This window comes from Sphingobacterium sp. B16(2022) (assembly GCF_012030425.1).
In the GTDB taxonomy this organism is placed as follows: domain Bacteria; phylum Bacteroidota; class Bacteroidia; order Sphingobacteriales; family Sphingobacteriaceae; genus Sphingobacterium; species Sphingobacterium anhuiense.
In genome coordinates this window covers 461374-692059 of the sequence record NZ_JAAUVN010000003.1, presented here as the reverse complement: position 1 = coordinate 692059, position 230686 = coordinate 461374, and the positions used below count along the sequence as shown (strand labels likewise).

General features: G+C 37.9%; 148 protein-coding genes, 1 tRNA gene and 1 pseudogene (1 of these 150 cut by a window edge). 92 read left to right on the top strand and 58 right to left on the bottom strand.

Annotation, left to right across the window (positions count from 1 at the left end):
- Positions 1–36: 36 nt before the first annotated feature.
- From HCX49_RS17265 to HCX49_RS17235, 7 genes are all read left to right on the top strand, one after another.
- On the top strand, positions 37–339 hold the full coding sequence (locus HCX49_RS17265) for a hypothetical protein (protein ID WP_132769714.1): 303 nt from the start codon (positions 37–39) through the stop codon (positions 337–339).
- Positions 296–493: a hypothetical protein gene (locus HCX49_RS17260; protein ID WP_168127745.1), complete on the top strand. Its 198-nt coding sequence runs from the start codon at positions 296–298 to the stop codon at positions 491–493. The genes HCX49_RS17265 and HCX49_RS17260 overlap by 44 nt, the downstream gene beginning before the upstream one ends.
- A gap of 484 nt (positions 494–977) precedes the next feature.
- A complete protein-coding gene (locus HCX49_RS17255) occupies positions 978–4145 on the top strand; it encodes a SusC/RagA family TonB-linked outer membrane protein (protein ID WP_168127744.1) in 3168 nt (1055 codons plus the stop codon).
- 11 nt (positions 4146–4156) lie between these two features.
- Complete coding sequence (locus tag HCX49_RS17250; protein WP_168127743.1) at positions 4157–5629, top strand: RagB/SusD family nutrient uptake outer membrane protein; 1473 nt, start codon at positions 4157–4159, stop codon at positions 5627–5629.
- A gap of 22 nt (positions 5630–5651) precedes the next feature.
- Positions 5652–6794, top strand: a complete 1143-nt coding sequence (locus tag HCX49_RS17245; protein ID WP_168127742.1) for a DUF4859 domain-containing protein — start codon at positions 5652–5654, stop codon at positions 6792–6794.
- Positions 6795–6835: 41 nt separating this feature from the next.
- Positions 6836–7804: a hypothetical protein gene (locus HCX49_RS17240; protein WP_168127741.1), complete on the top strand. Its 969-nt coding sequence runs from the start codon at positions 6836–6838 to the stop codon at positions 7802–7804.
- A gap of 89 nt (positions 7805–7893) precedes the next feature.
- A complete protein-coding gene (locus tag HCX49_RS17235) occupies positions 7894–9657 on the top strand; it encodes a DUF4859 domain-containing protein (RefSeq protein ID WP_237682836.1) in 1764 nt (587 codons plus the stop codon).
- A gap of 196 nt (positions 9658–9853) precedes the next feature.
- Here HCX49_RS17235 and gldM read toward each other — a convergent pair whose 3' ends face one another.
- Together gldM and gldL are read right to left on the bottom strand one after the other, a co-directional pair.
- The gene (gene gldM / locus HCX49_RS17230; RefSeq protein WP_132769710.1) at positions 9854–11386 is read right to left on the bottom strand and encodes a gliding motility protein GldM; all 1533 of its coding nucleotides are present in this window, start codon (positions 11384–11386) and stop codon (positions 9854–9856) included.
- Between the two features lie 30 nt (positions 11387–11416).
- Positions 11417–12229 (bottom strand): gliding motility protein GldL, encoded by an 813-nt coding sequence (gene gldL / locus HCX49_RS17225; RefSeq protein WP_132769708.1) that lies wholly within the window; start codon positions 12227–12229, stop codon positions 11417–11419.
- Between the two features lie 464 nt (positions 12230–12693).
- Between gldL and HCX49_RS17220 the strand changes: the two genes are divergently transcribed.
- Positions 12694–13791: a PAS domain-containing sensor histidine kinase gene (locus HCX49_RS17220; RefSeq protein WP_168127739.1), complete on the top strand. Its 1098-nt coding sequence runs from the start codon at positions 12694–12696 to the stop codon at positions 13789–13791.
- A gap of 90 nt (positions 13792–13881) precedes the next feature.
- Here the strand turns inward: HCX49_RS17220 and HCX49_RS17215 are convergent, their stop codons facing one another.
- From HCX49_RS17215 to HCX49_RS17205, 3 genes are all read right to left on the bottom strand, one after another.
- The gene (locus HCX49_RS17215; protein WP_168127738.1) at positions 13882–15063 is read right to left on the bottom strand and encodes a hypothetical protein; all 1182 of its coding nucleotides are present in this window, start codon (positions 15061–15063) and stop codon (positions 13882–13884) included.
- Positions 15064–15152: 89 nt separating this feature from the next.
- Positions 15153–15590, bottom strand: coding sequence for a hypothetical protein (locus tag HCX49_RS17210; RefSeq protein WP_168127737.1), 438 nt, complete (start codon positions 15588–15590; stop codon positions 15153–15155).
- A gap of 53 nt (positions 15591–15643) precedes the next feature.
- Positions 15644–16027, bottom strand: a complete 384-nt coding sequence (locus HCX49_RS17205) for a response regulator (protein WP_132769701.1) — start codon at positions 16025–16027, stop codon at positions 15644–15646.
- Between the two features lie 579 nt (positions 16028–16606).
- On the opposite strand from HCX49_RS17205, the gene HCX49_RS17200 reads away from it, so the two are divergent.
- Positions 16607–17845, top strand: a complete 1239-nt coding sequence (locus HCX49_RS17200; RefSeq protein ID WP_168127736.1) for a phage integrase SAM-like domain-containing protein — start codon at positions 16607–16609, stop codon at positions 17843–17845.
- Between the two features lie 305 nt (positions 17846–18150).
- A complete protein-coding gene (locus HCX49_RS17195) occupies positions 18151–18399 on the top strand; it encodes a hypothetical protein (RefSeq protein ID WP_021190102.1) in 249 nt (82 codons plus the stop codon).
- Between the two features lie 362 nt (positions 18400–18761).
- Here HCX49_RS17195 and HCX49_RS17190 read toward each other — a convergent pair whose 3' ends face one another.
- The 12 genes from HCX49_RS17190 to HCX49_RS17135 form a co-directional block, all read right to left on the bottom strand.
- Entirely contained in the window at positions 18762–19979 is a 1218-nt protein-coding gene (locus HCX49_RS17190) for an enolase C-terminal domain-like protein (RefSeq protein WP_206368571.1), read from the bottom strand.
- Between the two features lie 554 nt (positions 19980–20533).
- Positions 20534–21145, bottom strand: a complete 612-nt coding sequence (locus HCX49_RS17185) for a response regulator transcription factor (RefSeq protein WP_168127735.1) — start codon at positions 21143–21145, stop codon at positions 20534–20536.
- 1 nt (position 21146) lies between these two features.
- Positions 21147–23135, bottom strand: coding sequence for a sensor histidine kinase (locus tag HCX49_RS17180; protein WP_168127734.1), 1989 nt, complete (start codon positions 23133–23135; stop codon positions 21147–21149).
- Positions 23136–23178: 43 nt separating this feature from the next.
- The gene (locus HCX49_RS17175) at positions 23179–23790 is read right to left on the bottom strand and encodes a hypothetical protein (RefSeq protein ID WP_132769691.1); all 612 of its coding nucleotides are present in this window, start codon (positions 23788–23790) and stop codon (positions 23179–23181) included.
- Between the two features lie 22 nt (positions 23791–23812).
- Positions 23813–24781 carry a hypothetical protein gene (locus tag HCX49_RS17170; protein WP_132769689.1) on the bottom strand — a complete coding sequence of 323 codons (969 nt, stop codon included), beginning with the start codon at positions 24779–24781 and terminating at the stop codon, positions 23813–23815.
- Positions 24782–24983: 202 nt separating this feature from the next.
- Positions 24984–25640 (bottom strand): hypothetical protein, encoded by a 657-nt coding sequence (locus HCX49_RS17165; RefSeq protein WP_168127733.1) that lies wholly within the window; start codon positions 25638–25640, stop codon positions 24984–24986.
- A gap of 1115 nt (positions 25641–26755) precedes the next feature.
- Positions 26756–27874 carry a cytochrome-c peroxidase gene (locus tag HCX49_RS17160; RefSeq protein WP_168127732.1) on the bottom strand — a complete coding sequence of 373 codons (1119 nt, stop codon included), beginning with the start codon at positions 27872–27874 and terminating at the stop codon, positions 26756–26758.
- An 11-nt stretch (positions 27875–27885) separates the two neighbouring features.
- Complete coding sequence (locus HCX49_RS17155) at positions 27886–29415, bottom strand: DUF6850 family outer membrane beta-barrel protein (protein WP_206368569.1); 1530 nt, start codon at positions 29413–29415, stop codon at positions 27886–27888.
- A gap of 47 nt (positions 29416–29462) precedes the next feature.
- Positions 29463–30815 carry a DUF4876 domain-containing protein gene (locus tag HCX49_RS17150; RefSeq protein ID WP_168127730.1) on the bottom strand — a complete coding sequence of 451 codons (1353 nt, stop codon included), beginning with the start codon at positions 30813–30815 and terminating at the stop codon, positions 29463–29465.
- Positions 30816–30826: 11 nt separating this feature from the next.
- The gene (locus HCX49_RS17145) at positions 30827–33565 is read right to left on the bottom strand and encodes a carboxypeptidase-like regulatory domain-containing protein (RefSeq protein WP_168127729.1); all 2739 of its coding nucleotides are present in this window, start codon (positions 33563–33565) and stop codon (positions 30827–30829) included.
- A 764-nt stretch (positions 33566–34329) separates the two neighbouring features.
- Positions 34330–36045, bottom strand: coding sequence for a hypothetical protein (locus HCX49_RS17140; protein ID WP_168127728.1), 1716 nt, complete (start codon positions 36043–36045; stop codon positions 34330–34332).
- A gap of 24 nt (positions 36046–36069) precedes the next feature.
- Positions 36070–36222 (bottom strand): hypothetical protein, encoded by a 153-nt coding sequence (locus HCX49_RS17135; RefSeq protein WP_243655404.1) that lies wholly within the window; start codon positions 36220–36222, stop codon positions 36070–36072.
- Between the two features lie 487 nt (positions 36223–36709).
- Between HCX49_RS17135 and HCX49_RS17130 the strand changes: the two genes are divergently transcribed.
- Positions 36710–36958 carry a hypothetical protein gene (locus HCX49_RS17130; RefSeq protein WP_168127727.1) on the top strand — a complete coding sequence of 83 codons (249 nt, stop codon included), beginning with the start codon at positions 36710–36712 and terminating at the stop codon, positions 36956–36958.
- An 18-nt stretch (positions 36959–36976) separates the two neighbouring features.
- On the top strand, positions 36977–37171 hold the full coding sequence (locus HCX49_RS17125) for a hypothetical protein (RefSeq protein WP_132769672.1): 195 nt from the start codon (positions 36977–36979) through the stop codon (positions 37169–37171).
- A gap of 982 nt (positions 37172–38153) precedes the next feature.
- Here the strand turns inward: HCX49_RS17125 and HCX49_RS17120 are convergent.
- The 5 genes from HCX49_RS17120 to HCX49_RS17100 form a co-directional block, all read right to left on the bottom strand.
- A complete protein-coding gene (locus HCX49_RS17120; RefSeq protein WP_132769671.1) occupies positions 38154–39386 on the bottom strand; it encodes a hypothetical protein in 1233 nt (410 codons plus the stop codon).
- Between the two features lie 11 nt (positions 39387–39397).
- Positions 39398–40639: a DUF4998 domain-containing protein gene (locus tag HCX49_RS17115; RefSeq protein WP_168127726.1), complete on the bottom strand. Its 1242-nt coding sequence runs from the start codon at positions 40637–40639 to the stop codon at positions 39398–39400.
- A 33-nt stretch (positions 40640–40672) separates the two neighbouring features.
- Positions 40673–41869 (bottom strand): DUF5000 domain-containing lipoprotein, encoded by a 1197-nt coding sequence (locus tag HCX49_RS17110; protein ID WP_165905873.1) that lies wholly within the window; start codon positions 41867–41869, stop codon positions 40673–40675.
- Positions 41870–41908: 39 nt separating this feature from the next.
- Entirely contained in the window at positions 41909–43837 is a 1929-nt protein-coding gene (locus HCX49_RS17105; RefSeq protein ID WP_132769665.1) for a RagB/SusD family nutrient uptake outer membrane protein, read from the bottom strand.
- Between the two features lie 118 nt (positions 43838–43955).
- Positions 43956–47159 (bottom strand): SusC/RagA family TonB-linked outer membrane protein, encoded by a 3204-nt coding sequence (locus HCX49_RS17100; RefSeq protein WP_206368566.1) that lies wholly within the window; start codon positions 47157–47159, stop codon positions 43956–43958.
- A gap of 334 nt (positions 47160–47493) precedes the next feature.
- Here HCX49_RS17100 and HCX49_RS17095 point away from each other — a divergent pair, with 334 nt between their 5' ends.
- Complete coding sequence (locus HCX49_RS17095; RefSeq protein ID WP_132769663.1) at positions 47494–51573, top strand: hybrid sensor histidine kinase/response regulator transcription factor; 4080 nt, start codon at positions 47494–47496, stop codon at positions 51571–51573.
- A gap of 170 nt (positions 51574–51743) precedes the next feature.
- Entirely contained in the window at positions 51744–52463 is a 720-nt protein-coding gene (locus tag HCX49_RS17090) for a YoaK family protein (RefSeq protein WP_168127725.1), read from the top strand.
- Between the two features lie 289 nt (positions 52464–52752).
- Here the strand turns inward: HCX49_RS17090 and HCX49_RS17085 are convergent, their stop codons facing one another.
- The 6 genes from HCX49_RS17085 to HCX49_RS17060 all read right to left on the bottom strand — a co-directional run bounded on the left by HCX49_RS17085 (position 52753) and on the right by HCX49_RS17060 (position 65240).
- Positions 52753–54747, bottom strand: a complete 1995-nt coding sequence (locus tag HCX49_RS17085) for a RagB/SusD family nutrient uptake outer membrane protein (RefSeq protein WP_168127724.1) — start codon at positions 54745–54747, stop codon at positions 52753–52755.
- Positions 54748–54758: 11 nt separating this feature from the next.
- Entirely contained in the window at positions 54759–58181 is a 3423-nt protein-coding gene (locus HCX49_RS17080) for a TonB-dependent receptor (protein ID WP_168127723.1), read from the bottom strand.
- Positions 58182–58431: 250 nt separating this feature from the next.
- Positions 58432–59577, bottom strand: a complete 1146-nt coding sequence (locus HCX49_RS17075; protein WP_168127722.1) for a FecR family protein — start codon at positions 59575–59577, stop codon at positions 58432–58434.
- Positions 59578–59643: 66 nt separating this feature from the next.
- On the bottom strand, positions 59644–60222 hold the full coding sequence (locus HCX49_RS17070; RefSeq protein WP_132769655.1) for an RNA polymerase sigma-70 factor: 579 nt from the start codon (positions 60220–60222) through the stop codon (positions 59644–59646).
- 298 nt (positions 60223–60520) lie between these two features.
- Positions 60521–62098, bottom strand: a complete 1578-nt coding sequence (locus HCX49_RS17065; RefSeq protein WP_168127721.1) for a RagB/SusD family nutrient uptake outer membrane protein — start codon at positions 62096–62098, stop codon at positions 60521–60523.
- Positions 62099–62108: 10 nt separating this feature from the next.
- Positions 62109–65240, bottom strand: coding sequence for a SusC/RagA family TonB-linked outer membrane protein (locus tag HCX49_RS17060; RefSeq protein ID WP_237682835.1), 3132 nt, complete (start codon positions 65238–65240; stop codon positions 62109–62111).
- A gap of 441 nt (positions 65241–65681) precedes the next feature.
- Here HCX49_RS17060 and HCX49_RS17055 point away from each other — a divergent pair, with 441 nt between their 5' ends.
- The 3 genes from HCX49_RS17055 (at position 65682) to HCX49_RS17045 (ending at position 71878) form a co-directional block, all read left to right on the top strand.
- Positions 65682–68948, top strand: a complete 3267-nt coding sequence (locus tag HCX49_RS17055) for a SusC/RagA family TonB-linked outer membrane protein (protein ID WP_237682834.1) — start codon at positions 65682–65684, stop codon at positions 68946–68948.
- A 14-nt stretch (positions 68949–68962) separates the two neighbouring features.
- Positions 68963–70411 carry a SusD/RagB family nutrient-binding outer membrane lipoprotein gene (locus HCX49_RS17050; RefSeq protein ID WP_132769652.1) on the top strand — a complete coding sequence of 483 codons (1449 nt, stop codon included), beginning with the start codon at positions 68963–68965 and terminating at the stop codon, positions 70409–70411.
- A 288-nt stretch (positions 70412–70699) separates the two neighbouring features.
- Positions 70700–71878 (top strand): acyloxyacyl hydrolase, encoded by a 1179-nt coding sequence (locus HCX49_RS17045; protein ID WP_168127720.1) that lies wholly within the window; start codon positions 70700–70702, stop codon positions 71876–71878.
- 57 nt (positions 71879–71935) lie between these two features.
- Here the strand turns inward: HCX49_RS17045 and HCX49_RS17040 are convergent.
- A tRNA-Val gene (locus tag HCX49_RS17040) sits at positions 71936–72010 on the bottom strand.
- 288 nt (positions 72011–72298) lie between these two features.
- Here HCX49_RS17040 and HCX49_RS17035 point away from each other — a divergent pair.
- The 6 genes from HCX49_RS17035 (at position 72299) to HCX49_RS17010 (ending at position 82541) form a co-directional block, all read left to right on the top strand.
- On the top strand, positions 72299–72955 hold the full coding sequence (locus tag HCX49_RS17035; protein ID WP_132769649.1) for a Pr6Pr family membrane protein: 657 nt from the start codon (positions 72299–72301) through the stop codon (positions 72953–72955).
- 160 nt (positions 72956–73115) lie between these two features.
- Complete coding sequence (locus HCX49_RS17030; protein ID WP_021192013.1) at positions 73116–73796, top strand: response regulator transcription factor; 681 nt, start codon at positions 73116–73118, stop codon at positions 73794–73796.
- Positions 73786–75159 carry a sensor histidine kinase gene (locus HCX49_RS17025; protein WP_021192012.1) on the top strand — a complete coding sequence of 458 codons (1374 nt, stop codon included), beginning with the start codon at positions 73786–73788 and terminating at the stop codon, positions 75157–75159. Before HCX49_RS17030 ends, HCX49_RS17025 begins: the two co-directional genes overlap by 11 nt.
- Positions 75160–75416: 257 nt before the next feature.
- Positions 75417–78623 (top strand): SusC/RagA family TonB-linked outer membrane protein, encoded by a 3207-nt coding sequence (locus HCX49_RS17020; RefSeq protein ID WP_168127719.1) that lies wholly within the window; start codon positions 75417–75419, stop codon positions 78621–78623.
- A gap of 12 nt (positions 78624–78635) precedes the next feature.
- Positions 78636–80633 (top strand): RagB/SusD family nutrient uptake outer membrane protein, encoded by a 1998-nt coding sequence (locus HCX49_RS17015; RefSeq protein WP_132769645.1) that lies wholly within the window; start codon positions 78636–78638, stop codon positions 80631–80633.
- A 153-nt stretch (positions 80634–80786) separates the two neighbouring features.
- Complete coding sequence (locus HCX49_RS17010) at positions 80787–82541, top strand: family 16 glycosylhydrolase (RefSeq protein WP_168127718.1); 1755 nt, start codon at positions 80787–80789, stop codon at positions 82539–82541.
- Between the two features lie 152 nt (positions 82542–82693).
- Here HCX49_RS17010 and HCX49_RS17005 read toward each other — a convergent pair whose 3' ends face one another.
- Both HCX49_RS17005 and HCX49_RS17000 read right to left on the bottom strand, forming a co-directional pair.
- Positions 82694–86740, bottom strand: a complete 4047-nt coding sequence (locus HCX49_RS17005) for a hybrid sensor histidine kinase/response regulator transcription factor (protein WP_168127717.1) — start codon at positions 86738–86740, stop codon at positions 82694–82696.
- A 488-nt stretch (positions 86741–87228) separates the two neighbouring features.
- Positions 87229–89958, bottom strand: a complete 2730-nt coding sequence (locus HCX49_RS17000; RefSeq protein WP_132769639.1) for a DUF5695 domain-containing protein — start codon at positions 89956–89958, stop codon at positions 87229–87231.
- Positions 89959–90161: 203 nt separating this feature from the next.
- Here HCX49_RS17000 and HCX49_RS16995 point away from each other — a divergent pair, with 203 nt between their 5' ends.
- The 10 genes from HCX49_RS16995 to HCX49_RS16950 all read left to right on the top strand — a co-directional run bounded on the left by HCX49_RS16995 (position 90162) and on the right by HCX49_RS16950 (position 108291).
- On the top strand, positions 90162–91043 hold the full coding sequence (locus HCX49_RS16995; RefSeq protein WP_237682833.1) for an AraC family transcriptional regulator: 882 nt from the start codon (positions 90162–90164) through the stop codon (positions 91041–91043).
- A 113-nt stretch (positions 91044–91156) separates the two neighbouring features.
- On the top strand, positions 91157–92059 hold the full coding sequence (locus tag HCX49_RS16990) for a dihydrodipicolinate synthase family protein (RefSeq protein ID WP_168127716.1): 903 nt from the start codon (positions 91157–91159) through the stop codon (positions 92057–92059).
- A gap of 95 nt (positions 92060–92154) precedes the next feature.
- Entirely contained in the window at positions 92155–93642 is a 1488-nt protein-coding gene (locus HCX49_RS16985) for an aldehyde dehydrogenase (NADP(+)) (RefSeq protein WP_168127715.1), read from the top strand.
- Between the two features lie 21 nt (positions 93643–93663).
- Entirely contained in the window at positions 93664–94662 is a 999-nt protein-coding gene (locus HCX49_RS16980; protein ID WP_132769633.1) for a 4-hydroxyproline epimerase, read from the top strand.
- Positions 94663–94685: 23 nt separating this feature from the next.
- Entirely contained in the window at positions 94686–95945 is a 1260-nt protein-coding gene (locus HCX49_RS16975) for an NAD(P)/FAD-dependent oxidoreductase (RefSeq protein WP_132769631.1), read from the top strand.
- 16 nt (positions 95946–95961) lie between these two features.
- Positions 95962–97737 carry a DUF885 family protein gene (locus HCX49_RS16970; RefSeq protein ID WP_206368564.1) on the top strand — a complete coding sequence of 592 codons (1776 nt, stop codon included), beginning with the start codon at positions 95962–95964 and terminating at the stop codon, positions 97735–97737.
- 21 nt (positions 97738–97758) lie between these two features.
- On the top strand, positions 97759–99180 hold the full coding sequence (locus tag HCX49_RS16965) for an APC family permease (RefSeq protein ID WP_132769629.1): 1422 nt from the start codon (positions 97759–97761) through the stop codon (positions 99178–99180).
- A gap of 68 nt (positions 99181–99248) precedes the next feature.
- Entirely contained in the window at positions 99249–101492 is a 2244-nt protein-coding gene (locus HCX49_RS16960) for a S9 family peptidase (protein WP_168127714.1), read from the top strand.
- Between the two features lie 272 nt (positions 101493–101764).
- Positions 101765–104824, top strand: coding sequence for a beta-L-arabinofuranosidase domain-containing protein (locus HCX49_RS16955; RefSeq protein WP_168127713.1), 3060 nt, complete (start codon positions 101765–101767; stop codon positions 104822–104824).
- 71 nt (positions 104825–104895) lie between these two features.
- A complete protein-coding gene (locus HCX49_RS16950) occupies positions 104896–108291 on the top strand; it encodes a family 43 glycosylhydrolase (RefSeq protein WP_168127712.1) in 3396 nt (1131 codons plus the stop codon).
- A gap of 79 nt (positions 108292–108370) precedes the next feature.
- On the opposite strand, the gene HCX49_RS16945 is transcribed toward HCX49_RS16950, so the two are convergent.
- Both HCX49_RS16945 and HCX49_RS16940 read right to left on the bottom strand, forming a co-directional pair.
- Positions 108371–110014 carry a RagB/SusD family nutrient uptake outer membrane protein gene (locus HCX49_RS16945; RefSeq protein ID WP_132769621.1) on the bottom strand — a complete coding sequence of 548 codons (1644 nt, stop codon included), beginning with the start codon at positions 110012–110014 and terminating at the stop codon, positions 108371–108373.
- Between the two features lie 57 nt (positions 110015–110071).
- Complete coding sequence (locus HCX49_RS16940) at positions 110072–113128, bottom strand: SusC/RagA family TonB-linked outer membrane protein (RefSeq protein WP_168127711.1); 3057 nt, start codon at positions 113126–113128, stop codon at positions 110072–110074.
- A gap of 883 nt (positions 113129–114011) precedes the next feature.
- Here HCX49_RS16940 and HCX49_RS16935 point away from each other — a divergent pair.
- From HCX49_RS16935 to HCX49_RS16865, 15 genes and pseudogenes are all read left to right on the top strand, one after another.
- Positions 114012–115379, top strand: a complete 1368-nt coding sequence (locus HCX49_RS16935) for a DUF6055 domain-containing protein (RefSeq protein WP_168127710.1) — start codon at positions 114012–114014, stop codon at positions 115377–115379.
- Between the two features lie 62 nt (positions 115380–115441).
- Entirely contained in the window at positions 115442–116560 is a 1119-nt protein-coding gene (locus HCX49_RS16930; RefSeq protein WP_206368562.1) for an ornithine cyclodeaminase family protein, read from the top strand.
- A 197-nt stretch (positions 116561–116757) separates the two neighbouring features.
- Positions 116758–117720: a glycoside hydrolase family 43 protein gene (locus tag HCX49_RS16925; protein ID WP_168127709.1), complete on the top strand. Its 963-nt coding sequence runs from the start codon at positions 116758–116760 to the stop codon at positions 117718–117720.
- Positions 117721–118057: 337 nt separating this feature from the next.
- A complete protein-coding gene (locus HCX49_RS16920; protein ID WP_168127708.1) occupies positions 118058–119260 on the top strand; it encodes a porin in 1203 nt (400 codons plus the stop codon).
- 115 nt (positions 119261–119375) lie between these two features.
- Entirely contained in the window at positions 119376–119678 is a 303-nt protein-coding gene (ureA, locus tag HCX49_RS25600) for an urease subunit gamma (RefSeq protein ID WP_132769601.1), read from the top strand.
- An 18-nt stretch (positions 119679–119696) separates the two neighbouring features.
- A pseudogene (ureB, locus tag HCX49_RS25595) lies at positions 119697–119993 on the top strand (urease subunit beta); the annotation flags it as partial.
- A 77-nt stretch (positions 119994–120070) separates the two neighbouring features.
- Positions 120071–121921, top strand: a complete 1851-nt coding sequence (ureC, locus tag HCX49_RS16905) for an urease subunit alpha (protein WP_132769597.1) — start codon at positions 120071–120073, stop codon at positions 121919–121921.
- 14 nt (positions 121922–121935) lie between these two features.
- Positions 121936–122421, top strand: coding sequence for an urease accessory protein UreE (locus tag HCX49_RS16900; RefSeq protein WP_132840729.1), 486 nt, complete (start codon positions 121936–121938; stop codon positions 122419–122421).
- Between the two features lie 7 nt (positions 122422–122428).
- Positions 122429–123115 (top strand): urease accessory protein UreF, encoded by a 687-nt coding sequence (locus tag HCX49_RS16895; RefSeq protein WP_168127706.1) that lies wholly within the window; start codon positions 122429–122431, stop codon positions 123113–123115.
- Positions 123116–123119: 4 nt separating this feature from the next.
- Entirely contained in the window at positions 123120–123734 is a 615-nt protein-coding gene (gene ureG / locus HCX49_RS16890; RefSeq protein WP_132840731.1) for an urease accessory protein UreG, read from the top strand.
- A gap of 7 nt (positions 123735–123741) precedes the next feature.
- Positions 123742–124695 (top strand): urease accessory protein UreD, encoded by a 954-nt coding sequence (locus HCX49_RS16885; RefSeq protein ID WP_168127705.1) that lies wholly within the window; start codon positions 123742–123744, stop codon positions 124693–124695.
- Entirely contained in the window at positions 124688–125041 is a 354-nt protein-coding gene (locus tag HCX49_RS16880) for a hydrogenase maturation nickel metallochaperone HypA (protein WP_168127704.1), read from the top strand. The genes HCX49_RS16885 and HCX49_RS16880 overlap by 8 nt, the downstream gene beginning before the upstream one ends.
- Positions 125042–125122: 81 nt before the next feature.
- Positions 125123–125581: an urease accessory protein UreE gene (locus HCX49_RS16875; protein WP_168127703.1), complete on the top strand. Its 459-nt coding sequence runs from the start codon at positions 125123–125125 to the stop codon at positions 125579–125581.
- Positions 125582–125971: 390 nt separating this feature from the next.
- Entirely contained in the window at positions 125972–126589 is a 618-nt protein-coding gene (locus HCX49_RS16870; RefSeq protein ID WP_168127702.1) for a LuxR C-terminal-related transcriptional regulator, read from the top strand.
- Positions 126590–126678: 89 nt separating this feature from the next.
- Complete coding sequence (locus tag HCX49_RS16865) at positions 126679–129501, top strand: collagen binding domain-containing protein (protein WP_168127701.1); 2823 nt, start codon at positions 126679–126681, stop codon at positions 129499–129501.
- Here the strand turns inward: HCX49_RS16865 and HCX49_RS16860 are convergent.
- From HCX49_RS16860 to HCX49_RS16830, 6 genes are all read right to left on the bottom strand, one after another.
- Positions 129498–130907 (bottom strand): hypothetical protein, encoded by a 1410-nt coding sequence (locus HCX49_RS16860; RefSeq protein ID WP_168127700.1) that lies wholly within the window; start codon positions 130905–130907, stop codon positions 129498–129500. The two genes, HCX49_RS16865 and HCX49_RS16860, sit on opposite strands and share 4 nt — an antisense overlap.
- Complete coding sequence (locus tag HCX49_RS16855; protein ID WP_168127699.1) at positions 130882–131679, bottom strand: hypothetical protein; 798 nt, start codon at positions 131677–131679, stop codon at positions 130882–130884. The genes HCX49_RS16860 and HCX49_RS16855 overlap by 26 nt, the downstream gene beginning before the upstream one ends.
- Positions 131680–131709: 30 nt before the next feature.
- A complete protein-coding gene (locus HCX49_RS16850; protein ID WP_132769576.1) occupies positions 131710–132252 on the bottom strand; it encodes a hypothetical protein in 543 nt (180 codons plus the stop codon).
- 176 nt (positions 132253–132428) lie between these two features.
- Positions 132429–133064, bottom strand: coding sequence for a TetR/AcrR family transcriptional regulator (locus HCX49_RS16840; RefSeq protein ID WP_168127698.1), 636 nt, complete (start codon positions 133062–133064; stop codon positions 132429–132431).
- A 1283-nt stretch (positions 133065–134347) separates the two neighbouring features.
- Positions 134348–134800, bottom strand: a complete 453-nt coding sequence (locus HCX49_RS16835; protein WP_132769572.1) for a carboxymuconolactone decarboxylase family protein — start codon at positions 134798–134800, stop codon at positions 134348–134350.
- 75 nt (positions 134801–134875) lie between these two features.
- Positions 134876–135451, bottom strand: a complete 576-nt coding sequence (locus HCX49_RS16830; protein ID WP_168127697.1) for a Crp/Fnr family transcriptional regulator — start codon at positions 135449–135451, stop codon at positions 134876–134878.
- 430 nt (positions 135452–135881) lie between these two features.
- On the opposite strand from HCX49_RS16830, the gene HCX49_RS16825 reads away from it, so the two are divergent.
- Together HCX49_RS16825 and HCX49_RS16820 are read left to right on the top strand one after the other, a co-directional pair.
- On the top strand, positions 135882–138137 hold the full coding sequence (locus HCX49_RS16825) for a GH92 family glycosyl hydrolase (RefSeq protein WP_168127696.1): 2256 nt from the start codon (positions 135882–135884) through the stop codon (positions 138135–138137).
- Between the two features lie 433 nt (positions 138138–138570).
- Positions 138571–138744, top strand: coding sequence for a hypothetical protein (locus tag HCX49_RS16820; protein ID WP_168127695.1), 174 nt, complete (start codon positions 138571–138573; stop codon positions 138742–138744).
- 12 nt (positions 138745–138756) lie between these two features.
- On the opposite strand, the gene HCX49_RS16815 is transcribed toward HCX49_RS16820, so the two are convergent.
- Together HCX49_RS16815 and HCX49_RS16810 are read right to left on the bottom strand one after the other, a co-directional pair.
- On the bottom strand, positions 138757–139470 hold the full coding sequence (locus tag HCX49_RS16815) for a LytR/AlgR family response regulator transcription factor (RefSeq protein ID WP_168127694.1): 714 nt from the start codon (positions 139468–139470) through the stop codon (positions 138757–138759).
- Positions 139467–140417 carry a sensor histidine kinase gene (locus HCX49_RS16810; RefSeq protein ID WP_206368560.1) on the bottom strand — a complete coding sequence of 317 codons (951 nt, stop codon included), beginning with the start codon at positions 140415–140417 and terminating at the stop codon, positions 139467–139469. Before HCX49_RS16810 ends, HCX49_RS16815 begins: the two co-directional genes overlap by 4 nt.
- Positions 140418–140778: 361 nt before the next feature.
- On the opposite strand from HCX49_RS16810, the gene HCX49_RS16805 reads away from it, so the two are divergent.
- Positions 140779–141762, top strand: a complete 984-nt coding sequence (locus HCX49_RS16805) for a DUF6268 family outer membrane beta-barrel protein (protein ID WP_168127692.1) — start codon at positions 140779–140781, stop codon at positions 141760–141762.
- A 70-nt stretch (positions 141763–141832) separates the two neighbouring features.
- On the opposite strand, the gene HCX49_RS16800 is transcribed toward HCX49_RS16805, so the two are convergent.
- From HCX49_RS16800 to HCX49_RS16790, 3 genes are all read right to left on the bottom strand, one after another.
- Positions 141833–142576, bottom strand: a complete 744-nt coding sequence (locus tag HCX49_RS16800) for a DUF2490 domain-containing protein (protein ID WP_168127691.1) — start codon at positions 142574–142576, stop codon at positions 141833–141835.
- A 163-nt stretch (positions 142577–142739) separates the two neighbouring features.
- Positions 142740–143291: an outer membrane beta-barrel protein gene (locus HCX49_RS16795; RefSeq protein ID WP_168127690.1), complete on the bottom strand. Its 552-nt coding sequence runs from the start codon at positions 143289–143291 to the stop codon at positions 142740–142742.
- Positions 143292–143630: 339 nt separating this feature from the next.
- Positions 143631–144683 carry a hypothetical protein gene (locus tag HCX49_RS16790; protein ID WP_168127689.1) on the bottom strand — a complete coding sequence of 351 codons (1053 nt, stop codon included), beginning with the start codon at positions 144681–144683 and terminating at the stop codon, positions 143631–143633.
- Between the two features lie 211 nt (positions 144684–144894).
- Here HCX49_RS16790 and HCX49_RS16785 point away from each other — a divergent pair, with 211 nt between their 5' ends.
- The 7 genes from HCX49_RS16785 (at position 144895) to HCX49_RS16755 (ending at position 156757) form a co-directional block, all read left to right on the top strand.
- Positions 144895–145275 (top strand): DoxX family protein, encoded by a 381-nt coding sequence (locus HCX49_RS16785; RefSeq protein ID WP_168127688.1) that lies wholly within the window; start codon positions 144895–144897, stop codon positions 145273–145275.
- A 248-nt stretch (positions 145276–145523) separates the two neighbouring features.
- Positions 145524–146618: a mechanosensitive ion channel family protein gene (locus HCX49_RS16780; RefSeq protein WP_168127687.1), complete on the top strand. Its 1095-nt coding sequence runs from the start codon at positions 145524–145526 to the stop codon at positions 146616–146618.
- A gap of 314 nt (positions 146619–146932) precedes the next feature.
- A complete protein-coding gene (locus HCX49_RS16775; RefSeq protein ID WP_168127686.1) occupies positions 146933–149365 on the top strand; it encodes a TonB-dependent receptor in 2433 nt (810 codons plus the stop codon).
- Positions 149366–149704: 339 nt separating this feature from the next.
- Complete coding sequence (locus tag HCX49_RS16770; protein WP_168127685.1) at positions 149705–151327, top strand: tetratricopeptide repeat protein; 1623 nt, start codon at positions 149705–149707, stop codon at positions 151325–151327.
- A 206-nt stretch (positions 151328–151533) separates the two neighbouring features.
- Entirely contained in the window at positions 151534–154320 is a 2787-nt protein-coding gene (locus tag HCX49_RS16765; protein WP_168127684.1) for a TonB-dependent receptor, read from the top strand.
- An 88-nt stretch (positions 154321–154408) separates the two neighbouring features.
- The gene (locus HCX49_RS16760; protein WP_168127683.1) at positions 154409–155671 is read left to right on the top strand and encodes a right-handed parallel beta-helix repeat-containing protein; all 1263 of its coding nucleotides are present in this window, start codon (positions 154409–154411) and stop codon (positions 155669–155671) included.
- A 9-nt stretch (positions 155672–155680) separates the two neighbouring features.
- Positions 155681–156757, top strand: a complete 1077-nt coding sequence (locus tag HCX49_RS16755; protein ID WP_168127682.1) for a phytase — start codon at positions 155681–155683, stop codon at positions 156755–156757.
- A gap of 529 nt (positions 156758–157286) precedes the next feature.
- On the opposite strand, the gene HCX49_RS16750 is transcribed toward HCX49_RS16755, so the two are convergent.
- The 5 genes from HCX49_RS16750 to HCX49_RS16735 form a co-directional block, all read right to left on the bottom strand.
- On the bottom strand, positions 157287–159071 hold the full coding sequence (locus HCX49_RS16750) for a fimbrillin family protein (protein ID WP_168127681.1): 1785 nt from the start codon (positions 159069–159071) through the stop codon (positions 157287–157289).
- Positions 159072–159099: 28 nt separating this feature from the next.
- Entirely contained in the window at positions 159100–159246 is a 147-nt protein-coding gene (locus tag HCX49_RS25430) for a hypothetical protein (RefSeq protein WP_165902358.1), read from the bottom strand.
- 936 nt (positions 159247–160182) lie between these two features.
- Positions 160183–161667 (bottom strand): fimbrillin family protein, encoded by a 1485-nt coding sequence (locus HCX49_RS16745; RefSeq protein ID WP_168127680.1) that lies wholly within the window; start codon positions 161665–161667, stop codon positions 160183–160185.
- A 465-nt stretch (positions 161668–162132) separates the two neighbouring features.
- Positions 162133–163965 carry a fimbrillin family protein gene (locus HCX49_RS16740; RefSeq protein ID WP_168127679.1) on the bottom strand — a complete coding sequence of 611 codons (1833 nt, stop codon included), beginning with the start codon at positions 163963–163965 and terminating at the stop codon, positions 162133–162135.
- Between the two features lie 30 nt (positions 163966–163995).
- Positions 163996–164163: a hypothetical protein gene (locus HCX49_RS16735; RefSeq protein WP_168127678.1), complete on the bottom strand. Its 168-nt coding sequence runs from the start codon at positions 164161–164163 to the stop codon at positions 163996–163998.
- Positions 164164–165376: 1213 nt separating this feature from the next.
- Here HCX49_RS16735 and HCX49_RS16730 point away from each other — a divergent pair.
- From HCX49_RS16730 to HCX49_RS16710, 5 genes are all read left to right on the top strand, one after another.
- Complete coding sequence (locus tag HCX49_RS16730) at positions 165377–166969, top strand: fimbrillin family protein (protein ID WP_168127677.1); 1593 nt, start codon at positions 165377–165379, stop codon at positions 166967–166969.
- 30 nt (positions 166970–166999) lie between these two features.
- Positions 167000–167173, top strand: a complete 174-nt coding sequence (locus tag HCX49_RS16725) for a hypothetical protein (protein WP_168127676.1) — start codon at positions 167000–167002, stop codon at positions 167171–167173.
- 316 nt (positions 167174–167489) lie between these two features.
- The gene (locus HCX49_RS16720; protein WP_168127675.1) at positions 167490–167675 is read left to right on the top strand and encodes a hypothetical protein; all 186 of its coding nucleotides are present in this window, start codon (positions 167490–167492) and stop codon (positions 167673–167675) included.
- Positions 167676–167714: 39 nt separating this feature from the next.
- On the top strand, positions 167715–169304 hold the full coding sequence (locus tag HCX49_RS16715; protein ID WP_168127674.1) for a FimB/Mfa2 family fimbrial subunit: 1590 nt from the start codon (positions 167715–167717) through the stop codon (positions 169302–169304).
- 112 nt (positions 169305–169416) lie between these two features.
- Complete coding sequence (locus tag HCX49_RS16710) at positions 169417–171282, top strand: acyltransferase family protein (RefSeq protein WP_168127673.1); 1866 nt, start codon at positions 169417–169419, stop codon at positions 171280–171282.
- Positions 171283–171360: 78 nt separating this feature from the next.
- Here HCX49_RS16710 and HCX49_RS16705 read toward each other — a convergent pair whose 3' ends face one another.
- Entirely contained in the window at positions 171361–172236 is an 876-nt protein-coding gene (locus HCX49_RS16705) for a tyrosine-protein phosphatase (RefSeq protein ID WP_237682831.1), read from the bottom strand.
- Between the two features lie 518 nt (positions 172237–172754).
- Here HCX49_RS16705 and HCX49_RS16700 point away from each other — a divergent pair.
- Together HCX49_RS16700 and HCX49_RS16695 are read left to right on the top strand one after the other, a co-directional pair.
- A complete protein-coding gene (locus tag HCX49_RS16700; protein WP_237682830.1) occupies positions 172755–174671 on the top strand; it encodes a nucleoside-diphosphate sugar epimerase/dehydratase in 1917 nt (638 codons plus the stop codon).
- Between the two features lie 271 nt (positions 174672–174942).
- Positions 174943–177081, top strand: a complete 2139-nt coding sequence (locus tag HCX49_RS16695; RefSeq protein ID WP_168127671.1) for a hybrid sensor histidine kinase/response regulator — start codon at positions 174943–174945, stop codon at positions 177079–177081.
- Between the two features lie 57 nt (positions 177082–177138).
- Here the strand turns inward: HCX49_RS16695 and HCX49_RS16690 are convergent, their stop codons facing one another.
- Positions 177139–177945 carry an anti-sigma factor domain-containing protein gene (locus HCX49_RS16690; RefSeq protein ID WP_168127670.1) on the bottom strand — a complete coding sequence of 269 codons (807 nt, stop codon included), beginning with the start codon at positions 177943–177945 and terminating at the stop codon, positions 177139–177141.
- A complete protein-coding gene (locus HCX49_RS16685; RefSeq protein ID WP_132769506.1) occupies positions 177945–178505 on the bottom strand; it encodes an RNA polymerase sigma factor in 561 nt (186 codons plus the stop codon). The genes HCX49_RS16690 and HCX49_RS16685 overlap by 1 nt, the downstream gene beginning before the upstream one ends.
- Positions 178506–178865: 360 nt before the next feature.
- Between HCX49_RS16685 and HCX49_RS16680 the strand changes: the two genes are divergently transcribed.
- The 7 genes from HCX49_RS16680 (at position 178866) to HCX49_RS16650 (ending at position 191064) form a co-directional block, all read left to right on the top strand.
- Positions 178866–179390: a fasciclin domain-containing protein gene (locus HCX49_RS16680; protein WP_237682846.1), complete on the top strand. Its 525-nt coding sequence runs from the start codon at positions 178866–178868 to the stop codon at positions 179388–179390.
- Positions 179391–179803: 413 nt separating this feature from the next.
- On the top strand, positions 179804–180472 hold the full coding sequence (locus HCX49_RS16675; RefSeq protein WP_168127668.1) for a MarR family winged helix-turn-helix transcriptional regulator: 669 nt from the start codon (positions 179804–179806) through the stop codon (positions 180470–180472).
- A gap of 672 nt (positions 180473–181144) precedes the next feature.
- The gene (locus HCX49_RS16670) at positions 181145–182434 is read left to right on the top strand and encodes a cryptochrome/photolyase family protein (RefSeq protein ID WP_168127667.1); all 1290 of its coding nucleotides are present in this window, start codon (positions 181145–181147) and stop codon (positions 182432–182434) included.
- An 18-nt stretch (positions 182435–182452) separates the two neighbouring features.
- Positions 182453–182965, top strand: coding sequence for an isopentenyl-diphosphate Delta-isomerase (idi, locus tag HCX49_RS16665; RefSeq protein ID WP_168127666.1), 513 nt, complete (start codon positions 182453–182455; stop codon positions 182963–182965).
- 403 nt (positions 182966–183368) lie between these two features.
- Entirely contained in the window at positions 183369–186605 is a 3237-nt protein-coding gene (locus HCX49_RS16660; protein ID WP_206368557.1) for a SusC/RagA family TonB-linked outer membrane protein, read from the top strand.
- Between the two features lie 12 nt (positions 186606–186617).
- Entirely contained in the window at positions 186618–188354 is a 1737-nt protein-coding gene (locus tag HCX49_RS16655) for a RagB/SusD family nutrient uptake outer membrane protein (RefSeq protein WP_168127665.1), read from the top strand.
- 379 nt (positions 188355–188733) lie between these two features.
- The gene (locus HCX49_RS16650) at positions 188734–191064 is read left to right on the top strand and encodes a hypothetical protein (protein ID WP_168127664.1); all 2331 of its coding nucleotides are present in this window, start codon (positions 188734–188736) and stop codon (positions 191062–191064) included.
- 123 nt (positions 191065–191187) lie between these two features.
- Here HCX49_RS16650 and gmd read toward each other — a convergent pair whose 3' ends face one another.
- From gmd to HCX49_RS16635, 3 genes are all read right to left on the bottom strand, one after another.
- On the bottom strand, positions 191188–192285 hold the full coding sequence (gene gmd / locus HCX49_RS16645) for a GDP-mannose 4,6-dehydratase (protein ID WP_168127663.1): 1098 nt from the start codon (positions 192283–192285) through the stop codon (positions 191188–191190).
- A 36-nt stretch (positions 192286–192321) separates the two neighbouring features.
- Positions 192322–193269 carry a GDP-L-fucose synthase family protein gene (locus HCX49_RS16640; RefSeq protein WP_168127662.1) on the bottom strand — a complete coding sequence of 316 codons (948 nt, stop codon included), beginning with the start codon at positions 193267–193269 and terminating at the stop codon, positions 192322–192324.
- A gap of 404 nt (positions 193270–193673) precedes the next feature.
- Complete coding sequence (locus HCX49_RS16635) at positions 193674–195620, bottom strand: polysaccharide biosynthesis protein (protein WP_168127661.1); 1947 nt, start codon at positions 195618–195620, stop codon at positions 193674–193676.
- 632 nt (positions 195621–196252) lie between these two features.
- On the opposite strand from HCX49_RS16635, the gene HCX49_RS16630 reads away from it, so the two are divergent.
- The 3 genes from HCX49_RS16630 (at position 196253) to HCX49_RS16620 (ending at position 200440) form a co-directional block, all read left to right on the top strand.
- A complete protein-coding gene (locus HCX49_RS16630; RefSeq protein WP_168127660.1) occupies positions 196253–197518 on the top strand; it encodes a chloride channel protein in 1266 nt (421 codons plus the stop codon).
- A 222-nt stretch (positions 197519–197740) separates the two neighbouring features.
- Positions 197741–198946, top strand: a complete 1206-nt coding sequence (gene hmpA, locus HCX49_RS16625; protein WP_168127659.1) for an NO-inducible flavohemoprotein — start codon at positions 197741–197743, stop codon at positions 198944–198946.
- A 246-nt stretch (positions 198947–199192) separates the two neighbouring features.
- Complete coding sequence (locus tag HCX49_RS16620) at positions 199193–200440, top strand: glycoside hydrolase family 88 protein (RefSeq protein WP_206368555.1); 1248 nt, start codon at positions 199193–199195, stop codon at positions 200438–200440.
- A 233-nt stretch (positions 200441–200673) separates the two neighbouring features.
- On the opposite strand, the gene HCX49_RS16615 is transcribed toward HCX49_RS16620, so the two are convergent.
- Positions 200674–200865, bottom strand: a complete 192-nt coding sequence (locus HCX49_RS16615; protein ID WP_021190047.1) for a cold-shock protein — start codon at positions 200863–200865, stop codon at positions 200674–200676.
- A gap of 256 nt (positions 200866–201121) precedes the next feature.
- On the opposite strand from HCX49_RS16615, the gene HCX49_RS16610 reads away from it, so the two are divergent.
- From HCX49_RS16610 to HCX49_RS16540, 15 genes are all read left to right on the top strand, one after another.
- A complete protein-coding gene (locus HCX49_RS16610; RefSeq protein ID WP_168127658.1) occupies positions 201122–203452 on the top strand; it encodes a GH92 family glycosyl hydrolase in 2331 nt (776 codons plus the stop codon).
- 6 nt (positions 203453–203458) lie between these two features.
- Positions 203459–204172, top strand: coding sequence for a basic secretory protein-like protein (locus HCX49_RS16605; protein WP_168127657.1), 714 nt, complete (start codon positions 203459–203461; stop codon positions 204170–204172).
- 12 nt (positions 204173–204184) lie between these two features.
- Positions 204185–206476, top strand: a complete 2292-nt coding sequence (locus HCX49_RS16600; RefSeq protein WP_168127656.1) for a GH92 family glycosyl hydrolase — start codon at positions 204185–204187, stop codon at positions 206474–206476.
- Positions 206477–206578: 102 nt separating this feature from the next.
- Positions 206579–207979 carry a sensor histidine kinase gene (locus HCX49_RS16595; RefSeq protein ID WP_168127655.1) on the top strand — a complete coding sequence of 467 codons (1401 nt, stop codon included), beginning with the start codon at positions 206579–206581 and terminating at the stop codon, positions 207977–207979.
- Positions 207980–207982: 3 nt separating this feature from the next.
- Positions 207983–208666, top strand: coding sequence for a response regulator transcription factor (locus tag HCX49_RS16590; RefSeq protein WP_168127654.1), 684 nt, complete (start codon positions 207983–207985; stop codon positions 208664–208666).
- 100 nt (positions 208667–208766) lie between these two features.
- Positions 208767–209342: a discoidin domain-containing protein gene (locus tag HCX49_RS16585; protein ID WP_168127653.1), complete on the top strand. Its 576-nt coding sequence runs from the start codon at positions 208767–208769 to the stop codon at positions 209340–209342.
- Positions 209343–209354: 12 nt separating this feature from the next.
- On the top strand, positions 209355–212447 hold the full coding sequence (locus HCX49_RS16580; protein WP_168127652.1) for a SusC/RagA family TonB-linked outer membrane protein: 3093 nt from the start codon (positions 209355–209357) through the stop codon (positions 212445–212447).
- 17 nt (positions 212448–212464) lie between these two features.
- Positions 212465–214276: a RagB/SusD family nutrient uptake outer membrane protein gene (locus HCX49_RS16575; RefSeq protein ID WP_206368552.1), complete on the top strand. Its 1812-nt coding sequence runs from the start codon at positions 212465–212467 to the stop codon at positions 214274–214276.
- 190 nt (positions 214277–214466) lie between these two features.
- Positions 214467–216752: a GH92 family glycosyl hydrolase gene (locus HCX49_RS16570; protein ID WP_168127651.1), complete on the top strand. Its 2286-nt coding sequence runs from the start codon at positions 214467–214469 to the stop codon at positions 216750–216752.
- Positions 216753–217033: 281 nt separating this feature from the next.
- Positions 217034–218554 (top strand): DUF6377 domain-containing protein, encoded by a 1521-nt coding sequence (locus tag HCX49_RS16565; protein ID WP_237682829.1) that lies wholly within the window; start codon positions 217034–217036, stop codon positions 218552–218554.
- A gap of 242 nt (positions 218555–218796) precedes the next feature.
- Positions 218797–221736 (top strand): SusC/RagA family TonB-linked outer membrane protein, encoded by a 2940-nt coding sequence (locus tag HCX49_RS16560; protein WP_237682828.1) that lies wholly within the window; start codon positions 218797–218799, stop codon positions 221734–221736.
- 11 nt (positions 221737–221747) lie between these two features.
- A complete protein-coding gene (locus HCX49_RS16555; RefSeq protein WP_168127648.1) occupies positions 221748–223268 on the top strand; it encodes a RagB/SusD family nutrient uptake outer membrane protein in 1521 nt (506 codons plus the stop codon).
- A gap of 39 nt (positions 223269–223307) precedes the next feature.
- Positions 223308–224780, top strand: a complete 1473-nt coding sequence (locus HCX49_RS16550; RefSeq protein WP_168127647.1) for a glycoside hydrolase family 30 protein — start codon at positions 223308–223310, stop codon at positions 224778–224780.
- Positions 224781–224792: 12 nt separating this feature from the next.
- A complete protein-coding gene (locus HCX49_RS16545; protein WP_168127646.1) occupies positions 224793–226130 on the top strand; it encodes a DUF5125 domain-containing protein in 1338 nt (445 codons plus the stop codon).
- Between the two features lie 434 nt (positions 226131–226564).
- A complete protein-coding gene (locus HCX49_RS16540) occupies positions 226565–226933 on the top strand; it encodes a hypothetical protein (RefSeq protein WP_021190059.1) in 369 nt (122 codons plus the stop codon).
- A gap of 209 nt (positions 226934–227142) precedes the next feature.
- Here the strand turns inward: HCX49_RS16540 and HCX49_RS16535 are convergent, their stop codons facing one another.
- Positions 227143–227667 carry a hypothetical protein gene (locus tag HCX49_RS16535; protein ID WP_168127645.1) on the bottom strand — a complete coding sequence of 175 codons (525 nt, stop codon included), beginning with the start codon at positions 227665–227667 and terminating at the stop codon, positions 227143–227145.
- 220 nt (positions 227668–227887) lie between these two features.
- Between HCX49_RS16535 and truA the strand changes: the two genes are divergently transcribed.
- Positions 227888–228649: a tRNA pseudouridine(38-40) synthase TruA gene (truA, locus tag HCX49_RS16530; RefSeq protein ID WP_206368547.1), complete on the top strand. Its 762-nt coding sequence runs from the start codon at positions 227888–227890 to the stop codon at positions 228647–228649.
- 5 nt (positions 228650–228654) lie between these two features.
- Positions 228655–230418 (top strand): ABC transporter ATP-binding protein, encoded by a 1764-nt coding sequence (locus tag HCX49_RS16525; RefSeq protein WP_168127643.1) that lies wholly within the window; start codon positions 228655–228657, stop codon positions 230416–230418.
- Positions 230419–230518: 100 nt separating this feature from the next.
- Here the strand turns inward: HCX49_RS16525 and HCX49_RS16520 are convergent, their stop codons facing one another.
- A protein-coding gene (locus HCX49_RS16520; protein ID WP_168127642.1) for an acetyltransferase crosses the window boundary here: on the bottom strand, positions 230519–230686 show its final stretch. 360 nt of this gene lie beyond the right edge of the window; 168 of the gene's 528 nt are visible here — the last part of the coding sequence; its start codon lies beyond the right edge, outside the window; its stop codon occupies positions 230519–230521.

Below are 230686 nucleotides of genomic sequence, written 5' to 3'. Positions count from 1 at the left end.
ACTAACCTCTAGCTTTCTAACCTTTTAAAAAAAACAATGAAAAAAATCATAAAAAAAATAAGCGGTGCTATACAGATCATCTTGCTGGCGCCAGTGAAGTTACCTGCTAAAGTGTTGAATGTCCTTAAATACATCGGACTTGGAATGGGTATTATTGAGTCTGTAATGGTAGAAGATGAAGAAGTCGCATCTGCGGCGAAAAATAATTCACAGGCACGCTCTTCAAATGGCCTTTTGGGTGGTACAGAAGATGATGTTGCCGGCGCTATAAAACCTCCAGATCGCATCGTAAAATATGACCTGGAAACTGGAAAGGAGATCTTGGATGAAACTGAATGATATCCGGATTTCGGCACTAGGGGGAACTATCTGCTCGATATGGGCAAGTTTTTCTTTTGGCGATCTTTTTCAGACAGCACTCCTCGCTGCGGTTGGGACAGTGGTGAGTTTTGTGACGAGTAGACTGTTGGGGACGTTAAAGAAACGCAAGTAATAGATAATGTAATGTTGCAATCAGCGACAAAAAAGTTATGTGTAACTTTTGTAAAGTTAATAAAAATTAATTTCAGTTTAATAATATAGCATAAATAAAAGGCATTCTCAATAGGGAGAATGTCTTTTGTGTTTAAAGTTTATATTTTGTAATTAAAGTATTATTATTTAAATAATCAATAATAAGAGGCGTGTATAATTAAAACGCAATGGCTAAGTTATAGAGCGAAGTATTATGTTTTCTGAGTATTGATCATGCAGTCAAAATCGGGTTACGAGTTGGTAAAATCCGATTAGATTTTAGTTTTTTATACGGTAAATTTGTGTCACAGGGTTTGTAACTAATCAATTACATGCCGATACTAGCCGTTCCTCTGTCTACTATATTAGTGTACGATTATAAATTGACCAATTGAATTAACCTTCTGATATACAGGTTTTCTATTTTTTTAATTTGAACTCAATTATACCTTTATTAATAAATTATGAATATGCATGAACACCCTCAAAAAAAAATCCTGTACGGTATTTTAATTTTTCTGTTTTTGCTCAGTAGTCAGCTTTATGCGCAGCAGCAAAAAACTGTTTCTGGAGTCGTCAAAGATGCAAAGGGTGAGGCATTGGCTGATCTCAGTGTCTCAGAAAAGGGCATGGGAAACGCGACTAAAACTGATGCCGATGGAAAATTTTCGATCAAGCTCAAATCAACTAAGACCACGCTGGTGTTTAGTTATGTTGGTTTTCTCAAGCAGGAGAAGGAGCTAATTTCTGGAGACAATAACCTCAGTGTAATCATGAAGGAAGATGGTACTGGACTGGATGAAGTTGTCATCATGGGCTATCAGGATATACAACGTCGAAAAACAACCGGTGCAATTGCTACGGTAAAGGGGAAAGATTTTGAAAATACACCCTATGCAACTTTTGATGGCATGTTACAAGGTCGTGTTGCTGGATTGACAGTCCTCAGTACATCGGGCGAACCAGGAACGAATAATATTGTAAATATTCGCGGATCAAGTAATTTAGGTCTTGCAGACAATGCCATGCAAGCTCCTTTGTATGTCATAGACAATATTATTTATGATGTCAGTGATATCCAAGCTGCTTATGGGAATTCAAGTCCGCTCCAGGCAATCAATCCTAATGATATTGAATCTGTGGATGTATTAAAAGATGCTTCTGCCTCTTCTATATATGGGGCGCGGGCTGCGAATGGTGTCATTATCATCAAAACAAAACGACCAGCTACTGGAAAACCCGAAATACGAATTTCGGCTTATAATGGTGTTTCTGGTCGTCCGTCGATGAAACCGATCACAGTAGGAGCTGCCGAGCGCAGATTGAAATCTGCATTACTGTATCAAAGTGGAAACTATAATTGGTTCAATAATGGGACTATCAGCCAGATGTTGACCGATAGTTTAAATCCTTCTTTCAATAACAATACCGATTGGCAAGGCCTATTCTTACAATCTGCTAATATCAACAATGTAAATGTGAGTATTGGTGCTTCAATGGAAAAATTTTTGTACCGATTTTCTGCGCAACGTTACTACGAGGAAGGGGTCATGATGGGTTTTGAAAACGAAAATTTGACACCTAGGCTTTTGCTGCAAGTGAATCCTACGGATAATTTTCAATTTGAAACTAATCTTTTTGCTGGTTTTACAAAAGCAAAACACGGATCGGGCGATGATAGTAAGTACCCGTTCAATACTTGGGGTTTTCCGTCTTCATTCTATGAAATAACGGATGTGGAGAAATCGATATATACGGGAAGGTATGATGGATTGATGGATCGGGACAACTCGTTTAATTTGAATGGTAATTTTGCTGGTACGATGAAAAAATTCGTGTTTCAAGGATTGACCTTAAGGACACAGTTTTCTTTTAATATCAATAATAATACGCGCGATTTATTTAGACCTGCTCTGATCACCGGCAATCGTAATCTAGCCCAAAATTGGGTCAATCAAAATAAGCGTTGGGAATGGGAGACTTACTTTAATTATATAAAAAGTATCAACAATGTCCATAATATAAGTGCAGTGATCGGTACAGGTCTTGAACGGAATACTTCCAATCAATCATACTTAAGTGGAAGTAGTGACAACAGTGATTATATTAAAACGGTAAACAATATACCTTCAGGATCTGATTTATTTGGTTCCGCAAGTATAGAAGAAAGATCCCGAGTTTCATTTTTTGGACGGTTTAATTATGATTTTAAAGATAAATATCTGTTGTCTGCAAGTTATCGAATGGATGCATCATCTCGGTATAGTAAAGATAATAGATGGGGTATTTTTCCATCCATTTCGGGTGGCTGGGTGCTGTCTGAGGAACCTTTTTTTCAAGGATTGAAAGGTGCAATATCATTTTTGAAATTTAGGGGAAGTTATGGATTGACAGGTCGGGATCCAGGCTCGGTTTATGCCCGATACACCAACCTAACATTTGATAGTAACTATTTTGGTTCTGTCCTTGATAATGGACTCTCTGGTTCACAATTTACGTACAATGGGGTGAATGTTGCTTACCCCAACTATTCAAACTCCGCGATTTCAGCAACTATCAAGTGGGAGCGATCGCCACAGTTTAATATTGGATTAGACATGAATCTTTTGCGTGATCGTGTCACGGTTCAAGCTGATTTCTATGTGCGTGATTCAAAAGATTTGGTTTATGATTTGACCATGCCGGTTACCTCTGGTTATTCAACCATTTCAAATAATTTTATAAGTGTTAGAAATAGTGGTGTTGAATTAACGCTCATATCAAGAAATATGGCTCCAGGATCTCCATTTCAATGGACGACAAATTTCAATTTGGCTTATAACAAAAATGTTGTGACCAATTTGCCAGATGGTGGCAAGGAAATTAATGTGGGGCAGATTTTTATGCAGCGTGCTTTAAATGTTGGTCAACCGATTTACCCATTTAAAGTTTGGCAAGTGGATGGGGTATTTGCAACAGATAATGATGTACCCATCGATCCTTTGACCGGAAATAAATTGTTTGATGCTGGTAGGGGACAGTACTATCGGGCTGGCGATCCGAGACGAAAAGATGTGAATGGTGACTTTATTATTGATCATAATGATAAGGTCGACATGGGAAATCCAAATCCAGATTTTACAGGTGGTTTTATTAATCAATTTTCTTATAAAAATTTTAGCCTCTCTACTCTGATCAGTTTTGTATTTGGCAGAACACTTTGGAATGGTTATCTCTCAGATCGACTGCAAGATGCGGGTTCCGAATCTCTATATAACACTTGGGGAACAAATTCAGCCATAGCTGGCGATTTCAATATTGATGATTTTTGGAGGCCAAATGCTGGACAAAGTAAGTATCCAACATTATTTCGCAACTCAGTGGATAACTGGCATATCTCAAATGATACTTTTGTGGAAAATGCAAGTTTTGTGCGCTTGAAAAATATTCAATTGAGTTATACTTTGCCACAGAACTTGATCAAGAGACTTAAATTGCGCATGCTGCGGGTATATACTGTCGTGGACAATATAGCCGTAAAATCGTGGTCGTCAGTGCCCGATCCTGAAGCTGTTCAGCCTAATGGCTATTCTACAGGTAATGGTTATCCTATTCCAAAGAAGTGGACAATTGGTCTGGATCTAACCTTTTAATCACAAAAGTTATGAAAAGAAAAATATTAATTTTGATGCTAGCCGCAGTGCTATGCACAACCTATAGCTGTTCCAAATTTTTGGATATTGAACCTGTTAGTTCAGCGACAGATGAAAACTTCTGGAAAACCCAATCCGATGCCAATGCTGGTACGGCTGCTATGTATGCTTTATTGCGAAAGGCTTTTAACGATGCAAGTGGTATTAGTTTTTATGCTTATGGTGATTTACCTTCCGATGAATTCAGGTCAGCGACAAACGTAAATTTTGATGCTGTTATAAAAATGAATTTGAATTTATCTGTTCCATCTTCTGATACTGGAAATCCAATGTATCGTTTACGCAGATATGAAATATTTTATCAGGTTATTGATCAGGCGAATCGAGTGATTCAAAACTTGCCAAAAATGGATGCTAGTGCTTTTGACAATGAAGCCGTTCGGAACTATTATCTTGGGGAAGCCTATTTCATGCGCTCTTTTACTTACTTCTACATGTCTCGAATCTGGGGGGGTGTTCCGATTGTGCGCGAATCTGTTCAGCCTGTCAGTGCAGTAAACTATCCTGCCGCTACTGAAAAAGAGGTGTTAGAACAAAGTGAAACTGATCTGAATAAGGCACTTACTTTATTGAAATGGGAGAATATTGCGGCAACAGATTTTGCTGTACGGGCCAATAAAGGGGTGGCTTATGCTCTTAAAGCACATTTAAGTGCTTGGAAAGGTGATTATGCAACTTGTGTTCTGGCAGCAGATTCTGTCTTGCAAAGTGGGAAATATTCTTTTGTTGGTCGGGATAGTCTGAATTATAGAACCATATATAAAGGTAAATCAGCAGAAGGTATTTTTGAAGTAGCACAGAATGGCTCAAATGAAAGTAGCAATACAGGTATTGGATTTTATACTTTGGCAGCTCCTTATAATCGAATGTTGATCAATCCAATCTTTAATATTGACCCAACTCATATCAAAACACTTTTTAACGATGTTAAGGATAAACGCCTAAATAGTGTGTTTGATCTTGAGTTGAATACGGAATATGCAATCTGCAGTAAATATGCCAACCTGTCTTATTCGGATGAAACAGCAAATGCACGAACTATTTTTAAAAATAATATTATTGTTTTCCGCTATTCTGATATTAAGTTGCTGCTCGCAGAAGCATTGGCCGCAACAAATAATGTAAGCAGGGCTCAAACTATATTGAATGAAATAAGGACGCAAGCAGGTCTATTAGCATGGAATGGGGATGGAAACTTAATCGAAGAAATATTTGCCGAACGTGCTCGCGAACTTTTTTTGGAGGGACACCGATTTTACGATATGATCCGTCTAAAGAAGAATTTTAATATTTATAAATTTTCTGATCAGATGATCTTATCGCATTTTAATGCTAAAAAATATTATTGGCCATTTGATCCTAGTTTGTTGAATGCGAATTCACTGCTTAATCAAACTCCATTTTGGAGAAGCGTAAATATGTAAATTAAACTTAACACTTTGAAAAATGAAAATCTTATATTTATTCTTCGGTATAATACTGCTCTGCACTACTTTTAACGCATGTAAAAAAGCTTCCTATTTGGAGGATGATGGCGTACATGTCGCAGAAGTTAATCTTTCTACTTATGATTATCTGGCTGCACATCCAAACGGAATGTTTGATACGTTGCTCATGGTTATTGATCATTTTAAATTAAAAGGTGAAATCGATAATGCTAAAACTTTTTGGGCACCGTCAAATTATTCTGTAAATCGATACTATAAGATAAAAATGGACTCTGTACTGTATACCGATGAAAATGCAGTATACACATTTGATCAATTTTTGAATGATATTCCAATCGATTCAGTTCGATCTTATATCTATTCAGGAACGCCTTATACGTTACAAAATGCTGCCTTTGATTATACTTCTATTACGAATGTTGCGCATATAGATGGTTTTAACTACCATAAGCAAAAACAACCGCAAGCGGCATGGTCTTATCAACCAGTGTACTATTTATATTATGTCAAAGTACGCGGTGAAGCTGATCAGATCGGTGCAGATGGTGTCGTAACGGTCAAAGAAGATGATATGGCAGATCTACGGGTTCTTTGTCAAACAACGGGTATAAAAACATCTTCGGGCACGATACTGCATGTTCTGGCCAATACACATACGTTTATAGGTGATTTTGTACCACGTAAAAATACAGGGCCTGAAGTCGTCACGTCCGATACTGAAATTACGTTTACTTACGATCTTAGTTTTAAATATAGTGCAACAGATTATAGTGGAACAACAGTTGTTGCGGATCTTCCCAAGTTAGCTCGTTTTTATGGTCTGCAATCGGGCAGTATATCGGCTTTGATCGGTAACGATATTACGTACTCGGCTGTTGAACCTGATGGTACTTTAAATCCTAATAGTACGGCTAATGCTCCAGGGCACTGGTTTGGAGCGCAAGGTCAAGTTTCTGCATGGGGTACTGATGCTCGTCTTGTTTCTGAATTGGCAACTCCGACCATGACCTTTAACTTATTGCAATTTCCAGGGCAAACGACAGTAGGAACTACGTATACGATCAAACAGGCGCTTATCTACAAAGATAAATCTAAGGGTGATTTGAAAGCTGTTTTTGTGTTTAAGATTACCATTAAATAAAGTTGTAAACAAAATACTTTATCATTTTAAATGATTACAGGATGAAAAAGAATAAATTATGGATATTAATTCCCGCGGTACTATTTTTATCGTTGTCCGGATGTAAGGTTGAAGAACAGGGGTTTTTAAGTGAAAACCTGCGATATAATGTCGCAAATTTACAAGTAAATCAAGGATCTGTTACTTATACCGATCCATTGATTGCTAATGGTAGTACAACACCGTTAATGGTCAAGTTGTTGGCGGTCCGTAATAAAAAAACAGGTGAACTAGCTCCTGAGTTTTTGCAGGAGGGTGAGATTTCGACATATTTGTCCGAAATCACTTGGCAGGATACTACACTGCAGCAATTGAATGCTAAAATTGGTAAAGCAAAGTATCCGCCATTGATGCTCAACGAGATCGGTGGCAGAGTGGGATTTACACAGGCTACCAATTTTGTTGACACGGGACAGTATAGCATCGATGTCGAGGTAAGTAATATTGCTGGAAAGAAAAATTTTAATAATATTTTGGATTTCAGCGTTATTGGAGCGAAAAAGGATTCCGTATTTTATCAAGCTTGTACAAGTTCTGAATTTGGTGCTGAAACTGATTTCCAACCAGTTTCAAATTATAGAATTGATATCCAGCATATTTCAGGAGAAGAGAATAAAATCATTTATATGTGGTTGGATAAAAATGGTGTGCCTTTTAATCCCAAAAAAGGTGAAATTATAAAACGTGGTGACCGTCCAACTTTTAAAAATTGGTCACCTTACTATCCGGAGCTGGTAACCGATACGGCATTAGTGTATCAATATCCAGATGTATCGGGATTAACCTATCCGATTATAAGTGGCACGTATACAGGGACACAATTTTGGGAAGGAGATCCTATTTGCTATTATCGTATCGTAGGAACGGCTAATAGTTTAGGCAGAAACTTGAATCCTGTTTCTACAATTAAATTTTACTTACCAGGTACGTATATCGTTCGTTTTAAATTTTCAACAATTACGCATATTTAATAGATTTATAAATTGAAAAAATTATGAAAAGTCTTTTTATGTCATTGTGTTTTTTATGCATGTTACAAATGTTATCCTGCAGTAAAAATATGATCGCTCCGATGCAGCAGGGGCTTTTAGAAAAAAATGGTCCTGATTCATTATCTATCTATAAGCCTATCGAATTTAATGATATGGATTTTGATAATAATGCTAGTACTTGGTCATATGCGAGAAGTCGTGAATCTGAGCACTTTATTGTTTTTTGGGGTGCTGGTTATGGTGCTAATGATCCAAATGCAAGTACGGTACCTGAAGTATATCGTGTTGATATTGATGACCTGCTGGTTAAGGCAGAAAGTTATTATGATATCAATATCAATACCTTGAAGTTTGCTGAACGTAATCAAGGTAAATCTAATTTGGATCAGTACAAAATGATGATTTTCTTACATTATACAACCGAATGGATGGCTTATGGCAGTGGGTATGATAATGTAATCGGAGCATTATGGATAAATCCAGCTACGTGCAAACCCGTAGGATCTACGATAGCACATGAAATTGGACATAGTTTTCAATATCAAGTATTCTCGGATCTGAAGGGCGGTGCAGGATTTCGCTATGGTTTTGGCGGTAATGGTGGTAATGCATTTTGGGAACAAACAGCGCAGTGGCAAGCTCATCAAAGTTATCCAGAAGAAGCGTTTTCATCACATGATTTTACTGTTTACACTGAAAATTATCACCGTCATATTCATCATGAATGGCAGCGCTATGCGAGTTATTTTATACATAATTATTGGACAGAGAAACATGGGATAGATATTTTGGGACGTATATGGAGACAGGCAATAGAACCTGAAGATCCGTTACAAGCTTATATGCGTATTACAGGAATAAATGTCAACCAATTTAATGATGAAATTTATGAAGCTGCCTCGCGTTTTGTTACTTGGGATTTAAATAATATCAGAAATCTTGGGGCAAATTATATTGGTAAGCATAAGTATAAATTTAACATGCAGCCAAATGGCAGTTTGCGTGTAGCATATGAACAATGTCCAGGTACCACAGGGTACAATGTAATACCACTGGTTGTACCTGCTGGGGGGACGCAGGTATCTGTCGCTTTTAATGGTGTTGCCAATGCTCAAGGGTTTAATACTGTTAATGCGAGCCGAGCAGGTTGGCGATATGGTTATGTCGCTTTATTGAGCAATGGTGCACGCGTGTATGGTAATATGGCACAGGGGATACAAAATAATGTCAATTTTACTGTACCAGTCAATTGTGAGAAGCTGTGGTTCGTCGTGACAGGTGCTCCAAGTGTTTATCAACCGCACGCTTGGGACGAGGTTGAAACTAATGATGAGCAATGGCCATATGAGGTTAAATTTACAAATACCAATGTTCTGGGATTTATAAATACGACAGCTGATCCAGAGGATATCACATTTAATCAGCATGTTAATCTAACAGTTAGTGCTACAGAATATGGCACAGAACAGGTTGTTGTCAACGCAAATCAGTTAGGACAAGCTTTTGCTGTCCAGCCAGGAGATATTGCAAATTTAATGGCTAATGGAAAAATCAAATTTTACGCTATTGAACCTAACGGTAACTTGAATCCAACTGCAACTGCTAATGGATATGGTCATTGGTTTAGTGCGACGGGAAACGTGACTAATTGGGGAGTTAGTTCTGTCCTTTTTTCTGAGTTTAATGAGAATACTCTCACGTTTACGATTGGTCAATTTCCTGCTGCTTTGGCTACAGGTAATATTTATACTATTCGTCAAGCGCTGGTCTATACTTATGATACAAATAAGACAGTACAAGCGACTTTTGTATTTAAGGTCAATGCACAGTAAATAGCTTTTCTAGCATGTTTTACTATTTCTTATTATTGCAAACCCTATTATATTTGCTCATTAAGGATAAGTACAACAGAGGGGTGTCGGAAATTGGTGTGATGCGGTAATTCTTAATTGGATGGGGCTAAACAATAATAAAAGAAAGAAAGCATTCTCGAATTTGAGAATGCTTTCTTCGTTATGCTAATAAAATTTAGTTTGCAGTCAATGCTACTGCGTTTAATTGTCTCGAAGTTCCATCCGGACCTACAGCGACAATGTTATCAAAGATAACACGGGTGCCCGGCGTGATACCGTTTAAGGCAGATGCCATACTTGAACTCAATTGATTGCCAGAAGTTGATAATACAATGGCATCAGCACGTGGCTTGGCAATGATCATTGTAAATTTAGTCACCTTAAAGTTCGCATCAAAGTCAAAGTTGTCCAGTTTCGCAAAGATTGCATTCTGTGCTTTCAACGCCACGGTAGCCATACTGCCACCTGTTTTTCCTGCAAATTTTGCAATTGGATCTGGAATACGTTTAACACGGAATTCCGTGGTACTCAAGGTCTGCATTTTACCCGGTGCTACTTCAGCACTAATAGAAATGCGTGCAGTACCTGGTGAGGAAACACGGGCATTGTACTTACCGCCTGATCCTGAAAGGCTACCGCCTGTCATGCTAACTTTTACCTTATCTGTTGGTGTTCCTGCAGCAGAAACGGATAATGGGTTATCAACACCAATGTAAAGCACATTCATCTTGTCCGGTGATACAACTGCCGAAGGGCGTGCCACCTGATAGGTCTGTGTCGCTGTACGATATTCTTTCATCGAACCATCCGTTTGTTTCACCTGCACAACTCCGGTCCAAGAGAAGATACCTTCCTTGCTTGTCGATACATTATACACTCCTTTTCCATCAACAATCTGTAATGGTGAACCATTGACACTGATGGCGGGTTGTGATTTAGAATCTGAAGCGGTTAAAAATACTTCTGCTTTATAGGGTTGTCCCTGTACTAAGTACGATGTTGGTGCAACAGCCACTGCGGCAAATTTGTCCAGATTAACAACTGCCTGATCCATTTTACCTAAGATTAATTTCACCATATCCGATTCCGCATTTTGAGCATCGGTCTGGATTTTGGTCAAAATAGTCATCGCTGCTGTTAGGGGAGTGCCACTTCCGAAATTGATTTCTTCCCAGCTTTTCTTGCCGTTGACAGATTTTTCAGGATCCTTTGCTTCCAATGAAAAGGAAACACTTTTTTGTTCTTCAGGTGTCAATAAAGCAAGGAGCTTAGCTCTTGTTTCATTGATCTTATCCTTTAATACGGTTCCTTTTTTCTCATTGATCATCAGATTCGGCGAAATATCTTCGTTTTCTCTTTTAACAAGATCTCCTTTTTCAGGATCAATACCGCCACCTTGCTTGGTGAAATCTTCTTTTAGTGAGCTGATATAGGTGTTCAGTTCTCCGATGATCGCCTGTGCTTTTTTAGCTTTATCGTAGATCGGTTTCGCACGCGCAGGCTCTTCCTTTAATTTGGTGCTTTCAAATGCCGAGAACAATTGCTGTACGGCAGTGTTGACATTTGAGCGAGATGATTCGAGGCTATTGTTGATGTTTTTAAATGCATCCAAGATCGTATCGGGCACATTCAATGCAAGTAATGCAAGTAGTACCAGATAAAGAATGCTGATCATTCTCTGTCTTGGTGTCTCTCTTCCTAATGCCATTTTTATTGATTTAGATTATACATGGATGAATTAAACACGCGGTTGGTTCATTGCACTCAACATATTGCCATAGATCGCATTTAAAGCGTTTAGGTTTTTTGCCAACTTGCCAACTTCTTCTTTGAATGCCTTAGAATCATCTAATGACTCATTGAAGTTTTGCATCGTATAACTTAAATTTTCATAAAATTGGTTCATCGATTTTAAGTGCGTAGCCGAATCCTGTAGTTCACGCTCGTACATACCATTCAATTGTTGCAGGTTTGTTGTCAGCTTATTCACCTGTTCGTGGTAGCTGGCAGTATCTGCGGATGAATTGGACATCTGTACCAAATTAGCAGAAGCCTGCTCAAAAGCAACACTCATGCTGTCGAATTTGGATGTTGCCAATTTCAGCTTTTGCGTGAAATCTTCTGTTGCCAAAGAAACATCTGAGATTTTATTGATCGCCGACATTTTCTCGCTGAAATCACGTAATCCTCTTCCTAAATTGCCGATACTTGTTTCGTCAATATTAGCATCTGCAAACATTTTGTCCAAAGCTACAGTAGCAGAAGGTCCCGTAGGTGTGTTCACGACAGTTGCACTTCTGGTAGGTAGTTCACCGGTATAGTTTTCATCCAATTCTGGATATACGCGGCTCCAATCTGGTTCTGGTGCAGGAGGGTTGAGACCCATTAGAAAAAATAAGAAGGCTTCAACTCCTAATCCGATTCCGATCATGTAATTGGCATAGGAACCGCCGATGTGGAGAATCTTGAACAGTACACCGATGATGACAATACTCGCTCCCCAAGAGATGGCGACATTTAACCATTTCGAATTGTCTTTTTTCTTACTCATAGTTTTTGTTGTTATAAATGTATTTAAATTGATTACTATTTTGGTTCTTGATATCTTTTTATGTAAAACGTATTTTTCACTTTTTTTGATATAAAATGATATAACAAAAGAAATTATTTGCTTTTCGAGCCACACAGCATATTATTTGCGATCTTATTCAGATAGCGCTACATGTGCATGCATGGGTAGGAAAAGATTGCGTCTGTTAAATACAAAAATCAAACCACATCTCTTGCTGTGATGAAATTTAGGTAGAAAAGCGGCTTATTTATTGTTTTTTTAATATTATATTTATATAATTTTGTCCCATCGTTCTATATTGGTGAATGTGATTCGGTTTTATGCTGCTTCGGCTACTAAAAAATAACCTGGGCTGAGCGATGTCACAAAATCTAGCTGTTGCGATAAAAGTTTCTTTTGAATACCATATATGCATTTTTTGTTCACTTTTTTCACCTCAATCAATGATCGCTTTTGATTCCTATATTTTGTCGGTGCTACACCATTCGCCCCAAGCAACCGCTATTTATAATAACGGTGATCTGAATATCGCTTATGCTAATCAGGGTATGCTGGATATCTGGTGTGCTGATGAGTCCATCATTGGAAGAACCTTATGCGCCTGTTTTCCAAATTTTGTACAGGAAGGGTTTTGTTCTATTCTTAAAAATGTCTGGAAGACCGGCATTACTTATAATGCCACGGAAGTCGCCGCCAATATTGTGGTGGGAGACAGAAAAATCAAACGTTATTTCGACTTTGAGTATAAAGCGATACTTGATGAGAAGGGACAGACTTACGCTATATTGCACACGGCAAGTGATGTGACCGAAAGAAAATTGGCTAATAATAAAATGGAAAGACAGCGCGAGGAGCTTTCTTTAAGTTATAAATTGGACCGTTTGGCCAGTACCTTATCGCACGATCTGAAAAATCCATTATCTGTTTTAAAGATGGGAAATGATTTTCTGCTTAAAAATGAAGATCTTTCTGTTCAGGTGGCTAAACGATGGTATAAAAACTTCTCTGAATCCATACAGAATATTGAATCCATCATCAACCAGACTTTGCAGCTCAATAAAGTACGTGGTTCAAAAAATATGGCTGATTGTGTCGAGATCGATAAAAGGATCGGAGAATGGATTAATGAAGTGAAGCTGAATTTTCCAGAACGACAGATCGAATTTCAGTTGGGACATCTCTATTCTTTAAATGCAGACAGTGGTGCGGTATATCAGATTTTTGTTAACCTGATTGGTAATGCTGTGAAATTTGCCAATAGTAAAGGGGCATATCTGCATATTGATAGTGAAGAGACAGATCAAGGTATTGTCTACATTTTTGAGGATAATGGAATTGGTATTCCTGAAGATGAATTAACCAAAGTATTACTCATGGAAGTTCGGGGTACCAATTCTTCACATATAGTAGGGTCAGGAATTGGATTATCATTGGTAAAAGATCTAATGGAATTTATGGGAGGCACTATCAACCTTTCAAGTGCTATAGGAAAAGGAACGGTTGTTCGATTATTTTTTCCGCAAAGTGTAGAGGATTGTTAGGAGAGGGTGAGAAGGTTAGAAAGTTAAAAGGTTAGAAAGTTAAAAGGTTAGAAAGCTATAGGGTGGCATGTTTATAATGTTTATTTGGTTTCAGTCATTCCTGCTAACGGGCCAGTAGGAAACGGGTTTAGTTTTGTCGCGATACTCCAATCTACCTGCTTCTATCAGTTTTTGGAGCTGGAATTCAAGGGTACGTACTTTGATATTCGATATTGTTAAATAAAAAGACAGTGGTTGACCAGGGTTATTCGCAATAAGGTCATACAATTTATCTATTGCTTCCATTTCTGCCTTTTCTTTTTCTTTATCGTTTTTTAATCTGGTGTTCTTATAATTAGTAAACTTAACTACTCGTGACCGATCTTCAGGTTTAATATAACGAACGACTTCGTTTATTGCCTCATGTTTTTTAGAGGTTTTGGTATAGATGAATTTTTCTTTTTTTGAGATCTCTCCGTCTGTTTTAATCGTATTTATTTTGATCCTGGTCAAATCTTTTCCCACGAATTTATTCATCAAATTATTGATATGTAATGGGGGTTTAAAATGCTGATAGTTATTCTCAATTTCCTTTGTAATTTCTACGGCAGTACGATCTGTGAGAAAAAAATCTGTATAGTTGATCATATAGTCAAGGATACTGTAGAGCTGTCCTTTTTGTTCTCTGGATATGTTTTTTTTACGGATAAACTTCTGGACAGGTAAGTCTACTGGAATTATTTCGTGATCAGGTAGTGAATTGACCTTCTCTTTACTATTTATTCCATGATCAATAATTTCAAATCTCAATATGAGCTTCTTCTTTTTCTTGCCATATAGATAATCAAAAAGAATAGGTGTTTCTATTCCAACGGCAATAGCTAAAGCATATACTTCATAGGCCAGAAGATGGTCATAATTTTTATTAAATATTTCGCTTAATGGTGATTCTTCTATATGTGTTGATGCCGTAATATTTATATTGGTCTTCAAAAATAAATCAGATAGCTTTTTAATTTCATATTCCGGATATTTCAATCGGATAATAGGCATATCTTTAAAATAATGTTGACATATGAGCGCTAGATCTAATCCGAGTGTATGTATTATCGTGAAAAAGGCTTTTCCGGTTAATTGTATGTTTTCATTTTTAAGAATAATATCAACCTCCTGCATCTTCCGGTTGATGATGGATTGATCATAAAATAGCGCATTTAAAAGCTTATTTATAAAGTTATAGAAATTGGCTACATTGGGTAATTTTTCTTGATCTTTTTCCATTTGAATCTTCATAATTACATCTTTGGTGTTTTAAAATTTGCATTAAATGTTGAATTGAATGGGGACTTGCTTAGGGTTGTGTCAGTTTTATTCAAAAAAAATCACAGCGAAGTAACCGAAATAATTAAAGGTTTTTCTGCCGCTCTATGTTCAACAATACCTATGTTAAACGTTCCTCCGATTTTGGATATCGTGTTAGTTGAGTAAGCATTTTGATCTATTGCGGATGAACATCGTCGAACTGTAATCATTGTGAGTGAATTATCTGATATTTCTGGAATAGATATACTGCTCAGCTCCTGATCGTTACTGCTTCTAATCTCCAATTGATAAGGACCTATAGAAGTTATTTCTAATGGAGTATAGTTTTGCTGTTGTACACTAAGGTTTCCCTCCTTCTTTTCGGATAGAGCTATGGATAAAAAAGACTTGAGATCGATTTTTATAGTCGCAGAGACAGATTGAGCCCTAGTTTCTGGTATGCCTAGTGTAATCAGGTAGAAAAATATCCCTAAAGATATCCGTAAGGTTTTATTCATTATTTATTCAGATTAGAAAATTATCTCTTTAAAGGTTCTATTTCTATCACTTACTAACTGTTTGTCGTGAAGAAACGATGTATTTCCTGTAACACAATATTAAAATTGGTCTTATTGAATATCAATTGTACTCCGCTTTTATGGAATATCTCTATTTCAGAATCCTTAATTGAGCTCGTGTAGCCAAATAGCTTAATGGAAGGAAATTTTTCTCTAATCCTGTTAGCTGTTTCTATCCCATCCATCAAAGGCATATGTAGATCAATAATGCATACTTGAGGTAATTCGGTACAAGCTTCCAGTTGATCAACTAGCTCTTGGCCATTGCTGCAATTATATAACAGATCAAAAATATTGTTCTGGTCGACGATGGCTCTTATAATAGTGCGCTGCAGGATACTGTCGTCCGCAAATGCAATCTTAATTTTTTTAACCATAATTTTTATCAATATGGAAACTTGGATTTAGTTTGTCGTGTTTTATGGTTTTGAATTTCAATATTTTATTTAATTTTTGTGTTTTTGGTCAATCTTTCTTGTTTTATTCGTTACTAACGAACTCTTTATTTCGGCTTTATCCTCGTAGGATAATTTTTCTAGACAAAAGCTGAAGCAACTTTCCATTTCAATTAATATCCATTCTATTTTTGGAGCTACATATAGTTCTTTTTGTAATCTTTTCTCGTTCATCGTTGGTGCGCTTTAGGTTATTAACAATATCTAAAATGGAGCAAATTAATAGTCCAATTCAGACTGTTATTTAGGTATAATCACTTGGTTTTCAGGTAGAAATATTTTTTATCATATTTTGGAGCTATGTATTAGAGGAAGTTTAATTTCTAAAATTTGAGTATTTAGCGGGGATTGTATAATTTTCCATTACCTAAGAAAAAAATACAGTATTTATTATTTTACTAGGAAAAAATTAGTACCTTTGAATAAGGTGAATGTAGTCTGAATTGGACTTCTGGGAATATGGTATTATCTTTATTCACAGATAAATAACGATATAGTTCAATGATTAATTTTGATTTTACCCTGCAGACGCCCAACCCAACAGCCACGATTTTTATTAGAATTTTTGATGAGTTTCAGAAAGAACATCTACTGAAGACTCCACTAAAAATATGTCCGTCCATGTGGGATGAGGAGAAGCAAAGACCTAAAAACATCTATTTAAAGAAATTTAAAAAATTGAATAATAAGCTGGACAATCTGAAAATTGCTATAGCTGAATATTTAGAAAATATTAAAAATACGATGCAACTTTCTCCAAATAGGTTGCAGCAGATTATAAAGAAATATAGCTCAAGCTCAAAAATTGGCTATCCAAAAGATAGTTTGTTAGAGCATATAGAGTCCTACATAAATAGCCGATTGCATTTAATTTCTTCCTCTACATCAAAACGTTATATGGTTTTTCTACATTTGCTTGAACGTTTTGAAGGTAATCGAAAGAGGCATCTTCTTTTGCCCGAGGTTAATGCTTCTTTTGTAAAAGAATTTCTAGAATTTGGAGATTTTGAAGCATATAATAAAAGTACCATTCATCGCACCATCTATTTTGTTAGGACTATTCTTAATTTTCTGGAAAAGAGAGGTGTTCGTACGTATGTTTATGAACTTGAACTTCCGAGGGAGAAGAAATCAAACTTATTTGTCACGCTGAATGAGGATGAATTAATTAGGATCAATAGAACTGAGGTCCCGGAAGATCTGAAGGCAGCAAAAGATTGGCTTATTATCAGTTGTTATACCGGTCAGCGTGTTTCTGATTTTATGAATTTCAATATGGAGAATATGGAAATTATACATGGAAAACCGTGTATGTCCTTTGTGCAACAAAAGACGCAAAAGGAGATTTTATTGCCTTTACACCCCGCCGCATTGAATATTTTGGCTCAAAATGCTAATATTTTTCCTGAAAAACTTTCCGCCCATAAATACAACTGCCAGATTAAAGAGGTGGTTAAACTGGTGGGGATAAACAATCTTGTTAAGGTCCGGAAAAGATTGGGATTTAGATCAATTGAAATGCTCGTGCAAAAATGGGAAGCTATTGCCAGCCATATCGGACGTAGAAGCTTCGCTTCAAATTTTTACGGTAAGATCCCGACTTCTTTGTTGATGGAAGCTACCGGACATACGACTGAACAGATGTTTCATAGGTATATTTCTACAATTGACACCGAAAGAACTCGGTCTTTAGGGCAATATTTTGAAAAATCATATAAAGATAAATTTTTAGTCGCATAAGTGTTTAGGTTAGAAAGTTAGATGGTGAGCTGGTTAAACTTTGTGTGACTCCGTTACTGGTCACTTGTTACTTCATAGTATTTGGATTGTAGTATATAGATAGCAGTATTTAGTAATTGCAAGGTTAGAAAGCTAGAAGGTGAGTTGGTTAGTAGGTTGGACCTTTTGTTACATTGGGAATTTTATTTTTTTTAGCCTAAAAAGATGCTTTTTTGGATGTAAACCGATGATTTTGGTGATTTTTAAGTGTTTTTTGTCCACTTTTGGTAAAATGCTTAAAATTATTTTTTGTACATTAGTTTAATATGGAATTAGCAAATATTACAAAAGAGAGACTTGTAGAAGCTCAAAAAAATGGATATACTGCAATTATTACGAAGTACAATTCAAATCCTTTGGATCCGATCTGGATCTTTGAAAAAGTAAAAAAAGATCAGTTTTTTCAATTTTCGGAAAACCTTCAGGATACCTATCAGCTGTGCTACCAGATTTCGGAAGCAATTGATACCGTAGAGGAATACCCTTTTATAGGAAAGGTTACTTTGCCAGATTAGGATTGAGAAGCAAAAAAACGAAAAATATACTTATTTAATATGAGAGCCGATTAGGAGAAATCCTATCGGCTTTTTTATTTGTATATTCTAAGGGAATTAAAGCTAGTTCACATCTTATGTTATTGTTATATTCTTTTAAATTGTCAACGAATCGTGATGTTTTCAATTTGTTCCTATATCATCCTATTCTGTTTTAGAAGTATAGGCATATATACAGCTCTGTCCATATTGATCTCATGTGCAAATCGGCTGTACTATTATCTTACATTAGAGATAAAACTATTATCCCCCACATTACGGTGATGAGGGGGATCGTTACAGGGAAAGATCACTTATGTATTTAAAAGTCATCACCATTTTTCTTAAATCTTTTTCAGGAGAGGCATGCCAAAACCCGCAGTAGAGGGAGGAACCAATTGACCATTTTTTATCTTATATCCCGAAAGATCAACATCATCTGACGTGCTCGTTACTCCTTCAATAGTGACCGTGTTACCTAGTCCGCCTGTGAGATGTGCCGTATAGTATGTCTTAAGTAAAGATCCCCATGCGTGAGGCGATGCCTGCACACCCAATTTCTTCAATTCGGGCATCAGCTTTCTCCAGTTTGTAAAACCGAGACCTTCGATATCGGTAAGATGTACATCTAAAAGTTTCTTTTCAAAAAGCTCTTGTAAAAGCTTTGGATCCGGATCGGCTTCACCATCTGCCAATAAGGTAATTCTGCCTGTTTTTTTTATATAACTTCTCAACTTTTGATAATCAGCAACGGTTTCATGGAAGGGTTCTTCGATCCAGAATAGCTTTACTGAAGGAATTCCTTCGAGATACTGGATGAATTGGTCAACGGAGAAACCGTTGTTGCCATCCACTAAAATACCGCAATCTGGAAAAGCTTTTGCGACGGCATTGGTAACATCGATATCACGCTGTAGGCCTTCTTTATAGGGCATCCATTTATAACCTCTACCGATTTTGAGTTTAAACTGTCGATATCCTACTTCGTAATCATACCGACATTCTTCGAGTATACGGTCGATACCTGCAGGCTTTTCCGAGGGCTCGAGATCATCAAAGTAGATCATACCACTATAGTAATCGGTTAGATACGGTGTTTTTCGACCAAGTAGGTGATAAACCGGTTTCTGCAGTATAATACCCGCGAGATCATGGAGAGCCATGTCAAAAGGGATATGTCTAGCTTCTAAAGTTCCGATATCAGATGCAAAAATCTCGGATACTTTTTTACCCAGTAGTTCTTTTGCGATCTGCTCTGCATCTCTTCTTGATCCGCGGAGTGAGGCCCATCCCATCGCGCCTTTGTCTGTTGTAATACAGCAGATCTCGACATTGGGGCCATATCCATGGAGGTCAAGGCGTGCATTTTTTCCGACAAGTCGGGGATATTTCATCTGAACAGTGGAATATTTGATTTCCTGGATCCGATGATAGGACAATTCTTTATCCTGCGATTTATTGTCTAGGAGAGAGGTCAGCGTCATGGCATGTCCTGTTCCATTATACAGTGTTGCAGAAGCCATGCCTACGTTTAAAGCCTGTAAAAATGTTCTTCTTTTCATATTTGGTTTATTTTTGATTTTAATTAACTAACCAATAATTCTTATACGATTATTTTTACCCTCACTCAACCGCTTCCTGATTGCTTCATCGAGACATCGCAAAACGAAATGGGCTAGCAATAAAAGCAGTACCATACCTCAAGCAATGACCAGAACCATTTAAGTTTATCAGTTCTTTTTAATACGATAAACGATTGAATTAAAGTATCATCGTATTTTTTGAAAGTTACATCAAAATATAAAAATCATTATAGCACATTTGTTTCAATCGATTTCCAAATCGTATCATTATTATTTAAAAGACATATATGATTTTTCATTAATGTATTCTGGGAGGAGTATTGATAAAGTCAGAAATAATTCAAATTTGTTAATGGTCTTAATATATTAAACCTAAAGAAGCTAGCTTTTTTACTGCTGTGTAAGTGTCCATATCATTTCCCTTACAGGTTTGGTGGGATCTTCCATGACCCCTTCGGTCATGAGAAATTACTCTATATCTTTTTACAGGAAAACATCATCTGTACATCCCAATCATCTAAAACTGCTGTTATCTAGATGAACTTCATCTCTGTGGCTTTATGAATTAAGGAGGCTGTATTGACTACCCCAAATTTCTGTAGCAAATTTCGGCGATGGCTCTCGACTGTTAATGGACTGATGAACATCTGTTCGCCGATTTTTGCTGTAGTATGCCCCTGGGCCATCAGCTTGAGCACCTCGCGCTCGCGTTGGCTAACGGATGGTATGTGGTCTTTCTTATTGCTTAAGATAAAGCTCATCTCCTTGCTTAGCACCTGCTCGCCCCTTACCACAGCCTTTATTCCTTCGATCAATTCGTCGGTAGATACATTTTTTAGCAGATATCCCATTGCTCCGGCTTTTAACATACGTAATGCGATGCTTTCTTCGTTGTGGTTGCTGATCGCAATGATCTGGGTCTCTGGATATTTTTTTTTGATGATTTCTGTTGCATCGATACCATTCATCTCGGGCATATTGATGTCCATAAGAACCACATCTACGGCTTCGGCTGCTAAAAATTCGAAAGCGTCTTCCGCGCTGTTAAATGAACCGCGTAGTTTGATTGTCGAAGTGTTTTTCAAGATAAACTCGAAGCCATTGAGTACGAGTGGATGATCATCGATGATAATTACTGAAATCATATTATTTGATTAGTTCAAATTGAATGTGAAAAGATGCGCCTTTACCTATGGCAGCATCAATTTCTAAGCGGCCATTTAAAATATCTACTCGGTTACGGATATTAGATAATCCTATTCCTCCCTGTTTGGAGTCCTGCATAGACGGATCAAATCCCTTGCCGTTATCTTCAACGGTGATATAAAAATAATGATCAGCCTCCGAACATTGCACCCAGATCTGGGTTGCACCGCTGTGTTTTAACGCATTGGTGAGCAGTTCCTGCACGATACGATATACAGCAATCAGAAAAGACTGGGGGTAATCTGACTGCAAGTTAGTGGCTTGAAAATCTATCTTTAGCTGCGGTTGATTCATCGCATTGCATAGATCGCGTAGGGATAACTCCAGTCCCATGTACAATAAAGACTCGGGCATCATATTTCGGGCTATTCGTCGAAGTTCATTCACCGAATCGTCCATTTGATTGATAATTGTATATAAATCCATTGCTGAATCTGTTTGTGGCTGTACTTTCGCCTCTCTATTTGCAACAGCTGACAATTTGAGCTTTACGCTGGCTAGCATACCACCTAGACCGTCATGTAGATCGCGTGCTATACGGTTGCGTTCTCGCTCTTGTCCTTGAACCATGGCATTGAAGAGGTTAAGTTTTTCCCGTTGTGACGCTAGTTTTTTTCTGTTTCTGGACGATATGTACCAAATGAGACTGAGCATGCCTAGTATAATTGATGTGAGCAGGAAAATGCCGGCAAACAGGCGTGTGCGCTGCATTTTAAGCTGTTGCTGTTGATGGGCTGCTTTTACGCGGAGGAGTTCATTTTCTTTCTCACTGGTCTGATATTTCTTTTCCAGTTCCAGCGTGAGCGCCGTGCCTTTATCTGCAAGAAGGGTATCGAGTACAATTTTATGTTTTTCAAACCATTTTACAGCCTCCTGATAGGCTCCTAGCTGTACCGCAGTAGTTGCTAGATTATAATAAACCATTTCTTTATTCTTCAACGAAGGATTTTTTTCGATGTAGGGTAGCACTTCACGCAGTTTCTTCATCGCTGATGCTGGCTTGTTTGCTGTTTGAAATGCCGCGGATTGGCTGAATAGTATAGAGGCAACCATATCGCTGTTATGCTGCTCTTTTGCGCCCACCAGTGCTTTTTCGAAATAAATATGGGCAAGGTCGAAATCTCGTTGTTTTTCCCAATAGCTTCCTTCTACGCTGTAATAGGTTGGGAGGTAGGAAGAAGCTGATACTGATTTTGAGGTATGGGAAGCACTGTCTAAAAAGATTCTTGAATGTGTATATTTATTATTGAGCAACGCGTTGCGTGCTGCATTAACAAAGAGAGTAAAGCGTTGCTCGGCCGCAGCATTCCTGTCGTGCAGTAAGGTCAAGGCATTGTTGTAATATTGCTCGGCTTTACTGTATTCCTGTAGATTCATCAAAGCCATAGCGACATTCTGAAGATTATTGCCCCAAAGGGTAGAGTCTTTAATGCTCTTGGCCATGGGAATAACTTTGTCGATCAGCACCTGCACATACTCGTGAGCTTTTCCTTCACGTTGTAAAAGTGCGCCATAGCTTCCCCACAAACGGGCTCGGTAACGTGTCGCAGAAATTTTGCTTTTCGTGGGTATATCACCCTTGAGGAAGTTTTCGGCCTGCATGTAGAGTTTCTTTGCTTGCGCAAGATCGACGTCAAACTGGATAGCTCCGAGATAGAAACTCAGCAGTCCTTGGTAATAGTCCGTATTGGCTTTATCACCCAGCAATTTTCTGCTAGCGGAAACGTAGTGTAATGCTTTTTCTGTATTGTAATCGGACCAAAAGAAGCTCAGATCCAACAATGCCAATGCTTTTTCTTCGGTGTCTTCGATCTGCTGCAACTGCCTGTACAAACTATCGCTATATTGCGTCAATTGCTCTGGTGACTGTGCAGATGTATTACCAATGGAAAGTAAGAAATACGCAAAAAGTAACAGGATTTTGTACATTATTTAATTGATCGTTTTTTGAAATTACAGATTAATCATCATATTAACAATCTGGAACCATACCCATTGTTACTCCTGATGGGCTCCATATCGGTACCAGGCGCATCTCGCACCCGTCACCGTTGTCGTCATCAGCGATCGTCCGGCGCGTATCAAAAGTGAGTTTGAGCGACGATCCGCTAGGGAAGGGACCATTTTCTGCTTTAAAATTCACGCGCATGGTCATGCTAGCCGTTTCCTTTTTTAGGGATCCTTCGAATGACATCTCTTGCTGCGTATTCTTGATCGCACCCGTGATGTTTTCGTCGATAATGCGAAAGAAAATGCTTGGATCTGTTGTGTCCATTCGGTATGTAGAGCGATCGTATTTGCCACGCACTTTAAAATTCATTTCTCCCAGATCACCAAAATCGGCCATAAATACCATCGATACGGAGTCTGCCGTGGCTTCAATCAATGCAATCCGACCTTCACCTTTCCAGGTATAATCATTAGCCCCATTTTGGGAACGTATGCCTGTGGCCGTGCCTTTAAACGGGGTGCCTCCAAAGATCTCGTTGAAATTTTGGTTTGCCTCCTGTTCATTATTCTCTTTTGCACAGCCTGTTAGCAATAACATAAATGCCAGAAGCAATGTTGAATGTATCGTTTTCATCGTTTTCTCATTACGTTATACATTAGCGCCAGATCATCTGTCCACCTGCCGTTTCAATCCTGTCTTTGCCTTTTAGGACCACGGGTATGACACCGGTTGTGTTTGGCGCAATTGGATCCACATTATACTCTTTGCCATCATTGGGGATAATCTTTAGCGACCACATCCAGCCAAAGGGTCCGGTCTGCCTGTATTCAGTGCCTACGAGTAGGTGTTTTCCATCGGGCGAAAACTCGGGTACGGATTCTTTAAAATTGCTGGTGGTCACCTTTTTCAGGTTTGTCCCATCCATATCCATGGTATACACATGGTTTGCAATGCGCACAGCGAGTTGGTTGCCTGCGGGATTGACTGCCACGTCGCCCCAGTCGTCATATTTCATCTCTTTCAGCAAAGTTCCGGATGTATAGGGTGGGGCCAAGCGTATGATATAGTTGTTATGCGTTATCAAAAGCGCGTTGCCTGGCAGCCATAAACGCTGGTCATTAAAACCCAGCTCCTCCCCGTTGATGTTGTAGATACGGACCACGAAGTCGCCATTTCGTTTTAGAATCGTGATACCGTCTGCCTTATCGTTCGAAAGCACAACAATATGACTATTGTCGGGCGAAAGATATCCCTTACAGTACGCATTCAGTCCCGGGCTCTGGTATACAAATTCCTCAACTATGCTGCCGTTCGTTATGTCACTTAGGGTAAAGCGTATGGGGTATTTGCCCAACGTTTGCTCACTCACGACCGTAAGTTTGTATCTGCCATCTCTTGAAATGTCGAAGTTGTTGAGTTTGGAGTTATCGGGAATAAAGGTGGATCCCACCGCATCGGGTAAACTCACTTTGAGGATTCCCTCGGTTGCCCAGTCGTAATATATTGTTCCTTTTAACGCGGACGGGTAGCCATTGTCACCACCATCTGGCCCGTTATTATCCTTTGAACAGGCAGTTAGCAGCACCAGATATACCACTATCAGTAATAAATTTGTCTTTTTCATCCTTTTATTTTTTTTATTCATTAGTCGATTTTCTCTTCAAGGCATTCATGCTGCCTTCAGTGGCTTCAGTTGTGATATAGCTACCAAGATTTACTCATTTCCATATGTGATTATTCATGCACAATTCTTTTTTTAGTGATATTCATGAACTCGTTTTACTTGATTTGAATAAATCATGATGGTTTCAGCTTTACTTATTTATTTAGGAGTGGCATATAGGCACCCGGATTAAATCAACTCCTCCATTATATAAGTTGAATACCGGTCGTGTCTCCCATAACACATTATTGCAGTTAGTCATATTATCCTGTGTGTCGCTTTGAGCCCTGTTTAAAGTCATTTTTGTCGTCAGAATCGAAGAAGCTGGTATATTGCCGTCTGCAATCAGATATTTCATGCGAATGGTTAGAATAGCACTGTCGTTAGAAAGATACCCATCCCAGGTAAATTCCTTGTTACCATCGGAAACTTTACCTTCCATTTTACCGTTTTCTTTGATGGAAAATTTGCCACCTTTAAAGGTGGCATTCCAATTCTTTCCTTGCTGTTTTCCGGGTATGCCGAGTGTAAAGCCATCGCCCTTAGGTAAATTAACGATCACTGCTACCGTAACACTATCTCCATATATTTTATCAACATTTAGGGAAGAAGTACCGGAGAGCGAGGGTAAAGCATCGCTTCCCCCAACCTGCAGGGTGGATTTGGCATCGCCCAAGTAAGCTTCGTCTTGCATGGCGCTGATGAAATCATTTTGACCCGCATCCCTGTCATTACCTGTGTCTTTGCCACAGCTTAGATGTAAACATAGTCCTAACATCAATAGGCATCCTCGATATAAAATAACCACCAGTTTCTTCATACGTGCGTTTTTATCTTTTACTCTAACAAATTTAATGTCTGTGTGATTACTGGTCAATCCACGAAAACAAGGATTTTCAATATGGGATATCGTTTGCTAGAATTATTTCCATAAAGCTTGGAGGTCTTTAAAAAACTTTAAAATATTTTAATTAGTATGTCTTGACTAAAGATCCCCATGCGTGAGTCGATGTCTGCACACCCAATTTCTTCAATTCGGGCATCAGTTTTCTCCAGTTTGTAAAACCAAGACCTTCGATATTGGTAAGATGTACATCTAAAAGTCTCTTTTCATATTTGGTTTATTTTTAATTAACTAACCAATAATTCTTATGCGATTATTTTTACCCTGACTCAACCGCTTCCTGATCGGTTTATCCACACATCGCAAAACGAAATGAGCTAGCAATACAAGCAGAAGCATACCCACTCCAATGATCAAAGCACATCTGAGTCTATATGAGGGTTTTCTTAACTACGATGGGATATGCCTTTTACAGGCTTATCGTATTTTTTGAAAGATATATCAAACTATAAAAATCATTATAACGTATTTGTTTCAGTACATTTTCAATTTGTATCATTAATTATTAAAATTCTTCATGATCAGTATCACTTTACATGATGCGGAGAATAGCTCGTATATCTACTGTAAGAATAAAACAAAACAAGGGCAAAAAACATCTATCAATATAAAAGCTGGACAAATTTTATTTGAGATAATAAAGCATTAATGTTGTTTTTGGTGAAGTTCGACATATACAAGATACAAGGAAAAATTGCTGGACAAATGAGCTTCCGGTTTCTCCATTAGGAAGAAACTAATTTGAGTATGCTTATTTTAGATGCTGATGTGTTTGACTTGAATAGGTTCTTATGAATAGAAAAATAAGCGATGAAATTCTAAAGGATATCAAGTAAGATTTGTGTGATGAGGTGAGATAAAATTAACCTGCCAAGGTTTTTTTTAGTAAAAAGGACTTCAAATTTTTGAAGTCCTTTTTAGCTATTTTACGATGCTATCAGTTGCAATTCTATTCTTTAAATGTATACCATGTTGTTAAGCTGAGCTTATTATTAATGATCAAAAAAACGACTGTAATATGATGCTATCACTTATCTCGGTAGGCTTTCTGGACGACGCATACGATAACTGGTGGCTGTAATAGCATGTAAAAAAGCTTCAATATCTTTGATTTCTGATTTACTCAGCTGGAGTGGTTGCATCAGTAGATCAGTAACCGGGTAAAGCGGATCTTTCGCTTTTTGCTCAGCAGTGGCTGAATTCATCTGCATACCGCTGTTGTACAAATTCAACAACCCTGTCATGTTCCAAAATAATCCATTATGCATCCACGGATCTGTATTCATAATATCACGAAGCGAAGGGGTTTGAAAACGGCCGATATCGTTGGGGTCTTTGGTGACTTCATAACGACCCAGATCCTCAAATTTCCGTTTGTAATAAGTAAGACCGATATTGTGGTATAGGTTGTCCGTAAAAAACTGTCCACTGTGACAGTTCATGCAGCGAGCTTTTGTTCGAAAGAGGTGTAACCCACGAATCTCCTGATCGGTCAATACCTTATAGTTCCCATCTAAAAATTCGTCAAAACGGCTTCTTCTGCTGGTTAGTGTACGTTGAAATGCAGCCAGAGCCTTCAAAACTTCAGGCATCGAATAATCCTCTTCGTCAAATGCGGCTTTAAAAAGTTTGTTGTAGGCCGGAATAGCTTTCAGTTTGGGGATAAGTTGGGTGAGATCCATATTCATCTCATGAATAGCCTCAATAGGACCTAAAGCCTGCTCTTCCAGAGAGCCGGCCCTGCCATCCCAAAATAGCGCCTTACGGGCATAGACATTTAATAATGAAATTGTGTTCCGCTTTCCTTCAAGATGATCATTGCCGATCGAGACTGTCAATTTATCTGCCCAAGAAGTTTGCGGATTATGACAACTGCTGCATGATATTTGGTTGCTCCCTGATAGGATGGGATCAAAAAATAATAACTTGCCCAGTTTGACATCAGGGCGCTCCATTAATGAAAAATAATTCGAATCAATTTTTGGGAGTGACTTGAGTTCAGCCCACTTTACGCCTGGATCAATTGTCGGACTAGGCCATTCATGCACTGGACGTGCGTAAGACTGACGTAGCTCCTCCTGGTGTGAATATACAAAGGAGGATAATACAACGCCCAATGTCAATAGACTTATTATAATACTTTTTTTCATTTCTCTCTCTTTTACAAATAGAAGTTGACACCCATGCGCCAATTTGTATTTTGACCTCTGAAAGCCTGACTCTCCTCAAGGACTGTTTTTAATTTGGAGGAAGATTCAAATCGAAGATCGATAAAAAACGCCGTTTTTGTTGTGTTGAATATCTTGCTTGTCAGATAGGATAGTTTTGTCTGTAACGCAAAGATATCGGCATCATAATAATAAAATTCAGGATAAGCAATACCTCGTGTGAACGAATTGATCTGGCTCTCTGGAACTTGGAGGCTATTTGTTAAGACAAATCGGTAGGAGGGCGTTAACTGCAGTCGAAAGCGGTCTGCAGACTTTCCTATTTTGGACCACGATAGGGGTACTGCCAGATCAATCCAGCTGTGTTCAGCGAGATGTTCGGTTAGCGCATCGTCACGTTTGTCGTACGCACTTTGTACCGAGATTCCAGCCTCTTTGGGCGATGTTGACGCTGAAGCAAATGCTTTACTGTACAATAACCCCATGTTCCATCGGTTTAAGAAGTAATTTTTGCCTTTATGATAAACACCATCATGACCGCTTGTGCTTTTTAGGTTGAAGCGTACCAGGTTGCCGTTGATCCGCTTGTCCGTGAAGAGCAAGTCTAGGTCAATTTGGTCCAGGTCGAATGTTTGTTTAACATGGTAATTCTGCATGTGACGGACATCATTGGTGTTTTCATTGTTACGCTTTATATAGCCTGCTGACCAATACAATGTCCAGCTCGGTTGGATCCATGTACCAGCTAATTCTAATCCGCGATATTGATCGTATTGCCGAAGTGAGGTAGAATCAAGTTGTTTGGTATAGCCGTAGCCAAAACTTGTAAAATGATGATACTCCGGCAGGAAAGCTCCATTATTCAGCCTACTGTTTTTATAAGCGATATCGGTCTGCGCCTTGCCGTATCCCCAAATACCGGAAACAGAAAAATGCTGCTGACTTCGGGTGACATACGAAATACTGGGTTTTAGCAAAAATTTCATGCTATAGTGTTCCATTCTTGGATCAACCGAGCGCGTGGACCAATGATGGGTATAATTGACCTGTAGATCAGCCTGCCATTGTTGATCTATTTTGTATCCCAGATGTGCCTGTGCATCGTAAGTCTGACGTTCATATTTTCCGGCTTTAGGTGTATAAAAATAACCCGGAATGCTGCTGTCATCCAGACCGCCTAAAAAATAAGCAAGGCTATCTTCCCAGGTTTTTGCATAACGAAATGCGCCAGAAACTACAATCTTATCCGATAGATAGCTGATTCCTCGGGCCTCAAACGCCGCTACAGTGGTTTTTTGGGCCATCTGACTGGTGCGGTAGTTCTGATTTCTACTGTCATAATAGACTGTCACATCTCCAAAATTTTGCCGCGCGGTATCCTGTAATAAAACGCTGTGACCAAAAAGATACTGCATCTTTTGTTCACCGGATTTGCTCCAAAGCAATGAATCTGAATGATAATTCTGTTGGGCATGTGCCAAAGAACAAAAACAGAGCAAGATGAAAAGGCTAAAATATCGCATAGTAAAAATTATTGAGACAGACGGAGCTGTCTCAATGCGTTAAAATATTAATCAATAAATGAACTCCCCGATTTGGATGCGTCGGCTTTGTTCAGGTAACCAAAGTCTTCACTGGAGTTATTGGTATCTTTTAAGATACGGCGGCCATTGACAGTTTTTAAGGTTTTACGTACGAGTGACTGGCTGGAATATTGTCCGGCTGGTACAAAAGTACGCACCGCATCCAGCGCGGCAGGTAGACGTTTAGGTATACGCTGACTTTCTGTTGGGTGCATGACCTCTACGGCATCATCAATATAGCTGACCGGAATCTGAAGTAGTTTCTTTGTTGCGGCGGTAATCTCGCGTTGATCAGGTGTGGCTACGGTAGGTAGCGATTTTACCGCTGGTAAATTTTGATTGGCTTTAAATAGGATGAAAGCATCACGTCCGTTGGCCTTTAACACCATGTCATTACCCGAAATAAAGTAAGTGACATCCATGTTTGGAACATTGGGGTTATCAATATCATATTTGTATGGAGTGCCGCCCAGATAAGCGACCAGATTGGTCTCAAAATCTGCTTTGGATAGATTGACGGTCAGGTTTGGATCGGTAATATTTACATTTGTATTGTTGTTGTCAGCATAAGATGCGGTATGATCTACTGCTGTCGCCGCAATAATGATGCTTTGCCCGGGCTGAACGGGATATTTCTTGCCTGTACCATCACTTGGTACCATAAATACGGTATTTGCATACACATAGTCTTTATTGGCATCCAGTCCGGTACCAACAGTGATGCCAAGGGATTGGCTCCAGTCGTACTGGTTGCTGCCCGAGAGAAAATATGGTCCGCTATTGTTGTTGTTCTTTCCTTCTACCTGACCGATGTAAAGACTGTCAGCATACATCACGGTATTGGAATTGTTGTAAATTTCCAAAAATTGATCCCTGAAAGTCGTACCTCTGGTGACATCCGATCCTGCATAATAGATTTGCTTAAAGACCCAGTTTCCGACCTTGCCAATGACCAGGTTAAGTTGTTGCTCGGTATCTGCACTGACGTCCAGTCGGTCTAAAGCGCCGTTGAATGTCACCTCTTCTTCCGTATAGATTCCTGTTTTTTGCGTGTATTCCTGTGCGCTGACCACAAGCACAGCAGATACATCGTAAGAGCCAGGAGTTATGCTGGCAAAGACCACTTTTCCTGTAGAAGATTCCGTTGCAGAGTAGGCTGCATCTGTGGTACGGTTAGTGATTTTGACGACTGTTTTTGAGACATCAAAGGAAATATCACCTTCAATAGCTTGTATCGAAAGGCTGAGTGATACTGGACGTACGCGGTCGTCATCAGACTTTTTACATCCGAATGTGGTGCTCACGATGAGCATAATGATTAGGATTAGATTTCTGTTCATTTTATTAGTTGTTAAAATTTTATTGTTGTTCCTATGGTTAAGCTGGGTTTGGTATTGGGATTGAATATCCGCTCGACACCATTATCAAGTGTGATAAGCTTATATGGCCGCAGGTCCAAAAGATTGTAGACGCGCATATTGATCCTGAAGTTTTTTCGGATCTCCTTCTCAAAACCCATATTCATCGTCGTATAAACAAACGGTGTATTTTCTGTTTTACTGTCTTTGGTCTGTTTGACAAGTGTATTGAATGGAGCTCCCTTTGCCTCATCTGCGGTGAGGGTATAGTATCTGATGTTGTCATCAAGATAGGCTATCGGATCCTGGCTGCTCAGGGTCTGGTTTTCACCCATAATATTGATATCCAAAGAAAGGTTGATGACAAATCCAATGCGCGAAAAATGTGTTACGGTGTTCAATTTTGACATCAACGATTTTGTCGATAGCAGCAATGGTTCATAGTAGAGCGTTTTGATATAGCGGTTATCATTCAGATAAGTTTTTGTTTCGGGAGTAAAAGCATCGTTAAGCGCACTTTTCGCTTTTGTATAATTGTATGAAGTATTGAGGGAAAATGAGGTTGCTATAACGGGAATTTTAGGGGTAGATAGATACCATTCAAAACCGTAGCTTTCCGAGGCTAACCCATTGGTCAATTGATGGTCAATGAAACCTCCGGTAACAAGCGTTTCTCCTGTTGAAGCATATTCGAATTTATTTGTTGTTTGATTTAACCAGACCGTATATTGGGGCAGCTCATATCGGCGCAAGTTGTTCATCGCATAGAAACCGTCACTGTTTTTCTTGTAATACGCATACATGGATGAATTGACCCAGAGACTTTTGCGCTCTACACCAAATTCCACCTGAAATGATTTGGATGGTTTGATTCTGCTATTGTCGATCTGTATTTTATCCGTGTATAAAAGATACAACGAAGGATCAATACCACCGGCACTTGCGGTGATCAGGTCATAATCAATAAAAGTAGGTCCGGGATATAACTGGGCGAGAGAAGGTGCTTTGGTCGCAATGCCCAGCGCTCCTGTAAATGTCCATCGCTGGTTCCATTGCAGTCGCGAATTGAAACGGGGCTGAACGGTACCGTAGCCATTTTGTACATCATAACGTACACCAAGATTGTTGGAAACGATGCGGCGACCCAATGTCAGGTCAAACTGATCTTCGAGGTAGAGACTCCAGTTTTTGGCCGATGGAATATGCTCAAAGGAATAGGGGCGCAAATTCTGTTGATTGTAACCGACCAATCTAGGGCGCTCGGGGTCAGAAACTACACCTTGTCCACCATTATTCGAATAATTAAAACGCGTACCATAGCTCAAGTTGTGACTAACAGACCCTAACTGTACATAGCCATTTGCAGAAAGGTTGACTGATGCATTAACGGGCTTTCCGATGATCAATTCTTCCGTCATTGTTGATAGGTACACATACTTACCTTCATAAATACCTGTGGTATCTAAATAGGCAATGGGTGTAAGACCTCGGTTAACCGCGTAGCTGGCATAAGATTTTTGTTTACCCAAAGAAATACTGCTGTTGACCTGCAAATTTTTCATCCATTGTTTACCGATTTGGATCCCCATACGGTTGTTCAGTGAAAATGTATTGTTGGTAAATTTGGAGGTTCTGAGTGTTGCATCATCGGGGTCCTGGCGGCTGTTGTCGTTACGGCCCGAATAATCCAGTGAAAGCGTATTTTTAATCTTTCCAAAAACATTGGTCCACATTAAACTTTGTGTGTAGCGATGAAAAGACTTGACTTTATCTTTCGGATCGGCGTTACTGTAGGTCCAGTTGGTGCTTGAATTTAGGGCTCCCCATTTGGGGGATAATAAAAAACCCTTACTGAGCGAACTGTTGGTAGAACCACCATTGATATTAAAACTGGCAACATAAGGACTCTTTCCGGCCTGTCGATCTATAATGACAGCACCATTGGTCACTTCGCCATACCGAGCAGGGGCAATACCTTGAATGACCTCTATTTTTTCAATATTGTTAACGGGTATATCACGCAAGTCTATACCCTGAAAAGGAGTATCGTAGCTCTTTGCGTTCTGGTTGCCAAAATAGCTGTCGCGATACCCATTTGAGGTAAGGGTACTCCCATTAAGGCCGCCACGCGCAAGTCCTCTGGTCTGTAGATTGGCATCATTGGAAATCCGCATATCATCAATGACAATGGCGATCCCCTGTGAATTATTTAAGTCAAACACAGGATTGGAAAGTCCTCCGCCACGTAAGGTGAGTGTCGATAGACTATTGAGGTCTAGAGGTAATGTTTTTTTTCCGGGTAAGGCATTCATGACGTCTACCAGACTGAAAGCCTGCAGCTGATCGATCGCCTGCTTGTCAATATGAATGGACGAATTGGAATGACCATTATTATTTACATCGGGTAAAATATTGACTTCGTCCAAGGTCAGAGATAGTTCGCGGAGAACAATAGTCTGACGCTCTTTTGATTGTTTTGTAGTATAGGAGCGATTGAGGGTCTGTTTTCCAAGATAGGCTACTTTAATACGTATGGAATCATGGGTTTGAACGTCAAAATCAAAATTTCCCGAACGATCGGTCATGTAGCTGATATTAGTAGTTAGGGAAGTGACCGATGCAAAGGGTAAAGGTAATCCTTGCTCATCTTTTACCGTTCCATAAAACCGCTCTTGAGCATTGACCATAACAGCCATGCTGCAAAAAACAGATACCATTAATTCTTTTTTCATAAGCATGCATAAAAATGCATAATTCAGCTTGTGCTATAATAGCTGAATTAAGATGGTGCCAAAATTAGCTTAAAAAAACGTGTTTTTAAAATTATTTTTAATCAATCTAAATATAGAATAAGGTAATTTTAAATTTTGCATGCAAAAAAACGTATTTTTAAATTTAGCTTCTTTTGAATTTTAGCTATAAAGATTCAAGGGGACGATTTGGACCGGAGTTCTGTTTGCTACAGTTTTAAGAAGTTATCCAGTTGGAATATAGCGACAGCCCTTATTCGCTCAGGATGCTTGTAGCGAAGCGGGATCTTTTGTTCTTATAGGGCGTTGGATATTATGATACAGCAACTATTCTTGGTGCCCCTTTAGCAGAAGGAAGCCGCTATTGTCGAATCTCGACGAAAGAATTAAATATGATTTAAACAGATTAATTATGTTGTTGTGGGAGATGAACATGGAACTGTGAATGACAATTTGGGATATAGATGGAAAAATGTCCCAGAGGAGGATTCATGGTTATTTTTTATTATTCTCGCCGTCAGAAGAACAGCTCCGTTTTGGTCGAAGCTAAATGGATTATGGAATAAGGGTTAAATCAATGAAAAATCCGAGTTTCCTTTGCAAACAGATCTAGAAATTAACGTAAGCACAAGACAGGAAGATTTTGCAATCTAATTTTACCCTGAGAAATAATAAACTCAGGGCAAAATTAAAATATTGACTTCTGCCAATCCACAAAAGCTTATAGATTCAAAGCTTTTATGGATTTAATTATTAACAATTTGTCTTACACAGCGGATGTTCCTGCCCTCGGCATTATTGTTATTAGGGTAGGTTACATTTCCCCAAGAAAATAACCATGCAACTCTTGTGAAGGCAGACTTCACAGCATACGATGTATTGGAGTCTCTATTGTCTGAAGTCCAATAATGACATTCACCAGAAGCAAAAGCACCTAAAGCGATACCACCTGGACTTCCCACTACTGATGTTCCTCCACCAGTTACGTTTGGTTTAGTACGGTAGCCTCCAAATGATAACGTAAGATCATTGTCATCATAAGCAGGATTAGCGGGGTAGTCACTATCTCTATTCCACTTATAAGCATATTGCGCACCCCAGAATAGTCCCAACACCTCTTGTTTATTATCAGGTTGTCCTGCGGCCTCCCACTCTTTCTTTGTCGACATACGCCAAGTGCCTGCTGGATAGACGGATGTACAAGGGTCAACACTGTTAGCTGTCCCAGTAGGTGTAGCGGACTTCCAATTCCAAAATTCAGTATCTTTTGTCGCTGGAGTTGACCCCCCTGGATTAGATTTTAATCTATAACGGTCCATCTCATTTGCGTTATACACCAGATTGGATCGTGCCCATAAAACACCGTTAACTTTAACAGGAGATTCAATAAGGCGGATATTCAATCCGTAGGTGCTGCCTATTGTAGGGCTATAAGCTCCTGGATAAGTATATGTTACTGGAGTAAATGTTCTTACACGTGTATCGTCTAATGTTACTTTTAAAGTGTTTAATTTCATCTTGAAGCTATTGGCAGGAATTGTTGCCGTATTTAATGTAAAGAAGCTTGCGACTTTAACTGTATTGGCAGGATTTCCATTTTCCCCCACCATTGACGATGCTAACACTGCTTTATCTACATTCACCACATTATTAAACTGCCCTGTTAGCATATTCAAATCACCCATTTGCAAAACAGTCGTATTTGAGCTGCTTTTAACTAATGAAATGCTTGTACTATTTTCTATTCTGGCAAAAAGCCCTCTAACATTCAATTTGACTTGAATTCTAGCAGTCATGCGCTTAAATGTAATATCCAAATAATTTTCACCGTTTACAGTATTGACATTGCCTGAAGCATACAAGACATCTTTGTTTTCTAGTCCACTACGGGAGATTACTCCGGCGCCATTAATATCTGGAACACTTGCATTCTTTTCATTTACAGAAAATGCGTACCAAGTATATTTCTTATTGGCGTCTACCTTGATTTGTGGATCGACTCCTGAAGTAGCAACTTGATTCACCACTAAAGTATGAGTCGCATCATAGATCAGAAGTCGGAATCTAGTGTTATTTTCCATTGAAGAAGATGCTGCCTTCGTTGTACTTGAGGCAGCTTTCTTGCTTAAAGTATCGGATGAGCTAGTCTTTGCTTCCAATGGAGCTTCCTGACCGACCGTACCTTCTCCAAAATCCACAAATGCGTCTACACCCCCCAAAGATACCAACGATTGCTTATTAATGCCGCTATTTCCTTTATTGGACATTTTTAAGTTACTAGGTATTCCGCCGACTATTGCTTCTTCTATTCCTTTCACACCAACTTTTAATACTGCGCCGTCTCCAGCTGGAGCCATCTGTTCATCTTTCGAAGAGCAGGATGTGAAACTGGTGAGTAATAAGCAAAATACAGCCAATCCGGATATGTTTTTTCTTATGTTATTTGATATTATACTTTTCATCTTGTCTTTTAATTTGCTGGAATATTAAATATCAAAGTCCGAGTTCTGACCACCACCATCAAACCAATCTTCAGTTTTAGGATTGGAAGGATTGGACGAGTCTCCAGGGTTGACCGACGCAGATCCTGCGGCAATGCCCTGTTCTAATACAACAACCGTAGCATCGACCCGTGGCACGACATATGGTTTGCGTTTTTCTTGTTTTTTCATACTTAAAAATTTTAATTTTGATGTTCTTAATTTATTTGGTACAGTAGCTATTGTGACAGCAATACTACAACCATAAATAGTAAAACGAACTGTATTATAATTGTTTATGTTTTATTTGTAGAGGCGGGTTGACATCATGTAGTGAAATAGCTACGTGTTAACTTGTTTGTGTATATTTTAGTATTTAAATATGTTTTATATTAAATGGTTAATAAAATTACATGTTTACACATGTGTGTTTCCCCTTGTATTTAATGAGGCAGATTTTTTATGAATAATTAAGCTTTATTTATCAATATGTTGTAGAAAGAAAACTACATGTTGTAATGAGGCCTCTACAGGACGACAATGAGATGTTAAGAAAGCGCATTTTTTTTGTAAAAGGAATCATCTTTGTTATGGATATTTCATGATTTAGGAGTTTACAATAAATTGTAAACCAAAATAAACTACAATGGAAAGGAATAATAATGATTCAAAGAGAGTGTCGAATAAAGCTCGGCTACAATCTGCAATTTCAGATATAATAAATGGTTACTTATTGTTAAATGAGGCTGTAGAGAAATATGAAGTTGCAGCCTCCACTATTATTAAATGTCTAAAAAATATCCGAGATGAAAAGGAGGGGATGTTACAATTGAACAATTCTAAGACACAAACTAGGGCTACAAACGACTCAGGAAATATAGAGGAGAATCAATAAAAATAAATAACTGAACAAATGAAAAATAGCAAAGACATAATTGAAATTTTAGATAATAAATATAGCACATATTTGGAAGATGACGGAAAATGGCTCCATGAAGGATTTAGCAATATTTTTAGAGAGAGAGTTCCTAAAAGAGAGAATTTAAAAAACTCGGTATATCTGATGTTACCCCTGGAGATCAGGATAGATCTAGATCAGCTTTTATAGGGCCTAAGTCGCTTACATTGTATGTGTGCGGTCATCAGAAAGTCTTTTATAGTAAGGATTTCAATCCTCATTGAGAATTTTTGTTCTTTGAACATATTGAAAATAATAGAGATTTCCACCTCTATTATCTTATTTTGAGGTCACAATTTGTGATCTCAAATGTTCAAATTCCTTTTCTAATAATTCAAACATAAATTCATCAGAGAACTGGTCTACATTTCTTCTTTTTCAATGCCAAATGTATGGTTCCGAGGGGTTAAAGGATGCTATAGAGATTTTAGGACTTACGGGTGTATAGATCTATGAGGATAAGGAACCGCGGATTGTTATCGCGTAAGAGTTTCATGTTTTTTGTCGGACTTACGGCAAATAGGTGTGGATAAGGGGGGCACTCTCAATAGGAGTTATGTATCAAAATGGTAATACCACTTCCAATTTTTTGTATTTAACAATGTCAGGCTTGGCAGTGACAGGAGTTGGTTCTGGTATTGTAGCAGGATTTTTATATTAAATACGATATCTTTAGCTAAGACAGACAGTGATATAGGTCAGCATATTGATAGTTAATTTGAATAGAAAATGCTGTTTTTAGATTGTATGTATGTTGGTAGTGTTGCTACAATAGTTTGCGCATCTGTTGTTTTGACAAGTATTTCTATTTATGGTATAGATGTTTATTATTTTAATTTTAGTAGGAAAATAGATTCAAAAATAGGAAGGGAATTAAATATATGGTAAGAAAGATGTTATTTTTAGATTTTTTGATGACAAAATGGTTTGTAGGTAAGAAAAAAATGACAGAGTTATTCCAGGGACGATTATTTTTTAGCTAAGGCAGCATATATGGGAGATGAACAGGAACTTATTTTTGAGAAAAGACTTTTAGACTCGAACTTAAATTATAATTAAAGCCCCAATCCGAAGATTGAGGCTTTAAGATCTTTAATTAATTTTATTGTTGATTTAAAACTTTAAACAATAATTATGGTGTATAACTTCCGCTATGGCTCGTCATCCCATCTTTACGCATCGCTTCAATAAGCAGACAGTTGTACACATAGTCCCAACTTGAACTGACTTCTGAATTTTGATTCAGACCATATGGCCACCAATGCTGGCTATCGCCACTTATCACCGCATTTTGATCTGAATTGATCAATTTTAACATGTTGTTTCCATTGGTAAATTGATATTTTCCAGCACTTATTGCTTGCTGTGACCACCAGCTTGTTGTGCCTGTTCCAAATGTATGGTTCATTTCATGTAGCATCGTCCGGATATTTTGGTAAGAAGTATTTGTTCCAAATCGCATCCATCCTTCATTATTCGCATCAGCGGTAGCAACTCCAGGTACATAATTAAGGTATACATGCTTAGTCGCTGATGTATATTGATTCGCATACCATACGGCACTGTCAATTGCTACTTGCAGGCGTGAGTAAGCGGCAAGCTCTTCCGCTGTAGGGCTACTTGCTTTGTTGAATGTATACGTGACGTTACCTTTCTTAATTGTTCGAAAGGCAATATTGGTTCCGTAGCTCACCCCGGTTTCATTGATAGCATATGCGCGAAGATGGTAGTTCATCAGTGGAGTTAAATTTGTTAATCCGATTCGAAATTTGCCAATACCGTTTGCTCCATGTGCAACCTTGTTTTGCGTGATTGTTGGATTTTCTTCTGTGCCCCAACAAACGCCGCGCTCTGTGACTGCTCCACCACCGCTATTCAAGATTTCTACATCGTAATACGCTCGTGATGAACCGATAATAAACATCGGTGTTTGGGCAAAATTGACGGATTGTATATCTGCCGTTTTTAAAGTAACCTGATCTCCGTATGCTACCCCACCTTTGTTTTTGGCATAAGGTCTGATGTAATAGGTTGTAGATTGCACGAGGGAATTGAGCTGAACGCTAAATTCTCCTGATCCTTTACTTACCGTAGCTTCGTGCGGATTGTTTTCAATCGTGGGATTGGGACTTGTGCTCCAACAAATACCTCGATTGGTGACTAGTGCACCGCCTTTATTGGTCACCATTCCTTTAACCATTGCTCCCGAAGTGGTGATATTGGAAAATGCTAATTGTCCTAAACCAGGAAGCGCAATTCCTTCTGGATTTTCGATTGGCTTTACGGGTACCAGATCTGATGTTGATTTGGCGCATGCCTGCACAGTTAAGCCGAGCATAAGCAGATAGAAATATCTTTTTTTCATGTTTTCTTTTTTTATGGTAAAACTTCAAAAGTCATATTACCTGTGATCTTGATGTATGATCCATCACTCGCTGTTCCAGGCATGTTACCCAACAGTCCGATGGTGACGGCACTTGCTTCAGATAAATTAAATTCCAGTACGGCCTCGGTTCCTGAAATAACTTTATAAGCTAAACTTGCAGCTGCTAAATTAGCCTGGTCAGGTAATTGGGTTCCCTTAGCAGCAACTAAATGGACTGTTCCGGCAGCTCCTTTGTCCAGTTTAGTAATGGTAAACCGATATTTTCCAGGTTGAAGGTTGGTTGTTTGATACATTTTTCCATTGACAATCGGAGCTAAGTTTGGCGATGGTGTAGCCCACTGCCACCATCCTGCTTCGAACGATAAACAGGCCTGGTTGGAGCGGATCTCTATTCCACCATAGAAGTTATTGTCGGTATGTTTAAAGTTTTTTGCGGCATCATTCAATTGCCAATCTGCTGGAGTTCCCCATCTGCTGCCTGCCATGGCAGAAGTCTGGAACGGGAAATTCATATTTTTGAAGTAAATCTCTTTGGGCAATATCTCTGTGACATAGTTCGTGTAAAATGTATCGACACTTAAGGTATCGGGGATAAACAGGGTACGATAACGGTATGGTTTTCCAGGAAGATAGTTTTTTAATATGCTTTCACTGATATGGATCGAATCACGTTGTATGACCAGCTTTCCTGCAGTATTGGTGTACTCGACTTCTGTAAATGTTGCTCCACTGGTCAAATCGATACCGCCCCAAGTAATGGTGGTGTTTTGATCGCCAGCAAAATATCCTGTCGTGTAGTAAGGGCGATTGAGTAAGCCAGATCCATACCTTTCGCCATAGGAAATTCCTGTTTTAAAAACGCTGAGTGATTTGTTTCCTTGTCCATCAAAAGTGATAAATTCAAAATTATGTACCCCTTCTCGGATGGGTAGAGATAACTTTAACGTATCCACTCCTGGCGTTCTATTGATATTAAGCTCGGCGGAGTCCTGTCGATTGTCCCAATAGACTTTTAATCGTTCGATTTTCGGATCAGCCATAAATAGACCGGTGATATATACTCTTTCTTTTCCAGAATAAACTTTTATCGAATCTATTTTTCCAGTATAGCTTTTTTCTCCATCTTGTAGATATTTTTTATAATCATCACTTTTTGAGCAGCTGAAAAGATGAAGTAGCGCGACGCCAAGCAACATGCTCTTACCTATTATTTTAATGAGTTGTGTTTTCATAATTTTTGTCTTAAAAATAAATGGTGGTCCCCGTTAGCGTGGGTCTCCATATACCTGAACTTCTGCGATTGCCATAAATGAAGAACCTTGCCAGTTTTTTGAAGTTTTTATGCGGAGATAGCGCACCTTTGGAGCACTGACATCAAAATCGAAACTAAGTCCCGAATTGGCGAGTTGGTAGTCTTCATCGGTCTGCTGGCCCATCGGTAATCCAGAAGGCTTTTTGCTTTCAAAGTTTCCGAGTAGTTTCCAATTATTCCAACTGCCATCTGAAGGAGGATTGTCTGAACCCCAGATTTCGAAAGTTTTTACATTTCCACCATAGTAATACATCCGGCCATTATTGGTGTATTCCGGATAATTCCAGATGACGATCCGACTCATTTTGGCTAAAGTTCCTGTATCAAAAGTGATCCATTGCGGACCATTGATCGTGACGTCAGTGAGTGAGATATTGGGCCAATTGATGATGTCGTTATCCCACATTTTTGATAATCCTGTCGACGCATATTGTTGTTTAGCATCAGTAGGTAAACTAATGGCATTATAACGGGATTTTGGCAATGCAGTTTCGAATAGGGGTGTAATGGTGGTCACCATGGTATCCGTAAAATTCATGTACTTATCGCGTATGGTGATCGCAAATTGTTTCGGATTAGGGGCAAATCCGCGAATGGTTCTATTGATCTGTTTTGTCGATGTATAAATATTGTCTACAGATGGAACCCACTCGCCTAAGGAATCCACCATGACCATAATGGTCAGATTTTTTTCCTCTTCATTATCTGCAGTGATCCGTATTCCGCCGAAGGCTCCAATTGCTTCTAAACTTCGAAAAGTATCCCAGATCGGATTTTCCAATGGAGTGACCGGGATGGTTACCGGTGTTGAGCTAATTTCGCTGCGGTTTACGGTAGAGAGTTTAATATCATGAGGTTTCATATCCGCAAATCCTTCTACAAGCAACGAGTTGTTGTAATAGGATGATTTTACCTCCATTTCTTGACCAGATGCCAAAGTGTATGTCGCGCGTACATAAAGCAGATCCTGATCTTTGGGAAGTGTGTAATGGAGACGGGCTGCTCCCGGTAAATTTTCGACCTGGACATTGCTTACAGGTTGTGGAGCAGTAGCATTAGTTACCTGAGCAGTCTTAAACTCCTCCTTGCAACTACTCAATGCTGCTATCAGCATGAGTAATGTGAATATATACAGTTTTGTTTGATTCATGTTCATAATTATCTTGTATCATCTATAATGAAATAAGGGCTACCAACCCAAATTTTGCATCAGTGAAGGGTTTACGGTTAATTCTCCTTGTGCGATCGGCCAAAAGTAATCACGTGGTGCAACGAATGTTTGTGCATACAGCGTGCGTAAGCGGTAGTAATCACTGGTCACTTCTTGGTTAACACTCCATCCCGTGATATTTTGGTTGAAATAATTAACCGCCAATTTCCAACGGCGGAGATCCCAATAGCGCTTTCCTTCAAATACCAATTCGATCATGCGTTCACGCTGAATGATTTCGCGTAGACCATCTTTCGTATTTGGTTTGCTGGGATTGGTTGAAAATGAACTCCAGGATTCGACGATACCGGCCAATCCTGCACGTTCACGGATGCGGTCCAGATATGTGTAGACTTCTGTAGATGGTCCATTGGCTTCATTTAAGGCCTCGGCATACATCAGGTAGATATCACTCAAACGGATCGTTGGCCAAGGGTATGATTTGTAACTCACGCCACTGCTGGCAAAAGCCTGTTCCCAATTGACCAGTTTTTTTAAGAAATACCCTGTTTCATTGATCCATCCATGATTATTTGCTCCTGCAGGTTGATTGAGTTTTGCCTGTACATAATAGGTGTCTTCATCGGATAAGCTCTTGGTGTCAAATTTAAACCAGATACCGCCATCAAAACCTAATGATGCATAAAATCGTGATTCACGGTCATAATTTAACCGAGCTGTCGTATAACCTTCTTTAATATGAAAGCGTTCTTCATTCTTAGCTGTTCTTAAGGTAAACCTGTTGGTAAAGTCTAAGGTCTTATCTTCATTGATGGGTACGCCATTTTTGGTGTAAAACATTTCGGCAATTTTGATCGGGGCACTTAAATGCTGTCTTGCAGTACCTACTACAGCATCAATGGTGAGTAATGGCATGGCATCACGCTGGATATTCCAAGCTTGATAATTAGGATTTGCCCAGATGTGCTCAGAGGACCAGCGCTCATTGAAACCTAAGTTTATACCTAATATTTGTGCGGTTTCATCACTCATCTTAAATTGTCCATATTCCGTTTTGCGAAATGGGAAAAATGTGGTGCCGGCTGATTCTGCTGCTGTAATTGCGGCTTTGGCCGCTTCAGCGGCACGTGTCCATTTGGAGGCATCATATACGGGATTAAAAAGAGGTTCTCCATCCTTGTTGCGGACCGCCTGAAAATCTGAATTACCATTGAATAAGGGACTGGCAGCGGTTAACAAAACTTCTGCTTTTACCGCTTGAATAATGGGCTTAGTGACCCGGCCTAATTCAGATGCCTGATCTGGAATGATCAAGGGAACAGCACTGTTTGAAGCCGAATCTAATAACGATACGATGTAGTTCACGACTTCGTCGACAGGTCGTTGTGTTACCCGAACTTCTTGCTGGTTTGCATCCAAAGGAGTATTGGTACGTGCCAAGGGTATTGGGCCATATTGGCGCATCAAGATATAGTGGTAGTAGGCTTTTAAAAACATGACTTCTCCAATCCATCTCGAACGATCTTCACTGGATAAATCGGGTACTTTCGATGTGTTAGAAACATTTTCTAAAAAGATATTGCAATCACGGATAGCGGTCCACATGCCGCTGCGCCAGGTATCTACTAATGGGGCATTTACATTTTGTCCTCCGCGTGCAATCCGCCAATTATTGGCTGGATAGATCTCGCGTTGCGCGACAGGAATCCATACTTCATCGCCTGCTAAAAAACCGGTATTGCTCTGCGCATCGGCATTGTTGGGTAGCCATGCATAGCAGGTAAATAAGAATTTTTCAGCTTCGTTACGCAATGAAAATGCATTGTCTATAGTCGCGACATTGTCGGGAACGACATCAATATAATCTGCACATGCGGAAAAACCGATGGTACTAACGGATAGATAAATGAGGTAGCGTTTTATCTTTTTTATCTTTAAATTTTTCATTTGGATAATTTTTTATAAATAATCATGAGTTGCTTGTCTGCAATCGATATGATTGCGCAGGGTTCAAATGATGGAATCCTGTGCTGCAGTTCATGAGCGTTTTATCATTTTGTAATGTTTAAAAACCAAGCTGTAAGCCAATATTATAGGTGGCTTGAATCGGATAGCCGATACCTCGTCCACCCATTTCTACGTCCCACATTTTAAAGGAACTGATCGAAAATAGATTCATTCCATTGGCATAAATCCGCAGATTTTTTGCTTTAAGTCTATTCATTAAACTTTCTTTGAAAGTATAGCCGATTTCAACAGTTTTTAATCTTAAGAATGATCCATTACGCATCCACCATGTGGATCTTTGGTTGTTGTTGGCAACAATATTTTCACTTAATCTTGGCCAGAAAGCATATAGATCTCGGTTTTCTTCACTCCAGTAGCTATCAGCGATTACGCTTAGAAGTCCATTTTGAGAACCTCCGTTGAGATAGAAGGGAGAGATGTTTTCAGGATTGATAAAGAATGAAGATCTTGCTGAACCTTGAAAATAGAAACTGAAATCGAGTCCTTTACCGCCCACTGTACCTCCAAACCCATAAATCAGTTCGGGTGTGGTTGGGTAGCCAATGGCTACACGATCTAAATCGGTAATTTGGCCATCGCCATTGATGTCTCTGTATTTGATATCACCCCCTAAATAATCAATACCAGGTTTGCCAAATTGAACGGGAGAATTTAATACTTCCTGATCGTCAACAAAGAGTCTTTCAGCTATATATCCGAATTCTTGTGAGGCGGAGGTTCCGACGGTATAGCGTCCAGGCTCTTGATAAGCCGGTTCATCAACGATCAAGCGTTTACTGACGGCATAGGTTAATGTGCTTCTTCCCTGAAGATACCAACCGTTCATAAAGTTTTTATTATAGCTCAATGTCAGATCCATACCTTTGCTTTCTGCTTTATTAGTATTTGCCACGATAGGGGCTCTTAGGCCCATTGTGCTAGGGATATAAGACCGATTTGTGAGTATATTGCTGCGGATTTGTTTATAAATGTCAATATTTAATTCAATTGCATTAAATAGACTCAGATCCATCCCGAAGTTGGTCTGGCGAGATCTTTCCCATGTGATGGCTTCATTGGCATATCGGTTGATCGCAATAGTAGGTCTGTTATAGCCCCCCAGTTCTCCGAAAGAAATTTCACCGGCATTCATGTTAACTTCTGAAAGATAGAAGAAACGATCCTGTGCTCTACCGATCTGATCATTTCCGGAGTATCCATGCGTAGCACGTAGTTTGAATTTATTGACCACGTCACGGAGTGGCTCAAAGAACGACTCGTTTGAAATATTATAAGATAGACCAAAGGAAGGGAAGAAACCCATGCGTCTTGCTTTTGCAAATCGCTCGGATCCATTATAACCGAAATTAAATTCGGCAATATAACGATCATCAAAATTGTAGGTAAATCTACCAGAAAGACCGATATTACGCGCTGGTAAAGACAGTTGTAGCGATCCGGCATTGCCACTTAATGAATTTTGAAGCAATCCAATTAGGGTGGCTCCGACATTATGCTTGCCAAATCCGCGGTTGTAATTGGCAATAGCATGCGCATAAAACATGGAATTGACCTCTTTGTCAGATTCCGAGTAATCGAGATATTCTGTTCCAACAGGGCCTATTGAACCTTGAGAGCCGTCGTTCATGACACGCAGTGTCAGGTCGCCATCAGCATTTGATGATGCCGAGTAATAAAATGGATTGTACCTTCTGCTCACTTCAAAATAAGCGTATCGTTTTAAGTAGGTCATAGCCGTTAAGTTCAGACCCGGTACGATAGCACTTAAGTCTTGACGTAATTCAATCTGTGGCATAATGGTCGAGGTGTTGAATTCCTGATAGCCACGTACCATTTCGGCATAAGGATTCACAAACAGACCTCCGTTTCGATTTAGTGCATTGCCAAATAGGGGATGGTTCATGTAAGGCATATACGAAGATGGATATAGCGCTGGAAACATCACGGGGTTTGACCATATTGCACGTCTAAAGGTGACGGCACCACCATTGATACGGTTGTTATTCTCGTCCAAACCACCTATAGGGCCATTATAATCATCAAATTGGGCGTAGACCCGTACAATTCCTGTAGTACTCGGAGTAAAGTTGATGTCGACATTGGAACGGACTGAATAATTTTTCAATTTAATGTTGTTATTGAAATTGTTGATGCCATCAACCTTCAGAATTCCGTTGTCGATATTGTAAGTTCCTGCTAAGTAATACCTTGCTTTGGCACCGCCTCCTGAAATATTTAAATTGTTTCGCTGATTGAGGGTATAATCTTTGATCAGCTGATCAATCCAATTATTATTAGGATAAAATAGCGGGTTATCTCCAGCGCGGGTATGATCGATTTTACTTTGCCAATAGGGCAATCCCTGGCCGCTCGAAGCATCTGCAGGTCGTGTCAGATAAGCTTCATTGGCCATTTCCATATACCGAATGTTATCGGCAAACTGAAAATTTCTGGTGTTGGTGGAAATGTTGTTTTCTGAACGAAATTCAAATTTTGTTTTTCCTTCGGAGCCTAGTTTTGTGGTGATCAGTACGACACCATTCGCACCGCGCGCGCCATACATCGCGGCGGCATTGGCATCACGTAGGACTGAAAAGCTGGCAATGTCGTCCGGTTGTAAACGTGCCATATCGGTTGGGGATGATTCGACATTATCTATCAAGATCAGCGGATCTTGTTTACCGGTACCAAATGTACCCAGCCCTCTGATAAAAAAATTGGCATTATCAGATCCGGGTTCTCCACTGCGCTGAAATGCAATCATACCAGCTACACGTCCTGCTAGCATGGTCGTCAGATTACTCGTTGGCCCTTTTAATTCTTTTGGGTTAATCGTCGTTACTGAACCCACAACGGATGTTCTTTTTTCGCGTTGCCCAAAACCGGTGACAACTACATCTTCTATCACATTCTCATTCATCTGAAGTATGACATCCAGTAAGATGGTATTATTGGATTCAACTTTTTTTTCTGCTAATGCTATTTCTTGACGTGTATAGCCTACACTTGTAAAAACCAAGGTTGCGGTTTTACTGGCACTTATAGCATACATCCCCTGTGCATCTGTCAGTATTTTTGATTCGCTACCTAGAACTCCTACAGTAACCCCTTGTATTGGGGTGCCACTACCCGAGACCTTTCCCGTCACACGGACTTGTTGAGCTGTGGCAACATAGCAGCTTAACGTCATTAGAAATATCCAAATTCCAAGACGCTTTTTAAGCACTTTACCTCTTTTCATTAATAATTAGTTTGGTTATAAATTGGTGAGTATTTTTACTCGATGTACAATTATCGCAACTATCTTTTGATTAAATTGGGGGGGATTTGGTCAAAAATAAGGGGGAAAATCAGCATAATTGGAGTGTTGAGATTTTAATGTGAAGATTTTCTCTACCTCAATATTTCGTGCTAAATGGTTTTTTTTAGCTGTTTAGAAGACAAGGGAGACCTATTTCTTTAAAACACAGGCAAAATTGGTTTTACAATTATTAAATGTTAATTTAACACTTGTAAAAAGTCTGCTTTTTACATAGATTTATAGCTATACAAACCAATCATTTACGCCAATAATTATGAGGTACAATCTATTATGCCTTCTTATTTTTTTATTGCTATGTTTTGATATACGAGCGCAGTCATCCATCGAATATCTGGGGATCGATCATGGCTTGTCCAATGATTTTGTGACCGATATTTATCAAGATAAAGATGGATTTATGTGGTTTGGAACTTTCAATGGCCTCAATCGTTTTGATGGCTATGAATTTAAAATCTTTAAAAATAATCCATTAGAGAATAAATCGCTTCCCGACAATCGCATCACCGATATTCTTGAAGATCAAACTGGTAATCTCTATATTGCAACCAAAGGCGGATTGGGGGTTTTTGACATGGATCGCAATCATTTTACTCGGGCAGATCTGGTTAAAGGCGATTTGGAAATGCAACCTATTGATTTTTCCATCCATCAGCTCGAGAAAGATAACGATGGTCAACTCTTTGCTACCTCCGGAAAAGCGGGTTTATTGACGATCAAGAACACCGCAAAAGGTCTTAAAGCACATACTGTCCCTTTATATATTTCAGGAAAAGTAATTGATCAAGCGTACAGTGTAAGTTCGATCTGTAAAACTTTCGATGGAAGATTAATGTTGATGATACATGGGGTGGGATTAGCGATATATGACCGTAAAAACAACTGCATTCAAGTTCTTGTACAGGGAGATTTTAACGCAACATTGATGACTGCTTCTAGTGATGGGGGGGTCTGGTTTTCAAATGGTTGGTCGGTCACTTACTATGATTGGCAGACTAATGCCTTTCAGTACTACAGTTTTGTAAATGGCTTAAGTAATAAGCGGATTGTTAATCTATATTTTGGTCAGGATCGTAAAATTTGGGTATGTACCGATGGTGATGGCATTCAGAAGATTAATGTGGATACCAAAAAAATCGAAAAGAATACGGGTTTTGATGAAAAACAACTAACCGGTAATGCTGTTGTTGCTATTTATGAAGATAATGAGCGTCGGAAATGGCTAGGTACGATACGCGGTGGAGTGAATGTGATCGATCCGCAGAAGGGTAAATTTCAATTGGTAAAACATCATTCACCGGATAAGAAGGTAAGTTCCCGAGATTTTATTTCTGTGCTAGAGCAAGCGGATAATGATCATATTTGGGTCGGTACGGATGGTTCTGGCTTATTGAAGTGGAATTTAAAACAGAAAGTCTTTGTACCATATCCCAATACTTCCCGACTATTATCAGAGCGCGCATTTGTCACGGGACTTATTCAGGATGATCATCATCAATTATGGATCGGGACTTATGATTCTGGTATTTTTAAATTAGATATGACTAGCGGTCAGATCAAATCCTATACCTGCTATTATCCCCAAACCGAATATGTAAATGCAGCAGCTTGGCGCTTGTTTAAAGATAGCCGAAAACGAATCTGGGCATCGACTTTGGGCGGAGGAGTGGTCTATCTTTTTGATGTAGCGGAAGATCAGTTTAAACCTTTAAACTTACCGATATATGATGTGCTGACGTTTTTTGAAGAAAAGGAAGATATCCTCTGGATGGGATCTTGGTCTGAATTGATCCGCTTGGATCTGAAAACAAGGCGCTTTAAAACATATGCAGTGGGCACACCTGTCCGGTTTATCAAGAAGGCTGATCGTCATCATTTATGGATAGGTACGGAAGGGGGAGGACTACGTTACTTTAATATAGCGACGGGTCAATCTAAAACGTATACAGAGAAAGAGGGATTGCCAAGTAATACTTTATTAAACGCACTTAATGATGATTTTGGCAATTTGTGGATATCGACTTATCATGGGCTATCAAAATTTGATACCAAAGTGCGCTCATTCCAAAATTTCTATACATCTGATGGATTGCAAAGCAATCAATTTAATTACAATGCCGCGCTGAAATTGTCTGATGGACATTTGGTGTTTGGAGGCATTCGGGGATTCAATTTGTTTCAGTCGCGTGACCTTTTAGTCCATACTGTTTTTCCTGCACTTAAATTGACACAACTCCAGATTAATAATAATCCGTATGGTACTGATAAACGTTATGGCACAGGTCCTCTCAATGCCATTAGCAAATTGACCATCCCTTACAATCAGGCGGTATTGTCCTTTTCATTTGCCGCATTAGATTATAGTTTTTCAGATCGGATTAAATATGCATACTTTCTTGAAGGATGGGATAAGGATTGGAATTATGTGGATAAACAGCGATCAGCATATTATTCGCACCTTAAAGAAGGAATTTATACGCTAAGAATTAAATCGACGAATGCAAATGGTGAGTGGAATCCTAGTGAGCGTACTATTGTGATTCAAATCTTGCCTCCATGGTGGCGTACAGGCTGGGCTTATACAGGTTATGGAATGTGTGTTGTCGCTGCACTGTATCTTTATTTTCTGTATGTACGACATCGAGCTTTATTATTAACGAAATTGAAGGCCGCTGAGTTTGAACGTGATAAAGAAAATGAACTTACAGAGAAGAAGGTCACATTTTTTACGCATATCGTGCACGAAATACGTACGCCGCTTACTCTTATTATAAATCCAATTAAAGAATTGCTGAAGGATAGTGAAGATCGTGTAACAGATTACGAAGAACTTCAGGACGTATATCGTCATTCCAAGAGATTGCTGAATCTGGTCGATAAATTATTGCTCTTCAGAAAATCCGAAGGAAACTTTGATGAACTATCTCTTGTTCCTCTGGATATCGTGCATTTGGTTCAGGAAGTTTTTCTGTGTTTTCGGCAAATCGCACATTCGCAAAATATAAGCTATACGTTGAAAACTGATATCGAGGCTTATCCATGTTATGGAGATTTTGAAAAATTGGAAATCTGTTTTTTTAATCTATTGCAGAATGCCCTAAAATATACACAAGGTGGGGGTATGGTGACCGTGCATATGAATAGTACGGTCACAGGTATTCGCATTGAAATATCGGATTCGGGTAACGGTACTCCGACTCTGCTGAAGGAAGATATCTTTAAACCGTTTCAGCGTGACTTCTCTTCTTCCAATACGGTAAAGGAAGGTTTTGGAATAGGCTTATTTTTAGTCAAAAAATTTGTGGAAATACATCAGGGTGAAATCAGCTATTACCCCAATGCTGATCGAGGCATGACTTTTTGTGTTGACCTGCCACAGCATGCTATTCTTAATGATGAGGATCATATTTTAGAAGTTTCCAATAGTGCTTTTTCTTCTCGGGAAACGATGGGGCTAAACGATCCGGTTATGGCAGAAAAGGCCGACCGTAAAAATAGTCATTATCTCGAGGGATCAGATACATCAATTTCGATAGAACGAGAAATCATACTATTGGTGGATGATCATGCTGATATTCGAAATTATATCTATAAACTGTTTCAAGATAGGTTTTATGTCGTGCAGGCTGAAAATGGGGAGCAGGCTGTTGCAATTTTACAAAAAATAGAACCGCATATCATCATCAGTGATATTATGATGGAGGGAGGTTCGGGGATTGATCTCTGTCATAAAATTAAGAAAAGTAATCAGTGGAGTCATATCCCTTTAATTCTTTTGACGGCAAGTTCCTCATCCGAAATAAAGTTGAAGGGGATTGAAGGGGGGGCTGATGATTATATTACTAAACCGTTTGATAAAGACATGCTGATGGCACGTGTGGATAATCTGATTCAAAATAGGAATCGTCTGCATGAATACTTCCATAGCCATATAACGTTGCAATCGAATGACCACAAAATTCCGGTTGAATATAAAGAGTTTTTGGAGAAAGTGATCCAAGCGGTTGAAGCACACTTGTTGGAAGAAGATTTTACGGTAAAAGTGCTCGCCGAAACCATGGGGATGAGCCATTCGAATCTCTATAGACAAATTAAAGCGATATCAGGAAAATCTGCTAACGAATTTATTCGGTACATCCGACTTCGTAGAGCTGCACAAATTTTAATTACGACTAAAGCGAATGTAAATGAATCTGCTTATCAAGTTGGTTTTCGAGATGTTAAGCATTTTAGGCAACAGTTTACGAAGCTTTTTGGTTGTACCCCATCAGAATATCGAAAACGCTATCCTCATTTAAAGAAATCCTATGCGCTAGATGGACTACTGACTCATTAAGATCTGTGCCGATGAGAAAGATTGACTGTGGAAATATAAGGGCCATCAAAAGTTTATGTATTCAGCTAAGTAGGTTATGAAGTAAGTCTGTTAAGTAACTATTTAAAGATAAATCACATTTCTTTTGCTGAGATTGATTTTTTGTATCTTTACAATGTGGATTGATCATCATGTTTAGACATCGAGATAAGGGACGGAATTTTGTACACAATGTGCAGCTGGCAGCATTATTGTCCGTAGTTTCTGGTGTAGTGAATATTGTAGGAGTTCTTTCTTTTAGGACATTGACGACAAATGTAACAGGGCACTTTGCCTTTTTTTCTGAAGAGCTTTTTCGGAATAACTATGGGTTAGCTTTCTTGAGCATACTCTATGTGATTTCATTTTTCCTTGGTGCTTTCCTGGCAAATACAACCTTAGAAATGACTTCTAAAGATACTGTTCATTTTTCTTACACATTACCTCTTGCTATTGAAATTTCTCTTCTTGCAGTTGTTACTTTCTGTTTACATGATTACTCAGTTTGGCTATCTTGTTTATTATTGGTCGCGATGGGTTTGCAGAATGCGCTTGTCACAAAGATATCAGGTTCTGTGGTACGTACGACTCATCTGACGGGACTGTTTACTGATCTAGGTATAGAATTATCGCAAATGATTTTTTACAAAAAAAGTAATGAGCGGAAACTTCTGAGGGGGGCTATTGGACTCAAGGCAATCATTATTGGTGGATTTTTCCTTGGTGGAATTATAGGAGCATTTTTATATGTATGGTTTGACCGAAAAACGTTGCTTTTACCTATACTCATATTATTGATTGCACTTTATTTTGACCGCATCCTTTTGGGATATTACCGGTTCAGAAGAAAAAAGCTGGGAAGCCATGATTAAATAAACAAATGCAGCCTAAATGATTTTTTTTCAAAAGTTGAGTAAACCTCTACATGCAGTATGTTCGAGATCAAAACTTATTGGAGACCTCTTCCCATCCGCTCCAATAAGAGACAATTCGAGTGCCGACAGGTGTTTGCCTAAGTTGTTTTCTAAAATATTCTGTATATACATAATAGAGTTCTTGGTCCGGCAAGATGGAGTGATCTATTGTTCTTTTTTCTTTCAGAATGTTTCTGTATAAAAAAAGTACCATACTGCTGGTATGCAGTACGGTACTTCAGTATGCTTAATTTGTTGCTCCTTGATTAGCCATTAATGGCCAGCCTGGATTTTGGTATATGCTTGAAGATTCGGGTGAACCGTCTGGTGAAGTTATGGTAAAGTGGCTCATGGCAATTGGATTTAAATAATGTGCACTGATCCATTTATACCCGTCGAGGACTAAATTGGTTGCCGCTAAGTTGATGCGGTAAGGTCTAAGATAATTGCTTTCAGACTGCAGGGAAACATTGGCTGTTCTTCCTGCAGTATTTGGCTGTATCAACGATGAAACTCCTTTTTCATCTTTATACCATTCTTGCATAGGTCCCCATATTTTCATGCCTTCAACAATATAAGGTTTTGCCGCAAGTTGGTCTAATGCTCTCCAGCGTTTTAGATCTGCAAAGCGCATGCCCTCAGCAACTAATTCCAGGCGTCTTTCTCTCCGGATATTATATAAAACTTTATCCGATAATAATTGTCCGGCAGAATAGGCCCCGAAATCACCTTTTGCTTCCATATTCATATCGGTATTATTGACCGTATTCATATAGTCGGTGTTGACTCCAGCACGCTCCCTGATTTGCGTCCAGTATGCCTGCGCCTTAGCATTGACCGAACCATTTTTAAGGTAACTGGCTTCGATATAATTTAAGTAAGCTTCAACGGCTCTGAATACAATAGAACCGGTGGTGCTTGTTGCACCTTCGGATTGTGCAATCAGGTAATTGAATCCTTTCTTAAGGGCATAACCTGTTACATATCGAGTTTCAGCAATACCCAAAATATCCGGTTTTCCCTCTGCGATATCTTGCCCATTGGTATTCTTTCGATCGGTATAGCTTAGCTCTCCCGGAGCTTTCATAAAGATCTGTAAACGGTTATCGCGGTCAATTTTTACATCGCTGATTAAATTATCGCCTTTATATCCTGAATTTGCGGCATAAATCGGTAATCCGTTTGCCATGGTAAAGTTTTCGACTAATCCTTTTGCATAACCCGAATTCCCTGCATTTCTGTTCATGTAATGATTGACAGCATGTGTAACATTCAAAGGTAGGCTATACTGTCTCCAAAGAAGCACTTCACTATAGGCATTTAGGTCAAAATCTCCAAACATTTTGAAATAAGGATTATTGGATGAATTAAAGCCATTATCTTTTGTATTGTTTACCAAAGCTACTCCATCTGCTACCAACTGTGCAGACTCCATGGCCTGTGTCAGGAAGTAGTCGATTTCCTGATCGATGTTCATGGCAAAATTAGGATTTGATTTTGCTCCTGGCCATCCTGGTCCGCCGGGTACTAAAGCAGTTCCTTTATGGTATTTCAACCAGGTAGCTTCATGCAGTGCCACACGGGATTTTAACAATAGTGCTGCATTTTTGGTGATCCGAGTTTTTCCGGAAGCAGTTGTTGTACTGAGTAAAGTAGCCGCTGAATCCAGATCTGCGATGATAAAACGGGCAACTTCATTTCGCGGTTTACGAGTGGAAATGACGGTTAATTCCTCCAGATTATCTTTTACGGTATTTTTTAAGATAGGGAAATCTCCCAATGCCTGTACTTTGTTGAAGTATTCGTAAGCCCGTAAGAAATAGGCTTCACCGATATAATGCTCAATATTGAGCTTATTGCCGGTTATGCTGTTACTTTTCCATTTGGGAACTACCGATTCGAGGAAATAATTGACCTGACGGATATTCGTAAAATCCCAGTCCCCACCTGTAGCGCCTACCCGCCATTCGCCAGGTACCCAACGTGTCGCATAACCCGAAGTTACTTGATTGTCTGTCCCGTTATCATTAGCAAATGTACCCAATCCCCAACCTCCATGTGTTGGGAAATTGTAACGGGTAATGGTATATGCAGCGAGATCAGCTTCTGTATTTAAGTACTCTGAGGGTGTTACCTCGGATAAAGGTGCTCTATCCAAATATTTATTACAGGATAATAATGTACTAAAGGCAAGTACCGCTGCGCAGAGTTGTTGTATCTTATTTATATAGCTCTTTTTCATTATTCAAATCATTAAAAATTCACACTTAATCCAAAAGAATAGATGGTTGAGAACGGGTATGATTTACCATCGTTCCATCCTCCTAAACCTACCGTCTCTGGGTCGAATACTTTTGCCATTTTTGTAAATGTCAATAGATTCTCTCCGGAAGCATATACACGGATTTTTGACAGTCCGATCTTTGATAATAAAGTTGGGTTGAAGGTATAGCCGAGCTGCGCATTTTTTAACCGTAGATAAGCGGCATTCTGTATATATCGTGTCTGGGTCTGCTGGTTCTTTTGGGTGTTGAAATAAGGTCTTGGTAGGTAGGCATCGGTGTTGATCCCCAGCACATCGTTCTGTACCATCACTGAATTCTCGTCCCTAAAGAAATCCATGTTTTCCTGGAAACCTGCGGATTGCCACATACCGCCATTGGCACCCCAGAAATAAGGTCCGTTGGGCACGTGATCCCGTTTTCCAATTCCCTGAAGAAATACCCTAACGTCAAATCCTTTATAATTGGCAGTAAGATCTAAACTGTATCTAAAGCGGGGTAGGCTATTGCCGATAATGCTCATATCACCAGGATTGGCCAAGGTATTTGCTCCATTATTTACTTGTCCATCTCCATTTTTATCCAAATACATAACATCTCCTGCTTGCCATTTGGTAGCGAAGGATTGTTTGGTATTCGCAATATGTGCATCCATCTGCTCCTGAGTCTGTGCGATACCTAGCGTTGTATAACCCCAGATCTCTCCGTTCTTTTTACCGTTATACCATTGGGTAAAATTTCCGGTTGAATTAGGGTATTTTGTGATGGTCTGTTGATCGTCTGATAATACAGCACGTACGCCATAGTTGAAATCTCCGATATCGTCTTTCCATGAAAGTTCAACTTCAAACCCTTTAGAGTACATTTCTGAATTATTGATGCGAGGTACCGCTGTTCCTAAAATCGCAGGTAGATCGGGTGCTGGACCAATCATGTCATAGGTATTTCTTTTATAGAGATCAAATGCGAGTCCTAAACGATTGTTGAGAGCCGCGACATCCAATCCTAGATTCCAGCTGGAAACACGTTCCCAGGTTAAAGAAGAGGAGATTAAATTTGGAGCACTTGCCGAATTTGGTTTCACACCATTGAGTAACCAGCTACCTTGTCCAGCTGTAACAGGCATGATGGAATAGAAAGGATACCAGTTGTCTGTTCCCTGATTACCGAGTTCTCCATAAGATCCTCTAATTTTGAATAGTGATATTTCAGATTTTAGAGGCCAGAAGGCTTCGTTGGAAATATTCCAGCCTGCAGAAAATGAGGGGAAGAGATTCCATCGTAAGTCTGTCGGAAATCGAGATGAACCATCGTAACGGGCATTTAATTCCAATAGGTAACGGTCTTTATAGCTATAATTGACCCGGCTAAAAAATCCTGCAATAGCCCAGTGCTGATAACCACCATTGGTTTTCGGGTCTAATGTTGCGGTATTTAACGTAGGGATATCGTCTGTGATCAAACCGCTCATAGTCCCTCCTAGCGTTCTGTACTTATTCAATTCTGAATTGAATCCTGCCAGAACTGTAAACTGGTGGTCTTCGGCAATATTGAAACTATAGTCTGAAAATAAATTGGTACTGAAGTATTCATCTTTTCGAGCAGTTTCCCCGACACTGGTTCCGCCAGCACTGTTGTATCCGACCGGAACAAGGAAAGGTTCTTTGTTTACTGCATAAGCATAAGCTTTTAAAATTTCCCCGTGATCATTCCTATTGGTGATTCTGTAATTGACATTACCGGTGATATTCCAACCTTTGACCGGTTGATATTTTAATTGGATCTGCTGATATAAAAAGTCTTTTTGGTAGTTGGTACGTCCTCCGTCCAGTAATTGATTTATTTCTGAAGGTTCTGAAAAGAATCCATTATCATCGCGTACAGGAACGGTTGGCCAGCGTCGGGCAATATTATGATAATAAAGGTCATTCATATGCGTTGCTTTATCAAAATCTTCTCTTACAAACCGGGTATTTGTTAATAGATCTAGCTTATCGGAAATTTTGACATCTAATTTTGTAGCAAATGAAAAACGTTTGAAATTATCGTTTGCATATTTATTTAAACCATCCTGATCCATATAATTCAGTGAAGAATAATATTTAACACGGTCTGATCCACCGTTCACACTCATGGTATGTTCATGTGAAGTGGAGAAGTTTTTATAAAATTCTTCAAACCAGTTGGTATTGGCGTTCGATCCGGTATAGTACTGCCATTTTCCATCTGCACCCGCTGTGGAGACGGTACTGATTTCTCCATTTTGATAGGCAATGATTTTATCAAGGACAGTTTGTGAAAATTTGGCCGCTTCGCCATCATTCGCTGCGACCTCATTGTAATAGTAAGCAAATGTTTTAGAATCCAGCATGGTTGGTAAACCTCGTGGTGCACTTAACCTGATATTGTTGTTGTAATTGACCACCGGTTTTCCGATTTTCCCTGCCTTTGTTGTAATTAAAATAACACCGAAAGGAGCTCTAGAGCCATATATAGCGGCTGAAGCAGCATCTTTTAAAACGGATATATTTTCGATATCCTGAGGATTTAGCGCATTCATATCGCCCTCCATTCCATCGATCAATACCAATACAGATGAAGAGGAACCAACACCGATTGTACCTGCTCCGCGTATATTGACACTCATGGTTTGGTTAAGTTCGCCACCTAGACCAGCAGTTTGCAGATTTAGTCCCGGTACCATTCCTTGTAGGGCCTGTCCTAAGTTTTGCACAGGTCTGGACTCAAGTTGCTTTGCGCTGACCGTAGAGACGGAACCCGTCAAATTTATTTTTTTCTGTGTGCCATAGCCAACGACGACAACTTCGTCCATGGCAGAAGCGTCCTCCTCCAAGGTGATACTCATCTGCGCTGAAGCGATATTTTCGATTGTTTTAAAGCCTACATAACTAAAAACTAAGGTTGATCTGGCATCTTTTACTGTTAGTGTGAATGTGCCATTTTCATTTGTAGTCGTACCATTATTTGTCCCTTTTTCTCTGATGCTTACTCCTGATAGAGGACTATTGCCGGATTTATACACTTTACCGGAAACAACCAACTGTGTTTGTACAGGTTCTGTTATCACAGTTTTAGCGGTTTCCAATTTGGGCTTAATCAAAATTGTGTTGCCATTCCATTCGTAATCAAAGGGTTGTTCTGCTAATACCAGTTCCAGGGTACGTTGTAGCGGCAGTCTTTTTATATCTACAGAAACAGGTTTTGCTTTGCCGATTAATTCAGTATTATAAACCATCCTGATTCCTGTCTGTTTGCGAATACTGACGAGTACTTCTTTTAAGCGGGCTTCTTTTACGCTTAAGCTTATTTCTTGCGACAGTACATTGGCGGAAACCTGTAAGCTCACAATAATAAGGAAAGTTGTTATTTTCATTTTTAGGAAAAAACCATTACATAAGATTGCAGGGATTTCCTTCAAAAAAATGAAAAATAATTCCCTACAATGCATCATTTTATTTATACATTTGTTCATTAGGTGATTGATTAGTAATACTTTAAGTTTATTTGGTTACCTTTTAATTGGTTCAGTTGCATGGCGGTGCAACTGGATTTTTTTGTTTTTAGGTGTTTGTTTAGTTGTTTTTTATCATAGGCATATTTTTTAGTAGGTTTTGAATGGATAATTATTTTTCAACTTTTATCGTATTTTGCTTGAATTGGAATTTGACCGGTCCTGTCTTTTCCAGCATTTTCAATACATCTGAAAGTCGTACTTGCTTGGATAATTGTAGTGTATATCGTGTTCTTGGAAGTGAATTATAATCCACTTTTACATCATACCATCTTGCAATGACACGTAATATGGACGCCAATTCTTGATCTTCAAATAGAAAATCACCATTTTTCCAAGCCATAACAGATTCTATATCAGCTATGCTATGTTTTGATAGGCCAGAATGATGATCGGTCGTTACTTTAAAATTGGGCCTCATGAGAATGGTTTTTTCATCTTTTCCATGTAATGATCGAAGTGCAATTTGCCCCTCTAGCAGGGTTGTTTCTGAATAGCTTTCATCTTCATAAGCATTTACATTAAAATGGGTCCCTAAAACCTGGATTTCCTGCATGCCGTGCTGCACAGTAAATGGAACTTTTTTCTTTGCCACTTCAAAGTATGCCTCTCCCTGCAGCTGTACTTTTCTTTGGTGGCTAAAATCTAAATTGTACGAGAGAGAAGATGCTGAATTTAACCAGACATGTGTTCCGTCTGGAAGTAAAACTTCATATTTGCCCCCACGAGGTGTTTCTATGCTATTGGTACCTTTCAATCCTTTTGCTTTTGTATCCGCAATGATATACAGGAGCTGGCCATCATGATTGCTTTTCACCGTCAAACCTTTTTCTTTTAACAATGTCAGATTACTGCTATTGCTATCATCAAGTGAAATAGTGGTTCCATCCGCAAGTCTTAAGATGGCTTTATTCGTTCCTGGCATGATCTGTTCAGCTTGTTGAGACAGGTCTACTTTGGAAGTATTTTCAAGCTTTTGATTGAAATAAAGCATTCCAGTAATGCTCAGCATGATTATTACTGCCGCAGCTACCGGAAACCATCGTTTCCAATTTATAAATCTGCTCTTTTGAAAATGGATTTGATTTTCAATCTTGGATAAAATCGCCAATCGGCGCTCATCTGTAAAGAATGCTTCGTCCAATTCTTTTCCCTTACCATAGGTCTCATGAAATCTGGACAATAGCTGTTCTTCTTCGAAAGATGTTTCACCTGCGAGATACGTATCCAGTAATGCTAGAATTTCTTTTTGTGTCAAAATTTATGGTTATATGTATATATGAGTAAAAGGGATGATCTATCCCTAGGCAAAAATTGATTTTTTTTAAGGATGGAGTAGAAGAACCATAAATAACTCCACGCTGAGGGTTTTTCCCAGATTACTCCTTAAGAATAGTAGCGCATTTGATATATGATATTCAACTGTTTTCGTGCTAATGGCCAATTTTTCAGCAATTTCTTTATGTGAAAGATGCTCCAGACGGCTTAACTTAAAAACTTCTTGGCAACGGGAGGGAAGTGCATCGATAATCTGATTGATCTGTTGATCGAGTTCCTTATATTCCAATAGTTCTTGATTGCTATCGGTGCTCAGCGTATCCATAAAATTTACAATATCTTCTGTAATAGTCTTACGTCTCAATTGTCTCAGTACCTCATAACGTACAGATGCGTATAAATATGATTTTAAAGATATTTTAATGAACAGTTTTGAACGGATTTCCCAGAGGTTCACAAATACTTCCTGAATGGCATCTTCACATTTGTCATGGTCCTGTAGTATACGGTAACTGGATTGGTATAAGTTTTTCCAGTACTTATTGTATATAGCGGTAAGTGCTGAATGGTCATTATCCCTCAACTTTATCAATAGCTCGTCATCCCCAAATTGAGTGTTTTTCATAAAGCGGTTTTCTAGATACCCAATATATGTAGTATTTTTATAAATCACAAATTATGTAGTACATAATATATGGTTTTCAATCTTGTTATTGCTTTGAAAATTAGTTTTTTATAGGTATGCATGTGGCGAGTGTTAACGCTGTTTTGCGGATCGGATTTATTGAGTTTAAATTTATTTGTAGTAATAGTCTTTTACAATAATGATACGATTAGATATAAATCTTTCGGTTCGAAAATGCAAAAAAAAGACTGCCCCCACATAAGTAGAGGCAGTCTTTTTGTATTTGATAAATGCTTATTTAATAATTTTTATTTTGAACTAAACTTCCTTTTCCTGCATCAATGGCACTTTGTGGTATCGGCCAAAGTTCATTTTTACCAGCAGTAAACGTTCTTTTTTCCACTAGGAATCTATCGGTTAAATTTGTAAAAGTAACTTCACCTGTAGTCGAATTAACTGATCCTTTAGATAAACTTCCATAAACAGTTGTATTCATTACATCTTGGGCAATACCCCAACGTATAATGTCAAATCTACGTCTGCCTTCACCTGCTAATTCAACTCTAAATTCACGCCTAACCAGCTCTCTTAGCTTAGCTTGAGAGGCATATTCGGATTCATTTACTTTTGGTAAACCTGCTCTTATTCTTACCTTGTTCAGTTGATCATAAACTGTAGCATTTATTTGATTTAGTTCAATTTTAGCTTCAGCATTTAGCAGTAAAATCTCCGCATATCTTTGTACAATAATATTCACGCCTACATTCCACACATTACTATAAGATGAAGGGTTTTGAAGATATTTACGGTAATTATATCCTGAATTAGATGCGTTATCTGCACTTGCTGGGTGATCTTTGGTATCGCCTAATGGGTCGAAGTATTTTCCAGCATACAATGCTCCAGGGTATACAATAGTAGCAGCTAGTCTTGGATCTCTATTATCATATGGTTTGGCAGGGTTGTAAGTCGTAGAGGAAGCAATGGTTTTTCCGTCTTTCGTTTCATATGCGTCCACAAGATTTTGGACAGGAATAATTGAACTCCAACCCCCGATGGTATTCGGCATCATAATACCTAGCTCAGTATAACCAAATGTATTTTCTATATATTGGATATCTGAAATGACTTCTAAGTTATTTTCGTTAGCGGCCTCAAACAGATTAGCATAGTCATTAAATAATTGATAATGGTTGAAATCTATGATTTGTTGAGTTGCCTTCAAAACATCAGCATGTTTATTCTGAAAAGCATATGTTCTAGCTAAAAAACCTAAGGCTGCCCCTTTTGTCATTCTTCCTTTTTCTGCTTGAACGACAGGTAGATCTGCTGCTGCAGCTATTAATTCATCTTCGATAAATTTAAATACTTCTGCCCTCGGGTTAGCTGGAACGGCAGAATCTTCTATGGCTAAGGTTTTGGTTATTAAGGGCACATCTCCGAAAAGAATGGCTAAATCTAAGTATCGATAAGCGCGCAGTGTTTTTACTTCTGCTGTTAATCTTTTCTTCAAATCAGCAGCAATTGGAGCTTTATCAATATTCTCTAAAATCCAGTTTGCTCTCCTAATATGTGTGTAGGTGAATCTTGAACTCGCATTACCTGGGTTTGTCGGGTTGAATGATCCATTACCGATTTGTTGAAAGCCTTCGTGTGAAAAATCATTATGTGAATTGTCTGAGGCACAATCCATGTAAAAGATCTGGCTGCCGGACTCCCATCCATTATATAATCCCGTTACTGCAAAAAGTGTTTCTTTTTCTGACGTCCAAAACGTTTTTTCACTTAATCGGTCTAATGGCTGTTGGTCTAATGACTCGCAAGAAGCTAACCCTAAGGCACATGCCAATATGATGTATTTATATTTACGTAACATTTTTTTTCTTTTAAAAGTTAACATTCAAACCAAAAATATTGGTCTTTACCTGTGGGTAATAATTTCCTCTTGAATCTGCTGGTGCTTCTGGATCAAATCCGTTGGCAAATCCTGTAATTGTCAATAAGTTTTGACCACTGTAGTATACTTTCGCTCCTTTGATACCAATTTTGTTCAATACACTTTGTGGTATATTGTATCCTAATGTGATATTTTTTAAGCGGACATAGCTTGCATTTTGAACCCAAAAATCGGAAGGATTAGTAGATGCTGAATTTTGACTCCAAGAGGTTAACGCTCGAGGCATAGAACCATTTGGATTATTGACAATATGGAAACGGTCGGCATAAATTTCTGTTGGTTTATCCGAACCGGTAATGCTACCTAAGGCTTCACCCCAGAGGTATCCTTTTACATCAGCAGCGCCTTGCCAAAACATATTAAGATCAAAATTTTTGTATGAGAAATTAGTTGTAAGGCCGAAAATGAATTTTGGATCAGGGGAGCCTAGATAAACACGGTCATTACCATCGATTTTACCATCACCGTTTTGATCTTTATAGATTAAATCTCCAGCGCCAACATCTCCTGTGACACCTGTAACTTTGGAATTAATATACTCTTCATCGGAACGGTAAATGCCCAATGTCTCATAACCATAAAATGAACGAAGTGGTAAACCACGATCGCGGACATAAAATGTAGAATGTGGCTCTGCGGCATCTGATTTCCACTCTAGGATCTCATTCTTAATGTAAGATGCATTTGCACCAATGTCAAATTTAAACTCTCCAGCTCTATTAGCATAATTTGCTTGAACTTCTAAACCTCTATTTCTAACTTTTCCTGCATTTTGAGTCGGAGAAGGAAGTCCAAATTGAATTGGTATAGGTAAAGTTGTATACAAACGATCGGTCGTGCGATTGAAATAATCGATTACAAAACTCCAGTTGTTTTTAAAGTTTAAATCTAAACCGATGTTAGAACTTACTGATCTTTCCCAAAGCAAAGCTGGATTTGCGGCAACAGAAACGGCACCTCCAGACGATAAGGCATTGCCAAATGCATAGTTAAAGCCAGAGTTTATGGTGTAAATACCTGGATACCACTCGTCATTGGTAGGATAAGCGTTTTCACCTACGCCAGTTAAAGTTTGATTACCTAAGATACCCCATCCACCTCTAAGTTTTAATTCAGATATGGAATTTGCTAAACCTGAATTCTGAAAGAAATTTTCCTGTGCTATTCGCCATCCTGCAGAGAATGATGGGAATGTGTTCCACTGATTGCTACTGACAAATCTGGATGAGCCATCTCGTCTCACATTGGCTTCAAATAAATACTTATCAGCAAATACATAATTTACACGACCAAAATAGGATCTTAAAATCAATTTTTTAGCTCCACCATTTGCCACTTGTCCAGAAGGGTCTCCTAGAACTAATTCTTGTAATTCAGTTCCTAAAAAATTCTGACGATATGCACTCGAAAAATCGGCACGTCTTGTTTCGTCCATAAAACCACCTAAGACATTAAGTTGATGCTTACCAAAAGTCTTGTCATAGGTTAGTAAGGATTGAAGCGTTAATAATTCTTCTTGATTGTTATAAACCGTTAAGTTATTTACACCTTGTTTTTGACTTGGTAAACCTGTGGTGTTATCATAGAATTGAATTTCCTTTACAAATTTTGAGGACATATTATCTCTAGGCTGGAAACTCACGACCTGCTTAAATTTCAGTCCTTCTACGATTTGATACTCAGCGGATACATTGATGTTGGCATGTTTATAGATCATGGCATCAGTTGATTTCATATCTAACCAGGCAATGGGATTTCCATCACCGTAATAGCCATAATATCCATTGGAGTATTTATAGGGAATGAAAGAAGGTATCCGATTGGCCTGCCTAAAAATTTGAGCCATATCTCCTGTATATGGATTTACAGGTTCATTGATCCGTTGATAGTTGTAGGATAAACCTAAATTCATCGAAAGCTTTGATGTAATTTTAGCTCCTAGATTTGTTCTAAAGTTATAACGGTCTGATTTAGCGACATCAATAACACCTTTCTGATCCATGAAACCCAAAGAAGCCATGTAATTTACCTTTTCGGTAGCACCAGAATACTGCAGATTGTGTGACTGCTGTAGACCGCTTCCAGAATATAATAAATCTAACCAATCGGTATCGGGGTATTTATCGGGATTAGATTTATTTTTGAATCCTTCTAAGTCTGCTTCTGAAAATCGTAGTGCTAACTTTTGATTCGCCAAGGCTTCATTCAAGATAACAGCATGATCGTATGATCGCATGTATTTAGGTAAGCGTGTCGGATCTTGCCAGCCAGCATAACCGGTATAGGTTAATTGCGGATCGCCCATTTTCCCTTTTTTTGTCGTGATCAAAACAACCCCATTGGCGGCTTTAGATCCATAAATGGCAGCACTAGGGCCATCTTTAAGGACAGAGATGTTTTCAATATCATTGGGATTGATGTTGTTCATGGAGCTCTCCACACCATCTACCAAAACTAAAGGGTTGGCATTGTTGGTGGTACCCAGTCCACGGATACGAATCGTTCCACCGTCTTTCCCGGGTTGACCTGAATTTTGAATGATGGTTACTCCTGCAAATTTACCTTGTAAGGCCGTTGATACATTGGTTACCGGACGATCTTGTAGATCTTTACTGCTGATTGCTTGTACTGCTCCAGTTAGGTTGACTTTTTTCTGTGTTCCAAAACCAACCACTACAACTTCATTCAACGTTTCATTGGATTCGGTAAGCTGTATAGACATGTTTCCAGATGTGATAACACGTTCTAATTTTTCAAATCCAACTAAAGAAAAAATTAAGGTTTGTCCTGAATTGGCTTTTATTGAAAATTGTCCTTTTTTATCAGTTGAAGTTGCGATTGTGGGATTTTCCTTGACAGTAATTGTGACACCATTAAGGGGGCCGGAACTGGAGGATACTGAGCCAGAGACAGCTTGTTGCTGGTTGAGTTGAAGTTGTACAATAATTTTATCTGTATTACTTGCATGTACATGATTTGGCATAGTCAAAGCCAACATGAGGGCAGATGTAATGGGATAAAAGTTAGTTACAAAAAAAGGTTTAGTAATCTTTTTTATCATAATGTTTTAATTAGTGAGTGTGGTTTATATTATGATTTGTCATCATAGGTGTCCAAAATACACCAAAAAAAATTAAAACAAAAGAGTTGAAAAGAGACAATCGATTGCGTAAAATGCTTCGTTAAGTATTTACAATTACAGATTATAAAAGACATCTAACGTAAATAAATTTATTCTATTTGCTCTTTGTGATCTTGTATTAACAAAAAGAAATTGCGACTAAATTCAGCTACTTAACTACTTAAGAAGTTTTTTGTGCTATTGTATAACGAGGTGATATCTCCTAATATATCCGTCATTAGCGTGCTTCATTTTTATGGAAGCTTAAACATAATGTTATGTTAACACAGCCTTAACCCATAATTGATCTTACATGCGTAGTATTGCAACAGTTTTAAACAACCCTGCAATTGCTTGCTGTGTTTTGAAGACTTATGAAGAATGAAAAATAGAAGAATTAAATTTTATCGGTATCCTGTATCTAAAGCTACCTCTTTGCTATTGATCGCAGGATTAGGAATGACGACTGCTGAAGCGAACAACAATTTTTTTTCTAAGCAGGAAACCTTAGCTATCAAACAACAAGGTATAATCGTTTCAGGACGTGTTGTCGATACAAAAACAAATGTTCCTATTGTGGGAGTTACGGTTTTGGTGGAAGGTAAAGCTCTAGGAACAACAGATGCACAAGGTAAATTTGAAATTAAGGCCCTACCGAATCAACAGGTAACTTTTAAAAGTGTGGGATACCAGCCGGTAAAGCGCACTTTTACGTCCAATGCACAGCAAGTTGTCATTGCTTTAGAATCTTCAGACGTTGCAATTTCTGAAGTTGTCGTGACGGCTCTGGGAATTAAAAGAGAAGCAAAATCACTAGGTTATGCAGTTAGTACCATCAGCAGTAAGCAGATGACCGATGCGGCATCCAGCAATTGGGTGGATGCGATGAAAGGCAAAGTTGCGGGTCTTAATATTACACAAGCGAGTTCAGGTCCTTTGAATACAGCTAGAATTACACTTCGCGGTGATCAATCCTTAGATCCGACGAAAAATGAGGCCTTGATTGTTGTTGATGGTGTGCCTATGGTAAATGGTCGCTTTAGTTCTGGCGTAACGGATGCTTACGGAGCTGGATCGAGTGGTGCAGATAAGGATGTACCGGTCGATTTTGGGAATGGGCTTGGTGATATCAACCCGGATGATATTGAGTCGATCTCCGTGCTAAAGGGTGCAGCTGCGACTGCATTATATGGAAGCAGAGCAGGTAATGGTGCATTGATCATTACGACAAAATCGGGTAAGCGGAATGCTAAGGGAATGGGCGTTACGGTTAATTCAAATACAAGTTTTCAGGATATATTGAAAATGCCCGACTTGCAGTATGAATATGGTCAGGGAAACCTAAACCGTAATGCTGCTGGAGAGCTTTACTATTCGTACGGGCTCAGTGAAGATGGCGCGAGTACGGGAGGCACTTCCAGTGCCTGGGGACCTAAATTTGATGGACAGCTGTTTTACCAATATGATCCGGCTGTTGAAGGTCAGGGTGCTACACGTACTCCTTGGGTACCTTATAAAGATGGTGTAAAAGGTTTTTTTAAAACCGGTGCGACTTATATGAACAGTGTGGCATTGGATGGCGGAAATGATAAATATTCGGCCCGCGGTTCCATCACACATACCAAAAATAATTGGATCATGCCGAACACAGGCTTTGAACGTCTGGTAGCATCGTTCAATACAAGTGCTCAAATTAGTGATAAATTGAAATTAAATTTAAAAGCTAATTACACGAATAAGACGAGTGATAATCTGCCTGCAACGGGGTATAATAATCAGTCGATTTCCTACTTTATGATCTTTCAAAATCCAAGTATTGATTTGGATTGGTACCGCCCGATGTGGCAAAAAGGTCAGGAGAATATTAAACAGATCCATCCTTTCAGTTCCTATATTGAAAATCCATTTGTTATCGCCAATGAAATGACCAATAGCCTAAATAGCAATGGTTTTGATGGAATGGTACAAGGTGTATATACGTTCAATCCGAAATGGGAATTGATGGTACGTTCTGGTATGAATATGAACTCTAACCTGCGCGAGCAACGCCGTCCTTGGGATACAGCAAATTTCCCTAAGGGCTACTATAAACAGCAGGATATCTTCTATTTAGAGTCGAATACTGACGCCTTATTGACGTATAACGATCAACTTACACCAGACTTTAAGATCCGTGCTACAATGGGTGGTAACTTGATGAAGCGGAATATCAAAGAAGCTGCAGGGATAGCTCGGGGTCTAAATATACCAGGAATATATAAATTGAGTAATGCCCTGACCAATGGTTTGGCCGATGGAAACAATTTAACACGCAGAGAGATTCAAAGTATGTTTGGTTTGGTGAATTTATCATGGCAGGATAAAATTTATGTGGATGTTACCGCTCGCAATGACTGGTCTTCAACATTACCTGCGGAAAACCGCTCTTACTTCTATCCTTCGGTTAGCAGTAGTTTTGTCTTAAGTGATCTGATGACTTTACCAAAGGCGATTTCTTTTGCCAAATTGCGTCTATCTTGGGCACAGGTTGGTAATGATGCAGATCCTTATCAAACGAGTAAATATTACTCAAGTTCTATTTTCCCAGGGTCAGCAGAAGCTCCTTCAAAATTACATAATGCGGAACTGAAGCCCGAAATTTCGACTTCTACGGAGGCTGGATTGAATGTTGCATTCCTGAACAATAGATTGACGGCTGATATCAATTTTTATTACAACCGCTCTAAGAACCAGATCTTAACGGTGCCTTTAGATCTGACAACGGGATACAGTTCTGCCATCATTAATGGTGGTTTAATCCGAAATCAAGGTCTTGAAATCAGTTTAACGGGTACACCGGTTAAAAATCAAAACTTCCAATGGAATACGACCTTGACCTGGTCTAAGAATGATAACAAAATCTTAGAATTAAGTGAGGGAGTAGATACACCGCAGCAGATTATTGCTTCTAGTGGGTCTGGCGCTGCACAGATTATTGCAACGGTTGGTGGATCTACGGGTGATCTGTGGGGATATGGCCTGGTAAGAAATGATGCTGGACAGGTTCTGATTGATGGAAAATCAGGACTTCCTGTTCGACCATCGGATAAGGTGAAGATAGGAAATGCCTATGCCGATTGGAGGGGTGGATTCAGCAATGAATTCCGATATAAAAACATCAGCCTAAGTGCTTTGATTGATGGACAATATGGGGGTATAGTATATTCCCAAACGCACCATAAAATGTCTGAACAGGGTAAACTGACCAACACGTTGAAGGGACGAGAGACAGGAATGATCGCTGGTGAAGGTGTGATTGCCAATGCTGACGGAACTTTCAGCCCAAATACAAAAGAAGTGCCTATCAATACCTGGTATGGTGATTATTACCGTCGTGCGAATGTCGAGACGAATAGTTTTAATGCTTCTTATTTAAAACTTCGTGAAGTACGTTTTGAAGTCGCTTTACCTAAAAATTTAATATCCCGCTGGAAAGTGAATAGTGCTTCTATCGCCTTTTTCGGGAGAGATTTATTTATGATCAGCAATTTCCCGATGTTCGATCCGGAGACTGCCGCATTAAACGGTGCTACGATTATGCCGGGAGTGGAAATGGGACAAATGCCGAGCACAAAAACATATGGTGTTAATTTGAGAGTGAGCTTTTAAGGAGGAATTTAGAGATGAATAAAAAATATATCGGTATCGCATTTTTAGCTGGACTTACTAGTCTTGTAAGCTGTACCAAAAATTTTGATGAATTAAATACAGATCCCAATAAAATTGAACAGGTGACACCCGGTTCTTTAATTACACCCACAGTATATGGGATGAGTACCTATTTTACAGTACGAAGTAATGACTTTACCTGGGAAATTATGCAAACAGGTTTGGCCAATCCCAGCGCTGCGAATGGCATCCACCGCTACTATTTTACAGAACAGTCGGGCGATGGCACTTGGAATACAAGCTATGCTTATCTGCGTAATATCCGCGAAATGGAAGCGGCTGCGTTGAAAAGTAATAATGAAGCTTATCAGGCTGTTGCTAAGACTTTGAAAGCCTATATCGTAGGTATTTTAACCGATAGCTTTGGAGACGTTCCTTTGTCTGAAGGTCTGCAGGCTGAAAGTGGCGTAACGAAACCTAAGTTTGATACGCAGGAACAGATTTATGCGGATATGGTAAAGGGATTGGAAGAGGCGAACAAGCTTTATCAGGGTGAATCTGTCATGAATGGGGAAGATATCCTGTATAAGAATGATAAAAAGCTATGGCGTAAATTTAATAATTCGTTACTACTACGTTATTATTTACGTCAGTCGAAACGTATGGATGCTTATTCAAAAATAAAGACAATTTTAGATAACCCGACGGATTATCCGATTTTTCAATCGAATGCAGAAGCAGCGGTGGTACAGGTGACGGGCTTAGCACCTTATGATTATGCTTGGGGAAGAAGACAGGATTACGTGAATTTTACGGCAATGGCTGAATTTTTTGTAGACAATCTGAATGCTTTGAATGATCCTCGCCGTCCCTTTATCATGAAAGAAGCGACACGTTTAGTAGATGGTAAAGTGGAGAGCATAGGCTATCGTGGAATCCCGGCAGGGCATTCCGGCGATCTTTCTGCCTATAACTTCAATCCGAGCACACCGAATGGAGATTTAGTATATCCAGAAGCGGTGGGTACTCCTGTTAAAGAACTGATCATGCCTTATGCTGAGGTTGAATTTATCAAAGCAGAAACTTACTTAGCATTAGGATTGACAAATGAAGCTAAAACGGCGTACGAGAAAGGTGTAAAAGCTTCGATAGAACAATATGGTGGTGTTATGCCGGCAACTTATTTTGAGAATGAATCCGCAAAATTTGATGGTACTCAGGAACGCATTATGATGCAGAAATACCTGAGTTTATTTATGGTGGATTATCAGCAATGGTTTGAATATCGTCGCACGGGTTTTCCAAAACTGCCTAAAACACCTTATATGTTTCATGATGGGGTAATGCCATCGCGTTTTATGTATAAAAATGAGGTCAGAAGGTTTAACCCAGATCATTATGCAAAGGCTGTTGCGCAAATGGGGGGAGATACTTACCACACGAAAGTATGGTGGGAAAAATAGTTTTTTAGAGCAATATCATATCGTTTTATTTTATGAGCCGATTACATCACGTAATCGGCTCATTTTTTGTGATGGATGGAAGGTTAGATTGTGAGAAGATTAGAAATTCAGCTTTAGACTTTTAGATTACTCATTCACTATATGACTATTCGGAAGGTGAGAAAGTGATTGATACACCTGTTCCCATGCAAGCGATAAGCTGAAATTTTGTGTATAGTGTTTGCAATTGGTTTAGGAGTTGCTACTTTTGCAAACAAATTAATCTTTATTTAAATTAACATCCCTTTAATGATCGTACGAATTCTGATTTTTATCACGCTCACATTTAGTTCCTTTGCCTTAACGGCGCAGGTCAGTCCCCGCATTTCCAGCTCCTTGGATTCCAGTAAATCAGTTGGCTCTGGAAAACCTCGATTGATCTTTCAGCTTGAACATGAAAGTGGCGGTGAATTGAAGATGAATGAACGTACAAAGGAAACGCTTGCAGATTCGTATTACAGTGGTATTAATTTCCGCGTTGGCTTTCAGAGTCAGTACCGTGACTCTGTCACGAGTGTGTACAATGAACTATACAATTACCCGATCTATGGTATTGGAGTGTATAGCAGTACTTTTGGACAGGAGCATCTTGGTAAACCTTTTGCAGTCTATGGCTTTGTTGCCATTCCTATTTCACCAAAAGTAGATAGCAAATGGAATTTTAATTACCGAATTGGTCTGGGACTTTCTGGGCGGTTCAATCCTTATAACGAAGAGGATAATCCTTTAAATCTGATTATTGGCAGTAAGAATAATGTTTACATCGATCTTGGGGTACAGGCAAATTACCGGTTGAGTCAAAAATTCCAACTTGGAGCAGGAATTGCTTTTCATCATTTCAGCAATGGTGCCCTGGCATTGCCCAATACAGGAATAAACTTATTACCGCTCAGTCTTTCTGTGGCATATAACCCTTCAAGCAAACCTTTTGACTTTAGAAAATCGACAGTTCCGCCAATGGAAAATAAGCAGGAACTCCACTTTAATTATGCTTTTGGATTTAAGCAGATCGATCGTGAAAATGATAAGCAATACTTTAAATCAACACTTGGCGCTTATTATAGTAAACATTTGGGTTATAAATGGCGTATCGGTGCCGGAATGGATGCTTTCTATTCAGCTAGCGGTAACGATAAACAAGTTGCAGGCAATAAAGCGGGGTCATTTTCTGCGTTATTTTCTTACGGACCGGCATTTTACATTGATCACGTTCTGAATTCAAGATTATATCTTAATGGTAATGTTGGAGCTTATTTACACCGTAATAAATTTAATGGTGAGAGTAGCCCGATCTATCTGAGAGCCGGGGTTCGGTACAAAGTTTATCGCGATATTTTTACAGGTGTTTCTATTAAAGCCCATGCCGGAAAAGCGGACTTTATCGAATGGACTATGGGGTACGGATTGCAGTTAAAAAAGAAAAAGTAGCATTATTATAAAAATACATCATAAAAAAGAGCATCTGAATTCAGATGCTCTTTTTTGTGGAGACTACTGGGTTCGAACCAGTGACCCCTACCTTGTCGAGGTAGTGCTCTAAACCAGCTGAGCTAAGCCTCCATTGTTGTTCCGGTAGGTCATAGAAACGGGTTTGCTTCCCTGTGCCTGAATGAACTGGTGCAAATAAAGCAATTTTATTTGTAAAATAAAAGTTAGTTACTTAAAAGCAGTTAGATTTTAGTATTTAGATGCTAGTAATTAGTAGTTAGATGGTAGAAGGTTAGAAAGTTAGTCGATTAGAACTTTTGTTGCCGGGTTATTTAATAGTATTTAGACGATATAAGATTACTCGGTCACTATATTAAAAGTTTTTTAATTATTTTTGAGAGAATTGACATTTGAGAAACTATGAAACAAACGGCTTTACCTCAGAATGTGAAAGGACTTAATGCGGTAGTATTAATCATAATGGCTATCTTTACCTTGGATTCTATTGAACCTTGGACCGCCTGGAATGTGGATCCGACATCTCCTGGTTATGGCTGGAACAGATTCAGTTATTTTACAATCCAGAGTAATTTTATTGCGATGGTTACTTACCTGATTGCCGCGGTGGCAATTTTTAGAAATAGGCAACTTGGTGAATGGTTCAGGTATCTTCGCGCGGGAGCAGTTCTTTATATGATGGTAACCGGGATTGTATTTGCCGTTCTGCTTCGTAACACGCAACTTGACCCAGACCATTTTAGCTGGAGCAATTTTATTCTGCATGAATTTGGTCCATTTTTTATTACTGTCTGGTGGTTGTTATGGCCTTCACGAAAACCGATTACATCCGGCAAAGCTTTTTATTTATTGATATTCCCGTTTTTGTGGGTCATCTACACGTTTATCCGAGCTTCGATAAAGGGTTGGTACCCTTATCCGTTTTTAGATCCTGCAACTGCCGGAGGTACAGCGGGGGTTATGACCTACGTATGCGGTTTAACAATATTCTTTGTCGTTCTTTGTCAACTGCTCGCATGGATTAGCCGTGCAAGGGAAAATAATAATACACTTTATTAAGTATTGAGATAATAGTGTTTAGACGATAGTAGGTAGTAACTAGATTAGAGCCGATTGCTTCGAAGAAATTGCCTATTTTTGTAAGTTGTGAGATGGTTAAAAAGTTAATGGGTTAGAAAGTATGTCACTTGTGACTGTTTTACATTAAAATAAAAAAGAATTGGAAATACTACTTGTTGAAGATGAGCCATCTGTAATTTCGTTGATTGAAAGGGGATTGAAAGGAGAAAACCATTCGATCAGTGTCGCTATGGACGGATTTACGGGATTAAAAATGGCGGGTCTTAACCAATATGACTTGATTATTTTGGATGTGATGCTTCCGGGGATGAACGGGTTGGAGATCTGTAGAAATATCCGGAAGACGAATAAAGATGTGCCGATCTTGATATTAAGTGCACTAAATCAGACGGAAGATATTGTTGAAGCATTTAATCGTGATGCTGATGATTATCTGACCAAACCTTTTAAACTGGACGAACTTCGTGCGCGAATCAATCGGCAGTCTCGAAAGGCCAGACAGCAGACCACGACCAGTAACACCATTACTATTGATAATCTCGTCATGGATAGAGACAGTAAGAATGTGCAACGTGGAGGTAAATCCGTAATTCTGACGGCTACTGAATACCGATTACTGGAATATCTAATGGTCAATAAAAATAAGATTTTATCCCGGGTTGATATTTTGGAAGAAGTATGGGGTATGGATTTTAATATGAGTACCAATGTGGTGGATGTTTATGTCAACTACCTGCGAAAAAAAATAGATTATCCTACAGAAAAGAAACTTATCCATACTGTTATCGGTATGGGCTATATACTGAGAAATGAAAATTAGAACTAAGGTCATTGTCCTTTTTTCAGCGATCTCGATCGCCTATATTGTATCCTTCGCCCTATATGTTTCTTATTTTACGAAGGACAGTCTGCAGACCAAATTCTATCACCGGCTGGAAGAAAATGCCACTATTGTTGGTAATCATATCATACAGAATGATGCGTATAATAATAAGGTGTATTACGAAGTAACCCGAAAATATCTACGTCAGCTTTCTGAAGGTAAAGATTATCTGTTGCGGATTGTTAAAGGGCATACCGATCTCCGCTATAAACCCGATCTCCCTTTACCCGATGCCTTCTATGAAGAAGCTATTGTGAACGGAAAAGCGCAGTTTCTGCATAATAAAACCTCCTATGTAGCCCTATTTTTTGTCGATTCTTTACACAAGGAAAACCTATTGGTTATTTCTGCTGGAGTTGATGAGTATGGACATGATGAACAACAAATACTGGATCATACTTTGATTTCAGGTGGGGCATTAGCCATTATCTTGGTTGTTCTGCTGTCTTTTTATTTCGCGAATAGACTGCTTGCACCTATCAAAGCTATCAATAAGGAATTGACTCAGGTGGATATATCCAATCTGAACAAACGGGTTAAAAATAACTATTCGAATGATGATGATGAAATCGGAATATTGATTTCCAATTTCAACGCGATGATGAAACGACTGGATATTTCGGTCAAATCACAGCAGAGCTTTATCGGCAATGCATCCCACTCGTTACGTACGCCTTTAACGATTATTGGTGGGGAAGCAGAACTGGCCTTGCATCATCTGGATAAAAATCATGAAGCGTATTACTCGGTCGAGGCAATTGTTAAACATGCTTCAAAGATGAATCTCATCATCAATAATCTTTTGCTCTTGTCACGCACCGGATTTGAGGGTAAGATCGAAAGCAAACAGTGGATCCGGATCGATGAACTCTTATATGATGTGCAGAAGAGTGAAAAAAGCATGAACCCGGACTGTGAGATCTTTCTGGATTTCTCGCATATTCCTGAGGATAGCAGTGAGATGAATATCTTTGTAAATCCGGATCTCTTTTATATTGCTTTCAGTAATATTGTTTCTAATGCCTGTAAGTACGGGGATAAAAAAATGGTCACGATTTCACTGGTCTGTCATGAAAATCTTGTGGTAGTCAAAATTGCGGATCATGGTATCGGTATCCCATTACACGATCAGCCGCATATTTTTGATTCTTTTTATAGGGCCTCCAATGTGGGTGCAATCTATGGAAACGGATTAGGATTAGTACTGGCCAAGCATATTTTTGAATTGCATCATGCCATACTTTCGGTTTCCTCGATTGAAAATAAGGGGACATCTGTTAGCGTCTATATCCCTAAGTAATTTTTCTATTTTTGTGCCCTTAAGAGGAATTTATTTTAAAAATTTTGTTTTCATGTTGGTTTCATCAGCATGAAAATAGATAGGGAAAAGTAATTTTCCTTCATTATCTGTTGTTTTTTAATTTATTGGTTTTAAGGAGCTTAAGATATGTATTTTTGTTTAAACTAATTACACCCTCAAAAATTACGAATTAGCCCCTCTCTTTAATTAGCTCTGTTTCCTAATATTGGATTGTTTAAAACGAACCAATTATAATTATGAAAGGAAATGTACTTTTTTGGAAAGGAAAAGGGTTTTTTATCTTTTTTTTTCTTTTGTTAGGCTTTAATTATGCCTCCGGACAAATCACCAAGATCCAGGGTATAGTTACTAATGCAGCGGGTATTTTACCCGGAGTGACGGTTTCTGCCGAAGGATCTTCATTAAAAACACAAACGGATGCTAATGGTCAATACAGTTTAAATACAACGGGTGCCAATGCTGTTATATTTACCTTTATTGGTTATGAAAAACAACGTGTTGTTCTTCAGGATATCACCGATTCAAAGAATGGTATTTATACTTTAAATGTGACATTAAAGGAGTCTGAGGGAGACCTTTTGGATGAAGTTGTTGTTGTTGGATTTGGAACACAGAAAAAAACAAATCTAACAGGGTCGGTTGCTGTTGTTGATGCGAAGCAATTGGAAAATAGACCAGTGAGAAATGCGATTCAAGCTTTGCAAGGTCTTGCTCCTGGATTAAATATTTCGCAAAATGGTGGAAGTCTGGAATCTAATCCAGCGATAAATATTCGTGGTGTAGGGACGATAGGAACTTCTTCTTCTTCACCTTTAGTTTTGATCGATGGATCAGAAGGCTCATTAGCAGCTCTCAACCCTCAGGATATCGAAAGTGTATCTGTACTTAAAGATGCTGGAGCTGCTTCTATCTATGGTTCTAGAGCCGCATTTGGTGTTATCCTAGTTACAACAAAATCGGGAAAAGTTGGAAAGACTTCTGTTAATTATAACAATAGTCTGAGAATTAATAAACCGACATTAATGCCTAAGATGATGGATTCTTATACGTTTGCCCAATATTTCAATCAGGCGGAAGTAAATGGAAATGGTACGCCTCATTTTTCTGAGGAATACCTGAAGCGCATTTTAGATTATCAAAACGGATCAAATAAAAATTCAATTATTGTATCTCCGGACAATTCGCAATATTGGGCAGATGGGTATGCATACGGTAATGATAATGTAGATTGGTTTAAAGCGATGTATCGGGATCAAGCCTTTTCACATGAGCATAACTTAAGCCTGAACGGAGGATCGGATAAAACTACGTATTATCTGTCAGGAAATTTTATGAAACAGCAGGGTTTGATGGCCTTCAATACAGATCATTATGATCGGTATGCGATTTCGGCAAAAATAAACTCAAAAGTATCCGACATTTTTCAAATTGGCTATAATGCGCGATTGGTAAGAGAGGATTATGAACGACCTGCCGCACTGACCAATAGTTTTTATGATGATTTAGGTCGTCAAGGATGGCCCACGCTCCCGTTATACGACCCGAATGGATTTCTCTATAGTTCGCCTTCCCCTGCTTTGGTTATGAAAGAGGGCGGGGTGGATAATTCAACCAAAGATTACATTTATCAGCAATTGCAATTAACATTGGAGCCTTTAAAAGGTTGGAAAACGATTGCTAATCTCAATTATCGTACGACAACACAATTTCGTCATTGGGATTCTCAAAAACTGTATAATCATGATGTAAATGGTAATCCTTATTTATATAAAAATACGTCGAATGTCTACGAATTTGGATTGAAGGAGAATTACTACAATATTAATATTTACTCAGAGTATGATAAGCGCATGGGCGATCATCATTTTAAAGGGATGGTCGGATTTCAAGCGGAACAAACTGCTTTCCGTAATTTAGGCGTGCAAAGGGATGGAATTATCCTACCGGATCAACCGGTTATTAATATTGCTTCAGGAACAGATATCAGTGGCAATCCTGTAGTACCATCGGTTTCTGGGGAATACCAAAAATGGGCTTCGGCAGGTTTTTTTGGTCGATTAAATTATGATTTTAGGGATAAATATCTTTTCGAAGCAAATTTGCGCTATGATGGATCTTCTCGATTCAGAAGTGATAGTAGATGGGGATGGTTTCCTTCTGTTTCTGCTGGTTGGAATGTGGCAAAAGAGACCTTTTTTGAAGAGGCGTTACCCTATATCAATATGTTTAAGTTCAGAGCTTCGTATGGAGAATTGGGTAATCAGAATACAGAAATATGGTATCCAACTTATGTGGTGCAACCTACGGGAACAAACAATGGCGGTTGGTTAATCAATAATGCACGTCCTAACACAGCTTCGGCTCCGGGATTAGTCAGTGCGCTATTGACATGGGAGTCTATTAACACCACCAATATTGGTGTTGACTTTGCCGCACTAAATAACAAACTTTCAGGTTCATTTGAAGTATTTGATCGTAGAACCTACGATATGGTAGGCCCAGCTCCGCAGTTACCTGTTACATTGGGTACTCAAGTACCAGAGACCAATAATACGGACTTGAAAACACAGGGTTTTGAAGCAACTATTGGTTGGAATGATCGGACAAAAGGCGGATTAAGTTATGGTGCTAAGTTTTTGATTTCGGATAACGTAACAACAATAACACGATATCCAAATGAGATTGGTGTATTAAATAAATACCGTACAAACCAAAGATGGGGTGATATCTGGGGTTTGCAGACGCTGGGGATAGCAAAATCACAAGAGGAAATGGATCGTCATTTGGCATCGCTTCCCAATGGAGGTCAGAGCGCTATCGGTACACAATGGGCCGCAGGTGATGTGATGTACAAAGATATAAATGGTGATGGTAAAATTGATAAAGGAGCTAGTACGGAAGGAAATTCAGGGGATTTGAGCGTCATCGGAAATAACACACCAAGGTATACTTTTGGTTTAAATCTAAATGCGGAGTATAAGAATTTTGATTTCAGTATTTTCTTTCAAGGTGTCATGAAACGTGATGTATGGCAAGGAGGCTATTATTTCTGGGGAGCGACAAATAGTAAATGGTGGTCTACAGGTTTGGTGGATCATTTAGATTATTTCCGTACAGCAGATAATGTACTTGGTGAAAACTTGGATGGATACTATGCTCGTCCGACTTTTGGTACCTCTAAAAATCAAGAAATACAAAGTCGCTACCTACAAAATGCTTCCTATATCCGAATAAAAAATGTGCAATTGGGATATACGATTCCTAAAGCGACGACCAATCGTATTGGTGTCGAACGTTTACGTGTGTATATCGCAGGAGAAAACGTCTGGACGGGATCGAAGGTGGCGGGGATGTTCGATCCTGAAACCATTGACGGAGGCAGTAACGGTACTGTGTATCCTTTAACAAAAGTATGGTCAGCGGGCTTAAGTGTAACCTTTTAAAAATAATTCATCATGAAATTCAAGCATAAAATTTTTAATATATTTCAATTGGGATTGATAACTGCGGTCGGTCTTTCTTCTTGTAATAAATATTTGGATATTAATCCACCTTCCCAAATCATCCCAGAAGTTTACCTGACGGAAGAATCGCAATTAGCGGCTTATACCATTGCACGTTATACGGAGGTGTTTCCTTCGCACGGGACGTGGTCATTTGGAACATTTGGAATTGATGGTAATACGGACAACATGGCCATGCCAAATTTAGATAACCGCTTTATTCCAGGTCAATGGCGTGTTGGAGCTGAAGGCGGTGACTGGAACTTTTCAAATATTTACCAGATGAATTATTTTATCAACACCGTGGTGCCAAAATGGAAGGAAAAGAAATTACTGGGTAATGCATCTAATGTGGAGCATTATATAGGAGAGGCCTATTTTTTGAGAGCTTATGTTTATTTTACAAAACTGCAGGCATTGGGTGATTTTCCGATCATTAAAAATGTCATGTCCGATAAGGATAAAAATATATTAATAGAAGCGAGTAAACGAGCGCCTCGAAATGAAGTAGCACGTTTTATTCTGTCTGATCTGGATTCGGCAATAACTTTATTGAAGACAAATTCTCCCGATGGAAAGAAACAGAGGATATCACAACATGTTGCACAGCTTTTAAAATCGCGCGTTGGTTTATATGAAGGTACCTGGTTGAAATATTTTAAAGGAACTGCTTTTGTACCTAAGGGTGCGGGTTGGCCAGGGGAATCGAAAGATTATTTGAAAAGTTATACGTTTCCTTCTGGAAGTATTGATGGGGAAATTGACTTTTTCTTGTCAGCATCCATGACTGCTGCCGCCGCGGTTGCAGATGCGGTTGCTCTGGTCAATAATACGGGGATCATCGAATCGGCCAATAATGAAAATCCTTATTTCAGCATGTTTGGAGCGGTTGATATGTCCAACTATAGTGAAGTGTTGTTATGGCGCCAGTATAATCAAAGTCTGGTTACCCATAATGTTCCTGTGTATCAACAGCGAAGTAATTATGCGGTTGGCTTAACGCGTAGTATGGTCGAGAGTTTCTTAATGAAAAATGGACTTCCGGTATATGCTTCCGGCAGCGGATATCATGGGGATGATTACATTGCAAATGTGCGCAAAGACCGTGATGGTCGATTGCAGTTGTTTTTGAAAGAACCGGGACAGAAAAACGTGCTGATCAATGTTGGCGCAGGTACACACTATACTTTGGTGGAACCGTATCCCAGTATATGGGAAACAGATTGGGAACGTCGTTATACAACAGGATACACCATCCGTAAAGGTATCTCCTATGATGGTCTACAGACAAATAATAATGGCGGATATACCGGAAGTATTACGTTTAGAGCTTCGGAAGCTTATTTAAATTATATTGAGGCTTCTTATGAAAAAAATGGTAATCTGGATGGAAAAGCGGAGGCTTATTGGCGAGCAATCAGAACGCGGGCAAAGGTGGATCCTGATTTTAATGCAACTATTGCGGCAACAAATATGAGTTTGGAAAAGAAAGACTGGGGCGTTTATTCTGCTGGAAATTTTGTTTCACCGACCTTATATAATATCCGCAGGGAGCGAAGAAACGAACTGATGGCCGAGGGTTTGCGATTGATGGATCTAAAACGCTGGAGAGCAATGGATCAGTTAATTACGACTCCCGATCATTATGAAGGGTTTAAACTCTGGGGGCCAATGAAGGAATGGTATACGGCGGCGCAGTTGAAATATGGTGCTTCGAGTGATCAATCTGTTGTCTCCGATCCGGCTTTAAGTATTTATCTGCGTCCTTTGGAAGTCCGCAGTAATGCGTTGTCATATGCTGGAATTAAATTTGCAATGGCGCATTACCTATCTCCTGTAGCCATAGAGCATTTTCAACTTACTTCGGTAGACGGAAGTATTGAAAATGCTGTTATTTACCAGAATCCAGGATGGCCTTTGGTTGCCGGAAATGGGGCAACAGGCTATTGATAGGTTAACCTACTTGTCGACATCAATTAAAGAATTGTTTTTTTTGCCTAGTATCCCCCTCCATGATAATATGAGATGGGGGATCTTTTATGCAAAGCGCGATCTAAGGAGAAAGAGACTTAAAAGGATTTTAATAAATAACGTATTTTATTCATGAAAAAACTATACTACTTGATTTTTCTATTGCATCTTGCTATACAGGTAAGTGCACAACATGTTTCTAAGGAAGGATATACATTGGTCTGGTCTGATGATTTTGATCAAAAGGGTTCTGTAAATGATCAAAATTGGAGATTTGAGGAGGGGTTCATGCGTAACCAGGAAGACCAATGGTATCAGAAAGAAAATGTATCCTGTAAAGACGGTATATTGACTATTGAAGCTAGACGAGAGATTAAACCTAATCCTACTTATAAACCGGACACTCCACATTGGGCGCTTTCGCGATCAGATATCCGCTATACGTCTGCATCGATTAATACATCTGACAAGCATAGCTGGAAGTACGGCATCTTTGAAATGCGGGCCCGTATTCCGGTGGGTAACGGATTGTGGCCTGCATTTTGGACGCTAGGAATCGAAAAAGAATGGCCCTCGAACGGGGAAATAGATATTATGGAATACTATAAGGGTAATATCTTAGCAAATATTGCTTCTGGGACGGATAAAAGATGGCAGGCGAACTGGCATAGTCAGAAAAAAGCGCTTTCAAATTTAGGGGGAATAGAATGGGCCAAACAATTTCATGTTTGGAGCATGTACTGGGATGAACATGAGATTGCTTTGTATGTGGATGATATACTGATGAATAAAGTGAAGCTGGATAAATTGACAAACCGTGATGGTACAGGATTTAATCCTTTTAAACAGCCACATTATATCTTACTTAATTTAGCTTTAGGCGGTATCAACGGAGGAGAAGTTGATGAAAATCTGTTGCCGGCCAAATATGAGATTGATTATGTCAGGGTATATCAAAAGAGTGATAAACAGCAAAAAAAAGTAAAATTTGTACCTGGCGAGCTTTGGCAGGATAATAAAGGCAATCACATAAATGCACATGGTGGTGGAATTGTTCATCATAGTGGCACTTATTATTGGTATGGTGAGAAAAGAGGGGGAACTGAATCACAGGGTGTCAATGTTTATTCTTCTAAGGATCTCTATAACTGGACTTTTGAGAAATTGGCCTTTTCTCCGTCAGATGATAAGGAGAGTGATATTGCTTGGGGTTGTATCATAGAGCGACCAAAGGTCATATACAATAAAAGGACTAAGAAATTTGTGATGTGGTTTCATCTCGAGTTGAAAGGTCAAGGTTATGCCGCGGCGCGGGCTGCGGTTGCAATTAGTGATTCTCCCACAGGTCCTTTTAAGCTGGTAGACAGCTTTAGACCTAATGGTCATATGTCGAGGGATATGGGACTTTTTGTGGATGATGATGATGTTGCATATCACATCTATTCTTCAGATGAGAATTACGAATTGAGATTATCAAAGTTGACTCTTGATTATTTGGCTCCTACAGCATCGGATAAATTATTGTTTAGAAATCATCGCGAAGCTCCTGCATTGTTTAAATACAATAAAAAATATTATTTGTTTACAAGCGGTTGTACAGGTTGGGCACCCAATAAGGCGGAATTGCATGTTGCAGATGATCTTTTTGGACCCTGGACTTCTTTAGGAGATCCGATGCGTGGCCCCGACGCGCAAATTACCTTTGACGCGCAATCTACTTTTGTTTTACCTGTTGGGGGAAAGAAGGACGCCTTTATTTTTATGGCGGACCGTTGGAAGCCTAAAAATTTGTTGGATAGTCGCTACATCTGGCTCCCGATTGACCTTAAGAATGGTACGGTAACCGTCTCATGGAAAGATCAATGGAAGCTTGATGTATTTAAATGAAATTTGGACATTCGTTAATCTCATTGCTTTAAGGTTTTTAACATTGGTATAAATCAATCTACCTTTAAGGTGCATCAAAAATCTGTTTTAAATGTGCTATAAACAATTTGAAACAGATTTTTCTACCTTAATGGGTACTGTAATTTAATCGTCTAATCGGGCATTCGATATCTGTTTTGAAATGCTTTTCGATATTTTTTTACATAATCTGAAGGATTTGATCCAAATAGCTTTTTGAACTGTTCACGAAAATATTTGATGTCGTAAAATCCAGCCATATCAGCAGCTTCATTAATTTTTGCGTCCGTATTGATTAATATTTCTGCAGCTTTTTTGAGCCTGACCGATCGGATAAATTCATTTATTGTTTGTCCGGATATGGCTTTTATCTTTTTATATAAATTGGAATGGCTCATACCAATTTTTGCAGATAGGGAGGTGACGTTCAAATCTTCTAATAAATTCTCCTCGATGATGCGAATACACTTTTCAATGAAATCTTTGTCTTTGTCGGTTATTTTTAATGTGTTGGACTGAAGGGTAATTGCATTGAAGAAAAACTCTTGTAGATGCTGACGATTTTTGACTAGCGTATTGACTCTGGCACGCAATACAGCCGCATCAAATGGTTTGCTCATATAATCATCTGCACCAAACCGGATCCCCTCTAGCTTAGTGCTTGAAGAAGCACTATTGGTGAGTAAGATAACTTGAATATGACTGGATAATGGATTGGATTTTATGGCTTGACAGAGCTCTATACCGTTCATACCATCCATCATTACATCGCTGATAACAACCTCGGGTTGCTTACTTTTAATGGTAGATAATGCATCGATGCCGTTTGCTTCATGATAGACCATATAATCATTTTCAAAAAGCTTAACCAAATAATCTCGTAGTTGATCATCATCATCAACGACTAATAAACCTACTTTTGGACTAACAGAATGAAGCTTATTAGACGAGTTTGTTGTTTCTGTTGGTGAAGAGATCCATGTTTCCATTAACGTTGAGGTATAATTACTATTTGGATTGGATGAATGGTCCCGTTGATAGTTTTCGTTTAGTAAGGGAAGCTTGAGCTCGAAAACAGTTCCTTGGTCCTGCGAGCTTTGATAGGAAATATGTCCTTTGTGCATCGCTATAAAAGTTCGGGTCAAATACATGCCAATTCCAAATCCGGTCTGTTTTTTTGTTCCATTGCGGTTGTCCGAATAAAATTTTTCAAAAATCTTATCGCCGATATGATCCGGAATTCCAATGCCGGAGTCTTTGATCAATATTTGTATATATTTTGGATGGCAGTTTATAGTAAAAGTAATTTGACCGTGTTCTGGAGTAAACTTAAAGGCATTGGAGATTAAATTACAAAGTACAATCTCTATTTTTTCTTTATCTGCTTGGATGATAATGTCATCATGATCTGCAGAAAATTGATAATCAATATGCTGTAATTTTGCTTGTGCAGAGAAATAGAAATAGATCTCTTCTGCAAAGTGGTGTAAGTTAAATTGGCTAATGTGAAGTTTCTCACCCTGTTCCTCCGCTTTTCTAAAAATCAATAATTGATCGACAAGACTTAAAAGGCGTTTGGCATTACGGTGTACCACTTGTAATGTGGTTGAATTCCGGTTATTTTCATCGCTTTGCAACAGGTCTGTTATAGGATTAATAATTAAAGTAAGTGGAGTCCTGAATTCATGTGATATGTTCGTGAAAAAGGCTTGCCTTTTTTCATAAATTTCACGTTCCTTGATGACATGCAATTGCGAAACTTCAACCTGGTATTGGAGTGCCGTTTGTTTGTTTCGATAGCGATTGTAGTAATAAAAGGCACATGCTATCCCTGATAAATAAATCAGGTAAGACCACCAGGTACGGTACCAGGGTGGTAATATACGGATCGTTAGCGGTACAATATTTTTTGTCCACTTGCCTTCAGTATCTGTTGAATTGATCAGTAATGTATACTTTCCTTCGTATAGATTATTATAATTAATGGAACGGGAGACTCCTGCATCATTCCAATTTTTATCCCAACCTTCGAGCATATACCTGTACTTGATCTTGTTGGGGGAGGCGAACTCTAGGGCAACATAGTCAATGGATATTGATGATCCATAGGGTAAGGTTATTTGGGAAATTTGATGTTTATCATTGAGTTGAACCTGATGAGTGGAGTCATTCAGTTTAATATTATTAATTTTGATGGTAGTCAATGCCAGTGATGGTATATGTTTTCTGGCTTGGATCTTGTCTGGATCGAATAAGTCAAATCCATTGATACCGCCAAAGATGAGTTGTCCGTCACTTAGTTTATGAGCGGCACTATACGAAAATTCATTATTCAGCAGACCATCTGTTTTATCGTAATTTGTGAATGATTTTGTAGTTGTATTAAATCTAGACAGACCATTAAAAGTACTCAACCATAAATTTCCTTTCCGATCTTCTAAGATATTTAAAACAGAATTGTTCGAGAGTCCATTGCTCTGGAAATAATTAACTTTTATTTTTTTGCTGTTTGGATCAAATTCAATTAGTCCACGACCCTCGGTTCCGATCCACATACGACCTTTGCTGTCGATATAGATTGAACGGACGGGTTTTCCAATGTGATAAGTTTCAAAAGCTTGCGATTGTTTATTAATCTTTATTAATGTGTTATAATTTCCAGCCCAAAGACTTCCTGATTTATCTTCGGTTAAGCAGTTCAGATCGATTAAGGAATCATTGAATTGCTCGAATCGATCTGTGATCGGGTTATATTTGTAGAGGTATCCATTTGAAAAAGTAGTTGCCCAAATATTTCCTGCAGCATCTTCTAATAGAATCTGTACGCTACTATTGATCAGTCCATTATCGGCAATACACGTGTAGGTTTTAGACTTACCATGTTGCTCATATAGGACAATCCCATTGTCGGTTGCAGACCAGATGTTACCGTTACGATCTGCTAAAATATTATTAATAACATTGTCCGTTAAGTTCTGATCCCCTTTTTTTATAGATCGAAATAGGTTTGTGGAACGGTTCCATATATACAATCCATTTCCTTCTGTGCCTATCCAAAGTGTGGATGGATCAACTTGAGCAAAGGAGCGTACAAATTTTGGATAGTTAGTATTGTTTTGTAATGATTTATCCTGCTGTGATTGGAAATTCAGTTGCTGATCATCAATCAAATGGATACCTCCCTTAGCAGTTCCAATCCATTTTTTGTTGTCTTTTCCTACATAGGTTGTATAGATCGCATTGCTCGTTAAAGCATTGGGAGCTAAGGAAGACTGATTCAGGTAGCGCACATTATCGTTTTTTAAATCGATGATGGATATGCCATTGTCTTGCGTAGAAACCCATAGCTGATCGTCATTGACTAGGGTTAGTTGATTGACCTGATCCGAACTTAAATTTTTTTGAAATACTTTTGATATTTTTCGAGATGCGTTATGAAAAATGTATACACCGTGATAGTTTGCAATAAAAATATCACCAGTTTGATTACTGGTCATACTTGTTGCTTCTAGAATATCATGATTGATAAGTTGTAATTCTTGATTTTGAATATCGAATCGATATAAACCTCTGTCACTAATAAATACCCAGATTTGATTTTTTTTATCAATATGAATAACAGGAACTGAGTAATCCACTACTGATCTTTCTTTGTCAAATTTTAATGGAATACGGATGGCATTATCCCGGTTATTTTCTTTGAGTAATAGTCCTAATCCGTTTGTCCCAATATAAACATTGTTTTTTTTGTCGACTTGAATCGTCTTTGTGTCGACATTCATGATATATTTTTTTTCAGGATTGTCAAAGTCTAAGAAAGACAGAAGGGAAAAGGTATCAAAATTTCGGTCATAAATAGCAACGCCTTGTCCTGTTCCGATCCATAATTTTTTTAATTGATCTTCTACAATGCAATAAATATAATTGTGGGGAAGACTATTGGTCTGATTCAGCTGATTGCGATATGCTTTGATTTCGTAACCATCGTAACGGTTTAATCCATCAAATGTGCCAAACCACATGTAGCCTTGGCTATCTTGAAAGATTGATTTAACCGAACTGTTCGATATTTGTTGATTGATGTTCGAATTCGTAATTTGGCTTACTGCACTCCACGGTCGTGTATAATACAATAGAATCAGTATTGAAATTATTAGTTGATGAAATTTATGACTGTTCATTGTTGTGATTTTTCCATTCAACAGCATTTACCTTGTTTAAAAATGGCTTTTTATTTACCAAAAAAATGCTGCTATTTCCCTTGTTGTCAGATTTTTAAATATCAAATATTTTTAAATATCATAAATTTATAGATAGACATTATACGCTAAACGGTACCTCGTTTGGACACATATTTTATCTTTAAAACCGGTGATTTTTTAAAGATATAGAATGTTTAATAAATAATAACTGTTTGCTTTACATTTATCAAGCTAACAGATCATTTAAAATGAAGATACAGGTGGGTAGTTTTGATCGATAAAGCAATGATATTCGGACGGAAATAGGTAGGTTTTTGTGAAACTCTTCTTCATAGGGAGAATGCTTTATTCGATGTGAAAATAATAAAGATGAGTCTGTAGAAAGACTCAGGGAAAAATTTGAAACACTAAAAAGCCCTGTTTAATATTAAACAGGGCTTTTCTGCAAGAATATAAATGACCTGATGTTACTTTGTTTTCACAAGTTTCACGGTATTCGTATTTGCGGGTATTTCGTAACGGTTGTATTTATCCTTGTTAAACCCTTCAATTTCATAGCCACTTTCCGGATTGATATTAAGCAAAATATTTGGTACTATCGCGGATTGACTTGTATTAAAGTTTAACAATACAGTTTTATCTTTTTGATTGTAGGTGAAGGTTTCAATTTCTCCGGCATCGGATGTTAACCATAAATTTTCTTTGGCTAGAAAAACACGACCTTTGGAAGCTGTTTTTATTGCTACTTCGATGTTATTTTTATCGGCTTTCAGATTACCACTAAATGCCAGCCAGCCAAATTCTGGATGTTCTATGATGTAGGTGCCTGAATTTACGGCATAGCCATAAAACCCAGTACCGTAATCGCCCGATATACCATCGTTAGCTAAGGTAGAGGGGTAAGAATGGAATGCTGCAGGACCAAAACCATCTGCAGTTACATTGGCTAATGCCCCCATCATACCTGCATGGCCTACACGAAGCAGGTAGAAATCATCAGGGTGATCTCGGTATTCTGTTAATACAGGGATAGCATTTAAAGCGGAACCATAATGATGAAGTTGACGCTCGATCCGGGATAGTTTTCCCCCATATACAAAATCCCAATAACGACGGGCACTACCATTGTATCCCCAATGTGGTACTGTAGGCATATACGCGAGAATGGCATTTAAGGTAACTTGAGTTTTATCGTCAAAACCAAAGTATCGAGACCATAAATATACTTCTTCTTGTCCTGTAGAGTCCCAAGGCATCTCACTTCCAAATGGATAATCAAGGGTTTTCCAATGTTCGGCTCTTTTACGCATCACAGCTTCCAATTTATTGGCCGCATCTGTTAATCCCTCGCGACGTAAATCATGGAGGATAAGCAGAAATATACTGCCTTCCATCTGGCCGAACTGCGCATAATAAGGTGCTTTTTCAATCATCGCCATGCTGGTTTGAAAAGCTCGATCTAGATAGATATCCCAGCTCTCTTCCTGTACGAGATTACGATAATCTCGGGCTAATCTGTACATGACCCAATGTGCAGCAGCAACATGGGGGTAATTGTAAGAACGCCCAATATTATCAGCTTCTTTTTTAGGCCATGCCGACCAAGTCTTCCAATTAATATCTGTTTGGTAAGTGCCTGCTGGCATTGAATCAGGTTCGTAATAAAATAAACTTTTGACGACACCATATTTTTGATCACCGTCCTTATGTTGGATTCGACCATACATGGTTTCATTGACAAAGCGTTTTAACTTTGCGATCTCTGTGGTATTAGGCTGTAAGACCTGTTTCATGATTGCGGCTAGCCAACTAGCTGCTCCGGCTTCATCACTTAAGCCGGCATACCAAGCGCGCTGTTCTTGGGTGACTAATTTCTTATCTTCATAATCGTAGCTGATAACAGATGGAGATCTTCCAAAAAGGTCTTTATCATTTTCATACCACTGTGTGGTCGTTAAGAAATTTCCAAGATCATTCACCACATCTTTTTCTGACTTAATCACTTTATATTGGATGGTTTGTTCGATACCATCCTGGTAGGTAATAGTCAATCGTGCACGACCCCATTGTTGACCTTTGACCTCATATTGATGCCATTTTTGTGGTGTATCTTTTTGCTTAATAATACTTAAAGAACCCTCTGGATAGACAGAAATGTTTTTAATGGCCTTGTTATGTTTGATAAACAACTTGACAGGATTATCTAATGGAACGACATATCCAGGAGCTCCAATTGCCACGGGTCTATTATTTTTTAGGAGCGTATTTTCAATTTCTTTAATACTTGGTGCCAGGACAAACTTGAGTGCAAATGTTTTAGACTCATTTGGTTTTAATAGGGTCGAAGTTGGTGTATTCCATTGTTCTACTCCTTTCCATTCTGTTTCAGCTAGTGCTTTGCTATGGATCATCCATTCATGGAAACCTTCGAAAGTAATACTTTTTGGTGTAGGATCAGTGTTTAAGGGGTTGTATGCCTCAAATCCTGCATTGGCATATGGTAGAACCAATAGGCTAGGGCCATTTCCATGTAAATGGTTCACTTGCATATAACCTGCATCTTTTCCAATGTAGGGGTCGAAAAACACATTTTGTGCATGCGCCTGATTCAGATTTTTCCAATCCATATTGTTATTGAAGGGTAGCGGTATGCCCAAAGCTCCGATTTCAATAGCTTGATCGGTAGGATTAGTGATTTGAAACTTTAAGATCAGATCGCCGTTTACATTTTCCCAGCTTCGCACAATTTTTAATGGAATGTCTCCTAATGTTGAGGTAATGTCAGCAGCAGCTAGAATTGTTTTTGAAGGCGTTATTTCGATTACTTTCTTGCGGTCTTTGGCCGAAGAATAACTTGACCACTGTGTCTCTCCTTGTCGTTTAAGACTGATGTTGATATCGCCGATATGGAAAAAGTTATTACGGTCACGTTTATGGAGCATTTCAATAGGCGTATAATCAAAAGCAAGATCGCCATTGGTCTGTTGAAAAGCCGATAAAGTTTGTGACGTATTAAGCACTTTAATTTTCAACTGATTTAGATTAAAACTTTTGGCTCCTTGGTCTATGCCTAAAGTAGCAGGTTGACTTTTTGTTGCCTTCCATACGGGATGTTCATCCTGTTGACTTAATGCTGGAAGGCTATATTGGATGTAAAATATTGTAAATAGGAGATAACAACTTTTCTTTAAATTCATTTTGCAAAGTTTAGAGATTAATTAATCTTTAATAGGATATAAGGTGAACTGTTACAAATTTGACTTATTAAGTTCTTTTTTTATTACCAGATTTTAACAATGTGTAACATGTTATTGATATAAAGCAACAAAATATTTGTTTTGTAAACAACTAAGTTATAAATTTAATGTATAAATGACATTTATTATAAACCAATCTATTTATGAAACCAATTCAATTTATGAAACCCGTTCAATATCGGGTTCCCGTTCCAAAAGATAGAACCGTTTTTATTCAAGAAGATTTTTTGGATAAGTTTTATCCTCATATGCATTGTCATGAGGAATATCAGTTAATCTGGATCAAAGAGGGAGCTGGACAATTATTAGTAGATGATAATGTACATTATTTTGAAAAGAATGATATTTTTCTTTTAGGATCTAACCAAGCTCACGTTTTTAAAAATGATTTAATGTACGGTTGTGTTCAGTCCATTTCTATTTTCTTTAGTTTAAAAGGTGCTTTGTCAAAGATTTTGAATGTTCCAGAATTAAGTATGCTACTTGATTTTATTGACAAAAACGGTCGTGGTTTTAAAGTTCCTGAATTATACTTACCACAAGTGAGCCGGAGAATAGAAGCACTTAAGAATTCGGATAGTTTGGGACAGCTTGTAAGTTTTTTTTATTTGTTGAAGTCTTTGAATAAACTGTCATTTAAGCTTAAACCCCTTTCTGGAATGATATCTCATGGCTTTGGGGAAGTTGGATCTTTTAGGATTACCACCTTATGTAATTTTCTTGAAAATAATTATAAGGAGAATATTGGTTTAAATGAGATGGCGGAAAAGGCTAATCTTACACCACAGGCCTTTTGTCGCTATTTTAAGAAAAGCACTGGTAAAACTTTTGTTTCGTATTTGAATGAATTACGAGTGAGAGAAGCTTGTCGGTTATTGGGAGGAAAGGACTATGACTGCATTTCGATTGTTGCTTATGATTCGGGATTTAATAGTATTACAAATTTTAATCGCGTTTTTAGAAGTATTCTAGGAATCTCACCCAAGATGTATGTTGCTAATTATAAAAATTTACTTTACGAATAGATTGTAAATGTCAATATCCAATAAGTAATTATTAAAAGGCGGTTAGTTTACTTCTATTATAGTTGGTTTCTTTGATAAAAGAAAATATTAAACTAATAAAGTAAAAACCAACTATGGCTGAATTAAATTGGAAGGGTGTATACCCAGCAGTATTGACCCCCTTTAAAGAGAATGGTGAAATTGACTTTGATATGTTTGCTAAGAATACCGAAGCACAGATTAAAGCAGGGGTGCATGGTATTATCATTGCAGGATCATTGGGTGATGCAGCAGTTCTGGATACGGATGAAAAATTTGAATTATTGACTTACGCAATTCAGGTTATCGCCGGCCGGGTACCGATTATATTAAACATTGCAGAAAATACAACTAAACATGCTGTTAATTTTGCTGTTAAAGCAAAAGAATTAGGCGCAGACGGTTTAATGTTATTGCCTCCGATGCGCTATAGGGCTGATGACCGTGAAGTGGTCGCATATTTTAAAGCAGTAGCGAATGCAACAGATTTGCCAATATTAATTTATAATAACCCGGTTGATTATTCGGTGTTTGTATCAACTGCTATGTTTGATGAATTGAAAGATTGTCCAACGATCGTTGCGGTAAAAGAATCCACCCGAGATTTGACAAATATAACCCGGATGAAAAATAAATTTGGTGAACGCTTTAAGGTATTAGGTGGTGTAGATACAATCTCTTTGGAATCAATAGTAGTGGGTGCTGATGGATGGGTTTTTGGTTTAGTTGATGCTTTTCCGAATGAAACTGTTGCGATGTATAATTATGCTGTAAATGGTGAATACGATAAGGCATTAGAAATCTATCGTTGGTTTATGCCTCTATTGGAGCTGGATATCCACCCTAAGCTTATTCAATATATTAAGCTTGCCGCAACAGCCGAAGGAATAAGTACGCCACATCTTCGTGCACCTAGACTTCCGTTGGTGGGTGAAGAAGCGGAAAGAATTAATAAAGTTATTGCTGATGGTATTGCTAATCGCCCTCAGTTAAATTAGGATCTGCAGGTTAAATAGCATTAAGGTACTGTGGGCGATTGGTGAATACTATTCGCCTACGGTGCGTTTTTTATATATAAAAATTGAAATAAATAATGAATCAATCACAAGTTTATTTGGATGAGCGTATTCGCATAGCGGCAGAAGCATTTCAATTTTTGAAATCTACGACGATTGCGCAGCGTGCCGCATTTATGCATGCTGTTGCAACTGAAATTGAAGGGTTAGGCCCGGAACTTTTGGAGACTGCTCATGCAGAAACAGCATTGCCTTTGCCTCGTCTTACAGGCGAAAAGGCACGAACAGTAGGGCAATGGCGCAGTTATGCCAATGCGGTGGCAATGGGTATTTATACAGAAGCCCGCATCGATTTAGCAAATACTGAAACAGGTAAAAGTGATATCCGGAAATTCAATTTGGGCATAGGACCAGTTGTTGTATTCGGGGCCAGTAATTTTCCATTTGCTTTTTCTACGGCAGGAGGTGATACGGCGAGTGCTATTGGCGCAGGCTGTCCAGTGATTGTGAAAGGCCATTCGGGACATTCTCAAACATCGACCATTATGGCCGATGCGATAGCGACTGTTATTAAAGAATTTGGGTGGCCGGAAGGAGTGTTTAGCCATATTCTTGGTGCCCATATTGAAGGTACAGATACCAAGATAGGTGCCTATCTGACGGCTCATCCTCTTGTGAAAGCGGTTGGCTTTACGGGGTCGTATTGGGGTGGGAAAGCCCTATTTGATATCGCTAACCAAAGGGAAGAACCGATACCGGTATTTGCCGAGATGGGAAGTATCAATCCGGTATTTGCCTTTACCCATCTCCTAACGGATAGAGCGGAAGATCTCGCGAAAGAATATGCCGCTTCGCTGACTTTGGGTGTGGGCCAGTTCTGTACCAATCCTGGGGTATTTATAGCTGTAAAAGGTGATGCTCTAGAACGGTTTAAAAAAGCGTTGGCATCGGCAATAGCTACTATTGCTCCGGGCACAATGCTCAATGAGGGTATTTATGAACATTTTGAAAAAAATAAAATAACATTAAGCAGCCAACATGCGGTAGCTGTAATCGCCGAATCGAGTGTTGAATCCACTCGAGGTCAAGGTCGTCCCAGGATCATTAGAACTTCAGCAAGCAATTTCTTAAAAAATCAGGTATTAAGTGAAGAAGTATTTGGTCCTTTTGCTGTATTGGTAGAAGCCGAAAATGATGATGAAGTACTGGCTATAGCGCAGCAGCTCAAGGGACAATTGACGATTACAATTGCAGGGACTAAGGAGGATGTGCAAGAACATCTAGATGTTTTTAATGTGGTGAAAGATAAAGCAGGGCGTATCTTATTTAACGGAATGCCAACTGGAGTAGAAGTGGTCTATGCGATGCAGCATGGAGGTCCTTTTCCTTCCTGTACCGACCCAAGATTTACCTCTGTAGGACCGGATGCGGTGAAGCGTTTTGTACGCCCTTTATCTTTTCAGAACTGGCCAGATGAATTCTTGCCAGAAGAGTTGAAAAATGAAAATCCATTAGGTATTGCGCGGATCGTAGATGGTGCTGTGGTTACAACAACAAGTATTTAGGACATTTTTGTATAGCAATTGATGAAGAAAACGTTTTTTTGTATTGACTCCCACACCTGTGGTTGTCCAGTTAGGTTGGTAGCAGGAGGAGGGCCGGTGTTGCATGGAAATTCGATGATGGAACGTCGGCTACATTTTATGGAAGAATATGACTGGATTCGTAAAGGATTGATGTTTGAACCCCGTGGTCATGATATGATGAGCGGAAGTATTCTGTATCCGCCAACAGATCCAAATAATGATACCGGTGTACTTTATATTGAAACAAGCGGCTGTCTTCCGATGTGTGGACATGGTACTATTGGTACTGTGACTATTGCGATTGAAGAGGGATTGGTCATCCCTAAAGTACCGGGTAAGCTGCGTCTAGAGACACCAGCAGGTTTAATCCTGATCGATTATGTACAAGAAGGACCAAAGGTAAAAACGGTTAAGCTGACCAATGTTAAGTCTTTTCTCTATAAAGAAGGACTTAACGTGATATGCCCAGATTTGGGTGAAATTATTGTTGATGTAGCCTATGGTGGGAATTTTTACGCCATTGTTGATCCGCAGAAAAATTTTAGAGATATAAGCGATTTTTCAGCGAGTCAGCTCATTCATTATGGGAAAATTATTCGCCATTTACTTAATGAGCAGACAGATTTTGTTCATCCTGAAAATGAAAATATTTATGGTCTGAGCCATATCCAATGGACTGGGAAACCAACCAAAGAAAATTCTACAGGAAGAAATGCTGTGTTGGTAGGTGAGAATGCATTGGATAGATCTCCCTGTGGTACGGGAACTTCTGCTCGCATGGCACAATGGTATGCTAAAGGGAAGTTGAAAAAAGGAGAAGAGTTTGTTCATGAGAGTTATATCGGTTCGCAATTTGTCGGTCGTATCGAAGAAGAAACAACTATATCGGGGCAGACTGCCATCATTCCCTCTGTAGAAGGCTGGGCAAGAATTACGGGGTATAGTCAAATCATTATTGATGATGAAGACCCCTATAAAGAAGGATTTCAGGTTATGTAATTACTATTAAAATATCAAAAAAAGTGTCAACACATAATAAAGGAAAAGTTGCTATCATAGGGGCGGGTATAGCAGGATTGTCTACTGCCTATTACCTCTTACAGGATGGTTGGGAAGTTCAAATTTTAGAGAAAGGGAATGGGCAAGACAATTGTTCCTATGGCAATGCAGGAATGATCGTGCCTAGTCATTTTACACCATTGGCAGCACCAGGCATCGTGGCACAAGGTGTAAAATGGATGCTGAATAGTAAAAGTCCATTTTACGTCAGACCTTCATTGAATTTTTCATTGATCGATTGGGGTTTGAAATTTTTGAAGCATGCCAATGAAAAACATGTAAACCGAAATGCAGCAGCTATACGTGATTTGAACCTTGCGAGTAGCCGATCATATGATGAATTGGCTCAACAGGAGGGTTTTGATTTTGAGCTAAGACAGAACGGTATTATGATGCTCTACAAATCTAGCCATGTTGCGCATGAAGAAATTGAATTGGCAGAAAAAGCCCAAAACTTGGGATTGGATGTGGAAGTTTTTGATCAAGCGGGTATACAGGCTTTAGAGCCTAATCTCCGAATGGATACGATCGGAGGTATTTTATACAAATGTGATGGTATCTTGTATCCTCCCAAATTGATGAAAACATTGACAGATTACTTGTTCGCTCATGGTGTCCAGGTTCACTATCAAACAGATGTAACAGGATTCAAGTTTTCAGGTAAAAAGGTGTCTGAAATCCTTACTTCAAAAGGAGCATTTCATGCCGATGAAATTGTCGTGACTGGGGGAGCGTCGCTACCTGCATTAGCTTCGAAGTTACATTTGAAGTTACCTTTAATGCCTGGAAAGGGGTATTCTTTTATGCATAATACAACCGACAATAACCAGATGGTACATGCGGCTTTGCTGTTAGAAGCTCGTGTAGCGGTGACGCCTATGAATAATCAGATTCGTTTTAGTGGAACCATGGAATTAGGTCCGGCAAATGATAAGATATACAGTAATCGCGTAAAAGGTATCGTCGAATCTATCCCTAAATATTTCCCTGATCTAAAGGTCGATTATCCGCAGGATATCTGGTTTGGCTACAGACCATGTTCGCCAGATGGGCTTCCATATTTGGGCAGGACTTCTAAATACAGCAATGTCAGCATTGCGGGTGCGGGTGGTATGATGGGTTTGAGTTTGGGACCTGCTTACGGAAAAGCGATCACAGCCCTACTATCCGATAAACCTACAGAAACGGATATCAAGGGCTTTAGTCCAGATCGGTTTCAATAGACAAAAATAAACCTAAATGATGAAGAAAAACAACAATAACCCTAACGTAAAGAAATTTATAGTCATTGGAGTGCTTTGTATGGCTTCTTCGCTAACAGATGCCCAAGATATGGATTTGTATCAACACACAACACCTATTGAGCCTTATATCATACAATACCGCCATGATCTGCAGGCTGTCAATTATTTTTATGGCCCAATGCCTAAAAATTGGGGATTTCAGCAGTCGGCAGCCTCACCCGAGCAGATCAATAGACTGGTCAAGATCGATGATGACTATTTAGCTAAATTAAAAGGATTTGATTATAAGAAATTGAATACAAATGGTCAAGTCGATTATATTTTGCTGAACCAAAAAGTGCAACGACACAAGGAAGAACTCAAAGAAACATTAGCTTCTTACAATCGACTGAAGGCCTACTTACCCTTTGCCGAAAATATTCTTCAGTTTGAACAGAAACGTCGTCGCGGTGCCGCTGTGGTCGGCAAGGATGTTGCCATAGTGTTAGAAAAAACTACTGATCAGGTTTCTGAATCGATTCAAAAGCTAGAAAATGCGGCCGCGATTGAATCTGCTGATGTCAATTTTTTGGTCAATATGGTGGAGTCATTGCGAGTCCGTTTGGAGAGTGCGTTCGATTTCTATAATGGATATGACCCGATGTTTACTTGGTGGGTCCCTAAATCTTATGAAAGTTTAAATGAAAAACTGATTCAATATAAAACAGCTTTGCAGGGAAAGAGCAATTGGAAAGTCTTTAATGATGGCAGTAATATTGGTGGGCAACCGATCGGAAAATCTGCACTCAACAAAAAGTTACGTGAAGAAATGATTGCATATAATGCGGATGAGTTGTTGCGTATCGCTGATCAGGAATGGGAATGGTGCGTGGCAGAGTTATTAAAAGCTTCTCGTGAGATGGGATTTGGAGACGACTGGAAGGCCGCGCAGGAAAAGGTTAAAAACACCTATGTGCCAGAAGGGCAACAACCTGGTCTGATCAATGAATTGTATGATCGGGCCCAAGCATTTATCAAGGAGCACGAGCTAATTGCAATTCCTGAATTGGCGGATGAGACCTGGGGAATGATTATGATGACTCCTGAACGGCAGTTGGTGAATCCTTTTTTTACGGGAGGGCGTGAGATCAGTATTTCCTATCCGACCAATACCATGACTTATGATCAGAAAATGATGAGCATGCGTGGTAACAATCCACATTTTTCTTTGGGTACGGTGCAGCACGAACTCAATCCGGGGCATCATCTACAGTATTTTATGAATAAAAGGTATAAACCGTATCGTGAGCAGAATTTCAATACACCATTCTGGACAGAAGGCTGGACGTTATATTGGGAATTACTGCTCTATAGAATGGGTTTTGCAAAAACACCGGAAGAACGTATCGGGATGTTATTTTGGCGGATGCACCGTTGCGCACGGATTACCTTCAGTATTAAATTTCACTTAGGTGAGTGGACGCCACAGCAATGTGTTGATTATTTAGTTAATCAGGTCGGTCATGAACCTGCAAATGCGCATGGTGAAGTGAAGCGATCATTTGAAGGTTCCTACGATCCTTTATATCAATTGGCTTATTTGATCGGTGGTTTGCAGTTACTGAGTATCAGTGATGAATTGGTCGGATCGGGGAAAATGTCCTATACCGAATTTCATGACCGGGTCATTAAGGAGAATTACTTACCTATGGAGATGGTCAGGGCGATATTGACAAATCAAAAGCTTGAACCTAACCATCAAGCAAAATGGAAATTTTATAATTTTAAATAAGCGCAATTCAATCCTCAATCTATGAGCAGTCAAGAAAATAGTCAAGATTTCAAAAAGTCCTTAGGTTTATTGGATGCAACGATGCTCGTTGCCGGAAGTATGATTGGTTCGGGTATCTTTATTGTATCGTCAGATATCGCCCGAAATACGGGGTCTGCTGGCTGGCTGATGGTGGTGTGGCTGATCTGCGGATTTATGACTTTAGCCGCAGCTTTGAGTTATGGCGAGCTCAGTGCCATGTTTCCGAAAGCTGGTGGTCAGTATGTTTATCTCAAAGAAGCTTATGGGCCGGTGGTTAGTTTTACGTTCGGTTGGACTTTTTTTGCCGTTATTCAGACGGCTACGATTGCAGCTGTGGGGGTTGCTTTCTCCAAGTTTACAGCTTATTTGTTTCCGGTACTAGATGAAGATGTTTATTTGCTGGTGATGGGGAACTATCATATTTCATCTGCTCAAGTGCTGGCTATCGCTGTTATTTTGCTGCTGACCTTTATTAATACAGGGGGTGTAAAGAATGGCAAAATGGTACAGACCATACTTACCTTGATCAAAATATTAAGCTTGGTTTTATTGGTTATTTTTGGTTTTGCGGCTTTCGATCTGGAGGTGTGGAATCAAAACTGGTCTTCGGAGAATATGTGGAATCTACAGCGATTAAATGTGGATGGATCGACGGCAGATTATGCCACTTTTGGTGCATTTGGTGCCATATCTGCTGCTTTGGTAGGGGCGTTGTTCAGCAGCGATTCCTGGCATTCATCTTCTGCTGTAGCAGGCGAGATCAAGAATCCGCAACGCAACATTGGGCTGAGTTTAGCACTGGGGACTCTCATTGTGACCGTGATCTATATTTTGACAAATTTGATGTATACGGGTGTATTGACGATCGAGGAGATGGCCAGTGCGCCTAAAGATCGTGTGGCCATGCTTGTGGCGCAAGAAATTTTTGGTCCTGTTGGTATAGCCATCTTGGCGATTATGATTATGGTCAGCACTTTTGGATGTAACAATGGACTGATCTTGGCTGGTGCAAGGATCTATTATTCCATGGCTAAGGATGGTTTGTTTTTTAAGAAAACAGGAACCCTAAATAAGAATGCAGTACCGGCTTACGCTTTGTGGTTGCAGGCGGTGATTGCTTCTATATGGTGTTTAACAGGTAAGTATGGCGATTTGTTGGATATGATTACCTGTGTGGTTGTTATGTTTTATGTTTTGTGCATCATCGGCATCTTTTGGCTAAGATATAAGCGCCCCGATGTACCGAGACCTTATAAAGCCTTTGGATATCCTTTTATACCGGCCATCTATATTTTGATGGGGATCTCGTTTATTATTTTGTTGGTGATCTATAAACCGCAATTTACTTGGCCAGGTATTATCATCACGCTTTTGGGTATCCCATTATACTATGTTGTGAAACAAAAGGAAGCGAAGACGTAATCTATTTATTTCATCATGCCTGTTTATGGATAAAGGCATCATCTATAAGATATAAAAAAATAACACATATGAAGTTAACATTAACCGCTGTTTTAGTGGTGCTATTGCAACTTACGACAATGGCACAGGGCACATTGGACGATTATAAACGTGCCAAAGAGATCAGGAGTTCATTTGGCAAGGTGTATCAGGTTCCACAGCAGATTATTTGGTCTGAAAAAGGAGATAGTTTTTCTTATCGGGTGACCCAGAAAGACGGAAAGAGGAGCTTATATCTGGTCGATGCGCTGAACAAGAAAAAAATAGATACCGATGTTGCTGCGATTGAAAAGCAGCTATCCGATCAGTTGGATAAAGAAGTGAAATTAGGTGTATTGTGGGGACGAGATCTGAAAGTGCTGACGGCCAACGAAGTGGAGTTTACAGAAGAAAAAGTGGTCTGGAAGTGGAATGCCCAGGAAAATAAACTGAGCAAGTTGCGAGATGTCCCTGCAACAGGTGCTGACCGTAGATCGGACGGATATTGGGGAGCACGATGGGATGATAGTAAGGGGGAATCTGTAGACTCACCCGATAAGGCCTATACTGCTTATATTAAAAATAGTAATGTATACATCAGCAAAAAAGGGGATTCAAAAAGTGAGCGACAGTTGACCTTTGATGGAAGCCCCGGTGAGTATTATAGTGCCCGTATCCAATGGTCCAATGATTCAAAGAAATTGGCTGCTTCAAAAGTACGAAAGGCTGAAATTAGACAGTTGACTTTATTGGAGTCTTCTCCAGTGGATCAATTACAACCTAAATTACAAACCAGAGATTATAATAAACCTGGAGATGCTTTGTCACAATATTATCCAACTATTATTGATGTGATGGATGGTCGGGTGATAACTGTAGATCCTGCCCAGATCGCCAATCAATTTTCATTGTCTGCACTGGTATGGAAGGCGGATAATACTGGAATCACATTTGAATATAACCAACGTGGTCATCAACGGTATGACGTGCTGGAATTGAATGCTGTGGACGGAAAAACAAAAGTCATTATTTCGGAGCGCAGCGCAACATTTATTGATTATAGTGGAAAGAAATATCGGAATGATCTTAAAAAAACAGATGACATCATTTGGGCTTCTGAACGCGATGGGTGGAATCATCTGTATCTGTTCGATGCTAAAACGGGCGCATTGAAACATCAGATTACAAAAGGAAATTGGGTCGTGCGTAAAGTTGTTAATGTCGATGAGGATAACAAAAAAATTATTTTTGAGGCGAGTGGCATGAATAAAGATTTGGATCCTTACTTAATCCGTTATTACGCAATTGGTTTTGATGGTAAGGGTTTGAAGGAACTTACTCCTGAAGCAGCCAATCATCAGGCAACCTTCAATAACGATCAAACCTTATTTGTGGATCTCTACTCTCGGGTTGACCAAGCTCCGCAGGCCGTACTAAGACGTGTGGCAGATGGACAGACTGTGATGGATTTGGAACATGCAGATATTTCGGATCTGGAGGCTACGGGATGGCGCAAACCTGAAGTGTTTAAGTCTCTGGCTAGAGATGGTAAAACAGAGATCTGGGGGATTATAGTCCGTCCACGAAATTTTGATCCGAACAAAAAATATCCTGTCATCGAGTATATCTACGCTGGTCCACATAGCGCTTTTGTCCCTAAATCATTTTCTGCTAATCCGGCAGGACTAGCTGAACTTGCTGAACTGGGCTTTATAGTCGTGCAGATTGACGGAATGGGAACATCCAATCGTTCGAAGGCATTTCAAGATGTGGCATGGAAAAATTTAAAAGATGCTGGTTTTCCTGATCGTATTGCCTGGATGAAGGCTGCCGCGCTTAAATATCCCTATATGAATATTGAAAAAGTCGGTATTTATGGTACTTCTGCTGGAGGTCAGTCTTCTGCTGGAGCACTCTTGTTTCATCCTGAATTTTATAAGGTAGGGGTTTCATCTTGTGGATGCCATGATAATCGTATGGATAAAATATGGTGGAATGAACAATGGATGGGCTGGCCGATCGGACCTGAATATGCAGCTTGCTCTAATATCGAAAATGCATATAAATTAGAAGGAAAGTTGCTATTGATCGTGGGTGAGTTAGACGATAATGTGGATCCTGCATCGACTTATCAGTTCGTTAATCAGTTGATTAAACATGGTAAAGACCACGACTTCATTATGGTTCCGGGAATGGGGCATGCTTCTGGTGGTGATTTTGGAGAAAAGAAACGTCGCGATTATTTCGTGAAACACTTGCTTGGAGTAGAACCTCCAGCATGGACGGCTTATTAGCGAAAGTGCGCTGACTGATAATTGTTTTAAACCAAAACAGGAGTATCTTATCATTATGCCGATCGTAAAACGATTGGCATAGACAGGCATGCACATAGATAAGATCGAAAAATTAATTTTTGTGATTATAGATAGATTTAACGGTTGCTTGCATGTTGTTGAACATAGACAGAATGAAAATTGAGCTTGTGAGCTCAGGAAATAATTTGAAGGCTTCATCGCCTTTATAACTTTAAACCGAGCTTGCGAGCTCATAAAGGAATGATTTAGACATGAAAAGTTACACTTTTTTTTTACGTGTTATCCTCGTTGCTACGATCCTAACGAAAGGGTTCAGCCCAGTGCAGGCTCAAAATGGGGATCAGATATTGGATGGAATCGGCGAAACTGGAATGATCGCACGATATGTATTTAATGGAGATTTGAAAGATTGGTCTCGAAATAATCTGCATGCCACAGCTGGACGGAATGCTGCATTTATCAACGATAAGCGGTTTGGAAAAGTATTGTCGTTGACGGGAGAAAGTAATGATTTTATACAGATCCCTGCTGATGCATTGACCGATATGGAGTCGTTAAGTATCTCAGGTTGGGTTTATTTGCGTTCGGATAAAAAAAATCAAGTCTTTTTTGACTTTGGAAAGGATGTGCATAAACATTTCTTTGCAGCTCCTTTTGGCACGACCATTCAAGATGGTTTCCAAAGTTTAATAACAGCAGGGAAAAATAATCAAAAAGGAGCGGTTTCTCCAGCATTAGTATTGAACAAGTGGGTTTACCTGACGATCGTGGTGGATATTCCGGCTAAAACGATGAAGACTTATGTGGATGCTGTGCTTGTTGGGGAATCTAAGCAGATACCGCGTGAGTTGACCGAAGTTTTTGGATCTTCTGGAGATAAGAACAAATTGTATATCGGAAAATCATTTTTGACAGGATCTCCGTCATTGGATGGCATGTTGCATGATTTTCGGATCTATCGTGTTCCGCTGAGTAAAAATCAGCTTACTGGAATTTATACCAATTCACAACGTGGAGTAAGTAATCGCGACGTAAATGTGACGAAAGTGGAGGATAACCTACCGGAGTTTCCATTGACCCAAGCACAACTCTATAATGCTTACTTAGTTGCTGTGCCAGATATACAGGTGGAAACCGCATTAGGAGATTTACCACGTTTACCAAGTTATATACAGGGAACATATAAAGAGGAGATGGTTGGTCCTAAAGTACGGGTATTGTGGCCTTCGCCAAATGATAACAGTACCGTCTTGGAAGCTGGACGTTATACCATTACAGGACGAGTTCCGGGAACAGATTTACAACCTAAAGCAATCGTGACTGTAAAGTCAAGCAAGACCAATGCTGCACCAAGCTTAAAGCTGGAAGTTTTTGATCTTAATCAGGTTTCCTTGCAAGCTGATGCGCAAAATCAAGAAACGAAATTCATTGAAAATCGGGATAAATTTATCAACACATTAGCGACGACTGATCCCAACTCTTTTCTCTATATGTTTCGTGATGCATTTGGGAAACGACAGCCTGAAGGTGCTAAACCTTTAGGGGTCTGGGATAGTCAGGATACCAAACTCAGAGGCCATGCTACGGGTCATTATTTGACTGCGATTGCACAGGCCTATGCGAGTACTGGATATGATAAAACTTTGCACGCTAACTTTGCAGAGAAAATGACGTATATGGTCAATAACCTATACGAACTGGCACAATTGTCGGGCAAACCACAACAAGCAGATGCCGTGGCTATAGCTGATCCGACTGCTGTACCTTACGGTCCAGGCAAATCAACCTATGACTCTGATCTGAGTCAAGAAGGTATCCGTACGGATTATTGGAATTGGGGTGTAGGTTATATTAGCGCCTATCCACCCGATCAATTTATTATGTTGGAAAAGGGTGCGAAATATGGGGGACAGAAAACGCAAGTTTGGGCTCCCTATTATACCTTACATAAAATTTTGGCCGGCTTAATTGATATTTATGAGGTAAGCGGCAATGAAAAGGCGCTTCAAGTGGCAACAGGAATGGCAGACTGGGTGCATGCGCGTCTTAGTCAATTGCCTAAGGAGACCCTGATAAAGGTATGGAATACTTACATTGCAGGTGAATTTGGAGGAATGAATGAGACAATGGCGCATCTCTACCGCATCACCAATAAGGAACACTATTTGAAAACTGCTCAATTGTTTGACAATATCGATATGTTCTTTGGCAATGCGCAGCATGCACATGGATTGGCGAAGAATGTCGATACTTTTCGGGGGTTGCATGCCAATCAACATATTCCACAAATTGTGGGGAGTATCGAGCTATACCAAGTTTCAAACCTACCTGAATACTACCGCGTAGCAGACAATTTCTGGTATAAAGCTGTCAATGACTACATGTACAGCATAGGTGGGGTTGCGGGTGCACGCAATCCGGCTAATGCTGAAGTTTTTACAGCAGAACCGGCGACGTTATATGAAAATGGTTTTTCTGAAGGTGGACAGAATGAAACTTGTGCGACTTATAATATGCTTAAATTAACGAGCAACCTGTTTCTTTTTGATCAACGTGCTGAATATATGGATTACTATGAACGTGGATTGTATAACCATATTTTAGCTTCTGTTGCTGAAAATACTCCAGCGAATACGTACCATGTGCCACTGAGACCAGGAGCAATAAAGCAATTTGGAAACCCCAATATGACAGGCTTTACGTGTTGTAATGGTACCGCAATAGAAAGTAGTACCAAATTGCAGAATAGTATTTATTTTAAAAGCAAGGATGATCAAGCTTTATATGTCAATCTATTTATTCCTTCTACTTTGGACTGGACTGAACGTAAGGTGACTGTGGAACAGAAGACCAGCTTTCCAAAACAAGACGAGACCGAGCTGACCATAAATGGAAATGGTAAATTTGATCTTCATATCCGTGTGCCGAGCTGGGCAACCAAAGGATTTTATGTGACTATTAACGGTAAAGATCAAAAAGTACAGGCAAAGCCAAGTTCTTACTTGAAATTGAGTCGCCATTGGAAGAATGGTGATCGCATTACGCTGAAAATGCCTTTCCAATTTTATTTAGATCCGGTCATGGATCAACAGAATATTGCCAGTTTATTTTATGGACCTATCTTGTTGGCGGCTCAAGAACCGGAAGCGAGAAAAGATTGGCGTAAAGTGTCTTTGGATGCAAAGGATATCAGTAAATCAATAACGGGAGATCCGCAGCGTTTAGCGTTCAAGATTGATGGAGTTGATTTTAAACCATTCTATGATACCTACGGACGACACTCTGTTTATTTGGATGTTACGTTGAAATAAGTGCAAATTATGCTAAAAAATCTGAGGGGTACTTTGCTTGACGATGTACCCCTTTATTATACATACAGACTATGAAAAAAATTTTGTTTTCAGCTTTTTTCTCCCTTATCATGGGAGCTGGATCTGCTCAGTCATTAAAAAAGTATGAAGCACCTCATGCTATGAACCCATTATTGCCAGGGTATTTTGCTGATCCTACAATCAAAAAAATAGGCGACACCTACTATATTTACGCTACAACTGATGGGAATGGGTGGGGGGCTGGTCCATCGCAGGCATGGACCTCCACAGATTTTAAGAATTGGACTATACAACCCATGAACTGGCCTAATACGCATTGGTATTGGGCTCCCGATATGACAAAAGGATATGACGGAAGGTATTATCTGTATTATAGTCAGCCTGTTGAGATATTCGGTGCGGTATCAGATACACCTGTTGGGCCTTGGACATCTTTGGTTGATAACGGTAAATCTATTATACCCAATTATATGATTCCTGGAGTGATTACCTTGGATGGTCAAACATTTACGGATCGGGACGGAAAAATTTATATGTATTGGGGTACTTGGGGTATTTATCCAGACCATGGCTGCGCTGTAGGATTAATGGGGCAAGACATGAAGAGCTTTGAAAAAATTGAGTTGATCCCCAACACAGTGGCAAAAGATTTTTTTGAAGCTCCATTTATGTTTGAACGCAATGGTATATATTATATGATGTATTCATCTGGTCATTGCGAAGATCATACTTACCGCGTCCAATATGTAAAAAGTACGGTAGGACCGATGGGACCATTTGAATATCCGGCCGATAATCCCATATTGGTAACAAATGATGATGGTACAATACATGGTCCTGGGCACCATAGTGTGCTGGAAGAAGGAGGTCGATATTACATCGTGTATCACAGGCATAACAATCCGCATTCAGGTGGTGGTTTTCATAGGCAAATTGCAGTAGATGAGCTTTTTTTTACACCTGAGGGGGATATACAAAAAGTCGTTCCTACGCATGAAGGAATTGCTGATCTCATCAAACAAAAATCTTATCCGGAGGATCGAGCGTTTGGAAAGCCTGTGGTGGTCTCTTCTTTTTATAATGAAGATTTTAGGGCGTCCTTTTTGGTTGATGACAATAACGGAACTTTATGGAGAGCAAAAGACAATCATCAACCCGCCTGGCTCATGATCGACCTGGAAAAAATAACAGATGTACAGACTGTTGCCATTCAATTTGAATATCCTACTTATGCTTACCAATACCGGATAGAAACTTCAACAGATGCTAAAAATTGGACACCGTATGATGATCAGTCTAACAATAACCGTTGGGCAAGTCCAGTATTGTCGCATGGAAATGTAGCGGCACGATATGTCCGTCTCCATATATTGAATACACAATTAGCGGGTTTGCCTCGTGGAGTATGGAATATTAAAGTTTATGATAAGCCTCTCATGGAAGAAACGGTATGGTCAGCCCCGCAAAATATGGCTCCTAATGAGAAGACTTTTGGTTCTTTAATCCATTTAGATGCGTTGGATTATCGTGAAGGTGAGCGCATCACAACGATCCAAAACAAGGGCTTGTTAAAAGGAAGTTTAGATAGTGAAAAACCCGTTTATGTCAAGAATTACCAAGGGAAGAAAGCCTTTTTCTTAAATGGTTCAGCTTCACTTCGTTCGACATTTACAGTTCCTCAATCGCTAGCCGGTAATAGTCCTTACACCGTATCTATGTGGATAAACAATCCTAACATAGATCGATTTGAAAACGTCGTAGCGTGGTCTAAAGGCAATCAAGATATTAGCAAAGCAATATTCGGTTATGGAACAGATGCGCAGCGCGGAGCTGTTATCCATGGTGCCTGGCCTGATATGGGTTTTAAGACGCTACCGCTAGCAGATCATTGGCACCATATCATAATTTCATTTGATGGTTATATGGAACGTATTTATGTGGACGGACAGTTGCAACGAGAAGAAAACAGAATGTTATTTGTTAATCCTGCAGATTATTTTGTGGTAGGCGCATCGGATCTTTTGGATCAGCATTTTTCAGGTTATCTGGCAGATTTTAAGGTAGCTAATGTGGATCTCTCTGCTACATTAATAAAGGAAAAGGAGACTTTTTATCATGCTGAAAATATGTTTTTCGCAATACAGACAGATGATCTTGCTATCGGTAAAATCAACAAAGTAAGAAATCAGGGATCCAGTCAACATCATGACATTGTAGTTTATGGAGAAGTGCTCTTACAAGGCAATCGTACTGCCCTTAAAATGGGTGAATTGAAAGATTCTGCATTGTCTAGTATTATTGTTCAACCATCCTATACCTTAGCTTTTGACTGGTTTGATGGTCAAGCTTGGAATCACGGTTTGGCAATATGCGATCAGGGAAAAACGTTATTTTATAAAAATGGAAAACAAGATCAGGTGAAACAGATGAATAGACTGTTGCGCATAAAAAATGATCAATTTGAATTGAAACATGCTGTTCATTTTTTCAATGCTTATCCTGAAAAATTTTCGTTAGATCAGATGCACGAAAACTATCAGACATGGAAAGCTAAAAGTGCCGCTGATCTGAATAATTATGTACCGGTTACTGCGGTTAATCCGTATTGGATCAATGATAACAATATATTTGTACAGATCCGTGGAGATCGGTCTGACTTGTTGTATCTATTTTCTACAGGTCAATACGATACGGGTTGGATTCAAGAACCTTATCATTTATTCGATCGCGCACATGTGGGCAAGACTATTTCAATTTTTGCAAAAGATGAGTTCGGAAATGTGAGTAAAGCATTAGTGGTTGATATCCCGAAGTCCAAACCGCTGTTGATTGCTCCATCTGTTACCCAAACATTTGATTTGGGACAAAAAGAAATTCCCTATTGGGATGGTTGTCAAGTCGGTACTTATCCAGATAGTACACAAGTTCGCATCAGTGGAGTTGACGGACAATGGACGTTAGGCTCTAAGCATACTAAATGGGGCGATGCAAAACTATTACCTCCATTTGTATATAGAGAATTGGAAGGAGATTTCACCATTCAAGTTCATGTAAAAGATGTCGCTGGACTAGCCGAAAAAAGCCGCACTTCCAGTGAAGCTGGTATCATGATACAGGCAGGCGAACAATTTAATTCTTATATCAATAATACGGTATTAACGGGCTGGAATTTGGGTAATTTAGCGCGAAGTATAGGCTATCAAACTCATCAAGAAGGAAATAATGGGACAGGGTTACAATTTTTTCCTTATATCCAAATACAAAAAATAGATGATTATTTCTTTCTTCGCAGTTCTCAGGATGGTATTACCTGGATTGATCTTCCCAATACCCCATTTCTGCGTTCAGATTGGAAAGGACAAAAACTACGCGTAGGACTATATCAGATTGCAACCAACAATCAAGAAGGATATGGTTTATTTGAACATGTTAAGATTTGGCAGTAATAGCTAAAAATGATGCAGTAAAAAAGCCGTGATCAATTGAGATCACGGCTTTTTTTATTTGATTATCATCCAATAAAGATTAATTATATCCTTGGTTTTGTATTAATAATGGATTTCTATTAGTCTCAGCTCTAGAGATTGGGAATAAATAATAAGCTTCTTTAAACACTCTGTTGCGGACTAGTTTTGGCGTGTAGGTAAAACTACCGTCATTATTTTTAACCACGTTCACACCCATCAACGGTTTATTTTCAGTTTCCATGGCGATCTTCCATCTTCGTACATCATATATTCGATGGCTTTCAAAACAAAGTTCTACCTGTCTTTCACCTCGTATACGTTTTTTTAAGGCTTCTCCAGATTCTGTGAGATTGGGCATTTTGACGCTTTGACGATTTCTTATTTTATTGATGTATTGTCTTGCCAAATCATCTTGTCCTAATTCTTGTAATGTTTCCGCATAATTAAGGTATAGTTCAGCTAATCTAAAGATAATCCAGTTTTGATTACTGCCCTCAGATCCAAATCGGATCGTTTCACTCATATACTTTCGCCAGTGGTATCCAGTTTCCGTAGCATTCCAACCTTGATCGCCTTGTTGGCTGTCTTTTCCTCCAGCAAATATTTCAACGGCGGTCCCTCGAAAAGAAGCGCCATTATAAAGGATGTTGGCATAGAATCTAGGGTCACGGTTTACATAAGGATTCTGACTGTCGTATCCAGAAGTCGGATCTTCAGGTAATTTCCCGTTTGTTAATTCAAATGCATTTACCATGGTTTGAGATGGGGTATAAACACTCCATCCGCCATAGCTGTTGGGTTGGCAGACAATATCTAAACCTGCACCTGGGACATTGCTAAAGTTGTAATCAAATAGCACTTCGCTATTTCTTTTGTCTGTAAAAACCTTTTTGTAGTCGCTGTTCTGATATAATGCAAATCCATTGTTTTCGGCAAAATCGATTGCTTCTTTTGTCGCTATTGAAGCCGTAGTCCATTTTCCTTTGTCATTACTGGTATTGTGTAATGGGCTTGCTGCATATAAGAGTGTTCTAGCTTTCAATGCATAGGCCGCAGTTGAAGTGGCCCTGCCAATACTTTTGGTTTCCTCCTTATAGGTTGCCGGAAGTAAGGCAATTGCTTTTTCAATATCGGTCAAGATAAAGGTGACGCATTCATCAAACGTATTTCTTTTGACCTCAAAAGACTCTTCATTGAGGCCATATACTTTTTCGATAAGGGGTACGCCGCCATAATGTCTTGCTAAGTCAAAATAAGCATATGCGCGTAAGAAATGTACCTCTCCTATTAAGCGGTTTTTCTGTGCCTCAGCAGCTGATCCTTCTGCAGGAACAGCCGCGATACGGCTTAAAAAAATATTCAGATTTCTAATTTCCTGATAGTTTTGTTGCCAAAAACTGTACACTGGGTTATCAGGATCCATTTGTCCGAGCTCCAGTGCACGTTCATTGCCATAGGAATGTTTTGAATTACCTTCATCCGATGCTCCCGACATAAAGTATGCTTTTTGTACGCCCTGTGCCTCTAGAAATGGTAATAAGGTATAGCGACTATTAACATAAGCTTCGACAAGATTCAAATCTTGCCATACATCCGCGTCGGAGTAGGAGTCTAACGGTTTTTTATCTAGGAAATCTTTTTCGCAAGAAACCTGCGTAAATGCTAGCCCAGCAAGTATAAGAAGTGGAAATATTTTTTTCATAATATAAAGCTCTATTTTTAAAGAATTGTGCTGTTTTTAAGTGATCATAATACTGGCCTAAAAGCTCAGATTGACACCGACGGTATAAATTCTTGTTTGTGGATAATAAGCACCGGTGTAAGAAACTGTTTCTGGGTCATAGTGCTTCACCTTATCAAAACTAAACATGTTAAAACCATTGAGGTATAAGCGAAGATTTTTAATGCCAGATTTCTCCAGCTTTTCTCCTGAAAAGGTATAGCCAACTTCTACTGTTTTAAGTTTGAAAAAGGACATGTCCTGTAACCAAAAATCGGAAGCTCTGTTATTGATATTATATGTCCGATCAAAAGCTCCCGGATATTTCGCATTGGGATTTTCGGGTGTCCAACGATCTTCGTATAACCATTGAGGCGGGATAAACTCGCCATTGTTGGCTTGAGGCAGGATGATCTGCTTGGCTTTGGCCTGTCCTTGCCATAGCATGCTAAAGCTTAGGTTTTTATAGCTTCCGCCCATCCGTAATCCATAAACCAATAATGGTGTAGGGGACTCGTAGATTCGTTCCTGATCATTCGCATTGATGACACCATCATTGTTGATATCCAGGTATCGGATGTCTCCAACTTGGCTTCCTGGGAGTTTGGCGGTGGTATTATCGAGTTCTTCCTGCGTACGAAATAAACCGTCTGTACGGTATACCAACCAAGATCCCAATTGATATCCCTGTTGTTTTTGCCATTCTAAGACATTTGGTGATTCATCGATAAAAACGATTTTACTCCAGGTTCGAGTCATGTTTGCGTTAACAAAATATTTGAAATCTTGAATCGATCCTTTTGTACCTAAGGTTAGTTCGATCCCTTTTCGGTCTACCCGGCCGATATTTTCATCCGGTAATTGAAGTCCGGTGGTATGGGGTACTGATACATTTCTTTTAGCAAGTAAGTGATCTCTTTTTGCCCAAAAGTATTCTGCTGAAAAATCAAGTTTATTATTGAAAAAAGATCCTTCTAATGCCACATTTTTCATTTCCTCTACTTCCCATGTGATATTTGGGTTAGGTGCTACGCCAGGCATTAATCCTGGTGCATAACCCGGATTTTCACCATCACCAAGATAATAGCGGTTGTAATCCTGTGCTACCGTATAACGGGTTAGAAATTGGTATTGATTAATGCGGTCATTTCCTAAACGGCTTATGGATGCTCTTAATTTAAGTTCGGTGACAAAAGAGAAATTATCTTTGATGAATTTTTCTTCACCTAAACGCCATCCTAGAGAAAGGCCCGGAAAATTGCCATATTGTCTTCCTGGAGGAAAATTAAATGATCCATCACGACGGAAGACAAATTCCGCAAGATATTTATTTGCGTAAGCGTAATTGAGACGACCGAAGTAATTGCGTCGGGCATTTTGATCAGCAGTGCTTCCATTGCCTTGTCTGGTCACGTCATAGAAAAAAGCAAAAAGTTGGTCGATTTGACTACTCACTAAACCTTGTCTGTTTGCAAAAATACCTTCATTGTAGTAATCACTTTGTTCAGCAGCCACAAATGCACTTACGTCATGTTGACCAAATTGACGGTTATAATTGAGTCGTAGGTGAAAGGTTTTTAAATTACTATCGCCATAGCTTTGCGAAATACTAGGATCTCCCAATAGGAGGGTTCGCACATTATTGTACGTGTCGGTTGTACTGTTATAGCGGTATAGGTCAAAAGGTTTGGTAAATGATTTTTCATTGTAAAATGTGAAGTCAAATGCAGCAAACCCCAGTAGCGAAAGACCTTTGGTAATATAAGGAAGCTTAAGCTCTCCGTTGATTGTCGTCTGTATGCTATTATTTCTTTTTCTTAAGTATCCGTTATATCCTTGAGCCATCTGTAGTGGGTTTGGACCTTCGATACCTGCAACAGGAAGTCCGTTTGGATAAAATGGCGCTAATCCAGGATAGGACCCTAATATGGATAGGAAAATACCATCTGCTCCAGTGGGTGGATTATTGCGATCTTCTTTTCGGCCAACGATATCTAAACCTAATTTGAAATTGTCCGTGATCTGTGCGTCAATATTAGAACGCAGATTGTACTGATTATAATTTGTTGCACTTTTTTTATAAAATGCATCTTGATAGAGGTATGCTCCCGATACGAAATATTTTATTTTTTCTGACCCTCCCGAAATGGAAAGTGAATGTTGGGTTTGCGGAGTTAATGGTTTTAGCACTTCACTATACCAATCCGTATTGGGATAACTGATGGGATCGGATTGGTCTTTGAATTTTTGAATTTGTTCCGGTGTATAAGTCACATTCCCCTGACCTTGACGGATATCTTTTTCATTTCTAAATAAAGCATAATCGTAAGAATTGACCAATTTAGGGACACGTGTTGGTTCAGAAAGACCAAAAGACCCCGCATAATTAATGGTAGGCTTTCCTGTACCCCCTCTTTTTGTCGTGACCAGGATGACACCATTGGCCGCTTGCGCTCCATATATAGCTGCGGACGCATCTTTTAAAACCGTGATACTTTCTATATCTGTTGGATTTAATCTTTCAAAGCCACCTCTGTTGGCCACTCCGTCTATCACGATTAGAGGAGCATTATTTCCGGTAGTTCCTGATCCTCTTATTAGAATAGAAGAGCCATCAGCACCTGGTTCACCACTACGGTTATTGACCACAAGTCCAGGCATACGTCCTGCCAATGAATTGGCAATATTAGGAGATTTACTCTCGTTAATTTCGTTAGCATTAATCTGTGTGACTGAACCTGTTAGCGTAGCTTTTCGCTGCGTACCATAACCAACGACAACAACTTCATCCACTTGTTGAGATTTTTCTTGTAAAGTGATCTGCAAATTGGTTTGCCCATGTAGGTGCACTTGTTTTGAAGTATAATTAAGACTTGAAATTATCAAGGTATCACTTGTGCTGTAGCTAATGGTAAATTTACCGTCTTGATTAGTCGAGGTACCTTTCCCCGTTTTTTTTAACAGAATAGAAGCTCCCGCTATTGGACTTCCGTTATCCGTAAGTACAATAGCATTAAGGGTTTTGTTTTGTTGTGCAGTCCCTGCCAGACCCAATAACACAAGACAGCAACTGAGCCATACTTTTAGAAATTTCATAATTGTTTATTTGTTTGGTGATAATTTGTGATTCCCATTAATGAATTTTCGTTAAAAAGACATTTAAAGGACTTATAGTCTGTTTGTAACAGTTGGTTTAAACAAAAATAATCTCTTGACGCAGTTTAATTGGATCATATTTTAACAAGAGGTGCTCGGATTTTGATATTTCGAAGAACTTTTAGCTACTAGTCTCCTTCAAAGAATTGTAAAAATTTTAAAATTTTCGATATGAGAAAGTATTTAACTCTTATATGGTCTGTCTGGACTTCTTAATTATGTTCACTTTGAATAAATCCTGCATTGATTTTGGTGTTCCGTGTATTTTGCGATTACTTTAGAGATAATCTTACTTAAATGAAGTGCAGGATTAACAACATAGCTGTGTATATGTGGAGAGTTGTTGTGTTAAATAAAGCTAAATCTGAACTTTTGGTCACAATTGAAGTGTGATTGGTTAAATTCGGATTGAATTTGGACCTGATTCTACTTTATCTTCGACTATCTAATTAACAACTAATTTTTATTAACCAAATTAATTAATTTGTGAAAACGCAGGTATTTTATTAGTCCTCGTGGTTCTCCTTTCGTTTGATTTATTTGCTCAACAGGTAACAGGCGTCGTTCGGGATGTTTCGGGAAGTGTAATGGAGGGGAGCTACGCTGAGAAATTTGTCCACGCAAATAAGTGCGCAAACTAATAGCATAGGAGAGTTTACGATGGTAGCAAAGCCAAGAGACTGACAAATGTGACCGCTATAAATTCATCTGGTCCGCCTACGGCGGGACTATAAATACGTATATAGCAGGTTTAAAGCTAAAAATCCAGTTGCTTTGTCGACTGGATCATTTTTAAAAAGTATATATTAAAATAGGATACAAAATGCAATCAAGATTAATTTTTTACCTCGTGTTAATGGGGAGCGTGCTTTTTGCACATCAGGCTTGTTCGCGACCTCATGATCCGGTTGTCAAGGAAAAGGAACTTTACTTGCCTGCTCAGATATATCGTGTTCCAAAAAACAATGATTACAATAGTAAGGAGAGTGAATTTAGCCATCATCGAAAGATGGAATCTGAGAATATAGCCATATTTTGGGCGAAGGAATATGGAGAGCGTCCACAAGACCATACGCTAGCGTCAAAGCGGTTTGATCCTGAGGCTATTTTGCAGGAGTGCGAACGTTTTTATAGCCACTATCTCGATGTGACCAAAATGGTGCAACGCGGTAATTCATTATCGGACCAGTATAAGCTGCTTTTCTTTGTTATTGGAGGTGATGAGGGAACAGCTTTTGGCGGTGGAGCGGCAGATTCTGTCGGTGTCATGTGGGCCTCTTCTCTTCGTATTCAGCATAAGCCTTTTGGTGCTGTAGCCCATGAGATGGGACATTGCTTTCAATATTTGGCCAAATGTGATGGCAATTGGGCATTCTCCTCACCCGTAGAAGGGAGTCAAGGACATTCCATTTTTGAAATGACTGCGCAATACTTACTGTGGCAAGTTTATCCTGAATGGATGACCTTTGAAAATTATCATTTGAATAGCTACATGGAGAAAACGCACTATGCATTCTTGCATGAAACCAATATGTATCATGCAGCACAGATACTAGAATATTGGTCTGCAAAATGGGGGACGGACTTTATGGGACGCCTATGGCGTGAAGCAGTTCCTGGTGAAGATCCGGTCAGGGTATATAAAAGATTGACGAATACGGATCAAAAAGCATTTAATGATGAAATTTTTGATGCGAGTAGAAAATTTATCACCTGGGATCTACCTCGCATCTTGGAAGTTGCGAAACCTTATGCCAATCAACATACAACAAAATTAGTAGTTGCGGAAGATGGCTGGATGCAAATTGCGGCGAGCCATGCGCCACAAAATTACGGGTATAATGGTATCAAGTTGGCCTCATTTTTACCTGGAACAACTGTGGGACTGGATTTTAAAGGTATAGCTGGTGTAGATGGGTATCGGTCTATCAATCTAGAAAATGCGGGCTGGCGTTATGGTTTTGTTGCGCAAAAAGGAGATGGAACGCGAGTGTATGGCGATGTCTTGAATGCCAAGACTGGAAAGGCTAATTTTTCAGTTCCTGAAAATACAGCATATCTCTGGTTGGTCGTGAGTGGTGCTCCGCAGGAACATAGGGTTCATATTGTGGATGGAAAAGATGAAAATGATGAGCAGTGGCCTTACGCGATTAAATTAAAGGGTGCGACAGTTGATGCAAAAATGCTGTAGCTATGCTGTTCGTGATGGCTTTTTGGGGGCATTATATGGCCTGATCATCTCCTTTATTTAAGGTGAAAGATTATGGAGAGTGGATATATATCCAAAGCGTCGCATGTGTCTGGTCAACACATGCGACACTTAGGGTAAAAAACGGTCATGAAAAGGTAGTTTATAAGGATAGGACTTCCTTATTTTTAGTTATGTTTATGGTTTTACCAAATGCTGTTGAACATATGAAAATTATTGATAAAGAAACGATTGATGCTATACTTAAATATGATAAATTGATCGAAGCGCTGCGCGAGATTTTTCAATCGTCATTTACGATGCCTGTTCGGCACCATCACTTTTATCAAAATGCTGAGGGAATTGAAAATACGCTTATTTTGATGCCTTCGTGGACGGACAATTATATCGGAATCAAGCAGGTTGTTGTCGCTCCCGAGAATCACAGAAAAAACCTCCCGGCTATTCATGCCTTGTATACGTTGTTGGATGCGGTCACTGGAAAACCTTTGGCACAGATGGATGCGGCAGGGTTGACTTCCCGAAGAACAGCCTGTACTTCTGCTTTAGCGGCTTCTTATTTAGCTCGAGATGATTCAAAAATCTTACTGATTGTCGGAGGAGGGAAAGTTGCGCAACATCTTGTGCAAGCGCATTCGGCTGTGCGTGCGTATGACCAAATTTTGATCTGGACAAGAAACGAATCGAAAGGTGGAGATCTGGTATTGAACTTACAGCAGGCGGGATTTCTTAATGTTGCGTATGCCGATAAGCTGGAAGAGGCTGTGCGTAGGGCAGATGTGATCTCCTGTGCGACGCTTAGTCATGAACCTTTGATAAACGGGGAATGGATTAAGGTTGGAACACACTTGGATCTGATTGGATCACATACGCCTAAAACGCGTGAAGTAGATGATAGCGCCATTCTTAAAAGTAGCATTTTTGTGGATTCGCGCGCGGGAGCGCTCCACGAGACAGGAGAACTTGCGATCCCCATTGCAACCGGTGTACTGGATCCTTCAAGTATAAAAGGTGATATCAAAGAACTTTGTTGCGGTGAAATTATGGGAAGATCATCATCAGATGAAATCACTTTATTTAAATCGGCGGGATTGGCAATTGAAGATTTGGCGGCAGCTTTGCTCGTGTATAGGAATGTGGGAAAGGAGACGACATCGGTTTGATCATTTGAGAAAATGAAAAAAAGTAGGACTTTGTCAGTCATCATACCGCAAAGAATATTTTTTGATTCTTTGGGAAGCATAGTAGGTTGATTTGGATTTCTGTCGAAATTATGATCTTTCTTTAGATAGATTTTGTATGACCATAAATTGGAATATTAACTAATATTTCCTATTTTCAAGGCTACTAAAACCTTTTAATGATGAAAATATTTTTTTATTTCCTTGCAGGCTTCGTCCTCTACATTTCACAACCTGTCTATGCGCAACAAAATCCTGTATTTCCAGGTTGGTATGCCGATCCTGAAGGTATTATATATAACAATGAGTATTGGGTTTTTCCGACCTATTCTGCGCGATATGAAGATCAGATATTCTTTGATGCGTTTTCATCAAAAGATTTTGTCTCCTGGAAAAAACATCACCGTATCATTGATACGGCAGAAGTAAAATGGGCTAAAAAAGCGATGTGGGCACCAAGTGTTTTTCAGAAAGACAAGAAATACTATTTATTTTTTGGTGCGAATGATGTACACAAAGGCGAAATTGGCGGTATCGGCGTAGCTGTTGGTGACAAGCCGCAAGGTCCTTATAAAGATCTGCTTGGGAAACCGTTAATTAATGATATTGTGAATGGGGCACAACCTATTGATCAATTTGTTTTTAAAGATAAAGATGGACAATATTATATGTTCTATGGTGGCTGGCAACATTGTAATGTGGTCAAATTAAGCCCTGATTTTAAAAGTTTAGTTCCTTTTGATGATGGAACGATCTATAAGGAGGTAACTCCTGAAAATTATGTAGAAGGTCCGTTTATGTTTATTCGCAATAATAAATACTACTTTATGTGGTCTGAGGGAGGTTGGGGTCTTCCAAATTATAAGGTAGCCTACGCAATTGCGGATTCTCCTTTTGGTCCCTTTAAACGAATAGGTACCATTTTGGAACAGGATCCTGCAATCGCAACTGGGGCGGGACATCATTCGGTGATCAAGGTACCAAATAAAGATCAATATTATATCGTGTATCACCGCAGGCCATTAGGAAAAACGGGTGCGAATGAACGAGAAACTTGTATCGATGTGATGACATTTGATGCGAATGGTTACATTAATCCCGTAAAAATGACTTTCGAAGGTGTGAAGCATAAATTGAAGTAAGTTCAAGCAACCTCATTAAGAAATTTCTAATATAGAATCCCGGTAGTGCCTAACAACGCTATCGGGATTCTGCATTTATACACATTTTTGTCTCTTTTTTGTAACAATTTGTGCTCTTAATCAAATAAATAGTCGAAAAATGAGGGTATAGACAGCGAATGGAAAGATTGATTAAGTTTTCTAATCTCGCTCTAATTTCGCTCTTATCACATTTTTATCTCTTTGTGATATACTTGTGGGAATGTACAGATAATGAACATGTCATGAGTACGCTGTTATCCTGCAGCATTTCATATGCTCATGCATCTTCATTGTTATTGAAAAACAAGTTATTCTCATGAACATAAGAGCATTAATCGCGACGACGTTATTTTTTTTCCCTGCTATCTCGTTACTGGTCACAGCACAGGAGAGGCCTGCGGCATTGCTTATAGAACAAGAGGCTGACTCCTTGAAAAGCAAGGAACCTGCCCGTGCAGATCTTTTTAAACTGGATGTGCTTTTACGCGCAGGATTAAATGTTGAGTCCATGGGCGACAATGAGCGCAGTAATAAAGTTAATTTGGATGAAGCCCGTATTTTGCTTCACGGTGATTATAATGACCAACTCTCTTATCGTGTTCGTTTTCGTTTAAACCGTCCGTTTACACCTACAAGTCAGGACAATGCTTCGCGGGCATTGGATATGGCTTACATCAAATATAAATTTGGAAAGGATTATAAATGGTCTGTTACTGCCGGAAAGCAAAGTGCTTTGGTCGGAAGTTACGAGTTTGAAAATAATCCGATCTATGAATTTATGTTCACGGATTATGTGGACCGTATTCTTAATCTTTTTGTGGTAGGGGGAACGCTTTCGTATGAGCCTAATCCTGACCACTCGCTAAACGTACAGGTTTATAATACAATCAACGATAGTTTTGTGGATCTGCATACCAAAAACGGTTATGCAATGGGTGACTTGAAAGCGTCTAAGACACCAATTGGGGCTTATGCTACCTGGATCGGATCGTTCTGGAATAAAAAGATCAGTACAAAGTGGTCTTATAATATTTCGCAGTTTGCTCAAAATAAAACCAATCACGGGATCTCTTTGGCTAATAAATTTAAAACAGATAAAGACATGCTGTATTTGGATCTGCAGTATAGTTATCTGGCGGTAGATCATGCTTTGATCGCATCTGCTGCGATGAATGACTTTTATGCGCGTACGAATTCCGATCGTGTGCTGGCTCAGGATGTGACTTACAAGTCTATTGTGGTCCGTTACGATCGAATGCTTACGGATAAATGGGAGCTTGCTCTGAAAGGAGCATATGAAACAGCTGGAATGGATAAGGATGCAGACATTGATGCTAATTTCCGTCAAAACTGGACCTATTTTGCGGCTTTACAGCATAAACCATTTAAAAAACAGGATTTACGGTTTTATCTGGGTTACGTCGGCAATACGGTGTCTTTTGATCGTCAGTTTGACCGCGCTCAACAACAGTTTAACCGCCTTACATTAGGAACTTATTTTACGATACCGGCACTATAAATTTTTTACACATCGATAGGGTGGGTTCAGGTGATAGGTAATGCTATGCTTACTGTAATTGAACATATCCAAGATGTTTTTATTAATAAAAAGCTTTGAATTTAAATCAATCAATATGCATTTAACACCGAGAGAAACAGAGAAGCTCTTGCTCCACTTGGCAGGGGAACTTGCTGCCAAGCGATTAAAAAGAGGGGTAAAATTAAACTATCCGGAATGTATCGCTTACATCAGCGGACAGATTATGGAAGAAGCACGTGACGGTAAGTCTGTGGCATCACTGATGCAGTATGGTACGACATTATTGAAGCGTTCCCAGGTGATGGAAGGTGTTCCGGAAATGATTCACGATGTACAAATTGAAGTAACCTTTCCGGACGGAACGAAATTGGTTACGGTTCACAACCCAATCCGTTAATTTAATAGCGTATACGATATGATACCAGGAGAATATATCCTTAAAAAAGGAGAAATAAAAGCGAATGTCGGCTATAAAACGACAAGTGTTACCGTGAAAAATGTAGGTGACCGCCCGATTCAGGTTGGCTCTCATTATCATTTTTTTGAAGTGAATAAAATGTTGTCTTTTGACCGTGAGGAAAGTTTTGGAATGCGTTTAAATATCCCAGCGAGTACAGCGGTACGTTTTGAGCCCGGAGAACAAAAGAAAGTGATCTTGGTCGAAATAGGAGGTAATAAAGAGATCCACGGGTTTAATGGCTTGACCAACGGTAAATATACCGATCCAAAGGTTAAGAAAGCCGCACTGGAGAAAGCGAAAAAATTGGAATTTAAAGATTCGAAATAGTTATGGCAGGTTGGAATAGAAGAGAGTGGATTAAAGTAGTCGGAATGGGTACTTTAGGTTCGATTGTAGGACTTGACGCTCTTGGTTTAGATAAACTGGGTTTAGATAAATCGTCGGTTAAGTATATAGATGGGGAGCTTTATATCCCTCGTGATAAATATGCTGCATTATTTGGCCCAACGACGGGCGATAAGGTCCGTTTGGCAGATACAGAGCTTTTCATTGAAATCGAGAAAGATTTTGGTGTTTATGGTGAAGAAAATAAATTTGGTGGCGGTAAAACAATCCGTGATGGTATGGGCCAATCTGCCCGTGCGATGCGCGATGAAGATGTATTGGATTTCTGTATCACCAATGTAATTATCATCGATCACTGGGGTATTGTGAAAGGTGATATCGGTATTAAAGACGGTAAGATCGTGGGTATAGGTAAAGCGGGTAACCCGGATGTTCAAGATGGTATTACCAAAGGCATGGTGATCGGCGGGTCTACAGAGGTGCATGGAGGTGCGGGACATATCTTAACTGCAGGTGGTATTGATACACACATCCACTTTATTTCACCACAACAGGTAGAAACAGCACTTTATAGTGGTGTCACCACTTTTATTGGTGGTGGAACCGGTCCTGCTGATGGTACCAATGCAACCACGGTGACTTCTGGTAAATGGTATATGGAGCGTATGTTTGAAGCTTTTGAAAACTTGCCGATCAACGTAGGTTTTTTTGGTAAAGGTAATATATCGACTACTGGACCTATTATTGAACAAATTGAAGCGGGTGCACTGGGGGTGAAAATTCACGAAGATTGGGGTGCTACTCCAGCGACAATTGATGCCGCGCTTACTGTTGCGGATAAATACGATGTGCAAGTTGCCATCCATACGGATACGCTGAACGAGGCGGGATTCTTAGAAGATACAGTTGCGGCTATTGATGGCCGTGTGATCCATACCTTCCACACGGAAGGAGCGGGCGGTGGTCACGCGCCGGATATCATCAAAATTGCGATGTATCCTAATATTTTACCAGCATCGACCAATCCAACAAAACCTTTTACAGTAAATACGGTAGAAGAACATTTGGATATGTTGATGGTTTGTCATCACTTGGATAAAAACGTGAAGGAAGATGTGGCGTTTGCCGATTCACGTATCCGTCCACAGAGTATTGCGGCAGAAGATATTTTGCAGGATATGGGGGTGTTCTCGATTATGAGTTCAGATAGCCAGGCGATGGGACGTGTAGGTGAGGTAATTTCACGTACTTTCCAGACGGCACACAAGATGAAAATTCAGCGTGGTGCATTAGCGGAAGATAAAGGAAAAGACAACGATAACTTCCGTGTGAAGCGTTACGTTTCTAAATATACGATCAATCCTGCTAAAGCGCATGGTATCGATCAATATATCGGTTCTGTTGAACCGGGTAAGATTGCCGATTTGATATTATGGAAACCTGCAATGTTTGGTGTGAAGCCAGAAATGATCATTAAAGGGGGTATGATTGTAGGTGCTAAAATGGGTGATATCAATGCGTCTATCCCTACACCGCAACCCGTTTTATACCGCCCGATGTTTGGAGTGCACGGTAAAGCATTACAGAAGTTGTGTTTCAACTTTGTTTCCAAAGTTTCTTTGGAAAATGGCAACATCGCGAAATTAAACTTGTCACGTGTGAGTCTACCGGTAGAAGGTTGCCGTACAGTACGTAAAAAAGATATGGTGCATAATGATGCAACACCAAACATCGAGGTGAATCCAGAAACTTACGAAGTGTCGGTAGATGGTGTTTTGGCCATCTGCGAACCTCTACATGAAGTGCCAATGGCACAACGTTTCTTCTTATTTTAAAGAAAATCGGATTTATGCTACTGGCAAGAACAATCTTGGGCAATATCGCTAGCGGATCCTTCCAACTGGAGGTGGACTTCCTTCAGTTGGAATGGTTCGACACCACAAAAAAAATCATTCGGGCAATTACGGTAGGGGGACGTGAAATCGGTTTCAAAAATTTATCCTCCCGGCAACTGTCGGATGGTGATGTACTCTACCGTGATGAAAAGGCTGGTTTTTGTATTGCGGTCAAGATATTGCCCTGTTCTTGTCTTGTATTTCGAGCAAATGGCCCAAAGCAGATGGCCTACGCTTGTTTTGAAATCGGAAATCGACATGTTCCCGTTTTTATCAACGATCGGCAAGAAGTCATAACAGCATTTGAAAAACCTTTGTTTGATCTGCTCTGCCGTAGGGGGCTAGAGCCGACGATCGAAACGCGGGTGATAGAAAAAACGAGTACTCTGGTGATCCATCAGTATACTTCAGGAAAAATGAAAATAAAACTAGGACTATAACAAGCATATGAATCCATTATTAACGCTGTTGCAGATCAATGACTCGGTATTTCCTATTGGAGGATTTACGCATTCATATGGATTGGAAACCTACATTACAAAAGATATTGTAAAGGATAGCAAATCTGCCGAAGAATATGCAAGAACCATGTTGGAGCATAATTTTTATTATAATGACGCCGCTTTTTTTTCAAAGGCCTGGACACTCTGCGTGAAGCGTGCTTCTAAGCAGAAAATCGCAGCGCTTGATGAACTGGTTACGGTGCTAAAAGCGCCTTATGAAATAAGGGAAGCCAGTAAGAAACTTGGAATTCGCTTTTTGAAATTGACGGAAAAACTACATCCTGTAAAACGCTGTTCTAATTACCTGCAGTCGATCAGCAGCAATGAGCTGCATGGTCATTATGCGTTAGCATTCGCCATGTATGCGCAGGCGTTAAAAATAAGCTATCAGGATGCGCTCAGTGCATTTTACTATAATGCACTTAACGGTATGATGACCAACTGTGCGAAACTTGTTCCGATCAGTCAGATGGATGCACAACAGATTCTTTTTAAACTTCAGCCTTTAATTAACCGTTTGGTTGCTGAGCAACCGAATATGGATGAGGGGCTTATCGGTAATTGCTGCGTGGCGCAAGATATACGCTGTATGCAGCACGAAAAATTATATACACGAATTTATATTTCATAATCATATGGAAACAAGAAACTACGTCAAGGTAGGCGTAGGCGGACCTGTAGGGTCTGGTAAAACTGCCTTGATTGAACGACTGGTAAGATCGATGTCTACTGATTACAGCATATGTGTTGTGACAAATGACATCTATACGCGTGAAGATGCGCAATTTCTTCAAAAAAATTCGGCTCTTCCGGCAGAACGTATTATCGGAGTGGAAACAGGCGGTTGTCCGCATACCGCGATCCGTGAAGATGCATCGATGAATATTGAAGCAGTGGAGGAACTGGCCACCCGTTTTCCGGATACGGAACTGATCTTTGTGGAGAGTGGAGGCGATAATCTGACTTCTACTTTTAGCCCAGACCTTGCTGATGTCAGTATTTTCGTCATCGATGTAGGTGAAGGAGAAAAGATGCCCCGTAAAGGCGGTCCGGGTATTACACGTTCCGACTTATTGATCATTAATAAAATCGATCTGGCTCCTTATGTACATGCCGATCTGGAAGTGATGCGTCAGGACACCTTACGCATGCGTGGCGAAAGACCTTTTATTTTTACAAACCTCATGACCTTGGAAGGATTGGAAGATGTAAAAGGCTGGTTGAAAAAATATGCATTGTTAGAGCAATAAGAATAAGATGGAAAGTGTAATTCAGCTAAACGTAGCTAAAGAGGGAACCTATAGTGTATTGAAAGAAAGCTGTCACAATGCTCCTTATAAGCTCACACATTATGGTGCCCCAAAGCTACAGGAGCATCTGGAAATGATTATCATGAGTGCTTCTCCCGGTATTATGGATGATGATACTTTGGATATTGAGATCAATATGAAAGCTGACACGCAATTGAAGCTTTTTACACAGTCTTTCAATAAAATTCATCCGATGAAACGCGGAGCCCGACAGACAACTGTTGCACGTATCGCGCACGACGCGGTCTTTCATTATATTCCACATCCAGTTACTCCTTTTAAGGATTCGATATTTAAAAATGAAAACAGTGTCTATCTTGAAGGTAATGCAGTTTTGATCTGGGCGGATGTTGTCGGTGCTGGGCGTATACACATGAATGAGGCTTTTTTGTTCAACAGCCTACACAGTACGACGAAGATATACCGCAACAACAAGCTGATCCTGATGGACAACCAGTTCCTGTCACCTGCAAAACAACCGATAACAGGCCTGTTATTCTTTGAAGGATATACGCATCAGGCAACTTTTATTTTTTCGGCCCTATTTGCGAAAGAACTGAAGGAAGAGCTGGATGAAATTATGACTTTGGATTACAGTGATATTACGTACGGTTTCACAAAAGCTGCGGATGATATTGTCATGTTGCGGGCTTTAGGAAATGATGGCGAGCTGCTTTACGATTTTATGGGTATGCTTGGACAATTATGTTGGGATTTTACACAGCATATCAAGGAAGAGTCTATACTTGCAGGTATTGCTGAAGATCAACTTGAGGAAAGTACTAGGGAAGTTGCTCCAGTACCGGTTGTTAAAGAGGTGAAAAAACGGCCTGCTCTTAAAAAAACGAATGCGGTTAAGGCTCGTCCTAAGACGAAAAAAAAGGAGGTTGTGGATGCATGAGCTATCGATCGTAAGGGATATCTTTAGCACGTTGGAGGAAGCTTATCCGGGGCGGATGCAAGATATTATCAAAGTGGAGATAGAGGCTGGATTGTTATGTAATATTCAGCCTATCCTGATTCAGAATGCTTTTGAAGCCTACGTGCTTGATGAAGCGTTGTTTCAGGATCTGGAGCTAGAGGTGAGATTATTACCCATCATTGCTTACTGCAAAGTATGTGCAATGAATTTTGAAGTACATTATCACCGGTTTGTATGTACTTGTGGACAGCCCTCTGACCAGATTATACAGGGGGAGGAACTGCGCATCAGTAAGGTGCTGTTTAATAATAAAACTGGTCATTAAAAATCAATGATATAAAAAATAGATGGCTGTCTTGATTAAGGGAAAAATCTTAAAAATTGCGATCTGTTAATCCGATCTGATATGCTTGTTATAGAAAGAAATTTAATCACTCCATCTGAAATTGATCCTTCGGTCATAGACCTACTGGCGATTGACTGGTATGAAGTCAACAAGACTGTTTTGAGTCGTGAGACAAGGGATGGCCGATTTGTGCGCCTCCATCGGACAGGCGGTACTGCTCTTGATGATGGAGAGTTTGTGTATTCTTCTCCAGAGGTCGCCATACAGATATATATCAAACCATGTGCTTGTATCGTTCTTAAATCTACAGATCTTAATGCTATCGGTCATTTTTGTTTTGATGTTGGCAATCGGCATTTACCTCTATTTTGGTTTGATGATGGGCTAGCACTTGCGTATGATGGACAGCTCTATCCAGCATTAAAAGGGCAATATGGCAACAATGTTGTTATAGAAACGCGCACACTTTCACCAGCCTCTACTTTACAGGCGTTTGGCGCATCATGGTTATTAAGTTAGAAGGTCAAATGGCCTGACTGCTATCTACATGATGTTAAGCTGTCCCTCCGCTTACCAGCCCCAGCCGTTACTTTCGTATCAGGTCACTTTATGTGAGGTTGGAAAATAGAAAGTTAATAGTTAAGATTCTTTCTGCTTAAAGTTTTCATTTGTTGCTCAGGCAAATGATTGATATTTGCTGAATATAAGTTAAGTAATTCTTTACTTCTGAAGAATTAGTTTGCGGAAATACTGATATGGTAGCAGTATTTATACTTAATATTGAAGAAAATGAACTATTTTATCCTTATAAAAAGTTATCTTTAATCAATAGTATAGATGTTCAATAACAAGTTTAAGTTTTGAATATTTTTATAAACCGATCACCTAAATTTTAAGTACAACTGTATTATGATTAAAGTGGGAATTATTGATAACAACGCACATGCTCGAGAAGCTATTAAGCGTATTCTTGTGACACACACGTTGGGTGGCACCGCTATTCCTATAACAATTCTTTTTGATTTGGAATACTGCAATTTAACCCGGGAGGAGAAATCTCCAGTTCCTGATGTGTTGCTGCTCGATATTGAACACCAAGATACCTTGATCATGGAAAAAGTAAAAAAGCTTTTTCCAATGTCTGAGGTGATCATATTGACTAATCTAACGGATGTAAAAATTGTTCGTAAATGTTTTCGAAACGGAGCCGTCAGTTATCTGCTGAAGGATACGTGTATGCAGGATCTTGTGCATGCCATACTTATTACGCTTAATCAAGGTTCTTTTATCAGTCCTACAATCAATAGGGCACTGATCAACCAGGCTTTTAGTTCAAAAAAATACGAAGATCTGCTCACGGCGCGTGAGCTTCAGGTAGCCAATGGTATCGTTGAAGGATTGAGTTATAAGCTGATTGCTGAAGAATATAAAATATCATTAGATACGGTACGTATTTATATCAAACGTGTATATCGAAAATTAAATATCAACAGTAAAGGCGAACTGATTGCGCAATTGTCGATGTAGAGATTATTTCGTAACATGAAGATGTGACTTTATATATTTCTCACTGACCGAATTAAGACTGATTTTTGTTATAATTTGAATTTCCTGATATGCGCATAAAATGTCTGTGGAGTTTCTTGTTTCTGATGTGTTGCTCATGTGTTTTCTTATCCGAAGCGAAAAGTCAACAGGTTGCCGATGTGACCATAAGCTTTGATCAGGATACAGTAAGCGTAACAGGAGGTCAGACATTTTCTAATAAAATCAGTATCCGTAATTTAACGGATAAAACCATCGAACTGATCCCTTCAGCTGTTGAGACGATGTCTTTATCGGGATTAATAAAGCTGCCGCAGCGAATTATATTACAAGCTCGGGAGCAAAAAAGCTACCCATTAAAGTATATGGGTGATCGGAATACCTTAAAAAGCAATCATCAATCTTTTTCAATCGGTTTTTCTAGTGATGATCAATCCATCCGTTTACCCAAACCGGTATCTTTTTTCATCAAATTGAATGATGAAAAAACACTTGTGTTACAAACGGAACAGCCAGCGTATTATTTGGATCTTTCCACCAATCAGGTACAGTTGCTCGTGCAGGCATCAAATTTTGGACTTGTACCGATTACATTTAAGCTTCTTTTTTCAGGCTATCCTCAAGGCTTTACCATTACCGGAGACGTTATGCAGGTTACCTTACAGCCTGGGGGGCAGACACTACTACCTTTAACGGCTACTATGCGGTATAAAAGTAGTTTTCAGGATTTTGACTTTGTCATGCAGGGGATTGATGAAGAGGGCCGAATCTTAGCGGCTAGTCGTGTCCGAATTATGCGGGTTGGAAGTGTTAAGCGGTTTGGAGCTATTAACAATCTTGAAAGTGATTTTATTAATAATACGGTTGCCTTGCAGTACCTCAGTTTAGGACAAGGAAATTCTATTTATCAGTTTCAGGCTTATGGAGATCTGGAGCTCGAAGAAAACAAAAACCTGAACTACAGACTGAATATCGATTATTATCAGGAACAAAAGGCGTTAAATGCTTATGACACCTATATCGATTATCAAGATAAAGACTGGGGCGTTAAAGTCGGGAATATTTATGAAAATCTGGATCAGACGATTAGTGGAAGAGGAGTTAAAGCGAGTTATAAATTTAGTGAAAATCGCTCGATCAGTCTCTACGGAGTCGAAAATAATTATATGCTTTTCAGTCAGCTGCAGAATTTGATTCCTGGCGCGAAAATTATCGGAGCTAATTATGCTGTTCGATCGGAGGATAATCAGGAAAGTTACCTCACCTATTTACATCGTGAACACAGTTATCGTGAGATCAAGAGCGATCAGGTAAGCGGAAAGACTGCAGTCCGGTTCAATGCACAGCAACAATTGGGGCTGGAAGGGGGGTACAGTATGGAGCGTACAGATTATAATGGAAGCAAACATGCCTTTGCCATGGGTATTAATTATAACTATAGCACAGAACAGTATCAGATAATGAGTATGAATTATTACAGCTCACCCTATTATACTGGTTTGCGGAGGGGTTTAATACAGAGTGATACCCGAATCAGTAAGGTGTTAGAAAATAATCAAAGTATCGCTGCCCGGATCAGTTATCTGGATAATAATCCCAAATTTCAGGAAAGGTATAAAGATTATTACATTAATAATCCTAGTCGGATCCAGATTTATGAGCTTGGTTATCATACTGGTCTGGGCAAATTTCAACTGGATTTTAGGCCTTATTTTATTTTTCAGGAAGTGGATTATCAAGGCTTTGGAATTCCAGGTATCGGTCCTGCAAATTGGAAATCAAATGCCATTAGAGGAATCGGTGATATCAATTTTTTTAGTACGGGACATCGCTTTTCCCTGCGCACAGATTATGGCTATACGTATAAGAATACTTCCAATAAGCCGCTTTCTCCCTTTCATTCGTTGCGTGTGACGGGTACCTATGGATATCGGTTTATCGGTTTTAATACCTATATCCAAATAAATCCTTACTACTTAAACGATTTGCTTGCTACAGCATCGGATGCAAATTTTAGAATTTATTCTTTTGGACCTAATATGCAGATCAATAGTTTTAAGGGAACGCTGCAGGCACAGGTAGCGGGTATGTACAGCTATTATGGATTTTCCCGAAGTAATAATTTATCGGTTAACGGAAATGCCAAATGGCATTTAAAAGGGAACTGGAGTCTCACTGCTGACATCTTTTATAATTTTATGCGCAACCGCCTTCCTCTCAATTATCTATCTGAGGCAAATGCTGTAGAAACCATATCGTTTAATAACCGACAGTTTCGAGTAGGTATTGAAAAGAAATTTTCCAAATTTAATAGTGCGAAAGGACATATGTTGCAGTTGTCGTTTTTTGACGACAAGAATAAAAATGGCGTTAAAGATCCTGATGAAGCAACTCCCGAAGCAGTTGTGGTTAAAATTGCCGAAGATGTAGCGAGTACCGATGGAAAAGGACGGGTGAAATTTTTAAATATGGCTAAGGGTTCATATGCTGTCCTTGTTGAAAATAATCAAGGCTGGGTAGCTCAGGGACCCATCAGTATTGTTCTAACAAAAAATCAACGGCTAGCTATTCCTTTGGTGAAAACACGAATTTTAAAAGGTAGAATTAAGCCTATAGCAGGTAAATACCTGCAAACAAATCCGGAGCTATCCGGTATTCGGATTAATGCAGTCGATAAGGAAAGTAATACGTTCACGACATTGAGTGATGCTGATGGCAACTTTACCTTTTTCCTGCCATTAGGGAATTACAATGTAACAATACCGACGGCAGGTATGCCCTTTTCGATTGAAAATCCGAATCAGGAAATTGATCTAAGTGAAAAAGGAACCGTTTATCTCCAAGATTTTAATTATAAAGATGAGCGTAGAAAAGTGGGTATTAAACGTTTTTAAGGAGCCACAAAACTAAAGATGATATTCGTTGTATATGTTCCTGCCGGTTTGTTGAGCAATTTTGAAGTTTCTGATGCAGGAATGCTGTATCTGATATTTAAGGATCTGTCGATTACAGGGTCAGCTCCATTAATAAGTTGCTGTGCGGTGGCAGACAAGGTTACGGTCTGCATACCGGTTTGACCTGGCATCGGTCCTATCCGCATGACATTTAGTGGAACGCTATTAACTCCAGAGGCAAAGTTTGCCGAAGTGGCTCTTACATACACGTTATAAGGCGTGGTTTTACTCAATTTTAAGTGCGCTGGCATATCTTGGTTAACACCGTTCTGGTAATGACTAGCTGTTGAAAAGGTTAAGTTAACTGTTGATTGGTTTGCTATTATTTCACTTAGATCGCTGACCACAACCTCCAGACTGCCAACACCCTGCGCTTGTAAAGTTCCTGTAGGATAGGTAGCAGTTGGCTTGTTCCAGGTGTAAGTGATCGGTACTGAATAGGTTCCTGCCTGTAAAAATCCTGTTTTAAGTTTTGTCGCATCAATTGAGAATGCGTAATTCAATGTCTGCGAATTATTTGTGGGTACAGCAAGTCCAGCAACGGGGGTTAATCCCTGAGCTGTGGTTGATAGTGTTATAGGCGTTGCTGTAGGGATTGCCGTTAGAGTGGTTGCCACTGAAGAAACAGGAGTGACCGGCAGGCTATTGTAAGGCAATGTGGTGCTAAAACTGAAATTTGAATTACCTGTCTGTAAACTTGGTCTATAATTTACGGTGTTTGTAAGACTAAGGGCTTTACTTGCACTAATACCTGCGGGTGTACGATAAAAACTCAAATTGTTAACTAAAATGCTGGTCGTTCCTGCTGTGGTTAATGGCGTTATGAAAGAAGGAACAATAACATTCATCGTATGCGTTGCAGGAGTGATCACATTCCCTCCTAAAAGACCGGGAGCTAAAAAAAACAGCTCAGCAGTATATGTTCCTGCCACCCAAGTGAAGCCAGCTGTAGCCAAGCGTAAATTGTTGAGGACAGTGCCAGAAGCAACACTGGCAACTGCTGCAAATATATTTTGATTGGTTGTGGAAAGTGCAATTTCTGTAAAAGTACCCAAAACCGTGAGATTATTAATAGAGACCAGCTTGATATGTGCCAAATTGAGTGGAGCAGGACCATTACCTCCAAGCGTATTACTGAAATTAGCGGTATTGGACTTGACACCGATTGTAGGCAATAGGCCGAGTGCAGAGGCATAGTTGCCGGATGTGAAATTTTGTTGATAATCTGTTCTTGCGGTGATATTTGCTGCTGGTAGATTCACATTGATTTGAGCCTGTACATGTATGGTGTACAAGCTTGCTGCTAGTGTGAGGGCGCTCTTAATATGTAATTTCTTTTTCTGCAATTTTCAAGTCATATTGAGTTCCGGCATCTAGGATAGCTACAGCGAGGTAGCGTCCTTTGAGTGTTGCTGGTAAATCCAGTTGAATCCATTGTTCTGCCTCGGGTAACATTGCTATTGCAATTGATTTTACCGGGACCTCTTCTCCAGTCTCGATATTGGTCAGTTCGAAACGAACGTAAGCATCTTTATTGATCTGCCCCGTGTTTTTCACTTTAACAAGCATTTTCCGGACGCTATTGCCGCCTTCCGGCGTGATGAGACCTTTATCTTCAAAAGCTAAAAATTCCAGATCTCCAGTTGACAGGCCAGTAGGGACATGATAAATCTGGATGCCCATTTCAAGGAGGACGTTCATGTTCACGCCCTTTTGAAGTTCACCTTTCTGTTCTTTTACCTGTGTGAAAAATAGCATGCTATTGGTTAATACAAGCGAGGTGGCTTCATGCGGAATGGTCATATTGAGATTGATATTTTTAGTCTCGCCCGGTGCTAACCGGACAGAGTTTTCCGATAGCAATAACCATGTGGCATTGGATTGCTTGCGCTGGCCTACAGGGTAATATTTTTTGACACCTAAGGAATCACGATCCCAGTCTTTCATATTTGCTACAAAATAGAATTCGGATGTTGAGGTGTTGCTAAAGGAAATGGTTTGACTGACTGTCTGCCCAGCCTCTCCCTTAAAAAAAATACGGGAAGGCGAAACAGAAATACCCTGAGCATAGGTCAGGGTATTTAGGTATAGAAAAACTAGCGTTAAATAAAATTTCACAGATTAAGATAAAGTGTGCTACTGATTTGTTTACAATTGTGTTGCGGTATACGTTACCGTTGTGGTATAAACCTCTAAAGGTAAAGAAATTAATGAACTTGGATCTGCTATAGTATAGCTGATATTATAAACTGCATTTATTTCTGCATTGGCCGCCGATATAAATTCTTGATCAACCTGTGTTAGTGCCGTTATGGGGGTCAGAGTTCCTCCATGTAGGGTTGCGGCATCAACGGTTATGCCCACTATGCCCAGCGCAGGAAGATTTGTGGTATTAGTTGAGTTTGAAGAGGTAAATAGCCCGTCGGCACTTACTGCTAAATCATAAGGTTTATTACTGATCACCGTGAGATGTCCCGGTTTTGTAACTGTTTTGGAAGCCGTATATTCTGCTGCTGTTCCATAAACAAAGTTGACCGTTGGTGCTGCATCTAAAGCAATGGACAGGACGGCTGCCTGCAAATCAATGTTGACCGTTACAGGGGCAGTACTAACTGATACTTGAGCTTTGGCTTGTTGTCCTAGACATAGCGCGACCAGGGCAAATAAAGATAATATTAGGTTCTTTTTCATAATTCTCATAATTATTATATGCTTAACACTGATTAAAATTAGTGATTATGAGAGGTATATCCAATGTAATGAAGTCACATAATGATGTTATAAAGAACGTGATACTGTTAGGTCGTTGGAGCGTGAGTAGGTTGGAAAGTTCGGGTTCTGCTCCGTCACTTCGTGACTTGGCCACGCTAAACTATGCTATAGGTATCTTCTAATATTTTTTTAATTGTTGTTTTAATTCTTCCCATTCCTTGGTCTGTTGTGAGGTCTATTTCGCAAAATGTGCTATTAGTTGTTTTGGTATGCAGGACAAGATAATAAATACCGGCAACCAAGATACTTGAAATCGCTCTTAGATCTACTTGTTGATCTTTTAGTTCCTGATCGGCTTTGGGAAAAAGTAAGGGGTAAATTTCCTCTCTGTTTGCTATCACGTGAGCCATGAGCTCTGTATTTTCACTAATCTGCCAGAGCACAACTTTTTGCATTTCTTCGTCGTTCGTGAAATGTTCAAGTTGCGTCAATAATAGATTTTCAAGAATGAGGCGTGTACTTGTTTCGGGAGCAGTAGTTAAGAGATTTATCGCACTTTCGTTAATGGTATCCCAATAGTTTTTACCTTTAATATAGGTTTCAATGAGATTGTTTACGGAACCAAAATAAACAGAGACGAGTTTTCTATCTACACCAGCTTCGGCTGTAATATTACTGACCGTTAATCCAGTATATCCTTTATTTTTTAGAACAATTCCAACAGCCTGAATCAGCTTATTCATCGTTCTACTTTTGTTGTTTTTTTCTCCTTGGTAAGTTTTTCTAGCCATTGAAATATCTTAGGTCCTCATCATATAGCTATGCAATATAAGTATTTTATCTGTACAAAAGTTAACCAATGGCTAATATTTTTTGGCTTAAAGCGTTTAAATTCTCGTAAAAGCGTCTGTTGGCATAAATAAGGCGGTTTATATGTGGCAACATGAATCTTGATATTTTTAAAAATTATTGTAATTCAATCAGAATTATCCTTTATTTGAGATAATTTCGATTGTCGACCCCGATCCATAAGCACAATAAATTCTTTTTACCGACCTGTTTTTTTAGTGATTGCTTATTTTATCCCGATCATCATGCTTTAAAAAAAATGCATTCGATTTTATTTTTGGATTATACTAACCTTATATCGGGTATACGTTGCTATTAGTTGAAAATTTCTTTTTTAAATTTTATACATCTTATAGCTGGGCAGAATATACTATTTAGTAATGTTAATTACTTTTTCCACATGCTGTTCACAAAATGGTTAATTGACCCCTAATTTTCATTTTTTTGAATACCGTTATTTTTGTTTTATAAAGGATGTTTATAAAATGTGGATAACATGTTAATATAAGTGGAAAAATTGTACGATACAGGTGATAAATAATTTTGAGAACCTTTAATTGTAAATGATAAATGCCAAGATATCCACATATTGTGAGTAATAGTTGTTTTTGTGTGAATGAAATTGGATGTTGAATAGGTGTGGATTACTTTTTCCACATAATATGCACAATGTTCGATTTTAGTGTTATTTGCGCATATTTTTGACGAATTCAAATTTTTCAGTAATTAAATATCGCTAATGTGTGGATAACATGTTGATAACTCAATAAATTAAAGTTTGGTGTTCGGTGTAAATAGTTTGAATCTCGTCTTTTATCTGCGTTTTATGTTCATAAGTGCATATCTTGTTGATAGAAATTGAATTTTTGTTAATTAACATTATTGAGCTAACAATGTTAATTACTTTCTCCACATATTGTCAGTAAAACTGTGGAAAGCGGTTTTTTGAGGTTGTTTTAGTGCAAATTTCCATTTTGTCTTTCTGTGTTGTTAACAAAATGTGGAAAACGTGTTGAAATGTGTGAATAAGTGTTTCGAAGGAGACTGTATACTTGTTTAAATGTTAGAAACTTATGTGGTGAGTAGGTTTTAACAATTTACTACGTCGCTGGATTATTGTGTCACTTGCTAAGAGGTTAGCAAGTTAAGATGTTAGTAGTTGAGAAGGTAAGTGAGTTGGAAAGAAACCGTAGATAAGAAAATATACGGTTTCTTTTAAAGAGCTTTATCCGTGGGCTTCTTCTATTTTTAGATGGCCACTGATTGCAATTCTGTTCCAGGCATTAATCACTACAACTGCCATGATGATTTGAGCAATCTGATTATCGGAAAAGAACTTTAAAGCTTTGTCGTAGGTTTCGTCAGTTAATCCGTTTTTATGGATTAGTGTTACTTCTTCTGTAATTTTTAGCACTACCTTTTCCTCTTTGGTAAAAATATCATGTGTTTCATGCCATGCACTTAGCAGAAAAATACGTTGGTTTGTTTCTCCGTTTTTCAACGCATCCTTGGTGTGCATATCGATGCAATAAGCACATCCATTAATTTGAGAAGCACGAATTTTAATAAGCTCTTTTAGCGATTTTGAAATCGGAGCTTGAGAGATATACGTTTCAAGGCCCATCATTGCCTTTAATGCATTGGGTTCTACCGAACCGATATTAATACGATTTTGCATAGTTTTATTTTTTTTAATATTTATTGTTAACAGTACAAAAATGGGTATTGTAAAATTTTAAAAAGTTAAACTGGTTTAAGAAACACTTTTCTTCCGGATTTCACTTAAATATTCTGGCGTAAAACCAAGAAAAGAGGCAATAAGATATTGAGGTACTCTTTGTACAAATTCAGGGTGTTTATGCGCCAAACTTAAATAAAACTCCTCTTTAGATAATGAAAAAAGATAGTGTACGCGCAACTGTGCGGCGGCATATGCTCTTTGATAGATAAATCGAAAATAGCGTTCCATAACCGGAAATGCAGCTAAAAGTTTTTCTTGACTTTCCTGATCTATATATAGCACTTGCGTTTTTTCTACTGCTTGAATGTAACAGGACGTCGTTTGTTTATGCTCATATGCAATATTATCGGTGAGCCACCAGGTTTCGATAGCAAATTCTGTCGTTTGTTCGGTACCTTTTTCATTGATAAAGAATTTACGGAGTAAACCATGAACAACAAAATAATGGTGCTTGCAAACTTGGCCTTCCTGCAGTAAATTTTCTTTTTTGGCGACCTGTTTTGTGTGAAAATATTTCAATATTTCATGAAACGTCTCATCATCAATCGTAACGAATTTTTCTAAATGTTTTCTGAATAACTCCGACATGGTATGCTTATAGATTTTATATCTAAAGTTAGGAATTTAAATATTTACTCTTGCTCCCCGGTAGACGTGAATATTTTATGATGTTAAACGCTAGTGGTTCTTTTAACAATCATGAAAATGTTAATCTCATTTGCGCGTTGTTATTGAGGAAGTTACAGTGGTTTTAAGGTAGGTGTCTTTCTGGACAAGATGAAGATTGATTGACCGTACCATACTCTGAAAGTTAGCAAATTTAATAATTGGTTACGATGAATAGCTGTGGATAAACTGGAATATATAAGGACGGCAGTTTAAAAAAGTAAAACAAACGGGACAGATCACAGTTTCTAAATAATACTGCTATAAATAGACCCTATATTGTCAAAATAAATTATCTTTAAGATCTTAAATGTTATTTTTCCTTAAACCGTTGATTACTTAATTGTTTACCATGTTAAAAAAGATTATTAAACATAAATCGAATACGCTATTACGCACAATATATTGCTGTTCTTTTCTTTCGATTTTTTTGCTAAAAGGTTTTTCTCAGACTCAAGGCCCCAAAGAATATGTGGATTATGTCAATCCTTATATGGGAAACATCAGTCATTTATTGGTGCCGACTTACCCGACCGTTCATCTACCAAATAGTATGTTGCGGGTTTATCCTGAGCGAGCGGACTTCACTTCAGATCGCTTATTTGGTCTTCCGCTTATTGTTACGAGTCACCGTGGAAAATCGGCTTTTAACTTGAGTCCGATGATAAAATTACCATCCGATCTGAAACCCGTGCAACTGTACAGTTATGATCAGGAAGAAATAAATCCCTATTCTTATTCGGTACAGTTGGATCAGGAGGATATCAAAGTCGATTATGCGGTATCACATCAGTCGGGTATGTACACCTTTACTTTTCCTACCAAATCAAACAAGTATCTGCAGTTCAATTCACATGAAGGAAAATTGCTGTGGGATGGTCAGGGGCTTTCCGGTTCCCAGGATATCGGTAACGGTACCCGTGTCTATATCTATGCTGTGCCTGAATCAAAACCAGTAGCGATTAGTGGTTTGAAAGGCTCGAAAGTGGAAAAAAGTACTGAAGTTGCAGGTAAAAATGCCTGTATCGTATTGCAATTTGACCAATCTGGATCAGCCTTACGGATGAAGTACGGTATTTCTTTTATCGACGTTGCACAGGCAAAAGCCAATCTGAAACGTGAGATTACGGATTTTAACCAAGAGAAATTAGCCGCCAATGGACGAAAGATCTGGAATGAGGCTTTAGGGAAAATTGCTGTAGAAGGTGAAAATGAATCGGATAAAAAAGTGTTTTATACTTCTTTATATCGGACCTATGAGCGTCCTGTTAATATTTCTGAGGATAATCGCTATTACAGTGCATTTGACGGAAAAGTACATGATGATCAAGGGAAAGCATTTTTTACAGATGATTGGATCTGGGACTCGTACAGGGCGCATCATCCGCTTCGGGTATTGCTCGATTCGGATAATGAAGCCTTGATTTTGAATTCATTTGTTCGGATGTCCGAACAAATGAAGGAACCTTGGTTGCCTACTTTTCCTGAAATAACTGGCGATAGCAGGCGAATGAATTCCAATCATGGTGTCGCCACCTTGTTGGATGCTTACCGAAAAGGAGTACGTAATTTCGATATTAAGAAAGCGTATTTAGCGGCCAAGGGAGCCATTACTGAAAAAACTTTAGCGCCATGGTCAGGTAAACCTGCCGGAAAATTGGATGATTTTTTTAAAGAAAAAGGCTATATACCTGCACTATACCCTAATGAGAAAGAAACAATACCTGAGGTTAATGGTTTTGAAAAAAGACAACCTGTAGCAGTAACTTTGGGCACGTCCTATGATCTTTGGTGCTTGGCCCAATTGGCCAACGAGCTAGGTATGAAAGCGGATTATGAACTGTTTATGAAACAGTCATTCAACTATAGGAATCTATTCAATGAGCAAACTAAATTTTTCCATCCAAAGGACGATAAAGGAAAATTTATTATGCCTTTTGATTATGTGTTTTCAGGAGGACAGGGGGCGCGTGAATATTATGGCGAAAATAATGCCTGGATATACCGCTGGGATGTACAGCATAATATTCCGGATCTTATCAAATTGATGGGTGGTAATGAACTGTTTATTCAATATTTAGACGATATGTTCCAGCAACCTTTGGGCAGATCTAAATTTGATTTTTATGCGCAGCTTCCTGACCATACCGGAAATGTAGGACAATTCTCTATGGCCAATGAACCTTCGCTCCATATTCCATATCTATACAACTATGCGGGACAGCCTTGGATGACACAAAAACGGATTCACAAATTGGTAGGAGAATGGTTTAGAAACGACTTGATGGGAGTACCTGGAGATGAGGACGGAGGGGGTATGTCAGCGTTTGTTGTTTTTTCACAGATGGGATTCTATCCGGTAACTCCTGGACTTACTTCTTATAGCATAGGTTCTCCATTCTTCTCAAAAGCGAGTATACAACTTCCCAATGGCAAGTCTTTTGTTATTATCGGAAAAAATGCTTCGGAAAAAAATAAATATATTCAGTCGGCCAAATTGAATGGCCAACCTTTGAATACAGCACAATTAGATCATGCGGATATTCTTAAAGGGGGGATACTTGAATTTGTTATGGGTGATAAAGCCAATAAAAACTGGGGTAACTAAATCATCACATTTAAATATTTTCTGCATACAATTAGTACAAGAAAGCGTGGTCATTTATGCAGTGCTTTTCTGGTACTAATTGTATCTAACAAAAACTGCTTCCATCTTATTTCAGGCTGATATCTGATATTGGGGTGCTTGTCAAATTATATTTATACTCAGTATTAAATCTAATACTCTTAAAGCTAGCTGGAGCAGGTACTGGAGTATATTGCGGTTATTCTGCTGATATGACTATTTTCGTATAATAATCTAACCTTTTGGTATAAAATTCAAATCTGGTAAGTCCATATCGAGTAGATTTGTTTAACAATGCTCTATTCCGGTTTGATAGAGTCAGAATAATTTGGTTAAAACTAATTCAAAGAACATGGTTAAGCAGGTATTAATTTTTAAGAGTTCAATAAAAACAGTAGAGAGCAAAATTTTTTTGATGCAATTATTGCAATTGAATATGCCGGAAGTGTTTTCCCCTACAGTAGATCTTGACGATGAAGATTCGATTTTTCGAGTAGAAACAGCTGGCTGTTCTATTGACCAGTTAACCAATCTGTTGGACAGCCATAATATTCGAGTTGATTTATTGGAACGCTTTGATGTTGCCTAATCGAATGAACTCTTATAAAAGACCACTTGTATATTTTTGGAAAAAATCGTTGCGATAGATTTCTCCTATCGGTATCTCTGCATCGTCTATGTAAATGGTATGACTATCGAAAGAATCGATAAATGACATATTGATCAGGTAAGATTTACTTACCCGGATAAAGAGTTCGGAGTTCAGTTTTTGATGGATTGTTTTTAAGTTCATGGCTGTGATCAGTTTGTTGTTGCGAGTATAGATCACGACATAATCTTTTAGGGCTTCAATGAATTTGACTTCATCAAAGGTGATTTTATAATATTTTCGATCTGATTTTATCAGTATAGAATTGTCATTGCTGGCTTCAAATGTGTTTTTCTGTTCATGAAATGTCAACAGTTTTTGGTAAGCGATTGCTTTCGTTATCGCTTTTGCTAGTCGCTCCTTTTTGATCGGTTTTAAGAGATAGTCAATTGCGTCAAGTTCATACCCCTGCAATGCATACTGATTATATGCTGTCGTTAAAATCACTAATTTATCTGTAGGCAATGACTGTGCAAAATCAAGACCATTGATGGTCGGCATTTCAATATCCAGAAATAGCAGATCAACAGCATTATTTTTTAAAAATTCCATTGCCCCAATAGCGCTGGAAAATTCCCCTACAATCTCAAGGGCTGAAATTTCTTGTACCAGATTGCTCATTTCTTCACGAGCGAGAGGTTCATCATCAACTATAATACACTTCATATTGGGATCGTTAATTTTACGCTATATTCCGTTTCTTGAACAGTAATATTTAACTGATAATCATCTTGATATAACAATTCTAACCTACGTTTAGTATTGGTGAGGCCCAGCCCGCTATATTTTTTGTTAGGATTGAGGGCTAGTTTTGGATCTTTGGAATTGCGGCATTCAAAGTGAAGCTGCCCATCACTTGCCATAAAGGAAATATGAATAAAGGACGTTCCTTCTGTCGCACTTAAACTGTATTTTATAGCATTTTCGATAAAGGCCGTAAAAATATGCGGAGGTAAGAAAATATTTTTTTTAACGAGTTCAGGTTCGCATTGTATGGTCGTTTTCAAATGATCTCTTCTTATTTCTTCCAATTTTAGAAAATTGGTTATAAAGTTTATTTCTCCAGTTAAAAGTGTTTTATCGTTATCATTTTCGTAAAGCTGGTATCTTAAAAAATCCGATAGTTTGATAATGACTTCCGTTGCCATTTCAGGATCTTTCCGTATCAGTGCTTTGACATTATTCAACATATTAAACAAAAAGTGTGGCTGTATCTGGTTTCTTAGGGAAGTTAACTCAGATGTTAGGGCCAGGTTTTTGAGTTCAGATATTCTCTTATTGTCTTTGATCCAACGATTAAAAAGTTTCAGTGTTGTGGTTGTCAAAATAATGGGAATACTGACTAAGATCCCGTTGAAAAAATTCATGTTTTGCCGCTTATCAACTTTTAAATTTGCAGCCGTTATAACATGCATATAATTGGAAACATACATGACGATCAGTAAACTTCCAATAACCAATAAGATTAATAATATTATATAGATCTCATACCTTCCCTTGAAAAAAAAACGTGGTATCAGCAGATACATGTTGATGTAGAACATACATACAAAAACGATCCATACTGATAAATGTAGATAGGTTTTATATGGATCAGATAGCTCTGTCTTCATGTCTGAATTGAAAAAAAGCAAAAGGAGCCCCACTACAAATACGCTGTGGCGGAGGACCCTATATTTTTTTTCGGTCAAGTAACGTATGATTATTCCATTTTTAAAATCTTGCATCAGTTCTTAGTAATAATGTTACTGTATAGGAACAAAAGTAATTTTTTTTGAGCCTACTCTAATTTCTTTTATACCAAGAGTGCTTTTTTTTATACCAAAGTAATTGAAGTAGTATGGTGTGCGTTCTATATTATTCTAAGAAAGGATCTTTTGTATAAAATAAAGGGTGTTTCGTCTAAAATGTATTTTTCATATCCACATTTAGGATATTCTTGTACCGTTTTATCAACCATTTATCCATTGTTATATGTTAAAAAAGATTTTGCTCATATTTGGAATAGGCATTTACACTTTTGTTACCAAAGCCCAGACAAAAGACAGTATCCCAGACAAAGTCCGTGCTATTATTGCGGATAAATTTCCGGCGATCCGCGTACTGAATCTGGAGTACGAAATTGTTGGTGGGTTTAAATATGCTTCAAAGTATTTAAAGAATCCACTTCCTAAGGGAGAGGTTCAAAATATGAATCAAGCGAATGCCAGTATGAATGTCAACTTGATGAAGAGAAAAAATTGGACTTTAGGAACGCTTGTGGGTTATCGGCATCTTTCTGTAGAGCTGCTGCAACCTGATTTGAGTACACGGCAAATATATCAGGAGAAGCAAGATTATCACTATCACCATGAATCATTAAATTTTACTTACTACTCAAGATTATTTGGGAAAATGGCTATTTATAGCGCGAGTTTGATGACTGATGGAAGTGAGAAAGGCTTTGAACGTGTTCGTGGTATGCTGATGGGAAACTTGGTTCTAAAAGCTACCCGTGAGGTGCAGATGACCTTAGGTGTGGTCGGTTTATTGGACCCAAGTGCCCTTGTACCTGTGATACCTACTTTTACATATAAGAGACAGTATCAACAGGGCTGGGTGGTCGATGTCGTGTTGCCGAAAGCCGTTTATCTTCGTAAAACTATTTTGGGTAATGGACGTGCATCTTTTGGATCGGAGCTTGATAATAATACCTTCTATATCTATGATTTTGCTGGATTATCGAGCGTCCAGATCTTCAATCAGATGAATTTGAATTCAGGGCTGCTTTATGAACACAATCTGGGCCGTTCTTTTATAGCTATGGTCAAAACCGGGATGAGAAATTCGTTAAGATCTCGAATATCAGAGAAAAACAAATCTCAGAATGATTTTATTTATGAAGCATCTACGGATCCATCTTTTTATTTTAATGCTGGTTTATCGTTTAATCCTTTTGCAAAAAAACGCGTTAATTAACGCGAATAATCCGTGAATGATATAAATGGAGCATAATATGCTACCTTTTTAAATCAAAGAGCACTATCGTTTATAATCTGAGATAAGCTGCGACCTGTATGATATTATTTACAGTCTTATTACTTCTGACTAGGCTATATTGATTCATGTAACCTGCTTCTATATCAAATTTTGGATTTACCCGCCATCCTAGTGCTAGGTAAGCTCTGTTTTGGTCAAATAACTTACCATTGGGGGCATTTTGAATATGTGCAAAAATTTCATTTTGCAGTGCAATGAAAGCACCATCAGTAAAACTAGTGGTTTCGGAAACAGGGACAATGGCACGGGTGAAATAGCGCAGTCTTTGGGCAAAATCGTAACGGTCCGTAACCAGCTCGTTTTGCTCAACAATAGGTTGGCCCATAAAGCGCTGTTCTAATCTAAAACGGTGCTGCAGTGTGAAAGGTCGATTTAGAACGGTAAATTTTTGGTTTATAATAAATTGCTCCCATATGCGATGTTCTGGTACCCAGCCATGGATAGCGCTAATATTTCTTTGGTTCCCGATGTAGGTATACCCTAAAGAGGCAATCATATTGTTCTTGATATGATAATTCAATCCCGGTCGGATAATAAAGGATTGTATGTCTTTGAGTTGATCTGTACTTCGAGCTTGTCCATCAAAATGTATGCTGAACCGGGGATTTATTTTGTAAGTGAAAAATGCGGCACTCCAACCTGTAAATGTCTGCTGTGTCTGTGCTTTTAAAGGAACACTAAATATGAACAGGAAGATCATGCAACTCTGAAGAAGAAATAATTTAGATAGCATTATTATAAAAGTTTGAATTGGTTTATTAAGTTTAAAATTTAAATCTGTTAAGTATCCTTATCCTGAATGGAAAAATAAACAAATTTATTTTACATCCGATTGAAAACAATCACATTTAGATGAACTTTAACCGAGAATTTAGATACTTCTTTTTATAAGGCTTCTAGAAAAGGTTCCATTTAACGCCTATTTGATATTGCGAAATACTCGTATTCCAGTTGTGGTATACACCAGTTTTTCTTTCTACATTTCGATATCGGAAATACAATTTTCCCAATTCTAATCCAAAAGTGTAACCCATTCGGGAACCTCTATTAAATGCCTCTTCTCCATTATTCAGTAGATATTTATCTTCATTCAATAGTTTATTGAATTCAAGGCCACCTAATAATGCAAAATTTGATGTCAGGTCTAACTTAAATAATACAGGGAAATCAAAGAACTGGAGGGCCTTGTTTCCTTTTGCAATACCGTTAACCTGATCCACAGTTTCAGAATTTGTTCTGACACGTGTTACATTATACGTGGGCTCTACTTGGATAGCCATGTTAGGCCTAAAATGATAACTTAGTATACCTCCGGCTTGAAAACCTATCCGATTTGCTGAACGGAATGATAGTCCATCAGCATGAGATAAATTTCCACCTAATTTTATTCCTGCTCCAATTTGGGAAAAAACCTTCTCAATAGGTACTAAAAGTATTAATAGAAGCACTAGTAAAGTTAATCGTATATTTTTACACATATACAAAAGTACCTTTTCTAGATAGCTCAGCTTACTGACTTTTGTAAAGATTTGGTCAATAAGTTGGGTTTTTAATAGGTTATTTTCATTTTTTACAGTTAATAAAACGACAGTAATAACAGTTTAGTCACATGGAAAAACAACTGGATGACTTTGGATAACTGTTGGCGCTTTAGGCATTAATTTACTTCCCTTATAATCAATATAGTCTTATTGATAGGTATCACTTTTATCAATAGGAGACCAGATCATGTTTAAACTTTCCAATTATGTGCTCATCCTTATTTAATTTCAATAATTAGGTATTGTTTATTTCTTTCGTATTAAATACATACTCTGACTATTGGAAGAATAGAATGCGAACCCATGGGGTGAAATATAAAATGTTGGTCTAAAATGTAGTGCTGAATAATTTGCTTCTAACACCGTATAGAATCGATTTTTGTAATCGTCAAATCTTTCTTTCTCTACAGCAATATGAGGCTCAAAAAAATTAAAATCACGATCTCCGATCTTTGTTTTAAAGAAAGCTTTCCCGCGCCAGTTTTTGACACTATATCCTGGACTTCCACCACCAATATTGTGGCTGTATTTTAATTTTTCCTCAGGGTGAAAATGTAAAAAAGTAACGTTTTCGGGTAAATAAGGATCTTGTTCGCCGGTCCAAAAAACATCGTCACGGTAACGGCCGGCATCTTCACTGCTATCAATGCTTCTGTATGCTGGTATTTCTTGCCATAGCATCTGCCATTGTTCATTCTGGTAAAAGAAAAACTGCATGTAATAATGATCATTTCTAGTTACATTTTTTAAAAACCAATATTTGCCATCTTTTTTCGCGCTTGCAATTTTTTGATTTATTTTTTCTCCAGTCCAACTCAAATCTTCATTTAAAACCTTAAAAGCATGTGTGGTGGTATCGCCATCTTGTGGCCAAGTGGTGTAATAGGCTTTTTCGTCATTGGTGAAAATGATGAAATCATCAATAAATTCTGGCCAATATTTATTTTGGGACAAGTGTAATGTATCTTCTGTAATTCCTTTACTATTTATTTTATAATAAAGCATATTACTTTGGGTCTCATCATTTTTTTCTGCATCGCAGGATACGATCAGTTGGTCATTCACAGATGGAAAGATGCGAATGGGATTAGGTGAACTGGAATGAGTGACTTCAGTTTCACAGAACAGTTTCACTTCGAAAATATCGGAATGATACTTTTCGTTAATTTCTTCAAAATTAGCATATGCCGCATCTAAGGGGTCGTTGTTGCGCTCTATAATTCCGTCGCAGGAAGTTAAACTGGATATGAAAAGGATCGTCGTGCTTAAAACTGAAGTGAAAAGGGTTGTTTTATTCATGTGATTTAATTTAATCATTATACCTGTCATTTAAAATGAAGCCAATGGTAGAAAAGAATTTTTTGGTTTTGTAAATTCGTTGTTCCCACTGTCGCAATTCACCCCTTATAATGTCGTTTTTGTAATCTGTTAATTTAAGCAAACCCTTGCATCTTTGTCATATCAATATAAACAATTTTGCAATATAAATAATTCATAAATCTTCAAAAACATGAAAAAGAATAAATTAATCTTTTGGATAGCTACAGCGATCCTTATTATCTGGGAGGGTATCATGCCTCTTGGTACGCTTTTATTTGCGCCACAGTATGTTAATGCTGGAACTAAACCGTTAGGATATCCAGACTACTTCACTTATGCACTTATTATCTGCAAAGTGCTCGGAGTAATAGCCATTTCTTATCCTAAAACTCCAAGTAAATTGAAAGAGTGGGCCTATGCCGGATTAACATTTAACCTTATTTTTGCTTTTATTAGCCATGCAATGGTCGATAAAAATATTGGATTTATGCTGTTGCCACTTGTTATACTTGCTATACTTATTATTTCTTATGTATATGGCAACAAGGCATATGGTCTTGTAGTAAAGTGACAAATCTTATTACACGATATGTCAATAATAAGTGAGAACTGTATTTTCTTCAATAGTAGATAAGCCGATTCGAGTAATCGGCTTCATTATTATTGTCGGTTAATGCTTTTTGGGGAATTGAATATATTCGTTGCGATCTCTAAATCAGTTGGTTTTGTTCCTTTTTAAAAATAAAACAAACGTTAGACCAAGCATACCGTTATACTTATAGTACATAATAATGGTAGCATAAAAAAAGAAAAATAATAATGAACGAAGAATTAATTCAACTTTCACAAAAATTTCCGGCGTGGATATGGAATACTGCATTTATACTGTTTTCGTTTGCACTCGGGATCCTCATTAAGATTTTATTTATCCCGATTTTGCGTTATCAGGCGATTGCACAGTCATCTTATTCCCTCTTTCGGTCTTTTATACGTCGATTTAATAAGATTTTGAGTCTTTTTATTCCCTTGGTTGTTTTTAACAGTTTGTTACCTTTTACGCGTTTCAATACTGCCACATTGCATATTGTCGGTAAAATAAATGAAATCTTACTGATCAGCTTTTTTGCTGTTGTTCTGATTCAGGCCATAAAAGTTTTTGAAGATTATTTATATCATCGTTTTGATATCAATAAAGAGAATAACCTGCGTGAAAGAAAAATTAGGACACAGATTGTTTTTATTCGAAAGGTCTTCATTACTATTATCATCGTTGTGTCTTTTGCCATTATTTTGTTAAGCTTCGAAAGTATGCAGAAGATAGGTGCAGGACTGCTGACGGGTGTCGGAGTTGGTGGTATAATCATTGGTTTTGCCGCTCAGAAATCTCTTGGAAATTTATTAGCAGGTTTTCAGATTGCTTTTACACAGCCCATTCGGATGGATGATGTGCTGGTCGTTGAGGGCGAGTGGGGTAAGGTCGAAGAAATCAATCTGACTTATGTCGTGGTTAATATCTGGGATAAGCGCCGTCTGGTGCTGCCGATTACCTATTTCATCGAAAAACCTTTTCAGAATTGGACGAGAACTACGGCAGAGATTTTAGGAACTGTTTTTATTTATGTTGATTTCGCGATTCCTGTCCCACAATTACGAGAAAAATTAGGCTCATTGCTTATGCATCATCCTTTGTGGGACGGTAAGGTCAATGCCCTGCAGGTCACTGATCTAAAAGAGCGAACGATGGAGATTCGTTGCTTAATGAGTTGCCGAAACTCGGGACAGGCTTTTGATCTTCGCTGTTATGTAAGAGAAGAGATGATGAGTTATATAAGGACAAATTTCCCAGATTGTCTTTCTAAATCGAGAATTGATTATGGCGCTGAAGTTAATAGAAGTGAACTAAGAGGAATGTAGCAGTTTCATTTTCTAATCTATTCTCTTTCGTGTAAGTAGACTATGGATAATTCTGAAAAATGAAGTTATCAAGGGGCAATAAACGATCGTTTATTGCCCTTATTTATTTTAAATTTAATGGACTCATAAAAATCCAACTAGGATTTTTCATTCTTAAATGAAAGAAATGTGTTTTGCATTTTCTTGCATTATTATGATGTAGGTAGATGTGTTTATTATTGAAATACAACTTTTTTTGAAATTATATGCATTTTATTGCGTATTTTGATTTAAATTGTTACTCTTGCTGTAAGTTATAATCACTGAATAAACCAATGGTATCACCTCAATTTTTAAGAATTGTATTAATAGGAATACTTATTTTAACTGGTATAACGCTCTACTCACAGGTTAATGATAAATACATTACTGGAAAAGTGGTCGATCGTAATATGTCACCTATAACTTTAGCGACGGTAAGCTTACATGATCGGAACGATAAGCTCATTTTAAGTACCTCGACTGATAGTCTCGGACAATTTAATTTAAGATTTGGAGTAAAGGGTAAATATTTTGTTAAAGTGAGCCATGTTGGCGACAAAGATTATCAATCTGCAATTTTTGAATTAATTGATGTTAATCTGGGAACTTTAAAACTTCTGCCACTGGAGAATATCTTGGAAGAAGCCACTGTTGAAGGTAGGAAAAAAACGGTTCAGGTTGATGGTGGAACATTTATTTATAATGTCGAAAATACACTGGGTGGACAGGATGTTTCTGTTTTGGAAGCACTGAAAAGAGCTCCCGGGGTATTTGTGGAAAATGAAAGCGATATTACACTCAATGGAAAAAGTGGTGTACAGATTTTATTGGATGGTCGACAGACGTTTCTTTCAGGAAAAGAGCTGACAGATCTTTTAAAATCTCTATCTTCCAACAACCTTAAATCTATTGAAATTATCAATAGTCCAACGGCAAAATATGAGGCAACTGGGGCTGCGGGAATCATCAATATCAATACAAAGAAAAATCAGGTAAGAGGGTTAAATGGTAATGTCAGCACTGCTGTTGCCTATGGTATCAGTGCAAAACAACTTCAGAACGCGACGCTTAATTATCGGGTGGATAAATTAAATATATTCGCGAACTATAGTCATACATTGGGTAATTATCATTACCTGTATGGTACAAACAGGCAACAAAATGGTAAAGCTTACAATAGCCATACCAAGGATGTTGACAAACGTCAGAAGATGTCCAGTCAGGTTGGAATCGATTATTATCTGAATGATAAAAATACAATCGGTTTTCTGGCTAATGGTAATTTTATTTTTGGTGGAGGTATCACTGATACCAGAACGGAGATTAGCACGTTGCCATCCTTATTAATGGAAGAGTCGCTGGATGCGATTAACGATTATTATGGACAGCGCACTGCCAGATACAATTTTAATTTCAACTACAAATATGAAGATACGTTAGGACGAAGTTTAAATCTTGATGCTGACTATGGTTTTTTTGATAAATGGAATAAAAACCTACAATCCAATATTTACCGTGATCATCAGCAAAATATCCTTCAGGAAAATCTGTACCGTACGCTCAATGAGATAGATATTGATTTAAAGGGAATAAAGTTGGACTATGGGATGAACTTATGGCAGGGGAAATTGGAAACGGGTTTTAAGTATTCAAATGTAGGTTCCAAGAATAATGCTAGGTTTTTCCATGTTGATAAAGGCCCGGATAGCCTCGATAACAGACGCACCAATGATTTTCATTTTTACGAGCACACGACAAGTGCCTATATAGATTATAAAAGAACGTTAGGAAAATGGTCGCTACAGGGTGGAGTACGTATAGAGAATTCGAACTCTAAAGGAACGCTTTTTTATAACGAGAATGGGGCAGAACTGGATGATGATATCAAAAGAAATTTCACCAATTTATTCCCCTTTTTTTCTGCTACGAGACCGTTAGGGGAAAACCAAACTGTTTCTTTATCTTATGCCAAGCGTATTGAGAGACCAGCATATCAGGATCTGAATCCCTTTATTTATATGCTTGACGAATTATCTTTTTGGCAAGGAAACCCCTTTTTAAGTCCCTCATTAACCCACCGCTTGACTGTTCTTTATTCATTAAAAAGCGCAACGGTAGTTTCGTTTAATTTTGCTTATACTGATCAGCTTAACGCGAAGGTGACCGATACGCTGGACAATGATAAAATAGTTATGATCAGTAGAAATGTAGGAATACAAAAGCACTGGTCTTTATCCCTGACACAGAATTTTACACCTAAATCCTGGTGGGATCTTACTTTTAATGGTCTTCTATATTATATTCAAAATGATGTTTCTTTTGATCAGTATAGAAATCTGAACTTACAACAAGCGGCAGGACGTGTCAGTTTGGTGCAGTCCTTTCGTTTACCTTTTAAAATGAGAGCAGAAGTAACGGCGGTTTATAATTCAAATCGCCTGAGTGGAGCAAATACGATAAGCAGGGAGATCAGTCAGGTGGACGTTGCTTTTCAAAAAATCCTTTTAAACGATAAAGCAACAATTCGATTTGCTATTAATGATATCTATAAAGGCAACCAGAGTAAGTACACTCAAAATTTTCCTGGCTTTGTGTCTAACAGTTATGGGTATTACGAGTCGAGACAGGTACGGTTAAGTTTTAGCTACCGTTTTAGTAATGGAACAACGAGAGCGCAACGTGCGCGAAAATCAGCACTGGAGAACGAAAGTGGAAGAATACAATAGTATTTACTTTGAAGAAATCGCTATTTAGATTGAAAAATTTTTATGCCATCAAAGTAATTTCCATTTTGTAATCCAACCAGTAAAATCCTTTCATTATTTGAATCATTTAAACCAGTTCTTCTATTGGGATGTGGTATTTTTATTATTTAAAGGCATATATGTTCTGTTTAGAGATAGTTCCCTAGTGTCTTGTAATATGCTTTAACACATTTTTACACGATATGATAATCAATCTTTTTTGTTCTATGATGTTAAGTGGCCGTGCATGTAATGTGATTTAATATTCTGTTAACATGCTTCGTGTACATTTGCACAGCAACATCAATTAGTTACTTGAATATGAGGATTTCTGATAAAATTATATTTTTAATACTATTTATAGCACAGGCATTTATCGGTGACACCGCAAATGCACAGGTAGAATCATTTAAAGATATTCGGGTGTTAAGTCAAAACTATCCTGATTCTGCGATTACGCTAGTCAAAAAGCGGTATGCTGAGGCCGTTGGTGATAAAGACTTGTTATTACAAGCTAATTGTTTACAGGCAATAGGGTGGTTATGTGTTAATCAAGGGCATTATGGACAGGCGCAAGATTATTATTTCCAAGCGGACCGTATCTACACCCAGTTAAATGCGAAACAATTACTCGCATCTAATTGGAGTGATATAGGCGAACTCAATATTTTTAATAAACAGCATGATCTAGCTAAAAATTACTTTAATAAAGCGCTCCATTCTTTCAGAGCTGAGAAAGATAAAAATGGTGAAGCTGGTGTATTGGGCAATATTGGTCATCTATTTGAAAAGGTCGCTGATTATGATTCGGCATTCGTATACCAAATGCGGGCCTTAGCGATTTATAACGAAGAAGGAAATAAAAATGGCGAAGCTAAGATTCATGAGAATCTGGGTAGTATTTATGAAGATTTGGAACAGTATGATCGGGCATTTGATCATTTTGAAAAAGCACGTGACTTATATGATGAAACGCAAGACAACTACGGAAAGATTGTAGTGGTGAATAATATGGGTGATATTTTCAGGAAGACCGGCAAGTTTTCGGAAAGCATAAAATTAACAAAGTGGGCTTTTGATATGGCAGAGAAATTGGGAGATGTGTATCAGATGTCGGCAACGACTAAAGATCTAAGCAAAACATATGCATTAAGCGGTCAAATGGATAGTGCTTATGTTTATGCAGAGCGAAGTCGGAAGCTTGTGCTGGAGTTATATAGTGTAGATGGGGCTAGGCATACTGCTTTTTTTCAGGCACTTTATGATATGAATCAAAAAACAGAAGAAATTGAACAATTGCAGGTCACTAAAAAGATCAACTCCATTTTATTGCTGGGAACTATTGTTTTTTTGATCTTGTTAATTATTTTATCGTATGTGCTGTATAGCCGTCAAAAAATAAAGATCAATAATCAGATGACCGAGTCGCGAAAGCAAGAAGCGGAAAGGGAATTAGCAGAAATTGCACTTAAAAATCAGTTGCTCGAAGATAAACAGCTTAAGCAGGAACTGACGCTCAAAGAGAAGGAATTGACGTCGCATACTTTGAATTTAATCCGTAATAACCAATTTTTGGAACAGCTCCGAGATGAGTTAAAAGTAATGGTTAAGGATGAACGACGGGATCAAAAAAAGCAAATGCACGATCTGGTTTTGCAGATCAATGAAAATATTACACAGGGTATTCATTGGAAAGAATTTATGGTGACTTTTGAAAGAGTACATCATAGTTTTTTTGAAAAACTAGTACAACGGTTTTCAGATTTAACTGCCGCCGATATGCGCTTGATTGCATTGCTTAAAATAAATTTGAACAACACGGATATTGCTGTGCTTTTGGGGATATCACAAGATAGCCTTCGTGTGGCTAGACATCGCCTGAGAAAAAAGTTAAAATTGGAACAAGGTGAAGATCTTACAGGTTACCTACTCAGTATTTCATAATTTCTTAACATAACGATAACGGAATGGTAATGGCGTTTATTTTTCTGTTAATCGATTGATTAATAGTTTGTTGATTGATTTTGTTTCCTTGTTGTATAGTCCGTAAATCTCGTTGTTTCCTTGTTGTAACGCTTGCTATTTTGTGAAACTGAAATTGGATGTCATATTTGCTCAACGATCAAAGATTCATATATAATCTAAGCAAAATGAAAAATTTTTTAACGGTATTACTTGCCTCCAGCATTTCGGTCAGTGCAGCATATGCAACCAAAATCAAAGGTAAAGTATTGGATGGTCAAACCGGTGAAGCCATAACTGGAGCCACTGTTTTTTTGGAACAAAGCGGACTATCTACCAAAACACAATTGGATGGTTCATTTGAATTAAAGGGATTGTCCGCAGGAAAGGTCAAAGTACATATTAGACATATGGCCTATGCCGAATTTACCCAGGAAATCGAAATTAAAAAAGAAGATACTCCCCATTTTATTTTTCAACTTACTTCTACAGATCAAAAATTGATGGAGGTAACGATCAAAGGACAGCGAAACGGCGGTGATGATGATCCCAGTGCGAGACGGCTGGAAAAGAACGCATCGCAGATCATGAATGTTGTTTCGGCTAGAGCTATTGAGATTTCTCCAGATATCACGGTCGCAAACGTTGTGCAACGCGTATCGGGGGTTTCTATAGAACGGAATTCTAATGGAGAAGGGCAGTATGCCATTTTAAGAGGTATGGATAAGCGTTATAACACAACCTTGGTCAATGGTGTAAAAGTACCAAGTCCAGATAATAAGTATCGCTACGTACCATTGGATTTGTTTCCTTCAGATATGTTAGAACGTCTGGAAGTATACAAATCGCTTACACCAAATATGGAGGCAGATGCTGTTGGCGGTGTTGTGAATATGGTTATGAAAGCTGCGCCAAGCAAATTATTACTACAGGCTAATTTGGCGACGGGATATAGTCAACGTTATTTTAATCAGGACTTCGGAAGTTTCGCGGCCGGTGGAACTTCATCCAAATCACCTTATGAACTTCATGGTAAAAATTACAATGCGACTGCAGCAGATTTTAATAAAGGGGTATTAGACTATACCTATAAAAAACCTTCGCCAGATGTCGTTGGTAATTTAACTTTCGGGAACCGCTATCTGGATGATAAGCTGGGTATAATCTTGGGGGTAAGTTATCAAAACCTGCACCGCGGAAGCCGCTCTATTTTTTATAAATCTGCTGTGGTCGGCGTAAATCCGAATGCTGTTATTACTGAGCAACAAGATCGTCAGTATGATGAACAGCAGCAGCGCTTAGGTCTACATAATAAAATCGACTATCGTTTTAATCCCAATCATCGTTTGAGCTTCTATCAAATGTATGTGAATCTGAATAATACGCAACTTCGTGATGCGGTCAATACCATCTATAATGGGCAATATGATCCTAATATTGGAAAGGCAGAATTGACCTATGTAACGCGAAGTCGAAAGACACAGCAACAGATCTATAACGGAACTTTGCAGGGTGATCATCGTTTTATGGATAATAGATTGAATGTAAGGTGGTCGGGTGCGCTGTCATCTGCTAGTAATCAATTGCCTCAAAATACCACGATAAGTTTAGACGGTATTCAAGAGAATTTTGAGCGTAAGCGCACTTCTCTTGTTAATAAATCGCCTGTTACCTACCGTTGGGAAAGGAATACCGACAATGATTATGCGGGATACTGGGATGTGGCTTATAAAGTGCCTATGGCAGATCGCAAATTGGAGTTATCTACAGGGGGGCTATATCGTGATAAACAACGAAGTAGTTTCTATAACAATTATAACCTTTCTCCTGCATCTGCGGAAGAGGCAAAGTATAAATATGGTGTAGATTTTCAAAATTATACGGAACTGAATTTGACCGTGACCAATCCCACCGGTGCCGTTGCTAATCCCTTGACTTATGATGCCAATGAGAAAACTACAGCAGTGTACGGGATGTTCAATTATGAAAGTGACAAACTCCAAATGATCGGAGGGGTCCGTATGGAACATACCAATCAAGATTATAAATTACTGTTTCCTGCAGGCGAAAAGAGACCAGAAGGATCTCAAGTCTACACGGAATGGTTGCCAAGTTTGACCGTCAAGTATCATTTGAATGAGAAACAGCAACTTCATGCCGCTTATTATCGCGCGTTGAATCGTCCCGGTTTTTATGAAATCGTTCCTTCCTCTGTCGTGAATGAAGAGTTCTTAGAAAGAGGAAATCCAGATCTAAAACATGCGCTTGCGGATAATTTTGATTTACGTTATGAATTGTTTCCTGAGGCTTCGTCACAATTTTTTGTTGGCATGTTCTACAAAAAGATTAAAAACCCGATCGAGTATACGTTTCAGCCAGATGAAGTCCGCAAGCAGGATGTGTATTACACACCGGGTAATTTTGGTAATGCAAATAATTTTGGAATCGAAGTGGATTACATCAAGTACATCCAAAAGTTCGGGATAAAAGCGAATTATACCTATACACACTCGCGTATTACTACCGCGAAAATGTCACGTAGAATAAACGAAACGACACAAGATCCAGAACCTATTATTGTTGACCAAACACGTCCATTACACGGGCAGGCGGCACATATAACCAATCTATCTTTACTGTATAAGGATGCGAATAAAGGCTGGGAGGGACAATTGGCTGGTTCTTACACTGGTGATCGCATCAATACCGTATCGCAGTTTTTGAATGATGATCTATGGCAAAAAGGATTTGTGCAGCTGGATGCTTCTATTGAAAAGAAATTTAAGGCGGGTTGGGCTATTTTTGCCAAAGCCAACAATATTTTGAATACTCCGATGGAACTGTATGTAAAGGGAGTGAATCCTGAAAATGAAAAGATTGCGGAGAAGCTAACGGAAGGTGGTAATACGCTTATCAGAAAAGATCTTTACGGTCAAAATTATATCCTTGGTTTGCGTTACTCATTTAATAAATAATCGGATAGCATCAATATTTTATTTAACAATCTTGACCTAATCGTGGTTAGAAAACAAATCAATTATGACAATTAAACAATTTGTTACAATGAAAAATAACATGATTTTATCGTGTCTAGCATGTTTTTTTCTAATGCTAACGGCATGTGAAAAAGCGAATATTGACGTCGATACGAGCGAGGCTGATGGCAGTGCGATCGGCGAAGTATCCGGAGTATGGAGTAAAGGCAGTGTGCAACATATAAAAGGAGATATTATTATCCCCGAAGGCAAAACATTGACCATCGAAGAGGGGGTTACAGTTTTGATGGATACAGAGAATAAACCCGAAATTGTGGTCTTGGGCAATTTGTATGCACTCGGAACAGATGATAATCCAATCAGGTTTACCGTAGAAGAACAGTATAAAACTAAAACCAATGAATTTGGAAAACTTTGGGGTGGAATTTTAGCGGCTCCGAGTTGTCAAGAGCTGGTTTTAGATCATACCGTTCTGGAATATGGCGGTGCGATTACATCAGATGCTTCAACTTCTGTGAAGATGGGTTTGTATAAGAAAGTATCGGGAGAGGCACTACCTGCGCTTTGGTTTTCCAATGTTGATGGGAAATTAGTGGTCCAGAATAGTACGATCAGTCATTTTCATGAAGACTGTACATATATTGAAGGTGGAAAAATAATCTTCGCTAATAATAGCTTTTTCTCAAATGGTGTGACAGGAGGTGAGGCGATGAACTTTAAATCTGGTTCTATTGCCGATGTTGCTTACAATCTGGTTTACAGTGTGAATACGAATGCTTTAAAGCTGTCCAATTCGGGTGATAAGACTCCCCAGGCATACATTATGGTGTATAATAATACAATGCTTAATACGGGTTGGCGCAGACCTACAGCCAAAGGTGGTTCAATATGGATAGAGGCATCTGTAAGAGTGGAGATCTACAATAACCTTTTTGCCAATACCCGATTTGGCGTCAAGCGGGATCCTAAAAAACCGGAAGATAATCGCTCAATATTTAGTAATAACTGGTACTTTGGTCAAGATCAATTAACTGTAGATCAGTTTCAGGTTGGAAAGAATGATATTGTAGCAGGATCAAATGATGTTAGAGGTAAACTAGCGGGAGAGAACAATCCGAAATTTGTAACTTATCCTTTGGAGACTTCGGTTAATAACTATGTGTTTGATTCGGCTTGGGACTTTAACCTTCAAGGGAATTCTCCAGCCCTAAAATCGGGAACTTTATCTTTTAAACCACATTTCATTACCGGATTGGTCATGTCAAATGGATTAACCTATAACTCACCTGCACCCGCAGTTTATGCAGGTGCTTTTGGAACAAAATTTTAATTACTCAACATGATAACTTTAAAAACAACACTATCTATTTCTTTGGTCGTATCAGCGATATTTCAGGTGGCTTGCAATAATCCACAAACTAATACTGTCGCTACAGATACCATTAAGCCCATTTTCGTGACCGATGCGGTGCGTTATGATTCCGATGATCCTGCGATCTGGATCAATAAATCTGATCCAAGTAAGAGTTTAGTGATCGCAACGGATAAAGATGCTGACGGAGCGCTTTTTGTCTACGACCTAGCAGGTAAAATTGTAAAGGATAAGGTCGTGCGCAATTTGAAGCGCCCGAATAATGTGGATGTAGCTTATGGGTTGATCTTGAATGGTAAGCCTGTTGATATTGCTGTAACAACAGAACGTATGACGCATAAATTGCGGATATTTTCGCTCCCTGATATGAAGCCTATTGATCAGGGCGGATTGGATATGTTTGCAGGTGAAACAGCGCCTGATTTTAGGGATCTCATGGGCATTGCGCTGTATACTTCATCCAAAGGACAGATTTATGCTATTGTGGGGCGGAAAAATGGTCCTAAGGATGGCTATCTGTGGCAATACCTATTAGAGGATAATGGTTCGGGTGCAGTAAAGGCAACTTTTGTCCGCAAATTTGGTTCTTTTAGCGGAAAGAAGGAGATCGAGGCAATAGCGGTGGATAATGAACTTGGATATATCTACTATTCGGATGAACAGGTGGGAGTAAAGCAATATTATGCAGATCCTGCAAAAGGAAATGAGCAACTGGCTTTATTTGCAACTGAAGGTTTTAAAGAAGATCATGAAGGTATTTCTATTTATAAATTGACCGATAGTACGGGATATATATTGGTTTCGGATCAGGGGGCAAATCGTTTTCAGATTTTTAGCCGAGAAGGAACTAAGACAAATCCATTTGAACATAAGCACTTGAAAACGGTGCCGGTCATGGCTACACAAAGTGATGGTTCGGAGGTTGTATCGGTTAAATTAAATGATACATTTAAACATGGTCTTTTTGTTGCGATGAGTGATGATAAAACTTTCCATTATTATCGCTGGGAAGATATTGCAGGTACAGATTTGAAAATGAAGTAGCTGGTTGGTCTTGGGGTAATGAGGCAGGTTTTTTGAACCGGTGGGAAATGCTCTTACGATACATCATAGAAAAGCTTATGTACAACGATTGGAATGAAAGGGTGAGTTGATATGACCTTAAAACATCCTTTTTCATCTGGTTTTTACATGGAAACCATTATTATTAATTTAGAAATCAGGGGTATTTCACTTTGTAAAAACTGTTGATTCGCAGTGGTATATAACTTGCTATGATACCGATAAAAACGAGTTTAAAAGAGGAATTCAAATTAAAGGTAGAATTACTTCTGCCTATAATGTGGTTAAATATTAAAATCGCTAAAATTTTCTTTGTTATATTTATTACTCTTAGTGTTATGAAATATAATCTAGGTTTTTAGATTAAATAATGGAAAAATGAGAAGCGTGAATAATAGTTATGGTTTTTAGTAACAAATTAAAGTTCATTTAAACAATAAGAGGCGTTTCAAATTGAAGCGGCTCTTATTGTCTATGGAATTCTTAAAGCTTAGTCTGCTTTTATATATTCTTATAATGCCGGCTCAGGATTATAGCCTGGCATTACACTTTCAATATCCCAGCTTTGATCACGTACGCAACGTACATTCATCAGTTCTGAACTGATGACATCTAATCCCAAAAGATTGATGTTTAATAAACCTGCTCCAGTAGAAGCTATAGTTGCAGAACCTAGTAAACCAGATGCTTTGTAACCAATGAAACTTTGAGCGCCAACGCCTGTTCCTAGAAGAGATAAATCGATCAATTCACTACTTGACCAGAAAGCGGCATGTTTACCTTGAGTGTTGCCTAAATTTAAGGAAACTAAATCTGATAGTACAGAAATTTTTGTTTGAGAACCATTATAGTTGAACCGAAGTACGTTTTGCGAATCATTATACGCAGGATTAGCTCCTGTTGCACCTGCATATTCAAGAGCTTTGTTGTTTTCTGATGTTCCTTTTGTTTTCGAAGGCAATACGAGATCCAATACACCGCCTAGTAAGTCTCCTAAAAGTCCCGCTCTTGATGTAACGGCTCCTACTTGTGATGCAGTTGGTGTTTTCCAAAGTCCAGCAGGATAGACAAGTGCGCAAGGATCTTTTTGCTTTTTAGGATCGTTAGACGCTAATGTCATCGGAAGATGTCCTTTAAAACTAAAATATGCTCTTGGGTCTGCGATTGCATTGAAATCGTTTGTTGGATTGAAACGGTATGGTGTCGCATCGCCCGCTTTATAATATAGGTTCGATCTTGACCATTGTACACCATCGCGTGTCAATGCAGACTCTGTAAGTCCTAGTAATAGACGGTGGTTTTTACCGCGCTCAGGGGAAATAGCTTGCGTTTGACTTAACGTTGATGTTGAAAATACACGATTTGTACCATTGTCAAGCTTGATGTTCAGATCTTTAACAACGACTTTAATAGCCTGAGGAGTCTCGTCTGCAGTATAATAATAAGCTATCTTTTGACTCGCGTCCCCTTCACTTGTATTGATAAATGAAGCAAATGATATTTCTGGAGTATGAGCGGCTTGTGCCAAAACTAAAGCTCCTGTTGTTAAATCAACTGTCGCCGTTTTTGTGCTGTGACCGGTCACTGTCACTGCCGCAGAGTTCATTGGTCCGAACATACCTTTTGTGTTCAACTCGATGCCAATACGTGAAAATAAACGATTGAAAGTAATGTTAATTGGACTTGTGTTATCACCGATTGTTAAATCTGCTGTTGAAGAAGCAAAAAGAATATCTTTATTCTCTGGTAATAAAAGTTGATCGTCTGCTCCACGGTCTGCTACTGCTTCTTTGTTGTTATAAGATAGGGCTACCCATTTATAGGAAACACCTTTTTTCACCTGAATTGGCGTTTCTTGCCCTACTGTAAATTCGTAAGAATTATCGTAAGTATATGTTGCCCCTTCTTTCTTATATAAGAATAATCGGTATTTGGTACCTGCGGCCATGTTTGATGAGACTGGTGTTCCGTTGGCAGCTCTTAAAGATGGAGTTTTGCTTGCTGAAGGAACTTGGTTATCAACTGCAATTACGGCGTCAAAACCATTTCCTGAAACCAGTTCTATTGATTTTTCTGAAGAAGTTTTGTGATTTGAAGTGCTTGATTTTGATCCTTTTGAATTATTGTTTTCGCCATCGCTAATGCCTGCAATGCGAACGATAATTTGACTGTTGCCGGCTGGAAGTTCTTGTCCAGATTCATTGTTGTCTTTGTTACAGCTTGTAACGGCTAGGGCGCCTAATGCAAAAAATGCTGCTAAAGCAAACTTACTTGCTAAGTTGTTCGTTTTTTTCATGATCTTTTTAATGTGGCTGATGTTGAGCTTAAAAATTATTTGTATCCCAGCCTGAGCCACCTTGACCTTCCTCATAATCACTGACGCCTGGAGCGCCGGGCTGTGCATTTCCTACTGAGGCAGCTGCGATACCTTGTTCTAATTCAATTACATGTTCCATAATGCTGGGAGCCACATACATTTTTTTTTGTTCGTTATTCATTAATTTTAATTTAAATTATCATTAGTACTGACAATAATATATTTCAGAAAAATGATTTTGTATATAAAAGCATGCTAACCATAATTAATGCCTTACGGTAGCAGATTGTTCTTTATTAAAGTGTTATTCCAGTTTTCTAGTTGCAACAGCTGTAAGAGAGCTTTTTCTGTATTCAATGAATAAGAGAAATAAACTATGATTTAGCTGTGTAAAATTAGTTTTTTGTCATTTATAAGTTAAATACTTTCATTTATTTATGCAATTTCAATGATTTGTATTTCAATAGGAAATTTTTAAAATTCCCTTATTGTAAATTTGTAACTTTTAGTTTAGTTATGCAAATGTATGTCTTTAAATATTGTTTTACAACATTTTAAATATATTTTTTATTTTTATTTACAATAACGCAAAAATTAACAAACAATATTTTCAATCACAACAACTTCTTGTTTGTGTATTTCGCTTATTTTTAGATGTGTATGTATTATTTATTGTAAAATGATAATTTTACTTCAAAATAATTACTACTCAATTGATAGCAATTTTATTTATTATAAAATAAGTCTAATTTGATTATGTTATCAATGATGGTGTTTGCTTTTTGGTTGGTGAAAAACAGTGCTGTCTAATTATTTTGTGCCAAAATAATTTTGTAAGAATTTGCTTCTTTAAGGAAGAGGGGGTACTATTTTTTATCATTTACATGAATCAGTTTGTTTCTGGCTATTTTACACTGTTTATTGATTTTTATTGCATAAATGTATTTCTGGGTATTATGTTCTATAGTATTTAATTGTTTTAAGTATTGTAATGTGTGTTAAAAAGTAAGAACGCCTCCGAAAGGGGGTGTTCTTACTTTTTTGCTTGATCTGATTGTTTACTTAAGGGGTGGTAATACCGGCTTTTATTTTATAATATGGGGTAGGGGTTGTAGTTTGGCAATGTGCTGACTGTGGTCCAGGAGTCGTCGCGTACGCAACGGACATTCATAAAGCCTGAAGCAACTAGGCCTAACCCTAAAAGGTCAATATTTAAAAGGCCCGCACTCTTAGTTGCAATTCCTCTTTGAGGTTGGAAAAGAGACATTGATTTTGTCGAGCCTAAATATCCCCATGCTCCGACACCAGTACTCAATTGATCTAACAATCCGCCGTCTAGTACGCGGTCGCTGGTCCATATTCCTGCGGTGGCTCCTGCTTCTATAATGTTCATATTGATTAGGCCATTTGCTAAGATGACATTATTTTGCACGCCGTTGTAATAGAATCGTACTCTATTTGTTCGGGAAGTTGTGCCTCCGTAGGCTGGGTTAAAACCTGCTGTAATGGGGTATTCAATATAAATCGTACCATAGTTTGATCCTGGTGTTGCTGGTAGGGTGCCTAGCAGGTCAAGTACGCTACCAAGCGCGCCGTCAAGTAATCCGCGGTTGGATGTTAGTGGGGTTATTTGAGCTTCACTCGGTGTTTTCCAGAGGCCAGCTGGATACACCAGTGCGCAGGGATCTTTTTGGTTGGCAGGGTTTGCTGATGCTAATCTGCCAGGAAGGTGGCCTTTGAATGAAAAGAAACTTTCTTGTTGATTGGGTAGATAGGGATTGTTGGCATAAAAGCGGTATGGTGTTGTTGCTCCCAATGCATCAGAAGTTCTATAGAAGAGGTTGGACCGTGCCCATTTAGTTGTGCCCAGTGTTAATGCGGATTCTGCAATGCCGACTAAAAATCGGTGGTTTTTCCCGCGCTCTGGAGTGATGGTTTTGGTCTGTGTTAGTGTGCTGAGAAAGAAATTTCTCGTAGTGCCGTCATCGAGTTTGGTGATCAGGTCTGATAAAGTTATGGTTAGGCTTTTCGCGGGCTGACCAGCTGTGTAGAAATAAGCGACTTTCTGATAGGCTTGACCTGATACTGGATTGATATCGGTAAAATCGTTTTTGGTGAGTGCCAGGTCGGTTCCGGTGGTTAGGTTTCCTATTAATTCACCTGTTGTTAGGTCGATTGTTCCTGATTTAAGTAGTTGATCTCCAGTTACAGTGATGGTTGGAGTGCTTGTCATTGGGCTGAAAAGTCCAAGTGTGTTGATCTCAACAGCAATACGGGCGAATACACGGTTGAAATTGATTACAATGGGGGTGGTGGCTCCTGTAATAGCTAAATCTGTGCTAGAAGTGGCGTAAAGCACATCTTTATTTTCTGGTAAGCTAAAGTTATTGTCAGGGCCACGTTCTTGTACTTGATCTGTTTTTGAGTTGTAGGATACTGCTACCCATTTGTAGGTGCCATTGCTGAGTTGGATTGGACTTTCAGTACCTGTGGTAAGTTCTACTGATTTTGAATAATTGTAGGTGCCGTTATTTTTTTTGTATAAAAATAGACGGTATAGTGTGCCAGTTTCCATGGGTGATGCTGCTGCTCGGGTGTTATTTGCAGCTTTTATTCCTGTTTGTGTTGTTGTTGGGCTGTTGTTGTCTATGGCGATGACAGCATCAAAACCGTCTCCCTCTACTATATTAATGGTGTGTTTCTGGAGTATTGTAGGTTTGGGGGAGGTGGATTTAGTTCCGTTAATAATACTTAGGTTCCCTTCGTTGATACTTGCGACGCGAACGGTAATCTGACTTTGGCCATTAGGGGTTTCCTGTTCTGCTTGACTATTGTCTTTGTTGCAACTACTGGTTGTGGTGAGTATGCAACAGGTTAGCAGTGATAGGAGGGTGCAATTGCTGATGCGGTTATTCTTGAATATCTTCATAAGAATGTAGTTCGGGTAAAACAAGAGCCGCTCCAGTTGAGGCGGCTCTTATTGTTTTAATTGTGGTTTAACTAAACTAATTGTTGTTAAGCTGATGTGCTAGCTTCTTTATTAGTTAGGGTAAACTGGCATCGGGTTGTAACTTGCTTGAGCGCTTTTTGCCGCCCAAGTTGCATCACGTACACAACGTATGTTCATTAGTGGAGAGTTGATGACACTCACTGCACCAAGAAGACCTGCGCTTAAAACACTTGTTGTTCTGTAGGCTTTGTAATTGCCTCCAGTGGTATGTCCTAAGTGATATTTTACTCCAAGATTGATTAGTGGTGATCCGATTAAGTTTTCGCTTGTCCAGAATGCGTTGTAGCTACCGTAGGTGTTTCCTAAATCAAGGGTAATTAAATTGTTTAATGCCCCTAATGTGTTCATGTAGCCATTATAGTTGAAGCGTAGTCTGTTTACAGATGAAGTCGCCGCGCCATATGCGCTGTTATTGCCTGTAGTAGGAGTAAATTCAGAATACGTAGCAGTTGCTGTTGAGTTTGCTACTCGGGCGGCTAATAAATCTTGTACAACTACTAATGCATCTATTCCGGCAACGTTTGTTAAGCCAAGATCGCCTAATAAACCGCCTAATAGGCCTACAGAGGTTACGTTACCTAGTTGTGCGGCTGTAGGTATTTTCCATAAGCCTGCAGGGTAAACCAATGCACAAGCATCTACGGCTGCATTTGCACTTGCTAACACGCGTGGGCGATGTGCTCCAAACGAGAAGAAGCTGTTAGGATCATTTGTTTGGGGGTTGGTGTGGTAAAAACGGTATGGTGTCGCATCGTTTGGTTTGTAATATAAATTTGATCTAGACCATTGTGCGGCGCCGGTACCGGAACCAAAAGATAATGCGGACTCTGTAATACCTACTAAGAAACGGTGATTTTTACCACGCTCAGGCGTGATTACTTTGCTTTGCGTAAGTGCTGTTGCGCCAAAATTACGTTCAGTACCGTTGTCTAGTTGGATTTTTAAATTTGATACAGAAACAGTTAAGCTCTGAGCTGTTTGGTCTGCAGTATAGTAATATGCTACCTTTCTGCTGGCATTGCCATCAAGATCGGTGAAATTCACCTCTGTTAGGGCTGGTGTGCCTCCAGATCCTGCTAGCGTAATTGCGCCGGATGTAAGATTGAAAGTAGCTGCTTTTGCATTTTGTCCTGTAACTGCTATAGTCGCTGAGTTTATTGGGGCAAACATACCTAGGGTGTTAATTTCAATGGCAATTCGAGCGTAAAGACGGTTAAAAGTGATGCTCAGTGGAGCTGTATTGCTATTAATAACAATGTCAGTAGCGCCTGAAGTTGCGTAAAGCACATCTTTATTCTCAGGTAATACAAGGTTGTTTGATGCATCAGCCTCTGGAATGGCGTCCGTGTTATTGTAAGACAGTGCTACCCATTTATACGATCCGTTTGGTATTTGGATTGGCGCTTCTGTTCCAGGTGTGAATTGCATTGATTTTGTGAAAGTATATGCACCGCCCTCATTTTTATATAAATATAAACGATAGGTCGTCGTTGATGTTAGCGGTGTAGATGCTGCCTTTAATCCGCTGGATGCTCTTAGGCCTGCCTGAGAAAGTGGCGAAGCGTCTGCTGAAGGTGCGTTATTGTCTACTGCAACAACAGCATCGAAACCGTTAGATTGGACTAGTTCTATTGAATTATTGCTGGATTTACTGGAGGATGTGCTGCTTTTGCTCGATTTTATAGCATTGCCTTCTCCGTCGCTGATGCCTGCGACACGAACTACGAGCTGGCTTTGGTCAGCGGGGGTTTCTTGGCCGCTCTGGCTTTTGTCTTTGTTGCAGCTCGTGACGGCTAAAGTGCCCAGTGCTAAGAATGCAGCAAGAGCAAACTTACTTGCTAAATTGTTATTGATTGTTTTCATAATGTTTTAATTGTTAGTTAGGATAAGTGATTAAAAGCCATCAACGTTCCAGCCGCTACCACCAGCACCTTCTTCGTCATTAATAGCAGGTGCACCTGGTTGCGCATTTCCTGATCCGGCAGCAATCCCTTGCTCTAGTTCAATTACGAGCTCCTCAATAGTTGGAGCCATGTACATTTTTTTGTTGTTCTTGTTCATAATGTTATTTATTTTATAATACCATACTGTCTCCAGTGTAGCTGTTAAATTATTTGTACGATTAAGTAATTTTTTTTATTTAACATGTTATAACATGGATTGAAACCAAGGGGATAGCTAGTAATTTACGTATCTCCTTGTTAGTTAGCACTTTACATGATTCTAAAAAATTATAGTTAATTAATGTGTGTAAATCTGCATTGTTGGTAACAAATTTTCTTTTCAAGATGTAATAATAGGAATTAATATCAACTTTGGCAAAATAAATATTCAAAAAATTACTTTTACCCATGTTTTAAATCCGGAAAATCAATTACCTTATTGTTTGTTATAACATTAGTTTTTGTTTTTTATTATGAAATAGTTGTTTATCTAATTTTCTTTTTAAGCTTTATAACAACTATATTTTATTGTTAATCAATAATGCTATTGTTTTCATTTTGTTTCAGGAAAAATAAGTGTGTTTTTAATCTAATTCCTATATAAAAAATTCAAATTAATGGATATTTAACAATTAGTTTTTATGTTTTAGTTTTATTTTTTTTTGACGGTTATTTAGTTAGCTTATTCGTATTAACAAAAATATTAGGAAAATTGTTTTTATAAGTTTAAACGAATTTGATTTAAATTTTCTTGATAACTTAAATGTAGTAGTTCTAAAGGTACTTGAAGGTTTATTCTGTATAAACCATGTAATCATCAATTGTAGTCTAATGTATTTTTAGCACTTCTATATGTATAGAATATATTTATTTATGTAGCAGCTGAGTTTAGTATTAATACAAAATAAACTGCTGTAAAAATAGATGCTCTCTTGAGATTATTATCTTCTTTATCAGTATAAAATGTTTTATTTTTTTTTGGAGATACTGCTATAGAAAGAAAAGTTATGTCCCAAAATTCTTTTCCGAAAACGCTGCTAAAAAACTTTTTAAATTAAAATCGATATTTAAATTCATACTGATTTTGGTCGAATGGGTCAACATTATTACAAATCAAGAAGGACGCTGTTAGGTGATGTAATGATCTGTCTACAAAAAAAAATATTGCGACTCAATTAATTCATTATTGCTTTGGTTAGCTATATCTTCGTTGCCATTATGTTGTGTAGCAAACTATTGACATGTTTTGGGAAAAGACATGAAATACTGCGCTAAAAGAAAAATTTATAGCATATCGTTTTTTTAACAATTTTAATGTAATGATTTCAAAAATGTATCAAAAATCAAGAAGTAAGGTTCTTCTAGCGATTATCGCTTTCGTATGTATGACCGCTTATTCCTGTAAAGAAACTCAAGATAGTGTCGCGAATGGCGAAACTGTTGTAAAAGTAAATCTTCTTGGCGTAGCTAATCCTACTGTAAGTAATGATAATACAGTTTCCAAAAAAGGAAAGGTTGGGCTAGAGGCGTCGCAAAGTAAACAAGTAGGTACTGTGCCTTTTTCTAGTAGTGGTTCCTTTGAGGTAACGTTAACCACTGCTCCTCAGGCTGTGTCTAATGAGTTGCAGTGGTCAGCTTCAAATCGCGCGGCAACTGCGACTGATCGCACTCCACTGGATGAAAATATTAAATATAAAGTATTGGTATATGATGCGGATGGTAATTATATAACAGAAAAGCTGTATACCAACGGAGTCGGTGATCAAGATGGTATCGCGTTAGATGCGGGAAAGACCTATTCGTTTATTGCCTATTCGGTTAATAGTACAACGTCAGTTCCTGCTGTAGTTGATGGAAGTAAACTGACTGAGGCTAGTTTAAAAGGAATTGATAGTGATCTAATGTATTTTTCAGGGAAAATGACTCTTGCAGCCGGTGAGAATAATTTGGATGTGATCTTAAAACATCAATATAGCCAGATTATCACCCGTATTAAAATGAGTCCGAATACAACTGGATCGATTACAAGTATTGTTACTCCGATAATAAATCCAACTCATGTAAGTGCAAACCTGAAGCTTGCAGATGGTAGTTTGACCTATAATGGCTTAAACAAATTGGGTGTCAATGTTGTGTTTCCTGCTTTAGGGAAAGGTTTGCGTGAAGTGACAAGTCTTCCAACAATGCTGATTCATCCTAATGAATCTGCTGGGACATTAAAATTTGGAAGTATCACGATTGATGGTGAAACAAAATCAAATATTGTAGTACCGGATTTAAAAGTTATCCCGGGACAGCGTTACTATCTAGATCTTGAATTTAAAACTTGTACACAGAATGTGGAAGGTGGCTCCGGTATGAATTGGTCGTTTGCTGAAAGAAAGCAAGGCGGAGTAGTGGGTATTGTTGCTGATGGTGTTTTTATCCCGAACGGACAAGCGCTGGAAAAAACTTTTACAGCTCCAGGAGCTGATTACGGTTTTGTCTTCGATATTTTACAGTTAGACAATTCCTTTAATATGGAAGTGAACGGTGTGAAGCTTGCTAAGCAGGAAATTCAATTTCAAGTGGATGCAATTTCATCTCGTCAAAATATCAAGTTTGCTGATGGTAGTAGTTTTAGTGGAAAAAATACGGAAAATGGAGCGACTTTGTCTAGTATTTATGGTTTGAAAGGTACAGCGTTAGCTCCGCTCATTAAGGTGGTTATTAGTCGTACAGGTGAGGTGACGATGTTTGCAAGTAAAAAATCTGGCGGTGCTTTATATCCATTGGTATTAAGCAATGGCAATTCATTTAATACTTTCCTTTGGGATGGTGCAAAAACAAATGTGGTTAAAGTTACGCAGTTAGTAGATGGTGAAACCATCATAAAAGGTGCAGGAAGCGGTGTGAAAAAAGTTTCTTGTAACCTAGTGAAATAGATAGTCTTTAATATATATAAAGTTGATAAAATGAGAACGGAATTGAAAAAAACATATTTAAGTCCACGAGTTGAAGCAACTCAAGTGGAATTAGAACAAGGTATCGCAGCGGGATCTGCTTGTGCTAATCCTGGAGATAATACTAATACGGTACAACAGGAATGGACCGATGGTCCTAATGATTCCCGCACCCTAGATTGGTAATGTTATTTTAAAAGTAAAGCAAGCTCCCGACCGTAAATCGGGAGTTTTTTTTGATCAAAAACTTCCTATTTATGCGAAAATTTCGTGTTTAAATATCATTTGTAGATGGGTAGCTACAAAAATGAGCATGCTTGTAGTTGACCCTCTACAAGCGTACTTATTTAGAGTAAAATCTTATTTATGTATTTTAATATTATCTAGTTTTGCACAACTTAAAATCTGAAAGTGAGGTTATAATCCCTTTATAAACAGTAGAATGATTTCGATTTTGGATTTTGAGATTATGATTTTGCACTTAAAAATAAAGATAATAAAAATGAAAACTAACAATGTATTTTTGGCTAACTCTAAAGGTCAATTAAGTTATGAATCTCCTCGTGTTGACATGCTGAAAGTTGAACTAGAGCATAGCATTGCAGCTGCTTCGGTTAATGGTGAAACCAATAATTCCATCAAAGAATCTTGGGGAACTGAGACGCAAGAGCACGAGATAGAGTGGTAGTAACTATCCCTATTTTTTTACATATTTAAAATCTAATTAATGAAAAATTTTAAAATTAAATTGGGCTTAGTTACTACATTAGCTTTTGCTCTATTTATTTCTTCTTGTAGTAAAGAAACAAATGAAGTTGTAAACGAAGGTTCAACAATCCGTTTAAATATTGGTCAAACTTATGCTAAAGCAGCTCCGGCGAAAGTAGGTTCTGTAGGGCGAACTTTTACTGCCTCGGCACAAACTGTTGAAGTTGCCTATAATAATGAGTATACGTTAGTCGCAACATTAACACCTGTAGCATTAGGTTCAAGCAATGATGTTTTGAAAGCTTCTAATCGTGCGGCAGTTACTAGTACGGGTAATTCTGAACAAGTTTTGAAGCAAGGAACGGTTTACTTTGTCGCTATTTTTGATGCTACAGGCAAATATAAGGAAACAAAATCTTTTACTCAAGGGGCTGGTGCGCAGGACTTCGCAATTGATAAGGGTAAGTATACCTTTGTGGTTTATGCTTCTGGTACGAATAAGTCTTTACCTACAATTGCCGCAAACGCAACTTTGAGTACTGTAAATTTTACAGGTCTTACAGCTGACAAAGATTTTATGTTAGATCAAGTTGAGTTTGAAGTAAAAGCGGGTCAAAATATTCTTAATGCAGATCTAGATCATTTATTTACACAGGTAACATTGAAATTTGATTCCTCTAAAATTGGTGCAGTAACTTCAATTGCTGGGGCTATTATTTCACCTTCGAATACGAATGCTGATGTTGTATTGTCTACGAGTGCTGTTACTTATGCAGGAAGCTCAAGTGCTCCAGTTGCCTTTCATTTGAAAAATACTACTGGCACAGTAATAGAGTCGGACTCTACATTCATTACAACTGCAGCAACTACAGCCGGTATCGTAGAGTTAACGGGGCTTTCAATAAATAATAGTGTTGCGAAACCATTATCATTTAAAAATTTGACCTTGAATCCGGGTATTAAATACATTTTGGATCTTAAAGTAAAAGCTCCTATTAGTGTTAATATCGGAGGTAAAGTTTGGGCTTTAGGTAACTTAACGTATAGTAATGGTGTATACGGTTTTGCAGAGACGAATGATTCCTATGGTAATTACTGGTTCCCAGGATTTCAGATTCCTAAAGTATTAGATGGTAGTGTTAACAATCAAAAACCTTCAACAGCTATTAATGGTGGCGCTACAGATCCTTGTTCTTTAGTGTTACCATTGAATACCTGGAGACTTCCAACTAAAGCTGAGTTTGATAAATTAAAAACAGACACTGATGCAGGTGGTGTTGATAATCCTCAAAATATTAATAAATGGGATCCTGCTCGCTGGGTGGATACTTATGATGGAACTGCCGGAACAAACTTAGGAATGTTTTTCGGTTCTCAAGTGAATCCTGGAGATGACCGTTATAAAGAATTCTATTTGCCATACGGAGGTTCGTATAATGACAATAATACAGGAGATTCATTTGGATCGCAAGGTTTATATTTATTAGCAAATAAACAACGTCTTCAAATGACTGGTACTAAGAATTCGCAGGGATGGTCAATTAATACTGCTGTCGCGGATGCAAACTTTGCTTTACAAATCCGTTGTATTAAAAGTGTAAGTAAATAAAATATTTTTTAATCTACCTTTTTGAAGAGCGCTTTCTATAGAAAGCGCTCTTTTTTTTAATCAGCTTATTTTTATAAATTTAGTGCATCCATCAAATTGGATGTTAGCCTAAATGACGTTTCGTTATGATATTGGCCTTTTGCGGGCAATTGCTGTTTGTTTTGTTTTACTCTATCATTATAATTTTCCATTTTTTGAGGGAGGATATATAGGGGTTGATATATTTTTCGTTATATCAGGATTTTTGATGACCAAAATTATTTTAAAAGAGATTAAAGGAGATCGGTTTTCTTATTTTTCATTTATTGAAAGAAGAATGAGGCGGATTGTGCCAGCACTGTTAGGTGTTTCAGTGGTAATGTTGCTATTATTGCCTCTTTTGTATTTTGATGTCGATCTGAAGCTTAATGCGAAGTATATTGCATTGAGTCTCGCATTTATGTCTAATATTTATTATGGAAGTTTATCTGGCGATTATTTTTCACCCGATGTCCAGGATAATCTGTTTTTACATAGCTGGTCCTTAGCTGTTGAATGGCAATTTTATGTTATCTATCCACTTGCTTTATGGACACTTAAGGATCGGTGGTACTTACAACATTTAAAACAATTTCGCTTCATTTTAATTGTTTTAACGGTACTTTCCCTTTCTCTTTGGCTTGGTATGGGAAGTCGTAGCAGTTGGGCTTTTTATTTGATGCCGACGCGGATTTGGGAATTTTTAATTGGGGGTTTGGCTTTTTTGTACAGTCAAGAATTAAAAGTTAGGTTGAAACCATTCTTAACAGCACTAACCATTATGAGCTTAGTACTAATGCTTGTTTCCGCTCTATTTATTCGCGCAAATCATACATGGTCTCCAATATTAGTTGTAATTCCTGTTTTGGCAACTGCTGTTTTATTGACTATAGATCATCAATTGGTATGGTTTCAAAATAGCGGAATTCAATTTTTAGGAAAAATTTCTTACTCTTTGTACCTGTGGCATTGGCCATTTTATGTGCTCTATCGAAAATTTGAGTTTTTGATGCAATGGCGTTATAGTATTCTTATTCCTTTTTTTCTTTCTTTTATTTTTGCTATCCTATCTTTTTATCTGTTTGAGCGAAAGAAAAATATATTTGGCGCTAAGATTTTAACAATTTCTGGATGTGTAGTTGCTTTACTTGCAACAATGCTCTTTGTATTTCCTAAGCATACATTATGGGATAAAATTCGCCTCGTTGATAATCAATATGTCCATTATTTTCAACAGGATGAGCATCAGCATTTGAACCCATGTAATTGCTATATCACAAGAAGCCCGAATTATAACACCTATGATAAAGAAGAATGTTTGAAAATCGATGTGGGAAAAGAAAATATCTTATTGATCGGGGACAGCCATGCGGCGCAGCTTTCTACGGCTTTTAGAAATGCCTTGAAAGAAGATCAGCATCTGCTTGAGATGAGTTTAAGCCTAACTTTTCCTTTTCCAGATCCAAAAGGTTATGATAAGTCAGTTCAGTTATGGGACTATTTTTATACCGAGTTCCTGCCTAAAAATGAGAATAAAATCAATAAGGTGTTTATTTCTGTTCATTGGTTAATGAATACATATGAGGAAATGAACTATACACCTAAAGAAATAAAGCAAGGTTTAAGTCAGATGACTGCGCTCTTTGATAGTTATGGGCTACAGTATTATTTCATCGGACAAACCGAACTTTATCGGGTTCCTTACCGACAGGTTGCATTAAAGAAAATGTTTAACCCTGTTCTAGATGAGCAGCAATTTATTCTAGACGAAGGGCAACAAGTTAATGAATTTCTGAAACGAATTATCCCGGAGCAACATTATATTGATATTTATAAACATGGAGAAATAGAGCACAATTCTCAGGAAATGGGGATGTCTTACATGTTTGATAAACATCATCTTAGTGCATTTGGGGCTAGTCAGGTTGTGGATTATCTGCTACGGAAGGAATATCTGTGATCACATATACGCTGTTAATGAAAAGGAGCTTTATACACGTTAGTATAAAGCTCCTTTTTTACCTGCTATTCCGATTATTTATCCGGCGATAATATGTTGCCCTTTGCCTGCATTGAAATGATCAAGTAGGGTCGGGTTTAAAATTGTACAGGTTTTTAGCATTTCCCGGACAGGATATTTTTCAACAATATCTTTTAATGAGCGGAGGTGCTTATCATGGTGCAGGTCTGTTCCGACAAAATCGTACATACCCGATTTAACAAGTGTCATGGCAATGGCTTTTACATCAACACCATAATATCTGCTCAGAGATAAAAGGTTTAATTGTAAAAAACATCCAGCATCTTTTATCTGTTTGTAAATGTTGAAATTGCTGTGATAATAATTATAGCGTTCGGGATGTGCCAATATAGGTTTGTACCCTAATTTTTGAATATTCAATATGGTTTGAAATAAAGCCTTCGATTCGGAAAGGTATGACATTTCAATCAAAACATATCCGCCAGGCATTAAGCACAAATCATTGCTCTCAACCAGTGCATGAAGGCCGTCGTCGATCATGTGTTCTGCGGCAGCAAAAATCTCCACATCGCTTCCTGAATTTTTTAATCCTTCGCTTAGTGCATTGTGGGCTTGTCCAATGCTAAATTTAGTATTAGGATGTACACCCTCCATGATATGTGGAGTACAAATAAATTTTTTGAAACCAAGGTTGCTTAATTCCTTAATATAGCCTAATGATTGCTGTACTGATGTGCTACCGTCATCAATGCCCGGTAGTAAATGATTATGTATGTCAACTTCAAGAAAATCCAATTGAGATATGGATCGGACCGAAGCGGCATTTTTATTTTTTGTGAATAGATTGCTAAAAAAAGACATCTGTGATTTTAGTAATAATTGTTTTTCGATAGTATAGATTAAAGTACGTTGCGATCTGACAAATATTCGCATATTAAGCAAAATTGAAATATGAGCTTAAAGCCTGTTTTCACAACGTTATTTTCCCCAATTTATTGTAAATAAATGTTCTCAATTAGTGTGCCAACATTACTTGTGAGGAAATGTGTTTGAAAGGATGATAATATAACTGTTTAAACAGTTAAAGCCTTGATAAAGAAATTTTTTAGAATTTTATTTAGTAAAGTTTTTAAATCAAAAACCTTTTTGTAAGATTTTTGTTATTAACCCTGCCACTTCGCTAGAAAGCATATTAAAAGTGAACCGGTTTTATTAATAATTAATAAATATGTGAAAATGTATATACGAGGATTGTCAATTTTTAAGTAAATTGGTGTTGTGAATTATAATATTGAATAGGAGCCATTTAAGGGTCATCTAAATACCCTTTACTAACCATATCCTATTAATAAGAGTGAACTGTTAGCAATAAGATTATGATAAGTTTTTTTGGAGATTTAAAAAGACATTTATATCGAGACCATCCGCGTTGGATTATTTTGATAATCGATATGTTTATTGTATTTGTCAGTTATATACTGTCTATTTATGTACTCTATGACTTTAAAGGGTTTGCTGATGTTTCGATGATGTTGAAAAAGCTAATCATTATTCTTTTCATATATTTTACTTTTTTTGTTAGCAATAGTACTTTTAAAGGGATTGTACGTCAGACGGGTATTCAAGATGCAATTAAAATATTTAAAACGACAGCAACAGCTTATATTGTGCTGATGCTATTCATGATTATCGTCAGGTCGGTTGTAGAGCGGGGAAGTACGGTGTCAGATTACCTGAGATTACCTTATGGACTATTGACCATGCAGTTCTGTATGTTACTGGTATTCATGATCGGTTCTCGTGTGGTATATCGTACGGTATTTGAATATCTCTCATTATCTGCCAGAAAGTTGGAAAACGTCTTGATTTTTGGTGCTTCTCGTCCCGGACTCTCAACTTATTCTCTTTTAAAAGAAGACCCTCAAGTGAAATATCATGTAATTGCATTTGTAGAGGATCAGTTAAATCGAGTCGGTAAACGGCTTGCGGGTTTAAAAATTCTGGATATAACTGAAATTACATCAGATTTTATTAAAAGAAACCGTATAACGGATGTGATTATTGCTGTAGAAAATAATGATCCGGAACGTTTGCAATATGTTTCGGATTGGTTTCATCAGCTTGGTCTTGAACTTAAAATCATGTCTCCTGCGCGTATTCTACCTAATTCAAGAGTGAATCGTGAGATCAGACCTTTAGAAATTGATGATTTATTGGGACGTAAGCCTATCAAACTGGATCATCAGGAGATAGAAGCCGAGATGGAAGGTAAAGTAATTTTGGTGACAGGTGCAGCGGGATCAATTGGCTCAGAGCTTGCTCGGCAAATTGCCCGACGTTCTTATAAAAAATTGATTTTATTAGATCAAGCTGAATCTCCTTTGTATGATATACAACAATCAATAAAATGCAGCTATCCTGAACATTTACATTGTGTTGTTGGAGATGTGCGTAATTATTTTTTCATGCAAAAGATATTTGCAGAGTATCATCCGGATTTGGTATTTCATGCGGCGGCCTACAAACATGTGCCCTTAATGGAGGCTAATCCATACGAATCAATACAGACAAATGTGCTAGGAAGTAAAAATGTTGTAGACCTCTCGATGAAATATGGGGTTAAAAAAATGGTCATGGTATCCACGGATAAAGCGGTTAACCCGACTAATATTATGGGAGCAACAAAGCGCATGGCTGAAATATATGTGAGCAGTTGCAGTGGAAAATCCGATACCCAATTTATCATTACCCGATTTGGTAATGTGCTAGGTTCTAATGGATCGGTGATCCCACTTTTTGAGAAACAGATGGAGCAAGGTGGTCCATTGACATTGACTCATCCTGATATCACCCGATTTTTTATGACAATTCCAGAAGCTTGTCAATTGGTCCAAGAAGCTGGAGTGATGGGAAAAGGGGGAGAGATTTTTGTGTTTGATATGGGTAAGTCAATTCGTATCATCGATCTGGCAAAACGTATGATTAATTTGAAAGGTTATCGTTATCCAGAAGATATTGATATCAAAATCGTTGGGTTACGCCCTGGAGAGAAGATCTATGAAGAGCTTCTTGCGAATAATGAGAATACAATAAAGACTCACCATCCCAAAATAATGATAGCGAAGGTAAATCACGACGATTTGCTTCAAAAAGTAGAACGAATTAATTATTTGTGTCAACATATAGTAGGTCCGCATGCTATTCTACCCGATTTTATGAATCTCGTGAGACATATGAAAAAAATAGTTCCTGAATTTAAGTCGCAGAATTCAGAATTCGAAATACTGGATAATGAAGTTTTGGACATGGAAATTATGGATAAAATAGTTTCTGAAGTACCGATCTATCCTATCGCTAGAAATGCTTAACAGGATATTTCCTTAATAAATAATTTCCTTGTTTAGGAGTATTATATTCTTTAATTAGAAAATTATCATTCGAAATATAGATTGATGTAGCGGGGTAGCTACAAATTTATAAACAATCTATTTTTTATCCAACGATCTTCATAGGTGTACAGTTATAATAGTTATTATTGTTACTATTTTAATGCTCACATAATTTGATGTCAGCAAAATATGCTGCATGGAGTATCGATGCCTGCGCTTGCCATACATCTGAAGAAAATATACTGAACTCTTGTCAACACTAAAAAAGAAAAAAACATTTCTCCTTCGAGCTTTATTGATCGGAGCACTTATTGCTTCTTTTATATACTTAGGTGTTATTTTTATTTACCAGTATTATGAACAGCAAAAGGTAAAAGAACGTCTTGATGCTGCATATGCATCTTCATATAAACAATCTTCTGGACTTGATCGATTATTCTCCGTATATAGTGAAGCCGAAAACCTTTTCAGGTTGTATACCGTGAATTTTGATAAGCCTACTTTTTCAGCTTACAAAAATAAATTGGATACGATTAGGTATTCTGTAGACTCATTGTCGAAATTGCCTTTGAAGGAAAATTTAATGCAGGTGAGTGCAGAAGATATGGAGCAAAAGAAGGTGCTTTCACAAGAATTTGCGACATTAAAGCAGACAGTAGATCAACTCATATTCTTTACAAAGGACTCCTTGTCTGTTTTATCTTCGTCCAATAAAACATTATTAAGGGATCCTAAGTTTGAGCAGGTCGATTCGATTGTAAAGAGGATAATGAGTGACACCTCCTTTAATACATTAAAGAAAGATACGACAATCCGAAAAAAAGAAAATCTCTTTAACCGTATTTTTAAAGCTAAAAATGATACGCTTGTCGCTAGGACGATTACACAGGATTTTAATACGTTGCAAAAAGATGTAATTTCCCGTAATATAGCCTACCTAATACAGCAAAATAAAAAAGTTTACCGTCAAAATTTAAAGAACCTCCAAGAAAAGTTTGTTGCTCTTCAAGATAAAGAAAAACAACTGGTGCTGGCAAATAGAAGCTTACTGGATAATCTGAGGAAGGGAATTGATGTTATTAAAAGTCACGAGTTAGCGCTACTACGAAAAGCAGAAAAAAAAGACTTGGCATTATACAAAGAAAGTACACATAATTTTAGAAATCAGCTTATTGGATCTTTTATCATAATTGGACTGTCAATTATCCTCATTTTCTTCTATCAGTCAAATGCCGTTTCTTATGAACGTAAATTGCAGGAGGAGAAGGATTATGCATCACAGGTAGCGGCTGAGAAAACGACTATTTTAGCTAGTGTAAGTCATGAGGTACGATCGCCAATCAATGCATTGCAGGGAATAATTAATATATTAAGAAAGAATAACGGTGGTAATGTGATCCATCCTGAATATCTTAACTCTGCTTCGCACGAAATAGATGTAATCAATAGTACTGTAAATGACATATTAAATCTGAGTAAACTGGAAGCAGGGGCAATGGATGTGCAATATGATTATTTTGCACCGCACCAATTATTACTAAATATCCTTAATTTACACAATCATCAAGCCCAAAATAAAAATATTACTATTGTTAAAAAAATAGAAATAGACCCTACATTATTAATTTATAGCAGTGAGTTTAGAATGAAGCAGATCGTTTCTAATCTGATCAGTAATGCCATTAAATATACTTCTCAAGGAGAAGTCAGTATCACTGCTTATCTGAAACTGAAAAATGGAAAAACAACGCTGTTTGTGGCTGTTCAGGATAGTGGTATTGGTATTCTAGAAGAAGAACAGGCGCTGGTATTTCGTCAGTACTATATGGCCGGAGCGAAGAAGCAAACAAGTAGTTTTGGGCTGGGGTTATATATATCGAAATTATTTGCCCAACAAATGGAGGGCAATATTGATTTGGTCAGCACATTAGGAAAAGGATCTACATTTACTTTGGTACTTCCTGTCGAAAAAACGAAAATATTAGAAACCACCGCTATACAGTATACATTGGAAGATCTTCCTCAAGAAATGAAGATTGTGATCATTGATGATAATAGGATTAATGTTCTTTACTTGAATCACTATTTTAAGGATTTTCCAAATGTACATATCTTTGAGCAAGGTCATGTTGCACTTGCATATATGGATGAAAATGAAGTTGATGTCGTAATCACAGATTTAAGGATGGCTGATCTTGACGGTTGGGGAATTTTAAATAAGATACGAGCAAAAAAAGAATGGGAACTAGTTAGGGTATTTGTTTTTACGGCAGACAGTATGTATCTGGAAGTTGATGAACAAAAGCAGGTAAATCTTTTTGATGCAAAATTGAAGAAACCACTGGATGCTCATGACCTAATTTCCTCTATTAAGAGGTCGATGGGATAACTAATGCGACTGCAATTAGTGTGGCCGGTAACTTCTGAATTAAAATATAACGAAAGTTTATGTATTTCCCATCACATAAAGTTGTGATAAATTTGGTGTGGGATTTCCTCCCTTTGTCTCTAAGGTTATAGCAAAAGCTTGTGCTTTAGGTATCTGATTCATACTGGTGATCTGGTCAGTATGATCCAAAGGAAATACACCAGCATCTACTGGCTTACCATCAACGATCGCCCAAAGTTGATACTGCATACCTTCTGGAGCAGGAGGTAAATTTTCTAGACTCAGATAAACATCTGTTGTATTGGTGTTCCAGAAAACATGTGCTTTGAGTTTTGGATGTTGCTCTACTCCGGCTAAAGTGATCGTTTTAATCACAGGATCTTGCAAAATAGCCCATTTTTCTTCTAAACTCAGCAATGCTTTTTGAGTAGATTCTTGTTTTGAAACTGATTGTTCCAGCAGATTTTGATTAACAGTAGTTTTATTGTGAAAATAGATATTAGCACCTATACTTAAAGCTAATAAGATAGACGCGGCAATACTCCAGTTTGACGTACTAAATTTGCGCACAGGGGACGGTAGAGCGGACCGTGGAATCAACTCTTCTGTCTTTTCAGCAGATACAATAGGATGATTAGCTTGATCGGATATTTTGCCCCAGATCACTGATTTAAGTTCGACAGGAGGAGACATAGCTTGGACAGTAGCAAAATCTTCTAAAGTTTCTTGTGCCTCTAGAATCGCTTGCTGTACTTCAGTGTTATGCTTACTTATGCACATCAAAACACTCACCTCTTCTTCGCTGGCGAGATTTAGCACATAAGCTTCGATAATTCCTGACGATATGTATTCTTTAATATCCACTAGTATTGGTATTCTTTAAGTATTTTTTTTAATTCTAAAAGTGCTCCTCGTGTACGAGTTTTTACTGTACCTAAAGGAATATTTAGTTTTTCTGCAATTTCCTGTTGTGTGTATCCTTCATAGTAGGCCATTTCAATAAGCTCTTTCCATTCTGCACGAAGTTCATTCAATACGTTTTTAAAACCAATATGATCTACCTGTGTAGAAACACTAAAGTTATGTTTTTCTTTAGCATCTACGATATCTGGAAGAGATTGGTTTTTTTGTTCATTTTGGACGCCTTTTGATTTGATGTAATCAAATGCAGCATTACGGGCTATATTAATGATCCAAGTGTACAGTTTGCCTCGAGAAGCATCGAATGAATCAATATGTTTCCATATTTTGATAAAAACATTTTGAAGTACTTCGTCAGCATATTCCTTGAGTGTAACGATACGAAGAACTAGACCATACAGTGCTCCCGCATAATGATCATAAAGATAATTAAAGGCGCGCTGATCCTTTTTCTGTAATAAGGAAATTAATGTATCTTCTTCTAAGTGGTGTATCGGGCTCAATTAATTAGTCTTTGAGTTCAAAGATATATAATAGGATTAAGAAATTCTATATTTATTTGAATTTTAATTGATTGTACTGGATTTATTGCACACAAACCTATTATTCATTTCTTAAATGAGTGCTCTCGACATAAAGTTGAGGTGACTTATGTTTTGAAATATTTTAATTAAATCAGCTCAGGACCAAGTTTTTTTTTAATGATGTAGCATAAAATGGCGGTGAGATATTTTTAATTTCAAAACGCAATCCAATTGAAGCATTATTTCGTAAGTGATATAAATAGGGTAAATAAAATGATAACCACTAAAAAATAAGAAATGAAAACGAAATTCACTTTTATGACACTCGGTCTATTATTGATGGGTGTACTCTTTTGCGGAAATGTTGCAGCGCAACATGCAAATAAAACTGTAATGGTAGGTGGAGCTGCAATGTATCCAACTAAAAATATTATTGAGAATGCGGTTAACTCAAAGGATCATACCATTTTGGTCGCGGCAGTGAAAGCCGCAGGTTTAGTCGAGACATTGTCTTCTAAAGGACCTTTTACTGTATTAGCTCCAACAAATGAAGCGTTTAATTTATTGCCGAAGGGCACGGTTGAAAAATTATTAAAGCCAGAAAATAAAGGTATGTTAACGAAGGTTTTGACCTATCATGTATTGGCTGGAAAATTTGATTCCGTAGCGATCTTAAAATCTGTTAAGGAAATGGGCGGTAAAGCTGATATGACTACAGTAGAAGGTGGGAAGATTACTTTTTGGACGAAGGGTAAGGATCTTTATGTACGTGATTCTAAAGGAAAAGATGCTAAGGTGGCGATTGCGGATGTTGTCCAATCAAATGGTGTAATTCATGTTATTGACCATGTATTGATACCTTAGGTAATATTTAATGTTGCTAAATGTTTTTGTAATCTTAAGTCTTTTTTGAAAATAAAACTTGTACTTTTTCGGTGATCTTGAGACTTTCGAATATCATTTTAAAAAAGATGTTTCTAAATAAAATAAAAAGCTGTAAATCTATTTTCAAGATAGATTGACAGCTTTTTTATTGAGGACCGATTTTGTGATCCTGTACTATTGGTTTTAAAAGGGGAATTAATTTTTGAAAAATTATTCCTTAAAACAACTTTGATAGGGTAAAGTTTTAAAACATATTATGTGAGAATTTAAACAATATCAAAAAAATATTTAGAGTAATAATCAACTATATTTCAATATTAAATTTTAAAAATGTACATTTATGAAAATAAATAGAATATTTTTATTCTATTTATTTATTCAATGTATAAATCATGAATTACAATTTATTAAGAGATACTATTGAACTACTTGAAAAGTTTGAAAAAAATAAGCAAGAAAGTGGAAAGTATAGTGAAGACAGTGCAGGCTTTCAGCAATTTATAGTTGATCATTACAAAGGCATAGTTCCTGCAGAGCCGGATTGGGAGGGAAAGGAAAACGGGCGAAATCCTGAGAGTGTTATTAATACACTAATCGTGCAGATGAACAGATTTGCAAAAACTTACTCTAAAGCGGCTATACATGAGTCAGATTTTTCTACGCAGGAAGATTTTATTTATTTAATTAACCTGAAGGTTTTTGGGCCAATGATAAAAATGGAACTTATAAAACGTAATATCCATGATAAACCTTTTGGTATGCAGATCATTAATCGGTTGATTCACCAAAAATGGGTAGGTCAGGTCGACTCAGAGGATGATAAAAGGAGTAAAGTCATTTCAATTACAGATGAGGGACTGCGCGTTCTTGAGAATCAGATGGATAAAATTCGTAAAGCCAGTCTAATTGTCACAGGAGATCTGACCCGTCCTGAAAAAATGGAATTATTACGTTTATTACAAAAATTGGAGAAATTTCATCAACCGATATATGATCAAAATATTGACGTTGCAGATTTACTTACTTCTGTTGCTGAAAACTATCCTTTGTCAAAGAATTAGATCCGTTAGCAGAAAATTGCTTAGGTAAATAAGAGTGTTAAGATCGTTGCTTGGGGTTGCTTTTTGATCGTCAAAGCCATTTTAATAAATATTTCCGAGCATTTTTAAGAACAAGTATTATAGTTTCGGCTCTTTTCATTTAATGGAATATACAGTTAACTAAAATGAGTGTTTGGTAAGTTTAAGTACAGCTTATACCATGCCTTTTCAATTATTTAGTTTGCCAATTGAAGAATGGTTATTTTTTATATATACTATTTGCATGTATTTTTAACTATTTCTGTCTCGACAAATTTTTTAATCTTAATTGGTCAAATAAATTCATCACTTGAACAGAAAATATATCAAACTATTAAGGCATTGATAACTACTGGAACTGGACTATATTGCACTTTATAGCCAAAGTGAACGGGAGTGGAAAAGTGCCTTTGTTTATCTTTTCTTAATGAATGTTTTTTAAGGTAAATGGTGTACTCGCCGCAACTGGATGGGAATCTCCTATAGTGATTATGGATCAAATACTCAATATTCGCAGATTGAACATTAAGTATAAGATGCGATTTATGGTTATAGGCAGTTTATGCTCAATAATTATTCTTTTTAACGATTTCAAAAAAAATAATTAATCGCAAGCTATATATTAATCGTATGTACGGTGAAAAAATAAGAAATATGAAGGATAAGGTTGTTATATTTTGGTTCAGACGTGACCTACGTTTAGAAGATAATGTGGGATTACAGCAGGCTGTTGCATCGGGTTACCCTGTGCTCCCTATATTTATTTTTGATACGACTATACTTCAAAAGTTGGAAACTGACAAAGATCGACGAGTGGATTATATTCACCAAGCTTTGAATTCACTAAATAGTACTTTGCATAATTATGGATCAACGGTGCAGACTTATCACGGTAAACCACTTGAGATTTTTGAGATTATTACTAAAATTTATGACGTACAAGGTGTATACTGTAATAGAGATTATGAACCACAGGCAATAAAAAGAGATAAGCTGATAGAATCGTACCTGAAAGAGCGAGACATTCAATTTAATACTTACAAAGACCAGGTTATATTTGAAAAGTCGGATATTGTTAAAGATGACGGCAACCCCTACAGTGTATACACTCCCTATTCGAGAAAATGGAAAAGCCTATTGGTTCCTCAGAATTATGCCTCTGTAGTAGTTTCTGCAAAACATTTTTATAAGACTAATCCATTGAAAATTACAGAGCTAGAGGTATTGGGCTTTCAGAAAACGGATATAATATATGAAAAGCCTAATTTAGAACTGGAGATTATAAGCGATTATGATAAAAAGCGTGATTTTCCTGCATTAGATCATACAACACACTTAGGTATTGCCCTGAGATTTGGCACAATCTCAATCAGATCGTGTGTAACGTTTGCTTTGAAATATAATGAGACATGGCTTTCTGAATTGATCTGGAGGGAATTTTTTATGCAAATACTGTATCACTATCCACGCGTAGTCACGCATAGTTTTAAACCAAAATATGATTCGATCGTATGGCGAAATAATGAAGCTGAATTTCAGCTTTGGTGTTCCGGGAAAACGGGTTATCCGATTGTTGATGCAGGCATGAGGCAACTCAATGAAACGGGATTTATGCATAATAGGGTAAGAATGATTACGGCTAGTTTTCTTTGTAAACATCTTCTTATTGACTGGCGTTGGGGTGAAGCATATTTCGCTCAAAAATTAGTGGATTATGACCTAGCTTCAAATAATGGTAACTGGCAATGGATAGCGGGGTGCGGATGTGATGCTGCTCCATATTTTCGCATTTTTAATCCAACGGCGCAAACTTTAAAATTTGATGCTGATTTGACTTATATCAAGACTTGGAATCCGGATTATTGCATGAGTCTCCAAGCACCGATAATACCTCATGAAATAGCAAGGGAGAGAGCGCTTAAGGCATATAGACAAGCATTATAAATATATTATTTAAAAAATATGGTTAGAAATAAGGTTGTATTGGTTGATGAACAAGACCGGGCATTAAGTGAAATGGATAAAATGGATGCACATAAAATAGGAGCTTTGCATCGCGCATTTTCAATCTTTATATTTAATAGTAACGGAGAGATGCTCATTCATCAACGGGCGAATCATAAATATCATGGTGGTGGGTTATGGACAAATGCTTGTTGCTCGCATCCACAATGGGATGAAGATATTGAGGAGAGCGCAAAAGAGCGCTTGCAATTTGAAATGGGATTACAATGTGAACTGAAAAGAGTGTTTTCATTTATTTATCATACCCCTGTGGAAAATAATCTCATCGAACACGAATATGATCACGTACTTGTGGGATATACGGATAGGGAACCTGTACCTAATGTCAATGAAGTCATGAATTATAAGTGGATCGATCGGTTAGATCTGCTTCAACAGATTGCTGCTGAGCCCGATGCCTTTACCTATTGGTTTAGAATAGCCTTGCCCCAAATCATAAAACATATATAGTGCGGTTTAGTTACTTGAATTTTAAAATTTAAGTTATTACTAAATCTCGTTTCTTCGGAGGTGATTAACTCTAAAATCTTAGCAGCACCTGAATATATGTTTCTTTTTAGATGTTGTGATTACTAAATAACTTTCTACTGGGATTATCTGAGATATGATATACCATATGTGTATAGTGCTTTTACCATTTTTATTTTCCTATATCGAAGTATGATGCAAAATTATACTGTGTTTATTTTTGCATGTTCTTGCAAAATATTTTAACACATCTTTTTTCTACATCGTTTTCGTATGCCGTGCAATCGATTGCTTAGTCTGAGCGATAGTATACGTGGTTTTTTTTTGTTTAGACTTGTTTCACTATAACCAAATGTTACACGAATAAAAACCTAATACATAGAATATGGTTAAAAACAATTACTCAAATAAGAAGGAGTGGTCAAGATTATATTGTCATCTTGCACTTTTAACTCCACTTTCGCTGACCATGCTACCTAATCTGGCAAGTGCAAATATGCTTTCGCCCAAGGTATTGGTGTACACTCAATCTATAGTGCAACATAACATTTCTGGTAAAGTGGTTGATGCAACTGGTAGGGGTATCAGCGGTGTTACAGTGAGAGAAAAAGGAGGCAAAAGCTCCACTTCAACAGATAACAATGGAAGCTACACTCTTGCAGTAAGTTCCCTCAACCCCATTTTGGTATTTAGTTCAATCGGTTATATCAGTCAGGAAATTGCTGCAACAAGTGCCGCAATGGTAACTTTGAAACCAAATGAAGATATTCTTGAAGAGGTCGTGGTAGTTGGGTATGGTAATCAAAAGAAAACCAATCTAACGAGTGCAGTTTCACAGATCGATGCAAAAGTATTAAAGGATCGACCTGCACCTACAGTAGTCAATATGCTCCAAGGCGCCGCTCCGGGACTTGTAATCTCTAGACAATCAGGTCGACCCGGAGCACAAGGATTAGATATTCAGGTGCGCGGAGCTACTTCTGCAAATGGCAGTGTTTCCCCCTTAATTGTAATTGATGGAGTAATCAGTTCGGAAGCAACTTTTACGGCATTGAATCCGAATGATATTGAGAATATTAGTGTGCTTAAAGATGGGGGCGCGACTGCTATTTATGGTGCTCAATCTGCAGGAGGAGTATTATTAGTTACAACAAAGAAAGGACAGAAAGGTAGAAACCGTATTTCTTTGATGAGTAATATGGCTTGGCAACAACCGGCCAATATGCCTAAAAGATTATCGTTGATCGATGAAATGAACTATGTTAACCTTGGTAAAATTAATGCGGGTGATGCACCTGAATATAATGCCGAAGATCTGGATTATGCTGTTAATGGCCCTACTTTTGTTTTAGGGGCCAACAACCTTTGGAGAACATATAATCGGGAAAGCATAATTGACCAGACCGTGCGTAAATCTTATAACCTATATAATCATAACCTGCAGTTTTCCGGTGGTAGCGATAATATTACCTACATGGCTTCTTTAGGTAATATGACGCAACAGGGAATGTTCAAAGTTGGAGAAGATCATTTTGAACGGTGGAATGCACGTCTTAACCTTTCTGCGCGTGTCAATTCGTATCTTAAGCTGGATCTGGGAAGTTCCTTTATCGATCAAGCAACAGATAACCCGCAAGACGGGGGCTATGGCATTGATGGTGGTGGAAATGGTTTATTAAGACAGTTGTATTCTTCACGAATGCGTTTTCCACTTTACAACGAAGATGGTACTTATTATCGCAGTGGTACATCATCGGCATTTGGCTATGCTTTATTGAAAGATGGTGGCTTTAACAGGGATCGCAGCAGTACATATTTCAATAATGTGACAGCAACGGTTAATAATTTTGTGAAGGGACTCGAAGTGAAAGCGATGTATAGCCGTGAAGATATTAATAGACAAAATAGAAATTTTAGAAGAACGGTTACATATTTTTCTGGTCCTTTACCAACTTCAGCGACTCAATTAAATAATCCAAATAATTATTCAATAACGGATTATAAAACCATTAGACAGAATTATCAAGCTATCATAGACTATGACTTTAAGCTATCTTCGGATCATAATTTTCATGTGATGGGCGGCTACCAGTTGTATACTTATGATTATCAAACGGTAAATGCAACAACCAAAAATCTGTACGTGAATGATAATCCAAGTCTAAATTTTACGACAGATGCGTTAAATAAATCAAATTTACAACTGGGTGAGCGGGAAAAGATGCAATCCTACTTTGGACGCTTCAATTACAATTACAAAGAAAAATATCTTTTTGAAGCTACTGTACGGAGTGACGAGAGTTCCCGCCTATCTGTCGGTGACCGTGTGAAAGTTTTTCCTTCGTTTTCTGCTGGTTGGAATATGTCTAAGGAATCTTGGTTTGATGGTATTTCAGGAGTTTTTGATGAATTGAAACCACGCGCCTCTTGGGGTAAAGTAGGTTCAAAACAGGGAATAGGCTATTATGACTTTATCTCTCAGTTGTTAAGTAAATCAGATGTTGTGCTAGGAGATGTTAGACAGACCTATTTGTATCAGGATTTATTACCTGCTGTTGGTTTATCCTGGGAAACTGTAGAAACTCAAAACTTTGGTTTGGATTTCAGTTTAATGAACAGAAAATTGAAAGGATCGTTTGATTATTATAATAAATTTAACAATAACATGTTGGTGGAGGTCAGTTTACCTGAAACCTTAGGTATTAGAGTGCCAAAATCCAATGACGGAAAGTTGAAAACCTGGGGATGGGAAGCCGCAATAAGTTATAATGATAAAGTAGGTCAAGACTTTACATATGGTGTGGCTTTTAATTTAGCAGACAATCAGAATAAATTAGTTAAATATGGTGGTGCAAATGATATAATAAACGGTGGGGTAAATGAAAGAGTAGAAGGGTATGCGCTGAATTCAATATGGGGATACCTAACGGACGGTTATTTTCAAAATGAGACAGAAGTTGCACTGGCTCCAAGTTATAAAGATTTTATCAATAAAACAGGAGTTCCTGGAATTGGCGATGTACGATACAAAGATATTGATGATGATAAGAAGATTGGTATAGGTGATGGTAAACTTAGCAATACCGGTGATCTGGTATATCTAGGAGATATCAACCCACGTTACCAGTTTGGTTTTAATGTTAATATGGGCTACAAGAATTTTGATTTTAGCTTCTTTATTCAAGGAATTGCAAAACGTAAGTTTAAGCCAAGCAATGAATTGATCCAACCTTTATTGTATTCGTATTATTTACCGGTGAGTTTCCAAACCGATTATTGGACCCCTGATAATAGGGATGCTGCTTTTCCAAGACCATATTTAAGTGGGGATCATAATTTTCAGAGTTCTGATAAATGGTTTTTGAATGGTGCTTATGCTCGATTAAAAAATATTCAGCTAGGCTATACCTTAACCAAAGAAAAGTTACCTAGATTACCCTTTTCTAGAGTTCGCATATATGCATCAGGTGAAGATTTATTGACATTCTCTAAGATGGGTGTCTTTAAAGGAAGTATTGATCCTGAAATGAAAACGACAGATAAGAATGAACCAACACGTACGATCTCTAATCCTTATCCCTTTACGACTTCGTTCTCATTTGGTTTAAACATTGATTTTTAATTGATTATCATCATGAATAAAAGATTTATATATTTACTATTAACTTCTCTATCATTCGGTTCTGTTGTTTCCTGTGATATACATGAAGTTCCCGAAACAACTGTAAGTGATGTTAACTTCTGGAATACAGTGAGCGATCTGCGTATGGCAGCGAACTATTTTTATAGTACGCTCCCTGGTTTAACATTAAAGGACGTATCGATGGATAACTGGTCTACAGATGCTTATCCCAACAATAATGGGGATAAAATCAGTGATGGTTCCCGCGTAAAACCAGCGGAAAGTGATGATTATGATTATTACAAAATATTTCAGGCTAATCAACTTATCGAAAAATCCCAGCAGGTACTGGACAAAGGAGGGAATGCAACACAGGTAGGCTGGTATGTTGGAGAGGCTCGTTTCTTTAGAGCACTTTATTATTTCGAAATGTTTAAACGTTTTGGTGGTGTACCGTTAATCACTAAGACAATGGGGGTTGATGACCCTGATGTATATTTACCAAGAGCAAGTCGTGATGAAATACTCAAATTAATTTTTGATGATCTGGATTATGCAGCTTCTGTTTTACGGACTGCAGATGAAATAAATGCGGCGAAAGAATATGGACGAATATCTAAAACAGGAGCCTTGGCGTTGAAATCTCGTATTGCACTATTTGAAGGTACTCGTGAGAAATATCATCATTACGGAGATGCAACCAAGCACCTTACGATGGCTAAAGATGCGGCAGAAGCAGTGATCAGCTCAAATGTTCATAGTTTGTTTACGCAAAAAAGTACTGGTACAAAAGGCGAAGTGCTGAATAATGCTTACTTTAATCTTTTTCAGGAAGCTGGTGATGGCCGTGCTAATAAAGAAAATATCGTTGCAAAAGTATATGGGGTAAGCCGTGAAAATGCCATTGTATCAACTGCTGTGCAGCGTTACTACGAAGGAGGGACAATCGTACCCACACAAAACTTTGTAGATAACTATTTAATGGCAGATGGACTGCCTATTGATAAATCACCGTTATACCAAGCACCGGATAAAACGATGACACATGCTCAGTACTTTAATAAGAAAGATCCGCGCATGAGCTTTACCTTATTCAAACGTGGAGATGAGTTTATATCGAGCAGTGATTACACAATTCCACATCCCACACAACAAAGAAGTGGTTATGGTATACGTAAATACGCGAATAAGAATTTCTGGAATTTGCAGGCATCTTATATAGATAGACCTTTTATACGCTATGCTGAGGTTTTGTTAAATTATGCTGAAGCGGTGTATGAATTGAATGGAGCTATCTCCGACATTGTTTTAGACCAGACGATCAATGCGCTGAGAGATAGATTGCCACAGATTAATATAGGGACGGATACTAATCCTAATTTTGTAAGTATGGCTAAGCTGACGAATGCTTTTGTCAATGCCAACGGCTTAAATATGCTGACGGAAATACGGCGTGAGCGTAAAGTGGAACTGTCTTTTGAAGGCTTAGCTTATTGGGATTTGATACGTTGGAAGACTGCTGAGTTCGAATTGCCAAAAACACTTTATGGAAGTTATCTATTTAGTGAGTACTTAACCGACTCTGGTCAGAAATGGGATGCATCGACAATGAAGGTTAACGATAAAAATTATATCATACTTCAAGATGCATCGTTGAGAAGGTTTGATGAAAAAAAGGATTATTTATGGCCATTGCCAACTTCTGAAATCGCTAGAAATGAAAAGTTAGAACAGAACCCTAACTGGTAGTATTGAAAAAAAGCACGGGATTTAATTTCGTGCTTTTTTACTTTTAGTGATACCCATTTAAATTCTTAACAGAGTAAAATCTGTTACCTTGCTTAGCAAGGATAGTATGACGATATCATATGTCATACAGTTTCTCAAGTAAATGTATTTTTTCTTTTATACTATTTTAATCTTATCATTATCAGAAGAAAGATTGGAATTTAGACAAGATGAATTGCTAAAACCTTTATTATGAAGTGAGGTGTGAACATTAGTTGAAAATTCAAATTATGATATTTTAATAGCTTAAAAATTTTATACTTAAGTATTATGATTTATTATTACTTTAGATGGGAATTGCTAACCATTCAATTTTATAAACCAAAGCCATAATAAATACATGAAAGTACTGCGCTTCATTACCTTTTTTTATTTAATTTCTCTTAGTCTTTTTACACAGGCACAATCAATCTCCAAAATAGCGATTCACTTGGATCGAACCGAGTATTTTCCTGGGGATACAATCTTGTTTAAGGGATATGTAGTGACGGATGGTGTTTTGGATAGTGCTACACGAAATGTCTATATTGATTGGGCTGATGGAGAGGGAGCGGTACTGGAAAATAATGTTTATGTTGTGGTTGATGGAGTTTTTGCAGCTCAGTATTTGGTGCCTAAGAACTACACTGAACATCGGATTTTATTGAATGCTTTTACAAAAAACACGGTTGATTTTCCTAATCTGATTTATGATAAAAGTATTGCTATTTATCAAAAAGAGGAGAAAATTGTATTGAATGGCGGAATGAGTCAAATACCAGAATTGATAATGTATCCGAAAATAAAACAGATGCTGCTTCATGAGCCAGTTGGATTCCTCTTTAAAAATCCAGCAAATAGTTCTTTTAAGGGACGAATCAAAACTGTCGATGGAAAGGTGGTTGAAGAATTTGAAAGCGATGAAAATGGAGAAGTCAATGTATTCCTAACTCCTGAGTCCAACGAATATATTTTGGAATGGCAGATGGTAGGTGGTGGAAAAATTAAAACAGTATTACCTAACGTTGTTGATCATGGTTATAAGATAACTGTAGGAGAAAGTACAGATAAATATAAACTGACGGTTTCTAAAGTTGGAAAAACTAGCGATGAGGTTATTGTTCAAGCTTATCTCGATCACCAGAAATTATTTGATGAAAAAGTAATCATGCAGGATGGGCAAGATGTAAAAACACTTGTATTGCCAAAGGATGGATTAGTAAATGGTGTTCTACAATTTTTGCTGTACGATATAAATGGAAATCTATTACAAAAAGAAGGTTTGATCACTAAAAGTCAAGAAACTTTTATAACGCCAGATGTTAGCTTTGTCAATCGTTCTTCGGAACCATTGGGGAAAAATTTGTTACGTGTTCAATTGCCAGAAGGTGAGCTGGCGAATGTTTCAGTTTCTATTATTGATGGAATTTTTCCATTAGATAGCACTGCTACGATGATATCAGATCTCTTATTTAAAAATATAGCAAAAAAGCCATTTGAAAATCAATTTGTTCAAGACATTACTAAAGATGAGCGATACATTGCAGCGTTATCCAAAGATGAATTTATTATACCAGATAATGGTAAAAGTAAACCAGATGATATATTACTATTACATGGTAAAATGGAGTTAAAAGAAAAGGGTAAGAAAAAAATAGAAAAGACTTTAGACAACTTAGCTGAGGATGGAAAAGCGAAGCGTGGTATTTCATTTGGGTATCAAGGTGAACTGGACCCGGTTATGCGTTATATGGAAGTACCTTTTGATGGCGAGAATAGTTTTAAAATAACGGACTATGTTCCATTTGATACCGTACAGTTACGTGTCACGCAGGTGGAGGATAAAATGAGGTTTATACCTTTTAAAGTAAATTATACTTTTTATGACCTGTCCAAGGTAGATACTTTGAGAAATATACCATATGCAGGATCGTTATGGATCAACCCGGAAGTAGAAAAAAATCCGTTACTTGATAATTTTAGAACTCGGTATATGGCGACTTTGTTGAAAAGGGATATAACCAAACTTGATACAGTAAAGATTAGCGGCAAAATAGTAAATGAACTAAGGGTAAAAGATTTGAATAATAAATATGCTAAAAGTGGACTATTTTCAAAAGATGGAAGGGGCATAGATATTCAGGGCGACAAAGAGGCCAAAGGTAGTTTTAACCTGTTTACTTATCTACAGCTGGGTAAGATTGCAGGATTACAGATTATTAGTCAACCCATGACAAATGTGCCAATCGTGAAATTTAAAAGTGATGTTGTCGCATATTATATCAATGAGATCGAAACAACTGCGGAGGAAGTAAGCTACCTGGCTATGAATGAAATTGCTTATGTGAAGGTAATTGAAGGACCTACGCCAACGGTTAGTCGTGGATCTGTGGTCGCCGTTTATACGCTCCCGTCCTCTGAAGTGGTACGAGATAGGGGAAGGTTAGTTGATTTGCAGAAAGTTAAAGGATATACATCACTCCGCCCTTTTCAGAGTGTAAATGAAAATTTAAATTTAAGCGGTTTTGGAGATCGTATTACATTGTACTGGAATCCCATACTGGTTTACTATAAGAACGTTGCAGCAAAAGAGATCGAATTTTTAAATAATAATCGAGCAGGAAAGGTACAGGTAACTATCCAAGGTATCACAAAATCGGGAAAACTCGTGTATTTTCAAAAAGTAATGTAGATGGATAAGTAAAGACTAATAGGAGAACGTTTGAAAATTTGTCTTCAAAATAAAATAGGGTAGTGCATCAACTCATTGCAATGCACTACCCTAATTTATTTTGAACGTTATGAGAGGTCGTATCTATTTAACCTGTGAATGATTGGCTAGTAAGAAATCTCTTTTGACTAAAGCAACATCACATTCCATCATTTCTTTTACTAAACCTGCAAGATCGTATTTCGGCTTCCACCCTAATTGTGTGTTTGATTTAGTTGGGTCACCTACCAATAAATCGACTTCAGTCGGTCTGTAATATTGTGGATCAACTTTTACAACAACTTTCCCGATTTCTAATTGATAATCGAGGTGATTACAGGCTTTTACTTTTGCAACTTCAGCAGCTTCACTGCCTTCAAATTCGAGTTCTATACCTATTTCAGCAAATGCCATACGTACAAACTCACGAACAGAAGTGGTTACCCCTGTTGCGATGACAAAATCTTCGGCTACATCTTGTTGCAAGATAAGCCACATGGCTTCCACATAGTCTTTTGCATGCCCCCAATCGCGCTGTGCATTGAGATTACCTAAGTATAAGCATTCTTGTTTGCCGTGTGCAATGGCAGCTGTAGCCATCGTAATCTTGCGAGTAACAAAAGTTTCACCTCTTCGTGGCGATTCGTGGTTGAAAAGAATACCATTGCAAGCATACATCTTATATGCTTCACGATAGTTTTTCGTAATCCAAAAACCATAGATCTTTGCGACTCCATAAGGTGATCTCGGATAAAATGGTGTAGTTTCTTTCTGAGGAACTTCTTGAACCAAACCGTATAATTCGGAAGTAGATGCTTGATAAATCCGTGTTTTTTTCTCTAGACCTAAGATGCGTACAGCTTCAAGAATACGTAATGTTCCGATACCGTCGACATTCGCTACATATTCTGGTGAATCAAAAGATACTTTAACATGTGACATCGCCCCCAGATTGTAAATTTCATCAGGTTGTACTTCTTGAATGATACGGATGATATTAGTTGAATCGGTCAAATCTCCATAATGCAACTTAAAATTGACATGGTTTTCATGTTGGTCCATATAAATATGGTCAATACGCTGTGTGTTGAAAGAGGATGCTCTACGTTTGATACCATGTACCATATAGCCTTTTTCTAATAATAGTTCTGCTAAATATGAGCCATCCTGTCCGGTTACACCAGTGATTAATGCAATTTTCATCTTAATTATATGCTTAATTTAAGTAGTATTGAATACTTATAATTTTACTTTTTTGTAGTTATCCTGATTTTCTAAAAACCATTGATAGGTAGTCTGAATACCATCCTTTAATTCAATTTGATGTTTCCATCCCAATTCATGCATCTTACTTACGTCCATAAGTTTGCGTGGAGTTCCATCGGGTTTACTGCTGTCCCAGTTAATTTCTCCTTGGTGACCGACAACAGATTGAATGAGAGTGGCTAAATCTTTGATACTAAGATCTACTCCTGTACCGACATTATATAAGTACTCGGGAAGCTTATTTTCTAATGCAAATGCAACAGCTCGCGCCAAATCATCCACAAATAAAAATTCGCGCATCGGACTTCCAGATCCCCATAAGTTGACTGTGGTATGTCCTTCTAATTTCGCTTCGTGAAATTTTCGAATCATCGCTGGCAGGACATGTGAACTTGTGAGATCAAAATTATCATGTGTGCCATATAAATTTGTAGGCATAAGGCTAACATAATCTTTTCCAAATTGATTACGTATCGCCTGACATGCTTTAACCCCCGCAATCTTTGCCAAGGCATACCATTCGTTTGTTGGCTCTAGACTATCCGTCAATAAACTGGATTCTTGTAAAGGCTGAGGTGCAAATTTGGGATAAATACAAGAAGAACCTAGGAAAATAAACTTTTCAACATCGTTTTGTAATGACTCGTTTATAAGGTTGTTTTGAATTTGCATATTATCCATCAAAAACTGATAAGGATAATTGTTATTGGCTAATATACCACCTACCTTTGCCGCAGCATCAATTACAATGGCTGGCTTTTCATTCCTGAAAAATTCCTGTACTTCGGACTGGTTTCTTAAATCCAATTCAGCAGAACTACGTAAAATGAAATTATGATAACCTAAGTTCTCTAAATTTCTTTTGACTGCTGAACCAACCATACCACGATGACCTGCTATATATATTTTTTTGTCTTTCATCTTTGTTCTTACTCTATTTGCAAACTGGATGATATGAAAAAGGAAATCAGTATTGCTAAATTATGCCTCATTATATTGAACTCTTTGAATACATATAAATTTGACTACCGGATTCTCATCCAAAATACTTGAATCGAATGAATTTATTTTTTATAAATAGCAACTCGATGAAGAATTCGATGGCAAATTACGAAAGAATAATTGGAATTGTATGAGAAATAATTGTATTAAAATATTTGAAGAGAGCCTTTATAGATGGGTAATTTCATTGTGAAACAAACAGGAGGTTAAGACAACGACTGTTCATCTTTTATTCACAGATATAAACTCAAAAAAAATAACCCGCTTATACTTAGTAAAGCGGGTTATTTATTGTTTTGTAACGATATTTAATTTGTCGCATATTAAGTGTTTAAAGTAACTTTTTCTTCAAGATGTTCGTCCAAATCTTTAAATATCGAATTTTGTGACTTAAATTCTGGAACAATTTTCTTGAGCTGTAGCACCAGTTGCATGTCATTGATATCACTTTTGTCAAACGAAGTAATGTCACGGCTCAACTGCTCAATTAGATGACATTTTTCAGCTATGTCTTCTCGATTTACTTGAGCGATCATAATTTTAGGATGATGCGTTTTTTGTGTATTCTCATCATTCGCTAATAATTCCTCAAATATTTTCTCGCCTGGTCTTAAGCCTACGATCTTAATATCAATATCTTCAGGATAACGGTAACCTTTCAGCTTGATCATGCGCTTGGCCAAATCTATAATTTTGACAGATTTACCCATATCAAAAACAAAGATTTCTCCACCATTGCCCATGACACCAGCTTCTTGAACTAATAGACAAGCTTCTGGTATAGTCATAAAATATCGTGTGATGTCTTCATGTGTCAGTGTCAATGGCCCACCTTGCTCCATTTGTTTTTCAAATAATGGAATAACGGATCCATTTGACCCTAATACATTCCCAAATCGTGTAACAATGAAATTGGTTTTTCCTAATGCGCTACAGCTGTTGACATATATCTCAGCCGCCCGCTTTGTTGCCCCCATGACATTAGTTGGGTTGACAGCTTTGTCTGTAGATACCATGACAAACTTATGGATACCATATGCAACAGCCAAATCTGCCATATTTTTACTGCCAATTAAATTGGTCCAGATAGCTTCATATGGGTTTTGTTCCATTAAAGGAACATGTTTATACGCCGCCGCATGAAAAATCATCTGTGGGCGATAACGTTTAAAGATACGTTCCAAAAATAACTTATCACGAACGTCACCAACAATACATTTAACGCGATCGGGATGAGAAGCTTTTAGTGATTGTTGAAGATCGTAAAGTGGTGATTCGGCTTGATCCAATAAAATAAGGTGACGGTAATTGCGTTGTGAAATCTGACGGGATAATTCTCCTCCGATCGAACCGGCAGCACCAGTTATCAAAATTACTTTATTGTCCAATTCTGCATCAATTCCCGGATTTTCAATCTTAATCGCTTTTCTTCCTAATAAGTCCTCAATCTTTAGTGGACGAATCTCACGTTTGGCACCAGAATTTAACATAACCCGTGAATTCGGCATGATTTTCAGTTCAAGATTCAGTTGTTGAAAATGGTCTGTTACTTGTACTAACCTTTCGGGATCATTGTTTTCCACTGCAATAATAACTTCTGATATATTGAATTGGTCAATGAAGGCTTGATCTATTTTTTCTAGATAGAGTATACGTAATCCCGTAATACGTTTACCTACACGTGAAACTTTATCTTCGACAAACGCAACAACATGATTTTTGATACGGCGGTCTTCACGTAAAAGTGAGTAAGCTACTAATCCAGGTCTGGAAGCTCCAAAAATTAATACATTTCGATTTTTCCGATTGGGAAGAAAAAGCATGTCATAAATGCTTCTGTAAGTCACACGTGCTGCAACCAACATCACCATGGTGAAAAAGCTGTGCATAAAAAGTATGATGTACGAGAGGCGTAAGAAATCGCCAGCAATGGTTCCTTTTGGAATATAGTAACGAATAGCAATCGTTGGTATTGCTAACAACATAAATGCTAACCAGACAGTTTTAAAAATCTTTATCGCATCTTGAATACCAGTTTGACGAATAATTCCCTTATAGGTTCCCATTATCGAGAAAGCAAAGCTGTACACCAGTAAAATAAGAAGACTTTTCTTCAGCATCATAGCCGTCGAATATTGTTCATGTATACTATTAAAAATGAAATTAGAAATAGCATAACAGACAAATACGATAAACAAATCAATTAAAAGAATAACCCATCTTGGATTGTCTTTTCGAAATTTTCTCTTTAGCAACGTAAGGTTAATCATGAAACATGTTTCAAATAGTAGGTGATTTTATTACAATAACTTTGATATAAGATAGATGTTGAAACAACTACCTAATTTTAAAAATTGTTGGTTTTAGTTGTCAGTAATACCCTATTCAAATTTCCCATCATGAAGTAAAAATCGTGCCAAGATATTCATGATAATAAAATATGATTAATAAAAGGAATACTGCTAACAGCTAATTCGGCCATTGGTCTACTAAATAAGTAAAAGGAATAAAAGATGTAAAAAATAATCTGTTCCAATTTATTCTAGTTCTTTTCTTTCATCATTTATTGTAAAATGATATATTCATTGTCCAATGGCTTGTAGCTACAAATCTACATAAATTTAATTGTTACAGTGATTTTTTTTCTCTTTCAAGGGATAATTTTTGTTAAATATTCGAGGAATAACTGAAAAATAATTCATTATACTGATTTAAATAGTTCAGTATTTGAGATAACATTTTATATGTTACTGAGGTGCTGTTTGATTTTCTGTTTGTATGTACAGTTTTATATTCATGGATTAACAATGGTAGTAGCTTAGATATTGCACAGTTTTTCTTGCAAATACTTGAATTACTGCATTTTTTTATGGTAGCTTTGCGCCAGAATAGGAAATCGATCATGAAAGATAAAATAAAACTGTACAGTTATTTTAAGCTTATGATAGGCAGTATTATTATCGCTGTGCTATCTGGACTTTTGGCGTATACACTTAAACACCTCACTACCCATTGGCAAGATTATCTGTTTGAGCATGTGTCGCAAATAAATCATTATCTCTATATTATTTTTCCATCCATAGGTATTACCATCATCTATTTTTTAAGGAAATACGTATTTCAAAATAAAAAAAATAAGGGCATTCGTGAAATTTACCGGTCACTGGATACACGTCAGGATCATCTTCCATTATATAAAATTCCATCACATTATATAAACGGTTTTCTTACGGTTATTTTTGGAGGATCTACAGGTATAGAGGTTTCTACTGTAGTGGCTACTGCTACATTAGGCAACCAGATGAGTAAAGGAGGCTGGGCACCGATGAAATATAAGCGTGAACTAATTTGTGCTGGCGTGACAGCGGGTGTCGCCGTGTTGTTTGGAACTGTTTTAGGCGGTTGGTTTTTTGCTATTGAGGTGATCGCTCGAGGATTAAAGAAAACTGTTTTATTGAGCTGTACAATAGCTGGAATTGTCGCTTATGTAGGGATACATTTTTTTGAAAAAGAACCATTGTTATCCTTTCCAGTTGTGGAGTGGCATTGGTATGGACTGCCGTTTATGATGTTGGTCGCTGTATTCGGAGCAGTATTGGCTAATTATTTTATGAAACTGGTCTTGACTTCTAAAAAACTTTTTGCTCGAATAAATAGTAATTTTTTGAGAGTTAATATTGGTGCACTTACCGTTGGAAGTTTTATTTTGTTCTTTCCAGCCTTGTACGGAGATAGTTATCACGGTCTTCAGCAAATGATCAAATTATCTACAGCATCACAGGGAGCAGTGATGATTCCGATATCATTACTGATTCTGGTCATATTGAAACCCTTGGTCGCATCCCTTACTTTGGGCGCCGGTGGTGATGGTGGAGTATTTGCGCCAAGTATTGTTGCTGGGGCTTTTTTGGGTATGGCAGTGGCATTGTGTTGCAATATGATTTTTGGTTTAGATTTATTGATTTTAAATTTTGCCTTGGTAGGTGCCGCTTCGACATTAGCAGCTGCTATTCATGGTCGTTTCACTGCCTTGTTCTTGATCTGCAGTATGGCTCCGGGTGCATATATCCTACTATTTCCAGTGGCAACTGCAGTATTGATCGCTTATGCCGTAGCAAAAAAGATAAACCCTTACAATGTCTATACAGATCCTGAAATAGCAAAGTAGTGGCTATATTTCGTGCTTGTGTCATATTTTTTTAATAAAAGATGATAAAGTCTTTTATTGTTTTTATCTTTGTGAGACTTAGAGATGAGTTTATTTATTTTAGGTTTATCATATAAAAATGATTAAATATAGCACTTAGCCACGTTTCTAGTACTTTGTTTAAAAAAGCATTTTTTTACAACAATAAAAGATGTAATTATCTTTTATTTTTATTGATATAACATGACAGCAGATCAAAAACAATTAGTAAAGGCTACTGTGCCAATTTTAAAAGAGCATGGTGTGTTGTTGACAACACATTTTTATAAACGTATGTTCGAGCTTAACCCTGAATTGAAACATGTGTTCAACATGGGCAACCAGCAGAATAATAAACAGCAGACAGCGCTAGCAATGGCCGTACTGGCGTACGCAGAACATATCGAAAACCCAGGTGTATTGATGCCGGTTGTCAATGGTATCGGTCATAAGCATACCAGTTTATCTATCCGTCCGGAACATTACGTGATTGTGGGCAATCACTTAATTGCATCCATTGCTGAGGTTCTAGGCGATGCTGCTTCAGTGGAACTGTTAGAGGCTTGGACTCTGGCTTATGGGCAACTTGCTTCTCTGATGTCTGGTCACGAGCAGTCACTCTATAGCAAGCAAACAGCCAAAGTCGGAGGTTGGTCTGGTTGGAGACCTTTTGTTGTAAAGCAAAAAATTAAAGAATCGGAAGAGATAACCTCATTTTATCTTTATCCCAGTGATCGCGGACCAGTGGCTGATTTTCTGCCAGGCCAGTATATCAGCCTACGTTTATTCTTGCCAGAATTGGATCTTTTACAACCGCGACAATATAGTATTTCATGTGCCCCAAATGGAAAATATTACCGTATTTCTGTGAAACGAGAAACCGGAACTAAACATCCTGATGGAATGATCAGTAACCATCTGCACAATCATGTGGAAATAGGTGACTTGGTCGATTTATCTACACCGGCGGGAACATTTGTGCTCCAACCAGAAAATCAAAACCCAAAAGTATTTATAAGTGGCGGAGTCGGACAAACTCCTTTGATGGCGATGCTTGAAGAATTGGTAAAAGATAAAGTAGAATCACCTATTCCAATTACCTGGATACACGGTTGTAGAAATGAGTCGGTGCATGCATTCAAGGATAGGCTTGCAGAAATCGCTATGGATAATAAGATCGATCGCCATATTTTTTATGATCATATTGCGGAAACAGCAGCATTTGAGTATAAAGGCTGGGTAGAGCTTGCACAAATAAAAAATGTGGTATTGCAACCGAAAGCAGAATATTTTATTTGTGGTCCGGCTCCCTTCATTTCAAAACATTATCATTTTTTATTGGAACATGGAGTCGAGAAGTCAGCCATTTATTTTGAAGAATTTGGACCAGCATCATTACAGTTGAATTAATCAAAAAATATTTATTACATCAGTGATTCTTTTCAAATCAAAAAGATAATAATCGATATTAAAAAAGACCAAGTTTCATTATGAAGCTTGGTCTTTTATATTCAACATAATTTTATTTACCGTCAAATAATTTTGAATGACTAGTATCCTTTGTGTTATTCTCAAAAATAGATAGCACAGATTATATTGAGATGCTATTTAATTAAGAGATTTTATGTGTTTACTATTTATATTATGAAGATTCTTATGAAAAGAAAAATGTTGATTCCTTTATTGGGGCTTACAGTGGCAGGTTTAACACTAAGTTTTATACCTATTAAATTGCCATTTATCAAGAAAAGTTTTGAAGCTTCGGAAAAGCAATATACATATTTAGCAAAGGAAGCTGATAAATTGAGAAATTTTCCAAGAACAATAAATAAGGAAGGAGAGTTGGTCGTGACGAGTGAGTGGGATTGGACAGGAGGTTTCTTTCCTGGATCGCTTTGGTACATATACAACAAAACAGGTGACGAAGGAATAAAGAACGAGGCGATAAAGTGGACCGAGGCTTTAGAGAAAGCGAAAAACCTTGACCAGCACCATGATATTGGTTTTGTGATGTACTGTTCTTATGGTAATGCGATCAAATATCTCAAAGATCCAAAAAAGGTAGAAGCTTATAAAGATATTATCATTCACGCAGCTAATACGGCTTTAAAACGTTATAATCCAAAAGTAGGATTGATTAAATCGTGGAATAAAAAGAAGTCATGGGACGGCAAAACAACTTGGCAGTATCCTGTAATTATTGATAATATGCTGAATTTGGAGATGTTGTGTTATGTTTCGGATATTACAGGAGATCCTAAATTTAGAAATGTTGCGATCAGCCATGCAACCAAAACAATGCAGAATCATTTCCGTCCGGATCACAGTACCTACCATGTTGTGGATTATGATGAAAATGGAAAAGCCATCCATAGGCAAACAAATCAAGGCTATGCTGATAATTCGACTTGGGCGAGAGGCCAGGCATGGGCAATCTATGGTTTTACGATGATGTATAAAGAAACCAAAAAGAAAGAGTTTCTGGAGACAGCTAAAGCTGCGGCAAGTTTTTATATGAATCATAAGAATTTACCTAAGGATAAGATTCCTTACTGGGATTTTAATGCACAGCAGGAAGGGTATAAGTCAGATCTTGACTTTGCCTACTTGAAGCTTGATTATATACCGAGAGATGCTTCGGCGGCGGCGGTTGTTGCATCAGCATTGGTGGACCTATCTACTTTTACTACAGGGAAAGAGAGTAGATCTTATTTAACCTTTGCTAAGTCAACTCTAAAAACATTATCTGGACCAGCTTATTTTGCTGACTATGGGACAAATGGAGGCTTTTTATTAAAACATAGTGTTGGAAGTATACCTCACAACTCGGAGATTGATGTGCCACTGGCTTATGCAGATTATTATTATTTGGAAGGTTTGACAAGATTGTCCGAATTGAAATAAGAAAATCTGTATGTAAAGGAAAATATATTTTATATCGTATAGTTATGCTCAAGGATTTAATTGTTCTTGAGCATATTTATGTTAGCATTTTTTTACGGTCGAAAAGAACCGTTAAAGAATCTTTTATGCTGGAGTTAAAAGATCGTATATCTGGATTTGAGTTTTTGCTGTTTGTAACAAAAAAAAGCAGCTTCCTGTGAGGAAGCTGCTTTTGCAAGAAAATATAATAGTAATTAGTTTATTCTTACATTAACAGCATTTAAGCCTTTTTTTCCGTTTTCAATTTCGTAGCTAACGCTATCGCCTTCTCTAACTTGGTCTTTTAAGCCTGAAATGTGTACAAATACATCGTCTCCACCATTTTCAGGGGTAATAAAACCAAATCCTTTAGTTTCATTGAAAAACTTTACAGTTCCTTTATTCATTTTATTTAAAAATTATATTGATACAAGGATAGGCTAAATATGTGATAATTTCCCAAAGGTGAGTAAAAAAGACTTTCAGATGACATTTCTATTTTTTGTTATACCTCCTTTGTAATAAAGAAGATAGGAATTGCAAATTGCTGTTAATTTTATTTTTATTTATTGCTAAAAGGTTTTATCTTTAATCTCGTTAAATCAATTATTTCTTCGCTATGATGTTGAAATACCCAATTTATGTCAATTTAACTTACCACATATGATTTTTAAAACCCTAAAATGGGGGATAGCATGGAGTTTAAGCCTATCCTTATTTTGTACGAATACTGTTTCTGCCCAGAAATTAAATGGCAAAGCTGTTGATCCTGTTGATTTGGTCAACCCGCTTATGGGAACAGATTCAAAACCTTCGCTGTCAAACGGAAATACATATCCTGCAATCGGATTACCTTGGGGTATGAACATGTGGACTCCTCAGACCGGGAAAAATGGCGATGGCTGGCAATATACCTATGCCGCAGATAAAATAAGAGGATTGAAGCAGACGCATCAGCCGTCTCCATGGATGAATGACTACGGACAGTTTTCTTTAATGCCAGTAACCGGTAAAGCCGCTTTTGATCAAGAAGAAAGAGCCAGTTGGTTTTCACATAAAGCTGAAAAAGCAACTCCTTACTATTATTCCGTGTATTTAGCGGATCATGATGTAACTGCAGAATTAACACCGACAGAGCGTGCCGCTTATTTTAAATTTTCTTTTAATAAGACAGATTCAGCATTTGTTGTCCTTGATGCATTCGATAAGGGATCTGAAGTACAGATTATTCCTGAAAAGAATATGGTTATCGGTTATTCTACACGATACTCTCGTGGAAAATTGACAAATTTTAAGAATTATTTTGTCTTAATATTTGATCAACCTTTTGACAATTACTCAACTTGGGAAGGTAAGGAACGTTTTAAAGGTAAATTAAAATCCACTGCAGATCAGACCGGAGCAATTTTAGGCTTTAAAGTAAAAGATAAATCTAAACCTGTTCAAGTTCGTGTAGCTTCTTCATTTATCAGTGCAGAGCAGGCACTGCTCAATCTCAATGAATTAGGTAACCGTACTTTTGATCAAGTAAAGGCTGATGGAAGAGCGATCTGGAATGAAAAGCTAGGTCGATTAGCTGTAGAAGGTGATAATATCGATCAGATGCGTACTTTCTATTCGACCTTATACCGTACGTTATTCTTTCCAAATAAATTATATGAAATCAATGCCTCTGGAGAAAAAGTACATTACAGTCCTTATAATGGAAAAATATTACCAGGATATTTATATGGTGGTACAGGTTTTTGGGATACGTTCAGAGCGCTATATCCATTCCTGAATCTCATGTATCCATCCATCAATGTTGAAATGCAAGAAGGGTTGAAAAATGCGTATTTAGAAGGTGGATTTCTTCCAGAGTGGAGTAGTCCGGGTTTTGCAGATATCATGGTCGGTAATAACTCTGCTTCTGTAGTGGCTGATGCTTATATTAAAGGATTGAGAGGATATGATATCAATACACTTTATGAGGCTTTGAAGCATGGGGCCAACAATGAGGGACCAATGACTGCAGTAGGCCGTAAAGGAGTTGAGTACTATAACAAATTAGGTTATGTGCCTTATGATGTAGGAATCAATGAAAACGCAGCACGTACACTGGAGTATGCGTATGATGATTTTACAATTTATCAATTAGCCAAAGCATTAAAAAAACCGAAAGCAGATATTGAACTGTACGCAAAAAGAGCACAAAATTATCGTCATCTATTTGATTCTTCAACAAACTTAATGCGCGGAAAGAATAAAGACGGCAAATTTCAGAGTCCATTCAATCCATTGAAATGGGGTGATGCATTTACCGAAGGCAATAGCTGGCATTACTCGTGGAGTGTCTTCCACGATATAGAAGGATTAATCGGTTTGATGGGGGGAAATAAACAATTTAATACGATGTTAGATAGTGTATTTACACAGCCACCAGCTTTCGATGATAGTTATTATGGGGGTACTATCCATGAAATTCGTGAAATGCAGATCGCGAATATGGGACAGTATGCGCATGGTAATCAACCCATCCAGCACATGATCTATTTGTATAATTATAGTGCTCAACCTTGGAAAACACAATATTGGGTTCGTCAGGTCTTAGATCGTATGTATCAAGCTACTCCCGATGGCTATTGTGGAGACGAAGATAATGGTCAAACTTCGGCTTGGTATGTTTTCTCTTCACTTGGATTTTATCCGGTTTGTCCTGCTACCGATGAATACGTATTGGGAGCACCACTTTTCGCAAAAACAACATTAAAACTGGAAAATGGTAAAACAGTAGAGATCCTCGGAAATCAAGCTAGTGCACAGAATTTCTATGTCAATGACTTAAAAGTTAATGGAAAATCCTACACTAAGAATTGGTTGAGCCACCAAGAATTAGTGAAAGGGGGAACACTATCCTTTGATATGACGTCTAAACCAAACTACAACCGCGGAGCTACATTAGACGCAGCCCCTTATTCGATGAGTACAGAATTAAAGACAGTTTTTAAAAAATAATGACAAATGAAATTTAGTCAGATAGTTGGTTGTGTAATAGGGTTGATTGCTGGTCAATCAGCCCTTGCTCAAGATAACTGGAACCATACAGAACATGATCGTAAGGTAGCAGTTGATACGGATAGTATTACAAAGAATGGTTACACATTGATTTGGATAAATAAGGATAAAGATTTCAGCCCTGTTTTGAAAGAAAAATTGATCCATACTTTTTTTGTCAATTACCCGAAGTTGGCAAAAACGTATAACAAAAAGACAATGAAAAAAGTATCTTTTGTGATCGATCCCGATTATAAAGGAGTAGCCGCCACAGCCGGTGGAATAGTAAGGTATAGTCCTGAATGGTTTGCGAAGAACCCAGGGGATATAGATGTCGTAACCCATGAAGTGATGCATATCGTGCAAGGCTACCCCAATGGCTCTGGACCTTGGTGGATTACAGAAGGAATCGCTGATTATGTCCGTTTTGCCGATGGTATAGACAATGCTGGTGCAAATTGGAAATTACCAGAATGGAATGCAAGCCAAAAGTATTCAGACTCTTATCGTGTAACCGCCCGTTTTTTCTTTTGGATAGAGAAAAAGGTAAAAAAAGGATTTGTTAAAAATCTAGATTTGGCAATGCGGAATAAAACCTTTACAGATGGATTTTGGGAAAAGCAAACCGGAAAGACACTAGATGAGTTATGGAAAAACTATAGCCAGGCTCCAAGTCTTTAAAAATCTAAACTTATGAAAAGTAAACAACTCCTATATTTAGGATTGTTCCTGTTTCCTAACCTGCTACAGGCGCAGTCCAATTTAATACAATACGTAAAACCTTTAATTGGTACAGCCCGCATGGGGCATACATTTCCAGGAGCAACAGTACCATTTGGGGCCGTACAGCTAAGTCCTGATACAGACACCATTCCATATGCTATGAATGGTAAATATAATGGTGATGTCTACAAGTATTGTGCAGGATACCAATATGATGATCCGACCATCGTTGGGTTCAGCCATACTCATTTTAGTGGCACAGGACATTCAGATCTGGGTGACATCTTAGTTATGCCCACACAGGGTAAAGTTCAGTTGAATCCAGGTACTGCCGATAGACCACAGGATGGATATCGTTCACCATATTCACACAGTAATGAGGTTGCAGAAGCAAATTATTATAAGGTACTCTTAGACAAACATCAGATTAAAGCAGAGATGACGACCACAAGTCGTGTGGGCATACATCGGTATACATTTCCAAAATCTGATGCTTCACACTTGATCTTAGATTTAACCGCCGGCATTTATAATTACGAAGCTAAAAATGTTTGGACTGTAGTACGTGTTTTGAATGACTCGACGATCGTAGGTTACCGTCAAACTAATGGGTGGGCTCGAACAAGGACAGTTTATTTTGCGATTAAAACTTCGAAAGCATTTAAAAATTATGGAGCTAAGTATGAAGATGCAAAACAAGTGTATGCGGGTTTTTGGCGAAAATTTGATCAAAAAAATAATTTTCCGGATTTAGCCGCACATCAGATCAAAATGAATCTGGATTTTGACACGAAGGATGGTGAGGAGGTTTTGATGAAGGTAGCACTAAGTCCCGTAAGTATGAAGAATGCGCTTGCGAATATGGAACACGAAGCACCAGATTGGAACTTTGAAAATTATGTGAAAGCGGGTCAAAAATCGTGGGAGCAGGAACTGAACAAAGTACAGGTGGATATGCTGAACAAAGAAGATCTGATTAATTTCTACACCGCCATGTACCATGCCAGTCTGATGCCGACAGTGTATATGGATGTGAATGGAGAATACAAAGGTTTGGATCAAGAAGTGCATCAGGCAAAAGGATTTACCAATTACACCTCTTTTTCGTTATGGGATACTTTTAGGGCATTCCATCCATTAATGAATTTAATCAATCCTACGCGCAATGCCGATATGGTATCATCCATGATGGCACACTATGATCAAAGTGTCTTGAAAATGTTGCCTATTTGGTCGCATTATGCCAATGATAATTGGTGCATGAGCGGGTATCATTCAGTCTCGGTGGTGGTAGATGCAATTTTGAAAGGAGTTTACAAAGGAGATGCCGAAGCCGCGTTGGCAGCATGCGTTCAAACAGCAAATGCACGTAAATATGAAGGAATAGGATCCTATATCGATTTAGGATATGTACCAGATGAAATTTCTGGGACTTCAGTTTCCAATACACTGGAGTATGCTTATGATGATTGGTGTATCGCGCAACTTGCTAAAAAATTAGGTAAAGACGACATTTACAAAGATTTTATTAAAAGAGCATCAAATTGGAAAAATGTTTATGATCATTCTATCGGCTTTATGAGACCTAAAGATGCAAAAGGAATATTTAGATCTAAATTCGATGCTTTGGAGACCCATGGTCAAGGATTCATAGAGGGTAATACTTGGAATTACAGTTTATATGTACCACATCAGCCAGTGGCTATGATGGAAATGATGGGGGGATCCAAGAAATTAGAAAACTATCTGGATTCCTTGTTTACAATGGAATTACCAGATAAATATTTCGAACACACAGAAGATATCACTCGCGATGGAATTATTGGTAACTATGTACATGGTAATGAACCATCGCACCATGTCGCATATTTATACAATCAAACCGCTAGCCCTTGGAAAACACAAGCTCGTGTACGTCAGATCATCCGGAATCAATATCATAATGGACATGCAGGCTTAGGTGGAAATGATGACTGTGGCCAGATGTCTGCATGGTATTTATTTACTGCTTTGGGCTTTTATCCAGTTGCACCTGGAGATGATGCTTACTGGATAGGGAGTCCATTGGTCAAATCGGCAAAGATTAACCTAGAAAATGGGAAAACGATTACAATAGATGTGAAAAATCAATCCGAAAAAAATGTCTATGTAAAAAAAGTAAGCTTAAATGGTCAACCTTTAGCTGATTTGAAACTTTCTTATGCTGCCATTATGAATGGAGGGGCACTGCAATTTGAGATGACTGATAAGCCAGGGAAATAGATTTTTATATTGACCTATCATATAAATAAATCAAGTTTCATAAAAGCATAGATCAGATCGTTTATTGTGGACCTGTCAATGATAAAGTTTATGAATAAGAAGATGAGTAAAATTAAGATCATTCAAGCAGTAGCCATTACCAGCTTTGTGGTCTTAATTTTACTTCAATTGAGACTGATATCGAGCGTTTATAAAATTGAACAGCTTGAGTTCCTGAAAAATGAAAAGGCAGAGATCAAATTAGCATATGAGGAATCTATCATCAATGACAAGTTGTATCCAGGGGGGCAGGCAATTATTGATTCGATCTTGGTACCACAGTATGAAACATTACAAAAGCTGTATCATGAAGACCCAAAGCTTTTTCGCCGTAAATTAAAAGATCTGGGAAATGAAATTTTGGGAGAATTAAAAAAGAAAGCAGATTTTGAGATTCAGTTTCACAATATCATTCGAAACCTAAAACTGGACTTGACCGAGTATGATTATGCTTTGTATTTGGATAAGCTTGCGCTAACGTTTGACGGTAAAATCTATTACTCATTGTTTGAAGTTAATTCGACAGATAAAGATGGATTAATCGATGGAAAGTTTGAGGTCGTTCGTCCGCAAAATATTGTCTCTGCCATTACGGTTACAGTTCCCTCCAAAAATTCTAGCTTAATTGCCTTTAAGTTATATGCTAGTAAGCACAATCAGGTAAAAAATATAGTTATGGCTATTGCCCCATTGTTGCTTTTATCGAGCAGTAGTATTTTAGTCATCGTTTTCTTATTTTTCATTACCATGAGAAATTGGATAAGACAAAAAAAATTGAATGAGATTTCAGCCGATTTTTTTAATCATGTGACGCATGAATTTAAGACACCCTTAACAACCATACAGGTCTCTGTCAAAAATTTAAAAGCAGACCTGGAAGATAAAAAATGGGAAGGTGGTTACAGAAGTGTGGATGTCATCACTAGGCAGACCCAAAGATTAGATAAACTGATCAATCAAGCATTGGAGGTGTCAGCTTTTGATCCACAGGCTGCACAATTTCAAAAACATCTTTTAGTAAAAGATCTCAATGATATTATTCTTGATAGTCAAATTAAATGGAAAAAAGAAGCAACTGTAGTATTGAATTTTGAACCTCATACAGTTGATTTATATGTTTATTACGATCATTTTATGTTAACCACTTTAATCACCAATTTAGTTGAAAATGGATTGAAATACAACGTAAGTGAACACAAGAGAGTGCAAGTAAATGTTTTATATATTTCCCCAAAATCGTTAATGATTGAAATTGGCGACAATGGGTTTGGAATTGATAAACAGGATCGAAGTCGCATATTTAATAAGTTCCAAAGAGGTCGGCAGATCAGATCCTCAACAGGATTAGGGTTGGGTTTATATTTTGTTTATAATATTGTTGCGGTACATAAATGGAAACTTGACCTGGAGACTTTTCAAGATCAGGGGACTATTTTTAGAATAATAATTCCAATTAGTAAATAGGATATGGAAGGAAAAATATTACTTATAGAAGATGATGCAGATCTTGGAGTAGAGGTACAATGGTATCTGGAAAGAAGTGGGTTTCATGTACAGCTAGTCGATGATGGGGATAAAGCTTTAATGTTGAGTAAAAAACAAAATTTCGATTTATTGCTAGTCGATGTTCAACTGCCATCATTTGATGGTTTTGAATTGGTGAAGCGGATAAAGGTTTTGAAACCTGGATTTCGTTTCTTGTTTTTAACAGCACGGAATGCAAAGGAAAGCTGTATTGCAGGACTCAAGCTAGGAGCAGAAGATTACGTCACCAAACCATTTGATACGGAAGAGCTCTTATGGCGCATGAACAATATTTTAGCGCGTGGCAAAGAGAAAAAGATAGAAGAACTACAAATTGCAGATGTTGTTTTGTATTGCAGTGCTATGGAAGTACGTGTTAATGGAGGGAAAACATTACGTTTGACTGCACGTGAATTTGAAGTGTGGAAATATCTATTGCAAAATTTAGATCGCGTACTGACCAGAGAAGAAATACTCAATAAACTATGGGGGGAAAGTGACTATTTTATGGGACGCAGTCTAGATGTCTTTATTTCTAAAATACGGAAAGTGCTCTTAAATTCTAATCAATTAAAAATTGAAACAATCTACAAAGTTGGCTTTATCACACGTTTGATCAGGAATTAATAGAAAAAGAATGATGTTAACAATTGATTAACAAGTTTTTGAAATAGGCTTCTCTATATTAGAGTACTAATTCGTTTTAGTATAACTAATTAAGCCTATTATGAACAAACTAACCAGATCTAGGCGACTATTGCTTTTCGTGGGCATGCTGTTGTCTTTTAGTGCTTGTCAAAAAACAGAAGTCAAGCATTATGAATTATTACCCCCAGAAACTGAGCCTGAAATGGACATCACGATTTATGGTAAACTCACTGTTAACCATGAAAATAGTGGTGGTTCAGGTGCTGGTGAGGGCTCTCCAAAAGTAGTCGATGACGACTATTCAACAAAATTTCTAATTAATCCCTATGTGAATGATCTTTTTCTACAATTAACTTTCCCCGGCGGAATTGCCGTAACTTCTTATGTATTAGCCTCTGCCAATGATGCTCCTGGAAGAGACCCTAAAAATTGGGATCTAGTTGCCTCCAACGATGGAGAAACCTGGACAACATTGGAAAGTAAGACTGGGTACACTTTCCCAGATCGAAATTTTAAGGTACGCTTTGACATCTCCAATACAACCAAATACAAGTTTTACAGACTGAATATCAAGGAAATTGCTGGTGGAACAGGTCTGTTTCAAATGGCCGAATGGCGATTGATCTCGGATCCTCAAAAAAGTGCTAACCAATAATAAACCTATTAGATGATGAAAAATATAATCAGAACAATATTTGTTCTTATAGCTTTTTGTAGTTGCTTTTGGGGCAATGAAACTTTTGCACAGCAAGCAGGGCAGGTTCTTGTAAAAGGAATTGTGCGTGATGAGATGAATGTAAATCTGGCAGGAGTAACAGTGACCAATTTAATGACAAAAAACTCTGCTGCAACCAAAGAAAATGGACAATTTGAAATACTTGCAAGTCGAGGTGATTCTTTGACCATAACCAATATCGGATATGAAACTTTCCGCACAGTTATCAATAATGCAATTACGATAAATGTTATTTTAAAAGCAACAAGTAATGGTATTAATGAAGTTGTGGTTGTGGGCTACGGTCAACAAAAGAAAATTTCAGTAGTCGGTGCCCAATCAAGCGTAAATGTTGAAGACCTTAAACTTCCGGTAGCTAACCTAAGTACCATGTTAGCAGGAAGAATTTCTGGACTGGTTGGAGTACAGCGCTCAGGACTTCCGGGTGCAGATGGGGCCGACTTGTGGATTAGAGGTATCTCAAGTATGTCTGGAAATACAGGGCCATTAGTAGTAGTTGATGGAGTACAAGGGCGTGATATTAACGGTCTTGATCCAGAAGATATTTCCTCACTGACTATTTTGAAAGATGCTTCGGCTACTGCTGTATACGGTGTTGCAGGAGCCAATGGGGTGATCTTAATCAGTACAAAAAAAGGAATCACGGGCAAGCCATCATTAATGTTTAATTACAATCAAGGTTTTACATCATTTACAAAAAGACCTGAATTAACAGATGGAGTAACCTATATGTTATTGCGTAATGAAGCACGATTAGCTACAGGAATGCAAAAGGAATATTCAAATAATTATATCAACAATACCATCTTAGGACAAGATCCTTATCTGTACCCAAATGTGAACTGGATGGATCAACTTTTTAAGAATTCAGCAAGCAATCGTCGTGCAAACTTTAGTGCCCGTGGTGGGTCAGAATTCGCAAGCTATTATGTTTCTGGAGCTTATTATGATGAATCGAGTTTGCTTAGAACTGATGCGCTACAAAAGTATGATGCTACAACCAGATTTAAGCGCTACAATTTTACTTCAAATATCTCGATGAATTGGACGACAACAACAAAATTCGAATTGGGAGTACAGGGAAATATCGGAAATATCAATTATCCCGGAGTAAAACCCGAGGAAGCTTTTGGCAATGTTATGCAGACTAATCCAGTCTTATATCCAGCCATGTATCCAGGTAACTTTGTTCCTGGCGTTAGTTCAGCAGGTGCACAACCAAATCCATATGGACAAATAACGCAAACAGGTTACCAAAATATTTTTAACAATCGAGTGATGTCAAATGCTAGACTGACACAAGATTTGTCATTTTGGTTAAAAGGACTGAATTTTTCAGCTTTATATTCATTTGATATCTGGAATGAACATACCATCAATCGTACCCGAAATCGGAGTACTTATTTGATAAATCGTTTGTTTCCATATGACGATCAAGGTAATCCCATCTTAAATATTATTTCGCAGGGTGCTGATGATTTGGCATTCTCTAAATCAAATAATGCCAATAGACAGTTTTACACCGAAGCTGCTTTAAATTATAATACTGTGATTGCAGACAAGCATCAAATCTCAGCTATGTTATTGTATAATCAGCGTGAAATCGTAGAAGCATTTGCAGATAATGTCACATCGTCATTGCCTTTTCGTAACATGGGAACAGCTGGACGTTTAACCTATTCTTATGATGATAAGTACTTTGTGGAAGGTAATTTTGGATATAATGGTTCTGAAAACTTTGCTCCTGGAATGAAGTTTGGTTTCTTCCCTTCTTTTGGGGTCGGCTGGGTAGTTTCGAATGAGAGATTTTTTGAACCAGTGAAAAATGGAATTAACTTTTTAAAATTACGTTATTCTGATGGTAAAGTTGGAGATGGCAGTAATGGTGGTACTCGTCGTTTTGGTTATCTGACTTTAGTCAATACGGATGCGGGAGGTTATACTTTTGGTAACGGTCTTAGTAATACGGGGTATGGAGGTACAGCGATTTCAGACTATGGAACAAATGTACAGTGGGCGGAATCTCATAAACAAAATCTAGGTTTAGAAATAAAAACACTAAAAAGTAAATTATCATTAACAGTTGATTTTTTTAAAGAAAAAAGAACAGGTGTATTTTTACAGAGAGCCTCGCTTCCTGACTATGTTGGATTGACCAATAATCCTTGGGCTAACTTGGGAATTATTGAAAATAAAGGTATTGATGGAACATTAGAATTAGCACCATTTCCAGTTGGAAATGTTCATGTAGATCTACGCGCTACTTTCACTTATAATAAAGATAAGATTCTTGAAAATGATCAACCAAGACAGCCTTTTCCATATATGGAAAGAAGAGGTAACAACGTATTGGGAATATATGGATATCAGGCCGATGGTTTATTTCAGTCGGAAGATGAAATCAAAAATCATGCAGATCAAAGTGCTTTAGGAGCGCAGCGTGTAGGAGATATTCGTTATAAAGATTTAAATGGTGATGGTCTGGTTGATGCTAATGATGTGAGCTGGATAGGTCATGGAGATGTACCCAACTCAGTCTTTGGTTTTGGAGTTAATGTTTCCTATAAGCAGTTTTATTTTGGCGCATTTTTTCAAGGCACTTCAGGAGCTCAACGCCTAATAGGTGGAGACGGTATTATTCCTTTTAATAACAGTACCGGTGCCGAAAGAAGCAATCTTTATGCGATTGCAGAAGACCGTTGGACAGAAGAAAATCCATTGGAAAATCCATTCTACCCACGACTGGCTTATGGAAATGCAGCTAATAAGAATAATTCAGCAGCTTCAACATGGTGGGTGAAAGATGTAGATTTTCTTCGCTTAAAAACAATGGATGTTGGCTATAATTTTAAAAAGGACTTTTTGGAAAGGATCAATGTGAAGAATGCGCGTATCTATGTCCAAGGTGTCAATTTACTTTATTGGAGCAAATTTAAGCTTTGGGATCCTGAATTGAATACCGGAAATGGCACACGTTATCCGAATGTTAGAACAATCTCAATGGGAATACAAGCAACATTTTAACTTTTAATCTTACAAAAATGAAAATAAATAAATTTAGCTGGATGATAATTGCAGCTTTAGCTTTGACATCTTTCAATGGTTGTAAAAATTATTTGGATCAAGTACCTGATGATGTGATTACCGTAGAGGATATTTTCAAATCCAAAACGAATACAGATAAGTTTCTAGCCAATATATACAGTGTTATTCCTAACGAACTGGTACAACGATTTACAAATTCGGGTAATGCAGGTCCATGGACTGCGGCCTCCGATGAAGCCAAATATACCTGGGATTTTAATTATGCAAATAACATGATTTCAAGTGTATGGAGCAATACTGATGGTGTTGTTGCTGGATTTTGGAATAGCTACTATGAAGGTATCCGAAATGCATCATACTTTATTCAAAATATTGATAATGCAAACCCTGTTGAAGTGACATCAGTCATGAAATCAACATACAAAGCAGAGGCACGAGCACTTCGGGCACTCTATTATTATTATTTAGTAAAAACATATGGGGCTGTACCGTTGATTGGTGAAGAGATACTCGATATCAATGCACCTCTTTCTGACCTTAAACTTGCAAGAACTCCTTTTGATGCCTGTATTGATTATATCGTTGACGAATTAGATGAAGCATATAAAGAATTACCATATCGTCCTAATAATAATGAATACGGAAGGATTACAAAGGGAGTCGTAAAGGCATATAAATCAGAAGCACTCTTATTAAAGGCAAGTCCTTTATACAATGGAAATGCAGACTTTGCATCACTGAAAAATCCAGATGGAACAGCTTTATTTAGTGCGACAGAAGATAAGCAGAAGTGGCAGATTGCTGCAACGGCTTCCAAGGAGTTTATAGATGAATTTGTACCAACTTATTATGATCTCTATCAGGAAACAAATGCAGACCCTTTCGTTGCAGCATATTTATCATGCCGCAATGTAATGATTATAGATTGGAATAAGGAGTGGATATTTGCTCGATCAAATAGTGGAAATAATGCACAATATGACCGTACACCAAAACATGTCGGTTTCCCATCAGCAGCACAAGGGGGAGGAGCTCTTGGAGCAACGCAGGCAATGGTAGATGCTTATTTTATGAAAAATGGATTAGCGGTTACCGATTCAAAATCTGAATATTCTGAAGTAGGATTTGTTAACTATAAGGCTCCCTATGATGTTGCAGATCGTACAACATTTAAAATGTATGTAAACCGTGAACCACGTTTTTATGTAGGAATTACTTATAGTGGAAGTTATTGGCTTAATCAAGCAAATAGTAGTACACCTGTCATCTCATGGTTCAATTATAGTGGAAATTCAGGCCGATCCCAAAGCACATCAGATGTAACGCCTACCGGTTATACAGTGAGAAAGAACGTTGGAACAAACGGGAATAATCGAGGAGCTTTATTGTTAAGACTAGCGAATATTTATTTGAACTATGCAGAAGCATTGAATGAATCTTCTCCAGGAAATGCAGATATTTTAAAATATGTCAATTTGATCCGAAAACGCGCTGGTGTACCAGGATATGGCGAAGGAGATATTGCTATTCCTGCAGGGCAGGCGGCAATGCGCGAGGCAATTAGAAAAGAGCGTCAAGTAGAACTTGCTTTTGAAAATGTCCGTTATTTTGATACTCGTCGTTGGAAAATTGCTGAAAATGTCAGTGGAGGACCAGTCTATGGAATGAATCTGAATGCCGATGGAAATGATTTCTTTAAGAGAACGGTAATCGAAACAAGAATTTTTAAAAAGCGGGATTATCTATTTCCAATTCCGAATAATGAAGTACTGAAAAATGAGAAACTAATTCAAAATGTAGGTTGGTAGTGTTTGTTTGTAATCAAATCGAGGTCTTTTTAAGACCTTGATTTGTTTTATGCCATTTAACCTAAAATTTTTGTAATTATAACAGTATCATATATTAAGTTAATGCAGGGATACGTAAATTTAACAAAATTTAAATATTAAGATTGAAACCTTGCTTCCTGCGGTTTCAATCAAAATGAAAAATACAATAATGAATTTTAAAAAAATTTTAGGAGCATTAGTTTTATTGCTCTCTGTTCAGTTGAGCAAAGCACAGTCATTTAGTCCTGTCGATTATGTCAACCCATTGATCGGGACACAGTCTAAGTACGAATTGTCAAATGGGAATACCTATCCAGCTATTGCAATGCCATGGGGCATGAATTTCTGGACACCACAAACAGGCAATATGGGTGATGGCTGGGTCTATATATATACGGCAGATAAAATCAAAGGTTTTAAACAAACCCATCAGCCAAGTCCTTGGAATAATGATTATGGACAGTTTTCTATTATGCCAACAATTGGAGAACCAGTCTTTGACCAAGAAAAGCGTGCGAGCTGGTTTTCCCATAAAGCAGAAGTCGTAAAACCGTATTTCTACAGTGTATATCTTGCAGATCATGATGTGACTACAGAATTAACACCATCGGAGCGAGGGGCAATATTTCGTTTTACCTTTCCAAAAACTGCAGCAGCTCAGGTGGTTATTGATGCTTTCGATAAAGGATCATACATTAAAGTAATTCCAGAAGAAAATAAGATAATCGGGTATAACACCCGGAATAGTGGTGGCGTGCCTGATAACTTTAAAAACTATTTTGTCATCGTTTTTGATCGTTCATTTGATTTTAAAGCAGCTGTAAAGAGTGGCGATATCAAAAATGATGTATTAGAAATGAAAGATAACCATGCAGGTGCTATCGTAGGATTTAAAAATTTGAAACGAGGTGAGCAAGTTATCGCTCGTGTTGCATCATCATTCATCAGCTTTGAACAAGCGGAGCTAAACCTTAAAGAAGTTAAAGGCAAAACGTTTGATGAGATAGTTGCGGTAGGAAAAGCGAAATGGAATGAAGTATTGGGACGTGTTGAGGTGAAAGATCCAGATATTGATCGTTTAAAAACTTTTTATTCCTGTTTGTATCGTTCGACTTTATTTCCGCGAGATTTCTCAGAAATAGATGCAAAAGGAAAAAGGGTGCATTATAGTCCTTATAACGGACAGGTTCTACCCGGAGAAATGTTTACAGATACCGGATTTTGGGATACATTTAGAAGCTTATTTCCCTTATTGAATCTCATCTACCCTGAAATGAATGATCGTATGCAGGCTGGACTGGTAAATGCATATAAGGAAAGTGGATTTTTACCAGAATGGGCTTCCCCGGGGCATCGCGAGTCAATGATCGGTAATAATTCGGCCTCAGTGGTGGCAGATGCTTTTACAACAGGAAGAAAAGGATATGATGCTGATCTATTATGGGACGCTGTCGTGCATGGGGCAAATAACGCTCATCCTAAAATTTCAGCAACAGGAAGGTTCGGTCATGAGGTGTATAATACATTAGGGTTTATACCTATTGATAAGAATATCAATCAAAATGTCGCCAGGACTTTGGAATATGCCTATAATGATTGGAGTATCTATCAATTTGGAAAAGCCTTAGGAAAACCAAATTCAGAAATTTCAATTTATGCAAAGCGTGCCATGAATTATAAAAATATTTATGATGCTGAGACAAAATTGATGCGTGGAAAAAAATCTGATGGTACTTTTATTACACCTTTTGATCCAAGTGCCTGGTCTAAAGAGTATACTGAAGGAAATGCGTGGCACTGGAGTTTTTGTGTCTTCCATGATCCGCAAGGTTTGATTGATTTAATGGGTAGTAAAAAGGCTTTCAATGCAATGCTTGATACCGTATTTGTGATACCAAGCTACGAGGGCATGAAGAGCAGAAGTATGATCCACGAAATGAGAGAAATGCAAATCATGAATATGGGCCAATATGCACATGGTAATCAGCCAATTCAGCACATGCCATATCTCTATAATTATGCTGCTGAGCCTTGGAAAGCACAATATTGGGTGCGCCAAATCATGGATAAGCTTTATCTGCCAACTCCCGATGGTTATTGTGGTGATGAAGATAATGGACAAACATCTGCTTGGTATGTTTTCTCAGCTTTGGGTTTCTATCCCGTAGCTCCAGCTTCGGGCGAATATGTATTGGGATCACCACAATTTCAATCCGTCAAATTAAATCTACAAAATGGGAAAACACTGAAGATCGACGCGACTAATCAAAATAAAGATAACGTATACGTCAATGAAGTAAAGGTTAATGGGAAAATGTATACCAAGAATTTCTTTCAATATAAGGAGCTAATGAAAGGGGGGGAGTTGCAATTTGATATGGCTGATAAACCGAACAAAAAAAGAGGAATTAAAGATACTGATGCACCCTACTCATTCAGTAAAATGAAATTGTAGCAATAAATCAATTTTGAATATACTAACGAAAATTTTTAAAAGAGATCTTTAATGCCAACAAAGGTTGTTATTAGGCTGTTAAACAGGGGGCGACAATTTTTTGTCTGCCCCCTGTTTGTTTTTTATAGCTAAAATATGATATATTTATCTTCAACCATTGGGGAATTTAAATAATGACGAAACGTTTTATTACTCTTTTTTTATTCTATTTTTTCATTTTAACAGTCTTTGCGCAAGATTTGAGCGATAGTATAAGTCTATATCGCAAGCTTGATTATGTTATGGAAAATCAAGAACTCTATGTGAAAAAAAGAGAAGATCATATTGCTAAACTTAAACAGGAAGCCTCTTTGGTAAAAAAAGATGAACATGACTATCTAAAGAAAAATTACGAAATATTTAAAAACTATAAAAAGTTTCAATCCGACTCAGCATTGCATTATATTATGCTATGTCGACAATTAGCTTTAAAAAATTCAGATTCGTCATCAATAGCCGTAAGTCTAGATCTGGCTTGGATCTATTCTTCAATAGGTAGGTACATTGAGGCAGAACATGTATTGCAACAGTTAAATCCCACGACACTATCAAGTACATTATTACCGCAATATTATGAAACTTATAGCGCTTTTTACAGCCATTATGGCCAAAGCAATAATCATGAAAAATACTACCAGGCCAGTGAGCGTTACCGAGACTCCTTGTTAATGGTTCTTGATCCTCAGTCTTCTCAGTTTAAAAGTGCAACAGCGATTAAAATCCTATTTCAAGGACAGCGAGAAGAGGCTAAGACCTTATTTAAAGCCATGTGGAAGGAAAACAAAGAAGATTTAGAACAAAGAGCACTTATTGCCTATTTCATAGGACTAATCTATAAGCAGGAAAAAAATATAATCGCACAGCGTTATTATTTTGCGCAGTCAGCAATTGCTGATATTGAAATTGCTAATCGTGACAATGCCTCTTTGCAAGATCTGGCATTGACTTATTATGAGCTCCGCGACTTTGATCATGCATTTAAATTTATCGAAAAAGCGATCGATGACGCAATGGGTTGTAATGTTCGTTATCGTATAGTAGAAGGCACATCTTTTTATCCGATTATTAACGCAGCTTATCAGAAGAAAATCAATACCCAGAATAGACAGTTACAAGTGATGTTAATTGTCATTAGCTTTTTATCATTGATCTTGATTATCGGTTTGGTATTTATCTTTAGGCAGGTACAACGACTAAGGTTAACACGTGAAGAACTTTCGATGACCAATAGCAATTTACGTAAACTGAATGAAGAGGTCAATGATAAAAACATGCAGCTCTTTGAATCAAATCACATCAAAGAAGAATATATCGCCCAATTTTTTGATCTCTGTTCCAATTATATTGATAAGATGGAAGACATACGGAAAGCACTTCTTAAGAAAGCCAGTACCCAGCAATGGGATGCGATCAAAGATCAACTGAAATCCACACAGATGGTCGAACGGGAAGTGCAGCAGTTATATATTAATTTTGACCGCATTTTCTTAAATCTATATCCTTCATTTGTTGCAGATTTCAATAAACTGCTTGCTTCAGATGAGCAAATCCTACCCAAGAAAGGTGAGTTTCTAAATACTGAGCTCCGCATTTTTGCCTTGATTCGTCTGGGCATTTCAGACAGTGTTAAGATCGCGAGTTTCTTACGTTACTCCCTTCGCACAGTCTATAACTATCGGACCAAAGTCCGCAATAAAGCCGTTGGAAATCGAGATGATTTTGAAGATCAAGTCCGACAAATTGCAGTAATTGATCGCTCTTAAAGGTCAATCTAGTACTTTTTAACTCCCTAAATTTTATTTAACCATCTTGTTTTAAGGTGTTTAGAAAATATGATCAGTACTTTTTAGATTTAGACCCTTTTATCCCGCTCAGCGTTCTAGTAGCTTTGTTTTTGTCATAGAGCTGGGGAATTCTATGGCTATTTGAGTAGTTCTCAAACTAAATTATTGAAACCATTTTATAAATGCTTATGATTTTCTTTACTAAGAAAGCAACTCTTTTTATGTGGGTAATTTATTTCTTTGCGATAGTCGGTACATCCGTCGCTCAGGATAAAATACAGATCAGTGGACGTGTACTTGATGTCCAAGATCAAAAGCCACTAGGAGGTGTTACAATTGTTCAAAAAGGAACAGTCAATGGCGTATCTTCTCAAGAAGATGGACGCTTTCAAATCTCGGTTCCATCCGGAACAACTTTGTTATTTACCTACGTTGGTTATGATAGAAAGGAAGTGGTGGTCAATTCTAGCAACCTGACAGTACAATTAAGCTCTTCTGCCAATGTACTGGAAGATGTGGTTGTGATTGGGTACGGTAGCGTAAAACGAAAAGATGTAACCACAGCAATCTCATCGGTATCAACAAAAGATCTTGAAAAAAGACCAATTGTCAATGTCGGTCAAGCAATTCAAGGAAAAGCTGCAGGAGTTGCGGTAATACAGCCGAATGGTGCACCCGGAGCTGAAATGTCTATTAAAGTCCGTGGTACAACATCTTTTAATGGAAGTAATGATCCACTTTATGTCGTCGACGGAGTACCGGTCGATAATCTAAAATTTTTGTCTCCAAATGATGTGACAGATATTCAGATTCTGAAAGATGCATCTTCAGCAGCGATTTATGGATCTTTAGCAGCAAATGGTGTCGTGCTCATCACCACCAAATCAGGTAAAAGTGGAGAAGCCAAAATCAATCTCAATGCGCAGTACACAGCAAATATCGTTAATAATAGTTTTGACGTTCTCAATGTCCAACAATATAAAGAGCTGCAGGATGAAATAGGAATGGTAAACTTGCCATCAGGACTTGCTGATCAAACAGACTGGGCTAAGGAAGCATATAAAACAGGAATACAGCAAAACTATCAATTGTCAATCTCAGATGGGACAGAAAAGTTGCGTTATTTTCTTTCTGCAGGTTATGTGAATGATAAAGGTGTCCTAGAAGGATCGTTCTTTAAACGCTATAATTTTAGAGCTAATATCGATAATCAGTTAAGAAAATGGATGAAAGTAACAGCCAATATCAATTATTCAGATTACAACGATAATGGTATAATTACGGGTACTGGAGCAAGTAGGGGAGGTGTGGTACTATCCGTGATCAATACTCCTACCTATGCACCAGTTTGGGATCCTGTAAATCCAAATCAATACTATAATAATTTTTATGGAATAGGAAATATTACAAGCCCATTGGAAAATTTAGCACGAGGTAAGTACAACAATAATCGTGAGAATCGCTTATTGGCGACAGGTAGTACCTTGATCACTTTTATGCCTGAATTGACTTTCAAATCTTCTTTTACAATGGATAGAAGAAATGCTTTAACCACAAATTTTCTTGATCCAATATCGACAGCATGGGGGAGAAGTCAATTCGGAACCGCCTCAGATTTTAGAAATATGAATACCAGATTAACTTGGGATAATGTATTGACTTATACCAAAAATTTTGGTAAACATAGTTTAGAAGCTATGGCAGGGTCATCATGGGTAGATTCAAAATATACCAATAGTTATATCAATGGGTCCAACTATCGTAATGATCTGATTCAAACCCTGAATGCTGCAAATAAAATTTCGTGGAATGGAACTGGTTCTGGCGCATCTAATTGGGGGATGATGTCTTACTTTGCACGTGCAATGTATAACTACGATGGAAAATATATGTTAACGGCTAATGTACGGGCAGATGGATCTTCCAAATTAAATCCCAAAGATCGCTGGGGTTATTTTCCTTCTCTATCAGCGGCATGGCGCGCATCGTCTGAATCCTTTATGTCAGATATCGAATGGATAAATGATTTCAAAATTAGGGGAGGTTGGGGACAGACAGGAAACCAATCCGGAATAGGAGATTATTCTTACCTCCAATTATACAATATAGAACGTTTTCAGTGGTTTCAAGTAGGACTGGAAAATGCTGTCCCTAATATTAATCCAGCAGGCCTACGTACACCAGATTTAAGTTGGGAAACAACTACGCAATCCAACGTAGGAATTGATTTTGCAGGATTCAATAATAGGTTAAATGTAACAGTAGATTATTATCATAAAAAAACCAAAGATATGTTGATGTATGCTAGCCTTCCAGCAGGGAATACAGCCTCAACAATCGCCCGTAATGAAGGTGAAATGACCAATAAAGGATTTGAACTAACTGTCGGATCGAAAAATCTAAATGGAGATTTTACATGGAATACCGACTTTAACATATCATTCAACCGAAATAAACTCGATAAAGTAGAGCTTCAAAAAATATATTACGCAGCAAAGACCAGTGAAGTTGTTAATGATTATGTCGTAAGAAATGAGCCAGGTCGAGCATTAGGAGGATTTTATGGCTATATCAGTGATGGTGTTAATCCAGAAACCGGAGAATTGATGTACCGAGATCTAAATGGAGACGGAAAGATATCATCTTCAGATCGTACATACATTGGCGATCCAAATCCAAAATTTACATATGGGATGACTAATAGCTTTTCTTGGAAGAATTTTGATCTTAGTATTTTCTTACAAGGAACCTATGGAAATGATCTTTACAACGCTAGTCGTATGGAAATGGAAGGAATGTATGACGGGAAAAATCAAATTACTAAAGTATTGGATCGCTGGAAGATTCCTGGACAAATCACAGAAGTACCGAAAGCTGGATATGATATGAAAAATTCGAATTATTTCATTGAAGATGGAAGCTACTTACGATTGAAAAATATTTCATTGAGTTATGGTTTCGCTTCAGAAAAGTTAAAACGCAACGGTATTCAAAAAATACAGCCTTATTTTTCAGCCAGTAATTTGTTGACGTGGACCAAATATTCAGGCATGGATCCAGAAGTAAATCAATGGGGTGGAAGTGGAACTATTCAAGGGATTGATTGGGGAACTTATCCACACAGCCGCTCATTTGTTATAGGTGTTAACCTTGAATTTTAATGAAAATCATCATGAAAATAATATATAGATATCTGCTTATCTTGTTGGTGTTTAGTACATTGCTGTCGGCCTGTTCATTGGTCAGAGATCCACTAGATTCATATTCCGACATTACAGAAGGAGAAACCGTTACAGGTGAAAAAGTTGTATTTAAAGATAAAGCTGCAGTAGACAATTTTTTGGCATCTTTGTATAATCAAATGCGTGATCGTCAGGAACATTGGTATGTTGATTTACTGTTGATTGCAGAATCCCATGCCGACAATGCATATGCAGGTACAACAGGAGCACAAGTTGTGCCTTTTGAGAGTAATGCTATTGAAGGCTCTAACTCTGTAGTAGAAAGAGATTGGGATCGCTATCTTGAAGATATCGCACGCGCCAACCGTTTGATTATACACGTGGATAGTGTAGCTGATCGATCAGTTAACGATGCTGAAATTAAATTGTATAAAGCACAAGCAAAGATATTTCGCGCATTGGCAATGTTTGATATGGTAAGAATTTTCGGATCTATCCCAGTTATTACAACCATAGCTGGAGATATTACCTCGGAAAATATTGTTGAAGTATATCCACAATACTTTCCAAAACAAAGTACGGAGGAAGAGGCTTATATGCAGATTGAAAAAGATTTGCTGGAAGCATTAGTTGATGCTCCGAATACAAGTTCCTCCAATAAAACAATATTTACTAAATCTGTAGCAAGAGCCATGCTTGCCAAAGTTTATGCCGAAAAACCATTACGTGATTACAATAAAGTTGTCCAGTATGTGGATGCTCTTGCTACCGATGGCTTTGATCTGAATGTTAATTATTCCGATATCTATGCCATGAATGCTGGTAATACAGATTTAGCACAGCGTAATACACGTGAATCAATCCTAGAAGCACAATTTCTTCCAGGAGCAGGTAACTGGGCAACATGGATGTTCGGCCGTGACCTTTCGAACTACGATAATAGCTTTACATGGGCCAAATGGGTAACTCCTTCGCGAGATTTAATTCAGACCTATCAAAATGAAGGTGATCAAATTCGAATGAATCAATCAATCGTTTATTATGTAGCCACATGGAGTAACTACTATCCGGCATCACACTATCCCTTTATGTTCAAGTTGCGATCAGGTATGAGTAGTATGGTAAAACTAAGATATGCCGATTTATTATTACTGAAAGCCGAAGCATTGATTATGCAAGCAAGTCCCAACTTAACTGCTGCTGCAGATATCATAGATCGTATAAGAGAAAGAGTAAAACTTCCGAAATTAGATAATTCAATACGTGTTGCTAAAGATCGTATGTTGGATGCATTATTGAAAGAGCGACGTTTAGAATTAGCTTTTGAAGGACAGCGTTGGTTTGATTTAGTCCGATTGGATAAAGTCGAATCTATTATGAATGCAGTTTACGCAAAAGATTCAGGGCGTAAATCGCAAGTTTACCCTTTTAATAAGAATTCATACCGCCTGCCGATCCCACAAGCAAAGATCGATCAGAATCCAAATTTAGTGCAAAATCTAGGGTACTAATTAATTGAAAACTTTATGAAACGCAAAAATAATAACACTATGATATATACACTCCTGTTGTCCTGTTTAATCACGGCAACATCATGTAACCGAGATAGCTATAAGCCTTCAGCTTCAGATAACATAAAAGACAAAGGCGATGTAACGATTTATACAACAACCAATACACGCTCCCAAGATTTTACAAAAGGATTTATAGATTTCAGTACGAAATTTAATATGTCACCAAACACGATCACATTAGATCCTACCCAAAAGTTTCAAACGATGGACGGTTTTGGTGCCGCTATTACAGGATCTACTTGTTATAACTTAATGAAGATGAGTAAAGAAGATCGCACCAAGTTTTTAACAGAAACTTTTTCAGATGAAAAAGGTATGGGAATGAATTATATTAGAATCGCTATTGGATGTTCTGATTTCTCTTTAAGTGAGTATACCTGTTGGGATAAAGAAGGGAAAGAAAATTTTGCTTTGCAGTTCGAAGAGAAGCAATATATCCTACCTGTGCTAAAAGAAATACTGGCAATCAATCCATCAATCAAAATTATGGGTTCTCCATGGACACCGCCCAAATGGATGAAAGTAAATAATTTGACAGATTTGAAACCTTTCGATTCTTGGAAGAGTGGTCAATTAAACCCTAAGCATTACCAAGACTATGGATGGTATTTTGTGCAGTGGTTGCAGGCAATGAAAAAAGAAGGTATCACGGTATCTTCGATTACAGTTCAAAACGAACCGTTAAACCGTGGTAATTCGGCTTCGTTATACATGACCTGGCAAGAACAACAGGCTTTTATTAAACAAGCATTAGGTCCGCAATTGAAAGCAGCTGCGTTAGAAACTAAAATCTATGCCTTCGATCATAATTACAACTATGATAATATTGCTGATCAAAATGACTATCCTGTGAAAATTTATAACGATGCAGGTGCCGCTTCTTATATAGCTGGAGCCGCATTTCACAATTATGGCGGTGACAAAGCTGAATTATTGGATATTCATAACCAACGTCCAGATAAAGAACTGGTCTTTACAGAAACATCTATCGGAGAGTGGAATGAAGGTCGAAATCTTGAAAAGAGATTAATGGAAGATATGCGTGAAGTAGCGTTAGGAACGGTCAATAATTGGAGCCGGGCAGTTATAGTTTGGAATCTGATGTTAGACACCGATAAAGGACCAAATCGTGAAGGGGGATGCCAGACCTGTTATGGTGCTGTTGATATCAGTAAATCTAATTTTAAGAATATCACACGCAATTCGCACTACTACATTGTAGGACACCTTTCGTCAGTCGTAAAATCTGGTGCAGTTCGTATTGGAGCGAAAGGATATACAGCAGAGGGGCTAGTGTACACTGCATTTCAAAATAAAGATGGGTCTTATGCAATTGTATTGCTGAATGATGCCGAAGAAAATAGAAAGATTACAATAAGTGATTCAAAAAATCATTTCAGCTATGAGGTGCCGGCTAAATCAGTAGTTTCTTATCGTTGGGCCAATTAAAATCTAAAAAATATGAAAAGACCTATTTTAAATTTCCTATTAGGAACTGTCGCAGTTGCGACGCTGTATTCCTGTAAAAAGGATGAAAAATATGTGTATCAAATAGGTGAGCCCAAATTGGAAGTGAAATCAGATATGTCAGCAGCTCACTTTGGAGACAGTTTAGTATTTCAAGTACATGCTTCGGATCAAGAGATTGCTTTATCGACTGTAAAAGTACAGTTGTTTTTTACAGATGACCAAGTGTCGGAAACCACTATACGAACAAAGGAAAATGGAGACTATTCTGGAAAGATCTTTATACCCTTCTATAAGAATGTGCCAAATGGTAAGGCAACGTTAAAATTTATTCTACAGAATATTAGTCAGAAAATGACTGAACAGTCTTATGAAATTGATTTGACTAGACCAGATTTTCCTTATTTGAATTTAGTAACAGAGTCTAAATCCTATAAGATGGAGAAAATAGGGACTAATGAATATGCGGTTACAGAAAGTTTTCCATCTTCAGTAAAGGGTTATATCCAGGCTCCAAAAGTAGGTGAGCAAGGAAATCTAATGAATTTTGGTTGGGTCAACAATACTGTTGAAATTGGATCTACGACTGAAATTCCTTTTACCAATTTAACTTCCGGTGTATATAGCATAAAGTTTAATACCTTGACTTATGAAGCATCGCCATTCATAAATATTTATTTGAATGGTAATTTATTAAGTCGCATGGATGATGATCATTTTAAAGGAGAGTTGGAGCTGAAAAATGGTGAACAGGTTACATTTGATGGTATCGACGATGTGAAAAACTGGTGGATTGATCCGGATTATTTCACACAAAAGTCAGATGGATCCATCAATTTTAACGGTATTAATGGAAAGTATCGTATAACGGTAGATTTTAAATTGAAGTATTTTCTTGTAGAAAGCATGGATGGAGCAAATCTGGCATCACTGAAAGCCGATGGTACAGGAGCTATCTGGATCATTGGAGAAGGTATTGGTAAGCCCGGCATTGCAACTAACCAAGTTGGTTGGAGCCCAGAGAGGGCTTTGTGCATGATGCCGATCGGAAACAAAAAATATCAAATTACCTTGAAGGCCGGAGAGTCCATTCATGCAAGTAATATCAACTTCAAATTTTTCCATCAAAAGGATTGGGGGGGCGAGTTTGGAGCAACAAGTATCAGTACAGATAATGATATGATTTTTATTGGTGACGGCAATAATGGCAGGGATTCGGGTAATTTAGGCATAGTTTCTGGTAAATCTCTTGCTTTAGGAACTAGCTATATTTTGACGGTAGATTTGAGTCAGGGTAATAGCAAAGCTATTCTGACAGTCGTGAAAAAATAAGCAAATTAAAGAAGTATATGTAGGCCTTTACTCATAATTGAGTAAAGGCTTTTTTATTGAATAGGTAAGTTAAAAATCACGATAGGGTAAAAAAAAACTATCATTTTGATAGTAGCCGATCATTTTGATATTGATATACAGTCTTTTGATTTTTTTATAATTTACTTAAACTGTTGTTTTATTGTTTGTTCGGTCTGTTACGATTATTTGGCACAAATTTCGTGTATCAATAGCAAAAAGAGAAAGTGGTTTTAGTGAATAAGAAGTTTTGGTTAGCTAATGATTGCTTTGAAAGTGATTGTTGGAATCATATAACAAAACAGTGACAAAAATATGTAGAAACTGATCAATATTCTGGGGGTTTTGATCGTTTTTTATATGTTGACAAGGTGATTTTTTAAGAAATTTAACAAGAAGATATAAATAAAAAAGGAATGGATACAATTAATGAAAATATAGCTACAGATTATATAACTGCTCATTACAAAGAAATAAATAATGAAATACGTCAGTTGTCCAACCATAAAAATTTCGCAGGGATTCTTCAGGCAGTCGTAAATTTTTTAAAGTCACAACTAACAAATGGACAAATACAAAAAATAGGTGACCGTATAAAAGTGATGGGCTGGCTTCATAAACGTGGAAATGATTATGTGCGGTTTATTATTGAAAACTTATTTGTGCGTTCTTTTGACAGTATGAAAAAAAGCTGTACACCGCCACAATGGGAGGATTTATATAGAAAATTTCCTCTGGATCTAAAAAAAGTTTATGCAGCACAAAAAGCAATGGCATACAGGTAAAATCTACTATTTAATAATAGAGAGGAATAATCAGATGCTTTACGGGTTGCATTGACTAAATACTTTGGATTGATTTAAAGATATACTAAAAATTGGGAATGTGATAGAATGCATTCCCAATCTTATTTCCTAAGTTGTTCTCATATTTACTGATGTAAATTCCGATTTATATTTATTCGAGTTCATATTTTGTGAGAAGAAGAACATTTTTATGCCGTGATATAGGACTTTAGGTCTTTCAATTGTTTGCGGTATGACCAACTACCAGCATATTCTGTCAGAATAAATAAAATTAATACAAAAACAAGACAAACGATAAATAAGTTTACTTGATCAGGGAATAATAACTCCATTTTATTTAGGGCTGGAATAATGCTTACCTTATTAAAATAACAATATAAAATGCCAAACCCCGATGCGATAAATGTAGTGATGTAATGAAAGCTTTTATAATTTGCTAGTTCTAATCGTAGCTCATGATAGAACGATCTTACATCTTGAATATTTTGAACATTGATGGTATTACATATTTTATAAAAAAAATAAAACCGGCTGAAGTAATAGCTGGTAAAAATGAACAAAATACTATAAAAGAAATAGTATATCAATGCTAGTTCTTTAGTAAATCCAAAATAAGTCGGCAAAAAAGCAAGTAAGAACATAGCCAGAACTTGTGCCGAAAATTCCATTTTCATTTTTGATTTGATAGATTGAATGATGCTTAACGTTTCCATATTTTTGGTTTTAAATTGTTATTGTTTAATTATTATACAGTAAGTAAGAGAAAATTATAAACGTTACACTTTTTTTTATTTCTTTTAAAACCTTGATATATAGGAAGCCCATTTTCGTCTTAAATTGTAAACTGCCATTACTTTTATGAATTTATTCAGACAGTTCTATCGTATCATTATTCTTGTATCTTCTTGCTAATTCATACCTTTGTCCTTGAAAATGGAGAAAAGTAGATTTTTTATAGAAGTAGCTTATTTTGGGAAAAATTACCATGGCTGGCAGGTTCAAAATAATGCAATTTCTGTTCAAGAGCGATTGAATGACGCTTTAGCAATTCTATTGCGTGTGCCAACAGAAACGATTGGAGCAGGTAGAACTGATACCGGTGTTCATGCCAAACAATTATTTGTTCATTTTGATGCAGATGCCACTGGAATATTAGCAAATCCGGATCGTTTTCTATATGCATTGAATGGTTTATTACCTCATGATATTGCCGTTAAATCTGTTTTACCTGTTCATGAAGATGCACATGCCCGTTTTGATGCGGTGCGTCGCTCTTATGAATATCACCTTCATTTCGAAAAAGATCCTTTTATATATGCATACTCTTCATTTTTAAGAGATATTCCCGATGTAGAAAAGATGAATAAAGCGGCCGAATTTTTGTTAGGGAAACAAGATTTTAGTTGTTTTAGCAAATCAAATACACAAGTTTTTACCAATATATGCACGATATCAAGAGCCGAATGGATCTGGGAAAGTGAAGGGAAACTTATTTTCCATATCACAGCAGATCGATTCTTACGTAACATGGTACGTGCTGTTGTTGGAACCCTGTTAGAGATCGGAATAAAAGGTAAACCAATTTCATTTATGGAAGAAGTCATTGCTAGTCAAAATCGTTCAATGGCCGGTACATCTGTACCTGCTCAGGGCTTGTATTTGACTGAAGTGGCCTACCCTTACCCTGTAAAATAGAAAAAGTGAGTCAAGAGAAAATAGTAGGAAAAACGTATGACGTCAATCTATTACGTCGGATGGTTAAGTATATGAAACCTTATGGTAACATATTCTGGATCTCCGTTGTATTGACCATCTTATTAGCAGCTGTTGCTCCGGCACTGCCGATATTGATCCAATATACCCTGGATAAATATATATTACAGTTTAATACATCCGGACTTAGTTTGATGTTTATTCTGATGATAGTATTGCTCATTGTGCAAACATTGGTACGCTACTATCATACCCTTATGACCAATACGCTCGGACAATCTGTAATTCGTGACATCCGTATTGAAGTTTTTAATCATATCACCAAGCTTAGATTAAAATATTTCGATCAGACACCATTAGGAAAACTGATAACAAGAACCATTTCAGATCTGGAAACCATATCCAATATTTTTTCAGAAGGGTTGATCCAAATTATTGGTGATCTATTGCAGCTCGTAGTTATACTCGGGGTCATGTTTTATACCGACTGGAAATTGACCTTGATTGTTCTCGTGCCGATGCCACTGATGATAGCTGCCACCTATATATTTAAAGAGGCTATGAAATCTGCTTTTCAGGATGTTCGGAAGTGGGTTTCCAATTTAAATACCTTTCTACAGGAGCATATCTCTGGAATGGGCATTATCAAGTACTTTGCCCGTGAAGAACAGGAGATGAATAAATTTAAAGATATCAATGGTCACCATCGGAATGCTCATATTCGTGCCAATTGGTATTTTTCAATATTTTTTCCAGTTTTGGAGATTATCATGGCTATTTCTTTGGGTTTATTGGTGTGGTTTGGAGCCAAGCAGATTTTAGGTGATGTCATCTCAGCAGGGGTCGTGGTCGCTTTTATCATGTATATAAATATGATCTTTCGCCCCATTCGCGAGTTAATAGATAAATTCAATACCCTACAGATGGGTATGGTGAGTGCAGAGCGTATTTTTGAAGTGTTAGATACCGATGAACATACACCGAATGGCGGAGCTTTAGAACCAGCACATGTTCGAGGAGAGATTGAATTTAAAAATGTATGGTTCGCTTATAACGATGAAAATTGGGTTTTACGTGATGTTAGTTTTAAAGTAGCACCTGGAGAAACTTTGGCATTAGTTGGAGCTACAGGAGCAGGAAAATCATCTACTATCAATATTCTGAGCCGGTTCTATGAAATTAATAAAGGTCAGATTTTACTTGATGGGGTTGATATTCGGGAGTATGAATTGAACTTTCTAAGGAAAACAATTGCAACAGTACTTCAGGATGTTTTCTTATTTTCAGATTCTATCTTACATAATATAGATTTGCATGACGAACATATCACACGCGAATCCATCATTTCTGCAGCGAAACAAGTCGGGGCACATGATTTTATTATGAGATTACCAGGTGGGTACGATTATCAAGTGCAGGAAAGAGGGGCTACACTGTCTTCAGGACAAGCACAACTGATTTCCTTTATAAGAGCTTTAGTACATGATCCGCGAATTTTGGTATTGGATGAAGCAACTTCATCAGTCGATACGGAAACAGAAGAACTTATTCAACATGCGATTGATAATTTAATGGTGGGTAGAACAGCAATTGTGATTGCACATCGACTATCGACAATTCAAAAAGCAAATAAGATCATCGTCTTAGAAAAAGGTGAGATCATGGAAGTGGGTACACACCATGAGTTACTAAATATCGATGGCTATTATAAAAAACTGTATGATCTGCAATTCCATTCTGCAGGAATTTGAAAAAGTAAGACCAAAGTAAGGGAAGCTTTCTTTACTTTGGTCTTATTATGTAATAGATGCTTTGCGTCCTCCTGTAAAAATCACCAAAAGAAGACAGTTATTATACAGACATTATATAACTGTTTTTTTCGATTGTCTCTTCTGCAGTGATATGTATATTAGCACTTATTTCAGAACCACTTCCAATTAAAACATTACTTCCAATACTGCTATTAGGGCCAATTGTAACAAAATCTTCAACAATAGTATTGCTTGCAATCACTGCGTT

What these genes read in the sequence shown, in the direction of transcription:
- HCX49_RS17265 (WP_132769714.1), top strand. Translation starts at nt 37, where the DNA reads ATGAAAAAAATCATAAAAAAAATAAGCGGTGCTATACAGATCATCTTG.
- HCX49_RS17260 (WP_168127745.1), top strand. Translation starts at nt 296, where the DNA reads ATGACCTGGAAACTGGAAAGGAGATCTTGGATGAAACTGAATGATATC.
- HCX49_RS17255 (WP_168127744.1), top strand. Translation starts at nt 978, where the DNA reads ATGAATATGCATGAACACCCTCAAAAAAAAATCCTGTACGGTATTTTA.
- HCX49_RS17250 (WP_168127743.1), top strand. Translation starts at nt 4,157, where the DNA reads ATGAAAAGAAAAATATTAATTTTGATGCTAGCCGCAGTGCTATGCACA.
- HCX49_RS17245 (WP_168127742.1), top strand. Translation starts at nt 5,652, where the DNA reads ATGAAAATCTTATATTTATTCTTCGGTATAATACTGCTCTGCACTACT.
- HCX49_RS17240 (WP_168127741.1), top strand. Translation starts at nt 6,836, where the DNA reads ATGAAAAAGAATAAATTATGGATATTAATTCCCGCGGTACTATTTTTA.
- HCX49_RS17235 (WP_237682836.1), top strand. Translation starts at nt 7,894, where the DNA reads ATGATCGCTCCGATGCAGCAGGGGCTTTTAGAAAAAAATGGTCCTGAT.
- gldM (WP_132769710.1), bottom strand. Translation starts at nt 11,386, where the DNA reads ATGGCATTAGGAAGAGAGACACCAAGACAGAGAATGATCAGCATTCTT.
- gldL (WP_132769708.1), bottom strand. Translation starts at nt 12,229, where the DNA reads ATGAGTAAGAAAAAAGACAATTCGAAATGGTTAAATGTCGCCATCTCT.
- HCX49_RS17220 (WP_168127739.1), top strand. Translation starts at nt 12,694, where the DNA reads ATGATCGCTTTTGATTCCTATATTTTGTCGGTGCTACACCATTCGCCC.
- HCX49_RS17215 (WP_168127738.1), bottom strand. Translation starts at nt 15,063, where the DNA reads ATGAAGATTCAAATGGAAAAAGATCAAGAAAAATTACCCAATGTAGCC.
- HCX49_RS17210 (WP_168127737.1), bottom strand. Translation starts at nt 15,590, where the DNA reads ATGAATAAAACCTTACGGATATCTTTAGGGATATTTTTCTACCTGATT.
- HCX49_RS17205 (WP_132769701.1), bottom strand. Translation starts at nt 16,027, where the DNA reads ATGGTTAAAAAAATTAAGATTGCATTTGCGGACGACAGTATCCTGCAG.
- HCX49_RS17200 (WP_168127736.1), top strand. Translation starts at nt 16,607, where the DNA reads ATGATTAATTTTGATTTTACCCTGCAGACGCCCAACCCAACAGCCACG.
- HCX49_RS17195 (WP_021190102.1), top strand. Translation starts at nt 18,151, where the DNA reads ATGGAATTAGCAAATATTACAAAAGAGAGACTTGTAGAAGCTCAAAAA.
- HCX49_RS17190 (WP_206368571.1), bottom strand. Translation starts at nt 19,979, where the DNA reads ATGAAAAGAAGAACATTTTTACAGGCTTTAAACGTAGGCATGGCTTCT.
- HCX49_RS17185 (WP_168127735.1), bottom strand. Translation starts at nt 21,145, where the DNA reads ATGATTTCAGTAATTATCATCGATGATCATCCACTCGTACTCAATGGC.
- HCX49_RS17180 (WP_168127734.1), bottom strand. Translation starts at nt 23,135, where the DNA reads ATGTACAAAATCCTGTTACTTTTTGCGTATTTCTTACTTTCCATTGGT.
- HCX49_RS17175 (WP_132769691.1), bottom strand. Translation starts at nt 23,790, where the DNA reads ATGAAAACGATACATTCAACATTGCTTCTGGCATTTATGTTATTGCTA.
- HCX49_RS17170 (WP_132769689.1), bottom strand. Translation starts at nt 24,781, where the DNA reads ATGAAAAAGACAAATTTATTACTGATAGTGGTATATCTGGTGCTGCTA.
- HCX49_RS17165 (WP_168127733.1), bottom strand. Translation starts at nt 25,640, where the DNA reads ATGAAGAAACTGGTGGTTATTTTATATCGAGGATGCCTATTGATGTTA.
- HCX49_RS17160 (WP_168127732.1), bottom strand. Translation starts at nt 27,874, where the DNA reads ATGAAAAAAAGTATTATAATAAGTCTATTGACATTGGGCGTTGTATTA.
- HCX49_RS17155 (WP_206368569.1), bottom strand. Translation starts at nt 29,415, where the DNA reads ATGCGATATTTTAGCCTTTTCATCTTGCTCTGTTTTTGTTCTTTGGCA.
- HCX49_RS17150 (WP_168127730.1), bottom strand. Translation starts at nt 30,815, where the DNA reads ATGAACAGAAATCTAATCCTAATCATTATGCTCATCGTGAGCACCACA.
- HCX49_RS17145 (WP_168127729.1), bottom strand. Translation starts at nt 33,565, where the DNA reads ATGAAAAAAGAATTAATGGTATCTGTTTTTTGCAGCATGGCTGTTATG.
- HCX49_RS17140 (WP_168127728.1), bottom strand. Translation starts at nt 36,045, where the DNA reads ATGAAAAGTATAATATCAAATAACATAAGAAAAAACATATCCGGATTG.
- HCX49_RS17130 (WP_168127727.1), top strand. Translation starts at nt 36,710, where the DNA reads ATGGAAAGGAATAATAATGATTCAAAGAGAGTGTCGAATAAAGCTCGG.
- HCX49_RS17125 (WP_132769672.1), top strand. Translation starts at nt 36,977, where the DNA reads ATGAAAAATAGCAAAGACATAATTGAAATTTTAGATAATAAATATAGC.
- HCX49_RS17120 (WP_132769671.1), bottom strand. Translation starts at nt 39,386, where the DNA reads ATGAAAAAAAGATATTTCTATCTGCTTATGCTCGGCTTAACTGTGCAG.
- HCX49_RS17115 (WP_168127726.1), bottom strand. Translation starts at nt 40,639, where the DNA reads ATGAAAACACAACTCATTAAAATAATAGGTAAGAGCATGTTGCTTGGC.
- HCX49_RS17110 (WP_165905873.1), bottom strand. Translation starts at nt 41,869, where the DNA reads ATGAATCAAACAAAACTGTATATATTCACATTACTCATGCTGATAGCA.
- HCX49_RS17105 (WP_132769665.1), bottom strand. Translation starts at nt 43,837, where the DNA reads ATGAAAAATTTAAAGATAAAAAAGATAAAACGCTACCTCATTTATCTA.
- HCX49_RS17100 (WP_206368566.1), bottom strand. Translation starts at nt 47,159, where the DNA reads ATGAAAAGAGGTAAAGTGCTTAAAAAGCGTCTTGGAATTTGGATATTT.
- HCX49_RS17095 (WP_132769663.1), top strand. Translation starts at nt 47,494, where the DNA reads ATGAGGTACAATCTATTATGCCTTCTTATTTTTTTATTGCTATGTTTT.
- HCX49_RS17090 (WP_168127725.1), top strand. Translation starts at nt 51,744, where the DNA reads ATGTTTAGACATCGAGATAAGGGACGGAATTTTGTACACAATGTGCAG.
- HCX49_RS17085 (WP_168127724.1), bottom strand. Translation starts at nt 54,747, where the DNA reads ATGAAAAAGAGCTATATAAATAAGATACAACAACTCTGCGCAGCGGTA.
- HCX49_RS17080 (WP_168127723.1), bottom strand. Translation starts at nt 58,181, where the DNA reads ATGAAAATAACAACTTTCCTTATTATTGTGAGCTTACAGGTTTCCGCC.
- HCX49_RS17070 (WP_132769655.1), bottom strand. Translation starts at nt 60,222, where the DNA reads ATGAAAAACACTCAATTTGGGGATGACGAGCTATTGATAAAGTTGAGG.
- HCX49_RS17065 (WP_168127721.1), bottom strand. Translation starts at nt 62,098, where the DNA reads ATGTTACGTAAATATAAATACATCATATTGGCATGTGCCTTAGGGTTA.
- HCX49_RS17060 (WP_237682835.1), bottom strand. Translation starts at nt 65,240, where the DNA reads ATGATAAAAAAGATTACTAAACCTTTTTTTGTAACTAACTTTTATCCC.
- HCX49_RS17055 (WP_237682834.1), top strand. Translation starts at nt 65,682, where the DNA reads ATGAAAAATAGAAGAATTAAATTTTATCGGTATCCTGTATCTAAAGCT.
- HCX49_RS17050 (WP_132769652.1), top strand. Translation starts at nt 68,963, where the DNA reads ATGAATAAAAAATATATCGGTATCGCATTTTTAGCTGGACTTACTAGT.
- HCX49_RS17045 (WP_168127720.1), top strand. Translation starts at nt 70,700, where the DNA reads ATGATCGTACGAATTCTGATTTTTATCACGCTCACATTTAGTTCCTTT.
- HCX49_RS17035 (WP_132769649.1), top strand. Translation starts at nt 72,299, where the DNA reads ATGAAACAAACGGCTTTACCTCAGAATGTGAAAGGACTTAATGCGGTA.
- HCX49_RS17025 (WP_021192012.1), top strand. Translation starts at nt 73,786, where the DNA reads ATGAAAATTAGAACTAAGGTCATTGTCCTTTTTTCAGCGATCTCGATC.
- HCX49_RS17020 (WP_168127719.1), top strand. Translation starts at nt 75,417, where the DNA reads ATGAAAGGAAATGTACTTTTTTGGAAAGGAAAAGGGTTTTTTATCTTT.
- HCX49_RS17015 (WP_132769645.1), top strand. Translation starts at nt 78,636, where the DNA reads ATGAAATTCAAGCATAAAATTTTTAATATATTTCAATTGGGATTGATA.
- HCX49_RS17010 (WP_168127718.1), top strand. Translation starts at nt 80,787, where the DNA reads ATGAAAAAACTATACTACTTGATTTTTCTATTGCATCTTGCTATACAG.
- HCX49_RS17005 (WP_168127717.1), bottom strand. Translation starts at nt 86,740, where the DNA reads ATGAACAGTCATAAATTTCATCAACTAATAATTTCAATACTGATTCTA.
- HCX49_RS17000 (WP_132769639.1), bottom strand. Translation starts at nt 89,958, where the DNA reads ATGAATTTAAAGAAAAGTTGTTATCTCCTATTTACAATATTTTACATC.
- HCX49_RS16995 (WP_237682833.1), top strand. Translation starts at nt 90,162, where the DNA reads ATGAAACCAATTCAATTTATGAAACCCGTTCAATATCGGGTTCCCGTT.
- HCX49_RS16990 (WP_168127716.1), top strand. Translation starts at nt 91,157, where the DNA reads ATGGCTGAATTAAATTGGAAGGGTGTATACCCAGCAGTATTGACCCCC.
- HCX49_RS16985 (WP_168127715.1), top strand. Translation starts at nt 92,155, where the DNA reads ATGAATCAATCACAAGTTTATTTGGATGAGCGTATTCGCATAGCGGCA.
- HCX49_RS16980 (WP_132769633.1), top strand. Translation starts at nt 93,664, where the DNA reads ATGAAGAAAACGTTTTTTTGTATTGACTCCCACACCTGTGGTTGTCCA.
- HCX49_RS16970 (WP_206368564.1), top strand. Translation starts at nt 95,962, where the DNA reads ATGATGAAGAAAAACAACAATAACCCTAACGTAAAGAAATTTATAGTC.
- HCX49_RS16965 (WP_132769629.1), top strand. Translation starts at nt 97,759, where the DNA reads ATGAGCAGTCAAGAAAATAGTCAAGATTTCAAAAAGTCCTTAGGTTTA.
- HCX49_RS16960 (WP_168127714.1), top strand. Translation starts at nt 99,249, where the DNA reads ATGAAGTTAACATTAACCGCTGTTTTAGTGGTGCTATTGCAACTTACG.
- HCX49_RS16955 (WP_168127713.1), top strand. Translation starts at nt 101,765, where the DNA reads ATGAAAAGTTACACTTTTTTTTTACGTGTTATCCTCGTTGCTACGATC.
- HCX49_RS16950 (WP_168127712.1), top strand. Translation starts at nt 104,896, where the DNA reads ATGAAAAAAATTTTGTTTTCAGCTTTTTTCTCCCTTATCATGGGAGCT.
- HCX49_RS16945 (WP_132769621.1), bottom strand. Translation starts at nt 110,014, where the DNA reads ATGAAAAAAATATTTCCACTTCTTATACTTGCTGGGCTAGCATTTACG.
- HCX49_RS16940 (WP_168127711.1), bottom strand. Translation starts at nt 113,128, where the DNA reads ATGAAATTTCTAAAAGTATGGCTCAGTTGCTGTCTTGTGTTATTGGGT.
- HCX49_RS16935 (WP_168127710.1), top strand. Translation starts at nt 114,012, where the DNA reads ATGCAATCAAGATTAATTTTTTACCTCGTGTTAATGGGGAGCGTGCTT.
- HCX49_RS16925 (WP_168127709.1), top strand. Translation starts at nt 116,758, where the DNA reads ATGATGAAAATATTTTTTTATTTCCTTGCAGGCTTCGTCCTCTACATT.
- HCX49_RS16920 (WP_168127708.1), top strand. Translation starts at nt 118,058, where the DNA reads ATGAACATAAGAGCATTAATCGCGACGACGTTATTTTTTTTCCCTGCT.
- ureA (WP_132769601.1), top strand. Translation starts at nt 119,376, where the DNA reads ATGCATTTAACACCGAGAGAAACAGAGAAGCTCTTGCTCCACTTGGCA.
- ureC (WP_132769597.1), top strand. Translation starts at nt 120,071, where the DNA reads ATGGCAGGTTGGAATAGAAGAGAGTGGATTAAAGTAGTCGGAATGGGT.
- HCX49_RS16900 (WP_132840729.1), top strand. Translation starts at nt 121,936, where the DNA reads ATGCTACTGGCAAGAACAATCTTGGGCAATATCGCTAGCGGATCCTTC.
- HCX49_RS16895 (WP_168127706.1), top strand. Translation starts at nt 122,429, where the DNA reads ATGAATCCATTATTAACGCTGTTGCAGATCAATGACTCGGTATTTCCT.
- ureG (WP_132840731.1), top strand. Translation starts at nt 123,120, where the DNA reads ATGGAAACAAGAAACTACGTCAAGGTAGGCGTAGGCGGACCTGTAGGG.
- HCX49_RS16885 (WP_168127705.1), top strand. Translation starts at nt 123,742, where the DNA reads ATGGAAAGTGTAATTCAGCTAAACGTAGCTAAAGAGGGAACCTATAGT.
- HCX49_RS16880 (WP_168127704.1), top strand. Translation starts at nt 124,688, where the DNA reads ATGCATGAGCTATCGATCGTAAGGGATATCTTTAGCACGTTGGAGGAA.
- HCX49_RS16875 (WP_168127703.1), top strand. Translation starts at nt 125,123, where the DNA reads ATGCTTGTTATAGAAAGAAATTTAATCACTCCATCTGAAATTGATCCT.
- HCX49_RS16870 (WP_168127702.1), top strand. Translation starts at nt 125,972, where the DNA reads ATGATTAAAGTGGGAATTATTGATAACAACGCACATGCTCGAGAAGCT.
- HCX49_RS16865 (WP_168127701.1), top strand. Translation starts at nt 126,679, where the DNA reads ATGCGCATAAAATGTCTGTGGAGTTTCTTGTTTCTGATGTGTTGCTCA.
- HCX49_RS16850 (WP_132769576.1), bottom strand. Translation starts at nt 132,252, where the DNA reads ATGAAAAAGAACCTAATATTATCTTTATTTGCCCTGGTCGCGCTATGT.
- HCX49_RS16840 (WP_168127698.1), bottom strand. Translation starts at nt 133,064, where the DNA reads ATGGCTAGAAAAACTTACCAAGGAGAAAAAAACAACAAAAGTAGAACG.
- HCX49_RS16835 (WP_132769572.1), bottom strand. Translation starts at nt 134,800, where the DNA reads ATGCAAAATCGTATTAATATCGGTTCGGTAGAACCCAATGCATTAAAG.
- HCX49_RS16830 (WP_168127697.1), bottom strand. Translation starts at nt 135,451, where the DNA reads ATGTCGGAGTTATTCAGAAAACATTTAGAAAAATTCGTTACGATTGAT.
- HCX49_RS16825 (WP_168127696.1), top strand. Translation starts at nt 135,882, where the DNA reads ATGTTAAAAAAGATTATTAAACATAAATCGAATACGCTATTACGCACA.
- HCX49_RS16820 (WP_168127695.1), top strand. Translation starts at nt 138,571, where the DNA reads ATGCAATTATTGCAATTGAATATGCCGGAAGTGTTTTCCCCTACAGTA.
- HCX49_RS16815 (WP_168127694.1), bottom strand. Translation starts at nt 139,470, where the DNA reads ATGAAGTGTATTATAGTTGATGATGAACCTCTCGCTCGTGAAGAAATG.
- HCX49_RS16810 (WP_206368560.1), bottom strand. Translation starts at nt 140,417, where the DNA reads ATGAAGACAGAGCTATCTGATCCATATAAAACCTATCTACATTTATCA.
- HCX49_RS16805 (WP_168127692.1), top strand. Translation starts at nt 140,779, where the DNA reads ATGTTAAAAAAGATTTTGCTCATATTTGGAATAGGCATTTACACTTTT.
- HCX49_RS16800 (WP_168127691.1), bottom strand. Translation starts at nt 142,576, where the DNA reads ATGCTATCTAAATTATTTCTTCTTCAGAGTTGCATGATCTTCCTGTTC.
- HCX49_RS16790 (WP_168127689.1), bottom strand. Translation starts at nt 144,683, where the DNA reads ATGAATAAAACAACCCTTTTCACTTCAGTTTTAAGCACGACGATCCTT.
- HCX49_RS16785 (WP_168127688.1), top strand. Translation starts at nt 144,895, where the DNA reads ATGAAAAAGAATAAATTAATCTTTTGGATAGCTACAGCGATCCTTATT.
- HCX49_RS16780 (WP_168127687.1), top strand. Translation starts at nt 145,524, where the DNA reads ATGAACGAAGAATTAATTCAACTTTCACAAAAATTTCCGGCGTGGATA.
- HCX49_RS16775 (WP_168127686.1), top strand. Translation starts at nt 146,933, where the DNA reads ATGGTATCACCTCAATTTTTAAGAATTGTATTAATAGGAATACTTATT.
- HCX49_RS16770 (WP_168127685.1), top strand. Translation starts at nt 149,705, where the DNA reads ATGAGGATTTCTGATAAAATTATATTTTTAATACTATTTATAGCACAG.
- HCX49_RS16765 (WP_168127684.1), top strand. Translation starts at nt 151,534, where the DNA reads ATGAAAAATTTTTTAACGGTATTACTTGCCTCCAGCATTTCGGTCAGT.
- HCX49_RS16760 (WP_168127683.1), top strand. Translation starts at nt 154,409, where the DNA reads ATGAAAAATAACATGATTTTATCGTGTCTAGCATGTTTTTTTCTAATG.
- HCX49_RS16755 (WP_168127682.1), top strand. Translation starts at nt 155,681, where the DNA reads ATGATAACTTTAAAAACAACACTATCTATTTCTTTGGTCGTATCAGCG.
- HCX49_RS16750 (WP_168127681.1), bottom strand. Translation starts at nt 159,071, where the DNA reads ATGAAAAAAACGAACAACTTAGCAAGTAAGTTTGCTTTAGCAGCATTT.
- HCX49_RS16745 (WP_168127680.1), bottom strand. Translation starts at nt 161,667, where the DNA reads ATGGAAACTGGCACACTATACCGTCTATTTTTATACAAAAAAAATAAC.
- HCX49_RS16740 (WP_168127679.1), bottom strand. Translation starts at nt 163,965, where the DNA reads ATGAAAACAATCAATAACAATTTAGCAAGTAAGTTTGCTCTTGCTGCA.
- HCX49_RS16735 (WP_168127678.1), bottom strand. Translation starts at nt 164,163, where the DNA reads ATGAACAAGAACAACAAAAAAATGTACATGGCTCCAACTATTGAGGAG.
- HCX49_RS16730 (WP_168127677.1), top strand. Translation starts at nt 165,377, where the DNA reads ATGTATCAAAAATCAAGAAGTAAGGTTCTTCTAGCGATTATCGCTTTC.
- HCX49_RS16725 (WP_168127676.1), top strand. Translation starts at nt 167,000, where the DNA reads ATGAGAACGGAATTGAAAAAAACATATTTAAGTCCACGAGTTGAAGCA.
- HCX49_RS16720 (WP_168127675.1), top strand. Translation starts at nt 167,490, where the DNA reads ATGAAAACTAACAATGTATTTTTGGCTAACTCTAAAGGTCAATTAAGT.
- HCX49_RS16715 (WP_168127674.1), top strand. Translation starts at nt 167,715, where the DNA reads ATGAAAAATTTTAAAATTAAATTGGGCTTAGTTACTACATTAGCTTTT.
- HCX49_RS16710 (WP_168127673.1), top strand. Translation starts at nt 169,417, where the DNA reads ATGACGTTTCGTTATGATATTGGCCTTTTGCGGGCAATTGCTGTTTGT.
- HCX49_RS16705 (WP_237682831.1), bottom strand. Translation starts at nt 172,236, where the DNA reads ATGCGAATATTTGTCAGATCGCAACGTACTTTAATCTATACTATCGAA.
- HCX49_RS16700 (WP_237682830.1), top strand. Translation starts at nt 172,755, where the DNA reads ATGTTTATTGTATTTGTCAGTTATATACTGTCTATTTATGTACTCTAT.
- HCX49_RS16680 (WP_237682846.1), top strand. Translation starts at nt 178,866, where the DNA reads ATGGGTGTACTCTTTTGCGGAAATGTTGCAGCGCAACATGCAAATAAA.
- HCX49_RS16675 (WP_168127668.1), top strand. Translation starts at nt 179,804, where the DNA reads ATGAATTACAATTTATTAAGAGATACTATTGAACTACTTGAAAAGTTT.
- HCX49_RS16670 (WP_168127667.1), top strand. Translation starts at nt 181,145, where the DNA reads ATGAAGGATAAGGTTGTTATATTTTGGTTCAGACGTGACCTACGTTTA.
- idi (WP_168127666.1), top strand. Translation starts at nt 182,453, where the DNA reads ATGGTTAGAAATAAGGTTGTATTGGTTGATGAACAAGACCGGGCATTA.
- HCX49_RS16660 (WP_206368557.1), top strand. Translation starts at nt 183,369, where the DNA reads ATGGTTAAAAACAATTACTCAAATAAGAAGGAGTGGTCAAGATTATAT.
- HCX49_RS16655 (WP_168127665.1), top strand. Translation starts at nt 186,618, where the DNA reads ATGAATAAAAGATTTATATATTTACTATTAACTTCTCTATCATTCGGT.
- HCX49_RS16650 (WP_168127664.1), top strand. Translation starts at nt 188,734, where the DNA reads ATGAAAGTACTGCGCTTCATTACCTTTTTTTATTTAATTTCTCTTAGT.
- gmd (WP_168127663.1), bottom strand. Translation starts at nt 192,285, where the DNA reads ATGAAAATTGCATTAATCACTGGTGTAACCGGACAGGATGGCTCATAT.
- HCX49_RS16640 (WP_168127662.1), bottom strand. Translation starts at nt 193,269, where the DNA reads ATGAAAGACAAAAAAATATATATAGCAGGTCATCGTGGTATGGTTGGT.
- HCX49_RS16635 (WP_168127661.1), bottom strand. Translation starts at nt 195,620, where the DNA reads ATGATTAACCTTACGTTGCTAAAGAGAAAATTTCGAAAAGACAATCCA.
- HCX49_RS16630 (WP_168127660.1), top strand. Translation starts at nt 196,253, where the DNA reads ATGAAAGATAAAATAAAACTGTACAGTTATTTTAAGCTTATGATAGGC.
- hmpA (WP_168127659.1), top strand. Translation starts at nt 197,741, where the DNA reads ATGACAGCAGATCAAAAACAATTAGTAAAGGCTACTGTGCCAATTTTA.
- HCX49_RS16620 (WP_206368555.1), top strand. Translation starts at nt 199,193, where the DNA reads ATGAAAAGAAAAATGTTGATTCCTTTATTGGGGCTTACAGTGGCAGGT.
- HCX49_RS16615 (WP_021190047.1), bottom strand. Translation starts at nt 200,865, where the DNA reads ATGAATAAAGGAACTGTAAAGTTTTTCAATGAAACTAAAGGATTTGGT.
- HCX49_RS16610 (WP_168127658.1), top strand. Translation starts at nt 201,122, where the DNA reads ATGATTTTTAAAACCCTAAAATGGGGGATAGCATGGAGTTTAAGCCTA.
- HCX49_RS16605 (WP_168127657.1), top strand. Translation starts at nt 203,459, where the DNA reads ATGAAATTTAGTCAGATAGTTGGTTGTGTAATAGGGTTGATTGCTGGT.
- HCX49_RS16600 (WP_168127656.1), top strand. Translation starts at nt 204,185, where the DNA reads ATGAAAAGTAAACAACTCCTATATTTAGGATTGTTCCTGTTTCCTAAC.
- HCX49_RS16595 (WP_168127655.1), top strand. Translation starts at nt 206,579, where the DNA reads ATGAGTAAAATTAAGATCATTCAAGCAGTAGCCATTACCAGCTTTGTG.
- HCX49_RS16590 (WP_168127654.1), top strand. Translation starts at nt 207,983, where the DNA reads ATGGAAGGAAAAATATTACTTATAGAAGATGATGCAGATCTTGGAGTA.
- HCX49_RS16585 (WP_168127653.1), top strand. Translation starts at nt 208,767, where the DNA reads ATGAACAAACTAACCAGATCTAGGCGACTATTGCTTTTCGTGGGCATG.
- HCX49_RS16580 (WP_168127652.1), top strand. Translation starts at nt 209,355, where the DNA reads ATGATGAAAAATATAATCAGAACAATATTTGTTCTTATAGCTTTTTGT.
- HCX49_RS16575 (WP_206368552.1), top strand. Translation starts at nt 212,465, where the DNA reads ATGAAAATAAATAAATTTAGCTGGATGATAATTGCAGCTTTAGCTTTG.
- HCX49_RS16570 (WP_168127651.1), top strand. Translation starts at nt 214,467, where the DNA reads ATGAATTTTAAAAAAATTTTAGGAGCATTAGTTTTATTGCTCTCTGTT.
- HCX49_RS16565 (WP_237682829.1), top strand. Translation starts at nt 217,034, where the DNA reads ATGGAAAATCAAGAACTCTATGTGAAAAAAAGAGAAGATCATATTGCT.
- HCX49_RS16560 (WP_237682828.1), top strand. Translation starts at nt 218,797, where the DNA reads ATGTGGGTAATTTATTTCTTTGCGATAGTCGGTACATCCGTCGCTCAG.
- HCX49_RS16555 (WP_168127648.1), top strand. Translation starts at nt 221,748, where the DNA reads ATGAAAATAATATATAGATATCTGCTTATCTTGTTGGTGTTTAGTACA.
- HCX49_RS16550 (WP_168127647.1), top strand. Translation starts at nt 223,308, where the DNA reads ATGATATATACACTCCTGTTGTCCTGTTTAATCACGGCAACATCATGT.
- HCX49_RS16545 (WP_168127646.1), top strand. Translation starts at nt 224,793, where the DNA reads ATGAAAAGACCTATTTTAAATTTCCTATTAGGAACTGTCGCAGTTGCG.
- HCX49_RS16540 (WP_021190059.1), top strand. Translation starts at nt 226,565, where the DNA reads ATGGATACAATTAATGAAAATATAGCTACAGATTATATAACTGCTCAT.
- HCX49_RS16535 (WP_168127645.1), bottom strand. Translation starts at nt 227,667, where the DNA reads ATGGAAACGTTAAGCATCATTCAATCTATCAAATCAAAAATGAAAATG.
- truA (WP_206368547.1), top strand. Translation starts at nt 227,888, where the DNA reads ATGGAGAAAAGTAGATTTTTTATAGAAGTAGCTTATTTTGGGAAAAAT.